This window comes from Variovorax sp. OV084 (assembly GCF_900111625.1).
Classification (GTDB): Bacteria; Pseudomonadota; Gammaproteobacteria; order Burkholderiales; family Burkholderiaceae_C; genus Variovorax.
In genome coordinates this window covers 281732-510360 of sequence record NZ_FOII01000004.1, presented here as the reverse complement: position 1 = coordinate 510360, position 228629 = coordinate 281732, and the positions used below count along the sequence as shown (strand labels likewise).

The window sequence follows — 228629 nt, the reverse complement described above, 5'->3', positions numbered from 1 at the left end:
CCACAACCTGCCCGGCGCGCGCGACATCGCCGACCGCCTGATGGCTTCGCTCGGCTCGATGCTGCTGTACTGGTATCACTGGAGCAGCCAGGGCAAGCGCATCGATGTGGAGACCGACGACGACTCCATCGGCGGCCACTTCCTGCACCTGCTGCATGGCGAGAAGCCTTCCAAGGCCTGGGTGCGCGCGATGCACACCTCGCTGAACCTGTATGCCGAGCACGAGTTCAACGCCTCGACCTTCACCGCGCGCGTGATCGCCGGCACCGGCAGCGACATGTATTCGTCCATCGCGGGCGCAATCGGCGCGCTGCGCGGCCCCAAGCACGGCGGCGCCAACGAAGTGGCCTTCGAGATCCAGAAGCGCTACGACTCGCCCGACGAAGCCGAGGCTGACATCCGCCACCGCGTGGAGGCCAAGGAGGTGGTGATCGGCTTCGGCCACCCTGTCTACACGGTGAGCGATCCGCGCAACGTGGTGATCAAGGGCGTGGCCAGGCGGCTGTCCGACGAAGCCGGTTCGACCAAGATGTTCGACATCGCGCAGCGGCTGGAGTCGGTGATGTGGGAGGCCAAGAAGATGTTCCCCAATCTCGACTGGTTCAGTGCCGTGAGCTATCACATGATGGGCGTGCCCACCGCGATGTTCACGCCCCTGTTCGTGATCGCGCGCACCAGCGGCTGGGCCGCGCATGTGATCGAGCAGCGCGTAGACAACAAGATCATTCGCCCGAGCGCCAACTACACCGGCCCCGAGGACGTGAAGTTCGTGCCGATCGAGGCGCGGATCTGAGCCGCACAGGAGTCTCCGAGCGTTTGTCGCGGGTTTGCCATACGGGCGCAAACTAGCGACTGCCACCGCGATGGCACGCCGTCGCGGGAGGCATGCACAACAACACTGGAGACAACAGCATGACCCTGAATCGCCGCGCCTTTTCATCAGCAGCCCTGGCCGGGCTGGCATTGCCTGTCGCCCGCACCGGCTGGGCCCAGGATGCCTTTCCGGCCAAGCCGCTCAAGATCGTCTGCCCCTTCGCACCCGGCGGGGGCTCCGACTTCATCGCGCGCGTTGCGTCGAACGTGCTCAGCCAGCGGCTGGGCCAGGCCGTGGTGGTGGACAACCGGCCGGGCGCCGGCGGCACGCTCGGCACCGAGTACGCATTGCACACGCCCGGCGACGGCTACACGCTGCTGCTGATTGCCGGCAGCTACACCGTCAACCCTTCCCTGTACAAGCTGCGCTTCGACCCGGTCGCCGACATGACGCCGGTGATCCAGTTGTCGAAGGGCGCATACGTGCTGTGCGTCAACCCGGCCAAGGTACCTGCAAAGAACCTGAAGGAGCTGCTCGACTACGGGCGCCAGAACCCGGGCAAGCTGACCTTCGCTTCGGCGGGCAACGGCAGCCACCTGCACATCGTGACCGAGTACATGTTCGGCATGGCCAAGGTCAAGGCCACGCACGTGCCGTACCGGGGCACGGGTCCGGCCGTTACCGACCTGGTGGCAGGCAACGTGGACATGCTGGTCGCGGGCACCGAGGCCTTGATGCCGCACGTGCAGTCGGGCCGGCTGCGTGCGTTCGCCGTGACTACGGCGCAGCGCCTGCAGGCCTACCCCAACATTCCCTCGATCGCCGAGGCCGGCGGCCTGCCCGAGTACGACGTGGTGGCATGGCACGGGCTGATCGCGCCCAAGGGCATGCCGCCCGCCGTGCTCGCGAAGCTCAACGGCGCGCTCGACGCCGGCCTCAAGGCGCCCGAACTCAACGCCAAGCTGGAGCCCACCGGTGTGTCTGCTGCAGGCGGCACGGCGGAACAGTTCGGCGCGCTGATTCGCGCCGAAATTCCGCGCTACGCCAAGGTCGTGAAAGACAACGACATCCGCTCCGAGTAAGCCGCTTTCCGATTTGCCACGATGAATTCACGACACAGAAAACAACTCCCGGGCACCACGCTGGACTACATCGACGCCCGCGCCGCGGTCGATGCACTGCGCCCCGGCGCCTGGGACACCCTGCCCTACACCGCGCGCGTACATGCCGAGAACCTGGTGCGCCGCTGCGACCCGGCCATCCTCGATGAATGCCTGCTGCAGCTCATCGAGCGCCGGCGCGATCGTGACTTTCCGTGGTTTCCCGTGCGCGTGGTGTGCCACGACATCCTGGGCCAGACCGCGCTGGTGGACCTGGCAGGCTTGCGCGACGCAATCGCGGCCGAGGGTGGCGACCCTGCGCAGGTGAACCCGGTGGTGCCGGTGCAGCTGATCGTCGACCATTCGCTGGCCGTGGAGTGCGGCGGATTCGATCCGCACGCCTTCGAGAAGAACCGGCAGATCGAGGACCGCCGCAACGAGGACCGCTTCCATTTCATCGACTGGACGAAGCGCGCCTTCGCCAACATGGAAGTGATTCCGGCGGGCAACGGCATCATGCATCAGATCAATCTGGAGAAGATGTCGCCGGTGGTCTACGTGCAGGACGGCCTGGCCTTCCCGGACACCTGCGTGGGCACCGACAGCCACACGCCGCACGTCGACGCACTGGGCGTGATCGCGGTGGGCGTCGGCGGCCTGGAGGCCGAGAACGTGATGCTGGGCCGCGCCTCGTGGATGCGCCTGCCCGACATCGTCGGCGTGGAGCTGACCGGCCGGCGCCAGCCGGGCATCACCGCCACCGACATCGTGCTGGCGCTCACCGAGTTCCTGCGCAAGGAAAAAGTGGTCGGTGCGTACCTGGAGTTCTTCGGCGAAGGCACGCACGGCCTGACCATCGGCGACCGCGCCACCATCTCCAACATGTGCCCCGAGTACGGCGCCACGGCCGCGCTCTTCTACATCGACGACCAGACGCTCACCTACCTGCGGCTTACCGGCCGCGAAGACGCACAGGTCGCGCTGGTCGAAACGTATGCGAAGACAGCCGGCTTCTGGGGCGATGCGCTGAAGACCGCCAGCTACGAACGCGTGCTGAAGTTCGACCTGTCGAGCGTGGTGCGCAACATGGCCGGCCCTTCCAACCCGCACCGCCGACTGCCCACCTCGCAGCTGGCCGAGCGCAACATCGCCGTCGGTCTTGCAGAGGCCAGGCGGCAGGAAGCAGCGGGCCTGATGCCCGACGGCGCCGTGATCATCGCGGCCATCACGTCGTGCACCAACACTTCGAACCCGCGCAACGTGATCGCCGCCGCGCTGCTGGCGCGCAATGCCAACCGCCTGGGCCTCAAGCGCAAGCCTTGGGTCAAGTCATCGCTGGCTCCGGGCTCCAAGGCCGTGGAGCTCTACCTGCGCGACGCCGGCCTGCTGCACGAGCTGGAGCAGCTCGGCTTCGGCATCGTCGCCTTTGCCTGCACCACCTGCAACGGCATGTCGGGTGCGCTGGACCCGAAGATCCAGCAGGAGATCATCGAGCGCGACCTGTACGCCACCGCGGTTCTCTCGGGCAATCGCAACTTCGACGGCCGCATCCATCCGTACGCGAAGCAGGCCTTTCTCGCGTCGCCGCCGCTGGTCGTGGCCTACGCGATCGCGGGCACGATGCGATTCGACATCGAGCGCGACGTGCTGGACGTCGTGAACGGCAAGGAGATACGCCTGCAGGACCTCTGGCCGAGCGACGAGGAAATCGACGCCATCGTCGCGGCCTCCGTCAGGCCCGAGATGTTCCGCAAGGTGTACGAACCCATGTTCGCGATCCACGCAGACAACGGCGAGAAGGTGAGCCCGCAGTACGACTGGCGGCCGCAGTCCACCTACATCCGCCGCCCGCCCTACTGGGACAGCGAGGGCGTGGGCGCGCTCGCGGCCAATCCGCGCACGCTGCGCGGCATGCGGCCGCTGGCGCTGCTGCCGGACAACATCACAACCGACCATCTGTCGCCGTCCAACGCGATCCTGCTGGACAGCGCTGCCGGCGAGTATCTGGCGAAGATGGGTCTTCCGGAAGAAGACTTCAACTCCTACGCCACGCACCGCGGCGACCACCTCACGGCCATGCGCGCCACCTTCGCCAACCCGCAGCTCGTCAACGAGATGGCGGTGGTCGACGGCGCGCAGAAGAAAGGGTCGCTCGCGCGCATCGAGCCTGAAGGCAAGGTCGTGCGCATGTGGGAGGCGATCGAGACGTACCTGAACCGCAGGCAGCCGCTGATCATCGTGGCCGGCGCCGACTACGGCCAGGGCTCGTCGCGCGACTGGGCCGCCAAGGGCGTGCGCCTGGCCGGTGTGGAGACCGTCGTGGCCGAAGGCTTCGAGCGCATCCACCGCACCAACCTGCTCGGCATGGGCGTGCTGCCGCTGGAGTTCAAGCCCGGCACCACGCGACTCACGCTGGGCCTGGACGGCACAGAAACCTACGACGTGATCGGCAAGCCCGCACCGCGCGCCGACCTCACGCTGGTCGTCCACCGCATGGGCGGCGACACGCTGCAGGTTCCGGTGACCTGCCGGCTGGACACGGCCGAGGAAGTGTCGATCTACGAAGCAGGCGGCGTGCTGCAGCGCTTTGCACAAGACTTCCTGGCCGAGAACAAGTCGGCAGCCTGAGACAACCACCACTCCCATTTGCCATGGCATCCGCTCCCCAGATCAAGATTCCCGCCGTCTACATGCGCGGCGGCACCAGCAAGGGCGTGTTCTTCCGCCTGCAAGACCTGCCCGCGGCGGCGCGGCAGCCCGGGCCGGCGCGCGACGCGCTGCTGCTGCGCGTGATCGGCAGCCCCGACCCCTACGCCAAGCAGATCGACGGCATGGGTGCGGCCACCTCCTCCACATCGAAGACCGTGATCCTGTCGCGCTCCACGCGGCCGGACCACGACGTCGACTACCTGTTCGGCCAGGTCTCCATCGACAGCGCCTTCGTCGACTGGTCGGGCAACTGCGGCAACCTGTCGGCGGCGGTCGGGCCGTTCGCAATTGCGCAGGGCCTGATCGATCGGGCGCGCGTACCGCAGAACGGCACGTGCACCGTGCGCATCTGGCAGGCCAATATCGGCAAGACCATCGTCGCCCACGTGCCGATCGCCCGAGGCGAGGTTCAGGAAACCGGCGACTTCGAACTCGACGGCGTGACCTTTCCGGCCGCCGAGGTGCCGCTGGAATTCATCGACCCGGCCGACGAGGGCGACGGCGAAGGCGGCGGCGCGATGTTCCCGACCGGCAAGGTGGTCGAGGAGCTCGAAGTGCCCGGCGTGGGCACTTTGCGCGCCACGCTGATCAACGCGGGCATTCCGACCATCTTCGTCAACGCAGGCGACATCGGCTACACCGGCACCGAGTTGCAGGACGCGATCAACAGCGATGCGAAGGCACTGGCAATGTTCGAGACGATCCGCGCGCATGGCGCGGTGAAGATGGGCCTCATCAAGGACATCGGTGAAGCCGCCAAGCGCCAGCACACGCCCAAGGTGGCCTTCGTCGCAACGCCCAGGGACTACACGGCCTCCAGCGGCAAGGCAGTGAAGGCGGCGGACGTGGACCTGCTCGTGCGTGCGCTGTCGATGGGCAAGCTGCACCACGCCATGATGGGCACGGCCGCGGTCGCCATCGGCACCGCAGCGGCGATCCCCGGCACGCTGGTGAACCTCGCGGCCGGCGGTGGCGAGCGCCAGGCAGTGCGCTTCGGCCACCCATCGGGCACGCTGCGCGTCGGCGCCGAGGCCCGCAAGGTCGATGGCGAATGGGTGGTGACCAAGGCCCTGATGAGCCGAAGCGCCCGCGTGTTGATGGAAGGCTGGGTGCGCGTGCCTGGCGACAGTTTCTGATCGACACGCCGGAGTGGGACGCGCTGGAAAGGCGCTACACCTGACGCGCCAGCTCGACAAAGGCCTTCAGGTAATCGACGTCGGTGTCCGCCTCCCGCGCGCCAAGAAAGATCTGCTTGGCGATGCCGCGCGAGCCCAGCCGGACCGGGACGATTTCCATCTTCTCCGCGTACTCCTCCACCAGCCAGCGAGGCAGCGCGGCCACGCCACGGCCGCTCGCCACCATCTGCAACATGATGTCCGTTGTCTCGATCGCCTTGTGGCGCTTGGGCGTCACGCCCGCGGGCATCAGGAACATGTTGTAGATGTCCAGCCGGTCCGTCGCAACCGGGTAGGTGACGAGAACCTCCTCGGTCAGTTGCGCGGGCTTGACGTAGGGCACGTTCGCCAGGCGGTGGCCGCGCGCGACCGCGAGCACCTGTTCGTAGTCGAACACGGGCTCGTAGTGCAGGCCTGGCTTGTAGAGCGGATCGGGAGTCACCAGCAGGTCGATCTCGTAGCCGAAGAGCGCGCCGATGCCGCCGAACTGGAATTTCTGCTTCACGTCGACGTCCACGTCGGGCCATGACGCCAGGTACGGCGACACCACCTTCAGCAGCCACTGGTAGCAGGGATGGCATTCCATGCCGATGCGCAGCGACCCGCGCTCGCCCTGGGCGAACTGGCGCAGTCGCTCCTCCGCCAGCGTGAGCTGCGGCAGCACCCGGTTCGCTACCGCCAGCAGGTACTGGCCCGCCTGGGTCAGCCGCAGACTGCGCCCTTCGCGCTGCCAGATCTCCGTTCCGAGCTGGATCTCGAGCTTGCGGATGGAATGGCTCAAGGCCGACTGCGTCAGGTGCAGCACCTCGGCAGCGGCCGTGAGCGAGCCTTGCTTGTCCACTTCCTGGACGATGGCCAGATGCGTGCGCTCCAACATGACTAATGAGCAGTATTCATGGATACGTGAAATAAGACCATTTTACTTCAAGAGTCGTCAAACCTAGGATCCACCCTTTCTCTGACTGCCCGGACGCTCCGATACCCATGACCACCACCCACAACCTTGGCTTTCCCCGCATCGGCGCCAGGCGCGAACTGAAGTTCGCGCTCGAGTCGTACTGGAAGGGGGAGTCCTCGCGCGACGCGCTCAAGGCCCTCGGCGCCGAGTTGCGCCAACGCCACTGGCAAGACCAGGCCGGAATCGACCTGGTGCCGGTGGGCGATTTCGCGTTCTACGACCAGGTGCTGGACATGAGCTTCACGCTCGGCAACCTGCCCGAGCGCGTGCGCGGCTTTCACGGCGACACCCTGGACAACTACTTCCGCGTGGCGCGCGGCCGCTCGGCGCAGTCCGCCGAAGACCACGCGGGCTGCTGCGGCGGCGTGGCCGCGGGCGAGATGACGAAGTGGTTCGACACCAACTACCACTACATCGTCCCCGAGTTCACGTCGGCAACCGAGTTCAAGCTCGACGCATCGCGCATCCTGGAGCAGCTCGCCGAAGCCAAGGCGCAGGGCGTGAAGGCCAAGCCCGTGCTGGTCGGCCCCGTGACGTACCTGTCCATCGGAAAGGCCAAGGACGACTCCGACAAGCTCGCGCTGCTGCCGCGCCTGCTGCCGGTGTACGCGGAACTGCTCGACGCGCTGGCAGCCCAGGGCGTCGAGTGGGTGCAGATCGACGAGCCCCTGCTCGTCACCGAGCTGGATGCCGACTGGCAGCATGCCTTCAACACGGCCTACCACCATCTCAAGGCCGCCAAGGTCAAGATCCTGCTCGCGACCTATTTCGGCCAGCTGCAGGAGAACAAGTACCTGGCCGCCAATCTTCCGGTGGCGGGCCTGCACGTCGACGCCATCAACGGCCGCGACGACGTGGTGCCTCTGCTGAGCATGCTGCCCGCGCACAAGGTGCTGTCGCTCGGGGTCATCAACGGCCGCAACATCTGGAAGAGCGACCTGGCCGCCATCCTCGACTGGCTCGAGCCACTGGCGCAGCGCCTGGGCGAGCGCCTCTGGATCGCACCGTCGTGCTCGCTACTGCACGTGCCGGTGGATCTGGCCAGCGAGCAGAAGCTCGATGCCGAGGTCAAGTGGTGGCTCGCCTACGCACTCCAGAAGCTCGAGGAGCTGAGAGTGCTGGCCACCGCCCTGCGCCACGGCCGCGATGCCGTGAAGGATGAGCTGGCAGCCAATCAGGCCGCCATCTCCGCCCGCCGCAACTCGCCGCGCGTGAACAACCCCGGCGTCAAGGCCGCCATCGCCAGGCTGAACGCGGCCTTGGGCCAGCGCAAGAGCGTCTACGCCCAGCGCGCGCCCAAGCAAGCCGCCCTGCTGAAGCTGCCGGCCTACCCGACCACCACCATCGGCTCATTCCCGCAGACTGCGGAAATCCGCCATGCGCGCAGTGAGTTCAAGGCGGGTCGCCTCGATGCAGCAGGCTACAAGGCCGCGATGCAGGCCGAAATCGGCCGCAGCGTGAAGGAACAGGAAGTCCTTGGCCTGGACGTGCTGGTGCACGGCGAAGCCGAACGCAACGACATGGTCGAGTACTTCGGCGAGCAACTCGACGGCTACGCCTTCAGCCAGTTCGGCTGGGTGCAGTCGTACGGTTCGCGCTGCGTGAAGCCGCCGATCTTGTTCGGCGACATCAGCCGTCCGAAGGCGATGACCGTGGAGTGGATCAAGTACGCGCAGTCGCTCACGCAAAAGCCGATGAAGGGCATGCTGACCGGTCCGGTCACCATCCTGAACTGGTCTTTCGTCCGTGACGACCAGCCGCGCTCAGTGTCGTGCCACCAGCTTGCGCTGGCCATACGCGAAGAAGTGCTCGACCTGGAGAAAGCCGGCGTGCGCGTGATCCAGATCGACGAGGCGGCGCTGCGCGAAGGTCTTCCGCTGCGCAAGTCGCAGTGGCAGGAGTACCTGGACTGGGCTGTCGAGTCCTTCCGCATCACGGCCAACGGCGTGCGCGACGAGACGCAGATCCACACGCACATGTGCTACTCGGAGTTCAACGACATCATCGCGTCGATCGCCGACATGGATGCCGACGTCATCACCATCGAGACCTCGCGTTCGGACATGGAGCTGCTCGATGCCTTCGACAACTTCAAGTACCCCAACGAGATCGGCCCGGGCGTGTACGACATCCACTCGCCGAACATTCCGAGCCAGGAGCACATCGTGCAACTGATGAGGAAGGCGGCCGAGCGCGTTCCCGCCGAACGCCTGTGGGTCAACCCCGACTGCGGCCTGAAGACGCGCCAGTGGGCTGAAGTGGTGCCGGCGCTGACCAACATGGTGGCAGCCGCCAAGACACTGCGCGCATTGGCCTGAGCTCAGCGCGGACTCCACCGGCCCCTTCTAGGGATGCCAGGTGGAGACCACCGCCGGAGTCTGCGCAGTGGGCCGGCCGGCCAGTGCGTAGGAGAGTTCGTTCGCGGCCTTCATGATCGTCTTCGCGTGGCCGAGCAGCTTTGCCTTGGGCAACCGGTCCGCGGGGCCCGAGATGCACACCGACCCCAGCAGCGCCCAGCGCAGGCCGAAGACCGGCGCCGACACGGTCGCCACGTTCTTCTCGCGCTCGCCGATGGAGAAGTGATAGCCCTTCTTGCGGATGTCTTCGTACAGCTTTCCAGGCTCGCCGGAGAACGCAAGAATCACCCGCCCCGGTGACCCTTTTTCCAGCGGCAGCATCGCGCCCATGCGTGCGTGGTGCCGGATGGGCTGCGGCCCTTCCACGCGCGCCAGGCAAGTCCTGGAATTTCCTTCGCGCACATAGAACGCTGCGCTCTCGCCCGTTGCATGCGACAGGGCAAGCAGCATCGGCTCCACGACATTGTTGGCATCGAAGCTGGCTTGGTAGCGGGCTCCGAGCCAGCCTGCCGCAGGTCCCAGTCGCCATTCGCCGTCGTCGCGCTGCACCACGTAGCCGGCAAGCGCCAACGTGCGCAGCAGCCGCAGCGCGGTTGTCTTGTGCATGTGGCTGCGGCGGGTCAGCTCGGCCAGCGAGAGGCGCTCGTCCTGCATGCCGAAGGCATCGAGCAGCTGCAGGGCGCGGGTGACGGCGGTCACGCCGCCCGTGGCGCCCGCGTCCACTTCACGCGGCTCTTCGATGACTTCGGTCGGCCTCTTGGCTGCCCGCAATTTGTTTCGCACAGTGGTCCATGGTCCGTTCAGTGGACCACCATTGTATGGAGCGGAACGCAAATCTAAAGTCGCTTCATGCCTCGGAGCACCACCGCTCGCAGGCACTGATTGATCGAACGATTCCGGAGACAAGACAAATGCGTACCTCGAGCCCCAGCTCCATTCCTCGCCGCGCGGCCATCGGCCTCGCCCTTCTACTTTCTTGTGGCGTGACGCTGGCGCAAGGCTATCCGGCGCGACCCATCCGCCTCGTCGTGCCGTTCCCACCGGGCGGCGGCACGGACATCATTGCCCGCGAGGTGGCAAACAAGGTCGCGAACTCGGAGGGCTGGACCATCGTCATCGACAACAAGCCCGGCTCCGGCGGCAACATCGGCGTCGACGCGGCAGCCAAGGCCAACCCCGACGGCTACACGCTGGTGCTGGGACAGACCAGCAACCTCGCGATCAATCCGACGCTCTACGCCAAGCTGCCCTACGACCCGGTGAAGGACCTCGCAGCTGTGGGCCTCGTCGCCTCCGCACCGCTGGTGCTGGTGGTCTCGGCCGCGTCGCCCTACAAGAAGCTCGCGGACGTGGTCGCCGCCGCAAAGGCCAAGCCCACCGCACTCAACTACGCGAGCTCGGGCAACGGCACGGTGGCCCATCTCGCCACCGAGCAGTTCCAGAAGGCCGCGGGCGTGCAGTTCACGCACGTTCCCTACAAGGGCGCATCGCAAGGCCTGACCGACCTGGTCGGCGGCCAGATCCAGATGTACATCTCGTCCGTGCCGACCCTGATCGCGCAGATCAAGAGCGGCCAGTTGCGCGCGCTGGCCGTGACCTCTCTGCAACGCAACCGCGACTTGCCTGACGTGCCGACCATGGCCGAGTCGGGCTACAAGGATTTCGAGGCCGTTACATGGTTCGGCGTGGCAGGCCCCGCGGCCATGCCGAAGGATGCGGTCACCAAGCTCAACGCAGCTTTCAACAAGGCGCTCGCCACGCCCGAGGTGCAGAAGAAGCTCGCGGCACAAGGGGCAGAGGTGATGTCCGGCTCGCCCGAGAAGTTCGCATCGCTGATTCGCACGGACGGTGTTCGCTGGGGCGCCGTCGTCAAGGTTTCGGGCATCAAGCTGGATTGAGCGCCCTTCTTCATCCCATCACTTCTGAAAGCACTCCCATGTCATCGCCCCTCCCCGACATCGTCCGCAACTTCGAGCGCGTGCCCGCGCACATCGTGGCGCAGGCTGCCGAATTCCAGCCGGCCATCCTGGCCGACGTGGCCGGGCGCCGCGGCGCGGTGGACGGCCGCATCAAGGCACTGCGCCCCCGCATGAAGCTGGCCGGCACCGCGATCACCGTAGAAGTTCGCCCCGGCGACAACCTGATGATCCATGCCGCCATTGCCATGGCGAAGCCCGGCGACGTGCTCGTGATCGACGGCAAGGGCGACCAGACCTCCGCGCTCATGGGCACGATCATGATGACCGCCTGCAAGCAGGTCGGCATTGCCGGCGTGGTCATCGACGGGGCCTGCCGCGACAGCAACGAGATAGACGAGATGGACTTCCCTGTCTTTTCCGTCGGCACCAACCCGAACGGGCCGACCAAGAACATCGGCGGGCGCATCGGGCATCCGGTGTCGATCGGCGGCGTAACGGTGCATCCGGGCGACTTCATCGTCGGCGACGGCGACGGCGTGGTCGTGGTGGAGCGCGAGAAGATCGAATCGCTGCTGCCTCTCGCCGCGAAGAAGGTGAAGGACGAGGCCGCACGCATCGCCGCCATCAAGGACGGGGACACCGCCGCCAAGTGGCTCGATGCAGCCCTGCGCACGGCCGGTGTGCTGAAGGAGGGCGAGACGCTGTGACAGCCATCCTGGTGACGGGCGCCGACCTCGCGCCACAGGCACTCGACCTCCTCGAGGGATACGAAGTCATCTACGCGGGCAAGACACCGACCGAAGACGACCTCGTGGCCCTGTGCCGCGCGCATGACCCGGTGGCCATCATCGTGCGCTACGGCAAGGTGGGCCCGGCGGTCATGGACGCAGCCCCTGCGCTCAAGGTGATCTCCAAGCACGGCAGCGGCACGGACACCATCGACAAGGCGGCCGCACAGGCACGCGGCATCGAGGTCGTCGCGGCCGTGGGCGCCAATGCAGCAGCGGTGGCCGAGCAGGCGCTCGCGCTGCTCCTGGCCTGCGCCAAGTCGGTGGTGGCGCTCGATGCGCGCATGCATGCCGGCCACTGGGACAAGGCAACGCACAAGAGCCTCGAACTCGGCGGCCGCACCATCGGCCTCATCGGGCTCGGCGCCATCGGGCTTCGCTTTGCGCGCATGGCCGATGCGCTCGGCATGCGCGTGCTTGGGTTCGATCCGTACGCCAGGAATCTTCCGGCGTACGTACAAGCCGTGGACCTGGCGACCATCTGGGCCGAGTCCGATGCCATTTCGCTGCACTGCCCGTTGACGGACGACAACCGCGGGCTACTCAACGCCGAGACGCTGGCACGATGCAAGCGCGGCGTGATCGTCATCAACACGGCACGCGGTGGCCTGATCGAAGAGGCCGCGCTGCTGGCGGCGGTCCGCTCGGGCCAGGTGGCCATGGCCGGGCTGGACAGCTTCGCGGTCGAGCCGATGGCACCCGGCCATCCGTTCCAGGGCGAAAGGAACATCGTGCTGAGCCCGCACATCGGCGGCGTCACCAGCGATGCCTACGTGAACATGGGCGTGGGCGCAGCGAAGAATCTGCTGCAGGTGCTCGCCCGCCAGACGACGAGCGTCTGAGGCGCAGCCGCAAGGCGGCACCATCCGGACCAGGACAAGGAGACAAAAAAATGAACAGAGGCAAGAACGCCCGCCGGGCGGTGGCCGTGCTCGGGCTGTCGGCCACGCTGGCGGCAGTAGCAACGGCGCATGCACAGACCTGGCCAGCCAAGCCGGTGCGCATCCTCGTCGGCTTTTCCGCAGGCGGCCCCACCGACGTGGTGGCGCGCGCCTTTGCCGACCATGCATCGCGCGCCCTGGGCCAGCCCTTCATCGTGGACAACAAGCCCGGCGCCAACACGATCCTCGCGGCAGAAGCAGTCGCTGCCGCGCCGGCCGACGGCTACACGCTGCTGCTGGGCGCAACGAATCACACGATGATCCCGGCGCTCTACAGCCAGCGGGTCAAGTTCGACGCCGTGCGGTCGTTCGCCCCGGTGTGCTCGCTCGCCGTGAGCCCGACGGTGCTGGTCGTAGGGCCGTCAATGCCCGTCAAGTCGTTCGGCGCGTTCCTGCGGGCGGTCAAGGCCGAGCCGGGCAAGCGCACCTATGCCACGCCGGGCTCGGGCAGCTCGGGGCACTTCGCGAGCGCGCAATTCACGCGGCTGACAGGCACGTCGATGAACCACATCCCGTACAAGGGCGCGGCGCAGGCGACGACCGATCTCATGGGAGGCCAGGTCGACAGCTCTTTCGCTACGCTGGGCTCGGTGCTCGCCCAGGTGCAGTCGGGCAAGCTGACGGCCCTGGCCGTGGCGGCGCCGAAGCGCTCGGCACTGCTGCCGGACGTGCCGACTTTCGAGGAGGTGGGCGTCAAGGGCTACACGGCCGACGCCTGGTACGGCCTGCTGGCACCCGCAAAGACGCCGCCGGAAGTCCTGGCCGTGCTGCGCCGCGCAGCCAACGAGTTTGCGCAAGCGCCGGCCACGCAGGAGAAGCTGCGTTCGCTCGGCATGGAAGCGCAGAACACCTGCGCCGATGCCTTCGGCGCGCAGCTGGCGCGCGAGGTCAAGCTCTATGGCGAGTTGGCCCGAACGCTCGATCTCAAGACCGAATGAACGCACACCCCAAGGAACCCATGATGAAAGCCATCCGACGCATGCTCGCCGCGTGCCTCTTCGCTGCAGCCGCTTCCGCCCAGGCCGCCTTTCCGGACCGCCCCATCACGCTCGTCGTGCCGTATGCGCCGGGCGGCTCCGCGGACGCGCTGGCGCGCGTGCTGGCGGTGCGCATGGGCGAGAAGCTGGGCACCAGCGTGATCGTCGACAACAGGCCTGGCGCCAGCGGAACCATCGGTGCGAGCTTTGCGGCCAAGGCCGCGCCCGACGGCTACACGGTGCTCTACGACGCGACGCCCTACTCGATCAATCCGCATCTCTTTCCCCGCATGCCATACGCCGGCAATGCCCTGCAGCCGCTGGCGCTCGTCTCGCTGGCGCCCAACATCGTGATCGTCCGCGCGGAGTCGCCGGTGAAGAGCATCAAGGACCTCGCGGACAGAGCGAAGGCCGAACCCGGAAAGCTCAACTTCGCATCGGGCGGAAGCGGCACCGTGCAGCGGCTTGCGGCGGAATTGCTGCGCCAGCGGCTCGGGCTCGACATGGTGCATGTCGGCTACAAGAGCGGCGGCCCCGCCATCTCCGATGTCATGGGCGGACAGGTCGACTTCATGTTCAGCACCATCGCGGCGTCGTATCCGCTCGTGTCCTCGGGCAAGCTGCGCGCGCTGGCGGTGTCGTCGCCGCAGCGCTCCGCACGCCTGCCCGATGTGCCGACCATCGCCGAGACCGTTGCGCCCGGCTACGAGGCCTACGAGTGGAACGGCCTGCTCCTGCCGGCCGGCACGCCCGCGCCCATCGCCGACAAGCTCCACAAGGCGGTGGTCGATGTCCTGAAGAATGACGAAGTGAAGCGGCGCTTCGTGGACGTTGGCGTGCAGCCGGTCGGCTCGACGCCATCCGAGTTCGCCGACTTCCTGAAGAAGGAAGATGCGAAATGGGCGGAAGTGATCCGCAAGGGCAACATCAAGCTCGACTGAAGACAGCCATGGACCACACCTCTGACGCGCAGCCGGTTCCCCATTCGGTGGGGACGAACCGGCCCGCGACTGCACTGCCTGCCGACGCCTGCGACAGCCACATGCACATCTTCGACCCGCGCTTCGCCGCGTCGCCGCACTGGAAGCGCCAGCCGCCGCGGGCCGAGGTGGCAGCCTATCGGCTTTTGCAGCAGCGGCTAGGAACTTCGCGCACGGTGGTCGTCAATCCCTCGACCTACGGCACGGACAACGCCTGCACGCTCGACGCACTCGCGCAACTGGGCGAGCGCGCGCGCGGCATCGCAGTCGTCGGCCAGGACGTGGCCGACGACGAGCTCGACCGCCTGGCGGCGCTTCGTGTCTGCGGCTTGCGCGTGAACTTCGTGACGCCGCAGTCCTGGGGCGTCACCACGGCGCAGATGCTGACGACGCTGGCGCGAAAGGTGGCCCGGCTGGGTTGGCACATCCAGGTCTTCCTGCAGCCCGAACAACTGGTGGAACTCGCGCCGATATTGGCGGCACTCCCGGTGCCGCTGGTGATAGACCACATGGCCCGCATCGACCCGGCCGACGGTGTCGACGGCGCGGCATTTGCGGTGGCGCGCCGGCTGCTCGACGGTGGCAACACGTGGATGAAGCTGTCGGGCGTCTACATGCGATCGCGCGACGGGGCGCCCGCCTACCAGGATGCCTTCGCGCTGGGCCGTGCGCTGGTCAAGGCAGCACCGGAACGGCTGGTCTGGGGCAGCGACTGGCCTCACACCACGGAGACTCCAGGCACCGTCAACGATGCCGACCTGGCCGACGTACTCTTTGCGTGGTGCGACGGCGCCACCGCCGTGCGCGACCGTATCCTGGTCGACAACCCGGCGAGGCTCTATGGCTTCGCGATGACCTGATCGCAGAGGAGACCGACTTGTACCTATTGCAAGCGCCCCAGGTGCTGGACCTGCAGACCTTCACCAGCATGCCCGAGTCCTTCCGCCGCCCGGAGCCCAGCGTCTGGGCCGATGCCAACCGCGGCGGCCAGGTGACCGATTCCTTTCTCGAAGGCCCTGTGTTCGACGACGACGGCAACCTCTACGTCACGGACATCCCTTTCGGCCGGATCTTCCGCATAGACACATCGGGCGAATGGACGCTGGTCGCCGAGTACGACGGCGAGCCGAACGGCATGAAGTTCGTCGACGCACACACCCTGCTCGTCACCGACTACAAGAACGGACTGATGCGGGTGGATGTGCGAACCGGCCGCGTCACGCCACACCTTCAGCGGCGCAACACCGAGAGCTTCAAGGGCGTGAACGACCTGGTGCTCGATGCGCAGGGCAACGTCTACTTCACGGACCAGGGCCAGAGCGGGTTGCACGACCCCTCGGGCCGCCTGTATCGCCTGAGGCCCGACGGGCAGCTCGACCTGCTGCTGTCCAACGTGCCCAGCCCGAATGGCGCGGCCCTCTCGCCGGACGGCAAGGTGCTCTATCTCGCGGTGACGCGCGGCAACTGTGTCTGGCGCGTGCCGTTGCTGGCCGACGGGAGCGTTGCCAAGGTGAGCCAGTTCTTCACGTCCTACGGGCCCAGCGGTCCCGACGGGCTTGCGGTCGACACGCAGGGTCGGGTGCTGGTGGCCAATCCCGGCCTGGGCTATGTCTGGGTGCTCAACACGCGCGCCGAACCCGTCATGGTGCTGCGCGGGCCCACCGGCGCCTCGACGACGAACATCGCCTTCGGTGGCGCTGGCAGGTCGACCTTGTTCGTCACCGACTCCACGCACGGCAACGTGCTGAAGCTGGCGCTCGACGCTCCCGGCGTGGAACTTCATCGCTGGTCGTCCTAGCCCCCCAAAGCCCTTCCTGCAGGCTCGCAAGCGTCGATGGGCCGGTCTTTTTTCGATTTGTTTCAAAAAAGGCCTTTACCTCCCGAAGGAAACTTTTCCCGGTCTTTTGCACACCTACCACGCATTGTTTGCAAAACCCAACACCGAGGAACACTCCATGCGTCTCACGACGAAGGGCGGCTTCGCCTTGACGGCCATGATCGATGTCGCCATGCGCGAACGGGATGGCCCCGTACCGTTGGCGTCGATCAGCCGACGACAGCACATTGCCCGCTCGTCGCTCGAACTGCTGTTCAGCAAGCTGCGCCAGCATGCGCTGATCAAGGCAACGCGCGGACCGGGCGGCGGCTACACGCTGACGCGCAGGGCGTCCGAAATCACCGTGGCGGACATCCTCGCTTCGGTCGATGGCCAGCCACTGGCCGACACCGAAGCCTCGCCGAACAAGGAAGACGCCGGCGGCAGCAGCAAGGGCTGCTACTCGACCGATGCGCTGTGGGCCTCCGCCAAGCACCATGTCATGGAATTCCTGGGCTCCGTCACGCTGCAGAGCCTGGTCGAAGACCAGCTGGCCAAGGGCGTGCGCGTCGAGCACGAGCCCCCGAAGAAGAAAGAAGCCCTACCGAGCCCCGCAACCCTGCCGATGCGCGTGAACGCGCCGAACTCGGTGTTCGCGTGGAACGGCGTGTTCGCCAAGCGCTGAAGACGAAGCAGGCTTTACATGGCTGACTGACCTGAAACGCAAGGCGCATTACGGGTTTTGAAAACTCGTACGGCAAGGGATCGATGCTTCCGGAAAACGCCGGAGGCCCTTGCCGGAGATCGCCTTGGTTTCTCTTTCTGCACGCCCACGCGCGGCCTGTGTCCGCCTGTCCGACATCGCTTTCACGCTGCTTGCCATCCTTGCGATCGGTGCGCTGGTCCCCGCCTGCGGAGGCGACAGGGGCAGCAGCAATAGCCACAGCAGCAGTGCCCCGACCCGTCCGGCGGCGTCCGCGAAAGCGCCCGACGACGCACCCCGCGACTGCACCGTCACCCTGGAGGGCGACTCGATCCTCTATGGCGCCTACAACAACAACCAGCGCTTCGACGAGCCGCCCGCGGCGATGCTCAAGCGCATGCGGCCGGCCTACACGGTGCTCGACAACAGCGTGGCGGGGTCGACGGCCGCCCAGCGCGCGCCCGCCTTCTCCAGCACGCCGCTGACCACGCATTTCGTGGTGCTGCAACACGGCATCAACGACGGGCAGTTCGGCCAGCCCTACGAGCCGGCACTGCGCCGCATGGTGGCGCACGTGCAGGCCCAGGGGCGCACGCCGGTCGTCACCGGCCTCAGCCGCCAGACGCACCCCGCCCCGGGCAGGGACGCAGCCGACAACATCGCCCGGCGCGTGGCCGGCGAGACCGGCGCGCTGTTTGCCGACTGGGGTGCCGTGTCCTTCAAGCCCGCCGAGATGGCGGACGTGCTGCACCCAGCCCCGGCCTACAGCGAGCGGCTGGTCGGGCGCATCGTGGCCTTGCTCGACCAGGCCGCGCCCGAGTGCAGGTACTGACACCCGCAACTTTTTTCGATACGCCATTACGGGTTTTGGCGGCTCCGTTCGGCAAGGAAGTGCATTCACCTGAGACCGAAAGAGGAGCCGCCTCGCCATGCTTCAGAGCACTTTCCGCACGCCACCGTCATCGCCCGAATCGTCCCCGTCGCCCCGCCAGGAGGCTGCCCGATGAGCGCAAGCAGCCTTTGCGTCGTCGCGACCGCCTTCTTCGCGCTCGGCGTCGTCTGGTTCACGGGCAAGGCGCTCGGCGTGCGCGCCGCGGGCACGCCGCCGGCCCACATCGGCGCCCGGCCGGAGCCGGTCACCGCGCGCGAGCGCATCGACCTGCGACAGCCGCTGCGCGCGCTCGCCGTCACCCACGGGGCAACGCTGGCGCAACGCGGCATCGGGCTCGACCTGCGCCTGCCGGAAGACCCGCTGCCGGTGGCCGTGATCGCGGGCGACCTGCCCCAGCTCATGGCGCACATCGCCGACGCGGCGGCTGCCACCTTGCCGCAGGGCACGACGCTGCACGTGCTGGCGCGCGCCGAAGGGCACCAGGCGGTGATCAGCTGGCGCGAGGCCACCATCGACAGCGACAGCGACACCGACGCACCCCGCCTGTCGCACGCCTTCGAAACCAGCGCCAGCCGCGCGGCCACGCCCCGCATCCATGCCTGCCAGGCCATCGTGGCGCGGCACGGCGCGCGCATCTATACCGCGCCCTCTCCTCTTGGCGACGGCTGTCTCACGCTGCGGTTTCCGCTGTACGGCGACCGCGCGGTGCGTGCCCCGAAGGGGCTGCTGTGATGGCCGCCCCGTGGCTCTTCGTGCCGCCACCCACCCGCGCACGAACACGAGCGCGAGCCACCGTCGGCGCCCCCGGCTCCCTGCGCTCCTGGCTGGCCAGCGCGGGCTGCCTCGGTGCGGCGGCGGGCGGCCTTGCGCTGTCGATCGGTCTCGGGCGCTGCGAGGCTGGCAGCACCAGCGCCGCCAGCCTGTCCACGCTCGCGCCGATCATGCAGACCCGGGGCCATCCCCCGGCGGGATGCAGCCGCGGCAGTAAAGCTTTCACAAATGCCAACCCAGTGAGATAGATTCATGCCTGCAACGCTCGCTGCGTTCCCGAACGACTTCTCTTTCCCTTCCATGCCGGACCGTCCTCCCACGCGCAGTGTGGAAACCCTCTACGGCGACCACCACGGCTGGCTGCTCGGATGGCTGCGCCGCAAGCTCGGCCACGCGGGCGACGCCGCCGACCTCGCGCAGGACACCTTCGTGCGAGTGCTGGGCCGTCCGGGCGATGTGGAAGAGGTGCGCGAGCCGCGCGCCTGGCTCACCACCATCGCGCACGGCCTCGTGGTCGACCACGTGCGCCGCCGCACGCTGGAGCGCGCCTGCATGGAAGCCATCGCGGCCCTGCCGGAGCCCCAGGCGCCCTCGCCCGAGACGCAACTGCTGCTGGTCGAGGCGCTGGTGCGCATCGACACCATGCTCGACGGTCTCCCGCCCAAGGCGCGCAGCGCCTTCCTGCTCTCGCGGCTCGACGGCCTGGGCTATGCCGAGATCGCGCAGCGCCTGAACGTGAGCCTGAGCTCGGTCGAGAAATACATGGCAACTGCCATCCGCCACTGCCTGGCGCTGCGATGAAACCTGCATTCCCCACTTCTTCTCCTTCGTCCGGCGACGGCGGCAACGCCTCCGACCTGCTCGAACAGGCCATCGCCTGGGTCGTGCGGCTGGGCTCCGGTAGCGCGGACGAAACAACGCACAGCGCCTGCGACGCATGGCGCGCCGCGCACCCCGCGCACGAACAGGCCTGGCAGCAGGTGCAGGCCGTGGAAGACGCCTTCCGCCAGGTGCCGCGCATCGGCGGCAGTATGAGCGGCGGTATGAGCAGCGACATGGGCGACGCAGGCGGCGCGCTGGCCCACGGCGCGTTGCAGGCCGCGGCCCTGATGCGCGCACAACAGCAGCGGCAGCAGCAAAGCCGGCGCCGGGCACTGGGCGTGCTGGGCCTGGCTGTCACCGGCGGCGTCGTCGGCCTGTTCGTCTGGCGCGAAACGCCCTGGGAGCAACGCACGAACTACGCCACCGCCGTGGGCGAGCGCCAGCGCGTGACGCTGGCCGACGGCACCGAGCTGAACATCAACACCGGCTCCGAGGTGCAGGTGATCTTCTCGCCGCGCCAGCGGCGCATCGTGCTGAGCCGCGGCGAGCTTTTCGTGCGCACCGGCGCCGACAGCGGCGCGCCGCTGGGCCACCGCGCCTTCTGGGTCGAGACGCCGCATGCACGCTTCGAGGCACTCGGCACGCGCTTCGGCGTGCGCGAACAGAACGACCAGACGCGGCTGTCGCTCACCGAAGGCCGCGTGGCCATCCATACCGAAGGCGCGCCGCCGGTGGTCGCACAGGCCGGCGACGGCTACATCGTGCGCGGCGGCGCGGCACAGCCGCAGCGCATCGTGGACCGCAGCTTCGAGCCCGACGCATGGACCGACGGCGCGCTGGTGGCCCGGCAGATGCGCCTGGACGCCTTTGTCGCCGAACTGGCGCGCTACCACGGCACGCCGCTGCTGTGCGATGCGGACGTGGCCTCGCTGCGCGTGTCGGGCGTGTTCCAGCTCAACGGCCCCGACCCGGTCGGCCGCGCGCTCGAAGCGCTGGTTCGCACACTGCCTGTACGGCTCGAACATGGCACAGGAGGCACATTGACTGTTGCGCGACGTTGAGACGGCTTAATCCGGACCGCCCTCCCGGGTTCTGGCGGTTCCGGCCGGCAAGGCCCACCCTGCTTCCCGCGCTGCTGCTGGGCGTCGCGGCGGGATGGGCTGCGCCCGCAGGATCCGCACGTGCACAGGCGGAGGCCTCCGCAAGCGCCGGTTTCGATGTTCCGGCCGGCGCGCTCGAAGACGCGCTCAGCACCTTCGCGCGCCAGGCCGGCATCACGCTGTCTTTCGATCCGGCGCTGGTGCGCGGCAAGAACGCGGCCGCGCTGCAGGGCAGCCGCACGGTGCCCGAAGGCCTGGCCGAGCTGCTGTCGCCCCACCAGCTGGAAGCCGTGCCCGGCAGCAGCGGCGCCTATGCGGTGCGCCCGGCCGTGGCCACGGCGGCAGCGCCGGGCACCGGCAGCACGCTGCCCACACTCACCGTCACCGCACAGGGCGAGCGCGCTGACGGCCAGGTGCAGGGCTACGTGGCGCAGCGCAGCGCCACCGCCACACGCACCGACACGTCGCTGCTCGAAACGCCGCGCGCCGTCACCGTCGTCACTCGAGCGCAGATGGACGACCAGGCCGTGCACACCGTCGAGCAGTCGCTGCGCTATTCCGCCGGCGTGCTCACCGAGGTCAGCGGCTACGACCCGCGCTTCGCGTCGCTCACGGTGCGCGGCTTCACGCCCGCCGAATATCTCGACGGCTTCAAGCTACCCACCACCAGCCTCGTCACACGGTGGCTGGTCGAGCCGCAGGTGCTGGAGCGCGTCGAGCTGCTGAAAGGACCGGGCGCGGTCTACGACCCGTCGGCGCCGGGCGGGGCCATCAACATGGTGTCGAAGCGCCCTTCGGCGGAGGCGGTGCGCGAGGTGAGCCTTTCGGTGGGCAACCGCAACCGCTACCAGGGAAGCTTCGACCTTGGCGGCGCGATGAACGCCGACGGCAGCCTGCTCTTCAGGCTCAACGGCGTGCTGCGCAACAGCAACGGCCAGACCGACTTCTCGCGCGACGACCGCAACTTCATTGCCCCGTCGCTGACGTGGACGCCATCGCCGCGCACCAAGGTCACGCTGATGGCCGAGGCCACGCGCGACCGCATGACGCCCAAGAGCATCTGGCCCGAAGGCGCCCTCATCTCGCCCAACCCCAACGGCAGCATTCCGCGCGAGCGCTTCATCGGCGAGCCCGGCTTCGACCGCTACAACCGCGATGCGTTCTCGCTCACCTACCTGCTGGAGCACCAGCTGAACGACAACTGGACGCTGCGGCAGAACGCGCGCCACGCGACGCTCGACATCGACTACCGGCAGATCTACGGCACCGGCTTCGAGAGCGACCTGCGCACACTCGACCGCTCGGTGGTGCGGATGAAGGACAAGAGCCGCACCACCACGCTCGACACCCAGCTCGAGGGGCGCTTTCGCACCGGGCCGGTGGAGCACACGCTGCTGATGGGGCTGGAGTACCAGCGCCAGAGCAGCACCACGCAGACCAGCGTCGATCCGGCCTCCTCCATCGATGCCTTCGCACCGGTCTATGGCGCGCCCGTGCCCGAGCCCGCGTTCTCCGTTCAGTCGACCAACGGCATCACGCAGCGCGGACTCCATGTGCAGGACCAGATGCGCGCGGGGCCGTGGTCCCTCGGGCTGGCCGTGCGGCAGGACCGGGCGCACAACAGCGCCAGCCCGGGGCCGCAGGCGGCGGCGTCGTCCATCGGCCTCGACACCAACACCAAGACCACCTACAACGCGGGCCTGCTCTACCTTGCGCCGAACGGCCTGGCGCCCTACTTCAGCTACTCGACCTCGTTCACCCCGCTGCTGGGCACCATCGCCGGCGGCGACCTCCTGAAACCCGAGATCGGCCGGCAGTTCGAGGTGGGCCTGAAGTACCGCCCGCCGAACGTGGACGCACTGTTCACCGTGTCGGTCTTCGACCTGAAGAAGAACAACTCGCCCACGTTCACCCCGTATGTGCTCAACCCGGTTTCGCAGATCGGCGAGGTGCGCACGCGCGGCCCGGAATTCGAGGCGCGCGCCTCGCTGACCCGCCAACTCAAGCTGGTGGCCAGCTACACCCTGCTCGACGCAAAGATCACCCGCAGCCTGAACCCCGAAGAAGTGGGCAAGCAGCCGCTCAACACAGCGCGCCAGACCGCCGCGCTGTGGCTCGACTACCGCTTCGGCAGCCCCGAGCTGCAGGGCTGGAGCGTGGGCGGCGGCGTGCGCCGCGTCGGCAGGGTGCCGGCCAGCGTGGACAACAGCAGCTACAACCCGGCCTACACGCTGGTCGATGCGGCCATCCGCTACGAACGCGGCCCCTACAGCTTTGCGCTGAACGCCACCAACCTCTTCGACAAGAGCTACGTCGCGGGCTACGGCCAGTACTTCGGCCAGGGGCGCACGGTGCAGGCGAAGCTCACCTACCGCTGGTAGGCACCATGGCTCAGCGCAGCGTTGCGTGCGGATGCAGCGGATGCGCCAGCGTGTCCGCAATCAACCGCAGCGCCTGATCGCACTGCTCGCGCGACATCGGCCCGCCCAGGCAGATGCGCACCGCATCGGGCGGGTCACCATCGGTGGAAAAGGCCGCGCTCGCCACCACGCCCACGTTCTGCGTGCGCAGGTACGACGCGAACTCCACCGGGCTCCACCCCGGCGTGAGCGGCAACCACGCATGAAAGCCCTCGGGGTGCGCCTGCAGGCCGCTGTCGCCCAGGTAGCGCGTGGCCAGCAGTTGCCGCGCCACCGACTCCGCGCGCACCGCCTGAAGCATCTCTTCGGCCGTGCCGTCTTCCACCCACAGCGTGGTCAGCGCATTGGTGATCGGCGAGGCCATCACCGTGGTGGCGCGCATCGCGCCCGCCAGCCGCTGCGACTGCACCACGGTCGGCGAGCACACGTACGCGCTGCGCAGCCCCGCGCCGAAGCATTTGGAGAAACCGCTCACGTAGTACGTGAGCCCCGGCGCCAGCGTGGCCAGCGACGCGGGCGTCTGGCGCGGCAGCATGCCGTAGGCGTCGTCCTCGATGATCGGCACCGCATAGCGCAGCGCCACGTCGGCCAGCGCCTCGCGCCGTGCGCGCGACACGGTGGCGGCCGTAGGGTTCAGCAGCGTGGGGTTGCAGTACAGCGCCTTGGGCTTGAGCGTCTTGCAGGCGTGCTCGAAGGCATCGGCGATGGGGCCGTCGTCGTCCATCTGCAGCGCGTGCAGCTGTACGCCGAGCTGCGCGGCGATGGCCTTCACGCCCGGGTAGGTGAGCGTTTCCACGCAGATCAGCTCGCCCGGCCGCGCCAGCTGCGAGAACAGCGCGGTCAGCACGCCGTGGATGCCGGGGCACACCAGGATGCGGTCGACGCTCGCGTCGGGCACGAAGGGCCGCAGCCAGTGCATTGCGGCGGCGCGGTCGTGCGCGGTGCCGCCGAAGTCCTGGTAGCGCAGCAGGTCGTGGAAATCGACCTGCGCGAAGGCGCGGCTGGCGCTGTCGTGCAGCCGCGCCATCAGGTGCTCGTCGTCGGGCTCGGGCGGCATGTTCATCGTCATCTCGGCGCCGCTGCCGCCGCGCAGCCGCAGGCTCGGGCTGCCCGAGCGGATGAAGGTGCCGGTGCCGGCGCGCGAGTCGATCAGCCCGCGCTTGCGCGCCTCGGCGTAGCCGCGCGCCACCGTCGTGTAGTTCAGCTCCAGGTCGGCGGCCAGCTCGCGCAGCGTGGGCAGGCGGTCGCGCACGCCGAGCCGGCCGGTCTTGATGTCGTCGGCGATCAGGTCGGCCAGCAGCAGGTAGGCCGGCCGGGCGGTGTTGCGCAGCTGCTTGCGCCAGTGGGCGGTGATCGTGGTCATCGGTGATGGTCCGGCGAAGTTGATTGCATTCATTGATTGCATCTGGCCACCGATCAACATGCAGGATCCGCGCCCGCGCCAGAGGGGATGAATGCTTCGATCAGGTGCGATCAACCCCATTGATCGGGTGCATTGATCGCATGGCATGTGCGTCGTCGCGGTGCAGAACAGGCCGCGCAGGCCCACCCCGAGGCGGCGTTTTCGGGTACCGGAAAAATTTTTGCGTGCACGCAGCCCGCACTGCTGCACGTTGATCGCGCATTGATCGCATGAACCCGGCAAACCGCTGGCACATCGCCTGCGAAGGGAAAGGCACGCAACACCTGCGTACCCATCACCCAACCGGAGTACCTCATGCCCAAAGTCACCCGCCCCCGCAACGAAAAAGGCGAGTTCCTCGTCGACTACGAAGAGAAGGTGTTCGAAGACGTCAAGGCCGAACCCGGCCAGAAGGCGCTCGTCACCTTCCACACCGTGGCCTTCGAGGGTTCGATCGGCTTCGTGAACCTGCTGCAGGCCACGCGGCTGCGTCGCAAGGGCTTCGAGACTTCCGTCCTGCTGTACGGCCCCGGCGTGACGCTGGGCGTGCAGCGCGGCTTTCCCACGCTGGGCGACGAAGCCTTTCCGGGCCACCAGAACTTCAACAAGCAGCTCGCCAAGTTCATGGAAGAGGGCGGCAAGGTGTATGCCTGCCGCTTCGCGCTTCAGGCGCTGTACGGCCATGGCGAAGGCGCGCTGATCGAGGGCATCACGCCGATCAACCCGCTCGACGTGCTCGACCTCGTGCTGCTGCACAAGAAGGCGAACGCCGTGGTCATCGACACCTGGACGCTGTAAGGCAGCACGAGCGATGGCTTCCACCTCCCGCATCGTGCGCGCAGCGGCGATCCAGATCGCGCCCGACTTCGAGCGGCCCGACGGCACGCTCGACCGGGTGTGCAGCGCCATCGACGAGGCCGCATCGAAGGGCGCGCAGATCGCGGTCTTCCCCGAGACCTTCGTGCCCTACTACCCCTACTTCAGCTTCGTGCTGCCGCCGGTGCTGCAGGGCGCGCCGCACCTGCAGCTGGTGGAGCGCGCGGTGGTCGTGCCCGGCCCCGTCACGCAGGCGGTGGCCGAGCGGGCCCGTGCGCGCGGCATGGTGGTGGTGCTCGGCGTGAACGAGCGCGACCACGGCAGCCTCTACAACACGCAGCTGGTGTTCGACGCCGACGGCACTCTGGTGCTCAAGCGCCGCAAGATCACGCCCACTTATCACGAGCGCATGGTCTGGGGCATGGGCGACGGCGCCGGCCTCAAGGTGGTCGACACGGCCGTGGGCCGCGTCGGCGCACTGGCCTGCTGGGAGCACTACAACCCGCTCGCACGCTACGCGCTGATGGCGCAGCACGAGCAGATCCACTGCGCGCAGTTTCCCGGCTCGCTGGTCGGCCCGATCTTCGCGGAGCAGATGGAAGTGACCATCCGCCACCACGCGCTGGAGTCAGGCTGCTTCGTGGTCAACGCCACCGGCTGGCTCACCGACGAGCAGATCCGCAGCGTGACGCCCGACGCCAACCTGCAGAAGGCGCTGCGCGGCGGCTGCCACACGGCCATCGTCTCGCCCGAGGGCAAGCACCTCGCACCGCCGCTCACCGAGGGCGAAGGCATGGTGGTTGCCGACCTCGACATGGCGCTGATCGCCAAGCGCAAGCGAATGATGGATTCGGTCGGCCACTACGCGCGGCCCGAGCTGCTGTCGCTCGCCATCAACGACCGGCCGGCGCAGACCACCGTGCCCATGCACCTCACGCAACCTTTCGCCCAACGGAGCCCCGACCATGACGACAACACCCACGACGATGCAGCCCCAGGACAGCCGGCAGCTGATGACCGAGCTCCAGTCCTTCGGGTTGCGGCTGGTTGACCCTTCGGCCGGCGTCTCGAGCCGCCGCGGCGGCGCGGGCCCTTCGGACCACAAGGCCGTGACGGTCGACGGCCACACGATCATGGTGCCGGTCCACACCTCCACCGCCTGGCACTCGCCCTTCACCGCCGAGGCGCCCGACGCCACCGGCATGAGCCGCGTGATGCGCGGCAGCATTCCCATTGCGAGCATCAGCTTTCCGAAGCAGCCGCGCTTCTACGCGATGCAGACCTTCGACGGCGTGCCCTACTCGCACATCGCCACGCTGCACGGCAGCGACGTGCTCGCCACCACCGTGCTGCAGACCTGCATCCGCTACGAAAGCCGCAAGAAAAGCTGCAAGTTCTGCGCGATCGGCCAGTCGCTCGCGGCCGGTCGCACCGTCGCGCGCAAGACGCCCGAGCAGCTTGCCGAGGTGGCGCGCGCCGCCGTGCTGCTCGACAGCGTGAAGCACATGGTGATGACCACCGGCACGCCCAACGCCACCGACCGCGGCGCGGCCGTGCTGTGCGAGAGCGCCTTCGCCATCAAGGCCGCGGTCGACATTCCCATCCAGGGCCAGTGCGAGCCGCCTGACGACGACCAGTGGTTCCACCGCATGAAGGCCGCGGGCATCGACACGCTGGGCATGCACCTCGAAGTGGTCACGCCCGAGGTGCGCGAACGCATCATGCCGGGCAAGGCCAGCGTGCCCGTCTCACGCTACATGAGCGCCTTCGAAGCGGCCGTGGGCGTGTTCGGGCGCGGGCAGGTCAGCACCTACATCCTGGCCGGGCTGGGCGACACGCGAGAAGCGATCCTCGACACCTGCGACCAGCTGCTGGCGCGCGGCGTGTACCCCTTCGTCGTGCCCTTCGTGCCGATCAGCGGCACGCCGCTCGAAGACCACCCCGCACCCTCGCCCGAGTTCATGAAGTCGCTGCTCGCGCCGCTGGGCGAACGCGTGGTAGCGGCGGGCCTGCGCTCGGCCGACATCAAGGCCGGATGCGGCAAATGCGGCGCGTGCTCGTCGCTCTCCGTCTACGAAAGCTGAGCATGCTGTGCATCGACGACCTCTGCGAGATGCGCGAACGGATGGGCGACCACTACGCGCCCGTCGAATACCTGGTGCGCGAAGCCGCGCAGCAGTGGGAGCGCGACGAGGCCATGGCGCTGCGCCGCGCGGTGTTCTGCATAGAGCAGGGCATCTTCGTGCGCGACGACCGCGATGCCATCGACGACCATGCGCGCTTGCTGGTGGCCATGTCGTGCAACGGCGGCATGCCCGAGCAGGTGGTGGGCACTGTGCGAATCCATCGCGGTGAAGCCGAAGGCGAATGGTGGGGCTCGCGGCTGGCCGTGCACCCCGCGTTCCGCAGCCAGGGGCACCTGGGTGCGACGTTGATACGGCTGGCGGTGTCGCGCGCCAACGCGCTGGGTTGCGAGACCTTTCTCGCGCAGGTGCAGATGCAGAACGTGCCGCTGTTCAACAAGCTCGGCTGGACGGTGCTCGAAGAAACGAGCGTGCACGGCCGCCCGCATGCGCGCATGCAGGCCGACCTCGGCCGCTATCCGCCATGCCACGACCCCGTGAGCGGCTTCGTCACGCGCGCGAAGGTGCTGGCATGACGACGAAGGTCCACGAGATTGCAGAGGCCTTGCGCGCCACGCGCGGCTTCGCCCACAAGCGCGACATCAGCGACGTGGTGTCGGCGCTGGGCCGCTCGCTGCCCGGCGGCCATGCCGCGCTCGCGCAGGCCGTGCCCATCGGCGACGATTGCGCGGCCATCCCCGACGGCCATGGCGGCTACCTGCTGTTCGCCATCGAAGGGCTGGTGGAAGACTTCATCGTGCGCATGCCGTGGTTCGCGGGCTACTGCGGCGTGATGGTCAACGTGAGCGACATCTACGCCATGGGCGGACGCCCCACCGCTGTAGTCGATGCGCTTTGGAGCAGCGGCATGAGCCCCGCCGACGACGTGCTGCGCGGCATGGCCGAGGCCGCCGTGCGCTACGGCGTGCCCATCGTGGGCGGGCACAGCAACAACCGCAGCGAGCGGCCGCAGTTGGCAGTCGCCATCCTCGGCCACGCGCGCCGGCTGCTGACCAGCTTCGACGCGAAGCCGGGGCATCTGCTGGTGATGACCGCCGACCTGCGCGGCGCCTACGAAGAGCCCTTTCCGTACTGGAACGCCTCGACCCGCGCGCCCGCCGTGCGGCTGCGTGCCGACCTGGAGCTGCTGCCAGCCATCGCCGAAGACGGCCTGTGCGGCGCCGCCAAGGACATCAGCATGGCCGGTGCAGTGGGCACGGCCATGATGCTGCTCGAGTGCTCTGGCGTTGGCGCGCGCATCGATCTCGACGCGCTGCCAAGGCCCGATAGCGTGCCGCTGCTGCGCTGGCTGTCGACGTTTCCGAGCTACGGCTTCGTGCTCAGCGTGGCACCCGCGCAGGTGGCCTCGGTGATGGCGCGCTTTGCCGCGCGCGACATCGCCTGCGGTGTGATCGGCGAGGTCGATGCCACTCGGCAGGTACGGCTGCGCGCCGAAGGCGAGGAAGCGCTGCTGTGGGACTTCGGCAGCGACGCCTTCATCCAGCCGCCCTCCGCCCTGCTGGAGCCCTCCGCATGCCTGTGATGCACTTCCGCGTGCGCTGGCCCGATGCCAGCGAAACCCGCTGCTACTCGCCTTCCAGCGTGGTGCGCGACTACCTTGCGCCCGGCGAGCGCTACGCCCTGGCCGACTTCATGCGGCGCACGCGCGAGGCATTGGGCATGGCCTCCGAGCGGGTTCGCGCGAAGTACGGCTTCGCCTGCTCGCAGGCCATGGACCAGCTCGCCGAGATCGAACACATCGCCACGCGCTTCAGCGAAACCGCAGAGGCCCAGGTCACCGTCGTCGCCTTCGACTGACTGTCCCCACATCCAGAGAGAGAAAGAAACCCATGTCACACCCCTACGGCGGACGCAGCCACTACAGCGTCGTCATCGTCGGCGGCGGCCAGGCCGGCCTGTCGCTGAGCCATTGCCTGCAGCAGCGCGGCATCGACCACCTCGTGATCGAGAAGCGCAGCCTCGTGCACACCTGGCGCACGCAGCGCTGGGATTCGTTCTGCCTCGTCACGCCCAACTGGCAGTGCCAGCTGCCGGGCTGGGGCTACATCGGCAGCGATCCGCACGGCTTCATGGTCAAGGACCAGATCAACGAATGGCTCGCAGGCTTCGTCGAGCATGTGAAGGCGCCGGCCATCGAAGGCGTGACTGTCGAACGCGTATCGCGTGACGGCGAACGCGAGCGCTTCAGCGTGCAGACCGACGCCGGCCTCTACACCGCCGACCAGGTGGTGGTGGCCTCCGGCGGCTACCACCGCCCCATCGTGCCGCGCCTGGCCGAGAAGCTGCCTGCAAGCGTGGCGCAGTTCCACTCGGCGCAGTACCGCAACCCGGCGCAGCTGCCCGAGGGCGCGGTGCTGGTGGTGGGCTGCGGCCAGTCGGGCGCGCAGATCGCCGAAGACCTGCACCTGGCCGGCCGCAAGGTGCACCTGGCCACCGGCAACGCCCCGCGCTGCGCGCGCTTCTACCGTGGCCGCGAGGTGGTCGACTGGCTTGCCGACATGAAGTACTACGACATGCCCGTCACCGAGCATCCGCTGCGCGAAGGCGTGCGCGACAACACCAACCACTACGTGACCGGCCGCGACGGCGGGCGCGACATCGACCTGCGGCGCTTTGCGCTCGAAGGCATGGAGCTGTATGGCCTGCTGAGCGGCTTCGACAACGGCGCCTTCGAGCTGCAGCCCAACCTGCGCGACAACCTCGACCAGGCCGACGGCACCTACAACCGCATCAACGCATCGATCGACAAGCACATCGCCGCGCAGGGCATCGAGGCACCGCCGCCTTCGGTCTACACGCCGTTGTGGGAGCCGCAGGAAGAACGCACGCGGCTCGATCTTGCGGCGGCGGGCATCACCAGCGTGGTGTGGTGCATCGGCTTCTCGCCGGATTTCGCATGGGTCGATGCGCCGGTGTTCAACGGGCGCGGCGCACCGGTGCACCTGCGCGGCGTGACGAACGAACCAGGGCTGTACTTTCTCGGGCTGCCTTGGCTGCACACCTGGGGTTCGGGGCGCTTCTCGGGCGTGGCGCGCGATGCGGAATTCCTGTCGGAAGCCATTGCGCAGAGAAAAGAGGGATTGCGCGGCAGTACCGGTACCCCGGCGCCCGAATTGCGCGCAGCCTAGGCCTGCTGCGCCTCGGTCAGCGCCTGCGCAGCCACCACCGCCTCTGTGCGGTTGCGCACATTGAGCGCGCGAAAGATGGCTGCCAGGTGGATCTTCACGGTGCCTTCGCTGATGCCCAGGCTGCGCCCGATCAGCTTGTTGGGCTTGCCCTGCGACAGCAGCTGCAGCACCTCGACCTGGCGCTCGGTGAGCACGTTGCGCAGGTGCTCCAGCGTCTGGGTGCCGCCATTGCCGCCGCCTGCGCCGCGCGTCAGCGCCTCGGTGGCCGCCTGCGGCGCCACGCCGGCCACGATGCCCGGCGGCAGCGCCGTCAGCATCATCGGCGGCACGTACACACCGCCGGCCAGCACCAGCCGCACGGCCGAGAGCATGACCTCGGGTGAGTAAGCCTTGGGTATGAAGCCCAGCACGCCGCGCTCGAGCGCGCTGCGCATGATGGCCGGGTCTTCGTAGCCCGACAGCACGATCACCGGCACGGCCGGATGGCGGCGGCGGATTTCGTCGATGTGGGCCTGGCCGTCGGCGCCTGGCATGTTGAGGTCGATCAGGGCCAGGTCGAGGTCGTCGGTGGCTCCGGCAAGCAATTCGTCGACGCTCATCGTCAGAACGAATTCGATGCCAGGCTCCAGCTCCGACAACTTGGCTTTGACCGCCTCGATGACGAGCCGGTGGTCGTCGGCGATCAGGATTTTCATGATGTCTTTCCCCGTGTCCCAGCGTGCAGTGCACTTGCAGACGCTGAAGATACCGGCGAATGCCCCGCGCAGCAAGGCCGCCCGCCCCACCAACGGCATAGACCCCAAGCGATATGGCGCCCGCCGCGCCCCCTTTGGAAGAATGAACGCCTACTCGAAGGAACCGGGGACATGGGCATGTGCCATCGCAGCAGACTCTGGCGCCGGGCATCCTTCGCAACGCATGGCTGAGCGGGCCCGCCCATGGCCCGCCTTCTAGACTGCTTCTCCAGCTTCATCTCGTTCGGCCTCGCACTGGACGCATCGATCGCGGCCGGCTCACCCATGCTGGCGCACGATGCTGCACAGCAGCAGGCCCGCCAGCGGCTCGATGCGGCCCGCGCCGCCGCCGAGGCCTCGGGCACGCCCGCGGGGCAGATCGAATCGGCGGCTTTCGCAATGGTGGCCTGGATCGACGAAATCCTCGCGCGCCACCCCGAGGCCACCTTGGCGGCAGGCGCGGCGGCCCCGCTGCAGGTGCAGCTCTTCAACTCCAACAACGCGCACAGCGAGTTCTTCCACCACCTGTCGGCCCTGGGCGCGCGGGACGACGCGGTGCGCGAGGTGTACTGGCATGCGCTGGCGCTCGGCTTCAAGGGCCAGTACTACTTCGAGGACGGCGACCAGGGCGAGCTGGGCAAGCTGAAAGACCTGCACGGCAGCCAGCTGCTGCTGCGCCCGCTGTCGACCGGCAGCCTGGTGCAGGACCGCATCACGCCGCAACCCTACGAGGTGCCCGACCCGCGCGGCCCCAACGACACGCGCCGGCGCGACCGCACGCTGCTGCTGAGCAGCGCCGCGCTGGCACTGGCGCTGCCCCTGCTCTACCTGCTGTGGCTGTGGTCCACCGGTCCGCCCGCGGCCGCCACCGGCCTGAGCCAACGCGTCGAGCAGCACCTGCAGACTTTTGCCTGCGCCGACCTCACGGCCACCGTCGACCGCGACGGCCGCACGCAAGTGACCGGCTTCGTCTCGCTGCCGGGCGACCTGCCGCGCGTGGAGCATGAAGTGAGCGCGCTGCCCGGCGTGAAGGCGCCGCGCTTCGACATCGGCCTGCGCGTATGGCCGCACTGCGAGGTGTTCGCCATCCTCAAGCCCTACCAGATGCGCAACAACGAGAAGGTCTACGGGCTGGACGTGACCGCGCTCTCGGCCCGCGAAGGCCAGCTGCGCGAGGGCGACAACGTGCGCGTGCAAGTGGTCGCGCCGCGCCACGACAGCTACATCTGGGTCGACTACTACACGGTCGACGGCTCGGTCATGCACCTCAATGCCGGGCAGGTGCCCACGCGGCTGCACGCCGGCGAAACGCTGGAGCTGGGCCGAGACATTCCGTCGAGCTGGCTGGTGAGCCCGCCCTTCGGCAACGTGCTGGTCACCGTGCTGTCGTCACCGACGCCATTCAGCGAAACCTCCGACCGTCCGCCCTACGAGCTGGCCTCCGCCTACCTGCTGCGGCTGCGCGAAGCGCTTGCGGCCGGCAAGAGCAGCGAGCGGCTGATCGCCGACTTCGTCTTCCTCGAGACCGTTTCCCGATGAACGCCCTGCTCTCACCCACCCATCGCTTCTGGCTGCTGCTGGCGCTGTGCCTGCTCGGCTTCGGCCTGCTGTACGCGGTGGTGCGCGATGCGGGCCGAGGTGCGCGCAGGCGTGGGCTGCAGAAGCGCATCGCGGCGCTCGGCGCGCCATCCACCGGCGCCGACGAGGCTGCCATCGACGCCCTGAGGGACGGCATGACGCAGGCGCAGCAAGCCCTGCGCCGCTCGCCACGGCCGAAAGCCGTGGTGCCCGCGCCGTGGTTCCTGTGCTTCGGCGACGCTGCGGCCAACCTGGCCGGCCTGTTCGCGACGGCGCGCGCCGACCGCGTGCCCCCGCCTGAACCTGCGAGCGGAGGTGGCGGCGAACCCTTCGGCGCAACGTGGTGGCACTGGTGGCTGACAGGCGCGACGGTGGCCATAGAGATCCATCCGGGCGCGCTCGGCGACACGGCCGGTACGCCGCCGCTGCGCGGCCTGTGGCTGCAGTCGCTGCTCGCGCTGGCCGAGCGGCGCGACCGGCTGCCTCTCAACGGCCTGGTGGTAGGCGTGGCGGCGGACGAGCTGCTGCATGCCGATGCCACGGAGCTGAAGTCGCTGGCCGCACGGGCGCGCCGCCTGCTCGACGAAACCAGCGACACCCTGCGCCTGCAACTGCCCACCTACCTCGTCGTGACCGGGCTCGAACAACTCACGGGCTATGCGGCCCTGCGCGGTGCGCTGCCGCCTGAAGTGCTGGCGCAGGTGCTGGGGCATCGGCTGACCGATGCCTCGCCCTTCATCGAGACACCGGCCGGCGAGCGGCTGGATACCGTGTTCGAGCCCATCGCGAAGCACCTGCACGCGCTGCGCATGGCGCTGCTGCGCGAGCAGCCCGGCGCCGCGGGCCGGCTCGCCATTCACGAATTCGTGGAGGCCGTGCGCGCGCTGCAGCCCGGCCTGCGCCAGTTCGCGCAGGTGCTGTTCGAGAACCACGGCAAATCCTCGCGCGCGCCGCGCTGGCGCGGGCTCTACCTCACGGCAGCCGCATCGGACTCAACCGGCGGGGCCTTCGTGAACGATCTGTTCGAGCACTTCCTGCCTGCCGACCAACCGCTGGTGCGGCCAGGGCGGCCGTCATGAGCCGCCCCCGGGGCAAGGTGCGGCGACTACTTCGCGTCGACACGGATCGCGCGTGCGCCGAAGTTCACGTCGAGTGCCTGCGCCTTGCCCGTGGTGACCGGGCGCACTTCGCGCCAGCGCGCTCGGTCGAGATCGCGGAACGCCGCCATCACGCCGATGGACTTCGCATCGGGCGGCAGGTTGAAGTCGAGCTTCTTCGTCTCGCCGGGCCGCAGCAGCACTTCTTCGCGCTGCACGAGTTCAGCGCCGAGCGTGGCCTGGTCTTTCTCGAACAGCGAGAAGAAGTCGGCACCCTCGAACGGGCCAGGCGACTTCAATGCATACACGCGCACGGTGAGCGGCGAGGCCCGTCCACGCGCATCGGGGTTGGCATCGGCGCCGGCCGTGAGGGTCACGGCCACCGTGGTGACCACCGGTTTGCTCGCGCAGCCCGCGATGAAAAGACCCGCTGCAGCAAGGCCAAGAGCTGCGATGCGGCGCCGCGTTGCCGCGCCAAGGAGGCCTTCATAGGACGAATGGTGTGTACCCAGCGTGCGCATGCTATTCCCTTCGTTGCATTGACCGGTCAAGACGCATCTTTGATTATCACCAGCGAACTCCAACAGGCAACATGCTGACCAACGAACTCGCAGCCACACTGCTCGCGCCCATCGGCGAGGCCTCGCCGTGCGGCGACGATCTCGAGTACGACGCGGACTTCATGACGCTGGTCTCGGCCGCGCAGGGCAAGCCCGAGCAGCAGTTCGGCGACACCGTGATCCCCGCGGTCGAACCCGAGTGGCGCGAAGTGGGCGAACGGGCCGACGGCATCCTGCGCCGCAGCAAGGACGTGCGCGCCGCGGTGCTGCTGCTGCGCGCGTCCACCCGCATGCAGGGCGTGGAAGGCTTCGCCGCCGGGCTGGGCCTACTCAACGGATTGCTCGACACCTTCTGGGAAGGCATACATCCAAAGCTGGATGCCGACGACGACAACGATCCGACGATGCGCCTGAACGCGCTCGCGCCGCTGACCGACGAGAGCATGGGCCTGCGCGACCTGTACGAGGCGCAGATCGGCATCGCACGCGGCGTGGGCCCGATCCGCGTGCGCGACATTGCCATTGCCCACAACACGCTCACCGCCGTCGGTGGCGAGGCCACGTACTCCGCAGCGCAGGTGCATGGCGGGCTCGAAGCCATCCAGGCCGAGCGGCCCGAGGCGATCCAGGCCGCACTCGGCGTGCCCGCACTGGTTGAGCAGCTGAAGAAACTCGTCGCCAATCACACCGGCCGCGCCGATGCCGTCGACCTCGAACCGCTGCGCACCATCGCCCGCGTGCTGCAGAAGGCCTGTGCCGCCGCCAGCGGCGCGCCGGCCGATGCCGCTTCGGATGCCTCCGGCGACACGGCCGCCGATGCACAGGCGAACGGCAGCGCGGCCGCCCGCCCCGCCGCCGCACGCGGCGAGATCCAGAACCGGCAGGACGCGGTGCAGATGCTCGACCGCGTGATCCGCTACCTCGAGCAGGCCGAGCCGGGCAACCCCGCGCCGCTTCTGATCGAGCGCGCCAAGAAGCTCATCGGCGTGAGCTTTCTCGAAATCATGGCCAACCTCGCGCCGAACGCAATGGACACCATCGAAACGGTCACGGGCCGCCGCCCGTCCGAGTAAGCCAGCACCACCCCACACCCGCCCCCATTCACACCCGCAAGGAGCATCTCCATGGCCAAGAGCAGTCAGAAATTCATCGCCCGCAACCGGGCGCCCCGGGTCCAGATCGAATACGACGTGGAGCTCTACGGGGCAGAGAAAAAGGTGCAGCTGCCCTTCGTGATGGGCGTGCTGGCAGACCTCTCGGGCAAGCCGGCAGACCCGCTCGCGCCGGTGGCCGATCGCAAGTTCCTGGAGATCGACGTCGACAACTTCGACTCGCGCATGAAGGCCATGAAGCCGCGCGCGGCCTTCGCGGTAGAGAACTCGCTCACCGGCGAGGGCGACCTGAAGGTGGAGCTCACCTTCGAGAACATGGAAGACTTTTCGCCAGCCGCCGTGGCGCGCAAGGTGGGTGCGCTGAACAAGCTGCTCGAAGCGCGCACGCAGCTGTCGAACCTCGTCACCTACATGGACGGCAAGGGCGGCGCCGAAGACCTGCTGGCCAAGGTGCTCGAAGACCCGGCCCTGCTGCAGACGCTGGCCGCGAGCAAGAAGCCCGAAGACGCCGGCGGCACACCCGCCGCCTGACGACGACACCCATCCGACCGCCACACAGGATCACGAGGAGTAAACCACCATGGCCACCGAAGCACTCGAACAGAGCGCGCTGAAAGATGTCGCGTACGCGGGCAGCGACTTTTCGTCGCTGCTGCAAAAGGAATTCAAGCCGCGCAGCGACGAAGCCAAGAGCGCCGTCGAAGCCGCGGTGCTCACGCTGGCGCAGCAGGCGCTGGCCAACAGCACCGTCATCGGCAAGGACGTGACCAAGTCGATCCAGGCCATGATCGCCGCGATCGACGCCAAGCTCACCGACCAGGTGAACAAGATCATCCACCACCCCGAATACCAGAAGCTCGAGAGTGCGTGGCGCGGCCTGCACTACATGGTGAACAACACCGAGACCGACGAGAACCTGAAGATCCGCGTGATGGACATCTCCAAGACGGATCTGGCCAAGAGCCTGAAGAAGTTCAAGGGCGCGGCCTGGGACCAGAGCCCGATGTTCAAGAAGATCTACGAGCAGGAGTACGGCCAGTTCGGCGGCGAGCCCTTCGGCGCGCTGGTGGGCGACTACCACTTCGACCAGAGCCCGCCCGACGTGGAACTGCTCGGCGAAATGGCCAAGATCGCCGCGTCGGCGCATGCCCCCTTCATCACCGGCGCCAGCCCCAACCTGATGCAGATGGAGTCGTGGCAGGAGCTCGCCAACCCGCGCGACCTGACCAAGATCTTCCTCACGCCCGAGTACGCCGGCTGGCGCAGCCTGCGCGAGTCGGACGACTCCAAGTACCTCGGCATGTGCATGCCGCGCTTCCTGGCGCGCACGCCCTACGGTGCCAACACCAACCCGGTGGAAGAGTTCGATTTCGAGGAAGACACCGCCGGCGCCGACCACAGCAAGTACGCCTGGGCCAATGCGGCCTACGCGATGGCGACCAACATCAACCGTTCGTACAAGCTGTACGGCTGGGGTTCGCGCATCCGCGGCATCGAGTCGGGCGGCGCGGTGGAGAACCTGCCGCTGCACACCTTCCCGAGCGACGACGGCGGCGTGGACCAGAAATGCCCGACCGAGATCGCCATCAGCGACCGGCGCGAGGCCGAGCTCTCGAAGGCCGGCCTGCTGTCGATGATCCACCGCAAGAACTCCGACTTTGCCGCTTTCATCGGCGCCCAGTCGCTCAACAAGCCGGCCGAGTACGACGACCCGGACGCCACGGCCAACGCCAACCTGGCGGCGCGCCTGCCCTACCTCTTTGCCTGCAACCGCTTTGCGCACTACCTCAAGTGCATCGTGCGCGACAAGGTCGGCAGCTTCAAGGAGCGCGAGGACATGCAGCGCTGGCTGAACAAATGGATCATGAATTACGTGGACGGCGACCCGGCCAACTCGTCGGAAATCACCAAGTCGCAGAAGCCCCTGGCGGCCGCCGAAGTGGTCGTCGAGGAAGTGGAAGGCAACCCGGGCTACTACACGTCCAAGTTCTTCCTGCGCCCGCACTACCAGCTCGAAGGCCTCACGGTTTCTTTGCGCCTGGTGTCCAAGCTGCCGACGGCCAAGGGTGCCGGCTGAAAAAAATCTGGGGATTCTTCTTGAATTCCCGGTTCCGTTTCGTTCTATGAGTAGCTGCCGGGCATCGGAACTTACCTCCCACCGCCGGCAGCCATTTTTCTCGTTTCGATCATCAACCGCCCGAACGCAATCGGGTTCCAAGGAGTAGGAACATGTCATCTGACTTTCACATCAAGCTCGACGGCGTCAAGGGCGAGTCTTCCCACAAGGACCACAAGGACGAGATCGAGATTTCGTCGTGGTCCTGGAACGTGGCCAACTCGTCGGGCGCAGGCTCTGGCGGCGGCTCGGGCAAGGGCAAGGCCACGCCCGGTGAATTCCACTTCACGCACACCTACGACAAGGCCTCCCCGGTGCTGGCCAAGAACTGCGTGAGCGGCAAGCACTTCAAGGACATGGTCCTGACCTGCCGCAAGGCCGGCGAAGGCCAGCAGGAGTACCTGAAGGTCACGATGAAGGAAGTCTTCATCTCTGCCGTGAGCCCCGGCGGCGCGCAGGGCGGCGACGTGTACGAACAGGTGATGTGCTCGTTCAAGGACATCGAGTTCGCCTACAAGGCCCAGGACGACAAGGGCGCCGGCGGCGGCGAAGTCAAGTTCGGCTGGAACGTGGCAACCACCGAGACCCGCTGACGGGCGACGGACCGCCGGGCACGGCATCGGGCGCGCCAGTGCCCGGTGCGGTTTCCATGCGTCCTCACCGCACCGGAGCAATGCAATGGCATTCAGCACCCCAACCATCGGCAGCAGCGGCGCGCTGCTCACGACCTACAACACCGACTGGTCGGTCGGCCGGATCGGCTCCAACACACGTGAAGACGTGATGCTCGTGCAGGCGCTGTTCAAGATCTTCTACTACGAGCTGCTCGGCTTCAACCACGATCTGAACCCACCTCCCGGCCAGACAGAGGTGATCGTCGTGGACGGCTACTACGGGCAGATCACGCAGAAGCACATCACGCACTTCCAGACGCAGGTGATAGCGCTCGGATACAAGGTCCTGCCGGACGGCATCTTCGATCCGTTCCGGGAGCCCGGTGCGTCCAGCACGATCAGCAAGACACGCTACGCGCTCGACCTGCTCAACAACGCCTGTGCCAACTGCTGCAAGGAGCAGGGCATCGACAACTACACCAACCTGCCGAACCGGGAAGACATGCCCCTGTTGCTGCGCAGCGCGTTGAAGAAGGTCAAGAAGACGGCCAAGAAGTACAGCTGAACGGCCCCAGCGACCGCCAGCCTGGCGCCCGTCCGATGGACGGGCGTTTTTCTTTTGGGGCTGGCTGCGCCGCCTTCGCTCGAGCGGAAGCGCTCAAGGGTTCGTCGTGTCAGTCGAGGCGGCGATTTCGGGCATGAGCCGCGTCGCGTCGTCCTCGTCGTCCTCGATCACCCACAGCGTGAGCGCCGTGTAGTTGTCGTACCCCGGCTTGGCATTCGCCTTGACCTGCGCGTCGATCAGCTCGGTCCACTGGCTGGGTGTGCGGGAGGCATGCAGCGTGTCTATCAGGCACTCGTCGCCCAGCGGCTCCCACACGCCGTCGCTGCACAGCAGCAGCACGTCGCCGGGCAAGAGGCGCATGCGGTCCGACACCGCGATGTCGGGCGCCTCCTCGACCGAGCCCAGCGCCGACAGCAGCATGTTGCGCTGCGGATGCAGCCGCGCGCCCTCTTCGTCGAGCATGCCGCCAGCCACCATCTGCTGCACCAGGCTGTGATCGGTGGTGCGCGCCACGATGGCGCCGCCGCGGAACAGGTAGGCCCGGCTGTCGCCGCTGTGCACCCACGCCAGAGCCTGGCTTTCGAGGTCGATGGCCGCGAACACGATGGTCGAGCGCATGCCCGCGAGCTTGCCGCCCTCGGCCTGGCGCGCCACCACGTCGAGGTTGGCCTGCTCCACCAGCCGGCGCAGCGTGGCCTCGTCGAGCCCTGGCGCGGCCGAGAAGCCGCCGAGCATGCTGCCGCGCGCAGTGGCCGCCGCCACGTCGCCCCCGCCGTGGCCGCCCGCGCCGTCGGCCACCAGGCAGGCGACATAGCGCTCGTCGTGCCAATGGCCGTGCACGTCCTCGTTGTAGGTGCGGCCTCCCTGCCGGGAGAGCGTGACGATTTCGATTTCCAAGCGGGGTGCCTCGCGGGTGCTGGGGTTGTTTTGATTCTTTTCAGGCGTCGGACTTCAGGCGTGCCATCTGCTCTTCGTAAGCCTCGAGGAAGGCCTTGCCGAAGAGGCTGTGGAAGTCGTCCTCCGCCTCGCTCGCGATGCCGCCATAGAGCGACACGAACTGGTCCCAGAGCTTGGCCTTGCGGTTGGCGCTGAAGAGCGCGTCGAGCGCCGACTTCGCGCTGATCTTCTTCTCCAGCTCCGCCGGCTCGAAGCGCCCGATGACATGGGCCAGCGCCGCGCGCATGCCCACCATCACGCCGAATTGATGCGCGCGCAGGTCGTTGAAGGCATCGCGCATCGCGGCCTCGGGCGGCATGAAGCCACGCACGCCGGGCCCCAGCAGATGGGCCAACGCCACCTCGACCGTGGGCGAGAACTTCAGCGGGTTGTTGGCCTGCGCCGCGATCATCGTGACCTCGGCGCGCACCTCGCGCTTGAACTCCTGGCGCGTGAGCAGCAGCTGCAGCGTGCCCTCGGTGGCGCTGCGCAGCATCGAGCCGATGCGCTCCATCAGGCCCGGCGTGAGCATCTCGGGCGGCTGGTGCGTGCTGGCCAGGCCGCGCAGGAAGGCGGCGAGCAGCTCGTCATCGGTGGCGATGCGCTCTGGCGGAGGCGTTGCCGCGGTGCGCCTGGCTGGTGGCGCAGGCGCGATGTCGATGGGCGGCGGCAGCGACTCGGCGGGCCTGCCGGAACTCTCGGGCCCGCTGATGCGTATCGGCTGGCCGGTGATGTCGTCGAACTGCGCCAGCGGTTGCACGGGCACCGGCGCAGCCACTGGAGGCGGTGCAGACGGTGGCGGCGGTGGTGGCGGCTCGATGGCCTTCGGCGGCGTGAAGCCGAACTGGTCGATCGGCAGGTGGTCGGAGCGCGGCGTGGGCGTACGCGGCGCCGCGTGCTGCAGCGCGGCCAGCGGATCGGCTTCGGAAGCGGTATTGGGCTGCAGCAGCGGATCGGCCAGCGGCGACAGCGCAAGCGGATCGCCGCCGATGCCGCCGCCACTATTGCCCATGCCGCCGAACAGCTCGTCGATGCCCGCGGCCTTGCCGTGCGCGGGCGGCGCGCCGAGGTCGGAGAAATCGTCGAGCGCGCCAAGACCGGCCGCCGGCGTCGACGACGGCGTGGGCCCCAGCAGGTTCGCGAAAGGATCGATCTGCGCGGCTTGCACGTTGCGCGAGCCGCTTTCCATCGGGTCGGGGAACAGCAGCGAATCAGGCAGTGCCGTGGCAGGGGTTGGGGCGGGCGCTGCCGCTGGTGCGGCCGGCGGCGCGAGGCCCGCCAGCAGGTCGGCAAAGGGGTCGTCGCTCGAAGGTGCGGATGGCGCGGCCATGGCAGCCCCTCCAAGCACCGTGTTCGGGATGGCCAGCGACGGCGGCGCGGCGGCCGTCACGCGCACCGTGAGCTCGAAGCTGCCCACCACCAGCCGCGCGCCATCGGTCAGCGCGGCCTCCTTGCCCGAGCCCAGCGACACGCCGTTGCACTGCATCGGGTTACTGCCCCGATCGATGACGAAGTACTGCCCGTCACGGCACAGCACCTGCGCATGCACGCGCGAGACCGTGCGGTCCGGGTCGTCCAGCACCAGCGTGTTGGTGTCGGCCCGGCCGATGGTCCCGCCATTGGGTCCGAAGTCCGCGGCAATGGCCTGCCCCGCCGGAGCGCCTTGCCGGGTGATGACAGCGATATGGATCATGAATCGGCCCCCGAAGGCTCTGTGCCTGAATGCGCCCGAACAAACTCGCAAGGAGTATTCATTCCGTGGGGCATGTTGGCAATCTCGCCTAAAGAGGTATGCCATCGCCAAGCCAGCGCTGCTGCCGCCATGCCGGCGCGCTGGTTGCGAACAGCGGTGCGCGCGCGTCGAGCAGCGCCAGATGCAGCGCCGCTGCCACGCGCTGACGCTGGAAGCCCTCACGCAGCACACCCGTACAGCTGTCGGGCGAGACCGGCTGCCCCATGAAGAGCCGCACACCAGGGGCAAAGCGTGCACCGTTCTGCTGCCACCACGCACGGATCTTGTCGATGTCGGGCCAGGGCAAGGCGATGTCCTCGGGCAGCTCGACGTTGTCGTCGTCGGGGTCGTCGGTCGGCCCATCCTCGAAGCCGTCGGGCGGCGGAACTTCCATCTGCGCGAGGTTGAAGTCCACGCCCGTGATGGTGACGAAGGCCTCGGCCGCGATGCGTGCCGTGGCCGGCTGCGCCATCTGCTCGATGAGCCACGGCACATAGCGCGCGTCGCCAATGAAGCCCGAGCCGATGATGCGCAGGCGCTGCGCCTCGGGCAGCGCGGCGCTGTCGAGCAGCAGCGCGTGGCCCGGTGCCAGCTCCATCGCCTGCAACGCGAGCTGGAACGCGCGCGGCTGGCGCGGCCCGCTCTTCAGCGCAAAGGCCGCAAGCACGTCCAGCGCCTGCGCCCGGTCGCCGAGCAGCACCGCCGCCCACGCGGCCCAGAAGCGCAGCTCGGGCTTGGCCTCGCCGAGCAGCGATTGGGCCTGCGGCAACAGGTCGGCATGGCCCAGTTCGCCGGCTGCACGCAGCGCGCGGATGCGGACGCTGTCTGGAGCGCCCGCAAGCAGCTGCCCGAGCAGCGGGCCCACGTCGCGCCGATGCAGCGCGCAGGCTGCCACGCCGAGCTTCTGCCGCAATGGCGAGGCGTCCTCGAGCAAGGCCCTGACACGGCCGCCAAGATACTTCGGCTCGACCCAGCCCAGCGCGGAGATCAGGCCGGGCACGACCTCGGGCAGGTCCTTGGCGCGCTCGACCAGATCATCGAAGCGGCCATCTGCCGCCTCGACGGCGAGCACGGCGGCGACGAAGAAGTCTTCGGGGCCTTCGTTGTCGGTGATCGCCAGTGCATGCTGCCAGCCTTCATCGCCGGCAACGCGCAGGCCGTCGATGTGGGCGGCGAGGCGCTCGTCGAGGTCGGCGAACTGCTGGGGCGAGTAGTTGGGGGCGTGGACTGCGCTGGCGCGTTGGAGCCAGAGGAAGGAGGCTTCGTCGGCGTGTTCCTCCAATACGTGCTCCAACGTCGTGTTCGCCACAGTATTCACGACGCGCCCCCGGCAAAACGACCTATCCACGCTTGCATGGACTCTTCGTCGAAATCCATGTATGGCACGGTTCGCGGGTGGAGCCCGGCCTCTAGCAGGCCGAAGACCCACTGGTACAGGCTCAGATCCTGGCGGCGATTCACGTCGCCGAAGATCGGCAGCGAACCGAGCGTCACCTGCAGTCGCTCGTCACCGATGCGCTCCACGCGCACATCAGTGTCAGCCAGGGCCGTGACCAGCCGCGCCTCGCCGCCTGCAAGCGCGATCGCCTTCGGCCCCAGAAAATTGCACCAATACACACCCTTCACACCGGTGCCGGTTTCAAAGCAATCGACCAGTAGCGCCGGGATGTCCATGCAGCGATAGCGTCGACACAGCCGGGCGACGGCCTTCATCGCCACGTCCTCATCGATGCCTTCGCGCCAGATGAAAGCCGGCGCCACGTAGCCACTAGTGATAGGCAATGCGCGTGCGCACTGGGCTGCGAAGTCGCAAATGTCAGACAGGCCGTTCTCGTCCATGGCTTCGAGCGAAAACGTGAAACGCAGCCCGCACACCGCCTGAGGCCAGTCGAGTTCCGCAAGATGTTCGCGATCCATGCCGCAGTACGCGGCCGAGAAGCGCGGCGCGTGTATCGCACTGTCGAGCAGCGCAAACTTGGGAGGCTGCGCGGGATGCACGACGTGCGCCTCGAGCAGAGCCGCAACTTCTTCAATGTCAACCTCGCCAAAGACATCGTCGTCCGGATAGTAGATCGGGCCGACGGTCATGAAACGCGTCGCAAAGCCCTGCATGGCCAACTTCACTAGACCGGCATGGGCCGCATGCGCATCTTCGAGGAAGAAGATTGCCACGATGCCGCTGCGCAGCAGCACGTTGGCGTTGCCGTCGGTCAGGTCAATAGCGATGTGTTCGTAAGCTGTCATGGCTTCATGGCCTTAGCGGAAGGGCAGCCGGATGTTCAGCAATTGCGCCGCCACACGCAACGCAGTGCTTGCGCTGCCCGCGATCAGCGCGTTGTATGGTGACACCAGTTTCGCGACCACGCGAAAGGTGGCTAGGTAGTCGGCCCCCTGATTGCCCGACCAGCTCGGGCTGTTGGACCCGGGTGGGCAAGGTGCCTTGAAGTCGTAGACGGCCCGAGCCGCGCTGACCGCTGACAGCGGGCCAGGCGCATGCAACACCACGTCAGGTCGCACCGTGTTGGCCACCACTTGCCCGGGAGCGCCGACCGCCTGGATGGCACCCGGTCCCCCGCCGCGCACGTTGCGGAATGACTGATCGAGAGCCACCTCGTTAGAGCGACCCTGCGCCGCCATCGCACTGGCCACGCAATCCGAAGCGTCCTGTCCGATCTTTTCGCCTCGCGCCTGCCGTCGGCTGGACGAGGCGCAGAACTTCTTGTAGTCCGTCGGACCGTTGTCGTTCTCCCAATCGTCAGAGGCCTTGTTCATGCAGTCTTTGAGAATTTCCTCGAAGTCCGGCACAGCAATGGGTGGATTCACGCAGCCCGACAGGTTGGCCGCGTTCTCGGCGTTGTGGAACATCTTGTCGCTCAAGCGGCAAGCGCTCTTGCCGTCCATCTTCACGTCGAAGGAGTAGAGGATCCAAGTCGCCTCCTTCATGAAGGTGCTCGACTTCACGCCGCCCGCCACGCCCGCATTGTCGCCGTTGGACAGTGCGAACTTCGAGCCCTTGTTGGCGGCCATCGCCTTGTCGCCCTTGACAGTGCTGGTGCCATCCGAGAGCGTGATCGAGTTCGCGATGTTGGGGTACGGCACTGGGACGGGGCCACCCGGGCTCGGGGTTTTGCACACGTCGGGGATGGTTGCGGTCGTAAGGCCAGTGCTGAACTTGTGCACCAGCGACAGCGTCGTTCCATTGACCTGGATGGTGACTGGCATGGCTCAGCCTTCGCTTCCGGCCACGCGCCAAGATCCCGCGCGCAGCAGTACCGCGCCGCGCTCGCCTGACGCCGAGCTTCCCCACACCATCGACAGCGGCCCTTTGTCATAGCGCTTGAGGTGACCGATGGCTGCCAGTGCCATGTGCAGCGGCAGGCCCGCCGCGCCCACGTCGCCCCAGCAATCGGCCGGTGCGATAAAGGCAGTGGCAGCTCGAAAACGGTCGCCGCCGCGCAGCACGGCGAATCCGTATTCATCGGCGCGCCAAGCCTCGCCATTCATGTCGCACACCACGTTATCGATGCACGCTCCGTTCGCAAGCTCGGCCAGAGCCGCCCTGAAGGCCTGCGATAACCCTTCACCCGTGATCGGCTCATCGCTGCCGGGCACCTTGTTTTCGTGGCCGATGCCAACGGCATCGATGGCCGCCATCGGGGCGAGGCCGTGACGCTGCACAAAATCAGCACCGCCGACCAATGCCACACCTGCCGCCTCACCCGGAACGAAGCCCCATGCGTTGTTCAGTGGTCCGCCGCCGTGCAGCTGATCGCATGCCTCGATCCAGTCCAGCGTTTCGGGATCGAGATAGGAGTCGACGGCGCAAACCATGCACGCCTCGATCGACCCGGCAGCACAACTCCTAACGGCCGCGTCGAGCGCGAGATGTCCGCCAGCGTGGCCGTTCTCGAACGCCAGCGCGCGCCCGAAGCGGCCCGGGTGCCGGTGCTCAATGCGTGCCAACAGATCGCCGGCCAGCGACGCCGGTCGACCGGGCCGCTGAGGCGGTAACGCCAACGCGAGGCCGATGTGCGCGGGCGCGCCATGCCACGCAGCCATGGCCTCGTCGATCGCGGGCAGCAAAAGTTCGGCGTAGCGCTCCACCCCTTCGACCTCGATATCGATCCAGGGAGCACGCGCAATGCGCATCGGTTCGCCTGCCGTATCCACCATGTACGGATGCTCACAAAAGCCGCAAACGCCGGCACGTGCAGCGGCGGCGCTCGTCCACACGTTGCGCCCGACGGGGGTGCTCGCGCCGAGGGCTGAAAGGTACAGCGGTGGGTCGGCGCAGCTCATCCCGGTGACTCCGCCGTACGTCGCGTTGCGGGCCGCAATTTAGCTGGAATGCGCATCCTAGGCCACCTCCTCCCGCGCAACCGCACCGAGCCGCACGAGTCTTTTTTCGACAATGCGCGTTTTCTGCAACTTGTTGACCGAGGCATGGCATGGCAACGCGCTTTGCCATACGAGTGAGACACGGGACAGGTCGGGCTCGACGATCACGGTATGCAACTTCGCTCGCTCGTGCAGCCGCCGTCTGCCATCGCTGAAAAAGCTCTCGAGGCCCAAAATCACCCTCGGCAACTCGAAGCACAGCACTTCTCCATGCGGCCACACGTTAATCAACGCCACTGGTTCGCCTCCGCGCAAAAACTGTGGCGCCTGCTGATCCCCCGCCGCGCACTGGTAATGCCTGTCGTCAAAGTCCACCGGCAACAACGGCTGTCGCCCTTTCCGCCATACCTCGTCATACGTCCCCGCAAACCTCGCGCGCGGCTGCCAGTGATTGCACAGCGGCCCGAAGCCCGCAGGCTCCGGCCGGTCGCTCCACGCCCGCACCCATTGATCCGGATACTCGATATTCGGCAGTCGCACACCTTCCGCATGCGCAGCCTCCATCACAAAGCCCGTGCCCACCGGATTGCGCACGTCGAACTGCGGCAACGGCGCATCGCGCGTCCACGGATCGACACCGCCGTATGCGCGCTCCCACACCAGCGGCATGGTGCTGAAAGGCTCGGGCTCCGATGGCGCGCCGCCGAGCCACACGCGGTCGCCGGTCACGCGCAGCCGCTTGGCAATCGGGCCGACGCGCAGGCCCACATCGAGCTGCGTCACGGGCACTCCACCGGGCGCATGCGCATTGCCGATCAACAGCACGTCGGTCGTCAGCTTGGTGCGAACCAGGTCCATCTCGTAGAGCAGGCTGGGCTGCGGCGCGGCCTCGTCGACGAAGACGGGCGCCTGCGCGACGGGTGGTTGTTCGGGGGCAACGCTCGTCTCGCCATCGGGCGAAATATCGAAGCTGCACTTCACCGCCACGAGCCAGATCTCCGCTCCGTCGCGGTCGCGCACCCAGGTGCGTTCGGCGGCATAGGGTGTGCGGTTTTCGAGCTGCCACATGGGGTGTGCCTCGTTCGTCAGTTGATGCCCACGTAGGCACCCTTGACGCGGTTCGCACCGCGCGAGCGCGTGAGCACGTAGTTGCCGTTGATCAACACTTTGCCCGCACGCGTGAGGACGATGCTGGCCTCGCCGCAGCGCAGCTCGATGCGCTCGCGCCCCTGCAGCACGACGCGCTCGCCATCCACGCGCGCATCGAGTGCCGGTGGCGCTTCGGTGCGCAGCGGCTGCACACGTCCGACGATGACCGGGTGCCGCACCTCGCCCTGCTCGAAGGCCACGACGATCGCCGCGCCTGCATCACCAGGCGCCAGGCCCACTGTCGAGAGCGCCTGCACCGGCGTCATGCCATCGCCCAGCGTGACCAGGAAGCGCCCCTCGGCATCGAAGCCGGCAAAGGCGGCCACCGCCACGCCCTGGCCCGACAGCTTCGACCAGGCCGCCACGCTGTGCAGCACGCTGCGCGCGCTCTGGAGATCGGTGTGGTCTTCCACGGCTCAGTCCTCCCCCAGGTTGGAGCCCTTGATCTTGATCGAGCCGCCAGCCTTGAACGACGCGCTGCCGTCGGCCTTGATGGTGATCTTGGCGCCCTTGATGGTGATGCCGCTGGCGTTCATGACGATCTTGCTGCCGCCCGCCTTGAGCATGATGGTGGGCGCCTCGACCATGCAGATCGCGCCCGCCTTGATCTTGATCGGCCCCTTCGATGTCTCCGAGATCACCGCTGCCGACAGCTTGTGCGGACCGCCCACGGAGATCGACTGCAGCGCGCCCACGCTCACCTTTTGCACGCCGCCCACACTGACCATCTGCGCGCCGCCAACGCTCACGGCCTGCACGCCGCCCACGTTGATGGCCTCGCCCGCGCCAACGCTGTGCATGCGGCCCGCGCCCACGGTGTGCGCCTCGGCCACAGAAATGGTGGTGGTCTGCATGCCATTCACGGTATGACTGCGCCCGCCGTTGACGGTCACGGTCTCGCCACCGTTCACGGTCTCCGTGCGATGGCCGGTGATGACGATGGTCTCGGTGCCGCCCACCGTCTCGCTGCGGTTGGAGCCTATCGACACGGTCTGGTCGACGCCCACGTGCTGCTTCTGGTTGTTGCCCACGCTCTCCGAGTCGTCCACGTCGATGGTGTCGGTGCGGCTGTTGTGCACTGTGGTCGTCTGGTTGTTCTCGACCGTGGTGTTCATGTCGTACTGGCCGTGGATGGTCACCTTCTCCTTGCCGGCGGTGTCGTCCATCGACAGTTCGTTGTAGCCCTTGCCCTTGTGCGTGTTCGACTTGATGCCGCTCACCACGGCGCCGGCCGGCAGGCCGAAGGGCGCCATCGATTCGCCGTTGTAGAAGCGGCCGACGATGATGGGCTGGTCGGGGTCGCCATCCAGAAAATCGACGATCACTTCCTGGCCGATGCGCGGGATGCTGATCGCGCCCCAGCTCTTGCCGGCCCAGGGGTGCGACACGCGCACCCAGCATGAGCTGTTCTCGTCGTTCTTGCCGTAGCGGTCCCAGTGGAACTGCACCTTCACGCGGCCGTGCTCCTCGGTCCAGATCTGCTCACCGCTGCGGCCCGTGACGATGGCGCTCTGCGGGCCGGGCATGGTGACGCGCGGCGTCAGGCGGGGCGGGCGCCAGGGCGTGTTCAGCGGAATCACCGTGAGCAAAAAACTGCTGCTCGCGCGCTGGCCGGTGCTCAGCGCCGGCGTCTCGGCGATCAGGTCGCCCACCAGTTCGCCCAGCCCGGTGTTGACGGGGTCGTCGGCCAGCGCGTCGTGCAGCACGACGTCGATCGAACGCCGACTCTCGGGAAAGTTCGCGCCCTCGTAGCCGGGATGGCTCGCGACGAAGGTGCAGGCCGCGATCAGGTAGTCACCGTCGCGCTTGCCGTCGGGATCGCCCTTGAACGCGAAGCTGCGCCCGGCTGTCACGTCGGGCCAGCTGGTCAATGCCCAATGGCGCTGCCGCCGGCCGATCAGCTCGTCGAGCCGCAGCTGCGCGAGGTTGTCGGTGTCGTCGCCCGACTGATAGCCGCCCGGGAACTCGAACACTTCCAGGTCCGACAGCTCGTGCGTGTCGGGATCGCCCTTGTCGGCGCGCAGCTGCTTGCTGATGACCTTGAAGTCGCGATCGCGCGACGCGAACTTGCCCGATTCGAATTGGCGCGAACTTATCCAGCGCGTGATCTCGTTGAAGCGCCCTTCCGACGCACCGCGCTCTGCATGGTTCAGCGTATCGGCAACGGGCAGTTTCTCGTGTGCCAGCGTGCTGCTGTCCGACAGGTACAGGGTGCCGGGCGCGTCGTGCGCGTCGAACCAGTAGTAGATGCCCTCTTCTTCCAGAAGGCGCGAAAGAAACTGGTAGTCGCTCTCCCGGTATTGCACGCAGTACACGTGGGGCTCATGGGGGCCGACCACGCCGCCCGCCTTGAGCTTCTTGAGGCTGCCGATGGGGCTGTCGTCGAGCACGGCATCGATCACGCCCAGCACCGGCTTGTTCTGCAGGATGCGTGCGTTGACGCGCTTGCTCAGCAGCCAGAACCACGAGCGCAGGCTGATGCGGTATTCGAGGAAGCGCCCGCTCTGTGCCACGCGCGTGAAGCGCACGGCATGCCCCTGGCAGTGCCGCTTGTGGGTGTCGCCGTCGGCATCGGCGAACTCGATCACGACGTCGAAGGAGCGGCCCAGCACGTCCGCGGCATCGATGCTCTCGTTGTCAGTCAACACCGTGAGTTCGTAGGCCGAGGGGCGCGCCAGCACCTCGTGGCCCACGATGCGCCAGAACATGAGCTTGTCGACTACGGGCGAATCGCCCTGGATGCTGAACTTGTGATCGGCCATGCTTCCCGTCCCTTTTTTTTGCGTTCCCCTCCCTCGCGAGCCGCACCGCCGTGCGGCCGCGCAGCTACCTCCGCCTACGGCGCCAGCAACAGCACCAGCGGCTGGCTCGGCACCGTGCGCACACCGGGGCAATTGGTGCTGTTCTGCAGCGACGTGCTGGTAAGCCGAGACGCGGGCATGCCCATCCATAGCACCGTGAAGGCGCCGGTGAGATGGCGGCTCGGCCCCATCACCGTGCCCGAGGCCACGCCCAGCATCACGCCCGGGTTGTCGCCGTTGGTCATGGGAATGGTGGTGCCGAGGTTGTGCGCCGGCCCGCCCATGATGAGGATCGTGGGGCAGTTCGGAATCGCCATCGGCCCCATCGCGATGTTCGGATATGGCACCGGAATGGGCGACGGCGCAGCGGGCGTGATGCAGACATCGGGAAAGCCCATGTCGGTGCCCATCAGCTGGCAGTTGGCGAACATTTCCTGTTCTCCCTTTTCGCTTCAGCCGAAGTGGATCTGCGCGCCGCGCGCCTTGATGAGCTCGCGGCCGTTCACCAGCGTGTGCTCGCCTTCGAGCCGCAGCAGTTGCTTCGCCTCGCACTCCAGATGCGTGGCCGCCACGCGGTCGATGCCGTCGGTGGTGCGCAGGTAGTGCTTGCTGAAATGCTGCACGCGGTCCATCACCGAGGACAGCACCGAGCCGACCAGCTTGATGCCAGTGCCCACCACGGTGAGCTGGCGGCCGACGACGTCTGCGGTGTCGGCGGCCAGGCGCGTGCGCTGGGTGGCCACGTCGAGCTCTTCGGCCGCGAGTTCGAGCCGGCCGCCCTCCACGGCAATGCGCATGTTGTTGCCTTCGCAGCTGACGACGTTGGCAGTGCCTTCCTCGCGCTGCAGCACGGCCATGACCCAGACCTCGTCGGGCGCAATGCGCAGGCAGGCAACGCTGTCGCCAGCGGCAGGTTCGAGCAGGCAGCTCGCCGCGCGCCGCGTGCGAAGCCGCAGGCCGCCACTGTCGACGACGAGCGCCCCGACCTCGTCGAGGCCGAGCACGCCGACGCACCACTGGCCGGTGATGGCCTGGGCGGGCGCTGGTTTCAGGCTGCTTGTCTTCATGGTGTTTTTCCTCCGTTGCTTGGCTTCGATGTGGTGTGGCTGCGATGTGGCGTCATGCGACCAGCGGCTGCCAGCGCTCGGATTTCTCCAGCTCCGGGTCGCTCTCGATGGCGCGTGCGCGGTCGGTCATCTGCGCGTCTTCCGTATTGGCGCCATGCAGCACGGTGCGCATCAGCGTGGCGTGGCGCAGGTCGGCGGTGCCCAGGTCGGCATGGCGGAAATCGGCATAGGTGAGTTCAGCGCCCGTGAAGTTGGCGCCGCGCAGCTTCGCGCCCGCGAAGTGCGTCTGGTACAGGTCGCAGCCCGAGAAGTTGGCCTGCGGCAGAACGGCCCCGGTGAACAGCGCCTGCCTCAGCTTCGCGCCGGAGAAGTCGCACCCCGTGCCGCCCGCCTCGCAGAAGATCGACGAGGGCGCCACCGCCTTCGCGAACTTCGCTCCATCGAGCCGCGCGCCCTGGAAGTTGCACTGCCGCAGCACGATGCCGCTGAAGTCCGCGCCACCCAGATCGGTGGACGAGAACTGGCAACCCTCCAGCTCCAGCCCCGCGAACGACATGCCTTTCAGCGAGGTCTTGAAGAACACGTTGCGCAGCATGCGCGCGCCGGTCCACGTGAGGTGCGACAGGTCGCACTCGTTCACCGCGGTGTAGTGCCAGCTGGTGTCGTCGGCGCACACGTCCAGCAGCACCGACTGGCTGAACACCGCCGAGTCGAGCTGCGCGCCGCGCAGCACCGCGTGGTCGAGCCGGCACTTCGCGACGGTGGCCATGGTGAGCACGGCGCCGGCCAGCTGCGCGTGCGTCAGGTCGCATTCGGTGAACACCGCGCCGTGCAAGTTGGCCTTGCGCAGATCGACGTGGTCGAGCAGGCAGCGGTTGAACACGGCCTTGCGAAGGTTCGCGCCCGAGACGAGAGCGCCGCGCAGGTCGCACTGGTCGAACACGGTCTCGCGCAGGTCTGCTGCGCGCAGGTCTGCTTCGGCGAAGTTGACCTTGGAGAACACGCCGCCGCCCAGCAGCAGTTTCGCGAACTGGCCCTTGCGCAGGTCGAGACCTTCCAGCGTCTCCCCGACGCCAACGGCAATGGCGAGCAGTTGCGGTGTCATGCTGCAGCCTGCTGTTCAGGAGTGAGCCTCGGCCACGTGCGCGCACGCTGGAGCAACGCGCCGTCGAAGCTGGTCGATCCGTCGAGCCGCACGCGGCTGAGGTCGGCACCGAAGAGGTTGCTGCGCCGCAGGTCGGCACCGCGCAGGTCGGCCGACTGGAACACCGCGTCGCTGAAGTTCACGCCCGACAGCAGCGCTCCGGTGCAGATGGCCTTGCGCATCAGTGCGCCCTTGGCGCTGGCCAGCCGCAGGTCGGCCCCGTCGAGCCGCGCATCGCAGAGGTTGGCGCCGTCGAGCACGGAACGCACCAGCTTCGCACCGCGCAGGTCCGAAGCGCCGAAGTTGAAGTTGCGCAGGTCGGCCAGGCCCATCTCGGCATCGGCGAGGCTGGTGCCCTTCACGGCCACGGCGCCGGCGCACTTCGCGCCCATGAGCCGGGCGGCGTCGAGCTTGCAGGTGACGAAGGTGGCGGCTGCGAGCGTGGCGTCGTGCATGTCCACGCCCGTGAGGTCGCATTCGATGAAGTTGCAGGCCGACAGGTCGGCCTCGGGCCAGCGCATGCCCTTCAGGTCGAGCCTGTGAAAGACCTGGCCCGCGAGCAATGCACCCGTCCAGTCCGCCTCGCCCCAGGTGGTTTCGAGCAGCTGGGCCTTCGTGAAGTTGGCGCGCCGCATCTGCGTGCCGCCGAAGGCGCAGTGCATGAGCATGGCCTGCGAGAAATCGCAGCCGTCGAACACGGCGCGCGCGAGCCGCGCCTTGCCAAGGTTGGCCTCGCGAAAGCTGGCACCGATGGCAATGGCGCCTTCGAGGTTCGCATGCGCGAGCACCGCCCCCGCGAAAGTGGCGCCCGAGAGATTGGCATTGCTGAAGTTGGTGCTCTCCAGCCATGCGCCTTCGAAGTTCACCTCGCGCAGGTCGAGGCCAGAAAAGTCGGCGCCCGTGAAGTTGGCGCGCGAAAACAGCTTGATGCCGGCCGCGATGGCGCACGTCATCTCCGCACGCAATACCGCTGCCGCATCGGCCGGCATCGCAAAGGCCGGCGGCTGCACATGCGCGGACTGCAGGTAGCCCTTGCGCTGCACTTCCTCGAGTTCGCAGAGCTTGGGGAACATCGGCGTCAGGTCGACCTTGCGGGTGCTGCCCGCCGCCTGCGCCTGCATCTCGGCCAGATGCCTCTCGGCGTTGTAGAGCGGCGGCCCGCGGTGCTGCACCTTGGCGAGGTCGATGCGGTTCTGCTCCGCCGCTTCCAGCGCCTTCTCGAGCACGGTCAAGGCGTCTTCGACGGCGGCCCAGCCCTGCGCGTTGGCCTCCTTCATCTTCTTCTCGAGGTACGGGGGCAGCTCATCGCCCACCGGCACCTTCTCGCGCGGCGGCATCCTGATGCCGAGCGCGTCGGGGTCCTTGCCCATTTCCACGGCCTTGTCGCGCGCGAACTCGACATCCATCTCCGCGCGACGATACTGCGCCTCGCCCTGCAGGCCGTCCATGCCGAACGGCGCCTTGGCGGCTTCCACGTCGGGGTCGAGCGTGCTGATGCCTTCGGGCAGCAGGTCGCTGTCGATGATGGCGTAGACGGGGCCCATCTTCGGGTCTGCGCGCTTCGCGGCGGCCTCAAGGTAATGCGCGTCGCTGCGCGGCTCGCCGGTGCGCTCTACCGCGCCCATCAGGCTGGCCACGTCGGAGCCGTCGTCGGTACCGACCTCGGCCAGCCCCTGGAAGATCGCGATGCAGCGCTCCGCATGCGGGAAGAACCACACGGTGGTCAGCCGCAGCGGCACCTCCCGAACTTTGGGCTCGCTGCTGCCGGCAATCCTGTAGCCGACGAACACGCGCGCGCGCAGGCCCGGCAGGCGGCCTTCGATGCGCGGCTTTTGCGGGTGCATGTTGTCGAAGGCGAAGGGCTCGTCGCCGGCGAGAGGCGCAGCCATCCACTGGTCGGGAGGCGCGAGGTTGAAGTAGCGCCAGTCGGTGTCGGGCGCAAAGCCCGGCGCATGCAGCTTCAGGTAGTCGGCGTCGTAGGTGCCGCGGTACTGCGCGCGCTGCGGATGCATCAGGTCGAGCGCGCCGAAGCCGGCCGGCGCAATGGCCTGGTCGGGCCTCAGCAGGCGGTCTTGCGGCAACTCGGTGTTCGGCAGCCACAGGACGCCGTCGCGTGCCTGCCGGCCCCGTCCTTGCGGGTTCTGCGCGAAGTCGGCACCGCCGTATGCGGCAGCCCAGTCGAGCGGCAGCGACTCGAAGGGCTGCGGCGCGGTGGCGCGCGTGCCCTCCCAGTGCCGCTCGCCGAAGACGAGCAGCGTCTTCTCGCACGCGCCGAAGCGCGCGCGCACCGCGCAGGCATCGGGCCGGTCGGTCGGCGCGAAGGCCTTGCCGTGCACCAGGAACTCGGGCGTGAGCTTGGCAACGCCTTCGTCGATCAGCGGCTGCGCCATTTCCTTCGCAAGAAAGGACCACATCGACTGCTCGGCCCACAGCGTGCCGCGCTCGCCCTGCGCGAACGGCAGGTGCAGGTACGCGCTGACGCTGAGTCCGAACCGCTTGCGGAACTCGATGGGCCGCGTCGAGAGGCCGAGCGCCTGGGGCTTGAGGACTTGCATTCGGCGCCCCGGCTAGTCGTCTTCGGGCTCGCGCTCTGCGGGCGGCCGGGCCGAGCCGTCGGGCTCGACGGCGTTGTTGACCTTGCCGAGATCGGCGGTGCCGCTGGGGTCACTGGTAAAGACCTCCGCGATCGGCAACCCCAGCCCCATGATCGGCACCAGGCCGAGGATGGCGTCGAAGCGCCGGTTGCTGGCCTTGCCCGCCAGCGACCGCAGCCGGTCTTCCAGGCTGTGCAGGCCTTCGGCATGCGCGTCGTCGGCGGCCTTGCCCAGGGCCTCGGCCGCATCGGCGTACTGCTTGAGCGTGGCGCCGATGTCGACATAGGCCGAGGCGGCGCCTGCCACGGCGGCCAGGCCGCCGGCCACCGCGGCCGCCCCGGCGCCCGCGCCACCGGCGCCCGGCGTGAAGGTGTGCAGCGCCGATTGCTTGACATCCATCGCCACCGCCGCGATGTCGGGCGCCGCGCAGTTGGTCAGCTTCACGCCCGCCGTGTTCTCGATGTTCACGCCCAGCACGTTGGCCATGGCCAACGCCAGCGCGTTCTCGATGCTCATGCCGATGAAGGTCGAGCGGGTCACGCCCATGTTGGCTTCGCTGTTGGTGCCGATATAGCCGCTCGAGTTGGAGCCCAGCACCGTGGTGTTCGAGCCGATGGAGGTGGCGTTGATGTCGCCCACCGCCATCATCTCGATCTTGGTGTTGCTTATCAGCTTGATCTTGTCGGCCATCAGCCCCAGCGGGCCGCTGGGCACGGTGATGTACTTGGAGTTGGAGCCCGTCACCAGCCAGTCGATGTGGGCGGCCTCGAAGCTCATCTTCGCGGCCTTGTAGGTGACGTTGCCGCTGACGGTGATGGTCTGGTTGCCGGTGACGTTGCGGGTTTCGCCGGCGCGCGAGGTGTCGGTGCGCGCGCCTGTCACGTCGCTCAGGCTGGTGCCCGTGACCATGGTCTTGTCGTCGCTGTCGACGAAGGTGGTGCGAGTGCCAACCACCTGGTTGTTCTGCTTGCCCTTGACGGTGTTCTTCTGGTCGACCACCACCATGTTGGTGTCGTTGCGCGTGACGGTGCTCTTGCGGTCGCGGTCTACCAGGCTGGTCTGGTCGCGCTTGACGGTGATGGTCTGGTCGCGGTCGACGGTGGTGGAGTCGTCGCGCTCCACGCTGCGGCTCATGTCGAGCTCGGCGTGGATGTTGATGTTCTCCTCGCCCTTCTTGTCCTCGAACATGATCTCGTTGTAGTTCGCAGGGCCGCCGCCGGGCGTGGAGCGGGTCTTGAAGCCGCTCTGCGTGGGCGACTTGTACGGAATGGGCTGCTCGTCGTTGTAGACGCGCCCGACGATGATCGGCCGGTCGGGGTCGCCGTTGAGAAAGTCGACGATCACCTCCTGCCCGATGCGCGGAATGAAGTAGCCGCCCCAGCCCTTGCCGCCCCAGGGCTGCGACACGCGCACCCAGCAGGTCGACTTCTCGTTGCTCTCGTCGTAGCGGTCCCAGTGAAAGTGCACCTTCACGCGGCCGTGGTCGTCCACGTGCAGCTCGTCGCCCTTGGGGCCGACGACGATGGCGGTCTGCGGGCCGGGCATGGTCACGCGCGGCGTGAGGCGCGGCGCACGGAACAGGCGATCGGCCGGCATCACGGTGAGCAGGAAGATGCTGTTGCCGGTCTGCGCGGCGGCCAGCGCGGGCGTGGCGGCGATGAGCTCTTCGAGCACAGGCAGCGTGTCGGCGTTCACCGCGTCGTCGCGCAGCACGTCGGCCAGCGCGTTGTGCACGGGCCGCGCCGCGGCGCTGGCGCTCACGCCCTCGTAGCCTCGGTGGCTGGCGACGAAGGTGCAGGCAGCAATGACGTAGTCGCCGTTGCGCGTGCCGTCGGGGTCGCCTTCGTACTTGAAGCCGCGCCCGGCGGTGACGTCGGGCCACGGCGTCACGGCCCAGTGGCGGTCGCGGCGCGCGTTGAGTTCGTCGCCGCGCAGCTTGGCGCGGGTCTCGGCTTCGTCGCCGGTGAAGTAGCCGCCCGGAAACTCGAACAGCTCCAGGTTGGCCAGCTCGTGGTCGTCCGAGGCGTCGATGTCGGCGCCCAGCTTTTTCTTGATGGCCTTGAAGTCGCTGTCGCGCGAGGCATGCTTGCCGGTGTCGAACTGGCGCCCGCTGACCCAGCGCGAGATTTCGTTGAAGCGTGGCTCGGCGGCGTTGGTGGCCATGTGGCGCAGGGTGTCGGCAGCGGGCAGCTTGTCGTGCGCCATGTCGCTGGCGTCCGAAAGGTGCATGGTTCCGGGGGCGTCGTGCGCGTCGAACCAGTAGTAGATGCCTTCGTCCTCGAGCAGGCGCGAGAGAAACTGGTAGTCGCTTTCCTGGTGCTGCACGCAGTAGCGGCGCGGGTTGTGGGTGCCTACGACGTTGTCGGCCTTGGTTTTCTTGAAGCGCTTGATGGGGCTGTCCTCGAACACGGCATCGAGCACTTCGAGAACTTTCTTTTCTTGCAGGATGCGGGAGTTGGCGCGCTTGGTGAGCAGCCAGAACCACGAGCGCAGGGTGATGCGATATTCGTAGTGCCGTCCCATGTGGCCGGCGCGCACGAAGCGCACGGCATGGCCCTGGCAATGGCGCTCATGCGTGCCGCCGTCGGCGTCCTGGAACTCGATGACCACGTCGAAGGCATGCCCGAGGATGTCCTTGGCCTCGATGGCCTTGTTCTGCGAGATCACCGTAAGCTCGTAGGCCGACGGACGCGCAAGCGCCTCGTGGCCGACGATGCGCCAGAACATCAGGTCGTCCTTCGCGGGTGAATCGCTTTCTATGCGGAACTCGTGGTCGGCCATTTTTTTCTCTTGATGGTGGTGGCGTGTCAGTCAGTCAGTCAGGAAGACATTCGGGGTGCGTGCGAATGACACCGGGTACTCCCCTCCGCGAATGTCCCCCGCCTTCGGCTCCTCCTTTATTTCGCTGCGGGGAGCACCCGGTGCCATTCGCACATGGACGCGGCTGTGGTGCTGGCCGATCAACCACCGATGCGAACAACGATCACGCCGATGGGGTGCCTTGCGCAGCGAAATAAAGGAGGAGGCCGCAGGCCGGGGGACATTCGCGGAGCAAGGCACCCCATCGGCGTGATCGCACCCCGAACCAGCGCAGCGAATAAAAGAGCAAGACGACATCTCAGTCGAACGCGTAAGTGAAGTCCGCATCCTTCACGTCCAGCGCAACACGGCGGATCTCCCCACCAGAGGCCAGACGCTGCAGATACTCGACAGAAATCGTAGGCAGCACGGTGTTGGTAAGGATCGCGTCGATCACGCGCCCACCCGACTCCGGGTCCTGGCACCGCGCGACCACCTGCTCGACCACCGCTTCGCTGTACTCGAAGGGCACGCCGTGGTTGGTCTCGACGCGCTTCTTGATGCGCCCCAGCTGCAGCCGCACGATCTTCTTCATCATCTCGGGCGACAGCGGGTAATAGGGAATGGTGACGATGCGGCCCAGCAGCGCGGGCGGGAACACCTTCATCAGCGGCGCCTTCAGCGCATCGGCCAACGCGTTGGAGTCGGGCAGCAACTCGGGGTCGCGGCACATGCTCATTACCAGTTCGCTGCCGGCGTTGGTGGTCAGCAGGATGATCGTGTTCTTGAAATCGATCATGCGGCCCTCGCCGTCTTCCATCCAGCCCTTGTCGAACACCTGGAAGAAGATCTCATGCACGTCGGGGTGGGCCTTCTCGACTTCGTCGAGCAGCACCACGCTGTAAGGGCGGCGGCGCACGGCCTCGGTCAGGATGCCGCCTTCGCCATAGCCCACGTAGCCCGGAGGCGCGCCCTTGAGCGTGGAGACGGTGTGCGCCTCCTGGAACTCGCTCATGTTGATGGTGATGATGTTCTGCTCGCCGCCGTACAGCGCCTCGGCCAGCGCAAGCGCGGTCTCGGTCTTGCCCACGCCGGAGGTGCCGCAGAGCATGAACACGCCGATCGGCTTCTGCGGGTTGTCGAGCCGCGCGCGCGATGTCTGGATGCGGCGCGCGATCATTTCCAGCCCGTGCTTCTGGCCGATGACGCGCTGGTTGAGCGTGTCGGCGAGCTTGAGCACCGCCTCCACTTCGTTCTTCACCATGCGGCCGACGGGAATGCCGGTCCAGTCGGCGACCACCGAGGCCACGGCCTGCTCGTCGACCGAAGGCAGGATGAGCGGCGACTCGCCCTGCACCGCGTGGATCTTGGCCTGCAGCTCGTGCAGCTCGGCGAGCAGCGCGGCTCGGTCGTGCGCGGGCTCTGCCGCGGCTGATGCCGCATCGGTGGCAGCAGCAGGCGTATCCACCGGCTTGTTGCCCGCGCGCAGCTTGCTGCGAAGTTCGAGCAGCCGGTCGACCAGCCCTTTTTCTTCCTGCCAGCGCGCATTCAGCGCATCGAGCTGCACCTTCGATTCGGCCAGCAGCGCGGTGACCTGTGCTGCGCGCTTGGTCACGTCGATGCCGATGGCTTCTTCGCGGCCGATGATTTCCTGCTCGACCGTGAGCCCTTCGATGCGGCGCATGCAGTCTTCCACCTCGGGCGGCGTCGCGTGCTGCGACACGGCCACGCGCGCGCAGGCCGTGTCGAGCAGGCTCACGGCCTTGTCGGGCAATTGGCGAGCGGGAATGTAGCGGTGCGACAGCTTCACGGCCGCCTCGATGGCCTCGTCGAGCAGTTGCACGCGGTGGTGCTTCTCCAGCACGCTGGCCACGCCACGCAGCATCAGGATCGCCTTGGTCTCGTCGGGCTCCGGCACCTGCACCACCTGGAAGCGACGGGTGAGCGCCGGGTCTTTCTCGATGTACTTCTTGTACTCGGCCCAGGTGGTGGCACCGATGGTGCGCAGGTTGCCGCGCGCCAAGGCCGGCTTCAGCAGGTTGGCCGCGTCGCCCGTGCCTGCCGCACCGCCCGCACCCACCAGTGTGTGGATCTCGTCGATGAACAGGATGATGGGCGTGGGCGAGCTCTGCACCTCGTCGATCACCTGGCGCAGGCGCTGCTCGAATTCGCCCTTCATGCTCGCGCCGGCCTGCAGCAGGCCGATGTCGAGCGTGAGCAGCTTCACGTCTTTCAACTGCGGTGGCACGTCGCCGCGTGCGAGGCGCTGCGCAAAGCCTTCGACCACGGCCGTCTTGCCGACGCCGGCCTCGCCGGTGAGCAGCGGATTGTTCTGGCGGCGGCGCATGAGGATGTCGACGATCTGGCGGATCTCTTCGTCGCGGCCGGTCACCGGGTCCATCTCGCCCTTCTTGGCCTTCTCGGTGAGGTCGACCGCGAACTTCTTCAGCGCATCGCCCTTGCCCATGGCGGCTGGAGCCATCGCGCCCGAGTCTTCGCCGGGTGCGCCGCTGCCCATGCCGGTGCCGTCCTGCGCGCGCATCTGTGCTTCGGGCGAGGCATCGCAGATTTTTGCGAAGTTGTCGGCCAGGTCTTCGACCTTGACCTTCTCGAACTGCTTCGACAAGCCGAACAGCGGGTTGCGCAGGCTCTGCGTCTTCAGCATGCCCACCAGGATGTAGCCGGTGCGCACCTGCGCCTCGCCGAACTGCAGGGTGGCATAGGTCCACGCGCGCTCGATGGCGTTCTCGATGTGCGGAGAAAAGTCGCTGATGGCGGTGGCGCCGCGCGGCAGGCGGTCGAGCGCGGTGGTCATGTCTTTCGCAATGACCGACACGTCGAGCCCGTAGTGCTGGATCACGCGGTGCAGGTCGGAGTCCTGCGCCTGCAGCAGCTGGGCGAACCAGTGCTCCAGCTCCACGTACGGATTGCCCCGCATCTTGCAGAACACGGTGGCGCCTTCGATGGCCTTGTAGGCCAGCGAGTTGAGTTTGCCGAAAAGGGCGGTGCGGCTGATTTCACTCATGAGGGACTCCGTATCTCTTCTGAACGAATGAAGATGGGTTTGTTGAAAGACTGGTTGCCGATGCGCACGTCCGCCGCATCGCGCGAACGCTTGCGCTGCCCGAGCCACGACACCCAGCCCAGGCGCGGTGCATTGCCCTTCGCGTCGCCAAGGCGCGTGAGCGGAACCTGCGCCTTCTCGAGCACCAGCTCGGCGTCCCACTCGAGCTCGTCGCCGAGCAGTTGCTGCATCCAGCGCTGCAGCACGGGGCGCGCATTGCCGATGGGAAGGAACATCCGGTACTGCTCCAGCGTGAGCGGGCCCAGGTGCAGGCGCACGCGGTGCTGGCGGTCCCAGGCGCGGGTGCCGAGCATGGCGCCCATGCCCATGGAACGCGAGCTCTCGCCCTGCCCCAGCCGCGTGAGCTCTGCCACCGGCAGGCTCATCCAGTGGCCGACCCAGCGCTCCAGCTTCACGGGCACGCCGAAGTAGCTGCACAGCACCGACTCCACGCTTTCCACGTTGTGCACGCGGCGCGCGAGCCAGCCCGAAAAATGCAGGCGCGCGTCGTCATGGATCTCGTCGCGGTCCACGCGGCCCGGCGTGCCGATGCCGACCAGCGCACCGACCTGCAGGCGGAAGCGGTCTTCGCCCGGCCGGTCGAGCGCCACGGCCGGACGCGACTGCGCCCACGCGCGATAGAAGTGCAGCGAGAAGCGGTGCGAAAAACTGTCCAGAAAGGCCAGCCACGTCGGGTCGCCGTGGTTCAGGCTGCGCTCGCGAATGAAGTCGCTCAGGTGCACCGGCAGCGGACCATTGGGGCCGATGTAGCTGAAGAAGTGCTGGCGCAGGCGCGGCGGCGAATAGGCTGTGGCGGGCTCGAAGCGGCTGAAGCTCGCGGGCGCGAACGACAGCGATGGCTCCTGCCCCACGCGCACCGGCTCGGCGCTCGGCAGCAGCGCGCGGCCCCAGCGCGGCGTGGTCTTCGCGACGGACTCCAGCCGGCGCATCACCGCGAAGTAGTCGAACGACCACGGCTCCGCGGACCACCCGCGCAGCGCGTTGTCGACGCGGGTGCTCACAGAATCTGTCGCGTCCCGCACAGCGGCCTCCAGCGCATGGTCTCGCCCTTGCCCGCGATGCGCAGCACGGTCTCGACGAAATGGTTCACCTCCACATGGCGCGACAGGAAGCGCGCCAGCACGGCCCCGAACAGGAATGCGCTGTGGCCATGAAAGGCGTCCTTGTCGACTTCGAGCGTCACTTCGAGCCCGCGCCCGAAAGCGATCGGCCCCTTCAGCGGCAGGCGGCGCGCAACCGGCTTGCACTTCACCGACAGCAGGCCGCGCACCTGGCCCTGGCGCATCTCGTCGGCATGCACGGCATAGAGCATCAGCGTTTCGCGCAGCGCGGCCGCGCCCTGCTCCGGCGTGCTGTCGGAAAGCGACAGGTAGTTCAGCGCAAGGTGATCGACCACGCGCCACCCCAGCCCCTGGCTCACCACCGGCGACACCGGCCGCGACGGCCCGCGCACCATGCGCACGCGCTGCACGGGAAATGAATCGACGCAGTCGAAGTCGTTCTCGCGGCCCAGCGGCATCAAGAGCGGCAGGTCGCGGTTGGTGCACAGCGCCGTCACCGCCAGCTGCCGCAGCGTGGCCGCATACGGCGCCTGCTGCGGATCGACGATCTGCATGTAGACCTCGGAGCCGATGTGGCTGCTGCGGTTGCCCTCGGTGCGCTGTCGCACCGACAGCATGCGCGGCTCGCGCGTGGTCGTGAAGTAGGCCGGGTGGCTGTTGCGGCTGCCGTGAAAGGCCGAATAGAAAGGCCTGAAAGGCTGCTCGGCCGCGACCGCATCGGCACCGGGCGCGCCGTGGCCGATGACTTCGGTGATGGTGTGCACCTCGAAGTCCTGCGGGCGCGTGCGATCGGGCACCAGATGGAACTGGCTCACGCCCTCGGTCATGGGCACGCGGTCGAGCCGCTTGCTGAACAGGTTGACGGCGGGCACGCAGTGCAGCTGCACGTTGTCGGCGCTCACCAGCTTTTCGAGTGCTGCGTCGCCGCGCGAGAACAGCAGCACGATTTCGACGTCGGTCACCGGCATGGCCGCGAGCAGCGCCTGGAGCCCGCCGATGCGCACGAACTGGAAGCGCTGCGGAAACGCGAAGTACTCCTGCAGCAGCCGAAAGCCCGAGAAGCCGGTGGCGGTGGTGGGCAGCAGCGCTTCGTCTTCCTCGAAGCCGACCGCGCCGATGGCGCTGGCGGGCAGGCTCTGCGCCACGCCTTGCAGCGCGCCGCTGGGCGCGAGCGGCCGCACCAGCACGCCGATGGGCTGGCCCAGCGCGCATTCGTGCAGTTGCCAGGCCACGTCTTCGGCACCGCCGAAGTGCAGCACCAGATCGTCGAGTGCGATCTGGCTGAAGTTCAGGCCGGCCGTGGCATGCAGCGCAATGCGCAAGCCGCCGCGGATGGCGCGCGATTGCGGGTGCGTGTTCAGCGGCAGGTCGGGCGCGTAGGTGAAGTACTGCGCGCGCTGCACTTCGATGGGCCAGATGCGCAGCGCATTGGCCGTGCGGAATTCGCAATGCGTGTTCTGCCCCACCGCCTGCCGTGCGCGCAGTCCGCTGCCGCGCGGCAATGTGGGGCCGGTCGCAAGGTTCGCGTCGTCGGGGTCGGGCACGAAAGACACGACCACCATCGCCGGCGTGGGCGAAAGAAAGTGCGGATAGACGATGTCGAGCAAATGGCCCGTGAAGCGCGGGTACTCGGCGTCGAGCTTCAGGCCCACCCGTGCCGAAAGAAACGCCGTTGCCTCGATGAGCCGCTCCACATACGGGTCGGCCACTTCCTGGCCCTCGATGCCAAGTCGATGCGCAATCTTTGGAAATGCCCGCGCGAACTCGGAAGCGCTTTCGCGGAAGTAGCGCAGCTCCTGTTCGTACAGGCTCAGCAGCCGAGGGTCCATGCGGGACTCACCTTGGGTTTTGCGCCATGTCCACTATCTCGATGCGTCCTTCTTCCAGGTCAACGCGGCTTCGCATCAGGAACTCCAGCGGCACGGGCTGTGCCCACAGCATGCCGCGTATCTGCAGGCCGATGCTGTTGTGGGAGTCCAGTGCCGGGCCTTCCATGACGAGTTCCACTTCGAGTGTGCGGGACAAAATGCGCGGCTCGAACTGCAGGATTGCGTTCTTCAAAGCCTGTTCCATGCTGACACGCTGCACCGACGAGGTGAACTGGCCAGACAGCATAGGCAATCCGTAGTTGATGACCGAGCGCGCCGCATTCGGGTATTGCTTGTCGTCCATCGAGAGGCCGTAGCCGGTGGCGTTGAACAGCCAGCCGAGGTCGCGCAGCACGGCCTGGCGCAGCGCCTGCTTGGTCAGCGTGCGCTTCTCGTCGCCCTCGCGCTTTTCGTCGGGTGCGTTGTCGACGAGGCGATCGAGCAGCGAGGGCTGCAGCCGCTCCTGCGCGGTGAGCTCAGCCATCGACGCTGCCCTCGGCCTCTCCGGCCTCTGCAGCGCTTTCGCTGGCCTGCGTGAACAGGATCTCGCGCACGTCCATCAGCGCGTACTCGCCCGCATCGCTGCCGAGCACGCGCTGGCCGTAGCCGGCCCAGACTTCGGGGCGCAGCTCGCGCCACTCGGTCTTGCGCGCGAGACGCAGCTCGCCGTCTTCCACCTTCTCTGTACCCTCGTAGCGCGTGGGAATCAGCGCAAGGGTTTCACCGCCGTTCTCGAACTGCAGGTGCGCGGGCATCCACACGCAGTCGCGCAGGTCTTCGGGCGGATCGATCTTGATGTGCGCGAGCCGCGCGTACGGAATCCAGTAGTACTTGCCGTTGACGAAGGCTTCGAGCACCGGGCCCAGTCGCATGTCGGCATCGGCCAGCCATTCGAAGGGTGCGCCGTCGATGGTGCCGCTGATGGCGGGCGCGCCGTCGAAGGCGCGCTGGCGCAGGTCCTCGGCCAGTTCGCTCTCGCCGCGGCCCTGGCGCAGCAGCGACTCGATGAGCAGCGCCAGCCATTGGTCGGGCTGGCCGAAGATCATGGGCGTGCGCGTGCCGGCGAACACTTCGGCGCGCAGGCCCTCGCAGCGCACGGCCTCGCCGTAGACCTGTTTCATGGGCACGGCGAGTGCGTCGAGCTCGGCCGCGACGGTGAGCTGGTTGAGCGCGCGCTCCCACTGCCCGAGCACGCACAGCAGCTGCGCCATGAACACGCGGTGCTTGCTGTCGGAAGGCTTGGCGCGCACGTCGTCGCTCAGGGCCTTGAGGGCGGCGGCCGGATCGGCGGCCTTGAGGAATTCGGCGGCAGTCGTCATGGTGTGCGGCTCCTGGGTGGGGTGATGAGGCTCAGGCGCGGGTGAACTGGCATTCGCGCACCGCGCCGCGCAAGCCGGTGGTCTTCTGCGGTGCCGACTTGACCTTCACCGTGCGGTAGCTGATGGAGATCAGCTCCGAGGGCACGCCCCAGTGGCCGCCGGAGTTGAGCACCAGCCGGCAGATGCGCGCGTTCTCCAGCACCAGCTCGAAGGTCGACTGCGCATCGGGCGAGCGCTCGTCGCCGCCCGACTTGAAGGCGCTGATGACGACCTTCAGGTCTTTTTCCTGCGCGCGCAGCAGGCTGGCGATGGTGGCGGTGGCCGCGTCGCTGCGGCGCGCAACGATCAGGTTGTTGGGCACGACCTGGTTCTGGCTGGAAGACTCTGGCACCTGCACCGACCAGTAGTAGCCGCCGATGTTCATGCGCGCCTTGCCGTCGTCGAAGGGGCGGTCGAGTTCGCCTTCGACTGGCGCACCCTTGTTCTCGATCAGCATGACCAGGTCGGTTTCGGCCGAGCCGGTGCCGATCAGTTCGTAGAACCGCTGGGCGTCTTCAGGGCTCCAGGAGCCGTCGTCTAGAAATGCCATATCACCTCCGGAAATCGAAACGAAGAAAAGAAACCGTGATCTCGGACCGCGTCGTCATGGCCGGGCTCCGCCACCATCCGTGGCGCCGCCGCTCCTGCGCAGCAGGGCCGCGAACACCTGCCGCTCGCCGCTCTCTGCAGGTGGCTGTCCACCGCGCACGCGCACTTCCGACACATCGGCCTGCGCATAGGCCACGCCGAACAGGCGCGGCGCGCTGTAGGGCGTGGCGGGCACTGCCATGACCAGCAGGCGCGCGTCGCCGGCGGCATCGAGCCACGGCAGGTCGAAGCGCTTGACCGAGGGCTGATCGGGCGTGCCGCGCTTGAAGCGGTTGGTTTCGCCAACGAGCTCGTCGGGGTAGACCGACTGCAGGTTGCCGCGCGCGTCGATGCCGGCGATGACGAGATCGAGCGAACGGCCGCTGGTGTTGCGCACGTTCAGGCGCAGGCGCTCGCCGGCGCGCAGCGAGGGCAGCGCGTTCGCCGCTTGGGCCTGAACTTGAACGATGGGCGTGCTGCGCAGCATGCGGTCAGCGCTCCACACTTCGAGCGCGGCATCGAAGCCGTCGAGCTGGCCATCCTTGCCGTAGGCCTGCAGCTGCGCGAGCCACTTGAGCTGCGCCAGTACCTGCAGGCGGCGGCGCAGCGCGGCGGTGTCGGGCAGCACCACGGTGGAGACAGTGGCGCCGAACAGCGGCGAGAGCAGCTCGAGGCGCTGGCCCGAGGGGCCGAGGTCGGTCCAGCGCACGTCGGCGGTGGCCGCATCGTCGGCCGGGCGGATCGCAGCCGGGTAGTCGAGGCTGAGGCCGGCGGGCAGCGGCTTGTCGGCGCGCACGCGCAAGGCGGTGGCGGCCGGTTCACTCATCGGCGTGACGCTCCAGAACGCAGCGCCCGACACATCCTTCAGCGCCGTAGGCACGGCCAGCCACGCGCCGCCGAGCTTGATCTGCGACACGGTGGCAGGCGCGCTGCGCACGGCGCCGTCTTCGAGCGTGGCGAGCACGCGCAGCTCCTGCTGCTGCGCGAGGCCGTCGAGCAACCCGGCCTTGATGGCCAGGCTGTCGCCGCTGCGTTGCGCGCGCCATACGGGACGCGTGGATGCGGGCGCGCCGCTGTTGGCGAACAGCGGCGCATCGAGGTTGCCTTCGGCCACCGGAGACGGCAGCTCGCGCGTAGGAAAGCGCTGCGCGAGTTCGTCGATGACCGGCGGGTACTGCGCGAGCACGCCGTCGAACAGGTCGCGCCAGGTGGCGGGCTTGCGCGACAGCGCCTCGACCACGGCCCAGGTCAGCAGGCCCTGCGGCCGGGCATTGCGCCCCTTGCGGGGCAAGCGCAGCTCGGGCGTGATCTGGTGGCTTTCGGACGCGAAGAAGGCGACGTAGCGGGCGCGGGGCACGGCTTCGGTCGGCACGGGTGGCGTCTGCGGTCGCGCGGGTGGTGCCCCGCCGGTCAATTGCGTCACGCGCAGGCCGCGCCAGCGCACTTCGTCATCGGGCGGGCCTTCGGCTGTGGCGGGTGCATCGGCCGTGCCGCGCGTCATGGAGTTGGCCGAGCAGGTGTCGAACACCGAGGCGACGAACACGTTCTTCGCGAGGAAGGACTGGATCCACGCGTCGAAGTCGACGTCGCGCAGGTCGCCCGTGAGCACGTTGTCGCTCCCGAGCGTGCCGCGCACGTCGCGCGCTAGAAAGTTCTCCGACAGCCCATCGGGCTCCTGGTAGCGCTTGGCGATGTCGCGCAGGCGGGTGCCGTGGCCGGAGAAGTACAGCAGCACGAAGTCGCCGCTCTTCGACTGCGCGAGCAGCCTGGCCAGCGCGTCGTGGATGGCTTGCGATTCGGGCAGCGCGGCGCCGCTCACGCCGTCGGCGAGCACTGCGATGTCGGGCGCCGCGAAGCCCTGCCTGAGCAGTGCGTCGCGCATCAGCATCACGTCGTTGCGCGGCGCTTGCAGCCACAGTGCCTGCGGCTGGTTGACGAGTTCGGAGACACCGACGAGCAGCGCGCGCTGGGTGGCGAAGGCCAGGGTGCAGCAGGCGAGCAGCCACAGCACGAGCAGCACCTGGAGAAAGCGCAATTGCGTGACGCCCTTCCCCTTGGGCCGCAGGTGAAGGTGCAGACGGGCGGCATGCCCGAGGGCCGCGGCGCGTGTCATGGCCGCTGCTCCCCAGCCGGCCCGGCTGACTCGACCAGCGGCGAAGCCGCGAGCACCGCCAGCGCATCCACTGGCTCCGGCACCCGCAGCCGCCATACGCCATTGCCACCCGGATCGCCCGGCCCGCCCACCACGTCGGCCGATATCGATTGCAGCAGCCGGTCGGCCTCGTCCATGCGCACGCCGGCCTTCCAGCGCACCACCAGGTCGGCGCGCGCCGGCGCGGGTGCGGCTGGCACGTCGCGGAAGCGCACCTCGTCTTCCTCGGGAGCACCGCGGCCGCCGAGCAGCCCGACGTTCTGGATCACCACGAACAGCGCCAGCACCGCGAAGGCCGGGCGCGTCCAGCCTTCCGCGCCGAACCAGCGGCGGATGCTGCCCCACCAGCCGCCTTCGGGACGGGGCTGCGGCCGTGCAGGCGATGGAGCGGGAGAAGAAGAAGCCTCGTCGCCCTGCGGCCGCGTCAGCGCCTTCCCCAGCTGCAAGCCCACGTCGCGGTACAGCTCCTGGTAATCGGCACGCGGGTCCTGAGGCCCGAGCGGCGTGCCCGACAGCACCGAGAACACACCGCCCACGCCGCGCAACGCGATGCGCCCCGGCTCCGGCGCAATGGCGAGCGATGCGTGCGCGGCCCACTCGTCGTGCACCGCGCGGATCGCGGCGAGCCGCGTGGCCGAAACCTCGCCGAGCACGCGCGCGCAAAGCTGCGGAGCAGGTGCCAGCGTGAGCACGTTCCAGGCCTGGATCACGCCGAACATCGGCTCGAAGGGCTCGTCGTCAGGCTCCAGCAGCACGTCGAAGGCAGATGCCCAGTCGGCCTCGCCGGCGGCCATCCAGCCCTGCCAGAGATCGCCCTGGATGCAGCGGTCGAGCAGCACGCCGAGCAGCCGCCCTTCGTGCACCACGCTGACAAGGCGGCCCGGCGCCCAGTGGGCCGGAAAGGCGCGCTGGGCGACAGCCTCGCGGCGCCGGGCCAATTCGACAAGAGGCAGCAGCAGGTCGGATGCGGCAGGCGCCGGGGCCGGTGCTGCGCCCGTTGGAGGGGACGTGCCCGGCATGGCCACGGTGGCCGTGCCGGGTGCGCTGTCCGGCGCATCGTCGGGCACGGCCGCGCCGGTTTCCAACGCGTGGCGGATCACGCTGAGCGGGGGCCAGAGGTCGTGGGTCATGGCGTCTGTTCCTGAATGGCTATGTCTTCAGGCATAAGACGCTTCAGCACCGAGGATTTTGAAAACCTGCAGGATCGCGGCCATGTTGTCGGGCTCGATGGCGATGCCCAGCGTCTGCTGGAGCCAGCCGCCGATCCGGGTTTTGGCGTAGTCCGCGGTCAACCCCTCGCGCTTGTGCACGAGGCCGAGCCGGCCCGCGCGGTAGTGATAGGAAGCAATGGCGTGGCGCGAGGCGATGCCCGACAGCCCGCCCTCGGCCTCCTTGCCGAAGCCCTCGCACAGCAGCAGGCGCTCGGGCTCGGGCAGTTCGGCGATGAAGGCGCGCGCGGCCAGTTGCACGGCCTGCGCACTCAGACCGTGCTCGGCCAGGCAGCCGTCGAGGTCTTCGCCCGCGCCGATCTCGTCTTCGAGCTGCGCCTCGGTGATCTGGTCGCCGATGGAGAGCTTGCGGCGGAAGGAGCTGGCGCGCGTGCAGTCGATGAGATAGCGGCGGAAGTAAGCGCACAGGGCAAAGGCGGTGGAAGGCGCGCTGTGGCTCGCGCGCTCGTCGGCTTCGTCCGGGTCGGCATCGAGCCGCAACACCTTCACATAGATGAACTGCGCCACCAGCTCCTGCCGGCCCTCGCCCAGCACCTGCAGCTCTGGCGGATTGCAGGCCACCAGCGCATCGCCCACGATGCGGTACATGGCGCCCATGTCGTTCGGAGACAGCGTCTGCCTGCGCCGCCAGAGGCGGACGAGCTCACTGCTTTCCGCGGACGAAAGGGTTTCCTGCATGAGGAGTCAAGGGGCCCGATCGATCAGTCGTCGACGCAGCTGCCCTCCGAAGGCACCAGGCACTGCGGCAGGTTCGCGCCCACCGGCCCGCCGCGCGTGCGGATGGCCGACGACACCGCGGCCTGCGCAACGGCCAGGCCGCGCGGCAGCAATATCCACAGCTGGCCGCGCTCCTTCATGCGGCGCGCGTTGGTCGCGGCCTGCTGGCCGTTGCCGAAGAAATAGTCGGCCCGCACCGCGCCGCGGATGGCGCCGCCGGTGTCCTGCGCGATCGTCAGGCGCTGCATCGGCGCGCCGCTGCCGGGCGTGCGCGTCGACACGAACACCGGGTAGCCCAGCGGCGTGCTGCGCGGATCGACCGCAATCGAGCGCCCCGCCGACAGCGGCACGCCGAAGGCGCCCACCGGACCGCCCACGGGCGAGGTCGATTCCTTGAAGAACACATAGCTCGGGTCCTTGATGCCCGAGCCCGACACCGCGCCGGCCGCGCGCCGCCCCGGCACCACGACCGGGCCGCTGGCAACGGGCCGCGCGAGCGTGAAGCCGCGCGTGCGGATGGTGCCGCTGTCGACCGCGCCGACATCGTCGTCATCGCCGTCGTCCAGCTGCAGCTCGATGGACGAGCCGCGCACCTTCACCGGGCTGCGCGGCTTGCCGTTGGCAGCCTGCGCCAGCGTCGGGCGGAAGGGCTGGCCGTTCTGCTCGGCGTAGGCGACGCGCACGATGTCGCCGTTGGCCAGCTTGATGCGCCCCGAGCCCTGGATCTGCATTTCGTACAGCGCGGTGGCGCTGCTCACGAAGGCCAGCACCTTGGCGTTGGGCGCGCCCTTGGTCTCGATTTCTTCGCGCGTGTAGTACGGCAGCAGCTGCTTGCCCTCGACCCGCAGGCGCACCTTGCGGTCGAGCGTGTCGCGCGAGATGGCCGAGAGGTCGAGCGCAAAGAGGCCCGGCGCGCCCATGTCGCGCGTGCTGAGGCCGGTCTGCACCACCACGTTGCGCCCTTCCACACGAGCCGCCACCGTGCCGTTGCCGGCGGGCAGCTTGCGCGCATCGGCGAACAGCATGTCGTCGGGCTGGCCGTACACGGGGTAGATGAAAGGCGCGCCGTACTGGCGGGCGCCCGCGATCTCGGGCTCGAAGTAGCCGGTGACCACGCCGTCGGGCTTGCGATCGTCGTCGCGAATCTGGTAGGCCGAGAACTCGCCCTCGAAGAAGCCCCGGATGGCGTTGTTGTTCTTGCCGTCGACCTTGAGCGCGCGGTCGCACACCTCTTTCCATTCGGCGCCGCGCCCGGTCAGCACCTTGCAGCTGCCGAGAAAGGCGGGCCAGCTTTCGGAGAAATCGTCGCGCGACCAGCCCGGCACCGAGTCGAAGCCAACCGAGGTGTAGGTGGCGAGCTGGGTCGAGAAGGTGCGCGCCTGGCCGGCCACGCTGGCGCCGGTCGGCGGTGGGCGCGAGGCGCTGCTGCTCGTGCCGGCGGTGTCGGTCGTGGCCGCGCCGGTGCCCGTGGTGGCCGGTGGCGGGGCGGTGCAGCCCGCCAGCGAGGCGATGACGGCAACAACGGCTGCAGTAGCGGCCCACTGGAGCACGTAGTTGAGGCGCTGTTGTCGTTGCTGCTGCAGTGCTTGCGAAGTGGTCATGAAAGTCTCCTTGTCCGGAAAGTGGCGACCCGAAGGGCCAACGCTCTACAGACGATTACTTCTCGACGATTTTGAAATTCCCGACGCCATAGACGTCGTTGCACGGGGCGCCGGGTGCGCACACGGGTTTGCCCAGCAACGGCGAGGGGCCGGTACCGCGCGTGGCTTCGAGCGCGGCCAGCACCGGCAGCGGGAACACCGGGAACACGCCGTCGTTCTGCACGCCGGCGGCACTGAAGTCGCGCTCGTGCTCGCTCACGAGCACCGCGAACTGGTCGGTGCCGGCCGGGCCGCCCGCGTCCATCGGCCACGAGGCGCGCGGCAGAGAAAGCGAACCGCCCGCGGTGATCTTGTTGTACTTGTCGAGCAGGTTCGGGAACAGCAGGAACATCTCGCCGCCGCTGGACAGCAGGAACACGTAGACAAAACCTTCGCGCTTGCTGCGCACCTCGAAGGCAAGGCGGTCCTTGCCGATGGCGACTTCGGCCTTCTTCGGCGTGGCCGTCACCTCGAAGCCGGGCGCGGCGCCGGTTGCGAGAGATTGCAGCGATTCGGCGGGCGTGCGCGGGGCCGGAGGGGGCGGTGGTGGTGGCGGCGGTGCTGGAGGAGCCTCTGCGATCTTTGTGTCGGGTGGCGGGGCCGGCGTGGTGGTGACGACCTTCTTGTCATCGGCGTTCGTGTTGCCGCCGGTGCGGCCCTGGAACCACCACCAGCCGCCACCGGCCGCGGCTGCAAGCACGGCGACCGATACGAGTGCGGCAACGGTCTTGTTGCTCTTGCCCCCGCCGCCGGTGGGAGCGGGCGCGGGCGCCGGTGCCTTGCCACCTGCCTTGCTCTTTCCGCTCGCGATGACTGTCGCAGCGTCGGCGTTGCTGTTGCCGCTGCGCGCACCCGAAGGCGGCTGCGTGCGCGGCGTCGGCGCGATGCTGTGCCCCACTTCGAGATCGAGCGCGGCTCGCAGCTCGGCCATCGACTGCGGCCGCTGCTCGGGCCGCACGCCGAGGCCCGCGTCGATCGCCTCCAGCAGCCGCAGGCTGTAGCGCTGCCGCAGGATCTCGTTGCCCGCAAGCGGCACATAGCTGTCGGACAGCAGCCGCGCCACCGAAGGCGGCGGCGCGCGACCGCACACCGCCACGTGCATCACGGCCGCGAGCGCGTAGACGTCGGTCCACGCGCCCTGCGACATGTCGGGCATCTCGGCGTACTGCTCGATGGGGGCATAGCCGGGCTTGAGGATGACGGTGATCGCCTGGGTCTTGTCGGTGATCACACGGCGCGCGGCGCCGAAGTCGAGCACCACCGGGCGGCCCGAGCCTTCGAGCAGGATGATGTTGTCGGGGGCGATGTCGCGGTGGTAGCAGTTGGCGTTGTGCATCACCGCGAGCGCCTGTGTGACGCCGTCCATGATGCGGATGAGCCATGACTCGTCTACGCCTGCGGGGATGGCTACCAATGCTTCTCTCAGCGTGTCGCCTCTGTAGAAAGGCATGACCATGTAGGTGGTGCCTTTTTCTTGCCAGAAGCGGTAGACCTTCAGGAGCGACGGGTGGTCGAACTGGGCGAGCAGGCGGGCTTCGTTGATGAAGCTGCGCATGCCCAGGTCGAAGGTTTCTCTGTGGCGTTCGGACAGGGGGACTACTGTGCCGTCGTTCTGTCTTGTCGACAGTGACGTGGGGAGGTATTCCTTGATTGCTACTACGCGTTCCAGCGTGTGGTCCCACGCCTCGTAGACGACGCCGAAGCCGCCTTGGCCTATAACTCTTGTGACTTCGAATTCGGCCAGGCGGCTGCCTACCGGGAGCAGGCCGGCGTCTGTGCTTCCCGTGGCGGGGCTGGTGACTGGGGTAGCGCCTGCGGTGATTACGGTCGCGGCCGTGTCGCCGGTTGTTGTTGTCGGCTGACCTGGCTTGGGGACTACGCGGGTGCGGTCGTCGTTGGAGTCGGTCATTGACTGGCTCCTTTGTTGAGTGTTTGCTTCCCGAGGCCGGGTCTCGGCCCGGCGGCCGACCTACTTTTCTTTGCTTCGCCAAAGAAACGTAGGCAAAAGAAAGGCGACCCCACTGTCTGCGACCCCTTCGCTGCGCTACGGGGCAACCTGCGGTGCTCGCGTTTCGCGGGGTCCGCAGAACTCGCTTCGCTCAAACAGCTGCGGCCCTGATCCGCGAAACGCTCCGCTCCTCGGCGCAGCCAGAGGGGAGGTGGAGACAACACGGGCCATCGCTTCGCTCGGCACGGTGCGACTGCAGGCGCGCAGCGCCTGCAGTCGCGTTGGGGGCCGAGCGCAGCAATGGCCCGCCCGGTTCCCCAATCCCTTCTGGTTGCGCCGAGGAGCGCAGACGTAGGAGGGATCAGGGCCGCAGCTGTTTGAGCGAAGCGAGTTCTGCGGCCCCCCTCCGGAGTCGAGCACCGCAGGTTGCCCGCAGCGAAGCGGAGGGACGCAGACAGCAGGGTCGCCTTTTCTTTGCTTACTTTCTTTTGGCGAAGCAAAAGAAAGTAAGTCGCCCGCCGGGGCGAGACCCGGCCTCGGAAGACAAAACAAAGAGAGGCCTTCATCACCCCTCCTCCGCAAATCCAAAAAACAGGGCTTCAAACTGCTCATCCCGAGGCAACCCAGTACAGAGCATCCGAACCCCATGCTCAGCAGCAGGATCACTCAGCCAAAGCGACGCCCCCGCCAGCGGCAATTCCAGCGAATCGACACTACTCTCACGTCCGTCAGCAGAAGCGCCATCAACAAACAGCCGATGCAACACCGCATCAAACCGCAGCGCATCCAGATCCCCATCAAGCCCTTCCAACGCAGCCTGCGTAGCATGAGCCCACCACTGCAACGCCATAGCCAGCGCCTCCCCCTGCAGTTGCCCCGAAACGGACCGATCGAGCTCCATAGCCAGGGCAAACGGAAAGTACCGCCCCACCCCATCGACAGAAGGCATCAGCACCCCGATCCACGCCTGCTCCCCCGCCACCTGCCGCCCTAGCGCAAAGCACCAGATAGGCGCTTCGAGATATCGCTCAGTCCAATCCGCATGCCGATCCCGCAGCCGGGCCATGCCCCGCTGCAGCCATTGATCCCACACAGCACGAAACGCCTCCGGCAGCCGCCGATGCGCAAAGTCCCCCATGCCCGGCAACTTGCCGAACCACCCCGGCAACGCGGTCGAGGCAAAGAGCAGCGGTGAAGAAGAAGATGCAGCCTCGTTCACAGCCCCTCCGGACAAGAAAACTCCCGCAGCTCACGCAACCGGATCGGATGCTGCACGCTGTTCGTCGTCACCTCGAAGCGCGTCTTCCGGGCTCCGATCTGGAAGGTGATGAAGAACTTCTCAGGCGCATCGCCGGCCTCGAGCTGCCCGTCGTCGAGCGCACGGAACAGCGCCCACGGCCCATCCACAGCCGCACCCGAGCTGCCAGTGGTCGAAGGCGGACTGACCTGGATACGCACCTGGTTGCTGCCCTTCGGCCCCGGCCACTGCACGGCCATCGGCACCACAGGCCCGTGCGCGTACTTCACGAGCTGGCCGTCGACGTCGAGGATGAACTGGGTGATGCCCGCATCCATCTCCACCGGCTTGAAGTCCAGTCGCATCGATGGCCCACGGCCGCCGCCGCGGAAGAAGATGTCCTTGATGCGCGCGGCCCGCTCGAACTGCGCGAGCGCCTGCGTGGTGATGGCGCCGCGTTCGGCCACGGGCTTGTAGCGCCACGGCTTGGTGCTGGTGTCGACCAGCGCGGCCAGGCGCTTCTGGAAGAAGTCGTCCATGAGGCCACCGGGGCCGAACATCTGGCCGAAGTCTTCCGGCAGCACGTCGCGCTTGCTGGTGCTCACGAAGGGGTAGCGGCCCGCGATGGCGCGCGCGCAGAACTCGGCCACGGGGCGCAGGTCCTGGCTCAGGTTGCCGCGCTCCGCCGTCTGCGCCTGCGCGGCGCCCGACTGGCTGAGATTCTCGACCATCGAGCGCACCGGCTCTGGCAGGCGGCCCGCATCTGACTTGAGCTTGCCGGCCACGTCGCCGGGCGGCGGCGAGGTGCGGCCCTTCACGGCCGTGTCGACCGCGTTGAGGTACACGTAGACCTCGTTGAAGAGCTTCAGCGCATCGTCGATGGGCGCGGGTTGGTTGGGTCCGCCGGCGGTGACGAGGCGGCGCAGCGATTCGAAGCGGTCGTCGACGATGCTCTCGATGCGCTTGCCCGGGGCCACCTGCCGGCCGGGGTCGCTGCCGAACAGGTCTTCCAGGCCCTTGCGCGTGTTGCGCACCGTTTCGGTCGCCTTGCTGACGACGTCCTTGTTGGCGTCGGCCGCCGGGATCAGCGTGGTCTGCTTGACCACCGCGCGCAGGAAGTTCGCGAGCGGGGAATCGACGCCCGAAAGAATGCGCGCGGTCTCGATGTTCTTCTCCAGCCCGGTGGCGCGGATCAGGCGCACGTCGGCGAGCAGGGCCTCCCACTGCTTGACGTATTCCTCCAGGTACAGGCGGCGCACGCGATCGGTCAGCGCGCCGAGCGCGGCCACGTCGCGCAGGCGGTCGGCTGCGTTGCGGTCTTGCCCCAGCACCCACGGGTCTTCGTTGGCGAGCAGGCCGGTGAGCACGGTCACTTCGTTCTGGAAGCGCTTGTGATAGCCGTCGTAGGTGAACATACCCGGCACGCCATCGGTCAGCGGCTTGCCGCTGATGCGCTCGAACACCAGCGGGCCCGAGGGGCCGGTGGCAGTGGCCACGCTGAAGGCCGGAATGTCCTTGGTGGCGCGCTGGCGCTTCAAGCGGCTGAACACGCGCTGCTCCAGCGGGTAGCTCGCGAGCACCGCGCGCACGCTGCGCACCAGGTTCTCGTCCATCTTGAGCGGCGAGCGCGGCGGGCCTTGTGCGATGAGCACGTCGAGCTGGTCTTCGAGCGCCTTGCGCTGGTCTTCGGGAATGCCTCGGTCGAGGTTGCGCGACCAGTCGAGCGTGATCCAGGCCTTCAGCGCCTCGGCATCGAAGTGCTCGGGCTGGTAGAGCATCAGGTAGCTCTTGAGCGCTTCGTACGTGTACTCGAGGTTGTCCTTCTGCGCGGTGCGCAGCTGGTCTTCGATCCGCTTGGCGATCTGCGGCAGGAAGGCGTCGTTGAGCGCGCGCTGGTGCGTGAGCATGGCGGCGGCGTCGAGCTTGTCGCCCTGGTAGAGGCCCAGCGTCATCGACAGCGGCTCGTCGCCCTGGTGGTTGTCGGGCGTCTTCCAGATGTCGCGCAGGCTCTGCAGCACGGGCGCGACCTCGACCAGGTTCTGCACGCGCGCGGGCAGCGCCGCGAGGTTCTGCCTGGCGGGCTCGACACGGGCCTCGACCGACTTCAGGTAGTTCATGTTCTGCAGCGTGCTGTAGCCCCAGGCCGCGAGCAGGCCGACGGTGACCAGCGTCATCGCCGTCACGCCGATCACGCGCAGCGTGTGGCGGCGGCGCTCCAGCTTCACGTCGGCGCCGGCGAGGCGCTGCTCGGGGAACACCACTTCGCGCAGCAGCGAGGTGAGGAAGTAGCTGCGCCCGCTCGACTTCTGCGGCGCGAGCATGGCGCGCTCGATGCCGAAGCTGCGCGCAAGGCTGCCCATCACGCGGTCGATCGGGCTGCCTTCCTGCGTGCCGCTGGTGAAGTACACGCCGCGCACCCACGGCGGCTGCGCAAAGCGCGAACCGGTGAACACCTGCTCCAGCAGGTCGGACAGCAGCGAGCCGATGGAGCCGAACTGCGCCGGAAAACCGAAGATGGCCGCGCGGCGCGTGCCGTCGGTCTCGCGCTGCATGCGCGCGATGAGGCCATCGTTCACGCGGTTGTGCAGCAGCGCGAACTCGCGGTTGAAGGCTGTGGAGAGGCCCTTCTCTTCCAGCTGCACGTTCTCGTTGGCCGGCAGCGTGAAGCCGAAGACCTGTGCGCGCTGTTCCTTGCCGAGGTCGTCGAAGTAGTCGGTAAAGCCGTAGAGCAGGTCGCTCTTGGTGACGAGCACGTACACCGGCAGGCGCGTGGTGAGCTTGCCGTCGAGTTCGAGCAGGCGTGCGCGGATCGAGGCCGCAAGCTGGGTGCGCGCCTCGGGGCCCTGGCTCAGCAGGTCGGCCACGCTGACGGTGAGGAACACGCCGTTCAGCGGACGGCGCGGGCGCGCCTTCTTCAGCAGGCCCAGGAAGCCTTCCCATGCGCTCTTGTCTTCCGACTGGTGGCTGTCCTGCGTGGTGTAGCGCCCGGCGGTGTCGATGAGCACGGCCTCGTCGGTGAACCACCAGTCGCAGTTGCGCGTGCCGCCCACGCCGCGAATGGCACCGGGGCCGAACTTCTCGGCCAGCGGAAAGCTCAGGCCCGAGTTGACCAGCGCCGTGGTCTTGCCCGCGCCCGGTGCGCCGATGAAGACGTACCACGGCAGGTCGTACAGGTAGCTGCCGCCCGAGATCGACATCCAGTCGCGCAAGCCGGGCTTCTTGCCGGCGGCGTGCAGGCGCATCTGCTTGAGCGTGGCAACGGCTTCGCTGAAGCGCGTGTCGAGGATCTTCTGCTCGCCGTTGACCGGCGCATCGGTCTTCGCGGCCGGCGCCTTCATGAGGCCGTCGGTCAAATGCTGGCTCGCACGGCGCGCGCGCCAGCGGCGGTACAACGCACGCAGCACTACGATGAGCACGATGACGCCGATGACGATGGCGCGCGTCATTTCGCTTTCGAGCGGCGCGAGCGAGCCGATCTTCACCAGCGGGCCGATCCACCAGATCAGCAGCGCGACGACGATCAGCGCGAGCAGTGTCAGCAGCAGCGGGCTGAACAGGAAGCCGAAGATTTTCTTGATCATTTCGTCGCTCCTGGTACGGGAGCAGCCGGTGTGGCAGCAGCGAGCCGGTCGGGTTCGGTCAGCAGCACGATGTCGACGCGGCGGTTCTTCGCGCGATTGGCGGGCGTGTCGTTGGCGGCCACGGGCTCGGCGTCTGCCTTGCCGTCGGAGCGCATGCGCGCCGGGTCGACCAGCGTCGTCAGCGCGCCCTTCACCGCATCGGCGCGCGCGGCCGAGAGGTGCCAGTTGGAGGGATAGCGCAGCGAGCGGATCGGCTGGTTGTCTGAGTGGCCGGTGATCAGCACTTCGCCCTTCACCTCGGCCAGCGCCTGGCCGATGCGCCGCAGCACGGGCAGCGACTGCGCCATCGGCTCGGCGCTGCCGGAGCCGAAGAAGGAGTCGCCGCGCAGGCGCACCACGCTGCGGTCGGCCTCGTCGGTCACCGTGACCAGGCCCTGCTTGATCTCGGGTTCGAGAAAGCGTGCGAGGCGCGGCGTCTTCGCCGGCAGGGCGGGCGGCGCGATCTGGATGTTGGGCGCGCGCAGGCTCGACACCGCGGCGTAGGTGGTGTCGGAGCGGTAGTTGAGCGTGAGCCGCAGGCCGAACCATGCCAGAGCCAGCAAGAGCGCGAAGCCGGCCGCGAACACCCACAGCGGCAGCGACTCGCGCAGCCGCACCGTGCCCGCGCCCTGCCCGCGCCAGTGCGGAGAAAGCTCGGGCTCGACGGCCGGGCGGTCCTTCGCGATCAGGTCCGCGAGGCGCTGGCGCACCGAGTCGAGCTGCGCGCGGCCGTTGTCGACCACGCGGTAGCGGCCTTCGAAGCCGAGCGCGAGCACGCTGTAGATCAGCTCCAGAAGCTGGCGGTGCGTGGGCACGTCCTGCGCGAGCTTGGCAAGCAGCTGGAAGACTTTTTCGCCGCCCCAGGTTTCATTGTGGAACTGCACCAGCAGGCTCTGCTTGTTCCAGCCGGCCTGCACGCCCCACGGCGTGTTGGCCACGGCTTCGTCGAGCGCGGTGCACAGCACGTAGCGCGCGGCGAGCACCGATTCGTTGCTGACGCCGGCGCGGCGCGCATTGGCATCGAACTGGTTGACGGCGTCGGCGGTGGAAGCGCGCAGCGCCGGCACATTGGGCGGCTGCGCAAGGTTGCGCAGCTTGCCGATCAACACCAGCAGCTTGCCGGCGGCCGACACCAGCGGATTGAGCAGGCCGAGCTCGCCGACGTCGGCAGCCGGCGTGGGATCGGCACCGCCGAAGAAAGGCGCCGGTGCCGGCGCGGGCGGCGTGCCGCCGGGCGTGCGCGGCTTGGGCTTGATGACCGTGCGTTCCGACTCGAAGGCGGCGAAGGGGTCGGGAGGTGTGCTCATGATGGTGTTCCGTTTCCGTCAGCCCGGTGTGGCTAGGAACGAATGGCCCAGAACGCGAGGTCGAGGCCCGGGAAATCTCCGGCGATGTGCATCGCGATGCCACCGGATTGCTCGAGCTGGCGCCACAGGTCGCTGTTGCGCGTTTCGAGTTCGAAGTAGTTGGCGCCGGTGTGGAAGGGAATCTGCCGCGGCGCGACCGGCATCGGCGTGAGCGTGACCCCCGGCAGCGCGAGGTTGACGAGGTCGCGGATGCGCTCGACCGGGCCGATCTTCACTTGCGTGGGGAAGCGCGCGCGCAGCGCTTCACTGGGCATGTTCGCATTCACCGCGAGCACGAAGGTCGCCTTGCGCTGCAGTTCCACGTCCGTCACCATCGCCACGCGCACGCCGTGCTTGCGGTCGTGCAGTTCGATGCGGATGGCCGATTGCTCGAACACCATCGAGAGGCTGCGGCGCAGGTCGTCCATCACCGGGCGGAAGCTCAGTGCAAGGTCGTCGTGGATGTAGGGGCCGAAGCGCGCGACGCGGCGCGAATCGCGAAAGCTCGAAAGGTCGCCGGCCAGCCCCAGCGCATGCTCGAAGAAATGCTGCGGGTGCAGCATCGCGCTCTTTGCCAGGTGCGCGAAGATTGCCTCGTTGCGGTTCACGGCCTGCAGCAGCATGAAGTCTGCGATCTCGGCCACGCCGCCGGTGCCGCCCTGCGTCATGCGGCCCGCCAGCGCTTCGCCGCGCTGGCGCAGCAGGCCCAGCAGTTCGTCGAGCCAGGCACGGATGACGGCATGGCCGGCCACGTCCAGCAGCGGCGGCAGCATGGCGCGGTCGAGCTGCACCTGGTTGTCGACGCGGCGCTCGACCACGCGGGCAACGCCGATGGTGGTCCAGGCGTCGGTGGCTTCGCCGGCGCGCATCAGGCGCGTGTGGAGCTGGCCCAGCTGCAGCATCGCCGTGCGCTCGCCGGCGGTGTTCGAATCGGGCACTTCGGATTCGAGCACGCGGTGGCGCACCAGCTCTTCATATTCCTCGGCGTCGGCCTCGCGCGCACCGGCGCGGCGCAGCGGCAGCGCGAGCACCACGGCTTCGTCGCGCATGGAAGAAGGAATGTCGATGGGCTCGGGCAGCGGGTCGACCGCCGGCATGTCGAAGACCGTGCCGTCGCCGAAGACGCCGACCGCCCGCACCAGCGCCAGCTTGCCCAGCGTGAGCGCGGCCGGGTCGATCTCCAGCTCGGCAAAGCCCCAGGCGTAGGGGGTGGTCGAACGCAGGAGCACATGCCTCGCATGATCGGCATGACGCTCGCTCTGCTGCAGGTGCTGAGGCTGCAACAGCATCCCCTCGCTCCAGACCACTTTTGTTCGCCAACTCATCCGCACTCCGTCAACGGCAAGGGTGCCTGAAAGAAACACGAAGTTTCCGGCGCGGGGGACGGGAGGCAAATCCGCCTTAAGGCCTAGCTAATGGCCTAGGCGGGGGGATTTGGAGCTACGGCGAAGGGACTAGGTTGAGAGTCGAACCGGGCGTTCAGCGCGCCGGAGCCGCGCGCAGGATCTCGACCTGCTCCGCGTATGTCTTCTCGATGCGCTGCAGCCGCTGTTCGCGCGCCGCGTCGTTGACCCACGAGGCGGCCATGGCGCGCTGCTTGCCCAACTGGTGCTCCAGCCGCGCCTCCGGCAGCAGCGCGCTGTCGTCGGCCGCAACGTAGCCGTAGGCCGCGCGCAGGGTCTTGAGCACTTCGCGCTCGGCGTCCGCGCGCGGACCCTTGCCCTTGCCGTAGCCAGTCAGGAAGTTCTGCAGCCGCGCCTGGAACTCGGGCGGGAAGTCGCGCCGCACCACCATCGGCGCGCCGGGCGGCGGCTCCGATTGCCAGACCACCTGCAGCCGCTCGGCCTCCACCGGGAACTGCTGGCGAAAGCGCTCCAGGTCGGTGGTGTTGTTGGTTGCCACGTCGGCGTCGCCGTTGGCCACGGCCAGTGCGGTGGCCTGGTGAGTGCCGACGAATTCGCTGCGAAAGCGTGTCTCCATCTCGATGTTGTTCGGCAGGAAGAGCTGGCTCTGCGGCACGATGAAGCCGGTGACCGAACGGCTGTCGCCGCGCGCGAGCCGCCATTTCTCCGGCTGGGCCAGCACGGCTTCGAGGGTGTTGAGCGGCCCCGCCTTGCGCACCAGCAGCACGGCGCGGTGCTCGGGCACGCTGGGGTGCCGCGCGATCTGCGCCACCACCTTCATGCGCCGCTGCATCACGGCGTCGAGCGCCATCTTGGCCGAGAGGAAGGCCATGTCGATCTCGTCGCGGCCGATGGCGCGGTCGAGCTCTTCGTAGGTGGGCACCGAATAGGCGCTCACCGGAATGCCGAGGCTGCGGCTCATGTCGGCCATGAGCGGGGTCCACAGAGCGCGCGACTCGACGGTGCCGCCCAGCGGCAGCACGCCGAAGCGGATCATCCTGATCGGCACCGGCGCGGCCTTCTCTGCTGTCTTTTCGGATGATGCGGCGGCGCCCTGCGCCATGGCCGGCGGCGGCGCGGCCAGCATGGCCGCGAAGGCCAGCACCAGCACGGCAGCCACGCGCCGGGCTTTCATCGTCACGGCGTCACGTCCTTGAGCACGCCGACCTGTTCTGCATAGCCGCTCTCGATGCGCTGCAGGCGGGCTTCGCGCGCGGCGTCGTTCACCCATTGCGCGGTCATGGCGTTCTGTTTGGCGAGCTGGTAGGCCAGCTTGGCCGCGGGCTGCAGCGAGCTGTTGTCGGCGGCCACGAAGCCGGCCAGGTCGTGCAGCGACTTGAGCACCACGCGCTCGGCATCGCCGCGCGGCCCCTTGGCGCGGCCGTAGCCGGTCAGGAAGGCCTGCACGCGCTTGCGCAGCTCGGGCGTGTATTCGCGGCGCACCACGATCTGCGCGTGCGGGATCAGGTCCGACTCCCACAGCACCTGCAGCCGCTCGGTCTCGGCCGGAAAGCGCAGCTTGAAGCGCTCGAAGTCGGCCGTGTTGTTGGTGGCCACGTCGGCCTCGCTGTTGGCCACGGCCAGCGCGTTGGCCTGGTGGGTGCCCACGATCTCGCTGCGAAAGCGCGTCTCCATCGCGATGTGGTTCGGCAGGAAGAGCTGCAGCTGGGGCACGATGAAGCCCGACACCGACTGCTTCTCGCCGCGCGCCAGCCGCCAGCGCTCGGGCTGGTCGAGCATGTTCTTCAGCGAGTTGAAGGGCGGCGCCTTGCGCGACAGCAGCAGCGCGCGGTAGCCGGGCAGGCCGTCGTGCCGCACCACCTGCGCCACCACCTTCATGCGGCGCTGGGTCACGGCGTCGAGCGCCATCTTTCCGGACAGGAAGGCCATGTCGACCTCGTCGCGCTGGATAGCATGCTCCAGCGCCTCGTACGAGTTGACCGACAGCACGCTCACCGGGCGGTTGATGGCGCGGCTCAGCTCGGCCAGCAGCGGGTCCCAGTCGCTGCGCGACTCGAAGGCGCCTCCGAGCGGCAGGATGCCGAAGCGGATCGGCGCGTCCGGCGCAGGGGCGGCCTGGGCCGCGGCCCACAGCGGAAAGCCCGTGAGCAAGGCCAGTGCCGCCGCTCGGAGGACACCGGAGAAATCGACGAATCGGCGCATGGAAGCCTGCATTTGTGGTCCTAAAGAGATAGGGCCGTTGCGCATCGGCGGGTCTAACATGGGCAGCGCGGACGCCATTAAATATCAATTGCAAGCAATTTTTGTGATGTTTTTCCTGTCTTCCCGGTTCCGGACCGGCCTCCTAAGCTCGGCGCCCATGCGTCCGATGCCCCCATGAACTGGAACTTCCGCGTCCTGCGCGGCCTGGCCCGCCTGACCTTTGCCCAGCAGCTGATCCTGCTGGCGCTGGTGCCGGCGGCGCTGGCCACCGTGGCGGCCATCACCGTGCTGACGCGGCAACACCTGGGCAACCTCACGGAGCTGATGCGCGCCAATGCGCAAACGGTGGCCCTGCAGGTGGCCACGGTGGCGCAGGCGCCATTGGCGCGCATGGACCGCCGCGCGCTGGCGCGCACCGCCCAGTCGGGCACCTACCAGCCCAACGTGCAGCAGGTGCAGATCTGGACGGAAGACGGCGAGATCGTCGCCAACTCCGAAACCGTCGACCGCGCCCGCGCCGACGGCCTGCAGGTGGTGGTGCCCATCGTGGGCGACGACGGCCGCCACAACGGCCAGGTGATGGTCGAGATGAGCCTGGCCGCGGTGGAAAGCGCGCGGCGCTCGGTCTGGTTCAACGTGGGACTGGTGCTGGCGATCAGCCTCTTCGGCGTGAGCCTGGCAGGCTGGTGGGCGGCGCGGCGCATCAGCGAGCCGATCCGCGCGCTCGGCAAGGCGGTCGACCGGCTCGGCGCGGGCGAGGACGCAAGCGTGGCCATCGAGGGCACCTCCGAAGTGCGCCACCTGCAGCACGGCTTCAACCAGGCCGCGCGCGCGCTCGCGGAAAGCCACCGGCTGCTGCAAAGCCGCATCAACGAGGCCACGGCCGAGCTGGCCCGCAAGAACCAGCAGCTCGAAGTGGCCAGCCAGGCCAAGACCCGCCTGCTGGCCGCCGCCAGCCACGACCTGCGCCAGCCGCTGCATGCGCTCACGCTTTTCTCCGACGGGCTGGCCAACGGCGAGCACGACCCGGTGAAGCTGCAGCGCATCGGCCACATCCGCGAGTGCGTCGATTCGCTCGACCGCTTGTTCTCGGAGCTGCTGAACCTGTCGCAGCTCGACGCGGGCGTGCTGCAGCCGCAGTGGATCGATTTTCCGCTCGACCGGCTGTTCGATGAAATCAGCCGCAACTTCCGCCCGGTGGCCGAGCAGCAGAGCCTGCGGCTGGTGGTGCGCAAGACCGACATGTGGGTGCGCTGCGACTACGTGATGCTGTCGCGCATCCTGAACAACCTGGTGTCGAACTCGCTGCGCCACACCATCGAGGGCGGCGTGCTGATCGGTGCGCGGCGGCGCGGCAGGGGCGTGCGCATCGACGTGGTCGACACCGGCGTGGGCATTGCCGCGCAGCACCAGGCGCGGGTGTTCGAGGAGTTCTACCAGGTGGAGCCCACCGGCCGCCAGGCGGCGCGCGGCGCGCGCGGCATGGGGCTGGGCCTGGCCACGGTGCAGCGCCTGGCCGAGCTGCTCAACACGCGCGTAGAGCTGAGCTCGAAGCTGCACAAGGGCACCTGCGTGCGGGTGCTGGTGCGCTCGGCCCCGGCCGCACTGCCGCCGGCGGCGGGGTCGCAGGCCGTTGCCGCCATCGAGGAAGAAGAAAGCCTGGCCAACGTGCGCATCCTCGTGATCGACGACGAGCGCACCATCCTCGAAGGCCTGACGGTGGTGCTCTCCAACTGGGGCGCCGAGGTGCTGCCCGCACAGACCCGCGCCGAGGCGCTGGCGCTGGCCGACACCTGGGAGCAGCCGCCCGACGTGGTCATCAGCGACCTGCTGCTGCAAGGCGGCGACAACGGGCTCGACGTGATCGCCGCGCTGGAGCGCCATCCGCGCGGCATCGGCGCCGGCACCGCGCGCCTGCTCGTCACCGGCGAGACCAAGCCCGACCGCCTGCGCGAAGTGGCGAGCGCCGGCATCACGGTGCTCTACAAGCCGGTGTCGCCGCGCGTGCTGCGCCAGGCCATCCAGACGCAAAGGGCCGTCGCAGCCCTCGCGGTAGGTGCGTAGGTAGTCCATCGGACATAGGCCGTGCGGCTGCCACCGCGTGACATCCGTCACACGAGCAGGCCCTCGCCGACACGGACATAAGCCCTCCGCCTTATCGCGCCAAGCCGGGTCCGTCCTTACATTGGACTATCGCCCCTCGCTGCGGAAGCAGTCCATGTTTGTTGCCGTGAATTCCTTTCTCTCGCCCTTCTGCGGAAGGTTGCGCCGCGCCGTGCTGGCCGTGGGCTTCGTGTGGGCCGGTGCTGCTGTCTCGTCCGTCTTGTTCGCTGCCCCGGCCTCGGCCGCCAGCCTCACGGTGCTGATGGGCGACGATGCCGCGGCGTCTTCCGAGTTCGTGCAGCAGCTGCGCGCGGACCAGGAACCCGGCGGCAAGTTCGAGCTGGTGCGGCTCACTCCCGGCGGCGCCGATCCGCAACCGCCCGCGGAGGCAACGGACACCGAGCGCGCCGCGAACGCCGGCGTGCGCACGCGCAGCCTGCGCACCGCTTCCGACGCGCCGCTCACCATGGCCGTCGGCCCCGCCGCCGCGCGCGCCGCCGTCGAGCGACCAGGCCAGGAGCCGCTGGTGCTGGCAATGCTGAGCCGGCTCGAATACGAAACCCTGAAGGCCAGCAGCCCTGCCCTGCGGCGCGGCGACCGGCGCGTGGGCGTGCTGCTGCGCGACCCGGCCATGGCCGACCAGCTCGCGCTGATCACCGCAGTGCTGCCGCAGAAGCACCGCATCGGCGTGGTCGCCACGCCCGAGTCGGAGCCGCTGGTGCGCGAACTGCAGCGCGCCGCGCAGGGCGCGAACCCGCCCTGGGACCTGCGCGTGGAATACGCGCCCGACGCCAAGTCGCTCGCCAACGCCCTGCGCCAGGTGGTGCCGCTGAGCGACGCGCTGATGGTGCTGCCCGACCTGATCGGCGACAGCCAGGCGGCCACGCTCTCGGTGCTGCGCGCCGGCGCGAGCGCGGGCCTGCCGGTGTTCGGCGCAAGCGAAGGGCTGGTGCGCTCGGGCGGTCTGGCCGCGGCGGTCTCGACGCCATCGCAACTCGCGCAGCAGGCCCGGCTGCTCGGCCAGAAAGTGGCGAGCGCGGGCACGGGCAGCAGCAACAGCAATGCGCCGCTGGTGGAAGCGGCAACGCCCGCCACCGTGCGCGTCAACGCCACCGTGGCACGCGGACTCGGCCTGCGCATGCCGGAGGAACGGGAACTGACCGACCGGCTCGCAGCCCCGCGATGAGCACCGCACCGCCCTCTCAAGGCCCGCCGGGAACAAACGGGGCCGGTGCGCCCGCGCCCATGCCCACGCCGCCGCCCCAGTCGCCCCACACGCTGGTCGTGCGCGGCAACCTGCAGCGCGACCTGTTCCGTCTTGGCGTGGTGCCGTGCGCGGCGGTGGCGCTGGCGCTCACCGGCTGGTTTACGCACAACCGGCTGCAGACCCTCGAAGCCGCCTTCGACGCCGAAGGCCAGGCCGTGGCGCGGCAGGTGGCGGCCATGTCCGACCTGAGCCTCTACGCGGGCGACCTGCCGGCGCTGCAGAACGTGGCCAACGCCGCGCTGCGCGGCGGCCAGGTGACGCGCGTGGAGATCAGCAACAGCGCGGGCGTGTACGTCACGGCCGGGCCCAAGACGCCGTCGCTGGCGCAGCTGCGCATGTTCACCTCGCCGGTCACGCTGCGCGAGGCCTCGCGCGCCAGCGCCTTCGCGCCCGCCGGCTCCACCGCTGCGGGCGACACGCCCATCGGTCTCGTGCAGACCTTCCGCGACACCACCGCCTACACGCGCGAGCGCAGCCGCTCGCTCTTTGCAGGCATCGGCATTGCGCTGGTGGCGCTGGTGGCGGCATGGGCCTCGGTGCGCCACATGGCACGCACGGTGGCGCGGCCGCTGCGGCGCGTGTCGCGCACGGTGGCGGCGCTGGAGTCGGGGCATTTCGAGGTGCGCTGCGACGTGGTCGAGGGCGGCACGCGCGGCACGCACGAACTCGCGGTGCTCGCGCACGACATCGACCGCCTCGCCGAGCGACTGCAGCGCAACCGACAGGTCAGTGAAGAGCGCGTGCGCGAGGCCACCGCCGTCGCATTGCAGCGCATGGCCGAGGCCGAGCAGGCCGCGCTGTCGCGCGCGCGCTTCCTGGCGGCAGCGAGCCACGACCTGCGCCAGCCGCTGCATGCCATGGGCCTGTTCATCGACGGCCTGCTGCCCGGTGCCTCGCCCACGCAGCGCCCGGCCGTGCTGCGGCTGCAGGAGAGCACCGAGTTCATGGGCGTACTGCTCGACGACCTGCTCGAGATCTCGCGGCTCGATGCACAGGTGCTGACGCCTGCGATCGCCAAGGTGCCCCTCGCCGCGCTGTTCGACCAGCTCGATGCCCAGCACGCCGCCACCGCCGTCGAGGCCCGCGTGCGGCTGCGCTGGAGCGACCGCGGCCTGGCCGTGCGCACCGACGCGGCAATGCTGCGGCGCATCGTCGGCAACCTCGTGACCAACGCGCTGCGCCATGCGCCCGAGGGCGGCACCGTGCTGGTGGCCGCACGGCGCAGCCCGGCCGGCGTGCGTATCGAGGTGCGCGACAACGGCGTGGGCATCGCGCCGATCCATCAGGGCCGCATCTTCGAAGAGTTCTACCAGGTGGCCAACACCGAGCGCGACCGGCGCCGCGGCTTCGGGCTGGGGCTGGCCATCTGCGCGCGCATTGCCGCGCTGCTGGGAACCCGCATCACCGTGCGATCGGCGCTGCAGGCAGGCAGCACTTTCAGCTTCACGCTGCCCGAGGCGCGCCTGGCGGACATCACGCCACCCGAGCCGCCGCCGCTCGCCGTCGCGCCCCTGGCCGGCCTGCGCTGCCTGGTGGTGGACGACGACCCCGCCATCCTCGACGGCAGCCGCGCGCTGCTGGAGCAATGGGGCTGCCAGGTCGAATGCGTGACCAACGGCCCCGAGGCCATCGCGCGGCTGGGCACCGGCGACCTCCACTACGACGCCGTGCTGTGCGACCTGCAACTGGCGGGCGAAGGCGACGGCGTGGACGTGATCGACGCCGCCAAGCGCCTGCAGCCCGACGCGCTGGCGGTGCTGGTGTCGGGCGCCACCGGGCCCGAGGTGCTGCAGCGGCTGCGACATGGCGGGGTGATGCTGCTGACGAAGCCGGTTGCGCCGGCGAAGCTGCGGGCGTTGCTGACCACGCGGCGGCACGTGCACATCGCCTGACCCCGGCGCTTTCTACGCCCGCGAGAACTGCCGGCGATACGCAGTGGGCGATACCTTGAACGCCGACATGAAATGCTTGCGCAGCGACACCGCCGAGCCGAAGCCGGCGCCGGTCGCTACGCGCTCGACCGGATGGTCGGTGGTCTCCAGCAGCCGCTGCGCCAGCGCAAGGCGCTGGTTCTGCACCCACTGGCCGACCGTGGTGCCGGTGGATTCGCGAAAGCGCCGCGTGAAGTTGCGCCGGCTCATGAGTGCGCGCCGCGCGAGGTCGTCGAGCTCGTGCGGCGTGTCGAGGTGCCCGCCGAGCCACTCCAGCAGTGGCGCGAGGCGGTCGCGCTCGGCTGTTGCGGGCACGGGCTGCTCGATGTACTGCGCCTGCCCGCCCTGCCGGTGCGGCGCGACCACCATGCGCCGCGCGGCGCGGTTGGCCGTCTCGGCGCCGTAGCGCACGCGCAGCAGGTGCAGGCAGCAGTCGATGCCCGCGGCCGTGCCGGCGGAAGTGAGCACGCTGCCGTCGTCCACGTAGAGCACCTCGGGCTGCAGCTGCACCTTCGGATATTGCTTGGCGAAGGCCGGCGCCAGCTTCCAGTGCGTGGTGGCGGGCCGGCCGTCGAGCAGCCCCGCCTCGGCCAGCACGAAGGCGCCCAGGCACAGGCCGACCACGGTGGCGCCGCGCCGGTGCGCGGCCTGCAGCGCGCGGATCAGCTCGGGCGGCGCCGCGCTGCCGTCGTCGCGCCATGAAGGCACCACCACGATCTGCGCCCGGCGGATAGCCTCGAGCCCGTGCGGCACCACGAGCGTGAAGCCCGCGTTGGTCTGCAGCGCTCCGGGCTCCGGCGCGCACACCCGCATGCGAAAGCGCGGCGCGCCGGTCTCCGTGCGGTCTTCGCCGAAGACCATGCAGGGCACGGACAGATGGAAGGGGCTGATGCCGTCGAAGGCGACGACGGCGATGGTTTCGATGGCCGGATTGCGCATGGCCCGATCTTATCGATGAATGGCTTTCGGGCCACTGTCGCAAAACGGTGCAAAGGCGAAGAATCAGGCCATCCGAACAACCAGAGAGAAGGAGCCTTTCATGAGCAACAACACCGCCACAACCCCGCGCCGCGCCCTCGTCGTGATCGACGTACAGAACGAATACTTCGAAGGCGGCGGCCTGCCGATCGAGTTCCCGCCCATCGAAGACACGCTGCCCAACGTGACGAAGGCCATGGATGCGGCACGCGCCGCCGGCACGCCGGTGATCGTGGTGCGCCACCATGCGCCCAAGGGCGCACCGGTGTTCCAGGCCGACACGCACAACGGCCAGCTGCACCCCGAGATCGCGAAGCGGCCGCACGACCACCTCATCACCAAGAGCTTTCCGAGCGTGTTCACCGGCACCGACTTCGCCGACTGGCTCGCGCGCCACGAGATCGACACGCTGAGCGTGGCCGGCTACATGACGCAGAACTGCGACGCCTCCACCGTGTTCGAGGCCATGCACCGTGGGCTGAACGTGGAGTTCCTGGCCGACGCCAGCGGCGCTCTGCCGTACGAGAACGCGGCGGGCAAGGTCACGGCGGAAGAAATCCATCGCGTGTTCAGCGTTGTCTTCCACAGCAACTTCGCTGCGGTGACTTCGACCGACGCGTGGATCTCCGCGATGCGCGAAGGCCAGGTCATCCCGAAGGACAACGTCGTGATGTCCAACCGCCGCGCACGCGGCGTCGCCTGAACCGGGCGCGGATCAGAAGTCCGCGCAGCCGTTGCGCTTCTCGGTGTCCACGCAACTCGACAGGTTGGGCCGCGAGCGCACGCGCGACCATTCGCGCGCCAGCACGTCGCTGCCCTGCGTTGCGCGGTCGCCTTCCAGCGGCCCGGTGGCAAAGCAGATCGGTGGCGGGCCGATGTTGCGGTCGTACACCCAGGTGGCGGGCAGGTCGCGCAGCACATCGGGGCGCGGCAGGTTGGGCAGCCCGCCGACGAACAGGGTGCCCGGCACCACATTGACCGCATAGCCCTCGGCCGAGGTGAAGGTGCCATTGATCGGGTACGCGCCCTGCGGGCTGGCCTGCAGTGCCGGCGAGAACAGGAAGCCGGCGAAGCCCGCGCCCGTGTCGCCCAGAATGAGCCCGCCGATGCCGTAGCTGAACAGCGGGTTCGGATAGCCGAAGGGCCGGCTCGCGTTGGCGACGATCACCGTCGCCACCGGCTGCTGCGCGTAGATGAAGTGGTTGGCACCCGCGGGAATGCTCACCGCGCACAGGCCCGAGTAGGCGCAGTGGTACAGGTTGGGGTACAGCCCCGAACCCGCCAGGCCGCCGCGCGTCTCGCCCACCCAGGTGTCGGCCCACACGCGCCACGGCGCGCCGCCGATCGTGTAGCCGCCGGTGTTCTGGAAGCGCGAGGCCGCCACGAGATCGGTGCCGCTCGTGCTGCTCACGTTGGCGCCCAGCAGCAGGTCGCCGCTCAGCGTGCGCACGAACACCGTGTCGGCCGCCATCGAGGTGGCCGACACGACCTGCGGCGCATTGCCGGCGGCGTCGTAGCCGGTGACGCTCACCGAGCCCAGCTTCACGGTGTCGACATCGACATAGCGGAAGGCCCCGGCCGCGCCGCCGCCCACGGTGTCGGCGCTCACGTTGTTCGCCGCCTGGTCGAGCAGCACGCTGCCGCCGGTGGAGCGTGCCAGCAGCGTGCCGGCAGTGATTGGCGCAGCGGCTGTCTGCGTGATGTTGCCGCCCGAGATCAGCCCGACCTTCGACGCCGTGAGTGCGCCGCCAAGCTGGATGTTGCCGCCACCGCCGTTCTGCAGCGTGAGCGCGTTGGGCACGCTCAGCGGCCCGACGACGTTGATGTCTGCCGCATGGGCATTGCTGCCAGCGACGATGGTGGGCGCATCGAGCCGCGTGAACTCGTCGGCCGACACCGCGAAGCCCGTGGCCGCCGTGCCGCCCAGTGTGATCGGGTTGGCCGTGCGGTCGACCGCGTTGCCGGCAGCGTCCACGCCGCCGGGGCGAAGGTTGAGCACGTTGCCCGCGCGCACCGTGCCGGTCAGCACGAGCGCGTCGGTCGAACCGTCGTTGCTTGCGCGCAGCACCACATTGTTGTTGCCGTCGATGCGCCCGCCGGTGCCAAGGGTGATGCCCGTGCCGTTGGCCTGCGACTCGCCCGCGACGTCGATATTGCCCGCGCCGAGCGTGGTGACCAGCGCGTTGTTGGCGATCAGCACGCCGCCCGACGTGCCGCTCTGGGCACCTGGCGTCACGAGGCCGCGGATGCCGATATTGCCGTCGATGCTGCGCACCGTGACGTTGCTGAGATCGACGGCCTGCACGGCAAGCGGCCCTGTGCTGGGGTCCGTCACGCCGCTGCCGGTGCCGTAGATCGAGATGTCGCCGCTGGTGGTGAGGATCTGGCTGGGCCCGGTGCCCGCGCCGATGCGCACGCCGGTGCCGCCCGGAGCGGTGCCCGAGATCGACACGTCGCCGGTGCTGCTCTGGATGCCGACGCCGCTGAGCTGCACCGTCGCGGTGAAGCCCGAGAAGGTGGGCGTGCCGCGCTGGCCTGTGATCTGCACCGAGCCGCCGGGACCCGCATCGCCCAGCGCCGTGGTGCGCGTGTCGATCGTCGTGTTGGTCATCTGGATGGCCGTATTGCCCGTCGGGCGGGTGTCAGCCGTCATCGTGACGTTGCCGCCGTTGGTGGCGATCGTCATGCCGCTCAGGAAGATCGATCCGTTCTGACCACCCACGCCCGCGTTGAACACCACGTTGAGCGCACCGGAGTTGGACTGGATCGAGTTGTTGTTGAAGGCGTTGATGTTATGCGCCGCGTCGAGCTCGAAGGTCAGCGGCGCGGCGCCCTTGCTGCGCACGATGGCGGCATCGGCCGCGAAAGTGATGTTGCCGTCGAAGGCATTGCCGCCCGTGCCGGTGGTGATCGTCACGCTGGTGCCGCCGTCGAGCGCGTTGTTGATGTCGCCGTCCTGGATGGTCGAGTTGGCCAGCGGGTCGAAGGGGTTGCCCGTGAGGCTGCCCGAGGCGGTGCCGTGCGCGATGTTGACGTTGAACGGATCGATCACCCAGGAGCCCGCGCTGCCCACGGGCGCCGAGGCGTCCACGCGCAGGCCAGTCAGGTCGAAGTGCTGCGCCGAGGTCTCGATGCTGCCGCCGTTGCCGCCAGCACTGCCGCCGCGCGCCGACAGGCTGCCGTAGCCGCGCAGCGTGTCGCCCGCGATCACGTTCACCGTGCCGCCGTTGCCCGTGGCCGACTTCGCGTCGGCGCGCAGGCTGGCCTGATCGCTGATGGCGATGGTGCCGGTGGCGCGCACGTCGATGGTGCCGGACTGGCCCGCGCCGCCGGCGTCGATGGTGGTCACGTTGTCGAACGAATCGGTCACCAGCACGTTGCGCCCGTTGAGGCTGACGGTGCCGCCCGCGCCGGTGCTGCTCGAGACGTCGAGCACCGGCAGGATGGTGGTGCCCGACTCCAGGTCGCGCAGGTTCACGCGCCCCACGCGCACGTCGCCGCCGCGGCCGTCGATGGCAATGCGCCCGCCCTCGGCGCGCACGGTGCCGCCGGCTTCCATTCCGAGCACCACCGCCGATGCGTCGTTGCCGACGGTCGCGGCGCCGTTCGCCACGTCGAAGCCCTTGCCGCCCGCCGTGCCCGAGATCGACACGTCGCGCCCCTTGCCGGCCGTGATGCTGCCCCCGAGGATGGAAACGCCGTTGCCCGCGCCGTAGCTCACGCCGGCGCCGCCGTTGGCGGCCGATGCCGAGGTCAGGAAGGCGCTGTTCGCCGTCAGGCCCTGCATGTCGCTGCCGGTGCCGTCGATGGCCACGCGGCCGCCGGCATCGATGATCGCGCCGCGCATCGAGATGCCGCCGATGTTGCCCGTGGTCACGTCAGGGAAGGAACTGTCGACGAAGTCCACAGTGCTGCCGTACACCGCGACGGGGTCCGTGGCCGTCCAGCTGCGCGAGCTGCCGGTGATGTTCACATCGCCTGTGCCGGTGCGCAGCACCGTGTCGTTGCTCTCGGTGCCGTCCAGCAGCACGCCGCCCGCGCCGATGCCGCCCGCGCCGGTGATCGCGATGTTGCCCGCGCCGGTGGCCAGGCTGCTGCCCGAGACTTGCACGCCGTCAGCGCTCACGTAGTAGTTCGGATCGCCGGCCGAGCTGCTGGAGCCCTGCCCGCGCAGCACGATCGAGCCGCTGCCGCCGCAGGCGCCCGAGGCCATCGCGCAGGTGTTCAGCGTGCTGTCGAAGAGCGAGATGCCCGCGCGGCCGATATTCGGCCCGCCATCGGTGGGCGCGATGCCGCCGACCGCATAGCCGTTGGCCGCGTCGCTCTGCCCATAGAAGCGGATGTTGCCGCCGTTGGTGGCGATGCTCGCGTTGTTGAGCTCGATCACGCCGCCGTCGGTGCCGCCGCCTGAATTGGCGTTGAAGTCCACGTGCAGCGCGCCGCTTTCCGAGCGGATCGACGAGCCGCTGGACATCTGGATGTCGCGCAGCGAATCGACCGTGAGCCGCGCGTCGCGCCCCTGCGACTTGACGATGCTCGCGTTGTCCTGGAATCGCACGTCGTGCGACTCGCCATCGTTGGAGCCGGTGCGCAGCGTCACGTCGGTCGAGCGGCCCAGCGTGTTGCCGATGGCTGTCGTGCTGATGCGCGTGTCGGCCGTGTTCTGCGCGTAGTCCGACGGGTCGTAGGGCGGCACAGTGTTGTCCACATTGAGCGTGCCCTTCGATTCGACCACCCAGGTCCCGTTGGCACCGCTCGCACCGCCCGCCGCATCGATCTGCGCCAGCTCGGTCACCTCGACCTGCCGCGCCGTCGTGGTGATGGTGCCGCCCGCGCCGCTGCCCGCACCGCGCGCCTGGAGCTGGCCGGAGACGTGCGTGTAGTCGGCGCTCAGGTCTACCGTGCCGCCTTGCCCGTTGGCACCGGTTGCGTTCGCGCGCAGCACCGAATCGGACGACATGCTCACTGCGCTGTTGCCCGTTACCTGGATCTGCCCGCCCTTGCTGCCGCTTGCATCGGCGGTCAGGCCGGACAGGCGCACGTAGTCCGCGCTCGCGGTGATCGAGCCGCCGGCCACGCCCGCCTCGGTGCCCGTCGCGTCCAGAGTGCCGCCGAGCAGCATCTCGTTCGAGCGCGCCGGCGACTGGCCGCCGTCGAGCACGATCTCGCCGTTGCGCGTGGACAGCGAGAGAGCCCGGATCACGCCGGTCTGGCTCACCACGAGCTGGCGTGCATCGACATCCGCCGCAGCCGCCATCAGCACCACGCGACCGCCATTGGCCGTGATGTTGCTGGTGTTCATGAGCTGCGCGGTCGTCGACTTGCTCTCGTCAGCGGCCTGCAGGTCCGCGAGCTTGAAAGTGGTCTGCCCATCCAGCGGCACCTTGAAGGTCGTGAGCCCGTCGCCGTCGAAGTCGAGGTTCATCGTGAGCTTGCTGGCCGACACCAGGCCCACCGAACCGCGCGCGACGTTGATCTCGCCGTCGTTGCGCACCGAGCCGCCGACCAGCGCCACGGTGCCGCCCGGCGATGCGGTGATCGACGCGCCGCCCTCCACCCTCACCTGCGCAATGCTGCCCGAGGGACCGACGAAGACAAGCTGCTCGCTCTTGTCGAAGGCCTTGTTCTCCGAGCCCGCGGGCATGAAGTTGCTGTTGGCGATGTCCAGCGTGGACGCGACCAACCCGCCCACGTTGACCGACGAGCCCTTGCCGAACACGATGCCGCTCGGGTTGATGAGGAACACGCTGCCGCCGGGCAGGTTCGGGCTGCCGATCAGCGAAGTCTTCAGCGTGCCGTCGATGCGCGATGCCTGGATGGTGCCGCCGTCACCCACCACGCGGTTGAGCAGCACTGCACGCGTGCTCGGCTGCGCGATGTTGACCGTGTTGGTCGCGCCGATGGAGAAGGTCTGCCAGCTGGCGATACCGCGCAGGGACGGCTGGGTGATGCTCATCACGTTGCCGCTCTGCGTCATCGTGACGCCGCCGGCAATGGGCGTGAAGCCGGTGGGCAACACCTGCGCCATGGCCGGGGCCGCGCCCGCACAGATCAGCGACAGCGCGATGGGCCGCAGTTGAAGCCGCTGTGGAAATCGATTGCGTTGCTTCATGGTCAGAACGCCTTGATGAGCTGCACGTACAGCCTCGGGTTGCGGCCACCGCCATCGGTCTGCGCGGGCGGCGTACCCGCGCGCCAGGCGAGCGTGGCGTTGATCGAGAAATTGCCCGGCCGCGACCAGCTCAGGCCCACGCCGTAGCCGCGCAGGCTGTGGCTGTTGACGCCGTCGTAGGGCGTCGGGTTGCGCACGATCTTTCCGTGCGCCGCGTCGTAGAACAGAAAGGGCGTGAGCTCTTCGTTGAGCGACCAGCGCCATTCGACCGTGCCGATCACGCCCTGGTCCACCAGCAGTTCGCCCGAGGGATAGGCACGCACCGCGCGTGCGCCGCCGAGCGCGAGTTTTTCCGAGGCGTCGAGGTTCTTGCTGGCCCACTGGCCGCCCAGCGACAGGTACAGCGAGTGGCGCGGCACGATGGCCTGCAGGCGCGAGAGCTGGAAGCTCAGCTTGGTGAAGCCGCCTTCGGTGTTGTGCCCCGTGATGCTGCGATCGAAGTCGCGGCTTTCCGGGTCGCGGATCGAAAGGTTGCCGTGGTACAGCGTGCCCGAACTGGCCCAGTAGCCGCCGCCCAGAAGTTCGTCGCGGCGCTCCCAGGTCCATCCCAGGCTCAGGCCGTTGACGCGCTTCTTCGAGCTGAAGTCGGCCGCGCGCAGTTCGTCGGTGAGGTCTTTCACGTCGACACCCAGGCGCAGGAACAGGTTCTGCTGGCGCTGGCGGATCAGCGGATAGTTCAGCGAAAAATCGAGCACGTTGGCACGGCCGCGTGCATCGAGGTCGACGAACTGGCCGCCAAGCTCATAGCTCACCCGCGACAGGCCAACGCCCGCGCGCAGCCCGCTGGTGCCGATGGGCGCCTCGTAGGCAATGCGGCCGTATTGCAGCGCGTTGCTGTCGGACACCATCACGCGCATGTCGAGGTTGTCGCCGATGCCGAAGGGGCTGAGCCAGCGCGCCGTGCCGCCCACGCGGTAGCGGCCCGATTCCTTTGTGCCGTGGTTGTCGGCCTCGGCCGTGAAGGCCCAGCGCGGCGCGGCGGCCACTTCGACCGACAGGTCGGTGGTGCCGGCCTGCGCGCCTTCCTGCAGTCCCGAGGACACCTTGACGCCAGGCTGGTCGGACAGCAGCAGCATCGCGCGTTCATAAGCCGGCGCGCTCACGGCCTCGCCGGGCTGCAGTGGCGCGAGGAAGCCGCGCACGCGCGACTCGGCAATGGGCGCATCGGGCGCGACCACCACGTCGACCTTGCCGAGGCGGCCTTCGATGACGCTGATCTCGACGATGCCGTCGCGCACGGTCTGCACCGGCACCACGGCCTGTGCGAGGAAGTAGCCTCGTTCCTTGTAGCGGGCGGTGATGGCCTTCGCCAGCTCTTCGAGGTCGGTGAGCGTGACGTCGCGGCCGATGTAGGGGCCGGTGATGGTCTGCAGCTCTTCGTTGGTCAACGCTTTGACGCCGTTGAGCCGCAGGTCGTTGAGCTTGAATGTGGCGCCAGTGGGGCGCGGCGGTGCCGGAAGGCTCTGCGGTGCGACGGCGCCCGTTGCTTGTGCCAGCGGACGGTCGCAGGTGCCGCAGGGGTCCTTGATGGGCAGCAGTTCGGTGCTGTCGCCGGCATCGTTGGCCGACGTGGCTTGCGGCTCGGCCTGCGCCTGCTCCTGGGCATGCGCGCGATCGGCAGCCATGAAGAACATGGCCGACACCAGCGCGCCGGCGGCCCAGGCAACGGGACGCAGTGCGCTGCGCGGATCAAGAGCAAGAGAGCGGTTTCTTTTCATGGCATTGCGCATGGCTCAGCTCCCCACCGTCAGGCGCCAGTTACCGATCAAATTGAACGGCGCCCAGAAGAAGGGATGGGACATCTTTGGGTCCTTCAATACAGCGAGTTGCCCGGCCTGCATGGCCTTCTGGATGTCGCGTCCCTTGGCCAGCTCGCCGTAGAGCGTGCTCATGAGCACCGCGGTCGCGTCGTCAGACACCGGCCACAGCGAGGCGATCAGGCTGGAGCTTCCAGCCGAGAGAAACGAGCGCGTGAAGCCCAGCACCTCATCGCCCTGCGCGATACGCCCCAGTCCCGATTCGCAGGCCGACAGCGTGACCAGCGCGGTGCCGTCCATCGGCAGCTCGAGGATCTCGTGCGCCTCCAGAAAATTCTGCTTGCCGCCTTCGTTGGCCAGCAGGATGCGCGAGTACAGCGGATCGACCGCGTCCGCCTCGGCGTGCGCCGCCACGTGCATCAGCGGCGAGCGCGAGGCCACGTCGCGGAACTGCGTCTTGGTGGCGGCCGCGCCCATGTACACGGTGTTGCGCGGGAACAGCTGCGCGAGCTGCTTCACTTCGGTCTCGGCGCCGGGCAGGTCGTACTTGTCCTCGATGCGCGGATTGCCGAAGGCCGTGAGCGATGCGCTCACGCGCGGCGTGCGCTGAGCGAGCTGCACCGCGATGCTGATCGACGGCGCTACCGCCACCGGATGCGTCTCGATGACGTAGCGGCCATCGAGCCGCAGCGCCTGGAACGGCAGGTAGTGCAAAGGCCCGTGCGGCACCACGATCAGCCCCTGCCCCGGTGCCAGGCCGAGCGGCCCGAGCAGCGCGGCGCCCAGCTTGTCGGCGTTGGTGATGGCGGTGCGGCGGCCGCGCACGATGGAGTTGCGGAAAGTCTCGACCAGCTCGTTGAGCTCGTCGCGCTTCACCGCCACCGTCTTCTCGGTGATGTTGCCGGAGCTCACGACCCACACCACGAGCCGGTCGGGCAGCGAGTGGAACTGCACTACGCGTTCGTCGGGCGCCAGCGTGCGCTGCAGCGTGGCAAGGTCGACGGTGTTGGCGGCCTGCTCGTTGATCTTCGCGCGGCCGCGCACCGCGTCGAGCAGCGCGCGCGAGCGGCTGTGCTCGCTCACCTCGAATGCAGCCCGCGCATCGCCAGCGTCGCTGTAGACGGCCACGCCGCGCTCGAACACCGTCTGCAGGTCCGAGAACAGGCCCATCTTGAATTCTTCGCTGCGGAACTTGGCGCGCACCTTGTCGACATCGCCCAGCGCGCGGCCCACGGCCTCGGCTGCGGCCTGCTTCTGGCCCAGCGCGAGTTCGCTGCGCGCCACACCGTCCCAGGCCCAGAGGCGGTAGTACTCGGTGTCCGCGCCGACCTGGCGCGCCGTGAGCGCGCGGTACATGTCGCGCGCCTCGGCCGGCTTGTTTTCGGCCAGCAACAGACGGGCGCGAGTGCGGTCGAGCTGCGCGGTGAGCGGTGCGTCCTTCGGCGGCGCCATGGTGCCGAGCACTTCGCGTGCCCGTGCGGGGTCGCCCGATTCGATCAGCGCGTTGACCAGCGAGGCCTGCACCAGCGGCGCATAGCGCTGCGAACTGTTGGCCAGCGCCTCGTCATAGCTGAGAACCGCGCCGGAGAAATCGCCGCGGCGCGTGCGCACATCGCCGATCACCTTCTGCACGGGGCCGACCACCAGCTTGGGGTCGCGCGCCTGGTGCCTGAGCGCTTCGCGTGCGAACTCTTCGGCTTTTTCGAGCTGGCCCGAGTAGCTGTAGACGATGGCCAGGTCGCGATTGGCCATGGCCATCAGGTTCGGGTCGTTGGTGGCGTTGGCCAGGTGCAGCGCCTTGCTCGCGGCGCGCACGCTCTGGCGAAACTCGCCGGCCTCGGCCAGCGCAACGGCCTGGCTGCAGTACTGGTAGCCCGAGAGCTTGACCGCGTCCTGCCCATAGAGAACAGCGCCTTCGCTGGTCAATGCCAGCAAGGTGTCGGTGTCGGCCAGTCGGGCCTGCTCCATCTTGCTGGCCGCGGCTTCGGCGCTCGTCGCCTGCTGCGCCGATGCCAAAGAGCCGTAGCCCAGGAGAAGAATGCCAGCCAGACCGAGCGCACCTGCGAAGCCCGCACGATGACGTGCAGGGCGCTCCCATCCCCATCTTGAAAACCACGCCATTGAACCCCCTGCGTGCGGCCCATGCATCCGCTGCTGCGGATGTTCGACGCCGCGGGAGTGCGCGCCGTTCAGGCCTCGGGGGGAAAGTCTAGGAGCGGCCTCCTGCCGCGCCTATTCTCAATACGGTCTAGCGCTAAAGGACTAAGAGGGTGCTTGCGCCAGGTCAATTTACCGTGTGCGCGCCCAGGCCGTCGGAGGTGTCCTCCGGCAAACCGATCCATTGCACCGACGGATCGAAAGCGAGGCCCGGGTTGCGATCCCCCGCCTTGATATCGGGCTTGCGGCGCAGGGTCCGGTTCAGTGTGCCGACTCCGCCGACGGTCCATTCGGTTCCAGGGTCAAAGCCGACTTGACCGAAGCGATCGATGACCACGCCCGATTTTTCCAGCGTCAGGGCATCGTCGCCATTGAAGTTGACTACGCCGCTGGTGAGCGTGCCTGCGGGCTTGAAGGCAGCCGTCGCACTGGCGTTCGCCAGCACCAGAACACCACCAGCAGGCAGGGAGCCGGAAAGCACCTGGGAGTTGGTTGGCGGCGTGGCCGTGCCGTTGGAATACAGCCTGACGGTATACAGGCTCAGGTCCACCGCCGATGCGGTCGGGTTGTAGATCTCGATCGCCTTGTTGCTCGCCGTGCCTTCCACGTATTCGCTGAAGAACAGATCCGGCGCTCCGGGAGGTACTACCACGACCACCGCGCTCACGTTCACGCTGCTCGATTGCGTTGCGGTCTGGCCGGCGGAGTTGGTCAGCGTGGTCACCACGTTGTAGGTGCCCGCGGCCGCGTAGGTATGCGTCACCGTGCCGGTGCCGGGCGCTGTCGTGGCGCCGCTGCCGTCTCCCCAATCGACTGCAAGAGAAGTCAGCGTGGTCGCGCCGCCGGGTGTGGCTTCGAAGATGTTCACGCTGTAGGCTTCCCCGACCTTCGCGGCCGTCGGGACCGACGCACTGACGATGGGTTGCGTCACCGCGGCATCGGCCGCCAGGGTCAGGGCGACAAGCACAGGGTCATGGTCCGATGCCCGGAAGGGCGTGGGCGCATAGCGGTCGTCGGTCGTGAAGTCGGTGTTGTAGTCCAGCGCGGTGGGCTCGTCGGCGTTGATGTGCCACACGCTCACGCCGCTGACCTGCGAGCCCAGCGAAGACGATGCATAGGCATGGTCGAGTGCGCCGGTTTCGCCGCCGAAGACATAGGTGTACCGGTTGTCGGCGGGCATGCGCTTGAGCAGGCTTTCGTTGCCGGCGGCTTCGAGCACCTTGGTCGGGTCTTCCAGCAGGTAGCTGTTGAAGTCGCCCATCATCAGTACGTCGGTCTCGTCCTCGTCCATGGCCTTGAGCTTGGCGACGAAGCTGTTCAGTGCGTTCGCCTGCTGGGTACGCGCCAGGTTGAAGCAGCCCTGCCCCTGGTCGATGTCGCCCGTGGTCGGGCAGCTGCCCTTGCTCTTCAGGTGGTTGACCACGAACCAGAAGCCGCCGTTGTTGCCCACGGCGCTGAATCGCTGGGCCAGTGGCGGGCGTCCGCTTGCAGCGGTGTAGTCGGCCAGGTCCGTGCCCGTCGGAAGAACGGCGTTGCCCACGCGCTGGACTTTCGCGGGCTTGTACAGGATGTCCACCTTGATGGCATCCGTGCCGAACACGCCGCTGTTGACCGCGGCATAGGTGTTCGGGCCGACCTTGGCGTTGAGGGCCGCCAGCAGGTCGTTCGTTGCCACGTCGGAGTTCTGGATTTCCATCAGGCCCACCACGTCGGCATCGAGGCCTGCGATGGCGGCCACGATCTTGGCCTGCTGCCGCTGGAACTCGTTCAGGTTGTTCGCGCCGCGGCAGTTGGCCGCGGACGCGGGACCGGTGCCGAACGAGCAACCCTGGCCGGTCTGGCCCGATGAGGTTTCTCCGTTCACGAACGTGGTGAAGTAGTTGAGCACGTTGAAGCTGGCCACCTTGAGCGGGCCGCTGACCACCGGTGCGGTCGGCGAGCGCGGATTGGCCTGCGCGAACACGGGCGCCACCGTCGGCTGGATGCGATAGGCCGCAAAGTTGTGGCTCAGGATGCCGGTGATTTTCTGCGTCGTATCGCCGATGCGTCGGGTGCCGTCGGTGCCTGCTGCGCTCAGGTACGGAATGGGGTTCGGGTTCTGGCGCGATGAGCCATCGTCCAGCACGATGCGCGAAAGCAGGTTCTGCGCATGGGTTGCCGCCGCGTTGCCGTTGGTGGCGTTGAACTGCCGTCCGTTCAGTGCCAGCACCATCTGGCCATAGCGGCCCAGCTCGAACAGTTCCGTCACGGCCAGGGGCTGCGCAATTTCGACCAGCATGCCTTCGTAGCGCTCCAGCGTTGATTCGTTGGCCACCGGCAGCGTGATCTGTGTCGGGCTGATTGCAATGCCGGAAGCGCAGACGCTGATGGCCAGTGGGTCCGCTGTCGTGCCCGCAATCTGCGTGAGGCTGTCGGGCTTTGCCCCGGCGCCCGCGGTCTGGCCGAACTCGGTCACCACACCGGAGACCTGAACGAAATCGCCAACGGCCACACGTGTGGCGTTGTTCGGTGCATAGACAAAGACACCTTCCGAGGTCAGCGGATCGGCATCGGGCACGAGCTGCTGCATGAAGAATCCATTCAGCTTCACGGTCGTGATGCCGGTGTTCTGGAAGTCACCGACGACCACGCCACGCACGGTCACGGGTTGCGTTGCCAGAGGACTCGTGTCGCCCGTACCTTGAACGGATGAAATGGCCGTGACCGGGGCATTGGCCGGAACGGCGGCAGTACATGTGGGCGGTGGCTGCTCCGCAACCGGCGGCGGCGCGTCTGTCGACGGCGGCGTGTTCGGCTGCGTGGTGCCCGTAGAAGGCCCGGGGATCAGCGGGAAGGAGGTCCCGCCACCACCGCCGCCGCAGGCGGTCAGCGCAAGGACCAGTGTCAGTGCCAGAGCTTTGAACTGCCAGGTTGGCCTCAGTGCGGGATGAGTCATGTGGGTTTCTTTGAATGAAGGGGGAACAGCGAGCAGACAGCGCGCGTTTATATGGACCATGTGTGTAGCCCCCGAGAAACCCGGACTCGTCATGGGTGATTGCCTGCTTGATTGCCTGCGTCGGCGCGACGCGCCACGCGCTGCAGGCCGCATTGCGGCCTGCAGACAGGTACGTCAAAAGCTTGCTAGGCCGGTACCGCGTCGATGTTCACGCGATCCCAATGGCGATGCTTCGCGATGGCGGCGATGAAGTCATGCGCGATCTGCGTTGCGGCAGTCGCATCGCCCAGGTTGGTGACCGGCGTGGCGGCCACGATCACGCCTGCTGGAGCATCGGAGTCGGCGGCAATGCCCAGCGTCGAGAGCAGCTGCACGCCCTCGCCCACGGTGCAGATCGCCTTGCAGTGCTTGTAGGCCTCCAGCACGAAATGCACCGCATCGCCAATGCCCGCCAATGCAGCGACGCTTTCGCCGCCGGCTGGCACCAGCACCGCATCGAACATCACCGACGGCGTGTTCGCGAACGTCATGTCGACTTCGATCTGCCGCTTCGACGCGCTGGCCACGGTGCCCAGACGCGGCCCGACGACCTTGCATTGCGCACCAGCCTGTTCGAGCGCATCGCGTATCGGCTTCAGCGAAGCCGAGTCGACACCGTCGGCCACGAGGATCGCGATCTTGCGCGTGCGGATCGAACCGTCTCCGGTGTCGGCCATGCTGAGCGCGGGCGATTCGTCGATGGGCAACTCGATGCGGTGGTCACGAAAGCCCGCGCGGCCTGCCGCCGCCTTGGCATCGGGCTCGCCGATGCCAAGCGGCTCGGCCACGCGGCGCGCGAGCTTCTCGTCCACGTGCGCGAGGTTGTCGACCATGCGCTGGCGGATGGCGGGCACTTCGAGCTTCGACAGCTCGAAGCGGAAGGCCCCGATGATGTGTTCCTTCTCGGCCGCACTCTGGCTGTTGAAGAACAGGCGCGCCTGCGTGAAGTGGTCGTCGAACGACGGGCTGCGGCGGCGCACCTTGGGCGGATCGATCTCTTCGGGGAAAGACTGGAAGCCGTGCTGGCCGCCGTCCACGCGAAACTCCGTGCCGCTGCCCAGCGTGTTGGGCTCGTAGGCCACCTGCCCTCGTGCGATGGTCTGCCGGTGCATGCCGTCGCGCTGGAAGTTGTGGAACGGGCACACGCCCTTGTTGATCGGCAGCTCGTGGAAGTTGGCGCCGCCCAGCCGCGAGATCTGCGTGTCGGTGTACGAGAAGAGGCGGCCCTGGAGCAGCGGGTCGTTGCTGAAGTCGATGCCGGGCACCACGTGGCCCGGATGGAAGGCCACCTGCTCGGTCTCGGCGAAGAAGTTGTCGGGGTTGCGGTTGAGCACCAGCTTGCCGATCTTCTGCACGGGCACCATCTCTTCGGGAATCAGCTTGGTGGGGTCGAGCAGGTCGAAGCCGAGCGAGTGTTCCTTGTCCTGCGGAATCATCTGTACGCCGAGCTCCCATTCGGGGAAGTCGCCGTTCTCGATGGCTTCCCACAGGTCGCGGCGATGAAAGTCGGCGTCTTTACCCGCGATCTTCTGCGCCTCGTCCCATGCCAGGCCATGAATGCCGAGCCTGGGCTTCCAGTGGAACTTCACGAAGTGGCTCTCGCCGCGGCTGTTGACGAAGCGGAAGGTATGAACGCCGAAGCCTTCCATCATGCGCAGGCTGCGCGGAATGGCGCGGTCGCTCATGGCCCACATCAGCATGTGGGTGCTCTCGGGCATGAGCGAGGCGAAGTCCCAGAAGGTGTCGTGCGCGCTCGCGGCCTGCGGCATCTCGTGGTGCGGCTCGGGCTTCACGGCATGGATGAGGTCGGGGAACTTCATCGCGTCCTGGATGAAGAACACCGGAATGTTGTTGCCCACGAGGTCGTAGTTGCCCTCGCGGGTATAGAACTTGACGGCGAAGCCGCGCACGTCGCGCACCGTATCGGCGGATCCGCGCGAGCCGGCCACGGTCGAGAAGCGCACGAAAACGGGCGTCTTCTGGTCCGGGTCCTGGAGAAAGTCGGCGCAGGTGAACTGCGACATCGACTTGTAGACCTGGAAGTAGCCGTGCGCCGCCGAGCCGCGGGCGTGCACGGCGCGCTCGGGAATGCGCTCGTGGTCGAAGTGCGTGATCTTCTCGCGCAGGATGAAGTCTTCCAGCAGCGTGGGGCCGCGCACACCCGCTTTCAGCGAGTTGTGGTTGTCCGGTATCTGCAGACCCTGGTTGGTGGTGAGGGTCGTCGGATGCTCGACGGTGAAGCCTTCGAGTTGCTGCTGCTTGGCGTTGCTGCCGTCGCTCGCCTTGGTGGCGCTGGCGCGGCGGCCCGCAGCGGCCTTGTTCTGTGGCGTCATCGTGGATCTGCTGGAATCTTTCATGGGGTGGGCACTCAGCCTGTTTCGTTGTTGCTGTCGAGGAACATGTCGAGCACGTTGACCACGGCGACGAGGCATATGCAGCCTGCCACGGCGGCAACGGCCCACACGAGGATTTCGTCGCCCCAGGTGCTGGCGAGCGTGTCGAAAAACGATGAAAGCTCCATAGGTCCCTCCAGGGATGCAAGCGAATTGCAAGGTTATGTTTCGCACCGCGCGCGACCCGTAGTGGCCGCCCTCCCCCGTCTGTGGGAGAAAGAGTGCGTGCAAGGTAGGAGCGCACCGACAACGCATCGCACCCGCCTACGCTGCTTCGCGGGTACTGGCCGTGGAGCCTGAAAGATTCGTCGCATAGCATGGGCCCACGGGACGGCACTGATCGTGCTTGTCTTTCATCGCACTGCCTCGCGCACCGGCCGCACCGCCCGGATCCCCTCAGGGAAGAAAGAACCCCATGCAGATCAGGATCGGCTTCGACATCGAACTCGGCGTCACCGCCCCCACGGCGGTGATCTACATGCTGCAGGTGCACCCGTCGCGTGCCCAGGACCTGCAAGGCGGCGAGAACATCACCCTCAGCCCGCCGATGGCCACCGACCACTACCAGGACAGCTTCGGCAACAGCTGCGCGCGCGTGCACGTGCCCGTAGGGGTGAGCAGCGTGCGTTTGCGCAACCACGCGGTGGTGTTCGACACGGGCTGGCCCGACCCGGTGGACTTCAGCGCCAGCGAGCATGCGGCGGCCGACCTGCCGGTGGAGACGCTGCCTTTCGTGCTGCCGAGCCGCTATTGCGAGGTCGACGGCGAATTGCTGCAGTTCGCCTGGGCCAACTTCTCGAACGTGGCGCCGGGCTGGTCGCGCGTGCAGGCAATCTGCGACTTCGTGCACCGGCATCTGCGCTTCGACTACCAGAATGCACGGGCCACGCGCACCGCTTTGGAGGGTTTTCGCGAGCGCACGGGCGTGTGCCGCGACTTCGCGCACCTTGCAATCACGCTGTGCCGCTGCATGAACATACCGGCGCGCTACGTCACGGGCTACCTCGGCGACATCGGCATTCCGCCGGTGCGCTTTCCGATGGACTTCAGCGCGTGGTTCGAGGTGTACCTGGGCAACCGCTGGCACACCTTCGACGCGCGGCACAACACGCCGCGCATCGGCCGAGTGGTGATCGCGCGCGGGCGCGACGCGGCGGACGTGCCGATCACGATGGTGTTCGGCGCGAACACGCTGCAGCGGTTCGAGGTGACTACCGAGGAAGTGCTGCAGTAGCTCTTGCAGGTCAGGCCAGCGCCGCGGGCCTGGCGATGTAGCGCTCGCGGATCGCCTTGGCCGACCAGTAGGTCAGCGCCGCCACCAGGCCGGTCGGGTTGTAGCCCAGCCCCTGCGGGAAGGCCGACGCGCCGGGCACGAAGACGTTGTGCACGTCCCAGCTCTGCAAGTAGCGGTTGATCGCGCTGGTGCCCGGGTCGGTGCCCATGATCGCGCCGCCGTTGAGGTGGGTGGTCTGGTAGCTCGTCGTGTCGAAGTGCTCGCCGAAGTTCTTGACGAACACGCGCACCGCCTTCGGGCCCATCGCCTCGGCGATGCCGTGCATCTTCTCGGCCATGAAGCGGGTCATACGGACGTCGTTGTCCTTCCAGTCGAAGGTCATGCGCAGCAGCGGCAGGCCCCAGGCGTCCTTGTAGGTCGGGTCCAGGCTCAGGTAGTTGTCGTGGTAGCTCATGTGCGCGCCGTGCGCATCCATCGACATCGTGTGCGTGTAGTTGTCGGCAACGGCCTGCTTCCACGCACTGCCCCAGCCGGGTGCGCCCTCGGGCAGCGAGATGCCGCTGATCGGCTTCACGCCAGCCTGGTTGACCCACATCGGCGAGCCGCCGACGAAGCCGAACGGGCCGTGGTCGAAGTTGTCGGCATTGAAGTCGTCGATCGCCACGCCGTTGCCGCCCGCGCCGATGAAGGGGTTGGCGTACACGTCCTTGTCGAAGAAGGCCTTGATCGTCGCCATGTTCTGGTAGGCGAAGTTGCGCCCGACGGTGCCCTTGCCGGTCGCCGGGTCATAGGGCGTGCCGATGCCCGACAGCAGCATCAGCCGCACGTTGTGGAACTGGAACGCGCAGATGACGACGATGTCCGCCGGCTGCTCCACCTCGCGCCCTTGCGCATCGACATAGGTAACGCCGGTGGCGGTGCGGCGATCGGCCGCGAGGTTCACGCGCAGCACGTGCGCATGCGTGCGCAGCTCGAAGTTCGGCACCTGGCGCAGCGCCGGCAGCACATTGACGTTGGGCGAGGCCTTCGAATAGTTGTAGCAGACGTAACCGCTGCAGTAGCCGCAGAAGTTGCACGGCCCCATCTGGCAGCCGTACGGATTGGTGTACGGCCCGGAGGCGTTGGCCGACGGCAGGTCGTAGGGGTGATAGCCCAGCTTGCCCGCGGCATCGCCGAAGCGCTGTGCCGACACCGTGCGCTTTTGCGCGGGCAACGGAAAGGCGTGCGAGCGGTCTGCCGCGAACGGGTTGCCGCCCTTGCCTTCGCCCACTTTCTGGCCGGCCACGGTCCATGCGGTGCCCGAGGTGCCGAATACTTTCTCGGCGAAGTCGAAATGCGGCTCCAGCTCTTCGTAGCTGACGCCGAAGTCCTGGATCGTCATGCCCTCGGGAATGAACTTCTTGCCGTAGCGCTCTTCGTAGTGGCTGCGCAGGCGCAGCTCCGCAGGGTCGACGCGAAAGTGCACGCCCGACCAGTGCAGCCCCGCGCCACCGACACCGGTACCGGGCAGGAAGGCACCCAGCTGCCGATAGGGCAGTGCCGTGTCGTTCACGCCATGGCGAATGGTCACCGTCTCGCGCGAGATGTCCTGGAACAGCTTGCGGCGGATGTTGTAGGTGAGCTCGTCCAGCACCTTGGGGTAGATGCCGTCGGTGGCCGTGTCCTGCATCGGGCCGCGCTCGAGCGCGACCACGTTCAGGCCGGCCTCGGTCAGCTCCTTGGCCATGATCGCGCCGGTCCAGCCGAAGCCGACGATCACCACGTCGGCTTTCTTCATCGTGTTGCCGGCCATGCTCAGCCTCTCTGCCCGCTCAAGGCCACGGGTGGCAGCGGGTACTTCACGTCGCGCTCGACCCAGTCCATGAAGTCGGCGCGCGCACCGGGAAACCCGATCAGCTTCCAGCCCGCGAGACCGCGATTGCCGCCATGCACCGGATCAGCGAAGAAGCCTTCGCGCACGTTCTGCAGCAGCATCGAGAAGAACAGCTGGGCCGGCACGGCGTCGAACACGGCCTTGCCCGATTCGATTTCATGCAGCGCCGCATCTTGCGCGTCCGCCGCAAGTTGCACGAAGGATTTGCCTTGCGCCTTCTGCACGAAGCCGTTGGCGGCATCGATTCCCAGCCGATAGATCTGCTGCGGCGTGAGCTGGGACTGATAGCCCATCGTGGCCGGCGCGTCGGCGTTGAACGGCCCTTGCATGTACCAGAGCTTGCCGGTGGCCCAGGGCGTGTCCATCTGCCGGTCGATGTACTCGGGCACGCCGGCTTCCACCGCTCCCGGGCCCGATGCATCGTTCGGAATCAATCGCGCGCTGGCGGCGTTGACGAAGGCCCATTCGCCTGCGGTGAAGAAGCGCGGCGAATAGGTGCTCGGTGCCGGGTTGCTCGCGGCCGCTTCGCCTTGCGCGGCCGTCGCCTGCCGGGTGTCGCACCCGGGAAGCACCGCGACGGCGAGGGTGGCGGCGCCCAAGCCCTTGAACAACTGGCGCCTCGATGACGGTGGTTGCGATGAGTCCGGTGCGGTCACGGGCGTGCTCCTGTCTGGGTTCATGAGGCGATCGGTCAACGCGCGGGAGCGGCCTGCGCGGACCGCTCCTTCTCGATGGCGCTGCGGATCGCGCCGACTTGCGCGGCCTGCACGGCCGAAGCCTTGTTGCCCCAGCTCTGGCGCGTGAAGCTCGCGAGCTGTGCCACTTCGTCGTCCGACAGGCGCCAGCCGAAGCCGGGCATGCCGAGCTCCGATGGCGCGACGCGCGTGGCGGGCAATTTGCTGCCTTCGAGGATCAGGCGAATCACCGAGCTCGGGTCGCCAGCCAGCACGGTGGAATTGCCGGCGATGCGCGGAAACACCTGCGCGTAGCCCAGACCGTCGCTGCGATGGCAGGCCGCGCAGTTGTCGACGTACAGCTCGGCGCCGCGCGCCGAGTTGACGCCCTGCCACAGCGCCTTGGCGGTCGCAGGGTCGGCATTGAACGACGATGGCGAGTGCGCCGAGGGCGGCAGCGCCTTGAGGAATGCGGCAATCGCCTTCAGGTCGTCGTCACTCAGGTGCTGCGTGCTGTGCACGATGGCATCGTTCATCGCACCGCCGACCACTGCATGCGATGCATTGCGTGCGCTGCGCAAGGTCGAGACGATGTCGGCGGCCGACCAGGCGCCCAGTCCGTCCGCCGGATTGCCGCGCAGGTTCACCGCCACCCATCCGTCGATGAGCGGACCGCCGGCCAGGTACTCGGGGCTGGACTCGTCCAGCGCCTTCTCCTGCATCGTCGGCGCGCGCGGCGTATGGCAACTGCCGCAATGCCCCAGGCCCTGCACCAGATATGCACCGCGCGCCACCGACATGTCGGCATAGCGGGCGGGGTCGAAGGCCACTGCATCCGGCTGCGGCGCGAATGCCTTGCGCCACAGCGCCATCGGCCAGCGCATCGACAGCGGCCAGGGAATGCCGCGTGGATGCGCCTGGGATTGGGCCGGCGCCACGCCGTGCATGAAAAAGGCATACAGCGCGCGGACGTCGTCGTCGCTCATGCGCGCATACGACGGGTAAGGCATCGCGGGGTACAGCGAATCGCCGTCGATCCGGATGCCGTGGCGCACCGCGCGATCGAAGTCGGCGAGCGTGTAGTTGCCAATGCCGCTGTCGCGATCCGGCGTGATGTTGGTGCTGTACATCGCACCGATGGGCGAAGCCAGCGGCAGCCCGCCGGCGAATGGCGTTCCGCCCGGCGACGTGTGGCAGGCCACGCAATCGCCGGCCTGGGCCAGGTAGCGGCCCTTGTCGACCAAGGCTTTCGAATTGCTGTCGGACGCGGCGGCGATGTCCCGCGTGGTCGTGGGCCACAGCGCAAGAGCCAGCACTGCAATGATGATGAGTACGGTGATGCCTGCGAAAGGCCACAGAAGTTTCTTCATCGTCATCGCAGTCTCCGTTTGCCGCTGAATGACGTCAAGCAAATGATGAGCTGCAGATGGTTCTTGATGCTTTCGACTCAGGGTCGCGTTGGAACTACTGCGCCGTGCACTTCACCCCGGCTTGTAGCCGAGCAGCTTCATCGCCGCAGCAAGCCCCTTGCGGCTGCGCTCCATCGCGGCCCAGGGCTTGTTGCCGATGTCGAAGCGCTGCGCCGCATTGGCGACGGTCCACTGCGAAGCACTTGTGAGCTCGGGCAACTCTTCCCACGCAAGCGGCACCGACACGCCCAGCCCCGGGCGCGAACGCGCCGACCACGCGCTGACGGTGGTCGCGCCGAAGCCATTGCGCAGGTAGTCGACGAAGACCTTGCCCACGCGGTTGCGCGGCCCGCTCTTGGCGACGAAGCGCGCCGGTATGGTCTGCGCGAGATGCGCCACCACGGCCTGCGAGAAGCCCTTGACGGCATCCCAGTCGTACTGGCGCCGTATCGGCACGACCACGTGCAGCCCCTTGCCGCCGCTGGTCTTCAGGAACGAGGGCAGGCCAAGCTCGTCAAGCAGCGTTCGCACCAGCATCGCGGCCTCCTGTATCTGCGGCCATGCCACGCCTTCGCCGGGGTCGAGGTCGAAGGTCATGCGGTCGGGCTTGCCGATGGCGCGCGAGGTGGCGTTCCAGGTGTGCAGCTCGATGACGTTCATCTGTGCGGCGCCGAGCAGGCCCTGCTTCGTGTCGATCTGCAGCAGCGGCTCGTGGCCCGGGTCGAGCGCGGGATCGAGCAGGCGCACGCCGGGAATCTCGCGGTTCTGCACGTGCTTCTGGAAGAACAGCTCGCCGCCCACGCCCTCGGGCGCGCGCACCAGCGACACCGGCCGGCCGCGCAGGTGCGGCAGCATGAGCCTGGCCACGCCGTCGTAGTAGGCCGCGAGCTCGCCCTTGGTGATGCCGCTGTGCATGTCGATCACGCGGTCGGCGTGGGTGATCTTCTGGGACATGGGGGTGCTCTTTCTCTTTCCTTCCTCCGGCCGCTCGCGGCGGATGTCGCGCGCGGGCTTGTCGGCGCGCAGGCCTTGAAAGACGGCCTGGCGCACGCGGTCTTCGCGCGTCCATTCGCCGAATGAAATTTCAGCCACGAGTGATGGCTTGACCCACTGCGCCTTGATGCCGCGCGGCGTGGGCGTGAACGGGCAGTCTTCGGTGGCCAGCCTGTCGAGCTTCGCCTTGATGTCGGCGAGGCGGTCGGCGTCGAAGCCCGTGCCGACGTTGCCGCAGTAGCGCAGGCGCCCGGTGGCCTCGTCGTGCACGCCGAGCAGCAATGAGCCGAAGCCCGAGCGCGTGCCCTTGGGCGTGGTGTAGCCGCCGATCACGAATTCCTGGCGCTGCTGGTTCTTGAGCTTGATCCAGTCGGGCGAGCGGCGCGACACATACGGCGAGCCCTTGCGCTTGCCGACGATGCCCTCGAAGCCGATGCGCGCCGACGACGCGAGCAAGTCGCGCGGCGAGGCGTCGAAGGTTTCGCTCAGGCGCAGCAGCGCGGGCGGCTTCTTGCCGAGCAGCTGTGCGAGCCGTGCGCGGCGCTCCTCGACCGGCAGGTCGCGCAAGTCTTCGCCATCGAGAAAAGGCGCGTCGAACAGCCAGTAGACGATGGACGATGTCGCACCGCTGTCGAAGGCGTTCTGCAGCGCCTGGAAGTCGGGTGCGCCGTTTTCGCCGTCGACGGTGATCTCGCCATCGAGCCAGGCCGAATCGGTGGGCAGCTTCGCGAGGGCCTTGGCGAGCGCAGGCAGCTTCGCGGTCCAGTCATGGCCGTTGCGGGTGAAGCAGCGGACCTTGCCCCTGTCGATGCGCGCGAGCAGGCGGTAGCCGTCGAACTTGAGCTCGTAGAGCCAGTCGTTGGGGGACGGCGGTGGCGAAGCCGCGAGAGTGGCGAGCTGGGGCTGGAAGGTGGCGGGCAGTGCTGTCTTCTTCGCGGGCGCCTTCTTTGTTGCGACTTTCTTCGGCGGCTGGTCCACCTCGTCCACGTCGCGCCCAGTAATCACGCTGGCCGGTTGTTCTTCGAGCACGTCGTAGTCGTCGAGCGCACGCGCATCGCCGTCGCGCTCCTTGATGAACAACCAGGGCTCGTGCTTCTCGTCGCCCTTGCCGTGCATGCGCACCAGCGTCCAGTGGCCGTGCAGCTTCTCGCCGCGCAGCTCGAACTTGAGCTTGCCGGCCGCGAGCGCCTTGCGCGCATCGCCGTCGGGCAGCCAGTCGCCGCGGTCCCAGACGATGACGGTGCCCGCGCCGTACTGCTTCGGCGGGATCGTGCCCTCGAAGCCGGCGTAAGAGATCGGATGGTCTTCGACGTGCACGGCCATGCGTTTCACGGTCGGGTCGAGGCACGGCCCTTTAGGCACGGCCCAGCTCTTGAGCGTGCCGTCGAGTTCGAGCCTGAAGTCGTAGTGCAGATGGCTCGCGTGGTGCTTCTGGATGACGAAGGACAGCACGCCCTTGCCATTCCTGCCGCCGGCCTTGGGTTCGGGCGTGCGGGTGAAATCGCGCTTGCCGTGGTAGCGCGCCAGCGCCTTGCGCGCGGTCGATGCGGTGGTACCCATGGCGGCAGGCCGGCGTCAGGCGGCGCGGCGATGTCGGACCGGGGCCTTGCGCGCTGCTGTCTTGGCGGCGGGCTTGCGCTTCTTCGCCGCGGCCTTGGGTGGGGGAGCTTCTTCTTCGCCGGCAGCCTTCGCCTTGCCGCGCAGGCTGCGCTGCAGCAACTCGGTCAGGTCGATGATCTTGGCGCCGCGGCCTTCGGTGGACTGCTCTTCTTCAGGCTCGGGCTGCGTCACGGTCTCGGTCTGGCCGGCCTTCACCTTCTTGTCGATCAACCGAAGGATCTCGTCCTTGAACTCGTCCTTGAATTCGTTCGGGTCCCAGTCGGCGCTCATGTCGTCGACCAGCTGCTTCGCCATCTTGAGCTCGCGCTCGCTCAGGCCTGCCTTCTTCGCATCTTCGGAGGGCAATGGCAGGTCGGTCCACGGGCGGATGTCGGCGCCCCAGCGCAACAGGTTCAGCACGAGGCCGGGGCCGACGGGCACCAGCACGGCGAGGTGCTGCTTGGTCTGGATGACGACACGCGCCACGCCCACGCGCTCGCTGCGCTGCAGGGTTTCGCGCAGCAGCGCGTACACCTTGGCGCCGCGGTTGATGGGCGCCACGTAGTACGGCCGCTCCAGGTACACGAAGGGAATGCCGTTGGCCGGCACGAAAGTCTCGATCTCGATGGTCTGCGTGGTCTTGGGGTAGGCGGCCGCGATCTCCTTGTCGCTGATCACCACGTACTCGCCGTCCTCGTATTCGACGCCCTTCACGATCTGCTCGCGCGCGATCTCCTTGCCGGTTTTCTTGTTGATGCGCTTGTAGCCGACCGGGTCCATGGTCCGCTTGTCGAGCCAGTCGAAGTCGATGCCGTGGTCGGTGGTGGCCGAATAGAGCGCCACCGGGATGTGGACGAGGCCGAAGCTGATGGCGCCCTTCCAGAGGACGCGCGGCGCGGGGGCTTTTTTCGAGACTGGCATGGGCACACTCCTTCAGTCTTGGAATGTGCGCCGCCCCTGTGCGGGCGATGTAGGAGCGCGGCGTCAGGCTTCGTCAGGCCGCGCCGGCCACCGGCCCAAGCCGGCGCTCGCTCGGGCGCGCGAAATAGAACCACTCGGCACCGGGCAGCGCCATCGCGTTGGGGAACACGATGAAGCCGTCTTCGGGCGCGCTCAACAGCGTGCCGTCGTGGCGCATGCCGATGGGCTCGCCGCGCTGCACTTCGTCGAAGGTGGCCCAGTCGCGCACGAAGCTGTCTTCCTCGTGCAGGCGGTCGGTCACGCTGGCCAGGCGCAGCAGCTTGGGAGGCTGCACCGGCGCACCCGACAGCCCTTCGGGCAGCGCCGCCATGCCCAGCAGCGCAAGCGTGCGTCGGATGGCGCGCCACGCCACCTCGGGTGCCTGCGGGTCCAGGTGCTGGCCGCATTCGAGCGTGACGCCGTAGCCGCCGCGGCTGCGGATGTATTCGTTGGTGCCGCGGCCGAAGTCGAGCGCAGCCTCGTCTGCCGGCGTGCCGCCCGCGCGCTGCGCGAGGCCGGCGGCGTAGATGTCGAGCCAGCCCTCCACCACGATGGGCGTGCCGATGTGCAGCGCGAGCTGGCCCTCTTCATACGAACGGGCGAAGGGCTCCAGCGTGCCGGTGTTGTCGCGCGGACCGATCATGGCAAAGGCCTCGCCCTCGCTCTGGAAGGAATGCAGGTCGAGCAGCACTTCGTGGCGCGCGATCAGCGGCGCCAGCACGTTGGTCACGCGGGCTTCGTAGTCGGCCGGTGCCTCGGTCGGGCGGAACAGGCGGTTGAGGTTGCGCTCGCCCTCGCGCTGCAGTCGGCGCCGTGCGAGCGGATTGGCGACGGGCACCAGGGTCAGCTCGCCGCGCCGCAATTGCAGGGTGCCGGCCTCGAACTCGCCCAGGATGCGCTCGATGCCCAGGGTGCCGGAGACTTCGTCGCCATGCACGCCGCCCATCACGAGCAACCGGGGACCGGGGTTCAGCGAGGCGAAGGCGTGGATGCGCAGGCTGTCGGTGGCAATGCCGGCAAATGGATCTGAGGGATCGGAGGACATCCGGGGATTATTGCGGAGCCCCTTCCCTGCGCGCAAAGGCGCTATTTATTTCATAGCATCATGGTGGCCCACGCCCGCCTACAGGGGCTGCCTTGCATGTCCTACCGCCCCGGCGGCAGTCGCGACACAGGCTCGTTCTTCATTGAAGGAGCCCCGCATGAGCAAGAGCAGCAAGAGCAAGACCGCGCCGGCCGATCCTCAAAAGGATGCCGGCGGCGGCAAGACCAAGGTGGAGCAAGGCGGCGAATCGGCGCCGCGCCTGCCGCACGAGCACGACCAGTCGTCCGACAGCCAGCAGACGCCGGACGGCCGTCCGACCGAGGTGGGCCGCCAGGCCCATGAAGACGTGGAGCGCGGTTTGGTCGATACCGACCGCGGGCTGGAGGCCAACCGCGTCTACAAGAGCGGGAAGATCAAGCGCTGACGACGCCCGCCAGCTGCTTGCGCATGTCGGTGATGACGGCGCCGTAGTCCTTGGCGTTGAAGATGGCGCTGCCCGCCACGAAGGTGTCGGCGCCGGCCGAGGCCACGCGGGCGATGTTGTCGGCCTTGATGCCGCCGTCCACCTCGAGGCGGATGTCGCGCCCGCTCTGCTCGATGCGCTTGCGCGCGAGTTCGATCTTGCGCAGGGCCGAGTCGATGAAGCTCTGGCCGCCGAAGCCGGGGTTCACGCTCATGATCAGGATCAGGTCGATGTCGTCGATGGCCCAGTCGAGCGCCTCCAGGCCCAGCCCCGGGTTGAACACCAGCCCGGCCTTGCAGCCGGCCGCCTTGATGGCCTGGATGCTGCGGTGCGTGTGGGGCGAGGCGTCGGGGTGGAAGCTGATGTAGTCGGCGCCCGCTTGCGCGAAAGAGGCCGCCAGTGCGTCGACCGGCTGGATCATCAGGTGCACGTCGACGGGCACCGGGGTGCCGTCGGCGGTCTTGGCGTAGGGCTTGAGTGCCTGGCAGATCATCGGGCCGAAGGTCAGGTTCGGCACGTAATGGTTGTCCATCACGTCGAAATGGATCCAGTCGGCGCCGGCCGCAATCACGTCGGTCAGTTCTTTGCCGAGGTGCGCGAAGTCGGCGGACAGGATGGAGGGCGCGATGCGAAACGGGGTGCTCATGCCCCCGATTGTCGCTTCAGCCCCGCCCGCTTGTCCTTGGAGCAAGGAGTACTTCCCGATACATTTGTGTGGCCCGCAGAGGGCGGCACTACAAGACGGGGGAGCTTCCATGGACGAGGGCTGGTGGTACGCACGGGGCGAAGACAGGCAGGGTCCGTTGTCGGTCGCGCAGATCCATGAACGCATTCGCACGGGCGTCATCGACGCGCAGACGCTGGTCTGGCGTCCGGGGCGGCTGGCCTGGAAGCCCCTGCACCAGGTCGAGGAACTGATGCTGCCCGGCATGCGCATGGAGCCCGTGCTGCTGCCGGACTTCGGGCCCGCCGCCGTGCGCGAGGCGCCGCCTTTGCCCGACGAGCAAGCAGCCTCGGACCACCCGATGCCCGCGCCGCAGTCCGCGCGCCCCGACCCGGAACCGTGGCTGTCCGACGGCCCCCTGGAGGCACCAGCACCGCAAAGGCGCGACCCCGGCCTGCCGGCGGCCGGCCCGTGGCGCCGCTTTTTCGCCCGTCTCTTCGACGTCTGGACGATGTGCTTGCCCGCCGGCTTCTTCATGGCCGCGGTGGTGGGCCGCATCTGGCCGGCCTTCGGCCTGTGGATGGAAAACCCGTCGTCCACGCCGACGCTCGGGATCATCTTCCTGCCCGTGGCGCTGGTCTTCGAAGCCATCGTCTTCGGCCTGTTCGGCACGACGCTGGGCAAGCTGCTGTTCGGCGTGCGGGTCAGGCTGCGCGACGGCGGGCGGCCAACCTTCCTCCAGTACCTGGGACGCGTGGCGTGGATGTACCTGTCCGGCCTCGGCCTGGGCATTCCCTTCGTCACGCTGTTCACCATGGGCCGCCAGTTCTTCGAGGTGAAGGAGGGCCGCCCCGCCACCTACGACGCAAAGCGCTACCTGGTGCAGGCGGCTGGAACCGGCGTGTTGCGCACGGGCCTGGCCGTGACCGCACTGGCGGGCCTCGTGGCCGGCGTGGTCTTCATCAACCAGCGCGAGGCGCAAAGAAGCATGCGCTTCTACGCCGGCTTCGAGTGGACGAACCCCGTCACGAAGCTGCGCGCGAGCATCCCGCGCGGGTGGCAATACCGGGAGCAGTCCAACACCACCGGCGACGTGGTTCACACCTTCTTCTCGGACACCGTGGTCGCGGTCTTCGCCGTGGAAGGTGGCATGGAGCAGGTGAGCCTGGACGAGTACCAGCGGATCTGGGCGATGGCGGTGCGCCCGTCGATGGAGCTGGACGCACGCGCGCGCCCCATCAACGTCAAGGGCCGCCTGGGCCTGCAGATGAAGGGTGCGATGACCGCGGACGCCTCGCGGCACGTGGACGCCACGCTGCTGAAGAGCGGCACCCAGGTCTGGCGCATCGTGCTGGTCGGCACCTCGGACCGGGACCCGGACACGGCCGCCACCGCGGCGCTGCGCGACCTGCTGTTCCAGACCGTTCCGGCCGCAGCGCCCGAGAACACGCCGAAGGGCAACACGATCTGACATCGCCCGGCGGACCCGGGGGGAGAGGGCCTGCAGTTACCATCGCGCCCATGTCACACAGCCCCTTCAGCGTGCAAGTCGAACCGCGCTACCTGGCCGAACAGTCGTCGGCCAAGGACAACATCTACACCTTCTCGTACACGGTCACCGTCACCAACACGGGGACGGTGGCTGCCCAGCTGATCGCCCGCCACTGGCTCATCAACGATGCCTCGGGCCATGCGCAGGAGGTCAAAGGCCTCGGCGTGATCGGCCAGCAGCCGCTGCTGGCGCCCGGCGAATCCTTCCGCTACACGAGCGGCTGCCGCCTGCAGGCGCCCAGCGGGACGATGCATGGCAGCTATTTCGTGGTGACGGAAGAAGGCGAGCGCTTCGACGTGCCGATTCCGATGTTCGTGCTCGAAGCGGACGTGGGCGGAGCCCCCGTCTCCCGCGTGCTTCACTAGGTACTCCCCCAGGCTTCGCGCACTTCGTGTCGCTTCGCCACCCCCCTCGCCGGGGGCAACACCTGCGGCCCGGCAAAGCCGGTTCCGCGGCGTTCCCCGGCGCTTGACGAGATCGTTCCATGGCTGCCGCATCGCGCGACTTGCAGGGGCTGCTTGCCGGCCTCGACCCGACAGCCGACGTGGCACAGCGCCACATCTGGCTCATCAATATCTTCGACTGGCTGCGCGGCGACCGCGCCTCGCCCCAGGCGGCAATCGGCCGCGTGCAGCTGCTGCTCGACGCCATCGAGGCGCGGCCCGAATTGCGCGAGCGGCTGCGCGCCTGGTGGCGCGTGTTCACGCAGGCGGTCGACCTGACCACGCTGCTGGCCGACTACGGCTTTGCGCCGCGCACCGCCTTCGCCAGCGAGCTGGGCGAGCGGCTGCGCCGCAAGATCCTGCCCGGCACGCCCGAGACCACCGACGCGTCGGACCTGTTCCGCATGGTGCTGCCCGGCGTGTTCGACGCGGGCTGGATCGCTCTGCTCGACGAAACGCAGCTGGCCCGCATCGGCGCGCTGCTGGCCGATGCGGCGCTGGACGACGACGGCGCGCCGCGCTGGCGCCACACGGTGATGGATGCCGTCACCTACTGCAGCAGCCAGGTGGTTGCGGCCGGTTTCTCGCCGGAGCTGCGCCTGCGCATGAGCACCGAGGTGCTGGGCCAGGGGCGCCCTTTCCATTCGCTGATGGCCGACCTCGACGAACTGCGCGAGCAGATGTTCGACCGGCCCGGCGAGCCCCGCGACGAGGAGGCGCTGCAGGCTGCCTTCTTGGCCTTCCGCGACCGGCTCGACGCCTGCCGGGCCGGCGCCGCCTCGGTCTACACGCACCTGGAAGACAACGGCATCTCGGTCGGCCTGGTGTTCCGGCTGCGCCAGTTGCGCGAGCGGGTGTTGCGCATTCGCGAGCTGCTCGACTGCCTGATGGCGCCCAACCCCGCGCCCAGCGTGGCGCGACTGGTAGGCCGGCTGGTGCTGGCGGGCGGCGAGCGCAACAGCATCCGCGCGCTGATCGCTTCGAACTCATCGATGCTGGCCGCCAAGGTGACCGAGCGCAGCGCCGAGACCGGCGAGCACTACATCACCCGCGACCGCGCCAGCTACCTGCAGATGGTGAAGAAGGCCGCGGGCGGAGGCGCCCTCACGGCCATCACAGTGCTGCTGAAGTTCGGCATCTACGCGCTGGGCCTGTCGGCCTTCTGGAGCGGGCTGGGCGCGGGGCTGATGTATGCGGCCAGCTTCGTCGCGATCCAGCTGCTGCACCTGACGCTGGCCACCAAGCAGCCCGCGATGACGGCGCCGGCCATGGCGGCGCGGCTGCGCCACATCGATTCGGACGGCGCGGTGAACGATTTCGTCGACGAGGTCGCGAACCTCGTGCGCTCGCAGGTGGCGGCGGTGCTGGGCAATGTGCTGGTCGTGGTGCCGGCGGTGGTGAGCATCGCGCTGCTGGCCCAGCTGGCGCTGGAACGACCGTTGCTCGACGCCGCGCATGCCGCAGCCACGCTGAAATCGCTTTCGCTGGCGGGGCCGACCGCGCTTTACGCGGCAATCACCGGCATCCTGCTGTTTTCGGCCAGCATCGTCGCCGGATGGACAGAAAACGCCTTTGTCCTGCATCGCATGGACTCCGCCATGCGTTACAACCCCCGCATCGGCGCTTTTCTCGGCGCCGCACGGGCCCGCCGCTGGGCCGATTTCATGCGCACACACATCTCAGGCTTCGCCTCCAACATCTCGCTGGGACTCATGCTCGGGCTGCTGCCCGCGTTCGCGGGTTTCTTCGGGCTTGGCCTTGATGTGCGGCACGTGACACTCTCGGCCGGACAGATCGCCGCAGCCGCGGCATCCACCGGCCTCGGGGTGCTGCAGCAGCCCGCGCTGTGGTGGGCGGTAGCGGCGATCCCGGTCATTGGCGCGCTCAATGTGAGCGTGAGTTTCTACTTTGCTTTCCGCCTGGCGCTGCGCGCGCACAGCGTGAGCCTCGGTGACCGCGCCCGCATCCGCAGCGCGATCTGGGCCCGCTGGCGCAGCCGGCCGGTGAGCTTTTTCCTGCCTGGATGAATTTGACGAGCTTCCTCAACGATCTGCTGGGCTTCTGGTCCGAATGGGTGCGCCCCTCGGCGGGCCTGCCCACCGTGCTGTGGTCGCTGCTGCTGGCGGCGGCGGCGGCTTCCGGCCACCTGGTGCAACGCTATCTTGGGTTTCCCAAGGTCATCGGCTATTCGCTGGTGGGCGCGGTGGTGGGCTTTGCCGGCTTCGAAGGCGCGATCTGGCCGCTGCGCGGCATCAGCCTCTTTCTGCTCGAACTCGGCGTGGCCGTGGTGCTGTTCGAGGCCGGCGGGCGGCTGCCGCTGCGCTGGTTCCGCCATAACCCGATGGTGCTGGTGCAGAGCCTGCTCGAAGCCACGCTGACCTACTTCGGCGTGTACTGGGTGCTCACGCTGCTGGGCCTGCCCGAGCCGGTGGCCAACCCGATCGCGCTGATGGCCATCGTCGCCTCTCCGGCGGTGCTGAGCCGCGTGATCATCGACACCCGCGCCGCCGGCCCCGTGACCGAACGCGCGATGACGCTGGCCACGCTCAACACCTTCTACGCACTGGCACTTGGCTATGCGCAGGCCGGGCTGATCGAGCGCGCGCCGCAGACGATGCTGCAGAAGCTCTATCCGGTGGCGGTGGTGCTGGGCCTGTCGTTCGTGGTCGGCGGGATCATGGCGCTGGCGCTGCGTTCGGCCCTGCGGGTGATGAGCCCGTCGAGCGAGAACACGTCGATCCTGCTGCTGGCGATCATCGCGGCGGGCGCCGCGCTCACCGCGCACATCGGCGGCTCGGCGCCGCTGGCAGCGTTGATCGGCGGCGTGCTGTTGAAGACGCTCAACCCCAAGCCCTGGGCCTGGCAGCGACAGTTGGGTACTGCCGCCTCGCTGCTGACCATGCTGATGTTCGTGCTGGTGTCGATCGTGGCGGCGCAGGCCGACTGGACATTACCCGTGGCCAGCGTGGTGCTGGCCGTGATCGGCGTGCGCCTGCTGGCCAAGATTTCGGGCGTGGCCATTGCCAACCCGGGCAGCGGCGCGAGCTGGAAGCAGGCCTTCTGGGTCGGCTGTGCGATGTCGCCGCTGTCGTCGATTGCGCTGCTCATTGCCTCCAATTTCGCCACGGCATCGCCGCTGCTGGGCACGATGATCACGCAGGTGGCCCTGCCCTCGATTTTGCTGATGGAGGTGGTGGGCGCGATGCTCGCCACGGTGGCCATCCATGCGGTGGGCGAAAGTTCGGTGCCCTGGATGCCCCAGGCGTTCAGCATCACGGAGGACACGCAGCGATGAGCACCGCAACCAACAACCACAACAACACGCCTATCGACCCGGACAGCGACGACGTCCGCTCGGCGCCGCTGCCTTCGGACCCGGAGAGCCGCGCGGTCAAGCTCGAACCCTTCAACAAGTCGGAAGCGCTGTCGCTCGGCGTGGAGCTGGAGCTGCAGCTCGTGAACACGCACGACTACGACCTGGCCCCGTACGCCGAGGACATGCTGCGCCTGATGGCGCAGACCCCGCTGCCCGGCAGCGTGGTGCCCGAGATGACGTCGAGCATGATCGAGATCTCGACCGACATCTGCCACTCGGCGCAGGACGTGATCACGCAGCTGTCGCCCATTCGCGAGGCGCTGATCCGCAATGCCGACAAGCTCAACATCGCGGTGGTGGGCGGCGGCACGCACGCGTTCCAGCAATGGCACGAGCGGCGCATCTATGACAAACCGCGCTTTCGCGAACTGTCGGAGCTGTACGGCTACCTGAGCAAGCAGTTCACCATCTTCGGCCAGCACGTGCACATCGGCTGCCCCGATGCCGATTCGGCGCTGCTGATGCTGCACCGCATGTCGCGCTACATCCCGCACTTCATTGCGCTGTCGGCGTCTTCGCCCTTCGTGCAGGGGCAGGACACGCAGTTCGACTCGGCGCGGCTGAACTCGGTGTTCGCGTTTCCGCTGTCGGGCCGCGCGCCCTTCACGCTGAGCTGGAAGGAGTTCGAGGCGTACTTCGAGCGCATGACCCGCACCGGCGTCGTGCGCAGCATGAAAGACTTCTACTGGGACATCCGCCCCAAGCCCGAGTTCGGCACCATCGAGATCCGCGTGTTCGACACACCGCTCACCGTCGAGCGCGCCGCCGCGCTCGCGGGCTACGTACAGTCGCTGGCAGCGTGGTTCCTGCAGGAGCAGCCCTTCGAGCCGACGGAAGACGACTACCTCGTCTACACCTACAACCGCTTCCAGGCCTGCCGCTTCGGGCTCGACGCGGTGTACGTCGACCCGGCCACCGGCCAGCACATGCCGCTGCGCGACCACATCCTGATGACGATGACCCAGCTCGAATGGCACAGCGAGGCGCTCAACGCCACGCAGGCGCTGGGCGAGCTGCGCACCAGCGTGGAAGCCAACCGCAACGACGCGCGCTGGCTGCGCGAGAAGCAGGGGAAAGAGCGGCTGCTGGCCGAAGTGGTGCGGCAGGCGTCGCTGCGCTTCCGCGGGCAGGCCTGAGCACGGCCTCAGCCCTTATGCTCACCCCCCATGGGTGAATTCGACCTGATCACGCGCTACTTCAAGCGCCCCGCCACGCGCTCCCCGCTGGGCGTGGGCGACGACTGCGCGCTGCTTGCGCCCGCTGCGGGCATGCAGCTCGCCGTGTCCTCCGACATGCTGGTCGAGGGCCGGCACTTTCTTTCCACCGTCGATCCGGCGCGGCTGGGCCACAAGGCGCTGGCGGTGAACCTCAGCGACCTGGCGGCCTGCGGTGCGAAGCCGCTGGCCTTCACGCTCGCGCTCGCGCTGCCGGGCGTCGACGAGCCCTGGCTCGAGGGCTTCTCGCGCGGCCTGTTCGCGCTGGCCGATGCGCATGGCTGCGAGCTGGTGGGCGGCGACACCACGCGCGGCCCGCTCAACATCTGCATCACGGTGTTCGGCGAAGTGCCGGCCGGCGCGGCGCTGCTGCGTTCGCGCGCGCGCGCGGGCGACGACATCTGGGTGAGCGGCACGCTGGGCGATGCGCGGCTGGCGCTCGAGGTGTTTCGCGGCACGATCGTGCTGTCGGCCGAGGCTTTCGAATCGACGCGCATGCGCATGGAGCAGCCCACGCCGCGCGTGGCGCTGGGGCAGGCCTTGCGCGGCATCGCCTCTTCGGCGGTGGATGTGAGCGATGGGTTGATCGGCGACCTGGGCCACATCCTCGGTTCGAGCGGCGTGGGCGCCACGCTCGATGCCGATGCGGCCACGGCCCTGATCGCTGCCGAGGCGCCCGGCCTGCGCACCGAGCTCTTGCGTACCTGCGCGCTCTCGGGCGGCGACGACTACGAGCTGGTCTTCACCGCTCCCGCCTCGGCGCGCGACGCGGTCACGCAAGCCGGCTTGAACAGCGCCACGCGCGTCACGCGCATCGGCCGCATCGAGGCCGATGCCGGCCTGCGCATCGTCGATGCAACCGGCGCGCCGGTGTCACAGCGCTTCGGCTCGTTCGACCACTTCGTCTGAGCTCTTGTCGTTGCTGCGCTGCTCCGGTCAGGAGCCGCGCACCATCGCCTGCATCTTCTGCTGTGCAGCGTTGATGGCTGCCGACTGCCCGTTGAGCTGCTGCAGCATCTTGTTGAGCTCGGCCTGCACCGCCGGGTCGGTCACGGTGACCGAAGAGCCTGCGACCTGGATCTTCGACTTGTTCTTCTCCATGAAGTCGCCGATGGCCAGCGCGCTGTTGAACACGGTGTCGAGCGCGGGGAACACTTCCTTGAAGGTGGTGGACGGCGCAGTCACGGTCTTGTCGAAGGCCTTGTCGTAGACCTGCTTCAGGTCGTCGGGTTGCTTGAGCTGCGCATGCGCGGCATCGGCCTTGGCGGTCTGCTGGTCGAGCGCGGTGCGCAAGGCGGTCAGGCCATCCTTCGCGGCCTTGAGGTCGTCGCGGCGCGCCGGCAGGTCGGCAATGGAACGCAGCGCGCCCTTGGCCATGATCTGCGTCATGGGCTGGCTCACCGACTTGTTCATGCCTTCGTTGAAGTCGGTGATCACGGCGTAGTGCTTCGCGTAGTCGCCGAACGAGGCTTTCTCTTCCTCGTTAGGCACCGGCACGCGCAGGCCGGGCTTGTCGAGCACGCGGGTCTGCAGGAAGGTGGTGAAGGCCTTGCGCTGCTCGGCTTCCTTGTTGCCGCAGGCCACCAGCGCGAAGCTGAAGGCCACCAGGAGCGACAGGGCCCCGAGACGTTGAATGAAAGTTCTCATGGGGACTGGCCCTCCCGTGTGTTGTGGATCTAAAAATTATAGGGAGCGCTTCAGAGCCTCTATGAAGGCACGCGCCGCGGCCGAGAGCGAGTGGCCGCGCTTGGTGACGATGGAGATGTCGCGCGCCACGCGCGGCGAACTCAGTATCTTGATCACCAGAGACGGATTGGCCTCCGCGCGCGCGAAGGCCGAGGGCATGATCGACGCGCCCATGCCGGCGGCCGTCATCCAGATGGCGGTCGAGAGAAACGAAACCTCGTTCACCACGTCAAGCGCCACGCCCGCATCGGCCGCGGTGCCGTCGATGAGCGGGCGCACGCCGTAGCCCGGGCGCACGGTGATGACGGGATGGCGCGCCAGGTCGGTCCAGCGCACCACGCGCGCCTTGGCCAGCGGGTGGTCTTCCCGGCACACCAGCGCAAGGTGGTCGCGCATGAGCCGCTGCACCTCGACTTCGGCGCCGGGCCGCTCGGGCGTGCCGATGCCGAAATCGACGTGCTCGCCGAGGATGCGCGAGATGAACTGGTCGGGCGCGCAGTCGTTCACCAGCACGCGCACGCCGGGGTGCTGCTCGTTGAACGCGCGCATGGCATCGGGCAGAAGAAAGGCCGAGAGCGTGGGCGTGATGGCCAGCGTGACGCGGCCGCGCTCGAGCGTGGCCAGTTCGCGAAAGTCGGCCGAGAGCGAATCGACGTCGCGCAGGATGCGCTCGACCGTGACCATCATCTGCTCGGCCGCCGCCGTGGCCTTGAGCGAACGCGTGGTGCGGTCGAACAGGCGCGTGTCCAGTCCGTCCTCGAGCTGGCGGATCAGCATGCTCACCGCCGACTGCGTAACGAACAGCCGCTGAGCCGCCGCGCTGAGCTTTTTCAGCTGGTAGACCGCCAGGAATGCACGCAGCTGGCGGATCGTAGGACTGAAGTTCGTATTCATCAGAAAAGATGATATTTCATTAGAAATATCTTGATTTACGAATGAATGCTGTCATCGTTCAATCGTTGAAAAGACACATCACATTCAAGGAGCCTCGATGGCAGTACCTCTTGCCGACGGGAAGAGCGTGCTTCGCAGGCAGCTCATGCTTGGCGCAGTCGGCGCGGCATTGACCGGCGGCTCGGCTTTTGCGCAGGCACCTGCGCCATCGCCATCTTCGACCGTCGGCGATTTCCCGAACAGGCCCATCCGCATGATCGTGACCTTTCCGCCGGGCGGCAGTGCCGATGCGGTGGTGCGCCTGATGGTGCCGCGGCTCAACGAGAAACTGGGCCAGCCCTTGGTGGTCGACAACCGGCCCGGCGCGGGCGGCAACGTGGGGCTCGCGCTGGTGGCCAAGACACCGGCCGACGGCTACACGCTGGGGCTGGGCGCAGCCGGTGCGCTGACGGCCAACGCGAGCCTGTACGCACAGATGCCCTTCGACCCGGTGAAGGACTTCAAACCCGTGGGCATGGTCGCGGCCACGCCCTTCGTGATCGTGGGACACCCTTCCCTTCCGGCGCGCACGCAGCGCGATCTGATCGCGCTGGCGAAGGCGAAGCCGGGCACGCTGTCGATCGGTCATGGCGGCAACGGCACGGCCATGCACCTGTCGGCGGCGCTGTTCGCGCAGATGGCCGACGTGAAGCTGGTTGAAGTGCCCTACCGCGGCTCGGGCCCCGCGGCGCTCGACACCATGGCGGGACAGATCCAGCTCGCGCTGGTCGACTTGCAGGCTTCGCTGCAGCAGATCCGCGCGGGCAAACTGATCGCCTTCGCGGTGACCAGCGCACAGCGCGTGCCGATGCTGCCCGAAGTGCCCTCGGTGGCCGAGGCCGGCCTGCCCGGCTACGACTCCACGGGCTGGTTCGGCGTGGTGGCGCCCGCGGGTACGCCCGCACCCATCGTTGCGCGGCTCAACGCCGAGATCAACGCCGCGCTCGCCGACGAGCAGATCAAGGCCGCGATGCGCAACCTCGGCGCGGAGCCCGCGCCGAGCTCGACCGAAGCCTTCGAGGCCTACATCCAATCCGAGACGAAGAAGTGGGCGAAGGTGATCCAGACCGCCCACATCCGGCTCGACTGACGGCACGCTCCCTTCCGCCCTCTTGCGAACATGACCGACCACCACACCGCAGCAGCACTGCAGGCCGACGTGATGATCGTCGGCGCCGGCCCCGTGGGCCTTACGCTGGCCATGGACCTCGCCTCGCGCGGCGTCTCGGTCGTCATCTGCGAGACGCGCCGTTTCGCGGAGCCGCCGAACGTGAAGTGCAACCACGTGGCATCGCGCACCATGGAGCAGTTCCGCCGCCTGGGCGTGGCGCAGAAGCTGCGCGATGCGGGGCTGCCCGCCGACTACCCGAACGACGTGGTGTTCCGCATCAGCGTGACGGGCACCGAACTCACGCGCATTCCGATTCCGTGCCGCCGCGATCGCTACACCGAGACCGAAGGCCCCGACGCGTGGTGGCCCACGCCCGAGCCGCCGCATCGCATCAACCAGATCTACCTCGAGCCCATCCTGCTGAAGCACACGGCCGCGCTACCGGGCGTGACGCTCCTGAACCGCACGCAGTTCGCGGGCTTCACGCAAGACGACGAAGGCGTGACGGCCATCGCCACCGACATGGACAGCGGCGTGACGCGCAGCATCCGATGCCGCTACATGGTGGGCTGCGACGGCGGCGCCTCCACCGTGCGCAAGCAGATCGGCGCAAGGCTCGAAGGCACGGCCGTGATCCAGCGCGTGCAGTCGACCTTCATCCGCGCGCCGCAGCTGCGCGCGCTGATTCCGGGCAAGCCGGCGTGGTCGTACTACGCAATGAACCCGCGCCGCTGCGGCACGATGTTCGCCATCGACGGGCACGAGACCTGGCTGGTGCACAACCACCTGAATGCCGAAGAGCCCGAGTTCGATTCGGTCGACCGCGACAAGTCGCTGCGCGAAATCCTCGGCGTGGGCCCCGACTTCAAGTACGAGATCATCAGCAAGGAAGACTGGATCGGCCGCCGCCTCGTGGCCAATCGCTTCCGCGAGGGCCGCGTGTTCATCGCGGGCGATGCGGCGCACCTGTGGGTGCCCTATGCGGGCTACGGCATGAACGCGGGCATTGCCGACGCGCTCAACCTCTCGTGGCTGCTGGGCGCGGTGGTGCAGGGCTGGGGCGACGAGGCCATCCTCGACGCCTACGAGGCAGAGCGCCAGCCGATCACCGAGCAGGTGTCGAACTTCGCGATGGACCATGCGCAGAAGATGATCCGCGCGCGCCGCGCCGTGCCGCCGAACATCGAGGAGCCCGGCCCCGCCGGCGATGCGCTGCGCGCCGACATCGGACGCGAGGCCTACGAGTTGAACGTGCAGCAGTTCTGCTGCGGCGGCCTCAACTTCGGCTACTTCTACAGCGGTTCGCCGATCATCATTGCCGACGGCGAGCACATGGCGCCACCCTATTCGATGGGCGAGTTCACGCCGTCCACCGTGCCGGGCTGCCGCGCGCCGCACTTCTGGCTTTCGGACGGCCGCTCGGTCTACGACGCCTTCGGCCCCGGCTACACGATGCTGCGCTTCGACCGCAGCGCGGACGTGCGGCCGCTCGAACGGGCCGCGGCCGCCTACAGCATGCCGCTCACGGTGCTGGACATCGAGACCGAGGACGTGCCCAAGGCCTACACGCACCGCCTCGTGCTGTGCCGCCCCGACCAGCACGTGGCCTGGCGCGGCGCGCACCTGCCGGCCGAGGTCTACGACCTGGTGGGCCTGCTGCGCGGTGAAGGCCTGCGAGTGCGGGCGCGCCGGCGGGCGCTGGCCTGGGAAGGCGTGGTGGCCTGAGCCTTCTCTTCTTCTAAGGCTGGCCCGCTCACCAGCCGCGCCGTGCGACGGCGCGGTACGCAAGCCACACCGCCAAGGCCGGCGCGAGCGCAAAGCTCGTGAACAGCCACACGGCCGCCGAGCGCGCGCCCTCGACGCCGCCCGGCACGGTGAGGCCCGCCGCATTCGCGACCAGCCCCGCCACGGCCGCACCAACGGCCATGCCGTAGAGCTGCACGGTGGTGATCGAGGCGGAGGCCAGGCCTTCCTCGCCCCTGGGCGCGAGCGCCATCACGCGCGTGATGAGGTGCGGCCAGCCGATGCCCACGCCAAGCCCCACGGCCGCCAGTGCGACGGCGATCAGCAATGTCTCGAAGCCGTCGGCGAAGAACCCCGGTGACGGCAGCAGCCACGCCAGCGCCGCCAGCCCCAGCGTGCAGATCACCGGGCCGGCGCGCAGCATGCGGTCGGCCCCCGTGCCGCTGCGGCCCGAGGACAGCAGCGAGCCCGCGCTCCAGCCGCCCGCCATCGCGGCGGTGAGGTAGCCCGCCGCCAGCGGCGAGTGCCCGTGCAGCAGCTGCAAAAAGTACGGCACGAAGATTTCGGTGGTGCTGCCGATCAGCAGCAGCGCCACGCTCGCGTAGATGGCGCCCAGCGGCGCGCTCATCGAATAGGCGCCGCTCGGCAGCACGCGCACAGTGGCACGACTGTCGATGCGCGTGGCCGCGAAGCCGATGGCCAGCCCCAGTGCCACGCCGACGGCCTGCCAGAGCAGCTCGGGCCACAGGCCGCTGGCCGCAATCACCAGTACCGACAGCGCGAGCAGGCCGATCTGCATCCCCGGCACGCGCGGTGGAACCTCGGGCCGCGCGTGCTTCACGCCCATCGAGGGTCGCAATTGCACGAGCACCAGCAGCGCCTGCGCCGCCGCCACTGGCAGCAGGAACCAGAAAGCCCAGCGCCAATGCCCGGCCTGCGCGAACAGGCCGCCCACAGCCGGCCCGCACAAAGTGGCGACGCCCCACATACCCGACACCAGCGCCACCGCGCGCGGCCACAGCCGCTGCTCGAACACCAGCTGGATCAGCCCGTAGCTCAGCGCCGCGAGCAGCCCGCCGCCCAGCCCCTGCACCGTGCGGCCCGCGAGCATCCACGGCATCGCCGGCGCGAGCGCGCAGCCGACCGAGCCGGCGCTGAACACCGCCAGCGCCGCCAGGCACGCGCCGCGCGGGCCGAGCACCGCGAGCAGCCGCACCGACAGCGTGGCGCCGAGGATCGAGCCGACCACGAAGAGCGTGGTGCTCCAGGCGTACCAGTCGAGCCCGCCGATCTCGCCCACCACCGACGGCAGCACGGTGGTCACGATGTGCACGTTGACGGCATGCAGCGCGACGCCGCCTGTCAGGGCCAGCGCGCGCCAGCCATTGCGGCCGCTGAACAATTCGCTCCAGGCGGCGGTGGCAGGCGGAGGACGCAGGGCGGCGGAAGAGGAAGACATGGCGCGAAGACGAAGCTTGGAAAGGAGTCCGGATACTAGGCGGCCGGCGCCAATTAAACAAGTTATTGCTTTGATAAATAAATCGCACCGAACCGGTGCCGGCGCAGATGCGCGACACTTCTGCCCCGATGCACGCCGCTTCTTCCTCTCCTTCTTCCTTGTCCACCACGACCACCGGCGCCATGCCCCAACCCCCGATGCGCCGCGCCACGCTGCGCTTTCTGCTGTCGCACCCCGCGCATTTCATCGCGCTGGGCTTCGGCTCGGGCCTGTCGCCCTTCGCGCCCGGCACCGTGGGCACGCTGTGGGCCTGGGTGGCTTTCGCGGTGATGCAGCTTTGGTTCACGCCGGCGACCATCGGCTGGATCATCGCGGCCTCGCTGCCCATCGGCTGGTGGGCCTGCACCGTGGCCGCGCGCAACATGAACGTGGCCGACCCAGGCGCCGTGGTGTGGGACGAGGTGATCGCCTTCTGGATCGTGCTCTGGCTGGTAACGCCGGCCGGACTCTTCGCGCAGGCCATCGCCTTTGCGCTGTTCCGTTATTTCGATGCCGCCAAGCCCGGCCCGGTGGGCTGGGCCGACGCGCTGTTCAAGCAGCGCGATGCGGCGCAGGTGCGCTGGTGGCGCGCGGGCTTCGGCATCATCCTCGACGACTTGGTGGCGGCGTTCTGCACGCTGCTGGTCATTGCACTCTGGCGCGCATGGTGAACCCGATGGACTCTTCCTCTACAACGGCGCTCGCCGACCAGGACACGCCCGAACTGGTCGTGGCCCTGGCCGGCTTGCTGCAGAAAAAAGGCTGGATGCTGGCCACCGCCGAAAGCTGCACGGGCGGGCTGATCGGCGCGGCCTGCACCGAGCTGGCGGGGTCGAGCGTGTGGTTCGAGCGCGGCTTCATCACGTATTCCAACGAAGCCAAGACCGAGCTGCTGGGCGTGGACGCAACGGTGATCGCGGCGAACGGCGCGGTCAGCGAGCCGGTGGCACGCGCCATGGCCACGGGCGCGATCGCGCATTCGCCGCCGTCGCGCGTGGCGCTGGCCGTGACCGGCGTGGCGGGCCCGACCGGCGGCACGCCCGACAAGCCGGTGGGCACGGTGTGGTTCGGCTGGTCGGTCGATGGCGATGTGCGCACCGAGCGCCGCCGTTTCGACGGCGACCGCGCCACGGTGCGCGCGGCCACGGTGCATCACGCGCTCAAGACGCTGGTCGAGCTGCTCTCGCGCTGAACGCGCGGGCAGGCTCCGGCCTTCAGGCCTTCAGGCCGTCATGAAGTCGCCGAGCGGCCGGCGCGGCGCGGCAGGCACCGGCGCCATCGGGTAGCCGAGGCGGCACATCATCTGCACCGTCGGGCTGTGCCTGTCGCCCGGCCGCGCGGTGCCCAGCAGCAGGTCGTGCGCGACCGCACGGCACGGCGCCATCTCCGCGAACTCTTCGAGCGGCTGGCTCATCGGGTGCATGCCCAGGCCCAGGTCGGTGGCACGCAGTTGCTGGCGCACATGGGCGCGGCCCGCCGCAATCTGCTCGGTGCGGCTGTTGCCGCGCGTGCTGAGCCAGACGAAGCCCATCGCGGTTTGGGCCTGGTCCTCGAACATCTGCAGGGCCTGGCGGAACGAAGGGCTGTCTTCGGGCGCGGGCGTGCTGCGGCTGAACTGCCCCAGCGCAACGGCGATGCGCAGCGCCGGATCGTTGACCGAGAAGCCGTCGCGGTGTTCGAGGATCTCCTGCGGGCCGATGCGCAGCAGCTGCAGGTTTTCCATCGCGGTGCCGGGCGTGGCGAGCTCCACGCGCGCGGCCGCCGCGCAGAGCCTGCGCAAGGGCAGCACGCGCGCCATCTCGACCGTGCCGGATGAGCTCACCATGCCGCCCACCGGCACCACCGAGGTGAGGCCCTGCAATATGTCGGCCGACACCGGCCGCGTGAGGTCGAAGCGCTGCTTGGGCGTGCGCCGCCGCAGCACCTGCGCGAACAGCGGATCGGGCACGCCGCCGTCCGCCAGCCGCAGCCGTGCCACCGGAATGTGCGGCCAGTGCCGCGGCTCGCCGATCAGCTCGCCCTGCGGCCATAGCTGCACGCTGGCCTGCACGCCCTGTTGCGCGAGCGCCATCACCAGCAGCTCGATGAAAGCGCCGTGGCCGATGACGACCTGCCGGCCGAAGGGATCGGACTCGGGCTGCACGCGCTCGCGGTCGCAATAGACCACGATGGCTTCGGGCTCGCGCAGGTCGACCAGCCAAGGCTGGCAGTTGTACGCGGTGGGGGCCGTGACGGCATAGGCGACGGCGCGCTTGCGCACGTCGGGCTCGTTGCCGGGGCCGTTCCATACCTCCAGCGCGGCCGCCGGCATGTCGGAGTTCAGCCACCAGGCTGCCAGCGCGGCCGCACCCGCCGCTACGACAACGCCGCCTCCCAGCAGCCGGACAAAGTTTCTTCGCTCATCCATTGCGCGGATTATCGAAAGCGCGCCCGCAGTTCACAATGCGTCAAGCTTCGATAACTGCTATTCAAAACTGAATACCGATGAGACCCGACAAGGAACTGGGCTTCGACTGGCGGCTGGTGCGCGCGTTTCTGGCCGCGCTCGACCATGGCAGCCTGCTGGGAGCGGCGCGCGCCGTGGGCGCGAGCCAGCCCACGCTGGGCCGCCACATCGCCGAACTCGAAGCGCAGCTGGGCGTGGTGCTGTTCGAGCGCACCGGCCGGGGCCTGCGGCCGACCGAAATGGCCACGCGGCTCGCGCAGGCCGCGCGCGCCATGGAAAGCGGTGCGCTCGCGCTGTCGCGCAGCGTGTCGGGCGCCAACACCGCGCTGGCCGGCACGGTGCGCATCTCGGCGAGCCAGGCCACGGCGCGGCACCTGTTGCCGGCGCTGCTGGCCCAGATGCGGCGCGAGCTGCCCGAGATACAGGTCGAGCTGGTGGCAACCAACGAAGTCAGCAACCTGCTGCGGCGCGAAGCCGACATCGCGCTGCGCATGAGCCCGCCCGAGACCGGCTCGGTGATCGCCCGGCGCGTGGGCCGGTTCGCGCTCGGCACCTTCGCCCAGCGTGACTACCTGCGCCGCCGCGGCACGCCGCGCCAGATCACCGACCTGCTCAAACACGACCTGCTGGGCTACGACCGCGACGACAGCATCCTGCGCAGCTCCGCCCAGCTCGGCGCGCCCCTGAAGCGCGAGGACTTCTGCTTTCGCACCGACGACGTCAGCGTGTACTGGGAGGCGCTGCGCCAGGGCGTGGGCATCGGCTTCGTGAGCGAGTCCTTGGCCCACACCGACGGCGAAGTGGTGCGCGTGCTGCCTTCGATCAAGCTGCCGGTGCTGCCCGTGTGGCTGGCGGTGCACCGCGAAGTGCGCACCGACCGGCGCATCCGCTCGGTCTATGATTTCCTCGCCCGCACCATTCCCCAGGTGCTGTGACCCCCCGCCAACCAACCCGAAGGCCTCATGACAGCAGCCACCAATGCCCAGACCATCGAGCGCTTCTACAGCGCGTTCGCCAAGCTAGACGCCGCCACCATGGAAGCCTGCTACGCAAGCGACGCAGTGTTCGACGACGAGGCTTTTTCGCTGCGCGGGAGGCGCGAAGTGGGCGGCATGTGGCGCATGCTGGCCACGGGCACGAAAGCCAAGGGCGCCGACGTGTGGCGCCTGACCTGGCGCGACGTGAAGGCCGACGACAGTACCGGCAGCGCCCACTGGGACGCGCACTACCGCTTCAGCGCCACTGGCCGCCTCGTCGACAACAGCATCGACGCGCGCTTCACCTTCACGCCCGAGGGGCTGATCGCGACGCACCGCGACAGCTTTCCGTTCTGGACCTGGTCGCGCCAGGCGCTCGGCACGCCGGGCCTGCTGCTCGGCTGGACACCCATGCTGCACAACAAGGTGCGCGCCACCGCCGCAGCCAACCTCGCCACTTTTCTTGCACGCCAGCCATGAGCAACAACACCGCCCTCACCTTTTCCAACAACGAAACCCAGCACCGCTACGAGGCCACGCTGGATGCCAAGCTCGCGGCCTATGCCGAGTACAACCTGCTGACCGACGCGATCATGTTCACGCACACCGAGGTGCTGCCCGAGCACGAGGGCAAGGGCGTGGGCTCGGGCATCGCGAGGCACGTGCTCGACGAGGCGCGCGCCAAGGGGCTGCATGTGATTCCGGTGTGCCAGTTCATCGCGGGCTATATCCGCAAGCATCGCGAGTACGCCGACCTGGTGCGGCCGGACATTCAGCGCGCCTTCAAGATCTGACGGAATCGGCCTTCGGCGCGGGCAGCCACGCGAAGGCCGCGATGCCAATCACCAGCAGCGCGGCGATGGTGGACAGCACGGCCGTCAGCGGGTCGCCGCCATGCGCCGACGCGACCGAAGCGGCGACGCCCGTGCCCCACTGCATGAGCGCCACGCCAAGGAACATCGCCATCGTGAACACGGCCATCGCGCGGCCGGTGAGCGTGGCCGGATAGGCGCCGCGCACGTCGGCGTATTGCCAGACGATGAAGCCCGAGAGCACGCCGATCAGCACCATGCCGGCGATGTCGAGCCAGGCCGAGTGCAACACCGCGATGAGCGCGAAGAGCCCCGCATAGCCGAGCGCGCAGATCACGATCCAGCGGCGGCGCCCGGCGCCGTCGCGGTCGAGCCGGCCGAAGAGCGGCGCGCCGAACAGCGAGATCACCGACACCGCCAGCGCGACGTTGCCGCTCTGCACCAGCGAATAGCCGTGGCGCTCCATCATCAGCGGGCCGAGCCACAGGCCGCGCAACGAGATGAAGGCGGCGTAGGTGACTGCCCCCAGCACCATGATGCCCAGCGTGTGCGGCATGGCGAACAGCGCGCCGAACTGGCGGATCGCCTCGGGGATCGACTCCTTGACCTGCGGCACGGCCGAGGCCGGCTCGTGCACCCAGTACCAGATTGCGAGCCATGCCAGCGCGGCCGCCACGGCCAGCACCAGGAAGCCCGCGCGCCATGAATAGGCCTGCACCAGCCACGCCAGCGGTGTGCCGGTCGCCAGCATGCCGAGGCCGCCGACGGCCAGCACCATGCCCGACACGGTGGCGAAGCGCGCCGCCGGAAAGTGCCGCGCGATGAACACCGTGCACACCAGGAAGGCTGGCGCGCAACCCACGCCGATCAGCGCCTGGCCCGCCACCAGCACGAGGTAGCTGGACGACACCGCCGACAGCAGCGCGCCCGCGATGGCGACAGGAAAGGCCACCAGCACCGTGCGGCGCACGCCATGCAGGTCGATGCCGATGCCCATGAACAGCTGCATGGCGCCGAACGCAAAGTGAAAAGCCCCCGAGAAGATCCCGAGGGCCTGGGCGGAGAGATGAAAGTCGGCCTGCAGCGGGCTCGCCATGATGGCGCCGACCGTGCGGAACGCCTGGCTCAGCGCGACCCCGGCGCACAGCGCCAGGACCATCACCCAGGCCGCGCGCGGCGTCAGGGGTGCACTGTCAGAGCCAATGCCGGCGCTAGGTGGCACCGTGGCACTTCTTGTATTTTTTTCCGCTGCCGCAGGGGCACGGGTCGTTGCGGCCGGGAGCAGCTTCCTTGCGGATGGTCTCGGCCTTCGGGCCCAGGCTCTTCCAGAGCTGGCGCAGGTCGTACACGGCCCAGATGGCGGCGCCGAAGTCGTCCAGCCGCTGCTGGCTCACGCTGGGCGGGGCGTCGTCGCTGTACATCGACAGCGTGGGCTTGGCGTTGTCGTCCTCGGTGAGGGCGACGATGTTGTCGAGTGCGTCGTCGAGCATGCGCGCAGCATCTTTGTCGCGCGGCGTGGCCCAGTCTTCGGGCCAGTTCTCGACCGCGTACATGAAGCCCAGCGCCCAGACCTGTGCGAAGGAGGGGATCGCTTCGCCGGCCACTTCGGCACGTTCTTCCTCGGGCAGCGAGGCGATGGCGCCGCGGGTGTCGAGCACCTCGGGCTGCCAGCTGCGTTCGTCGTCGAGGGTTTCGACGGGGGCATCGAGACCCTCTTCGATCTCGACCCAGCGGCGCTTCCAGTTCCAGACGAACTCCATGTGCTGCGCGGACGAGAAGCTGTCGCCCAGCAGCACGGGCCAGTATTCGGACGGCATGATGGGGCGGCGGGTACAGATCAGCGCGGCCATGAAGCCCTCGCAGAACTCCCATTGGGGGATTTCCTCGTCGTGCTCGCGCATGGCGTCGAGCGCCTGGTCGAGTGCGTCGAAATCGTCGGGGCCGAGGGGGGACTGGGCTGCGGAGGTGGCCTCTGGGGGCGAAATGGGGTCGGGAATGGTCGTCATGGCAAGTTCGGGGCAGCCCTCTATGATGCAGCAGGCTCCGGTCGAGACTATTTCTATGCCCACGATTATTCCGTTTCCGACGCGCTACAGCGCCTTCGCCCTGTGCGTGGTCGGTCTGGTGGCCTGCCTCGCGTTCGTGCTGGTGTCACCGCACCTGTGGCTGGCCTGGATCGGCGTGGCAGTCTTTGCGGTACTTACAGGTACCGGCGTGCACGACCTGCGGCAGGCCCGCCACGCCATCCTGCGCAACTACCCGGTCATCGGCCATTTGCGCTTTCTGCTGGAGTTCATCCGGCCAGAAATGCGGCAGTACTTCATCGAGAGCGACTCGGAAGCCGCACCCTTCTCGCGCGCCCAGCGCTCGCTGGTGTACCAGCGCGCCAAGGGCGACCCCGACAACCGGCCCTTCGGCACGCAGCTGAACGTGACCATCGCGGGCTACGAGTGGATCAACCACTCGATGCAGCCGACGAAGCTCGAGAACCACGATTTCCGCATCGTGATCGGCGGCACGCCGCAGCCGGTGGGCGCCAACCCGGCGCAGGTCTGCACGCAGCCCTACAGCGCGAGCGTATTCAACATCTCGGCCATGAGCTTCGGCGCGCTGTCGGCCAACGCCATCCTCGCGCTCAACAAGGGCGCGAAGATGGGCGGCTTTGCGCACGACACCGGCGAGGGCTCGATCTCGCAGCATCACCGGGTGCACGGCGGCGACCTGATCTGGGAAATCGGCTCGGGCTACTTCGGCTGCCGCAACGACGACGGCACCTTCAACGAAGAGCGCTTCACCGCCAACGCGCGCGACCCGCAGGTGAAGATGATCGAGATCAAGCTGAGCCAGGGCGCCAAGCCCGGGCACGGCGGCGTGCTGCCGGCCCCCAAGGTCACGCCCGAGATCGCGGCGGCGCGCGGCGTGCCTGTGGGCGTGGACTGCATCTCGCCCTCGTCGCACAGCGCGTTCTCCACGCCGACCGAGATGATGCATTTCGTCGCGAAACTGCGCGAGCTGTCGGGCGGCAAGCCGACTGGCTTCAAGTTCTGCCTGGGCCATCCGTGGGAATGGTTCGGCATCGTCAAGGCGATGCAGGCCACCGGCATCACGCCCGACTTCATCGTGGTCGACGGTGCCGAGGGCGGCACCGGCGCGGCGCCGGTCGAGTTCAGCGACCACGTGGGCGCGCCGCTGCAGGAAGGCCTGCTGCTGGTGCACAACACGCTGATCGGCGTGAACCTGCGCCACCGCATCAAGATCGGCTGCGCCGCCAAGGTGATCACCGCCTTCGACGTGGCCCGCATGATGGCGCTGGGCGCCGACTGGTGCAACGCCGCGCGCGGCTTCATGATGGCGCTGGGCTGCATCCAGGCGCAGAGCTGCCACACCGGCCATTGCCCCACGGGCGTGACCACGCAGGACCCGCTGCGCCAGCAGGCGCTGGTGGTGCCCACCAAGGCCGACCGCGTGCGCAACTTCCACCGCAGCACGCTGCATGCGCTGCAGGAGCTGGTGCAGGCCGCGGGCCTCGACCATCCGCAGCAGATCACCGCGCACCACATCGTGCGCCGCATTTCCGACACCGAAGTGCGCCTGTTGAGCAACCTGGTGATGCAGGTGCAGCCGGGCGCACTGCTCGGCCCGCTCGACGAGCAGCACAATGTTTTCCGTACCTACTGGCCGCTGGCCAGTGCTGAGAGTTTCCAGCCCGTGACACAGGGCCCGCAAGGGCTTGTGACGGGCTTTGCAATGGCCGCATGAGTGCAGCGCCGGGCCGCCCCAAGCAAGCTCGTACCGCAGCACGGAGTGCGGAGGTATCGACCTGATGAATCCTTTGAGACGAGGCGCCAACGCGCGCCTGCAAACGCGCAAGGGCGCAGCTTCGGCGCCCGCGCCCCTCGACGCGCTTTCCCCGAACCCGCCAGCGCCCAGCGACTACGCGGAGTTCCTGCGCACCACCCTGCCCCAGCAGAAGAAGAACGTGGCCAGCCACCGCTTCGGCAGCGAACGCGTGTGGCTCAAGAAGGCCGGCCCCCGGCATGGCAAGTGGGGCTACCGCGTGATGGCGGCGGTCGCCCGCATGGCGCGGCTGGACATCATCAAGCCGGTGCCCAACCCGGGCGGCGAAGCGGCCATCGCCACCGAGGCGCGTCGGCTGAAACAGCTCGCGGCCGCCGGCCTGCGCGTGCCGGTGGTGCTGGCACAACAGGCCGATGGCCTGCTGATCTCGGACCTGGGCGAAAGCGGCCGCGCAACGGTCGTGCTGCAGGAGCGGCTCGACCAGGCCGCCGCAGCGGGCCCCGCGGCGCTGCTGGCTGTTTGGCGCGAGGGCCTGACAGCAATCGCCGCCGTGCACGTGCGCGGCCAGCACCTGAGCCAGGCCTTCGACCGCAACCTCGTGCAGTGCCCTGACGGCGTGATCGGCTACATCGATTTCGAGGATGACCCGGCCGAGGTCATGACACTGGCCGAATGCCAGGCGCGCGACTGGCTGAGCTACCTGCACTCGACGGCCATGATGCTGGAAGCCGCCGCGCCGCAGGCTGCCGGGCAGCACTGGCATGCGGCGCTGTCCGGCGTGAACGAAGAGGTACGCGAGCGCATCGCGAACGCAGCGCGGCGCATGAAGTGGGCGCAGAAGCTGCCGGCGAGCCGGCGGTGGGGGCGCGATACGCAGCGGGTGCGGGCGGTGGCGCGGTTGCTGGGGCGGTGGTATCTGGCGCCTCTCCCGAATTAGCGACAGTCGTTGCGCGAGTTATTGGCGATCAATTTGCTTCTTTGAGTTCATACCAATGGCCCACGGGCCCGATGAGCTTGTAGAAGACAAAGCCGAGCGCAATCGCTCCGGCACCGATGGAGAGGATGCGAGCGGCAGATCTCACGGCCCAAACGCCGCCTGCACCGCCACCCCACGCAGCGCCAGCCTCTTCTTCATCGACAGCACCGCCCGATCCTTGCTCAGCAGCAGCGCCCGGTGCGCCACGGCCAGGTCGATGAACACCTGGTCATCAGGATCGCTGCACACGCAAGGTGCGCGCGGCGGAATGCCCTCGACCATCTGCACCCGCGCGTCGAAATCTGCCAGCACCACCGGCACCTGCAGTTCGCGCTGCGCCATGCGCCTTGCAATCAGCGGATAGCCCAGCACGCGTTCGAGCTCCATGCGCATGGCGGCCGTAACCAGCCAGCGCAGTTCTCCCGCGGCCAGCCGCGCAGTCAGCGGCTCCCAGGCCGGATCTTCGAAGACCAGCAGGTCGAGCGCGATGTTGGTGTCGATGACGACGGGGGCGGAGGATTCTGTCAACGTCATGGAATGTGCGGGGGATATCGCCGATGTTGCACCATGCAGGGCCGGCGTCAGGCCCGAGTCGGTTCGGCCGACGACAATGCTCCCGGGCGCTTGCGCGCCCTGCCTCATCACAGCATCCGCCCTCTTTCATGAAACGTCTCCCGCTGCTCTGCCTCGTCCTGCTCGCCTCCGTGGGTGTCCGGGCCGAGTGGTTCACGCTGTCGGGCACGCCCGGCGACGCCACCAGCAGCTACGTGCAGGTCGAGCCGACCAGCGTCGAGGTGGACGGCTCGAACCGCCTCGTGAGCCTGCGCATGAGCCTGCCGGAAGACCGCACGGGCCGCGACGGCATCAGGTTCCGCTCTTTCCAGGCCCGGACCAAGGTCGATTGCGAGGCCCGCAGCGCGCGCTACGTGAGCGCTACCTACTTCGGCCATCCGGATTTCGTCGGCGAGCCGGTCGCGGTAAGGCATTTCGAGGAGAGCGACGTGCGCACCGTGACCCTGGCCGGCGCACGCGACCTCGTCACGCGAACGATCAACGCGGCCTGTGCCGTTCGCCCCAAGGAAGCCAAAGAACAGCAGCCCAAGCCCGAAGGCGAGCTACTTCCGCGCTGAGCCCGCGACCATGTCGAAGCGGAACAGGCGGCATTCGATAGGGCCGTTCCACATCGGCACGCGGCGCGATTCCTTCAGGCGCATCTGCTTGGGCAGCTTGAGGTCGGGCGTGAGCACCCAGGCGGTCCAGCCGGCGTAATTCTTCTTCCAGTGGGTGGCGAGCTGCGGGAAGAATTCGCCGCCATCACCCCCTTCGCCTGCTTCGGTCTGCGCCGATTCGCGCGCACCCGAGCGCCCCGTGCCGGCCACGCCGCCCACCTCGATGCGCTCGCCGTACGGCGGGTTGAGCATGATCACGCCGCCCTCGGCCGGCGGCATGCGCTGCAGCGCGTCGCCGCCGCGGAACTCGATGGCCTGCGCCACACCGGCGCGCTCGGCGTTGCGTTCGGCAAAGTCGACCATGCGGTGCGACACGTCAGAGCCGAAGATCGCCACGCCGCCCTCGCGCACGGTCGTCTCGGCCTCCTGCCTGATGGCGGTCCACACGTGCGCCTGGAACGGCAGCAGCTTCTCGAAGCCGAAGCGCCGCAGCGACCCGGCCGCGATGCCGCGCGCGATCTGCGCCGCCTCGATGGCAATAGTGCCGCTGCCGCAGCAGGGGTCGTACAGCGGCTGGGTCGACACTTCGCCCGTTTCGGGATTCCACCAGCCGCTGGCGGCCAGCATGGCGGCGGCCAGGGTTTCCTTCAGCGGGGCGTCGCCCTTGTCCTGGCGCCAGCCGCGCTTGAACAGCGGCTCGCCCGAGGTGTCGATGTAAAGCGTGCAGGTGTCGGTGGTCAGGTGGGCGAACACGCGGCAGTCGGGCCACTGGGTCTCGATGCTCGGGCGCACGCCGTTGGCCTTGGCGCGGAAGCGGTCGGCAATGGCGTCCTTGATGCGCAGGGTGGCGAAATTCAGGCTCTGCAGCGGGCTGTGCTGGGCGGTGGTCTCGATCTTGAAGGTCTGCTTCGGGGTGAACCAGATCTCCCAGGCCACGCCGTTGGCAATGGCGTACAGGTCGTTCTCGCTGCGGTAGGGCGCGTGGGCCAGTTCGACCAGCACGCGCTGCGCGAGCCGGCAGTGCAGGTTGAGCTTCAAGGCGTCGCGCCAGTCGGCGCGCACGCGCACGCCGCCGCGCAGCGTGAGCAGGTCCTGGCCGACGCGGCCGGTCAGGGCGTGCACCTCCTGGGCGAGGAATTCCTCGACGCCGGCGGCGCAAGGCAGGAAAAAGGAGAGATCGTTCACGGAAATTTGACCATCGGGGAACCCGACTAGGGGACTCCATTGTCGCCGCGTCACGCACCTTCTCTATATAGTCGATTCGCCGATGACCCCCACCCCCGCATCACCGACCGCGCCGGCCGCCGCCAGCGACAGCAGCGACGACCGCTTCGCGATCCAGTGCGAGGTGCTGCGGCTGTCGGTCCGGCCCATCGGTCCGGTGCTGCTGGTGCAGTACCTGCTGAACTGCGGCGTGGCGGCGCTCTTCGCCTGGCAGTACTCGCTGACGCGCGCGCTGGTCTGGATCGCGCTGGTCACGGGGGTGACGGTAATGCGCGGCTTCTTCCCGCAGCGCCTGCCAGAACCCTTCACGCCCGAAACGCTGCGCGAGGCGCAGCGCACGCACACGCTGCGCACGGCCATCTGGGAGCTGGCGCACGGGCTGGCCGGGGTGCTGCTGTTCAACCCCGCGAGCGCCGACCTGCAACTGCTGCTGGGCCTGATCCTGATGGGCATGACGCTGTCGTCGGCCTTCTCGGTGTCGTTCTACACACCGGCCACGCAGCTCGCCATCACTCTGCTGCTGGCGCCGATCATCGTTACCGGCCTATGGATGGGCGCGCCGGTGATGATGGCCGTGGCAGTCATCGGCATCGGCCTGATCGCGATGATGTGGAAGCTGGTGGCCGAGCGTTCGCGCCAGCTCGAAGAGAACATCGGCCTGCGGCTCAACGAGCGCACCCTGCGCGAACAGGCTCTGGCCGGCCTGCGCGCCTCCGAGCATGCGCAGGCCGAGCGTCTGCGCTTCTTCTCGGCCGCCAACCACGACCTGCGCCAGCCGGTGATGGCCATCGGCCTGCAGGCCGAGGTGCTGCGCCAGCAGCTGAACAACGGCGCGGACATGGAGGCGGTGCAGCACACGGTGGGCTCGCTGGCGCGGGCGCAGCAGGCGCTGGAGGGGCTGACCAACCAGCTGCTGGAAATCGGCCGCATCGAGGCCGCGGTCGATCCGCTGCGCCCGGCGGCAGTGGCGCTGGCACCGCTGCTGCAGGAACTGGCCCGGCAGGCGGGCGACGGCCGGGTGCTGGTGCGCTGCCCGCGGGACGCAATCGCCTGGAGCGACACGGTGTCGCTGCGCCGCGTGCTCGCCAACCTGGTCGACAACGCCGTCAAGTTCACACCGCGCGGGCGCGTGCTGCTGGCGGTGCGGGCGCGGCGGCGAGGCGCCGGCAGGGCCTGGCGCGTGGAGGTGCGCGACAGTGGCATCGGCATCGCGGCCGACGCGCAGCAGCGCGTGTTCAACGACTTCGAGCAGATCGGCAACGTCGAGCGCAACCTGCAGCGCGGCCATGGGCTGGGCCTGGCGATCGTGCGGCGGCTGGCGGCGCAGCTCGGCATTGCGGTGTCGCTGCGCTCGGCGCCGGGGCGGGGGTCGGTGTTCAGCTTCGAACTGCCTGCAGCGCCGGAAGGCGCGGTGGTGGCGGCGCGCCCTGCTGCGGTGGCGCAGGACGATGGCGACGAGGCGGCGCGCACGCCGTTGCGCCCCGGGCTCGCCGTGCTGGTGGTGGAAGACAACACGGTGGTGGCCGACAGCCTCTCGGCCCTGCTGCTGCAATGGGAAGTGGAGCCGCGCGTCTATGCCAGCGCCGCCGAGGCGCTGGCGCTGGCCGACCTGCGCGCGCTCGACGCGGCGCTGTGCGACATCCGCCTGCCGGGTGCGCTCGATGGCATCGCGCTGGCCGAGAAGCTGCAGCGGCAGAAGCCCTCATTGGCGATCGCGCTGATTTCGGCCGACATCAACGAAGCCACCCAGCGGCTCGCCGCCGAGCGCGGCTGGCATGCGCTGCGCAAGCCGGTGCAGCCGGACGAACTGCGCGGCGTGCTGCTGAAGGCGCAGCTGCTGCGGGGCTGACCGAGGCCACCGGGCTGGCACGGCCCCTGCTGTGCTGTCATGGCTTCCGATATATGCTCCGCGCACAGGCCGCCAGCCCTGCCTTCGATGTCCACCGACACATCCCCCCCTCCCCCCGCCGCCGACCCGCGCTACGACCCGCTCGCGATCGCGCTGCACTGGCTGCTTGCGGCCCTGATCGTCGGTTCGTTCGGCGTCGGGCTCTACATGACGGGCCTGCCGTTCTCGCCGCTGCGGCTGAAGGTGTACAGCTGGCACAAGTGGGCGGGCATCACGATCCTCGCGCTCTCGGCGCTGCGGCTGCTGTGGCGGCTGGGGCACCGTCCGCCGGCGCTCCCGCCGGGCATGACGCGGCTGCAGCTGGCGAGCTACCGCATCAGCCACACGCTGATGTACCTGCTGTTCTTCGCGGTGCCGCTGTCCGGCTGGGCTTACAGCTCGGCCATGGGCATGCCGGTCGCGTGGTTCGGCGTGCTGCCGCTGCCCGACTTCGTGCCGGTCGACCACGACTTCGCCGAGGCGGTGCTGCAGCCGTTGCACCGCAACTGCGCCTTCGTGCTGGCGGGCGTCACGCTGCTGCACGTGGTGGCGGTGCTCAAGCACCACTGGATCGACCGCGACGGTCTTCTGAAACGCATGTGGCCCGGGCCACGCAAGGAATCTGCTCGATGATGAAGCGACTGTTTTTCCGCCTCTTGCCGCCGCTCGCGGCGCTGGCCTTCGCCATCGCGCTACCAGCCAGCGCCGAGCCCGCGGCCGCGAAGCTCGTTGCCGACAAGAGCCAGATCGTGTTCGTCACCAAGCAGATGGGCGTGCCGGTGGAAGGCACGTTCAAGAAGTTCGACGCACACGTCGCCTTCGATCCGAAGAAGCCCGAGGGCGGCAGCGTCGCGCTGCAGATCGACACGGCCAGCGCAGGCTTCGGCGTTCCGATGAGCGATGCCGAGTTGCCCAAGCAGCCATGGTTCGACGCCGCGCATTTCCCGCAGGCAAGCTTCCAGTCGAGCGCCATCAAGGCGCTGGGCGACGGCAAGTTCGAGATGGCGGGCAAGCTCACCATCAAGGGCACGGCCAAGTACGTGACGGTGCCCGTCAGCATCGCGGCGGCCGGCGGCAACTACGCGGTGGCCACCGGAAGCTTTACGATCCAGCGGCTCGACTACAAGGTGGGCGACGGCGAATGGACCGACACCTCGATGGTCGGCAACGAGGTGCAGGTGCGCTTCAAGTTCACGCTTACAGGCCTCGGGCCGCTGTGAACGGCCGAATGGGCCTGCCCTCCCCTCACTCACTTTTCTCTTTCATGACCCACACAACCAACGCCATGAAAAAGCTCCTTCTCGCCGCGGCCCTGTCGGCCGCCGCGTTCACCGGCGCCACGGCACAGCAGCAACCACAAGGGCCCGAATACACCGCGCCGGCCGTGGCCGCCAAGCCCGCGGGCGGGCCGGTGAAAAACGCCAACTACGTGGTCGACCCGACGCACACCTTCGTGATGTATGAAATGGGCCACTACGGCACCACCACCAACCGGGGCCGCTTCAGCACCAAGGACGGCTCCGTGCAGATCGACGGTACCGGCGCCAGCGGCAAGGTCGACATCACGATGGACATCAGCTCCATCAACACCGGCGTCGACCTGCTCAACCGCCACGTGCAAAGCAAGGACTTCTTCAACGTGGCCGAGTTTCCGACCGGCCGCTTCGTGGCCGACCGCATCGACTTCAGCGGCGGCAAGGTGGTCGACGTGCCGGGCACGCTCACGCTGATGGGCCAGACCAAGCCGGTGACGCTGAAGGCCGTGCGCTTCAACTGCTACCTGAGCCCGCTGATCAACCGCCAGGTGTGCGGCGGCGACTTCGAGACGACCGTGGAGCGCAGCGACTGGGGCATCACCTGGGGGCTGAACTTCGGCTTCGAGAACAAGGTGAAGCTGCTGGTGCAGGTCGAAGCGGTCAACGTGCAGTGACACCGGAGAAGGCAAGGCCATGATGGACACCACCCTTTCGCTGCTCGGCATCGCCGGCGCCATGACTGTGGGCGCGATGAGTCCCGGCCCCAGCTTCGTGATGGTGGCCCGCACCGCCGTGACCTCGCGCACCGACGGACTGGCCGCAGCGCTGGGCATGGGTGCCGGCGGGCTGGTCTTCGCGATCGCCGCGCTGGCCGGGCTGCAGGCGGCGTTCCTGGCCGTGCCGGCGCTGTACGTGGCCATCAAGGGCCTGGGGGGCGCCTACCTCGTCTACCTGGGCTTTCGCATCTGGAGCGGCGCGCGGCAGCCGCTGGCCGTGGCGGCGCAAGAGACGGACGGGTCGCCGCGCCAGCAGGGCCGCAGCGGCCGCACCTTCCTGCTGGGCCTGGCCACGCAGGTCAGCAACCCGAAGACTGCCGTGGTCTACGCCAGCATCTTCGCGGCCTTCCTGCCGCGCGAGGTGCCGCTGGTGCTCGCACTGGCGGTGCCGGCGGTCATCTTCTGCATCGAGACGGGCTGGTACGCCATCGTGGCGCTGGCGCTTTCCTCGGCAGCGCCACGCTCGACCTACCTGCGCTACAAGGTCTGGATCGACCGGGCCGCCGGCGGCGTGATGGGGCTGCTGGGCCTGCGGCTGATCTGGTCGGCCGTGCGCGGCAACTGAGCCGACGCTACAACAGGCTCTCCGGCGTCAGCGGCGCCAGCAATTCGAGCATGGTCCGGTCCCAGAAGCCGGAGTCGGGCTCCTCGCTCAGCACGGTGAGCTTGCCGGCGTCGTCGCTGACCCATTCGATGCGCGACTCGTTGCTGCCCTCGGCAAAGCGCAGCCGGTAGGCGCCCTGCTGCTTGAGCACGTCGATGAGCTTGAGCGCCTGTTGCGCCATCTCGGGGCTGCGGATGAAGAGACCGATCTCGGTGTTGTGCGTCTCCGAGCGCGGATCGAAATTCATCGAGCCGACGAAAAGAATGCGCCGGTCGATCACCGCCGACTTGGCATGCAGCCTGCCTACCGAGGTGCCGAACAGGCCGAGCCGCACGCTGCGCCGGGTGCGCGTGGAGCTCAGTTCGTAGAGGTCGGCGCCGAGCTTGAGCATGTCGGGCCGGTAGCGGCGGTAGGCGGTGTGCACCAGCGGCTCGTCGGTGGCGGCCAGCGAATTGGTGACGACGCTGATCTTCACGTTGCGGCCGCGGATCTCGCGCATCACCTCCAGCCCCGAGGCGCCCGGAATGAGGTAGGGCGAGACGATGGTCACCTCGGAGCGCGCACGGCGCATCTGCTCGACCACGTTGTAGCGCACGCTGTCGACGTCCAGCAGCGGCACGCCGCCGTAGGACGTGGTCTTGCCGATCACGCGCTCGGGCGAATCGGCGTAGGCCTCTGCGGTGGCCCAGATCAGTCCGAGCTTGCCGGCGTTCAGGTCTTCCGCCATCGGGCTGTAGCCAAGCAGGTCGTTGGGCGCGGGCGGCGGCGGTGGTGGCGTGGTGTCGAGGCCGGTGGCGACGTCGAAGCGCTTCTGCAGCTCCTCGCGCGACAGGTCGCTGGCCACCACCGACTGGATCGGCCGCACGTAGATGCTGTTCCAGTACTGGTCGAACAGGCTGCCCAGCCGCGGGATCAGCGCGCCGGTGACGAAGGTGTCGAGGTCGAGGAAGTTCTCCCCCGCCGTGCGCCTGAAATACTGGTTGCCGATGTTGCGCCCGCCCGCCACCGCCATCGCGCCGTCGGCAATGAACAGCTTGTTGTGCATGCGGCGGTTGACGCGGCTGAAGTCGAAGAGCGACGCGCTGAAGCGCTTCAGCAGGCTGCCGCGCCCGGCCGGGAACGGGTTGAACAGGCGCAGCTCCACGTTGGGCGTGGCGGCCAGGCCGAGCAGCAGCTCGTCTTCGCCGGAGGTGTAGAGGTCGTCCATCAGCAGCCGCACGCGCACGCCGCGCTGGGCGGCGTCGCGCAGGGTGCGCATCAGGTAGCGGCCGGTCTCGTCGTTCTCGATCTGGTAGTACTGCACGTCGAGCGTGAGCTGCGCGCGGCGGGCCAGCTGGATACGGGTGTCGAAGGCGAAGTCGCCGCCGGGCATGAGGCGAAAGCCGCTCAGGTCGGGGTCGGGCTGGGAGGCCAGCGCGATCTTGCCGAGCGCGGTGTCGGCTGACACGGCCATGGCCTTGGTGGGCGGGCGCGGCGCCTCGTCGGGCAATGTGGCGCAGCCTGCGAACAGCAAGACCGCAGCCATGACGAAAACCCAATGCCCACAACGCGAAAGCGACGGCAGGCGACGGGTCATCGGTGGCTTTCTACAGGGCCTTGCGCAGGTTGGCGGGCGCGATGCGCAGCGCCTCGCGGTACTTGGCCACGGTGCGGCGCGCGCACTCGATGCCCTGCTCTTTCAGCATCTCGGAGATCTGGCTGTCCGACAGCGGCTTCTTGATGCTCTCGGAGCTGACGAACTGCTTGATCAGCGCGCGCACCGCGGTGCTCGACGCATTGCCGCCGGTTTCGGTGCCCAGCGCCGAGCCGAAGAAGTACTTGAGCTCGACCGTGCCGAAGGGCGTGGCCATGTACTTGGCGGTGGTCACGCGCGAGATGGTCGATTCGTGCAGGCCCAGTTCGTCGGCGATCTCGCGCAGCACCAGCGGGCGCATCGCGAGTTCGCCGTGCACGAAGTAGCTCTTCTGCCGCTCGACGATGGCGTTGCTCACGCGCAGGATGGTGTCGAAGCGCTGCTGGATGTTCTTGATGAACCAGCGCGCCTCCTGCAGCCGCTGCGACAGCGCCTGGCTGCCTTCGCCCTTGTGCGACTTGAGTGCGCCGGCATAGATGTCGTGCACGCGCAGGCGCGGCATCACCTCGGGGTTCAGCATGACGCGGAACTTCACATTGGTGCCGCGGCCCGTCTTGGTGACGATCACGTCGGGAATGACGATGTTGCGCTCGACGTCGACGAAGCGCCGACCCGGCTTGGGCTCGAGCCGCGCGATGATCTGCAGCGCCGAGCGCACCAGCTCCTCGTTGCTGCGGGTGAGCGTGGCCAGGCGCTTGAAGTCGCGGCGCGCGAGCAGCTCCATTGGCTGCTTGCAGATGGCGATGGCGGTCTTGCGGACCAGCTCTTCCTCGTCGGTCTCGTCCTCGCGGGCCAGGGCACGCAGCTGGATGCCCAGGCATTCGCCGAGGTCGCGAGCGCCGACGCCGGCGGGTTCCAGGCTTTGCAGCAGGCCGAGCGCCACCTGAAAGTGATGCACGAGGTCGTCGAACTGGTCGTTGTCGTCGCCGGCCAGGCCCGAGGCCAGTGCGGGCAGCGAGTCTTCCAGGTAGCCGTCGTCGTTGAGCGATTCGATGAGAAAGCGCAGCGCGGCGCTGTCGTTCTCGTTCAGGCGCAGGCTCAGGGCCTGGCGGTGCAGGAAGGACTGCAGCGACTCCTGGCTGCGCGCGAGTTCGGTGGCGTCGGCACGTTCGTCGTCGCCGAGGTTGTTCTGGCGCGCGGGCGCATCGCTGCCCCATTCGCTGTCGTCGGGCGCCATGTCGACGGTGCCGTCGCCTTCCCAGTCGGGCTCGCGCTCGGTGATCTCGGCAGCGGGGCCGTCGGTGTCGGCCGTGGTGGTGGTGCTGGTTTCGGTGGAAGCAGTGGACGCGCTGGCGGCGGGCGAAGCGAAGTCGCTTTCGCCGTCGCCGCTATCGCCGCCGTCGTCGCGCGGCACCGGGGCATCGGCCGTGTCGAGCCCGAATTCCTCGCGCGCCGCTTCTTCAGCCGTGCGCTCGAGGAACGGGTTCTCGTCGAGCATCTGCTCCACCTCCTGGCTCAGTTCGAGCGTGGAGAGTTGAAGCAGCCTGATCGACTGCTGCAGCTGTGGCGTCAACGCCAGATGCTGCGAGACGCGAAGGGATAGCCCTTGCTTCATGGGAACCGCTCCCGCCCTTACATGCGGAAGTGTTCGCCCAAGTACACCCTGCGTACTTCGGCGTTGTCGACGATCTCCGAGGGTGTGCCTTGTGCCAGCACATGCCCGTCGCTGATGATGAAAGCGTGATCGCAGATGCCCAGCGTTTCACGCACGTTGTGGTCGGTGATGAGCACGCCGATGCCGCGCTCTTTCAGGAAGCTGATGATCCGCTGGATCTCGATCACCGCGATCGGGTCGATGCCGGCGAAGGGCTCGTCCAGCAGGATGAAGCGCGGCTGCGTAGCCAGCGCACGCGCAATTTCGACGCGGCGGCGCTCGCCGCCCGACAGCGCGAGCGCGGGCGAATCGCGCAGGTGGTCGACGCGCAGGTCGGCCAGCAGCTCGGCCAGGCGCTCGTCCATGTGCTGCTTCGACAGCGGCGCCATCTTGCCGTTCTCGTCGGGCTCGCTCTGGAGCTCGAGCACGGCGCGCACGTTTTCCTCGACCGTGAGCTTGCGGAAGATCGAGGCTTCCTGCGGCAGGTAGCTCAGGCCCATGCGGGCGCGGCGATGGATCGGCATGTGGGCGATGGGCTCGCCGTCGATGCTGATGTCGCCCGCGTCGGCGCGCACCAGCCCCACGATCATGTAGAACGAGGTGGTCTTGCCCGCGCCGTTCGGCCCGAGCAACCCGACGACTTCGCCCTTCTGCACGTCGAGCGAGACGTCTTTCACGACCGTGCGGCTGCCGTAGCTCTTCTTCAGGCCGCGCGCGATCAGGCGGCTGCCCGGTGCGCCGTTGGCGTCCTGCGTTCCTGCGGTTTCGATCACTTGCGGGTTTCTCCCTGGTCACTGAGCGTGGTGCTCTGGCGCAGGCCCTTGCCGGGTGCGGGCGTGGGCGCCGGCGGCGCCGCCTTCGCGCCGGCCGGAGCTGAGGCACCGGCTGCCGGTGCGGTGGCGGCCTTGGGGGTCAGGATGGTCTTGACGCGCCCGCCCGGGGTGGACGCGTTGACGGCGGTGTTCGGCGGCACAGTGGAACCGTTGACCGTGTAGGTGTCGTTGCTCTGGTCGTAGACAATCAGCGCGCCCTGGCTCTCGTCGTTCGGCGTAGCGCCAAGCAGGCGGCGCATGGTGGCGTTGCGGATGAACTTGACGTTGTCGGCGCGGCTGTCGTACTCGATGACTTCCGACTCGCCCTCGATCCACTCGTCGGGCGCATTGCGTTTCTGCTTGTAGTAGGCCCGCTTGCCCGGTGCCGCCGTGACCACGCCGTACTGGTAGCCCTCGGGGTCCTGGCGTACATCCATGCGTGCGCCGCGGATGATGATCGTGCCCTTCGTAACGAGCACGTTACCGGTGAACACGCTGGTCTGCTTCAGGTCGTCGTAGCGCATCGAGTCCGACTCGATGTTCATCGGCTTGGTGCGGTCGGCGGTTTCGGCCAGTGCGCCCGAGGCAAGGCCGGCCAGCAACAGCGCGCCGGCGGCCAGGCGGCCGATGCGACGGAGGAAGGTAGTGGTGGGGTGAGAGTGCAATGTCATAGAGGCACGAAACTTGCTCGGCATTGTATGCGGCTGATTGCGTCAGCCCCGCACGCACAGATGAAAAAGCCCGCCGATGCGGGCTTGACTTTCTTCCTGGAACACCGCGGAACCGGCTCCGCCGGACCGCGATCCTGGGGGGTCAGCCCTTCTTCGCTTCGCCGATCAGATAGTTCACGACCTGAAGCACTTTGGTCATGTTGCCGGCGGTTTCGCCGTCCACGTACCAGCGGCCGGCCACGGCCATTGCCGGCACGCCAGCCACCTTGTAGGCGTCGGTCATTTGCGAGGCGCGCTTGGCCTTGCTGGCCACGCCGAAGGAGGTGAAGACTTCCTTGAACTTGGCGCCGTCCAGGCCGTTCGCGGCGGCCCAGGCAATGATGTTGGCGTCGCCGTTCACGTTCTGGCGCTGCGCGTGGATCGCGTTGAACACCTTCGGCTGATATTCGTCGACCTTGCCCATGGCTTCGAGCGCGTAGTACAGGCGCTGCTTGGCTTCGACGTCGTTGCCCACGAAAGGCACGGGGATGCGGCGGAAGGCGACTTCCTTGGGCACCGTCTTGATCCAGGCTTCCAGCGCCGGCTCGAAGTCGTTGCAATGCGGGCAGTTGTACGAGAAGAACTCGACCACCTCGATCTTGCCGGCGGGCGCGTCGACCGGCACGCGCTTGTCGAGCACCAGGTATTCGGTGCCGGCCTTGGGCGCACGCGCCTGGGCGTGGGCAGGGTTGGCAGCCAGGGACAGCAGCCCGAGCGAAGTGGCGGCCAGCGAAAAGTCACGACGTTTCATTGAAAGAGCTCTCCAGTTGTTACGGCAGACTGAGCCGGCGCGCGGCGGGGAGTTCCCCCTCATCCGGCGCGCCCGAGGCAGTGGATGGTGGCGGCAAACGCCGCGCGGCGAAGCTTAGGGGCTATTTGTGTCGGCTGCCGGGTCAGCGCTGCACGCGAACCAGCGCCGAATCCATGCCGCCGCCGTCGAGCCGCTCCTTGAGGCGGTCGGCGTCGTCCTTCTTGTTGAAGGGGCCCGCGCGCACGCGGTAGACGGTGCGGCCCGCCTGCTCGCGCTCGGTGACCTTGGCCTCGACGCCCATCAGCGACAGCTTGGCGCGCTGCGCCTCGGCGTCGTCAGTGGTGCGGAAGGCGCCGGCCTGCACGAAGTACATGAACGGATCGGGGCCGGAACTGCTGCCGGCATTGCTGTTGCTGCTCGGTGCGGCCGACGCGGTGGTCGTGCTGCCGGAGCTGGCGCCGCCGCCCGAGCGCGCCCGGGCCAGGTCGCCCAGCGGATCGTTCGAAGGCGGCAGGGCATTGGCTTCGGCCGGCACCGGCGCAGGGCGCGGCGGCTTGGGCGCCACCACCACGGGCACCGGCGGTGCGGTCGTGGGCGGGGCGGTGGCAGGGGCCACGGCGGTGGTGGCCGGCTCGCCGGTGACGGGGTTGACCGGGCCGGTGGGTGCGGGCGCCGGCTTGGCGGCGCCTGCCTTGCCGGCCAGCGGCGCGTTCGGGTCCCAGTCGCGGTTCTTGCGGGCCTCGGCCTCGTCCTGCTCGGCGCCGCCGCGCTGCGTCTTGGTCACGAACGGGATCGGCACCTTGGTCACGTAGACCGCGATGCCCAGCGCGACGCCCAGGCCGAGCACCAGCCCGATGATCAGGCCGATGACGATGTTGCCGCGTTGTCTGGTTGTCTTCTTCATGGTGAGGAGGTTCACATCTTGCTCGGCGCACTGACGCCGAGAATCGCGAGGCCATTGTGCAGCACCTGCGCGGTCGCGGCGACCAGCGCCAGGCGGGCCAGCTTGACCTTTTCGTCGTCGACCAGGATGCGCTCGGCGTCGTAGTAGCTGTGGTAGCTGGCGGCCAGCTCGCGCAGGTAGAACGTGACGTCGTGCGGAGCGAAGTCCTTCGACGCGGCCGTCAGCATGGCCGGGTACTTGGCCAGCAGCAGCATCAGCGCCTGGGCGGCCGGGCTTTCGAGCGGCGACAGGTCGACGTCCTTCAGCGTGGCCGCGTCGCCGCCCCAGCCGGCCAGCACCGAGCAGATGCGCGCATGCGCGTACTGCACGTAATAAACCGGGTTGTCGTTGTTTTTCGTCACCGCGAGGTCGACGTCGAAGGTGTATTCGGTGTCGGGCTTGCGGCTGAGCAGGAAGAAGCGGATGGCATCGGTGCTGGTCCACTCGATCAGGTCGCGCAGCGTGACGTAGCTGCCGGCGCGCTTGCTGATCTTGACCTCTTCGCCGCCCTTCATGACGCGCACCATGGTGTGCAGCACGTAGTCGGGGTAGCCCTCGGGAATGCCTTCGCCGGCCGCCTGCAGGCCGGCGCGCACGCGCGCGATGGTGCCGTGGTGGTCGGTGCCCTGGATGTTGATGACCTTGTGGAAGCCGCGCTCCCACTTGGCGATGTGATACGCGACGTCGGGCACGAAGTACGTGTACGTGCCGTCCTGCTTTTTCATCACGCGGTCTTTGTCGTCGCCGTAGTCGGTCGACTTCAGCCACAGCGCGCCGTCTTGTTCGTAGGTCTTGCCGGCGGCCACGAGCTTCTGCACGGCAGCTTCGACGCGGCCGCTGGTGTAGAGGCTGGACTCCAGGTAGTACTGGTCGAAATGAACGCGGAAGGCCTGCAGGTCGAGGTCTTGCTCGCGGCGCAGGTAGGCCACGGCGAACTCGCGGATCGCGTCGATATCGTCGATGTTTCCGCTGGCGGTGACTTCGCGGTCTTCCGACTTGACGGTCTTCTTCGCCTTGAAGTCTTCGGCGATGTCGGCGATGTAGTCGCCGTTATAGGCAGGGGCCTTCTCGCCGCTGGGCCATTCGGCGTCGCCGGGCTTGAAGTCGCGGGCGCGCAGCTGCGTGCTGGTGGCCAGCGTCTGGATCTGCACGCCAGCGTCGTTGTAGTAGTACTCGCGCCAGACGCTTTCGCCCTGCGAGGCGCGCAGGTTGCAGATGGCGTCGCCCAGTGCCGCCTGGCGGCCGTGGCCGACGTGCAGCGGGCCGGTCGGGTTGGCCGAGACGAACTCGACCAGCACCTTCTCGCCGGTGGCGGGCTGTTGCCCGAAAGTATTCCCGGCCGACAGCACCTCGCGCACGATCTGCTGCTTGGCCGTTGTCTTCAGGCGGATGTTGAGAAAGCCGGGCCCGGCGATCTCGATGGCCTCGACCCATTGGCCGAAAGCGGGGGTGGCGAGCAGCGCAGCGCTCAGTTGCTCGGCCAGCTCGCGGGGCTTGCGCCCCAGCGGTTTGGCGAGCTGCATGGCGGCCGTGCTGGCGAAATCGCCATGCGCAGCCACCTTGGGCGACTCGAACGCGGCTTTGGAGCCAGCGCCGGGCGAGAAGGATTCGAGCGTGTTCGCGAGCGCCGCGAGCAGCTCCTGTTTGACCAATAGCATCCGGGAATTTTACCGGGGGCAAACCCGGGTGCAGTTGACGATGGTCATCCGATTGTTGGCTTGGCCCGTTAGGATGGTCGGCCCCGAGGCGGGGCTCCTGTCACAACCCAACCTTGCAAGGACACATCACCATGAAGAAGCTCCTTTCCCTGCTCGCACTCGGCGCCTGTCTTTCCTTCGGCGCCGCACAGGCTCAAGACAAGGCCGCCACCCCGGCACCAGCCCCCGCCGCCGCTGCTGCACCCGCTGCCGCCGCCGGTGCAAGCTGCGAATCCAAGGCTGTGGACAAGAATGGCAAGGCCCTCGCTGGCGCGGCCAAGGCCAGCTCCATCAAGAAGTGCGAGAAGGACACCAAGGCTGCAGCTGCTCCCGCCTGCGCCGCCAAGGCCGTCGACAAGAACGGCAAGGCACTGGCCGGCGCCGCCAAGAACAGCTTCATGAAGAAGTGCGAGAAAGACGCCAAGGCCTGAAGCCACGCTGCACTGACAATTGTGAAAAGAGGCCCGCCACGTGCGGGCCTTTTTCATGGCCGCGCCAATGCACCACGCTACTTCAGCACGCCCAGCAGGTTGTTGAAGTCGTCGGTCCAGGGCCGCTGGCCCGGCTTCGTGGCGATCGGCGTCGCGGCCTCTCGTATCAGCTCGCGCGCCAGCACCTGCGGATCGCGCGCGACCAGCACCCAGTCGGTACGGTGCAGCCAGTCGGACTGCTCGGCCTCGTCGTGCACCAGCACCGCGTGCAGTCCCCGGGCCTCGGCCACTTTGGCGATCACGGGAGCGAGCGCCAGGAACCGGTTGGTCACGTGAAAGGCGATCACGCCCTCGGGCTTCATGTGCCGCAGGTACACGTCCATCGCCTCGGCCGTGAGAAGGTGCACCGGCACCGAGTCCCCTGAAAAGGCGTCGACCGCGAGCACGTCGAAACCCTGCGCCGGCTCTCGCTCCAGCGCCAGCCGGGCATCGCCGAGCACGCGCTCGATGCGCGCTTCGCTGTCGCGCAGGAAACTGAACTCCTTGTCCGCCAGCGCGAACACCTGCGGATTGATCTCGTAGAAGCGGTAGACGTCGCCGCTGCGGCCATAGGTCGCGAGCGTGCCCGCACCCAGTCCGATCAGGCCCACGCGGCGCGGCCCGGCCGGCGCAGAGTCGATCGCGCGGCCGATGCCGGAGGTTTCGCCGTAGTAGGTGGTGGGCTCGTGCCGGCGCTCCGGGTCCAGGAACTGCGAGCCGTGCTTGATCGACCCATGCGCCAGCTGGCGCACGTTGTCGGACGGAGGATCGCCCGTCGTGTCGTAGACCAGCAGCGCCCCATAGAAATTGCGCTGCAGGCTGCGCGCGCCCGACCGGTCGCTGCCGACCTGCAGCAGCAGGAAGAGCGTGCAGCAGGCGGCCAGCACCACGCAGCAGACCCGCAGCCACACCCGCTGGCGCAGCACGGCCGCCGCCGCCAGCGCGGTCAGCATCAGGCCGAGCCCCAGCTCGTAGTACGCCACCAGCACATGCGGCGCGACCAGCCCGACCGTCACCCCGCCCAGCGCCCCGCCGAGCGACATCATCAGATAGAAGCGCGTGAGGTAGCGCGGCCCCGGCCGCAGCTTCGCGGTTTCGCCGTGCAGGAACATGCACAGCACGAACAGCCCCGACACATACAGCGGCAGCGCAATGCGGACCTCGGCGCCGATGTGGTGCTGCAGGCCGAAGGCGCACAGCAGCAGCATGACGGCCGCCAGCGGCAGGAACACGCCGCGCCTGTACCAGCGGTCGCTCTCGAAGCACAGGACGAAAGTCAGCAGATACAGCGACAGCGGCAGCACCCAAAGGAATGGCACCGCGGCAACGTTCTGGGTGATGTGGTTCGTCACGGCCAGCAGCAGCCACGACGCCAGCGCCGGCAGCGCGAGCCACAGCAGGTAGTCGGCGACGCGCGGCGGCTTGTCCTCCACGACGGCTTGGGTGGCCTGGCCCGGCGATGACTGCTGCGGCACTACCTCGGCCGTCAATCGCCGCGCCATGTACAGCGTCGTGCCGGCACACAGCACCACGAAGGCGGCGTAGCCCCACGACCATCCGTGCGCCTGCTGCAGCAGCGTGCTGCGCGGCTCGATCAGCACGGGATAGCTCAGCAGCGACAGCAGCGAGGCCAGGTTCGACAGCGAGAAATAGCGGTACACCTGCGCGCCCCACGGCGTGCGCGCTACCCATGACTGCACCAGCGGCCCGGTGGTCGAGAGCAGGAAATACGGCAGGCCGATGGTGCCGAACAGCAGCCCCAGGATGCGCCAGGCTGGGTCTTCGGTGCCCGTCGGCTTCCAGTTCGCGCTCACCACGATCGGAAGAAACGCCAGGCTCGCGAGCAGCAGCGCCACGTGCAGCACGGCCTGTGCCCGCATGCGCAGATGGCGCGTGACCCAGTCGGAATACGCGTACCCCGCGAGCAGCACCACCTGGAAGAACACCATGCAGATCGACCACACCGCGGCCGAGCCGCCGAACCACGGAAGAATCTGCTTTGCGATCAGTGGCTGGACCAGGAACAGCAGGAACGCGCTGCTGAAGATGGTGCCGGCAAACAGAAGCTGGATGCCGGGGTGTCCCATGCCGGGCTTACTTGCCGAAGCCGCGGGCCAGGAACACCGCCACCAGCGGAATCAGTGCGATCAGGTGCGCCTGCACCATCACCAGCTTGCGCGTTTTCTTGATGTCGGCCTCGGCCGGCAGCTTGCCGGTGGCGCGCAGCGTCTTGCGCCAGCGGAAGTAGGTGAGCGTCGGGAAGATCGAGAGCACGCCCACGATGATGAACAGCCCCAGCTTCACGTGCAGCAGCGGGTTGGTCCAGTACCAGGCCGTGCCCTTCACGCCCCACCAGGTGCGCGCGATGCCCGTGGCGAGCACCGCGATGGCGGCAATGCCGTAGACCATGTCGACCTTGGCCAGCCGCTCGACCACTGCGGCGTTGAGCCACTGCACGCGGCATAGCGCCGCTTCGCTGGAAATGAAGACAACCATCGTGAGGATGGCAAGCAAGTGCAGGTACGCGAGGATGGCTTCGAGCGTCATCGATGGCTTTCTTCCGAGTGGGGTTGCAAATGCAAACAGATTGTGACGCCGCTGATGCGCCTCAGGCCCTTCCACCCCAGAATTCCGGGTTGCCGTATTGCTCCTTGAGGAAATCAAGCCACAGTCGCACCCGCAGCGGCAGGTGCTTGGCGCCCGCGAACACCGCGTAGATGCCGTTGGGCGGCGCGGCGAACTCGTCGAGCAGGGGCACGAGCAGGCCGGCATCGATCTCGGCCTCGACCTCCCAGGTGCTGCGCCAGGCGATGCCGTGGCCGGCCAGGCACCAGTCGTGCAGCACCTGGCCGTCGGAGCAATCGAGCGGGCCGCTGGGGCGCAGGTGGATCAGCTCCTGGGTGCCTTCCTCGTTGACGATGCGAAACGCCCAGCCGCGCGTCTGCGAGGCATCGCTCGACAGCGTGAGGCAGGCAAAGCGCGAGAGCTCGCCCGGGTGCTTGGGCATGCCGTGGCGGCGCACGAACTCGGGCGTGGCAACGCAGCGGCGGCGGTTGTCGGCGAGCCGCACGCTCACGAGCGATGAATCGGGCAGGTCGCCCACGCGCACCGCGCAATCGAAGCTCTCGCCGGTGACGTCGACCACGCGGTCGCTGAGGTTCAGCGAGATCGTCACTTCCGGGTGCAGGGCATGAAATCGCGGTACCAGCGGCGCGACGTGCCTGCGGCCGAAGCCCGCCGGCGCCGTCACGCGCAGATGGCCGCTGGCCTTGATGCCGCCGGCGCTCACGCTGGCTTCTGCGTTGGCGAACTCGGCCAGGAGACGCTGGCAGTCCTCGAGGAATGCGCTGCCTTCGTGCGTGAGCGTGATGCGGCGCGTGGTGCGCACCAGCAGCTTGACGCCCAGGCGCTCTTCCAGCGCATCGAGCCGGCGCCCCATGATCGCGGGCGCCACGCCCTCGGCCTTGGCCGCGGCCGTGAGACCGCCGCGGGTCGCGACCGAGACGAAGGATTCGAGCTGCTTGAGGCGGTCCATGGGGCGGAAACTATATCGCCCGCCGGTTTGCTGGTTAGCTGGGGGGCGCCTATTCGGGCCGTACGCCCGCCTCGCGCACCGCCGCGCCCCAGCGCGCATGCTCGGCCTTGACGTACTGCGCCGCCTGCTCCGGACTGCCGCCCACGGGCGTGCTGCCTTCGGCCAGCAGCTGCGAGATGGTCGCGGGCTTGGCCAGCGCCTTGTCGACGGCGGCATTGAGCTTCTTCACGATGTCGGCGGGCGTGCCGGCCGGCACCACGAGCGCCTTCCAGTCCACCGCCTCGAAGCCCTTGTAGCTCTCGCCCACGGTCGGCACCTCGGGCATCACCGGCAGGCGCTTGGCCGAGGTGACGGCCAGCGCGCGCAGCTTGCCGCCCTTCACCATGGCGAGCGCGCCCTGCGGCGTGGCGAACATGTAGTCGGTCTGGCCGCCAAGCAGGTCGGTGATGGCCGGCGCGGCGCCCTTGTACGGCACGTTGAGCACCTGGAACCCCGCGCGCTTCGCGAGCACCTCGCCGGCCATGTGGCCCAGCGTGCCGGTGCCGGCAAGCGCCTGCTTGATCTCGCCGGGCTTGGCCTTGGCGGCCGCGACCAGCTCGGCCAGCGACTTGTACGGCGCGTCCGCGCGCACCACCAGCACCACGGGCTGCGAGGCCACGACCGACACCGGCACCAGGTCCTTCAGCGCGTCGTAGGGCATCTTGGGGAACAGCGTCGGGTTGATCGCGAGGTTGGCGGTCTGGCCCAGGCCGATGGTGTAGCCATCGGGTTTGGACTTGGCGACCACGTCCATGCCGATGTTGCCGTTGCCGCCCGCACGGTTGTCGACGATGAAGGTCCACTTGGTGTCGTCGACGAGCTTCTGCGCGATGAGGCGCGCCACGATGTCGGTGGCGCCGCCGGGCGTGTAGGGCACGACGAGACGCACGGGCTTGTCGGGCCAGGCCGTGTCGGCAAGAGCGGGAGCGGCGTTCAGGCATGCGGCGGCCGCGGCGCACGCCAGCAAGGCGCGCCGTGTGATGAAAAACATGGGGTCAGTCTCCGAGGGTGATGTGTTGTGTTTCGAGCGCGGCGATTTCTTCGTCGCTGTAGCCCACTTCTTTCAGCAGCTCGCGGCTGTGCTCGCCGATGTGCGGCGGCTGCAGCCGGATGCCGGGCCGTTCGCCTCCCAGCGTGAACGGCATCAGCGGCACCTTGGCCGTGCTGCCGTCGTTCATGCGCACCGGCGCAAGGCCGCCGGTGGCGTTCAGGTGCGGGTCGTCGAACAGCTCCTGCGGCTTGGTGATGGGCGCGAAGGGCAGCTCGTTCTGCTCGAACACCGCGCTGAGTTCGGCCGCGCTGTGGTTCGCGAGGTGCGAGCGCAGGATGGGCATCATCCATTCGCGCGCCAGCACGCGGTCGTTGTTGGTCTTCAGGCGCGGGTCGGCCAGCATGTCCTCCAAGCCGAAGGCCTTGCAGAAGATGGCCCACTGCTTGTCGCTCACGGCCGCCAGGAAGATCTGCTCGCCGTCCTTCACGGTGAACACGTCGTACACGGCCCAGGCCGAGATGCGGCTGGGCATCGGGTCGGCCGCCTTGCCGGTGGCGGCGAACTGCATCATGTGCTGCGCGACCAGGAACACGTTGTTCTCGAACAGCGCGGACTGCACTTCGCAGCCCTTGCCGGTGAGGTCGCGCTGGCGCAGCGCGGCCATTGCGCCGATGGCGCCGAACATGCCGCCCATGATGTCGTTCACGCTGGTGCCCGCGCGCAGCGGGTCGCCCGAGCGGCCCGTCATGTAGGCGAGGCCGCCCATCATCTGCACCACTTCGTCGAGCGCGGTGCGGTGGTCGTACGGGCCGGGCAAGAAGCCCTTGTGGCTCACGTAGACGAGGCGCGGGTTGAGCTTGCTGAGCGTGTCGTAGTCGAGCCCCAGCTTCTTCATGGTGCCGGGCTTGAAGTTCTCGCTGACGACGTCGGCGGTGGCGACGAGGCGCAGCGCGGCCTCCACGCCCTCGGGCTTCTTCAGGTCGAGCGCGATGCTCTTCTTGTTGCGGTTGAAGGTCGGGAAGAAGCCCGAGCCCGAGCCGAGCAGGCGGCGCGTGTTGTCGCCCTCGATGGGCTCGACCTTGATGACCTCGGCGCCGAGGTCGGCCAGCAGCAGGCCGCAGGTCGGGCCCATGACCATGTGGGTGAACTCGACGACGCGGACGCCGGCATAAGGAAGAGGATTGGCTTCAGACATGTTGTGCGGTGTGTTCCTGGACGAAGCCCTTGGGCAATCCGGCTTCCGGCGTCATGCCGTAGACCGGCTCGCCCGGCAGGCCGGCCATGAGCGGCGCGCGCGCCGCGATGAGTTTCTGGATGTCGATGCCGGTGCGCACGCCCATGGCCTCGAACATGAACACAAGGTCTTCGGTGACGGCATTGCCCGAGGCGCCCGGCGCATAAGGGCAGCCGCCGAGACCGCCGAGCGATGCGTCGAAGGTACGCACGCCCTCGTCCCAAGCCGCGAGGCAGTTGGCGATGCCAAGTCCGCGCGTGTTGTGCATGTGGGCCGCACCGGCGTGCCTGCCGATCTCCGCGCGCAGCCGCTTGAAGAGGCGGCGCACCTGCGCGGGGTTGGCGTAGCCCACGGTGTCGGACAGGCCCGATTCGTCAGCGCCGGCCTCGATGCATTGCGCGGCCAGGCGGATCACGTCGTCTTCGGGCACCAGGCCCTGCAGCGTGCAGCCGAAGGCGGTGGAGATGCCGGCTTCGAGCTTCACATGCGGCGCAATGGCGCGGCGTAGATCGGAAATGGCGCGCACCTCCTCGACCATTTCGGTCGGTGTCTTGCGCACGTTGGCCAGCGAGTGCGCCACGCTGGCCGACACCGGCATCGTGAGCTTGTGCACGCCGGCTTCGAGCGCGGCCTGCGCGCCCTTGCGATTGGGCACCAGTGCCATCACGGTGAGGCCGGGCAGCGTGACGGCGTGGCGCACCACCTCGGCGGCGTCGGCCATCTGCGGCAGCAGCTTCGCGGGCACGAAGGACGCGACCTCGATCTCGCGGATGCCGGCGGCGTAGAGCGCGTCGATCCAGCGCAGCTTGTCGGCCGTGGGCATCGTGGCCTTGACCGACTGAAGGCCGTCGCGCGGGCCGACCTCGCTGATGAGGACGTCGGGGGGTGTCATCGGACTTGTCTCCTTCGATGGAATCGTGGAATCGCTTGACTGTTCTATCTTACAGAACTATATTCCGTTAAACAGAATTAGACCGTCGATCCACCCGACTGTCAAGCCGACCCATTCCCTCCCTCCTCCTCATGCCCCGCAAAGCCCAGACCGAATCCGTGTCCGACCTCAATGCCGCCCCCGGCGGCGCGGCGGCGGTCGACCGCGCGCTGAGCCTGCTCTCGGCCTTTCAGCCGGGCGACGAGGCGCTGTCGCTCGCGCAGTTCGCCGAGCGCACGCAGCTCTACAAGAGCACCGTGCTGCGACTGCTGGCCTCGCTCGAACATGCGCGGCTCATCCGCCGGCAGGACGACGGGCGCTATGCGCTGGGCATGGAGATCGCGCGGCTGCACGGGCTGTACGCGGCGTCGCAGTCGCTTGACCGCATCGTGCTGCCGGTGCTGCGCTCGCTCGCTGCAACAACGGGCGAAAGCGCGGCGTACCACGTGCGGCAGGACCAGGGCGACAGCTGGGTGCGCCTGTGCCAGTTCCGGGTCGATTCATCGCACGTGGTGCGCGACCACGTGCGCGTTGGCGATCTGCTGCCCAACGACCGGGGCGCGGGTGCGCGCGTGCTGATCGCCTTCGGCCCGGAGGCCGAGCAGCCGCGTGGCACGAAGGAACGCAAGCTGTACGACAGCATTCGCGCGCAGGGCTACTGCGCGCTGGTGGGCGACCGCACGGCCGAACTGGCGGGCATCTCGGCGCCGGTGTTCCATGCGGACGGCAGCCTTGCCGCGGCAGTCACGCTGACCATGCCCACGCACCGCTACGACGAGCGCTATATCGAGCCAGTGCAGGCTGCAGCGCGGGAGCTCGGCGGGCAGGTCTGAGCGGGCGGCGAATCAGGACTCGGCCTTGAAGCCCGAGTTCTTGATCGGCATTTCCCAGCGCTTCAAGTGCGCTGCCTGGATGGCTGCCAACTCGGCCGGCCCGGCATGCGCAGGCACCAGCCCCAGCGAATAGATCTTCTCCTGCACATCGGGCATGCGCAGCGCATCGGCCACGGCCTTGTCGATCCGTGCGACCACTTCGGGCGACATCCCCGGCGGGCCATAGAGGCCGAAGAACGCATCGGCCGTCACGTTGATGCCCGACTCCTTCAGCGTCGGCACGTCGGGCAGCGCGCGGCTGCGCTGCTCGCCCGTCACCGCGAGGATGCGGACCTTGCCGGCGCGGTGGTGCTCGATGGTTTCCGAGGCCGTGTCGACCATCAGCGGCACCTGGCCGCCGATCAGGTCTTGTGCAGCCGGCGCGCCGCCGCGGTAGGCCACGTGCGTCATCGGCACGCCGGCCGCCTGGGCGATCAGTTGTCCGGCAAAGTGCGGCACCGTGCCCGCGCCCGAGGTGGCGTAGTTGGCCTTGGCCGGGTTGGCCTTCATCCACGCCAGCACCGTCTTCAGGTCGCCGGCGGGCGCGCCGGGCCCGGCCGTCACCGCGAAGTCGAAGGTGCTGCCGAGCGCTATCGGGGTGAAGTCCTTCGCCGGGTCGTAGCCGAGGTTCGGATACAGCCACGGATGGATCACCATCGCGCCGCTCGGCGAGAACACCAGCGTGGTGCCGTCCGGTGCCGCGCGCTTGAGTTCGCCCAGCGCGAGCCGGCCGGCCGCACCGGGCTTGTTGTCGATGATGACGTTCTGCCCGAGCGACACGCGCATCTTCTCGGCGAGCACCCGCGCCACCACGTCCGCCGAGCCGCCCGGCGGAAAGCCGACCAGGATCCGCACCGTGCGGTCTTGCTGCGCGAACACCAGCGGCGCAGCGGCCGCGACGGCAAAGGCGGCAGCGGACTGCGCTGCGAACTGACGGCGTTTCATGGTCTTGTCTCCTCGGGGCGTTGTTGAAAAAGGAGTGCCGCCCTGCTCAGCGCAGCGCGGCCAGCACCGCGCGGTTCTGCTCGGGCAGGCCGATGCTGATGCGCAGCCACTGCGGCAGGCCGTAGTTGCCGAGCAGCGAAACCTCGATGCCGGCCGCCAGCAGGCGCGCATGCACGGCCTGCGCGTCGCCGACCTGCACCATCAGGAAATTGCCCGACGAGGGAACGTACTCGAGGCCCAGTTCCTTGAAGCCCGCAGCGAGCTGGTCGCGCCCGGCCGTGTTGAGCTCATAAGTGCGCGCGAGGAAGTCCGCATCGCCCAGCGCGGCCACCGCCGCGGCCTGCGCTGGCGTCGTCACGTTGAAGCGCGGGCGGTGCGCGTTCATGCGCGCCGTGAGCGCCGGCTGCGACACGCCGTATCCGATGCGCAGCCCGGCCAGGCCGAAGGCCTTGGAGAAAGTGCGCGCCACGACCAGGTTGGGCAGGCGTCGCACCCACTCGATGCTGTCGTAGCGCTGCGCAGGCGACAGGTACTCGGTGTAGGCCTCGTCGAGCAGCACCGTCACGTGCGCGGGCACCGATTGCAGAAAGGCCAGCAGCGGCGCAGCATCGATGAAAGTGCCGGTCGGGTTGTTCGGGTTGGCCACGAACACCAGCTTCGTGTCGTCGCCGATGGCAGCGCGCATGGCGCCCAGGTCGTGGCCGAAGTTGAGCGAGGGCACGACAGTTGCGTGCGCATGGACCTGCGCCGTGGCCTGCGCGTAGACGACGAAGCCGTACTGCGAATAGACGACGCCCTCGCCGGGCTTCAGGCTGACCTGCGCCGCGAGATGGAGGATTTCGCTCGATCCGCTGCCCAGCGTGAGCCAGTCGGCCGGCACGTCGAGCCGCGCGGCCAGCGCGTTCTTCAGCGCGGTGCCGTTGCTGTCGGGGTAGTTGCCAGCGCCTGCGAGCGCGGCGGCGGCCGCGCGGCGGGCCGATTCGGGCATGCCGAGGGGGTTTTCGTTGGAGGCCAGGAGGATCATGGAAACGGGTCGGGATTTATTTAAGAAGTTAAATATATCCCTCGCCTGCGGCGTTCTTATCAGTGCCTACCCTTTGCGCCCCAGGCCGCTCGCCAGCGATTACCTTCATTTTTGTCACGGATAAATCCCGCTTCCGGCTCTTACTCGCCAGCAAAGTATCGAATAAAGTTCGCCCCAGGATTGCATTTTTCTCAAGGAGAAACCCCATGACCGCCCGCACCACCGCCCACGGACTCCAGGTCGCGACCGAGCTCCACCGCTTCATCGAAGACAAGGTCCTGCCCGCCAGCGGCGTGGCCAGCGACGTCTTCTGGAAGGGCTTCGACGCCATCGTCAGCGACCTCGCGCCGAAGAACATCGCCCTGCTCGCCGAGCGTGACCGACTGCAGAGCGAACTCGACGCCTGGCACAAGAAGAACCCCGGCCCGATCGCCGACATGCCGGCGTATCGCGCCTTCCTCGAGAAGATCGGCTACCTGCTGCCGCAGCCCAAGGGCACGAAGGCCAGCACGGCCAACGTCGACTCCGAACTCGCGCTGCAGGCCGGCCCGCAGCTGGTGGTGCCCATCCTGAACGCGCGCTACGCGCTCAATGCCGCCAACGCACGCTGGGGCTCGCTGTACGACGCGCTCTACGGCACCGATGCCATCTCCGAAGCCGACGGCGCCGAAAAGGGCAAGGGCTACAACCCCGTGCGCGGCGCCAAGGTCATCGAGTTCGCGCGCAACGTGCTCGACCAGGCCGCGCCGCTGGAAAACGGCTCGCACAAGATGGCCACCGGCTACAGCGTGAAGGACGGCAAGCTCGTCGTCACACTGCAAAGCAGCAGCACCGGCCTGGCCGATGCCTCGCAGTTCATCGGCTACCAGGGCGACGCCGCCGCGCCGTCGTCGGTGCTGCTCAAGCACAACGGCATTCACCTCGACATTCGCATCGACCGCAGCACGCCGATCGGCAAGAGCGACGCGGCCGGCGTGAGCGACCTGGTGCTCGAAGCCGCGCTCTCGACCATCCTCGACCTCGAAGACTCGGTGGCCGTGGTCGATGCGGCCGACAAGGTGGTCGCGTATTCGAACTGGCTCGGCATCGTCGAAGGCACGCTGACGGAAGAAGTCGCCAAGGGCGGCAAGACCTTCACGCGCGGCCTCAACCCCGACCGCGAATACACGGGCGCCGACGGCAAGCCCGTCAAGCTGCACGGCCGCTCGCTGATGTTCCTGCGCAACGTGGGCCACCTGATGACCAACCCCGCCGTGCTGTATGCCGGCGGCAAGGAAATCCCCGAAGGCATCCTCGATGCCGTGGTGACCACCACCATCGCCACCATCGACCTGAAGCGCAAGGGCAACTCGCGCACCGGCAGCATCTACATCGTCAAGCCGAAGATGCACGGCCCGGCCGAAGTGGCCTTCGCGAGCGAGCTGTTCGGCCGCGTCGAGCAGTTGCTCGGCCTGCCCGCCAACACCGTGAAGCTCGGCATCATGGACGAGGAGCGCCGCACCAGCGTGAACCTGAAGGCCTGCATCGCCGAGGCCGCCGCGCGCGTGGCCTTCATCAACACCGGCTTCCTCGACCGCACCGGCGACGAAATGCACACCGCCATGCAGGGCGGCCCGATGATCCGCAAGGGCGACATGAAGTCCAGCGCGTGGATCGGCGCCTACGAAAAGAACAACGTGCTGGTCGGCCTGTCGTGCGGCCTGCGCGGCAAGGCGCAGATCGGCAAGGGCATGTGGGCCATGCCCGACCTGATGGCCGCCATGCTCGAACAGAAGATCGGCCACCCCAAGGCCGGCGCCAACACCGCCTGGGTGCCCTCGCCCACCGCCGCCACGCTCCATGCGCTGCACTACCACCAGGTCAGCGTGACCGCGGTGCAGCAGGAACTGGAAAAGATCGACGCCGACGGCGAGCGCGACAACATCCTCAACGCGCTGCTGCAGGTGCCGATCGCGGCCGACGCCAAGTGGACTGCCGAAGAGCGCCAGCAGGAAATCGACAACAACGTGCAGGGCATCCTCGGCTACGTGGTGCGCTGGATCGACCAGGGCGTGGGCTGCTCCAAGGTGCCCGACATCCACAACGTCGGCCTGATGGAAGACCGCGCGACGCTGCGCATCTCCAGCCAGCACATCGCCAACTGGCTGCTGCACGGCGTGGTGACCAAGGCGCAGGTCGACGAGACCTTCCAGCGCATGGCCAAGGTGGTCGACGAGCAGAACGCGGGCGACCCGCTGTACCAGCCGATGGCCGGCAACTTCACGACCTCGTCGGCCTACAAGGCGGCGCAGGACCTGGTGTTCAAGGGCATCGAGCAGCCGAGCGGGTATACCGAGCCGCTGCTGCATGCGTGGCGGTTGAAGGTCAAGGGCGAAGCCTGAGACCCGATCAGGCAAAGCAAGCCAAGCCACACAAACGGCACCTTCGGGTGCCGTTTTTTATGCGCCCGGCGCTTTCTTCCTGGAGGCCCTCTTGAGCTGCGGCGTCATGGATAACTGCCGGATTTCCCGGCGCAACTCTCGTTCGAGTTCCTGCTCGGTCGGCAGGTGCAACTGGTAGCGGCTGGCGAAGATATTGCGCTCCTGCTGCTCGCCCAAGGTGTACTTCACCACGGCATCGTTCTTGTCCGGGCAAAGGATCACGCCCAAAGTCGGGTTGTCGCCTTCAGTGCGACGCTCGCGGTCGTAGTAGTTCACATAGAACTGGATCTGACCGAGGTCGCCATGAGTCAGCTTGCCGACCTTGAGATCGATGAGCACATAGCACTTGAGCACTGCGTGATAGAAGACCAGATCGATGTAGAAGTGGTCGCCGTCGATGGTGATGCGCTCCTGACGCGACACAAATGCAAAGCCCTTGCCCGGCTCGAGCAGGAAGGTTTGCAGGTTGTCGATGAGCGCCTGCTCCAGCTTAGACTCGACCAGCCTCGGGGACTCCGGCAGGCCGAGGAACTCAATGACTACCGGGTCTTTCAAGGCATCGAGCGGCTGCATCACCTCCTGGCCGTGAGTTGCCAATCGCATCAACCCCCTCTTGTCCTTGCTTTTGGCCAGGCGGTCGTACAGCAGGCTGGCCGTCTGGCGCTGGAGCTCACGCACGGACCACGCGCTTCGGATCGCTTCGATCTCGTAGAAGGCACGCGCTTGCGGCCTCGTCACACGCAAGAGTTGGCGGTAGTGACTCCACGAAAGAGACGGGTGCAGCAATCCGGGGCACCAGTCCGTGCCGCCATCGGATTTCCGAGACGGCGTCTCGGAACTGGCTTGAAGAGGCAGCACCAGCGGTGCGGTCGATTTCCGAGACGCCGTCTCGGAAATCAGTTGCGGATAGTCCAGATAGAACTGCCTGAACGCTTCCAGGTTGTCCACGGAATAGCCGCGACCAAACTCGGCATTCAGGCGGGTCGACAGATCGGCAAGCAGCTTGGCGCCATAGCCCGCTCGGCGCCGCCCTCGCTGCTCTTCCTCGACGATCTCGCGTCCGATCAACCAGTTGGCCGCGACCTGTGTCGTGTTGACCGTACGCGCTACACCGGCACGTGCAGCATCCAGGATCTCGCGCACACGGCTGAAAAGCGGCTGCGCGGCTGGCGCACCCTTTGCCGTGCGGGTACTGGGGGAGGTGGAGGGCGTTGGCAATGCGAAGCTCTGAAGAGTTGTCTGGAAATTATGGGGGTACCTGTCATGCTCAGTCGAATGCGCACAAAGCGTCGCCGCCGCGACTACGCGCGCTCCATGATCAACTAGCATCCAGGTCGCCCATCCTTCCTGGCCTCTCGCCCCATGAACCCGAACGCGGCATCCAAGCCCGCGGAGCGCACCGGCAACCCCGGCTCCAGCTCACGCTTTTTCCGCTGGTCCGACTCGACCACCGCGATGCTGATCGCCCTCGCCACCGCCTTCGCCCTGAGCCAGGCCTTCCGCACCGTTGGCGCCATGATGGCCACGCCCCTCAGCGGCTACTTCGGCCTGACGCCCCAGCAACTCGGCATGTGGGCAGGCACCTTCCACTTCGCCTTCGGGATCATGCAGCTCGCGATGGGCGTGTCGATCGACATCTTCGGCGTGCGCCGCACGGTGCTGACAGCCTTTCCCCTGGCCATCGCTGGCGCAGCGCTGTGCGCGGTGGCGCCGAACTTCCACGCACTGCTGCTCGGGCAGGCGTTGATCGGCGTCGGTTGCGCGCCGGCGTTCCTGGCCTGCACGGTGTTCATCGCGCGGCATTTCGATGCCTCGCGCTTCACCGCGATGTCGGGGCTGGTGATGAGCATGGCCGGCATGGGCATCCTGTTCACCGGCACGCCGCTGGCCTTGCTGATCGAGGCTGCGTCCTGGCGCGCCGGCTACGCGGTGCTGGCCGCATTCGCGGTGCTCTCGTGGCTGGTCATCTTCTGGCGCGTGCGCGAGCCCGCTGCACTCGCGAACCCGCAGCCCGTGCCAGCCGAGCGCCAGTCGCTGCGCAAGGCCGTGCGCGAACTGGTGCCTCTGTTCGCGATGCCCCATACGTTGGGGCTGGTGTGCTTCGCCTGCGTGTCGTACGCGGCATTCATCACGCTGCGAGGCCTGTGGCTCGGCCCGGTGCTCCACGACCGCCACGGCCTCTCGCTGGTGGCCAGCGGCAACGTCGCACTGGTGATGACCGTCGCCGGCATGATCAGCCCGATGCTGTTCGGCCGCATGGACCCGGGCGGCGCGCGGCGCACGCGCTGGATGATGGGATGCGCGTTCGCCGGTGCGCTGATGTTCGGCGCGATGGCGCTCACGCATTCGCGCATCGTGGACATCGGCCTGCCGATCATCTATGGCCTGCTGTCCGGCTACAGCGTGCTGCAGTACGCGTACACCAAGAACGCCTACCCGGCCGCCATGACGGGGCGCGCGATGGCGCTGATGAACATGGCCATGTTCCTCGGCGTCTCGCTGATGCAGTGGACGACCGGCGTGGCCGCATCGTGGGCTGTGGCGCATGAGGTCGAGCCGTACCGCGCGGTGTTCCTCACGGTGGCGGGCATGCTGGCCGCGGGCACGATTGCGTTCCTCGTGCTGCCGCGGGCGCCGGCGCGAGCTGGCTAGCGCTTGATCGCCAGCATCAGCACGCCGCCGGCGATCAGCCAAAACGCTTTCGCACCTCCCATTGGCTGAGTCTGCGCATGGCGGAGGCGTACACATGATCGCGCCCATACATCTCCCGATGATCGGCTGAACCGAAGGCCGGCTTTTCGCAACCGCCGCGCCGCGTGACCGGGCAGCGGCGCAACAGGTCGTAGTACGTCACATCGAGCATCGTCCGCCGCAACTCGGGCAGCGGCGCGAGCGTGACCTCGAACCAGCAGCCATCGATGCGGTGCCATTGCGTGACCTCGTCGATCACATGAAAGACAGGCGCCTTGCCGGCCGGCGGCCTGCTCCACGCGGCGCGATAAGCCAGCTTCTGCGCCTTGCGCGCTTCATGCAAGCGCCGGTTGGGCAGCAGGATGCCGGTGACCGGATGCACGAAGAGTTCCACATGTGCCGCTTCACTCAGTAGCGTGCGAAGGCGGCTCCGCCACCGCTCGGCAGGCACCCACCCCTGGCCGTCGCGCAGTTCGGCCCTGCGCTCCACGAAGCCGTCGATGTGCTCGAAGATGTGCGCCTGCACCGTGCTGCGGCGGTCAATGCCGCTACAGAGTTCGGCGTACACCTTGTTCCACGGCCGGTGCACCTGCTTGTGCAACCAGCGCTTGAGCGGCGCGAGGTTTTCGCTGAGCCACTTCGGGTGGGCATGGCCGCGCTTCATGCCCAGGTGCGACCCCCGGTCCTTGCTGTTGCGCCACTTGCGCCCATCTCCCTGCACGCGCCAGCCGCCTCGCGGCCGCTCGACGATGACCTTGTCCATGTCTTCACGCATCGTCGCCCCTCCCGCCCAGGCTGCGCGCAGCCTTCTGCAGCGCCACCTTCTGCGCACGCCGTTCCGCGCGGTGCGTACGCAGGTGACGTCCCGCGCCCTGGCTCGATTCGCCGCGCGCCATCGCAGCCACCACTGGATTGCGAGGTGCCGCAGTCGGCACCGAAAAATAGAACCGGCCCAGACGCTTGTCGTCGTCGCGGGCCTTTCGTTGAGCACTCATGTGCACACACTCCAAAAACAAAAAGGCCCCGGCGAATGGCTGCGCGGGGCCTTTGTCGACGGGCCTCGGCGGATGCGTGGATGCACGTCCGGCCGGGGCGGTCGGTGTGCGGGTCAGGTGTTCAGGAAACGGTTCATTGAATTGGTTTGTCGCCCGGGAGGTTGGTCGTCGCCAGGCGCGGTGAAAAGAAAATGTTGCTGAAAAACGAAGGGCGGATTCTGTCGAGCGCGCTCGTGATGCGCAAGCGCCGCACGCGCGGTTGTGGCGCAAAGCCGACGCGTGAATCCAGTTGCGCGGCCGCGCCGTATTCGACTCAAGCGCATCGCGCCTCCGAGCTGCCGGCGGTTTCCGCAGAGAACTTCAAGAACCATTCTTTTCAGGAGCCTTCAATGAAAAAACTCATGATTGCAGTCGGCGTTTCGGTCCTGCTCGGCGCTTGCGCGGGCGGCATGGGCGGCAGCAGCGGCGGCATGTCGTCGACGAACCCGATGGTCGGCGGCGCCGCGATGTACCCGACGAAGGACATTGTCGACAACGCCGTGAATTCGAAGGACCACACGACGCTGGTGGCCGCAGTGAAGGCCGCGGACCTGGTCGGCACGCTGAAGAGCCCCGGCCCGTTCACCGTGTTCGCACCGACCAACGCGGCCTTCTCCGCGCTGCCGGCCGGCACTGTCGACACGCTGCTCAAGCCCGAGAACAAGCCCACGCTGACCAAGGTGCTGACCTACCACGTGGTGCCCGGCAGGATGGACGGCCCGGCGCTCATGAGCGCCATCAACGCAGGCGGCGGCAAGGCCACGCTGAAGACCGCGAGCGGCGGCACGCTGACCGCGACGATGAGCGGCAGCAACGTGATGGTGACCGACGCCAAGGGCGGCACGGCGATGGTGACGATCGCCAACGTCTACCAGTCGAACGGCGTGATCCACGTCGTCAACAAGGTGCTGCTGCCGGGTTGATCGTCGGTCAGCTTCGCTGCGCGGCCTCGGCTTCGTCGCGCAGCCACTGCGCGAAGTCCTGCGCGTCGCGGTTGCCCGCGGCGCGCCTCGACATCTCGATGAAATAGCCGCGGTGCGATGCGGCGCCTTCGCCGAGCGGCGCCACGAGCCGGCCATCGCGCACCAGTTCGCTCAGCAACGGCAGCCGGCCGATCACCACGCCCTGCCCCGCCACCGCGGCGGCCACGGCATCGGCGTACTGCGTGAAGCGCAGCGTGCTCTTCATGCGCAGGTCTTCCAGCCCCATCACCTTGAGCCAAGGCTCCCAGTCGGCGGTCGGGGCTTCGCTGTGGTCGGGGTATTCCACGGTCAGCAGCGTGAGCTTCGAAAAGTCCGAGAGCTGGCGCAGCGATGCGGCAAGCTGCGGCGAACACAGCGGGATGACGGACTCCTCGAACAGCGCCGGTCCGATGCCGCGGCCGATGGGCGCGAAGCGCACGGCCAGGTCGATGCGGCTGCTTTCCAGGTCGAGCACGTCGAGCGTGGCCGACACGCGCACGTCGACCTGCGGATGGCTGCCGGTGAAGCGCGCCAGTTTGGGAATGAGCCAGATCGATGCAAAACCCGGCGTGGTGGTGATCGCCACCTGGCGCGGCGCCGAACTCGCACGCACGCGCGCCGTGGCGTCGCGCAGCCGCTCCAGGCTGTCGGTAACGGCTCGCTGCAGCACGCCGCCGGCCTCGGTGAGCGCCAGCGCGCGGTGGCGGCGCTCGAACAGCAGCACGCCCAGGCTGGCTTCGAGTTGCTGGATCTGCCGGCTGACGGCCGATTGCGTCAGGTGCAGTTCGCCAGCCGCCAGCGTGAAGCTCAGCCGGCGCGCGGCCGCCTCGAAACTGCGCAGAAGTTCGAGCGGCGGTAGCTCGCCGCTCATGGCGCCTGGGGCTTTCGCATTCTCTGAGTGCATGCAACGAGTTCCGAATGACCGTGTGCAAAGGGGAGGTCGGCTCACTATATTCATTCGTATCACGAATGCAATGGAGCTTGCCATGAGCACCTCTTCTTCCAACACCTCCCGCTTCCACGTCAACCTGCCGAAACGTTCCGTCTTCACCGTGCCCGACGGCGCGGGCGTGGGCATCGAGTGCCGCAGCGGCTCGGTGTGGGTCACGCTCGACCGCGATACGCGCGACATCGTGCTGGAGCCCGGCGACCGCTTCGAGAGCACCGACCACCGGCGCGTGCTGGTGTCGGCGCTGGAGCCGTCGTGCATCACGGTGTCTGACGCACAGCCGGCCGCGATGCCGCTGCCCGCGCGTTCGCGTGCATGGTCGCCTTGGCGACTTCTGCCCCACGGGTTGTCCCCGGCTTGACCGTGCTCCATGGGCGCCGAACCATCGATGCCCATGAGCCCCGACGCACCGACACAACCCTTCATCCTCCAGGAACAGGCCGACGGCATCGCAACGCTGACGCTGAACCTGCCCGCCAAGCTCAACCCGATCGCGCACGGCCTGCAGGTCGAACTGCGTGATGCGCTGGAACGCATACGCGACGACCGCTCGGTGCGCGCCGTGATCCTCACGGGCGCCGGCAAGGCCTTCTGCGTGGGCGCCGACCTGAGCGCGATGGCGCCGGGCGACAAAGACAAGTCACTGGGCACACAGACTGCCGAGTGGATGCAGGAGCTCAGCAACCCGCTGATCGAAACGCTGCGCAGCTTGCCGGTGCCGGTAGTTGCCGCAGTCAATGGCCCGGCGGCCGGTGCCGGCGTGGGCCTGGCGCTGGCAGCCGACGTGACCATCGCGGCACGCAGCGCCTACTTCTACCTGCCCTTTTTGCCGAAGCTCGGCATCGTGCCCGACCTCGGCTGCACCTGGGCCATTCCGCGCCGCGCCGGCCGGGCACGTGCAATGGGCATGGCCCTGCTCGACGAGCGCGTGGGCGCGGGGCGTGCCGTGCAGTGGGGGCTGATCTGGGCCTGCGTGGACGACGAGCAGTTGCTGGAAGAAGCCAAGGGCATCGCGCAGCGCCTCGCCCGCCTGCCGGCGCATGCCGTGCTCGAAGCGCGCGAAGCCTTCGAGGCCTCCGAGCACCACACGCTGAAGGAGCAGCTGCACTACGAGAGCGAGCGCCAGCGCGAGCTGATCGACCGCCCCAGCTTCCGCGAAGGCGTGAGTGCTTTCCTGCAGAAGCGGCCGCCTGTCTTCGAGAGCCGCTGACATCCTGACACGCCGGCACTGGCGCCTGCCTTAGGGCTGCGGGAGAATCCCGCGCATGCCCATCCTCAACGCCTTCTACGCCCAGTCGGGCGGCGTCACCTCGGTCATCAACGCGTCGGCCTGCGGCGTGATCGAAACGGCGCGCCGGCACCCGGACCGCATCGGCAAGCTCTACGCCGGGCGCAACGGCATCATCGGCGCGCTGACCGAGGAGTTGATCGACACCGGCGCCGAAACTGCCGAAGCAATCGCGGCGCTGCGCAGCACACCTTCGGGCGCCTTCGGCTCGTGCCGCTACAAGCTCAAGTCACTGGAGAAGAATCGGCGCGAGTACGAGCGGCTGATCGAGGTGTTCAAGGCGCACGGCATCGGCTACTTCTTCTACAACGGCGGCGGCGATTCGGCCGACACCTGCTTCAAGGTGAGCCAGCTGTCGCAGTCGATGGGCTATGCGCTGCAGGCCATCCACGTGCCCAAGACCATCGACAACGACCTGCCGCTGACCGATTGCTGCCCCGGCTTCGGCTCGGTCGCGAAGTACGTGGCGGTGTCGACCATCGAGGCTTCGTTCGATGTGCGCTCGATGGCGGCTACGTCGACCAAGGTGTTCGTGCTCGAAGTGATGGGCCGGCACGCGGGCTGGATCGCCGCGGCGGGCGGCCTGGCGGCGGACCAGGGCATTCCGGTGGTGGTGCTGTTCCCGGAGATCGAATTCGACAAGGCACGCTTCATCGCACGTGTCGACGAACTGGTGAAGCAGCACGGCTACTGCTCGGTGGTGGTGTCCGAAGGCTGCCATCACCCCGACGGCACCTTTCTCGCGGAGCAGGGCACGCGCGACGCCTTCGGCCATGCGCAACTCGGCGGAGCCGCGCCGGTGGTGGCGCAGATGGTCAAGGAAGCGCTGGGCCACAAGTTCCACTGGGCCGTGGCCGACTACCTTCAGCGCGCGGCGCGCCACATCGCCTCTGCCACCGACGTGAAGCAGGCCTACGAGCTGGGCCAGCGCGCGGTGGAACTGGCGCTGGAAGGCCGCAACGCGGTGATGCCGACCATCGAGCGCACGTCCGACGTGCCGTATGCCTATCGCATCGGCAGCGCGCCGCTCGAATCCGTCGCCAACGTCGAGAAGCCGATGCCGCGCGATTTCATTTCGGACGACGGCTACGGCATTACCGAGAAGTGCCGTCGCTACCTGCTGCCGCTGATCGAGGGCGAGGACTACCCGGCCTACAGCGGCGGGCTGCCGGTGTACGTGACGCTGCAGAACGTGGCCGTGCCGAAGAAGCTGCCGGCCTTCGAGATCGCATGACCACTCTGGCGGCAGTCCCGGGTCTGATCGACGCCACGCGCTGTCCGCTGTGCGGCGAGCCGAACCGCTGCGCGATGGAGATCGAACGAGAGATGGGGCAAACGCAGCCACCCTGCTGGTGCATGCAGGTCGACTTCAGCAGGGCGCCGCTCACGAACCTGCCGGAAGACATGCGCGGGCTGGCGTGCATCTGCATGCGCTGCGCGACGGGCGAGTCGCCGCCTCAGGGCTGACCGGAGCTTTGCGATTGCGTCTGTGATTGCACCTGCTCGGGTGCAGGGTCGGCCACATCGCCAGCCACCACCATCGTCGGCGCATCGCCCGGCCGCTGCTGTGTGATCACGCGGTGAATGAACTGCAGCTTTCCCACCGCCACGCGCGGCAGCACGAAGGGGTAGTAATCGGGCTGGCCCATGCTGCGCGACAGTTCGTTGAGCACATTGGTGAGCAGCACCCAGCCATTGATGAAGTCCAGGAACTTGCCGGCATCGGGATCTTCCGGCTGCCACAGGTCGTCGAGGGTGAACAGGTCGCTCGTGAGCTCGACGTTGGTCGCGTCGACGCCAAAGCTCATGGCTGTGTCTGCTGTGTCGGCCATGTGCAGGTAGTGGGCCCAGGTCTCGGCCCAGTCTTCCCACGGATGGGTGCTCGCGTAGCTGCTCACGAAGCGGTCGGCCCAGTCGGGCGGCGGGCCCTGCTCGTAGTGGGTCTGCAGCGCGGCGGCGTAGTCGGCGCGGTCGTCGCCGAAGAGCGCGCGGAAGTCGTCGATCCACGGCGTGGGCAGCACCAGCAGGTCCCAGTAGTAGTGGCCGATCTCGTGGCGGAAGTGGCCGAGCAGCGTGCGGTAGGGCTCGCGCATCTCGGCGCGGATGCGCTCGCGCACGGCGTCTTCGGCCTCCTCGGCGTTGAGGGTGATCACGCCGTGCTGGTGGCCGGTCATCACGTGCGGGCCGCCCGGCATGTTGCTGAGGAAGTCGAAGGTCAGGCCGTGCACGGGATCGACATGGCGGCTCACCACCGGCAGGCCGAGCGCGAGCAGCTGCGAGATGAGCCGGCGCTTGGCGGTTTCGAGCTTGCGCCAGAGTTCTCCGTTGCTCTCCAGCGAGAGATCGGGGATGGTGCGCGTGACGCTGCAGGCCAGGCAGTAGCCCGGCGCAAGGCCTTGGGTATCGGGAGGCAGTTGTTCGCCGTCGCGCGCGGCGGGCACCATCCAGCTGCAGGCGGCCGGCGTCATGAGGTTCGCACAGCGGCGGTAGGTGTTGCCGTGCGGATCGCCGAACACGGTGAAGGTGTCGGGCTGCGCGCCTTCGCCCACTGCCGGTGCGAGCGGCATGACGCCGAGCCGGTCGATCACGTAGCCCAGCGGCGTGTGGCAGGCCAGGCATTCGCTGTTGCGCAGGAAGACGGGGCGGCCGCACTGGCAGCGATAGGCGCGGCTGACGGTCGGCGAGGCCAGTTCGGCCGCAAGCGTAGGCGCGCCTTCGGGCTCGATGGCAGCCTGCTGGGCATTGGCTTGTTCGTCGGGTGAAGAGTCCATGTTCTTGTCTTGATCTTCTTGACGCGGAGGGGACAGCGGATGCATTGTGCGGCCGCCTCGCGCAGTCCCGGCCGTGCAAAGACCGATATGCTTGTAGGACGACGGACCCCGAGACATTCCGCCGCCCCATGACCTCCCCACAGACTTCCGAAGCCGCGATCGCGCCGGCCCCGCCTTCCATCGGCTCGCTGCGCGAGCGCTATGGCGAACGCTACCGCTGGTACTTGCTGCTGTCGGTCATGGTGGGGACGATGGCGTCGATCATGTCCTCGACCATCGTCAACGTTGCGATTCCGGGCATGAGCCATCACTTCTCGCTCGGCCAGGAGCGCGCGCAGTGGGTGAGCTCGGGCTTCATGGTGGCGATGACGGTGTCGATGCTCACCACGCCGTGGCTGCTGTCGCGCTACGGCTACCGGCGCACGTACGTGGGCACGATGCTGTTGCTGCTGGTGGGTGGCATCGTGGGCGGCGTGGCCAACGACTTCTCGCTGGTGCTGTTCGCGCGCGTGGCCGAAGGGCTGGCGGCGGGGGTCGTGCAGCCCATTCCGGCCATCATCATCCTGCGCGCCTTCGAGCCGCACGAGCAGGGGCGTGCGAGCGGCATCTTCGGCATGGGCGTGGTGCTGGCGCCTGCCATCGGGCCGAGCATCGGCGGAGTGCTGGTCGACCTGTTCGGCTGGCGCTCGATCTTCTTCATGGTGGTGCCGTTCTGCCTGGCCTCGCTCTGGCTGGCCTACAAGTTCGTGCCCAAGACTGCGCCCGGCGGCGTGGCCGCGGTACGCGGCAGCGGGCTCGACGCGCGCGGGCTGGCGCTGGGCACGGTTGGCACGCTGTGCCTGCTGAACGGGCTGGTCGCGCTGCGCGGCGATTCACCGCTGCAGGCGGGCCTGCTGCTGGCCGGTGCGCTGCTGGCGTTCGGCATCTTCGTTTGGTGGCAGCGGCGACTCGCGGCCTCGGGCGGCACGCCGCTGATGAACCTCGCGCTCTTCCAGTACCGGCAGTTTGCGATGGGCAGCGTGGTCGCCTTCATCTACGGCACGGCGCTGTTCGGCTCGACCTACCTGCTGCCGGTGTACATGCAGGTGGGGCTGCATCTTTCCGCATCGCACGTGGGCACCATCCTGCTGCCGGCGGGCATCGTGCTGGCGCTGACCATCGCCGGCGTGGGCCGGCTGGCCGACAAGCATCCGACCTGGGTGCTGGTGACGATCGGGCTCGTGCTGCTGGCGGCCTCGTTCGCGCTGATGATGGTGCTGCGGCTCGACAGCGCGCTGTGGCTGCTGGTGGCCTTCGCGATCATCGGGCGCATCGGGCTGGGCTTCATCCTGCCTTCGCTCAACCTGGGCTCGATGCGGCCGCTGGCCAAGCCGCTGATTCCGCAGGGCGCGAGCGCCATCAACTTCGTGCGCATGCTGGGCGGCGCGGCCGGCGTGAGCCTGTGCGCCATCGTGCTCGAGTGGCGTCTCGCGGCGCATGGCGATTCGCTGGCCAATCCGATGAGCAGCCAGGCGCGGCTGGCGGCCTTCGACGAGGTCTTCGCGATGCTCGCCGGCCTTTGCGCGCTGGCCATCTGCGCAGCGTGGCAATTGCGCCGCCCGCCACAGTCAGGGTAAGCACCAAGTAGTACGAAAGAACCCATCGTCTCTAATTGTGAGAATTTGTTAAATCAGTTGGGATGGGTCTTACATGCAACGCAGAAGTTTTATCGCCTCGACGGCCGTGGCGGCCGCCGGGCTCGCTCGGCTCTCTTCCGCGCAAGCCGCCGAAACGGGGGTGAGCGACAGTGAAATCGTGCTCGGCAGTTCGGCCGTGCTGAGCGGGCCGCTCGGATCGCAGATCAAGGTCGTGCACAACGGTGCCGCGCTGGCGTTCGATGCCGTCAACGAACAGGGCGGCGTGAACGGGCGCAAGATCAAGATGGTGGCGCTGGACGACGAGCTGAAGGCCGACAAGGCGGTAGAGAACTACACCAAGCTGCTGAACGACCATCGCGTGTTCGCCTTCTTCGGCTGCGTGGGCTCGGGCACCACGGCCGCCGCGGCCAAGCTGCTGCAGCAGAGCGGCGCGCCCAGCGTGGGCGGCTACGGCGTGGGCGACAGCGCGCGCGAACGCGTCGCGGGATCGGCTTACTTCGTGCGCGCCAGCAACGCCCGTGAAGCGCAGGCCCTGGTCGAGCACCTGGCGACCATCGGTGTGAACAAGATCGCGATCGCCCACCTCGACAACCCCGGCGGCGCCGAGGCGGTCAAGCTGATCGAGGCGGCCATGGTCCCCCACAAGCTGGTGCCGACGGCCAAGGTGGTCGCCAAGGGCGACGGCTCCGACGCCGCCGCCGCCGGCAAGGCGCTGGCCGACAGCCAGTCGCAGGCCATCCTGATGTACCTGGCCGGCACCGTGGCCGGCGAGGTGATCAAGGCCACCTACGCCGCCGGCAGCAAGCCGATGTTCTACGGCATGTCGATCGTGCCGGGCGAAGTCACGGCCAAGGTGGTGGCCCTGCAGGCGGGCGGCCTCGCGATCTCGCAAGTCATGCCCTATCCCTGGGGCGAGGTGGAGACGGTGACGCGCGACTATCGCCGGCTGGCGGAGCGGGCACAGGTACCGGTGGGTTACGGCAGCTTCGAGGGCTACCTGAACGGGCTGGTGATGATCGAGGCACTCAAGCGCACCGGCCGCGACCTGACGCGCGCCCGCCTGCATGCGACGCTGCGCGCGCTCAAGTTCCGCCTGGCCGGCATGGACATCGATTTCTCGACCGGCAACACCACCGGCTCGCGCTTCATCGAAATGGTGCGCGTCACGCCCGAGGGCCGCTTCGTGCGCTGAGCGGCGAGCGGATCCGCCGCACGGCCGGCCGGCACTCGCGCTCTAATAGCGCCATGTGCCAATTGCTAGGAATGAACTGCAACACGCCGACCGACGTGACCTTCAGCTTCACGGGGTTCGCGCAACGCGGCGGCCGCACCGACCACCACGCCGACGGCTGGGGCATCGCGTTCTTCGAGGACCGCGGGCTGCGCCATTTCGTCGACCACCAGCCGGCGAGCGAATCGCCGGTTGCGGAGCTGATCCGGCGCTATCCCATCCAGAGCCGCAACGTCGTGGCGCACATCCGCAAGGCGACTCAGGGCGAGGTCAACCTGCAGAACTGCCACCCGTTCGTGCGCGAACTGTGGGGGCGCTATTGGGTGTTCGCCCACAACGGCGATCTGAAGGAATTCCGCCCGCGGCTGCACGGCAACTTTCATCCGGTGGGCAACACCGACAGCGAACACGCCTTCTGCTGGATCATGCAGGAGCTGGCCAAGTCGCACGCGGGCGTGCCGAGCATCGAAGAGCTGACACTCACGCTGCGCGAGCTGGCGCCACAGCTCGCGAGCCACGGCACCTTCAACTTCATGCTGTCCAACGGACAGGCGCTGTGGGCCCATGCCTCGACCAACCTCTGGTACGTGGAGCGCCGCCACCCCTTCGTGACCGCGCAGCTGTCGGACGAAGACGTGGAGATCGACTTCGCGCAGCACACCACGCCCAACGACCGCGTGGCCGTGGTCGTCACCGCGCCGCTGACCACCAACGAGACCTGGACACCCTTCGCGCCGGGCGAGCTGCATGTGTTCGTGGACGGGCAGCGATCCGGGTTCTGACGCAGATGTGAAGTCTTTCGACTGACACTTTTTTGCAACATTGCAAGAAAGTATCAACAGGTGGATGCAATCGAGTGAACAATAACCGTTCTCATTTGCATCTTATCTGGATCGTCCATGCCCGCTCCCCGCTTCTTCCTCCGGCCAACCGTGGTCGCGTCGCTGCTCGCGCTCAACACCGTGGCCGCCCTGGCCCAAACCACCACTGCCGAGCCGGCTGCGGCAGCGGCCAGCGGCACGCTCTCCACGGTGACCGTGGAGGCCAGCGCCGATGCATCGGCCCAAGGCCTGACCAAGCCCTATGCGGGCGGCCAGGTGGCGCGCGGCGGGCGGGTCGGCATCCTGGGCAACCAGGACATGATGAGCACGCCGTTTTCCAGCACCAACTACACCAACGAACTGATCCAGGACCAGCAGGCCAAGAGCGTGGCCGACGTGCTGCTGAACGACCCGTCGGTGCGCCAGGCGCGCGGCTTCGGCAATTTCCAGGAGCTGTACGTGGTGCGCGGCTTCCCCGTCTACTCGGACGACGTCTCGTACAACGGCCTCTACGGCATGCTGCCGCGCCAGTACATCGCTTCTGAGTTCTTCGAGCGCGTGGAGGTGTTCCGCGGCGCCAACACCTTCCTGAACGGCGCCGCGCCCGGCGGCAGCGGCATCGGCGGCGCGATCAACCTGCTGCCCAAGCGCGCGCCCAACGAGCCGCTCACCCGCGTCGGCTTCGGCGTGCAGACCGGCGGCCAGGGCTTCGTCAACCTCGACCTGGCCCGCCGCTTCGGTCCCGACGACAGCCTGGGCATTCGCGTGAACGCTGTGCGCCGCGAAGGCGGCACCGGCGTGAAGAACGAAAGCCAGCAGCTCAGCGCCTTCGGCGTGGGCCTCGACTGGCACAACCGCAACGTGCGCCTGTCGGCCGACTTCGGTTACCAAGACTACGACCTGAAAGACGGCCGCCCGAGCCTGACGCCCTCGTCCACGCTGCCGATCCCCCGCGCGCCCGACGCCCGCACCAACTTCGCCCAGCCCTGGACCTACTCGAAGGAAAAGGACAAGTTCGCCACCTTCCGCGGCGAAGTCGACATCACCGACAACATCACGGCCTGGGCCGCCGGCGGCGTGCGCCGCAGCAGCGAAGACAACGTGCTGTCGAACCCCACGCTCGCCGACTCGTTCGGCAACACCAGCAACACTCGCTTCAGCAACACCCGCAAGGACCGCATCGGCACCGCCGAACTCGGCGTGCGCGGCAACTTCGCGACCGGCCCGGTGAAACACACGGTGGTGGCCTCGGTCGCCAAGTACAGCAACGACCGCGACAACGCGTACACGATCTCGCGCGGCACCATCCGCAACAACATCTACGCACCGTACGCAACGGCATACCCGGTCGCCAACGCCTTCACCGGCAATACGCTGGAAGACCCGCGCCTGACCGACAAGATCGACACCTCGAGCGTGGCCATCGCCGACACCATGTCCTTCATGGACGACCGCCTGCTCGTCACCCTCGGCGCGCGTCGCCAGACCATCGAGCAGACCAGCTTCGCCTACACCACGCTCAAGCAGACGAGCACCTACGACAAGAGCAAGACCACGCCGGTGGCCGGCGTCGTGTTCAAGATCACGCCGACTGTCTCGGCCTACGCCAACTACATCGAAGGCCTCGTCAAGGGCAACGTGGCGGGCACCACGGTGAACAACCGCCCCGTCACCAACGCCGGCGAAATCTTTGCGCCCTACCAGGCCAAGCAGAAGGAAGTCGGCGTCAAGTACGACGGCGGCACGCTCGGCGCCAGCGCCGCGTTCTTCACCACGGACCAGCCCACCTACTACTACTCGGGCCAGACCTACGGCCTCTACGGCAAGCAGCGCAACCAGGGCCTGGAGTTCTCGGTGTTCGGCCAGCCCACCAAGGGCCTGCGCTTGCTCGGTGGCCTGACGCTGCTCGACGCCAAGCAGAAGAACACGCAAGGCGGCGCGACCGACGGTCTCACCGCCATCGGCGTGGCCAAGCAGCAGGCCAATCTCGGCGCCGAATGGGACGTGCCCGGCGTGCGCAACCTGTCGCTGAACGCACGCGTGCTGTACACATCGAAGCAGTACGCCAACGCCACCAACACGCAGTCGGTGCCGTCGTGGACGCGCTTCGATATCGGCGCGCGCTACCTGGTCGACCTCGGCAACGGCCGCGCGCTCACGCTGCGCGCACGCATCGACAACCTGTTCAACAAGTCGTACTGGGCCTCGGTGGGCGGCACGCAGGGCAGCAACTACTTGGTGCTGGGCGCGCCGCGCACCTTCGCGGTGAGCGGCACCATCGACTTCTGACCTGCTGCGTCAGCGGCCCTGCTTGCGCAGGGTCTCTTCCAGCGCATCGATGAACATCGCCGGCACGTCGAAGCCGGTCTGTTCGGTGATCTCCTGAAAGCAGGTCGGGCTGGTCACGTTGATCTCGGTCACCGAGTCGCCGATCACGTCGAGCCCGATCAGCAGCAGCCCGCGCGGCGCGAGCGCACGGCCCACGGTCTCGGCGATCTCGCGATTGCGCGCGGTCAGCGGTTGCGCCACGCCCTTGCCGCCCGCAGCCAGGTTGCCGCGCACCTCGGTGCCCTGCGGAATGCGCGCCAGCACGAAGGGCGCCGGCTCGCCCGCGATGATCAGGATGCGCTTGTCGCCCTGCACGATCTCGGGCACGAAGCGCTGCACCATGATCGTCTCGGCGCCGTCCTTGTTGAGCGTCTCGACGATGGAGCCGAGGTTCAGCGCGTCCTGCCGCACGCGGAAGATGCCCATGCCGCCCATGCCGTCGAGCGGCTTCAGGATGATGTCGCCGTGCTCGGCATGGAAGTCGCGCACGGCCTGCGAGCTGCGCGTTACCAGCGTGGGCGTGGTGAACTGCGGAAACTCCATGATCGCGAGCTTCTCGGGGTGGTCGCGCAGCGCGCGCGGCTTGTTCACCACCTGCGCGCCCTCGCGCTCGGCCTGCTCCAGCAGGTGCGTGGCGTAGATGTACTCGGCGTCGAAGGGCGGGTCCTTGCGCATCAGCACGGCGTCGAAGTCCTTTAGTGCCTTGGCCTCGGTGATGTCGACGCTGTACCAATCTTTCGGGTCGCCGGTCAGCGTGATCTGCTGCACCGTGGCCGTGACCACGCCGCCCGACTTCCACTGAATGTCCTGCGGCAGGCAGGCCGCGATGCGGTGGCCGCGGCGCTGCGCCTCGCGCATCATCGAGAAGGTCGTGTCCTTGTAGATCTTGAAATGATCAAGCGGATCGGCGACGAAGAGGATGTTTTTCATCAGGCGTTCTTTCTTGCGGTGCCGGGAGCGGCGGCTGCCACCGGGATATCGGGCGCGATGTTGCCGGAAGCGGCGATGTCCTTGCCGGGCGGGGCCTTTTCTTCATGCGTCCGGCCGAGCTTGGGGAATCGCATCGGGCGATTGTGCCGGGAGGCCGGCAGCACCAGATTGTCAACAATCTGAATTCCATAATGTCAACCATCAGGCACGGGAATTGCACGAACCCAGTCGCGACATCCCGCCGTGCACCGCCATGGCCCAGCAAGATTGGAGAACCCCGTGGACGCATCCGTTTCGCAGCAGAGCAACCCCGCGCTCGACCCCGCCGCCGTGGTCGACGAGTTCCTTCGCCTGGTGATGATTCCCGACCCGGAGTCGGCCTCCCGCTTCACCGCGCCCGGCATCCGCATCCGCTTCACCGGCAACCGGCCAATGCAGGCGCCCGGCGACACCTCCGCCTTCAACGCAAAGCGCTATGCGTGGGTCAAGAAGAAGATCGAGCGCACCGAAACGGTGGCCGGCGGCACGCCCGAGGAAACGGTGGTCTACAGCCTCGGCACGCTCTACGGCGCGTGGCCCGACGGCACGGCCTTCGAAGGCAATCGCTATGTCGACCGCTACGTGGTGCGCCACGGCCTGATCGTGCAGATGGACGTGTGGAACGACAGCGCCGAATGGCTGCTGGTGCGCGCCGGCCTCGCCGTGCTGTGATGAGGCCCCAGGCATGACGACGCGCTGGCCCGACCGGCTTCCCACACACGACCGCTTCGACTACCGGCCCATCACGCGGCGGCCCGACTACGTGTGGCCGAACGGCGCGCGGCTGGCGGTGTACATCGGCTTCAACATCGAACACTTCGCCTTCGGCGACGGGCTGGGCGCATGCATCGGCCCGGCCTCGCCGCAACCCGACGTGCTCAACCACGGCTGGCGCGAGTACGGCAACCGCGTCGGCGCGTGGCGCTGCCTGGAGCTGTTCGACGCGCTCGCGCTGCCCACCGGCGCGCTCGTCAACACCGCGCTGTACGACCACTGCCCCGAGCTGGTCCAGGCGCTGGTGGCGCGCGGCGACGAGCTGATCGGCCACGGCCACAGCAATGCCGAGCGCCAGGGCGCGCTCGACGAAGTGCACGAACGCGCGCTGCTGCAGCGCTGCCGCGAACGCATGGTGCGCGGGAGCGGGCAGGCACCCGCCGGCTGGCTCTCGCCATGGATCTCGGAAAGCGCCGTCACGCCCGACCTGCTGGCCGAGACCGGCTACAGCTACACGCTCAACTGGTGCCACGACGACCAGCCGCTGCGCATGCGCACACGCAGCGGCGGCTCGCTGTGGTCGGTGCCGTATCCGCAGGAGCTCAACGACATCCCGATGATCGTCGGCCGCCTGATGGACGCAAAGGACTTCAGCTCGATGGTGATCGACAACTTCGAGGAGATGCTCGAACAGTCGCGCACGCAGCCGCTGGTGATGGGCCTGGCGCTGCACCCGTACATCGTGGGCCAGCCCTATCGGCTGCGGCACCTGCGCACCGCACTCACGTACCTGGCGCAGGCGCGCGACCGGGGCGAGATCTGGTTCACCACGCCGGGCGCGATCGCCTCGCACGTGGAAGGGCTCGCGAAGGAGCGCCCAGGAGAATTCGACTGAGGCGCCCTGCCTGAGCCTCAGATTTCGATCTTCGACCCCAGCTCCACCACCGCGTTGTTCGGCAGCCCCAGGAATGCCGCCGCCCCGCTCGCGTTGTGGTGCATCTGCGCGAACAGCTTCTCGCGCCACGGCGCCATGCCGCTGCCGAGCGTCGGAATCACGACGTCGCGCGACAGGAAGTAGCTGGTCGTCATCGGCTCCAGCTGGCAGCCGCGCATACGCGCGTTTTCGAGCGCGCGCGGCAGGTCGATGTCGTTCTTGAAGCCGTAGTGCACGATGATCTGCCAGCAGTGGTGGCCGAGCGCCTCGATCTCGATGCGCTTGTCCATCGGAATCCACGGCACCTCGTGGTTGCGCACGGTGACGAACATGTTCTGTTCGTGCAGCACCTTGTTGTGCTTCAGGTTGTGCAGCAACGCATTCGGCACGGTGCCCGGCTCGGCCGTGAGGAACACCGCCGTGCCGTCGACACGCGCCGGCGGGCTCACGAACACCGAGTCGAGAAAGGACTTCAGGTCGATCGCATCGGCATGCTGCGCCTCGCCCATCAGGCGGCGTCCTTCCTTCCACGTCATCATCAGCGTGAAGACGAATCCGCCGATCAGCAGCGGGAACCAGCCGCCCTCGAACAGCTTGAGCAGGTTCGACGCGAAGAACAGGAAGTCGACCACGAAGAAGACCGCTGTCGATGCGATGCACAGCGCCAGCGGAAGCTTCCACGCGTAGCGGATCACGAAGAAGGTCAGCACCGTGGTGATCAGCATGTCGGTGGTCACGGCAATGCCGTAGGCCGCGGCCAGGCTGCTCGACGAGCGGAACATGACCACCGCCAGAACGATGGCCACGAACAGGCCCCAGTTGACCAGCGGAATGTAGATCTGGCCCGCCGTGCGCACGCTGGTGTGCTCGATGTTCAGGCGCGGCAGGTAGCCCAGCTGGATGACCTGGCGCGTGACGCTGAAGGCGCCCGTGATGAGGGCTTGCGACGCGATCACCGTGGCCGCCGTGGCCAGCAGCACCAGCGGAATCAGCGCCCATTCGGGCGCCATCATGAAGAACGGGTTCTTCACCGCCTCGGGGTTCTCCAGCAGCAGCGCGCCCTGGCCGAAGTAGTTGAGCGTCAGCGCCGGCATCACGACCGAGAACCACGCAATGCGGATCGGGCTCTTGCCGAAGTGGCCCAGGTCGGCGTACAGCGCCTCGGCACCGGTCACGCACAACACGGTGGCGCCCAGCAGGATGAAGCTGGTGCCCGGGTTGTCCCACATGAACTTCAGCGCATAGAACGGGTTCAGCGCCTTCAGGATCTCGGGGTGGTGCAGGATCTGCGACACGCCAAGCACGGCAATCGCCAGGAACCACACGAGCGTGATCGGCCCGAAGAACTTGCCGATGCCCGCCGTGCCGCGCTTCTGCACCACGAAGAGACAGAACAGCACGACCAGCGTGAGCGGGATCACGTAATGCGTGAAGTGCGGCGACACCACCTCCAGGCCCTCGACCGCCGAGAGCACCGAGATGGCCGGGGTGATGACCCCGTCGCCGTAGAAGAGCGAAGTGCCGAAGATGCCGACCACCAGCAGCAGGTGGCGCAGCCTGGGCTTGTCGGCCACCGCGCGGGAGGCCAGCGCCAGCATGGCAACGAGGCCGCCCTCGCCTTCGTTGTCCGCGCGCAGCACGAGCACGACGTACTTGATGGAGACGATGACGGTGAGTGTCCAGAAGAACATCGAGAGGATGCCGTAGACGTTCTCGACGGTGAACGGCACGTGGCCGTGGCCGAACACTTCCTTGACGGCATACAGCACGCTGGTGCCGATGTCGCCATAGACGACGCCGATGGCGCCGACGATGAGGCCGGCTGAGAGATTTTTGGGGGCTGACACGAAGTCGATGGGAAAAGGGCAGGCTGCTGGAATCGACGCGTCAGACACGCCGGGGCGAGGCAAGTGTGAACTTTAGTCCACCTGCGTCACCCTCCCGCCCTTTTGTTTCCGTTGCTGTGGGGCCGCTATTTTGCCGTTGCTTGTGGTCGGCGCAAGCCGCCACAAGCCGCCCCCGGCAATCATTCGTAGATTTCGGCGTCCGGATCGGTCGCTTCCATCTCGTAGCTGGCGGCCACCATGGCCAGCCGGCCGACCACGCCATACATGTAGAAGCGGTTGGGCGCGCTGGCGCCAGGCTTGGCGCCGGGCTGTGGCAAGTGCGCACTTTCAGAAAAAGCCAGCGGCACGAAGCTCGCGCCCGGCAGCTTGAGGTTTTCGTCGGCGGCGCGCTCGGCATGCACGCGGTAAAAACCGCCGACAACGTAGCGATCCATCATGTAGACCACCGGCTCGGCCACGCCGTTGTGCACGCGCTCGTTGGTGAGCACGCCTTCCTGGACGATCAGCTCGGTGGGCTCGCGCAGCTCGCGGCCGGCGCCGGTCTTGCCGGCCGGGGCGCTGCTGGCGGTGTCGCGCGGCTTGCCGATCAGCGCCTCGACGTCCTTGGCATCGCGCACCGTCACCACGCCCGGGCTGCCGCTGCCGCTGTGGCCGCCCTTGACGACCACGAACGGCTTCTCGTTGATGCCGTATTCCTTGTACTTGCGGCGCACCTTGGTCAGCACCGCATCCACATGGCTGGTCAGCACGTCGATGCCGCGGCCCTCGGCCACATCCACGCCTTCGGCGCGCGCATAGATCGGGTTGATGAGCCACGGGTCGATGCCCAGCAGCTTGCCGAGACGCTTGGACAGCTCCTCGTAGCTGTGCAGGTGGTTGCTCTTGCGGCGCACCGACCAGCCTGCGTGCAACGGCGGCAGCAGATACTGCTCATGCAAATCTTCGAGGATGCCGGGCGTTCCCGCAGAAAGCTCGTTGTTGAGCAGAATTGTGCAAGGATCGAAGTTCTTCAGGCCCAGGCGGCGCTTGCTGCGCACCACCGGTTCGAGCGTCACGGTCTCGCCGTTCGGCAGTTCGATCTTCTTGGGCGACTTGATGGCCGGATCGATCGACCCAATGCGCACGTTGAGCCCCGCCATGTGGAAGATGCGCACCAGTTGCGCGACGTTGGCGAGATAAAAGGTATTTTTGGAGTGATTTTCCGGAATGACGAGCAGGTTGCGCGCTTCCGGACAGATCTTCTCGATGGCCGCCTGAGCAGCCTGCACCGCCAGCGGCAGCATCTCCTTGGTGAGATTGTTCCAGCCGCCCGGAAAGAGGTTGGTGTCGACCGGGGCCAGCTTGAAGCCGGCGTTGCGGATGTCGACGGCGCTGTAGAACGGCGGCGTGTGCTCCATCCACTCGAGCCGGAACCAGCGCTCGATGGCGGGCATCGAGTCGAGCACCCGCTGCTCCAGTTCGTTGATCGGGCCGGTCAGGGCGGTGACGAGATGCGGAACCATGCGGCGGCCTTGTTGGTTTTGTGCTTAAAGGTGGAGCGGAATTGTAGGATTTGGGGATGGCCGCCCCAATGACAAGACCGCACGCGGGCGCATCGGATCAGGTCCGGACTTCGCCCTGCCCCAGCACCACGTACTTGAGCGAGGTCAGCCCTTCGATGCCCACCGGACCGCGGGCGTGGAACTTGTCAGTGCTGATGCCGATTTCGGCGCCCAGCCCGAACTCGAAGCCATCCGCGAAGCGTGTGCTCGCATTGACCATCACGCTGGCCGAATCGACCTCGCGCAGAAAGCGCTGCGCATGCACGTGGTCGCGCGTGACGATGGCATCGGTGTGATGGCTCGAATAGCGGTTGATGTGCGCGATGGCCTCGTCCACGCCGGCCACCACCTTGATGCTGATGACGGCGGCCAGGTATTCCTCGGACCAGTCGGACTCGACCGCATCGACCACCCGGGCCTTCGGATCGAGCGCCTCGTCGGCGCGCAGGATGGCGGCAGCGGCCGGGTCGCAGCGCATTTCCACACCCTTGGCCGCGAAGATGGCGGCAATCTCGGGCAGGAAGTCGTCGGCCACCGACGCCGACACCAGCAGGCCTTCAGCGGCGTTGCAGGGGCTGTACTTCTGGGTCTTGGCGTTGTCGACGATGCGCAGCGCCATGTCGAACTCGGCCGTGTCGTCCACGTAGACGTGGCAGTTGCCGTCCAGGTGCTTGATGACCGGCACCTTGGCGTCGCGGCTGATGCGCTCGATCAGCCCCTTGCCGCCGCGCGGAATGATCACGTCGACGAACTCGGGCATGGCGATGAGCTGGCCGACGGCCTCGCGGTCGGTGGTCTGCACCAGCTGCACCGCCTCGACCGGCAAGCCGGCTTCGGCCAGCGCCTCGGACACCAGCAGCGCCAGCGCCTTGTTCGACTCGATGGCTTCCGAGCCGCCGCGCAGGATGGCCGCGTTGCCGCTCTTGATGGCAAGGCTCGCAGCCTCGATGGTCACGTTGGGCCGGCTCTCGTAGATCATGCCGAAGACACCGATCGGCACGCGCATCTGGCCCACGCGGATGCCGCTGGGCTGCTGCTTCATGCCGATGATTTCGCCGATGACGTCGGCCATGCCGGCGAGCTGCTCGCAGCCCAGGGCCACGGTCTCGATGACCTTGGGCGTGAGCTTGAGACGATCGACCATCGGCGCCGAGAGGCCGGCGGCGGTGGCGCGTTCCAGGTCCTTCTGATTGGCGACCGCCAGCACCGGGCCGGCTTCGCGCAGACGCCGGGCCAGCGCCTTCAATGCTATGTTTTTGGTAGCTGCATCCGCACGGGCCATGAGGAATGCAGCGGCTTTGGCTTGCAGACCCAGGGTCTGCATGTGCTCGCTGACGTTGAACGCATTCATGTGTTCATTTTCCCACGCCGACCTGTGACCCGGCTTACACGGGCCTTTTGATGGCTGGAGCCATCGTGCGCGGGCCGAGTCAGGCGCGTCGCGGAGCGGTCGCCGCGCTGCTGCAGGCGCGGCACAGCATCAGCGCCAGCCGCTGCAGGGCCTGCCAGCCGCTGGCTGGCCAGTCGGGCTGCTTCAGCCCCTTCACGATGCCGTCCACCACATGCGCCGCGCGCAGCAGCCGGGTCAGCATGCGGTCGTCCAGCCGCGGCAGCACACGCTCGAAGGCACGCTCGCGCGGGCCCCAGATGCGGTTCTCGCGCAGCGCCATCGGCAGCGGGCGTCCCGAGGCCATGGCGTCCTTCACACGCTTGAGCGCGCGGATGTCCTCGGCAATCGTGTAGTGCACCAGCACCTCGGCCTCGCCCTCGGCCTGCAGGCCATCGAGCATGCGCGCCACGCGCTGCGGATTGCCGGCCAGCACGGCTTCGGACAGCTTGAACACGTCGTAGCGAGCCACGTTGTTGACCGCACCTTCGACCTGCTCCCAGCTCAGCTCGCCGGCCGGATGCAGCAGCGCGAGCTTCTGGATTTCCTGGTGCGCGGCGAGCAGGTTGCCCTCCACGCGATCGGCAAAGAACTGCAGCGTGCGCTGGCCTTCGTCGCCGGGCATCACGCGCTGGCCCTGCTGGCCCAGGCGCTGCGCGATCCATTGCGGCAGCGCGCCGCGCTCGATCGGGTCGACCTGGATACTCGCGCCGTTGTTCTCCAGCGCCGAGAACCAGGCGCCGGTGCGCGTGGCCTTGTCCAGCCGCGGCAGCATCACCAGCGTGAGCGTGCTGTCGTTGCCGGGCGCGGACTCGGCCATCTGCTGAAGGGCCGCGCTGCCGTCCTTGCCGGGCTTGCCCGAGGGGATGCGGATCTCGACGATCTGCTTGTCTGCGAACAGCGAGAGCGAGCCCCCGGCCGCGAGCACCGCGCTCCAGTCGAAGTGCGCGCCGGCCACGGTGTAAGAACTGCGCTCGGTGTAACCCTGCGCGCGCGCGGCGGTGCGGATGGCGTCGGCCGCTTCCTGCGCGAGCAGCGGCTCGTCGCCGTGGATCGTGTAGAGCGGCTTCAGGCCCTTCTGCAGGTGGGCTCCGAGCTGGGCGCTGGCAAGTTGCATGGAAATGGAATGGCCGGAGCGCGCAGGCTCAGAGTTCCTTGACGGCCGCCAGGCGGCGCATCAGCTGCTGCGCGATGTCGGACTGCATATCGCGGAACAGCAGGTCGGCTTCGCCTTCCTTGGCCAGCGCGTTGGTTTCGTTGAAGCTCAGGTCGCGCGTCTGCGAGACGTCGGTGGCCGGCAGCAGGTCTTTACCGCCCGGCGTGCGCAGGCGGAAGCGCACCTTCAACTGAAGCTGCAGCTCGCGCACCAGGCCGGCCGAGTTGGTCGAGATCACGATGCGGTTGCGGTCCTCGCTCAGGATCTCCAGCACCACGTCGGCGGCCGGCGACGAACCACCGGCGGTGGACGTGTCGGGCGTCACCAGAGTCACAGTGCCCGTCGCCCGCAACTCGCGCCGGATCTGGTTGATCATGGCCGAGTTGCCCGACACCTGCAGCGTCTTGAACGCGAAGACAGGCGCCTTGCGCAGCTCGAAGCCGCAACCGGCCAGGCCGAGCGAAGCGCCCGCCGCCGCCAATCCGAGAAGAAAGCCGCGGCGCGGCAGCGAGACATTGCGAGTGTTCATGCTTGAGTCGTTCAAAGGACCACGTTGACCAGGCGGCCGGGAACCACGATCACGCGCTTGGGCGGCGCGCCTTCGGCGAAGTTGACGAAATCGTCGCAGGCGAGCGCGAGCTTCTCGATCTCGTCCTTCGATGCGCCGGCCGGCACGCTGAGCTTGCCGCGCAGCTTGCCGTTGACCTGCAGCATGAGCTCGATCTCGTCCTGCACCAGCGCACCGACGTCGACCGCGGGCCAGGGCGCGTCGAGCAGGCCGCCCAGGTCCTTGTCGTAGCCGAGTTCGTTCCAGAGCTGCTGGGCGATGTGCGGCGTGGCCGGGTAGAGGCAGCGCAACAGGATGCCGAAGCCCTCGCGCATCGCGGCCGCGTCGCCCGCGCTGCCGTCGGGCATGAAGCCTTCCAGCGCGTTGAGCAGCTTCATCGCGCCCGACACCACCGTGTTGTATTGCATGCGCTGGTAGTCGTAGTCGATCTGGCGCAGCACGGTGTGCACCTCGCGGCGCAGCGCCTGGGCATTCTTGCCGAAGGTCTGGCCGCTGACAGCCACCGGCGCCACGTCCGCCTGCGCCACGCCGAAATTCCACACCCGGCGCAGGAAGCGGTAGCTGCCTTCGACGGCCGCGTCGTTCCACTCGAGCGTGGCTTCGGGCGGTGCGGTGAACATGGTGTACAGGCGCGCGGTGTCGGCGCCGTATTTCTCGATCAGGTCCTGCGGGTCGACGCCGTTGCGTTCGCTCTTGCCCATCTTGCCCACGCCGCCGTACTCGACCTTCGTGCCGTCGGCGGTGGTGCCGCCGGTGATGCGGCCCTGCGCATCGAGCACCGTCGCGACTTCGCTGGGCGGGAAGTAGTCCTTGCCGCCCTTTTCATTGCGCTTGTAGAAGATGTGGTTGAGCACCATGCCCTGGGTGAGCAGCTTGCTGAAGGGCTCGTCGGCCTTCACGAGGCCAAGGTCGCGCATCACCTTGGTCCAGAAGCGCGCGTACAGCAGGTGAAGAATCGCGTGCTCGATGCCGCCGATGTATTGGTCCATCGGCATCCAGTAGTCGGCGCCGCCGGCCACCATCGCCTCTTCGTTCTTCGGGTCGCAGTAGCGCATGAAGTACCACGACGAATCGACGAAGGTGTCCATCGTGTCGGTCTCGCGCCGCGCGGGCTTGCCGCAGACGGGGCAGACCACGCCGGCGTGGAAGCCTTCGTGCTTGTGCAGCGGGTTGCCCGAGCCGTCCGGCACGCAGTCGGTGGGCAGCACCACGGGCAGGTCTTTCTCGGGCACCGGCACTGCGCCGTGTTCGTCGCAATGGATGATCGGGATCGGCGTGCCCCAGTAGCGCTGGCGGCTCACGCCCCAGTCGCGCAGGCGCCAGGTGGTCTGCAGCTCACCCAGGTCCTTCTGGCCCAACGCATGCGCCACGGCGGCCACGGCCTCTTTGTACGACATGCCGCTGAAGTTGTCGGAATTGATGGTCACGCCGCGCTGCTTGTCGGCGTACCAGTCCTGCCACTTGTGATAGTCGAAGTGCGGCTCGTCGTCGACCAGCACCACCTGGATGATCTCGATGCCGTACTTGTTGGCGAAGGCGAAGTCGCGCTCGTCGTGCGCGGGCACGCCCATCACGGCGCCGTCGCCGTAGCCGATCAGCACGTAGTTGCCGACCCACACGGGCACCTGCTCCTCGGTGATCGGGTGCTTGACAGTCAGGCCGGTGGGCACGCCCTTCTTCTCTTGCGTGGCGAGTTCGGCCTCGGTGGTGCCGCCGCTCTTGCACTCCTCGATGAAGGCCGCGACCTTGGGGTCGAGCGTGGCGGCATGCGCGGCCAGCGGATGCTCGGGCGCCACGGCGCAGAAGGTCACGCCCATGATGGTGTCGGCGCGCGTGGTGAACACGTACATGCGTCCGTCCTGGATCAGCTTGCCGCTCGCGTCCTTGATGTCATGCGTGAAGGCGAAGCGCAGGCCCTCGCTCTTGCCGATCCAGTTTTCCTGCATCAGCTTGACGCGCTCGGGCCAGCCCGGCAGCTTGTGCTGGGTGTGTTCGAGCAGTTCCTCGGCGTAGTCGCTGATCTTCAGGTAGTAGCCCGGGATCTCGCGGCGCTCGACCGTCGCGCCGGTGCGCCAGCCCTTGCCGTCGATCACCTGCTCGTTGGCCAGCACGGTCTGGTCGACCGGGTCCCAGTTGACGACCTGGGTCTTGCGGTAGGCAATGCCCTTTTCGAGCATCTTCAGGAACAGCCACTGGTTCCACTTGTAGTAGCTCGGATCGCAGGTGGCGATCTCGCGGCTCCAGTCGATGGCCAGGCCCATGGCCTGGAGCTGGCCCTTCATGTAGGCGATGTTCTCGTAGGTCCACTTGGCCGGCGGCACGCCGTTCTTCAGCGCTGCGTTCTCGGCCGGCAGGCCGAAGGCGTCCCAGCCCATGGGCATCAGCACGTTGTAGCCGCTCATGCGCAGGTGGCGCGTGAGCATGTCGTTGATCGTGTAGTTGCGCACATGGCCCATGTGCAGCTTGCCGCTGGGGTACGGCAGCATCGAGCAGGCGTAGTACTTCTTGCGGCTCGTGTCCTCGGTGACGCGGTAGGCATCGGCGGCGCTCCATTGCGCCTGGGCAGCGGACTCGACGTCGCTGGGTTTGTAGCTGGGATTCATGGCGGTTCGGCAAGAGCCCGGCTCGGAGCGGCCGGGAACGCGGGATTATCGCGCCCGGGCGAAAGCCCCGGCCGGCAGACTCTAGACTCGGGGCACGTAACCTGCGTGTTGCGCGGGTAACGCCTGCCGTCCGACAGGTTTTTCGCACCGCCTGGAACACCATGAAACTGCGCCTGAAACACCTCGCCCTGGGCCTAGCGGCCGCCGTCGGCCTCGCCGCCACGCCCCTGTGGGCCCAGCAGAACGACAAGCCCCTGCGCATCGTCGTGCCCTTCGCCACCGGCGGCGCGCAGGACGTGATCGCGCGCTACCTGGGCGCCAAGCTCACCGACAAGCTGGGCCAGCCCGTCATCATCGACAACAAGGCCGGCGCTGGCGGCATCGTGGCCGCCGACGCGGTGGCCAAGGCGACCGACGGGGCCACGGTGCTGCTGGCCACCGGCGGCGCGATCACGATCGCCCCCCGCCTGCAGCCCAAGCTCCCCTACGACCCGGTGCACGAGCTGGTGCCGGTGGCCCTGGTGGCCGACACGCCGATGACGCTGTCCGTGCGCACCGAGAGCCCCTACAAGACGGTGGCCGACGTGCTGCGCGACGCCAAGGCCAGGCCGGGCCAGGTGACCTACGCCTCGACCGGCAACGGCACCGTCTCGCACCTGACCGGGGCGCTGCTGGCGCAGGCGAGCGGCACGAACCTGCTGCACGTGCCCTACCGGGGCGCCGCGCCCGCCATGACGGACCTGCTGGGCGGGCAGGTAGCCGCCATCGTCACCAGCGTGGCCTCGATCGAACCCATGGTCGCCAGCGGCAAGGCGCGCGTGCTCGGCACCTTCTCCCGGGTTTCCCTTCCCAGCATGGGTTCGGCCCCCACCATCGGCGAGGCCACCGGCCTGCCGGGAATGGAAGTGCCGGTCTGGGTCGGCGTGATGGCGCCTGCGCGCATGCCGGCGGCGAGCGTCGAGAAGCTGTCGGCGGCGCTGCTCGAGGTGTGCAACCTGCCGGAGACGAAGCAGCGCTTCGCCCAGTTGGGCGCGGTGAACACCTGTGGCGGCCCGGCTGCCTTGGGCAAGGTCGTGACGGAAGACAGCCAGCGCTGGGCGAAGGTGATCAAGCAGGGCGGGATCAAGGTTGACTGAGGTTCCGGGCAAGAAGTACCGCGTCGGCATCGCGGGCGCCGGGGCAATCGCGCTGGCCAGCGCGGCTTGGCTGCGGCAGGCGGGCCACAGCGTCACCATGTGGTCGCCGGGCGGCCAGGGAGCAGAAGCCTTGCGCACGCAGGCACTGGAGGCCAGCGGCATCCAGTCGTTTTCAGTGACCGTCGAGGTTGCCGACGACGCGGCCGGGCTGTGCGCGGCCTCGGACGTACTGCTGCTGGCCCTGCCGGTCAACGGCCACAAGCGCGTGATGGATGCGCTCTTGCCCTCTCTGCGCGACGGCCAGACCGTGATCGTCAGCTCAATGGCCTCGCTGTCGTCGCTCTATCTTCATGAAGCAGCCCGCCGCGCCGGCCGGCAGATCAATGTCGCCAGCTTCGGCACGACCGTTCTGACCGCGCGCCGCGAATCGGGCACGCAGGTCAGGGTGATGACGCGACGCAAGGCCGTCGGCGTCTCCGCCCTGCCCGGCTCAAAAGTCGGCGAAGCCGTCGCGCTGTGCACCGCCCTCTTCGGCGACGGCTTCTCCGCGCAGGACGGCGCCCTTGCCAGCGCCCTGGCCAACGTCAATCCGCAGTCGCACGGCCCGCTCGCGGTCTTCAACTGGACCCGCATCGAGCGCGCCGAGAACTGGGCGCAGTACCACTGCATGACGCCCGGCGTGTCGCGCGCTATCGAGGCGCTTGACCAGGAACGCCGCGCCGTGGCGGCAGCCTTCGGCATCGAGCTCGGCCCCATCGAGGCGCACTTCGCGCGCTCCTTCGGCACCACGTCGGAAAAGCTCGAAGACATTGCCGCCGAACTGCACGCCAAGCGCGGCGGCCCGCCCGGCCCCACGCAGGTCGACACCCGCTACGTGACCGAGGACATGCCCTACGGCCTGGCGTTCGTCGAGGCGCTGGGCGCCATCGCCGGCGTGCCGACACCCGCGACGCGCACCATCGTGGAAGCAGCCTCGCTGGTCAACGGCGTCGACTTCCGCCGCGAAAACGACCTGCTCGAACCGCTGGGCCTGGCGAACGAAACTGTCGCCGGGCTGCTCGCGCGCCTATGAACCGTCTGCTTCGGGGAACACCGGCTCCCCGAGGTTGAGCATCAGCCGGTTGGCCCAGGCGAAGATGGCAACCGAATGGATCAGGTCGAGTATTTCCAGCTCGGTCAGCCCGACCTCCTTCAACCCGCGCACGTCGTCGGCCGAGACCTTGTCGGGTTCCGCGCCAAGACGGATCGAAAACTCGACGATGGCCTTCTCGCGCGCCGTGGTGCCGGCGCCCGCCGGCTCCTCGAACACCTGCGAGATCACGTCGTTGCGCTTGGCCAGCTGCTCGAAGCGCTGCGCATGCACCGAGGCGCAGTACACGCAACCGTTGACGCGCGACTCCACCGTGGCACCCAGCTCGCGCTCGGCGCGCGGCATGCCGCCCGGAGCGAACATGATCGCGTTGAAGGCGATCGAGCGCTGCAACAGTATCTCGGGCTGATGCGCCAGCACCAGAAAGTACGGCGACGTGCGCGCCTGCGGGCTCATCTCGTCCAGCGCCGCCAGTTGCGCCGGCGTGGCGGTGTCGACGTTCACCGTGTCGAGCCACGGCTTCCACTTCAGCACCTCGTTGGTGAAGCCCTTGATGCGGATCGGGGCCATCATGCCGCCACCTCCACCGCTGCCAGTGCCTTCAGGCCCGCGGCAACGCGGATCTGGTACGACAGGAAGGCGATCAGCTGGCTCATCGCCACGATGGCGGGCGTCGAAAGGCCGCTGTCGACCAGCGATTGCACAGCCGCCTTGTCGCCCTCGATGGGGCGTTCGATCAGCTTGCCGGTGAAGGCCCGCACGGCCTGCAGGCGCGCATCGGCCACGGGCTTGCCGGCGTCCACCGCCGCCGTCAGGGCGCTGTCCGCGCCTTCGGCCGCCAGCCGGTCGCGGTAGTGCGCGGCAAGGCTGTCCGCCTTCGACACGCGGCAGGCATGCAGCGCCACCAGCAGCCGCTCGCTCACTGACAGGCCTTCGACGGCCGGGGAAAACATCGCGTCGTAGCTGCCTTGCGTCGCGGCGACGACCTTGTCGCGCTGGCGCCGCAGCGCCCAGGTGGGGTGGTCTGGCGCCAGCGGGACGGCGGCATCGATCACATCGGAAGTGGGAGTGCTGGTTGTCATGGTTCAGTTTCTTTCCTGAGGCGGCAGCGCGGGCGTCCATTCGTCGCCGAAGAGTTCCGGCTCGGCGTAGGCCTCGAGGTTGGCGTAGTGGTGGTCGAAGTCTTCGCGGTAGAACAGGCTGGCGATGCCGCTCGCCAGCCGCTTGGCGCCGTCGCTGATGGCCGGGATGTCGCCCGACACCGTGCCGTGCGACAGCGCCGCCGGGTAGCAGAAGCAGTGGATGCGCCCAAGCCCCGGGCATTCGCCCGGCACGCGCTCCTGGAATTCGAAGACCGGCCCGAGGTCGGGCGAGTCGGCCAGTTCCTGGTCTTCGTCGCCGGGGGCGGGTACGAAGCGGTCTTTCCAGGTGCGCACCTGGGCGGCGATGCCGTCGAACTCGGGGCGGTTCGGCCAGTCGACCTTGAAGCCGGTCGAGACGATGAGGAAGTCGAATTCGAAGTCGCCCTTCGGCGTCGACACGCGCATCGAATCGCCCTTCGGCTCGATGGCCAGGATCGGACAGCCGAAGTTGAAGAAGGCATTGGCGTGCCCCGACACCCGCAGCGTGCTGCCGTGCGGCGGCGGCACGTTCGCCACGTTGATGTAGTGGCGGATGCGCCACTTGAGTTCGTCGGGCAGGTCGTAGTGACCCTGCGTGAGCCCCGGCACGCCCGCGCCCTTGCCCTTGTTGACGCGCGGCAGGTCGGGCCGGCGGATCAGCAGCTCGACGCTGTGCGCGCCGGCCTCCAGCGCGGTGCCTGCGCTGTCCATGGCCGAGGAGCCCGCGCCGACCACGCCCACGCGCAGGCCCTTGAGCCGGCCGTAGTCCATCTCGTCGGAGGAGTGCGCCCATTTCGAGCGCGGCAGCGCGTTGACGAAAGCGGGAATGGCCGGCCCGCCGAGGCCGTCTCGCCCGGTGGCGAGGACGACCCGGCGCGCCAGCACGCTGCGTTCGCCTTGCGGCGTGCGCAGGTCGAGGCGCACGCCGGTGGCATCGGTCAGCGGATGAATGCCGGTCACGGCCGTGTCGTTGCGCACGTCCACGCCCATCACGCGGCGGTACCAGACCAGGTAGTCCATCCACTGCAGGCGCGGGATCTTGTCCATCGCCGTCCAGGCCTCCAGCCCGAACTGGGCCTCGAACCACGCCCGGAAGGTGAGCGACGGCAGGCCCAGCGCGGGACCGGTGAGCTCCTTGGGCGAGCGCAGCGTCTCCATGCGCGCCGTGGTCGCCCAGGGGCCTTCGCTGCCCGCGGGCGAGCGGTCGAACACCACCGCGCGAATGCCCAATTGCGCCAGCGCGACCGAGGCAGCCAGGCCGGCCTGCCCGCCGCCGATGACGGCCACGTCGAGCACCGGTTCACCGCCGACTTGCCGCGCGGGCATCCAGTTGCGCCCGGGCCAGCCGAGGTATTCGAGGTCCTGGGCGAGCCGCGCTTCGAGCGCGGCGAGGGAAGAAGAGGCGGAATCTGATGTCGTCATTTTGAAAAGCGGGAGCGGCGCCCAGTGTAGAAAGCTTCACGGGTCTTCGCGCCATGCACCACCGCCCCGCACCTGCGTATCACTGGCCCGAATTTCGCATGCCACAATGATTTCAGACCACAGGGACCGGCATGGGCAGCAATACCGACAGCAGCGAATGGTGGCGCGGTGCGGTGATCTACCAGATCTACCCGCGCAGCTTCATGGACAGCGACGGCGATGGCATCGGCGACCTGCCGGGCATCACGTCCCGGCTCGAGCACGTGGCCAGCCTCGGCGTCGATGCCATCTGGGTTTCTCCTTTCTTCCGTTCGCCGATGAAGGACTTCGGCTACGACGTGGCCGATTACCGCGCCGTAGACCCGATGTTCGGCACGCTGGCCGACTTCGACGCCATGCTGGCGCGGATGCACGAACTGGGCCTGAAGCTCGTCATCGACCAGGTGTTGTCGCACACGTCCGACCAGCACGCTTGGTTCGCCGAGAGCCGCTCGAGCCGCGACAACCCCAAGGCCGACTGGTACGTGTGGGCCGACCCCAAGCCCGACGGCACGCCGCCCACCAACTGGCTGTCGGTGTTCGGCGGCTCGGCCTGGCAGTGGGATTCGCGCCGGCGGCAGTACTACCTGCACAGCTTCCTGGCGGAGCAGCCCGACCTCAACTTCCATTGCCCCGAAGTGCAGGAGGCGCTGCTGGGCGAGGTGCGCTTCTGGTGCGAGCGCGGCGTGGACGGCTTTCGCTTCGACGCCTGCAACCACCAGTTTCACGACGCGCAGCTGCGCGACAACCCGCCGGCCTCGCTGGCCTCGATAGGCGAAGTCAGCACGGTGCGCGCCGACAACCCCTATGCGATGCAGCAGCATCTGTACGACAAGAGCCAGCACGAGAACCTGGCGTTCCTCGAGAGCCTGCGCCGGCTGCTCGACGGCTACGGCGCGGTGGCGCTGGGTGAGGTCGGCGACGAGAACGCGCCTCCCGTCATGGCGCAGTACACCGACCGCGGCAAGCGCCTGCACCAGGCCTACAGCTTCAGCCTGCTGACGGCCGACCACAGTCCCAAGCACCTGCGCCACCAGGTCGAAGCCCTTGACGAGGCGCTCGAACCCACGAACGGCTGGGGCTGCTGGGCAATGTCGAACCACGACGTGCCGCGCGTCGCCACGCGCTGGAGCGACGGCGGCGCACCCGACACGCGCCGCGACCGGCTCTGGCTGACGCTGCTGCTCGCGCTGCGCGGCAGCGCGAGCATCTACCAGGGCGAGGAACTGGGCCTGCCCGAGGCCGAAGTGCCGTTCGAACTGCTGCAAGACCCGTACGGCCGCGCCTTCTGGCCCGAGTTCAAGGGCCGCGACGGCTGCCGCACACCGATGCCATGGACCGCCGAGGCGCCGAATGGCGGCTTCACCACCGGCGCGCCCTGGCTGCCGGTGTACGGCGCCCACCTGCCGCTGGCCGTCGAACGACAGGCCGCGGACCCTGGGTCGATGCTGGCCTTCAGCCGCACGCTGCTGCACTGGCGGCGCACGCAACCGCTGCTGCGCACCGGTGGCATCCGCTTCATCGACGCACCCGAGCCACTGCTGCACTTCGAGCGGCGCGACGGAAAACTCTCGCTGCGGGCGGTCTTCAACTTAGGGAGCGAGCCGGTATCGATGCCGTTGCCCGACGGGCTGATGCCTCTCGTCGGACAGCCGCTTGAGCACACCGCCGTCATGCAGACCGTGGATGAAAAGCGCATGCTGACGCTGGCGCCGTACGGCGTCTTCTTCGGCACACCCGCCGTTGAAGGACGAAGCTGACCACCATGCCCTTGAAGCCGCTGCCCGAGTCCGAAGTCCATGCGCTGATGCGCGCGGAGCACGGCGACCCGTTTGCCGTGCTGGGCCCGCACGAGAGGCCCGAAGGCCTGGAAGTGCGCGCGCTGCTACCCGGCGCGCAGCGCGTGGCCGTGGTGCATTCGCGCACCGGCTGGCCGCTGGCCATCCTCGCGCGGCACGAAGGCTCGGACCTGTTCAGCGGGCTGGTTCCGGCGGCCGAAGCCCGCATGGGCTACTCGTTCCAGGTCGACTGGGAGGCGCACACCTCGCGGCTGGAAGACCCGTATCGCTTTCCGTTCGTGCTCGGCGAAACCGATGTTTGGCTGCTGGCCGAAGGCACGCACCTGCGACCGTGGGAGCGGCTGGGCGCGCACATCCGCGAGATGGACGGCGTCAAGGGCGTGGCCTTCGCAGTCTGGGCGCCGAATGCGCGGCGCGTGTCGGTGGTCGGCAACTTCAACAACTGGGACGGCCGGCGCCACATGATGCGGCTGCGCCGCGAGTGCGGCGTGTGGGAGATCTTCGCGCCGCACGTGACCGTCGGCGACAGCTACGAGTTCGAGATCCTGTCGGCGCAGGGCGAGGTGCTGCGCAAGGCCGACCCCTTCGCGTTCTCGTCGCAGCTGCGGCCCGACACGGCCTGCGTGGTGCAGCCCCTGCCCGCGCCGGTAAAGATGCCCGAAGGCCGTGCCGCCGCAAACGAGCGCCACGCGCCGATCAGCATCTACGAAGTGCACCTGGGCTCATGGCGCCGCAAGAACGGTCACGAATGGCTGGACTACCGCGACCTGGCCGACACGCTGGTGCCCTACGTGCGCGACCTGGGCTTCACGCACATCGAGCTGCTGCCGATCACCGAGCACCCCTTCGACGGCTCGTGGGGCTACCAGCCGATCGGCCTGTACGCGCCGACCTCGCGCTTCGGCACGCCGGGCGACTTCCGGCATTTCGTCGAGGCCGCGCATGCGGCCGGGCTGGGCGTGATCCTCGACTGGGTGCCCGCGCACTTCCCGACCGATTCGCACGGCCTCGGCCGCTTCGACGGCACGGCGCTGTACGAGTACGCCGACCCGCGCGAGGGCTTCCACAACGACTGGCAGACGCTGATCTTCAACTACGCCCGCACAGAGGTGCGCAACTACCTGGTCGGCAATGCGCTCTACTGGCTGGAGCGCTACGGCGTGGACGGCCTGCGCGTGGATGCGGTGGCATCGATGCTGTACCGCGACTACAGCCGCAAGGCCGGCGAGTGGGTGCCGAACGTGCTCGGCGGGCGCGAGAACCTGGAGGCCATCGACTTCCTGCGGCGCATGAACCGCGTGGTGGGCGTCGAGCGGCCGGGGGCGGTGACGCTGGCCGAGGAGTCGACGAGTTTTCCCGGCGTGACCCGTCCGCCGGAAGACGGCGGGCTGGGGTTTCACTACAAGTGGAACATGGGCTGGATGAACGACACGCTGTCGTATGCGGGCACAGACCCGGTCTATCGCAAGCACCATCACCAGCAGATCACCTTCGGGCTGATGTACGCGCACAGCGAGAACTTCGTGCTGCCGCTGTCGCATGACGAGGTGGTGCATGGCAAGGGATCGCTGATCGGGCGCATGCCCGGGGACGAGTGGCAGAGGTTTGCTGGCCTGCGCAACCTGTACGGGTACCTCTGGGCGTATCCCGGCAAGAAGTTGTTGTTCATGGGCGGGGAGTTCGCGCAGTACGCGGAGTGGAATGCGGACCGCGGCCTGGACTGGCATCTGCTGGAGCATGCCTCTCACCAAGGAGTGCGGCGGCTGGTGCGCGACTTGAACAACGTGTATCGGCACTTTCCTGCGTTGCACGAGCTTGACCATGACGGGGCGGGGTTCGAGTGGATCGTGCATGACGATGCGGATCAGTCGGTGTTTGCGTTCGTGCGGCGGGGGCGGGATGGGGCGTTTGTTGTGGCTGTTTGCAACTTCACGCCTGTGCCTCGGCATGGGTATCGGTTGGGGGTTCCTGCTTCGGGTTCCTACCGGGAGGTCATCAATACGGATGGGGCGGTTTATGGGGGGAGTGGCGTGGGGAACGGGGTTGTTGAAAGTGCTCCTGTGCCTTGGCATGGGAAGGCGGACTCTGTTTCTGTCAGCGTGCCGCCGTTGGCTACCGTGATGTGGGTGTTGGCTTGAATTGCCTGGGTCTGGTTTGTTTTCCGGGGCCGGGTCTCGGCCCGGCGGCCGACCTACTTTTCTTTGCTTCGCCAAAGAAAAGTAGGCAAAAGAAAGGCGACCCTGCTGTCTGCGTCCCTACGCTTCGCTACGGGCAACCTGCGGTGCTCGACGTAGACGGGGGTCCGCAGAACTCGCTTCGCTCAAACAGCTGCGGCCCTGATCCCGTCTACGTCTGCGCTCCTCGGCACAGCCAGAAGGGTTGGGGGAACCCAGCAGGCCTTCGCTGCGCTCGGCCCCCGAACAGCCAATACCAAGCCGAGCGAAGCAAAGGCCCGTTCCGTTTCCCCTCCCCTCTGGCTGCGCCGAGGAGCGCAGCGTTTCGCGGATCAGGGCTCGCCCTTGTCTGAGCGAAGCGAGTTTGGGCGAGACCCCGCGAAACGCGAGCACCGCAGGTTGCCCCTTCGCTACGCGAAGGGGTCGCAGACAGTGGGGTCGCTTTTTCTTTGGCTACTTTCTTTTGGCGAAGCAAAAGAAAGTAGCTCGCCCGCCGGGGCGAGTCCCGGCCTCGGAAAGCAAACCCACCCAAAGGCCAGCCAAATGCTGAGCCCAGGCACCCCCTTCCCCTTGGGCGCAACACCTTCACACCAAGGCGTGAACTTCGCCTTGGCAGCCCCAACAGCAGAAGCAGTAGAACTCTGCATCTTCGACACCACAGGCAAAAACGAACAACAACGCCTGAAACTGCCAGCACAAACAAACGGCATCTGGCACGGCCACCTCCCCAGCGCATCTCCAGGCCTGGTCTACGGCTACCGAGTCCACGGCCCCTGGTCCCCTCAAGAGGGAACCCGCTTCAACCCAGCCAAGCTCCTGCTCGATCCCTACGCCAAAGAGATCGTGAGCAACTACGACGGCAGCGACATCTTCCTGGGCCACGACCCAGCGAACCCAGACAAGAGAGACACCCGAGACAACGCCGCAGTAGCCCTCAAGGCCCGGGTAGCTGCACCCGGTCCGGCACCAGCAGCCCCTCCCGGCCACGCGCGCATCGCAGCAGGCGACCGAGTCCTCTATGAGCTGCACGTAAAAGGCCAGACAAAGCTCCACCCCGCCGTCCCCGCAGCCCTGAGAGGTACCTACGCCGGCCTGGCAGAACCCGCCGTACTCGACCACCTCCAGGCCCTGGGCATCACAACCCTGAGCCTCATGCCCGTCCAGCACCGAGCAGACGAGCAGCGCCTGCAGCACATGGGCCTGAGCAACTACTGGGGCTACACCACCATCGGCTGGTTCGCCCCCGAAGCCCGCTACTGGAGCGGCCGCCCCGGCACCACCCCCGCCGGCGAATTCCGCGCCATGGCCGACGCCATCCACGCGCGCGGCATGGAACTGGTGATAGACGTCGTCTACAACCACAGCGCCGAAACCGACGAGCTCGGCCCCACGCTCTCGCTGCGCGGCATCGACAACGCCCTTTACTACCACCTGCGCCCCGACGACCGCGCCCTCTACGAGAACTGGACCGGTTGCGGCAACTGCCTCAACCTCGGCGAGCCGCGCGTGCTGCAGCTGGTGATGGACAGCCTGCGCTTCTGGGCCTGCGAGATGGGCGTGGACGGCTTTCGCTTCGATCTCGCCCCGGTGCTCGGGCGCGATGCACAACGGGGGTTCGATGCGCGCGCGCCCTTCTTCGCCGCCATCGCCCAGGACCCGGTGCTCTCGCGCACGCTGCTCATTGCCGAGCCATGGGACATCGGCCCGGGCGGCTACCGCCTCGGCGAGTTCCCACCCGGCTGGCTCGAATGGAACGACCGCTACCGCGACACGCAGCGTGGCTTCTGGCTGCGGCAGGACCACGACGACAAGGCCAGCCTCGGCGACTTCGCCCATCGCTTCACCGCCTCCAGCACCCAGTTTGCGCACAACGGCCGCGCGCCGACCGCGAGCGTCAACTTCGTCACCGCGCACGACGGCTTCACGCTGCGCGACCTCGTGAGCTACAACGAGCGCCACAACCTCGCCAACGGCGAGGACAACCGCGACGGCCACGGCCACAACATGAGCAACAACTGCGGCGTCGAGGGCCCGAGCGACGACCCCGCCGTGCTGGCCTTGCGCAGTCGCCTGCAGCGCGCGCTGCTCGCCACGCTGATGCTGTCCCAGGGCACGCCCATGCTGCTGGCCGGCGACGAGCTCGGCCACAGCCAGCAGGGCAACAACAACGCCTACTGCCAGGACAACGAAACCACCTGGCTCGCATGGATAGGCGCGTCCGCCCCCGGCAGCGACGCCGCCCGCATGAGCGCCTTCGTGGCGCGCCTGGCCGCCTTGCGCCGCGAGGCCCCGGCCCTGCGCAGCACCCGCTGGTGGCCGGCCGAAGCGCCGCAGGGCACGCCACCGGGCATCCGGTGGCTGCGCCCCGACGGCGAGCCGATGACGCCCGCCGACTGGAGCAGCACGGGCACGGCCCTTGCAGTCCTCTTCGGCGATGGCACCGACGAGGACGGCAGCGCGTGGCTGGTGATGGTGAACGCAGGCCCGCAGGCCGTGTCCTTCACGCTGCCCGCGGGCACGTGGCGCCTGAGCCTTTCCACCGACCCCGGGCTCGACCCGGGCGAGGTGGGCCAACCGCTCGGCGACACGGCACAAGTGCCTTTTTCAAGCATCGGGATTGCAAGAACGTAGGAGCCAGGCGCGCGGCGCGGTGCTAGTCTCGATGCAGAAACTCTGACGGCGAATTCCAACAAGCGAACGATCGAACGAACGGAGACACAGGATGGACAACCTCACACCGCAAGCGCACCCGCAGCAGGAGCTGCAGGCCCATCAACTGGTACGCCGCACCATCGCCCTGGTGCTGGCCGGCGGGCGCGGCTCCCGCCTCAAGCAGCTGACCGACCGGCGCGCCAAGCCGGCCGTGTACTTCGGTGGCAAGTTCCGCATCATCGATTTCGCGCTGTCCAACTGCCTGAACTCGGGCATCCGGCGCATGGCGGTGGTCACGCAGTACAAGTCGCACTCGCTCATGCGCCACCTGCAGCGCGGCTGGAGCTTCTTGCGCGCCGAGCTCAACGAGATGGTCGACGTGCTGCCCGCGCAGCAGCGCGTGGGCGACGAGCACTGGTACCGCGGCACGGCCGATGCGGTGTTCCAGAACCTCGACATCATCCAGACCCGCTCGACCAAGCACGACTACGTGGTGGTACTTGCCGGCGACCACATCTACAAGATGGACTACTCGATCATGGTGAAGGACCACGCCGAGCACGGCCTGGGCTGCACGGTCGGCTGCATCGAGGTGCCGCGCATGGAAGCCACGGCCTTCGGCGTGATGGCCATCGACGACGGCCGCCAGATCACGGCCTTCCTCGAAAAGCCCGCCGATCCGCCCGCCATGCCCGGCCACCCCGACGTGGCGCTGGCGAGCATGGGCATCTACGTGTTCGACTCCGAGTACCTCTACCAGCTGCTCGAAGAAGACAGCGTCAACCCCGATTCGAGCCACGATTTCGGCAAGGACATCATTCCCCGCGCCGTGGCCCAGGGCCGCGCGCTGGCCCATCCTTTCGGCATGTCGTGCGTCACGCGGGCCTCGCGCGGACCCGACGCCAAGGCCTACTGGCGCGACGTGGGCACGATTGATGCATTCTGGGCAGCCAACCTCGATCTGGCCTCCATCACCCCGGAGCTCGACATCTATGACACGGACTGGCCCATCTGGACCTACCAGCGGCAGCTGCCACCGGCCAAGTTCGTGCTCGACCGGCACGGCCAGCACGGCATGACGGTCAACACCATCGTCTCGGGCGGCTGCATCGTCTCGGGCTCCAAGGTCAGCAGCTCGGTGCTGTTCTCGGGCGTGCGCATCCATTCCTTCTGCGAGATCAACGAGGCCGTGCTGCTGCCCGACGTGGAAGTCGGCCGCGGCGCCCGGCTCAACCGGGTGGTGATCGACCGCGCCTGCGTCATACCCGACGACATGGTGATCGGCGAAGATGCCGCGGCCGACGCCGCCCGCTTCGAGCGTACCGAGAACGGCGTGGTGCTCGTGACACGCGAGATGCTCAAACGACTGGCCGCCTGAGGCCACAACGCCCCACGATGCGAATCCTCCAGGTCAGCGCCGAGCTCTTCCCCCTCCTCAAGACCGGCGGCCTGGCGGACATCGCCGGGGCCCTGCCCCTGGCGCTCATGGCCGAAGGCGAGGACGCGCGCGTGCTGCTGCCGGGCTTTCCGGCCATCGTGGCGGGCGTGCGCGACCTGGCGCCCGTGGACGGTTTCAACGCGCCCTGGGGCGAGCGCTTCGGGCTGCGCCTGGGGCACATCGACATCGACGGGGCGCCCGGCATCCCGGCCTACGTGATCGACGCACCGGCGCTCTACGGCCGGCCCGGCAATCCTTACGAAGACACCTCGCGCCAGCCCTACGGCGACAACCACCGCCGGTTCGCGCTGCTCGGCTGGGCCGCGGCGCAACTGGCGCAAGGGCTCGATCCGCAGTGGCGGCCGGAGGTGGTGCACGCGCACGACTGGCACGCCGCGCTCGCGCCGGCCTACCTGCACTTCGCGCGGCAGGCCGGCGGCCCGCACGTAGGCAGCGTCTTCACCGTGCACAACCTGGCCTACCAGGGCATCTTCGCGCCCTGGAACTTCACCGAGCTCGGCTTGCCCGGCGCTGCGTTCCAGATGAACGGGCTCGAATACCACGGCCAGGTCTCGTTCATGAAGGGCGGCCTGTATTTCGCCGACCGGCTCACCACGGTCAGCCCGACCTACGCGCTCGAGATCCAGACGCCCGAGCAGGGCTGCGGACTCGACGGCCTGCTGCGCCAGCGCAGCGGGGTGCTCAGCGGCATCCTCAACGCGGTCGACGACAAGGTCTGGAACCCGGCGACCGACGCCGCGCTGATGCAGGGCTATCACACGCCCGAAGGCCGCCACATGGCCGGCAAGGCGCGCTGCAAGTCGGTGCTGCAGCATCAGCTGGGGCTGGCCGAGCGGCCGGATGCGCCGCTCTTCATTCTCGTGAGCCGGCTCACCGAGCAGAAGGGCCTGCACCTGGTGCTGGGCGGGCTCGATGCGCTGCTCGCCCAGGGCGGCCAGCTGGCGCTGCTGGGCAGCGGCGAGACCTGGCTGGAGGAAGCCTTCCGGCAGCGCGCGGCTGCCACGCCGCAATCGGTCGGCGTCACCATCGGCTACAACGAGACGCTGGCGCACCAGATGTTCGGTGCGGGCGACGTGACGCTGGTGCCCTCGCTCTTCGAGCCCTGCGGCCTCACGCAGATGTACGGCCTCAAGTACGGCAGCCTGCCGTTGGTGCGCCGCGTCGGCGGGCTGGCCGACACGGTGGTCGACAGCTCGCTCGAAGACATGGCCAGCGGCGAAGCCACGGGCTTCGTGTTCGACAGCTTCGAGGTTGCCGACTACGAGCGCGCCGTGCGCCGCGCCTTCGCGCTCTACGAGCGTGCGCCCGACTGGCGGCGCGTTCGCGGCAACGCCATGCGGCGGCCGGCCGACTGGGCCACTGCAGCCGCGCAGTACATCGATGTCTACCGGCAGGCGCTCGAACAGCCGCGTGCCTGACCACCACAACAACTTCCACGCAACAAGGGCGCCCATGACGATCAAAGACTTCGCCTATGACCACCCCGACCGCGACGTCGCGGCCTTCAAGCGCGCGGTGGCCAACAAGCTGATCTACGCGGTCGGCAAGGACCCGGTCGCCGCCAGCCAGGACGACTGGCTCAACGCCACCTCGCAGGCGGTGCGCGACCAGCTGGTCGAGCGCTGGATGATGACCACGCGCGCCAACTACGCGCAGGACCTCAAGCGCGTCTACTACCTGTCGATGGAATTCCTCATCGGGCGCACCTTCACCAATGCGCTGCTGGCCGTGGACCTCTACGACACGGTGCGCGAGGCGCTGGCCGACTTCGGCGTCGACATGGACGCGCTGGCCGAGCGCGAGCCCGACGCTGCGCTGGGCAACGGCGGCCTGGGCCGGCTCGCAGCCTGCTTCCTCGACTCGATGGCCACGCTCGGCGTGCCGGGCATGGGCTACGGCATCCGCTACGAATACGGCATGTTCCGCCAGCGCATCGTCGACGGCCAACAGGTCGAGACGCCCGACTACTGGCTCACGCGCGGCAACCCGTGGGAATTCCAGCGGCCCGAGGTGAACTACCGCGTGCGCTTCGGCGGCCACGTGCAAAAGCGCGAGGGCACCAACGCCCCCTACGGCGCGGCCGACTGGGTCGACACGCACGACGTGCTGGCCGTGGCCTACGACACCATCATCCCGGGCTACGGCACGCAGGCCACCAACACGCTGCGCCTGTGGTCGGCGCGCGCCACTGAGGAAATCGACCTCTCGGCCTTCAATCGCGGCAACTACATGGGCGCGGTCGAGAGCAAGAACCAGTCGGAGAACGTCTCGCGCGTGCTCTACCCCGACGACTCCACGCCCTCGGGCCGCGAGCTGCGGCTGCACCAGGAGTATTTTTTCTGCAGCGCCAGCGTGCAAGACCTGCTGCGCCGCTACCTGCGCAACCACAAGACCTTCGACCAGCTGTCCGAAAAAGTCAGCATCCACCTGAACGACACGCACCCCGTGCTGGCGGTGCCCGAGCTCATGCGCCTCTTGCTCGACGAACACGGCCTCGCATGGGACGTGGCCTGGGCGCACACGCAGAAAGTGTTCAGCTATACCAATCACACGCTGATGCACGAGGCACTGGAGACCTGGCCGGTCGAGATGCTGGGGCGCATCCTGCCGCGGCACCTGCAGATCATCTACGACATCAACGCGAAATTTCTCGCCACCGTGACGCAGAAGGTCGGCAACGATGTGGAGCTGATGCGCAGGCTGTCGCTGGTCGACGAGGCCGGCGAGCGGCGCGTGCGCATGGCCTACGTGGCGGTGCTGGCCAGCCACTCGATCAACGGCGTGTCGGGGCTGCACTCGGAGCTGATGAAGCAGTCGATCTTCTCGGATTTCGCGAAGATCTTTCCCGAGCGCTTCAACAACAAGACCAACGGCGTCACGCCGCGCCGCTGGCTGGCGCAGGCCAACCCGCCGCTGGCGGCGCTGCTCGACCAGCGCATCGGCAAGGGCTGGCGGCGCGACCTGTCGCAGCTCGAGGCGCTCAAGCCCATGGCCGCGCAACCGGCCTTCGTGCGCGCATTCCGCCATGCCAAGCGCGAGAACAAGCTGCGGCTGGCCAACTGGGTCGAGCAGCACCTGAAGCTCGACATCGATACCGACGCGATGTTCGACGTGCAGGTCAAGCGCATCCACGAATACAAGCGGCAACTGCTCAACGTGCTGCACGTGGTGGCGCGCTACCACCGCATCCTCGACGCGCAGGCGGCGGGTGGGCCGATCGACATCGTGCCGCGCGTGGTGGTGTTCGCGGGCAAGGCGGCTTCGGCGTATGCGATGGCCAAGCTCGTCATCCGGCTCATCAACGACGTGGCGAGCACCATCAACGCCGACGCGCGCGTGGGCAAGCTGCTGAAGGTGGTGTTCCTGCCGAACTACAGCGTGAGCCTGGCCGAGATCATCATGCCGGCGGCCGACCTGTCGGAGCAGATTTCCACGGCGGGCACCGAGGCCTCGGGCACCGGGAACATGAAGTTCGCGCTCAACGGCGCGCTCACCATCGGCACGCTGGACGGCGCGAATGTGGAAATGCGCGAGAACGTGGGGCCGGAGAACATCTTCATCTTCGGCAACACCACGCCCGAAGTGGCCGACATCCGCGCACGGGGCTACCAGCCGCGCGAAATCTACGAAGAGAACGCCGAGCTCAAGCGCGTGCTCGACGCGATCCGCGACGGCGCGTTTTCAGCGGGCGAACCGGCGCGCTACCAGGGCATCTACGACGCGCTGGTGAACTGGGGCGACCACTATCTGCTGCTGGCCGACTACGCGAGCTACGTGGCCAAGCAGGCCGAAGTCGATGCGCTGTACCGCGACTCGGATGCGTGGACGCGGATGGCGATTCTCAATGTGGCGGGTATGGGTGCGTTCTCGTCGGACCGCACGATTGCGCAGTACGCGCATGAAATCTGGCACACCAAGCCCGTGGTGCTGGGCTAGGCTAGCTTCCGGGCTTCTTCGGCGGCTCGGCCTCAGTCACGAAGCCGATGCGGCTCAGCCCGGCCTTGTTCGCAATGCCCATCAGCGCGACCACCTTGCCGTAGGGCACGGTCTGGTCGGCGCGCAGTTGCACTTCGGTGTCCTTGTTGTCGGTAGCGGCCTTTTCGAGGCGGGTGGCCAGTTCTTCGTCGGTCACGGCCTGGTCGTTCAGGAAGACCTTGCCCGAGGCATCGACGGACAGGCTCACGAACTTGGGCGCGTCGTTGGGCTGGCCGGCGTCGGTCTGCGGCAGGTCGAGCTTGATCGAGCTGGCCATCAGCGGCGCGGTGATGATGAAGATCACCAGCAGCACCAGCATCACGTCGACCAGCGGCGTGACGTTGATGTCGGACAGCGGCCGCTGCGCGCCCGCTCCCATGGCACGTCCACCGCCGCCGGCGCTGCTACCCAGTGAAGTGCGACCGAAGGCCATGGTGCTGAGTGCTCAGACCGGCAGTGGCCGCGCGGGCGGCGGTGCAGCGGGCTCGGGCGGGGCGCCGAAGCTGCCCAGCAGGTCATGCGCGAAGCCTTCGAGCTCGGCCTCGATGCGGCCGATGACGCGGCCGAAGACGTTGTAGGCCAGCACGGCCGGAATGGCCACGGCCAGGCCGAAGGCCGTCATGATGAGCGCCTCACCGACCGGTCCGGCCACCTTGTCGATGGTGAAGCCGCCGGTCTGGCCGGCAATGCCCGTCAACGCGCCGTAAATGCCCCAGACCGTGCCCAGCAATCCGACGAAGGGCGCGGTGGCGCCGACCGTGGCGAGCAGGATCTGCCCCGCCTGCAGCCGGCGCAGCGCGCCGTGCAGGGCGTCGCGCAGAACGCGCGTGAGCCGCTGGTTGCGGTCGACCGTGGCGCCCAGCGTGCCGGCCGGCGCACCGGCGGCCACGCTCTTGATGGCCGACACGGCGGGCGACACGAGCGTCGCGCGGTCGAAGGCTTTGAGCTTCTGCTCGGCGTCGACCAGCGTGGACGACTGCCAGAACGCCGCGATGCTGCGCAGCACGTCGCGCGTGCCGCCGCGCAGCAGCCACGCCTTCCAGAGAATGATGACCCAGCTCGCGATCGACATCGCCAGCAGCAGCGCCGCCACCGAACGGCTGACGCCGTCGCCATGGGTCAGCAGATCGAGCACGCTCATCGGCGGTCCTTTTGGTTAGCGCAAGCCCAGCACGTCGTACATGTCGAACAAGCCGGCGCGCTGTTCGGCCAGGAAGCGCACCGCGCGCAGGCTGCCCTGGGCGTAGGTGGTGCGGCTCGACGACTTGTGGGTGATCTCGATGCGCTCGCCGGTGCCCGCGAACAGCACGGTGTGGTCGCCCACGATGTCGCCGCCGCGGATGGCCGAGAAGCCGATGGTGGAAGGGTCGCGCTCGCCGGTGATGCCTTCGCGGGCGTACACGGCGCAGTCCTTGAGGTCGCGGCCCAGCGCATCGGCAATCACTTCGCCCATCTTGAGCGCGGTGCCCGAGGGCGCGTCGACCTTGTGGCGGTGGTGCGCCTCGATGATTTCGATGTCGTAGCCCGTCGACATGGCCTTGGCCGCCATTTCGAGCAGCTTGAAGGTGACGTTGACGCCCACGCTCATGTTGGGCGCCATCATGATCGCGATGTCTTTCGCAATCTCGGCGATCTCGGCCTTCTGCTCGTCGCTGAAGCCGGTGGTGCCGATGACGGCCTGCACGCCAAGTTCGCGGCAGACCGCGAGGTGCGCGAGCGTGCCTTCGGGGCGGGTGAAGTCGATGAGCACCTGCGCGTCCTTCAGGCCAGTGCGCAGGTCGGACACGATGGACACGCCGCTGTCGAAGCCCAGGAAGGCGCCGGCATCGGTGCCGAGGGCCGGGCTGCCCGCGATGTCGAGTGCGCCGGCCAGTCGCAGGTCGGGCGCGTTGCGCACGGCCTCGATCAGCATGTGGCCCATGCGGCCCGACGCCCCGGCGACGGCGACACGGCGCGGCGCAGTGGAGGAACTGGAAGGAGTGGTGGTGGATTCAGTCACGCGGATTCAGTCTTCGAAATTTCGAAACGGCCAATGGCATGCATGGACACGGGACGGACGCCGCCTGACTCGGCGGGCGCCGCCCGCTGCTGCTTGTGCTGCGCTCAGCGCGCGGCTTCGAGCGGGGGGTAGGCGGCCGGCAGCGGCGGCAGGGAGGCCGACGTGCCTGCGGCGGCGTCGGCTTTTTTATCGTCCTTGGCGGGTGCGAATTTCTTGAGCTCGTCTTCCGAGGCCTCGAGCGTCGGCACCTTGCCCGATTTCTTGCGGGTGTCGAGCGTGGCGACGAATTCCTCTTCGCTGGGCATTTCATCGCCCTCGAAGCGGTCCAAGAGCTCGCCATTGAAGAACACGGTCAGGTGGCGCTCCTGCGGATCGACGCCCTGGCGGCGGATCGTGAACACGTAGTCCCAGCGGTTGGCGTGGAATACGTCGTTCAGCAGCGAGGTGCCGAGGATTTCACGCACCTGCTGGCGCGACATGCCCGGCTTGAGCGCCGCGACTTGTTCCTTCGACACGAAATTGCCCTGCACCACTTCGACTTTGTAAGGTGTAACAGCGGCCAGCGCGCCACGCGTGCGATCGCTGAAACCGCTGCAGGCACCAAGGCAGAGCGTTGCGGCAACGGCAGCAACCAGCAGCCAGGGACGGCGTTGGAGAATGGCAGGCATGGGAGGAAAAAGGGGGTAGCGATATGATCGGCCATTGTAGCGGCTGGCCTTTTTCGGGGCCTTTTTGCCGCAGCCCCAGGGCGCAGGAACCAACATGGCCAACATCGACGAACTGAAGAACACCGGCCTCAAGGCCACTCTACCGCGCCTGAAGATCCTCGAGATCTTCCAGACCGGCAGCCAACGGCACATGACGGCGGAAGACGTGTTTCGCGTGCTGCTGAACGAACATTCCGACATCGGCCTGGCCACCGTCTACCGGGTGCTGACGCAGTTCGAGCAGGCCGGCATCCTCGAGCGCAGCCACTTCGAAAGCGGCAAGGCCGTATACGAGCTGAACGAAGGCACGCACCACGATCACCTGATCTGCACCTCCTGCGGCAAGGTCGAGGAGTTCTACGACGCCGAGATCGAACGCCGCCAGCAGATGATCGCCAAGGACAAGGGCTGGATCCTGCAGGACCACGCCATGTCGCTCTACGGCCTGTGCGGAGACTGCGCAAAGAAGCGCTGATCCGTCTCCCTCGTTTTCAGTCCCCGTCGCGGGAGTTTTCCATCGCCTTGTGGTGTCGCGCCACGAAGTCGGCGTACGTGTCGATGCCGCGCAGCTGCAGGATCGAATTGCGCACCGCCGCTTCCACCAGCACGGCGATATTGCGCCCCGCCACCACCTGGATGATGACCTTGCGCACCGGGATGCCCAGCACGTCCTGCGTGAGCGGCGCCGAGGGCATGCGCTCGTAGTCGCGCTCGAAGCTGTCGCGCCGCACGAGGTGCACGATGAGCTTCAGCCGCATCTTCCGGCGCACCGCCGTCTCACCGAAGATCGCGCGGATGTCCAGCAGGCCGATGCCGCGAACTTCGAGCAGGTTCAGCAGCAGGTCGGGGCAGCGGCCTTCGATGGTGTTCTGGTTGATGCGGAACAGGTCGACCGCATCGTCGGCCACAAGGCCATTGCCGCGCGAGATCAGCTCCAGTCCCAGCTCGCTCTTGCCCAGGCCCGACTCGCCCGTGATCATCACGCCCATGCCCAGGATGTCCATGAACACGCCATGCATCGAGGTGCGCTCGGCAAAGTGCTTGGACAGGTAGGCGCGCAGCAGGTCGATCACGAAGGCCGACGACTCGCGCGTGGCGAACAGCGGCAACTGGGCGCGCTCGCAGATCGACAGCAGCTCGTCGGGCGCAGCCTGGCCGTCGGCCAGCACCAGCATCGGTGGCTCCAGCGTGACGATGCGGGCGATGCGCCGCGCGCAGTCTTCCTCGCTGCCGCGCGTCAGGTAGGCCACCTCACGGGCGCCGAGGATCTGCACGCGGTACGGGTGGATGTAGTTGAGATAGCCAACAAGGTCGGCCGCCGACTGGGCGCGGCTGATGACTTCCGGGTCGAACTGGCGCTCTGAAGCACCGAGCCCCGCGAGCCATTCCCAGCGGAGCGAACCGCGGAACTCCTCGAACATGGCATCGGCGCTGATGACGGTCGGCTTCATGCGTTCAGGAGACGGCGCCCGGCGCCGGCATTGGATGAGTGACGGGAAGAAGTGCCGCGCAGCTTATCAGCAGCCGCACGCGCCGACACATGCGCTCAGGCGACTTGGGTCGACTGCCAGCCGGCAATGAGGCCGTGCAATGCAGAAGCGTCGGTGCTGGACTTGATCTGTTCGCGCAGGCTGGCGTCGCTCAGCAGTTCGGCGATTTCAGAGAGGATTTCGAGGTGCTTCTGCGTGGCCGCTTCGGGCACCAGCAGGAAGATCAGCAGCGCGACGGGTTGCTCGTCGGGTGCGTCGAAGCCGATGGGGTTGGCCAGCTGGAACACCGCGGCCATCGGCGCCTTGAGACCCTTGATGCGGCCATGCGGAATGGCAACGCCGTGGCCCAAACCGGTGGAGCCGAGGCGCTCGCGGGCAAACAGGCTGTCGGTGATGAGGGCACGGCCCAGACCGTGAAGGCTTTCGAACAGCAGGCCGGCTTCTTCGAAAGCACGTTTCTTGCTAGTAGCGTCAACGCTCACAAGCACTTGAGCGGGCGGCAGGATGGACGCGAGGCGATTCATGGTGGGTGCAGAGCGGGGGCGATTATGCACCCGCTTGGTAAAAACCCCCAGTCCCCCTATTTACTTTCTGTCTACATGTTGTCCTGAGGCCTCGTGCTTCCCTCTGGGGGCTTGCCAAAGCCCTACCGCAACAGTCGGAAAACAAAAAGCCGCCCGAAGGCGGCCTTGATGCGAGCCGGGGGCTCTTACATCACGCGCTTGGGCGCCGCGTGATGGTGGTCCTGCAGGCGATCCTTGTGGCGCACCACCTGGCGGTCGAGCTTGTCGACCAGTTCATCGACCGCAGCGTAGAGATCAGCGTGGCTCGACTCCGCGAACATGTCATTGCCCTTGACGTGAATGTTGCACTCCGCCCTTTGGCGGCGTTCCTTTTCCTTCTGCTTTTCCACCGTGAGGATCACCTTCACATCGACAACCTGGTCGAAATGTCGGGTGATCCGGTCCAGCTTGCTCGTGACGTAGGTGCGCAAGGCAGGGGTGACGTCGAGGTGATGACCGCTGATCGTCAAATTCATGAATGACCTCCTGGAATTGACGGTTGGGGAAATGACCGCGCTACGGAATGCAGCGTGGCCGGCGAAAAACGGGAGTTTTGAGAGGGGGAACGGGAGGAAGGGAAGAAGAGGAAAGAGGGGTGGGTCGATTCACTATGCCCAAGCTGTCACGGTATTGCAATACCTGAGTTGCCCGGGGTTTTGCGGCTTCGTGCGCAGCTTTTCACACGCTAGCGAATCAATAGCAGCTGGCGCTCATGGGGCAGGCGATGCAGCGCTTCGAGAACAAATGTTTCAGCCCCGGTCCACGTGTGACCCTGCCACCGGAAGGGCCAGCAGCCCGCTCAGCGATTCAGCGCCAGGCCGCGCGCATCCGGTTGCGCAGGTCGATCACCGCGCTCGGCGGCGGCACGGCCGGCGGGCGTACCGGCGGAGGCGGCCAGGTCTGCTGCTCGAAGCCTTCGAGATCGGCATCGGCGATGAAGCGCGTGCGGTTGGCATACAAGTGCCGGTCGCCGCGCGCCGCTTGCTGCGTGATGTGGAAGCGCTGCGGTATCAGCAGGTGCAGGTGGTCGCGCGCCCGGGTCATTGCCACGTACAGCAGCCGGCGCTCTTCTTCCAGCTCGTGCGCGCTCTGCGCTACGTCGGCCGGCAGGCAGCCGTCGACCACGTTGAGCACGTGCACCGAATTCCACTCCTGCCCCTTGGCCGAATGGATGGTCGAGAGGATCAGGTAGTCCTCGTCGAGCAGCGGCGGGCCCGGACGGTCACTGGTGGCTTCGGGCGGGTCGAGCGTGAGTTCGGTGAGGAAGCGTTCGCGCGAGGCATATCCGGCCGCGAGCCGCGCCAGTTGCTCCACGTCTGCGCGCCGCACGCCGGAGGTGTCTTCGTACAGCCGCTCAAGGTGCGGCAGATACCAGTCCATTGCCAGCTCGACATCGGCCGGCCACTTCAGCGCGGGTGCGCGCAAGGCGGCGTAGGCCTCGGCAAAGTCGGCCCACTGCGCGCGTGCCGCGGAAGGCGGCACGAAGTCGCGCACCGCCGCAGCGGGGTCGGCCGCCTGGTCCATCGCATCGAGCAGGCGCGCGCCCGTGACAGGGCCGATGCCCGGGATCAGCTGCGTCACGCGAAAGCCCGCCATGCGACCGCGCGGGTTCTGCGCAAAGCGCAGCACCGCGAGCAGGTCCTTCACGTGCGAAGCCTCGAGAAACTTGAGCCCGCCGAACTTCACGAACGGGATGTTGCGCCGCGCCAGTTCGAGTTCGAGCGCCGCGCTGTGCGTCGAAGTGCGGAACAGCACCGCCTGCGACTTCAGCGCGAGCCCGCCCTCGCGGTGCGCCAGCACCTTGTCGGCCACCCAGCGCGCCTGCCCCGCTTCGTCGGGCACGAGCACCAGCAGCGGCTTGCCGGCCGAGGGCTTGTCGGTCCACAGCGTCTTGGCATGCCGCTCGGCCGCATGCGCGATCACGCGGTTCGAGACATCGAGGATCGGTTGCGTCGAACGGTAGTTGCGCTCCAGCGTGACCACGCGCGCGGCCTGCGTGAACTGCGACGGAAAGTCGAGGATGTTGCGCACCGTCGCGCCGCGAAAGGAATAGATCGACTGCGCGTCATCGCCCACCACTGTCACACCGCGCCCGTCGGGCTTGATCGCGAGCAGGATCGAAGCCTGCAGCAGATTGGTGTCCTGGTACTCGTCGACCAGCACGTGGTCGAAGCGCTCACCGATGTGCGCAGCCAGCGCGGGCTCGGCGGCCATCTCGGCCCAGTAGAGCAGCAGGTCGTCGTAGTCGAGCACGTTCTGCCGCTGCTTGGCCTCTACGTAGGCGCCGAACAGCTTCTTCAGTTCGGCCTCCCATTCGCCGCACCAGGGAAAGGCCTCCTTCAGCACATCGGCCAGCGGCGCGCGCGTGTTCACGCAGCGCGAGTAGATCGACAGGCAGGTGCCCTTGCGCGGAAAACGATTGACGGTGGAAGACAGGCCCAGCTCGTGGCGCATCAGCCCCATCAGGTCTTCGGCATCGCCGCGGTCGTGGATGGTGAAGTTCTCGTCGAGCCCGATCTGCGGCGCGTACTCGCGCAACAGCCGCGCGCCAATGCCGTGGAAGGTGCCGGCCCAAGGCAGCGCGGGCGGGGCTTCGGACTTCAGGCCGAGCACGCGTGCCAGCACCTGGCCTGCGCGGCGCTCCATCTCCTGCGCGGCACGGCGCGAGAAGGTCAGCAGCAGCAGGCGCTGCGGATCGACACCGCCGGCAATGAGGTGTGCGACACGGTGCGCCAGCGTGCTGGTCTTGCCCGAACCTGCGCCGGCGATCACGAGCAGTGGCCGATCGTCACGCTCGGCAATGGCTGCTCCCACCCCATGTTCGACCGCCGCGCGCTGCGCGTCGTTGAGCGTGGCCAACGCGGCGGCCAGGCGCTCGGCCTGGGTCTTCGCGGCAGCGGAAAAAACGGGGAGCGCAGCGGTCTGCATGGGCACGACTTTACTGTATGCCCGTCCAGTCCAGCCACCGTGCTGCCATGTGGCCGGTGACATAATCGCGCCTCGCTGCAACCGGAGATTCTTCCCAATGGAAACCGCCCCGTCTCGGCAGCTTTCAACTCCCTTTCACTGACGCGTTTTTCTTAGCGCACGTCGGGCCCGGGAATTGAAAGCGCCCCTCCCTCGCCCATCGTTCAGTCATTCCCGGGAGTGAGCCAATGCTCAACATCTTCACGCTCGCCAACGGCCGCCTCGTTCAGGAAGAAATCGAGGCGCTCGAAGAGCTCTCCAAGTTCCAGCCGATCTGGGTCGACCTCGAGTCGCCCACGCTCGAAGAAAAGCGCTGGATCAAGCAGTACTACGGCCTGTCCATTCCCGAAGACGCGATGGACGAGGACATCGAGGAGTCGGCCCGCTTCTACGAAGAAGACAACGGCGAGCTGCACATCCGCTCCGACTTCTTGATCGACGACGACGAAGACCCGCGCACCGTGCGGGTGGCCTTCATCCTCAACCAGCACAACACCGACCTGCGCAGTCGCGGCGTGCTGTTCTCGATCCACGACGAAGACGTGCCCGTGTTCCGCCTGCTGCGCATGCGTGCGCGCCGCGCACCGGGGCTGATCGAAGACGCCAAGGAAGTGATGCTCAAGCTCTTCGACGCCGACGCCGAATACTCGGCCGACACGCTGGAGAACATCTACGACGAGCTCGAAGTGGCCGGCAAGAAGGTGCTCTCGGGCAATGTCAGCGACGAGCTGGCCGGCGAAGTGCTCGGCGCCATCGCGCGGCAGGAAGACTTGAACGGCCGCATCCGCCGCAACGTGATGGACACGCGCCGCGCGGTCAGCTTCATGATGCGCAGCAAGATGCTCAACGCCGAGCAGTTCGAGGAAGCCCGGCAGATCCTGCGCGACATCGAGTCGCTCGACAACCACACGGCCTTCCTCTTCGACAAGATCAACTTCCTGATGGATGCGACCGTCGGTTTCATCAACATCAACCAGAACAAGACCATCAAGATCTTCTCGGTGGCCAGCGTCGCGCTGCTGCCGCCCACGCTGATCGCCAGCATCTACGGCATGAACTTCAAGTTCATGCCGGAGCTCGACTGGGCCATGGGCTATCCGTATGCCATCGTGCTGATGGCGGCCAGCGCGCTGGTGCCGATGTGGTACTTCCGCCGGCGCGGCTGGCTCAAGTAGCCTGAGCGGGGCGCGCCGGCGCGCGCAGCCTCACGGGCGCTTTCCTGACAGGGCGGTGCGCATGCGCGCCGCATGATGGTCCGATGGCCGGCGCCGCTTCGGTCCATCGGAGCCGTCCCCATGCCACATTCCCCCTCCCCTGCCATCCCCGCGCGCTTCGCGTTGCTCGACGCCTGGTGGCGCGCCGCCAACTACCTGTCCGCGGGGCAGATCTACCTGATGGGCAACCCGCTGCTGCGGGAGCCGCTGGCCCTCGAGCACATCAAGCCGCGCCTGCTCGGGCACTGGGGAACCACGCCGGGGCTCAACTTCATCTACGCCCACATGAACCGCGCCATCAACGCGCGCGACCTCGATGCCATCTTCATCGCCGGCCCCGGCCACGGCGGGCCGGGCGTGGTGGCCAGCACCTACCTCGAAGGCACCTACACCGAGGTCTACCCGCACATCTCGCGCGACACCGAAGGCCTGAAGCGGCTGTTCACGCAGTTCTCGTTTCCGGGCGGCATCCCGAGCCATGTGTCGCCGGAAACGCCGGGGTCGATCCATGAGGGCGGCGAGCTCGGCTATTCGCTGCTGCATGCGTACGGCGCGGTGTTCGACAACCCCGAGCTGCTGGCCTGCTGCGTCATCGGCGACGGCGAGGCCGAAACCGGCGCGCTCGCGGCCAGCTGGCATTCCAACAAGTTCCTCAACCCCGCGCGCGACGGCGCGGTGCTGCCGATCCTGCATCTCAACGGCTACAAGATCGCCGGCCCAACCGTGCTCGCGCGAGTCGGCGACGAGCAGCTCACGCAGCTGATGCGCGGCCACGGCTACGAACCGCGCTTCGTGTCGGGCCACGACCCCGCGCTGATGCACGGCCTGATGGCGGACGCACTCGACGCTTCGCTCGATGCGATCCGTGCAATCCAGGTGGAGGCGCGCTCGGACGGCTTCGGACAGCGGCATCGCTGGCCGATGATCGTGCTGCGCTCGCCCAAGGGCTGGACCGGGCCGAAGACGGTGGACGGCGTGCGCATCGAAGGCACGCAGCGCGCGCACCAGGTGCCGCTGACCGGCTTTGCCGAGAAGCCGGCCCACATCGCGCTGCTGCAGGAATGGATGCAGAGCTATCGCCCCGAAGAACTGTTCGATGCCGACGGCGCCCTGCGCGCCGACATCGCCGCCCTCGCGCCTCGAGGCACGCGCCGCATGAGCGCGAACCCGCACACCAACGGTGGCCTGCTGCTCAAGAACCTCAAGCTGCCCGACTTCCGCGACTACGCCGTGGCGGTGCCGAAGCCAGGCGCCGTCGACGCCGAGGCCACGCGCGTCACCGGCGAGTTCCTGCGCGACGTGATGCGGCTCAACGCCGGCGAGCGCAATTTCCGGATCATGGGCCCGGACGAGACCACGTCGAACCGCCTGGGCGCGGTCTTCGAGGCGACCGACCGCATGTCGAGCGCCGAGATCCTGCCGGGCGACGACCACGTGGCACCCGACGGCCGCGTGATGGAAGTGCTCAGCGAACACCTCTGCCAAGGCTGGCTCGAAGGCTACCTGCTGACCGGACGGCACGGTTTCTTCTCGTGCTACGAGGCCTTCATCCACATCGTCGACTCCATGTTCAACCAGCATGCGAAGTGGCTGAAGGTGACGCGCAACATCCCCTGGCGGCGCCCCGTCGCGTCGCTGAACTACCTGCTGACCAGCCATGTCTGGCGCCAGGACCACAACGGCTTCAGCCACCAGGACCCGGGCTTCATCGACCACGTCGTCAACAAGAAGGCCGAGGTCGTGCGGGTCTACCTGCCGCCCGACGCCAACACGCTGCTGTCGGTGACGGACCATTGCCTGCGCAGCCGCAACTACGTCAACGTGATCGTGGCGGGCAAGCAGCCCGAGGCGCAGTGGCTCGACATCGCCGCGGCCGAGCGCCACTGCAGCGTGGGCCTGGGCATCTGGGACTGGGCCAGCAACGACAACGGCGTGGCGCCCGACGTGGTGATGGCCTGCGCCGGCGACGTGCCCACGCTGGAGACCATGGCGGCGGTGGACCTCCTGCGGACGCTGCTGCCGGACCTCAAGGTGCGGGTGGTGAACGTGGTCGACCTGATGGCGCTCGAATCACCCTCGGGGCATCCGCACGGCCTGCCCGATGCGGTCTTCGACTCGATCTTCAGCACCGACGCACCGGTGATCTTCGCCTTTCACGGCTATCCCGCCCTGGTCCACCGGCTGACCTACAAGCGGCGCAATCACGGCAACTTTCATGTGCACGGCTACCTGGAAGAAGGCACGACCACCACGCCCTTCGACATGACGGTGCTGAACCGGCTCGACCGCTTCCACCTCGCGGCCGATGCCATCGATCGCGTGCCCCGCATCCGCGACACGGCGGGCCACGTGCAGCAGCACCTGCGCGACCGGCTGCTCGAGCACCGGGCCTACATCACCCGGCACGGGCAGGACATGCCCGATATCGCCGACTGGCGCTGGGTGCGACACTGAGCGCTTGCGGGGCCGACCGACACCGCCCCGGGAGACCACCGTGCGCAGACTTCGTTTCCTCACCAACCGCCATCGAGCGCCGTCTACCAACACCGCGCTCGGCCTGCTGCTGGCCTTCAATGCCGGGGCCGTCAACGCGGGCGGATTCCTTGTGCTGCACATGTACACCTCGCACATGACCGGCTTCGCGTCGCAGCTCGCGGACGGCATGGTGCTGGGCAACGCCACGCTGCTGCTGAACGCGCTGGGCGCGATCCTGGCGTTCCTGAGCGGCGCCGCGGTGTGCGCGGTGCTGGTGAACTGGGCGCGGCAGCACCGGCTGCACGGCGTCTATGCGCTGCCTCTGCTGCTGGAAGCCGCGCTGATGTTTCCGTTCGGACTCGCGGGAGCCATCACGCTGACCTGGCCAACGCCGTTCGCGGTGCCGCTCACGGTGCTGCTGCTGTCGTTCATCATGGGCCTGCAGAACGCCGTGGCGTCGAAGACCTCGGGCGGCAGCACGCGCACCACCCACATGACCGGCAACATCACCGACATGGGGATCGAGCTGGGCAAGATGCTCTACTGGAACCGGCGCATGCCGTCGACACCCCTGCCGGTGCGCCACGACCGCAGCAGGTTGCGCCGCTGCGGCGGGCTGGTCGGCATGTTCGTGCTTGGGGGAACGGTGGGCGCGCTCGGCTTCAAGCACGTGGGGTTCGTCTGCGTCGTGCCGCTGGCCGCCCTGCTGCTGGTGCTGTCGATCCCGCCCCTGCTTCGCGACCTTCCGCATTGGCGGCGGGCCACGCCTTAGCTCAGGCCCTTTTCGCGTCCCGGCCGGCCAGCCACGCGTTCACGAGCGCGAGGCTGTAGCGGCTCGCGACCTCAGCCACGAACCGTGCGAAGTCGCCATGCGCCTCATCGTCCGCGCGATCCGAGATCGTCCGCATGGCCGCGAAAGGCACGCCGTAGTCATGGCAAACCTGCGCCACAGCGGCGCCTTCCATCTCGACCGCGAGCGCGTCGGGCAAGCCGAGGCGCAGCGCTTCGCTTTCGGCGGCGGTCGAGACGAAGCGATCTCCACTCACCAGCAGGCCGCGATGCACCTTGGGCGACTGGAGGCCGAACTCGTCGACCGCCTCTTGCCCCACCAGGGCCACCGGATCACGCAGCGTCATTTCGGCCACACCCGCCAATGCGTCGCTGATCGCCGCATCGGCCGTGAAGCGCGAAAGGCCCAGCAGGGGCACTTCGTATTTCGGAAAGATGGGCGAGGCATCGAGGTCGTGCTGCAGCAACTGCGTGGCAACAACCACGTCGCCGACATTCACGCCCGGCGCGAGTCCGCCCGCGACACCGGTGAAGACGATGGCCCCGACGGCGAATCGCTCGAGCAGCATCGTGGCCGTCACCGCCGCCGCGACCTTGCCGATGCGCGACAGCACCGCGACCACAGGCTGGCCATGCAGATGGCCGACCCAGAAGTCGCGCCCGGCGATGCGCACGCGCTGCTCGTCAGGCATCTGCGCGAGGAGCGCACTCAGCTCCTCGTGCATTGCCGCGACGATGGCGATGGGCGCAGCCACCTGCTACTTGATGTCCACGCCGTAGAAGGTGTGGCGGCCGAAGGGGCTGAGCTTGAAGTCGACCACTTCCTTGCGCACCGGCTTCAGCTGCACCGCATGCGCGATCGTGAACCACGGCGCCTGCTCCTTGAAGATCAGCTGGGCCTTCTTGTAGAGCGCGTCGCGGTCGGCCTGCTTGGTCGTGCTCTTGGCCTTCACCACAAGGTCTTCATACGGCTGGTAGCAGAACTTCGAAATGTTGCTGCCGCTGGCCGACTTGGCCGAGGCGCAGCCCAGCAGCGTGTACATGAAGTTGTCCGGGTCGCCGTTGTCGCCGGTCCAGCCCAGCATGCCCATCTGGTGCTCGCCGGCCTGCAGGCGCTTGCGGTACTCGCCCCACTCGAAGCTCTTGATCTCGGCCTTGACGTTGATCTTGGCGAGGTCTGCCTGCATCAGCTCGGCAATGCGCTTGGCGTTCGGGTTGTACGGGCGCTGCACCGGCATGGCCCACAGGTCGGTCGAGAAGCCGTCGGGGAAGCCGGCCTGCGCCAGCAGCTTCTTGGCGGCTTCGGGATCGTACGGGTCGTCCTTCACGGCATCGTTGTAGGACCACATGGTGGGCGGAATCGGGTTCTTCGCGGCCACGCCGGTGGAGAGGTACACGCCGTCGATGATGGCCTTCTTGTTGATTGCCATGTTGATGGCCTTGCGCACGCGCACGTCGTCGAAGGGCTTCTTCGTGGTGTTGTACGAGAGGTAGCCGACGTTCAGGCCGGGCTGCTCCAGCAGCTGCACGTTCGGGTCCTTGCGGATCGCGTCGAGGTCGGCCGGGTTCGGGTAGGGCATGACGTGGCATTCGCCCTTTTGCAGCTTGGCCCAGCGCACCGAGGCATCGGGCGTGATGGCGAACACGAGGTCGTCGATCTTCGCCTTGCCGCCCCAGTACTGCGGGAAGGCCTTGAAGCGGATGATCGCGTCCTTCTGGTACTGCACGAGGTAGAAGGGGCCGGTGCCGATCGGGTCCTGGTCGACCTTCTCGGGCGTGCCGGCCTTCAGCATGGCAATGGCGTATTCCTTCGACTGGATGCCCGCATACTGCATGGCCAGGTTCGCGAGGAACGGCGCCTCGGGCTGGTTGAGCACGATCTTCACCGTGTAGTCGTCGATGCGGTCCACCGTCTTCAGCAGCTTGGGCATGCCCATGTCGTTGAAGTAGGAGTGGTTCTGGCTCGTGACCTTGAAGAAGGGATCGCTCTCCTTCCACTGGCGCTCGAGCATGAAGATGAAGTCGTCGGCGTTGAAGTCGCGCGTGGGCTTGAAGCTCTTGCTCGTGGTGTGCCACTTCACGCCCTTGCGCAGGTGGAAGGTGTAGACCGTGCCATCGGCGGAGATGTCCCACTTCTCGGCCAGACCCGGCACGACCTTTGTGCCGCCGCGCTCGAACTCGACGATGGTGTTGTAGACCTGCGTGGTCACGTCGAACGAGGTGCCGGTGGTGTTCATCCCCGGGTAGAAGTTCTCGGGGCTGCCTTCCGAGCAATACACCAGCGTCTTGGCAGACACTGCGCCACAGGCCAGGGTAAGGGCCGCAAGCGCTGTCGGTGCCAGGAGCGCCAGGCTTCGTGAGCGGCGCGAAACGGTGGGCTGGGTCTTCATGTGGACTCCTTGAGACACGGTTGAAAAAGCGAACGTTAAGGGTTCGTCGCCATCGCGATGGCGGCGGAGGGAACATCGGCGCGCACGAGCGGCGCACCGTCGAGAAACTTCTCGGAGAAGTGGCAGGCCACCAGCCGCTCGTCGAGCATGCGCAGCAGCGGCCGCTCTTCGTGGCAGCGCGGCGCCACGTGCGGGCAGCGCGTGCTGAACACGCAGCCCGAAGGCGGATTCAGCGGCGACGGCAGCTCGCCCTTGAGCACGATGCGCTGACTGCTCAGGCCCGGCGTCGAGGCCAGCAGCGCCTGCGTGTACGGATGCAGCGGCCGCGCGAAGATGCGCGACTTGGGGCCCTGCTCCACCGCGTGCCCGAGGTACATCACGAGCACGTCGTGCGCGATGTGCCGCACCACGCCGAGGTCGTGCGAGATGAAGAGGTACGCCAGGCCCAGCTCGGCCTGCAGGTCGGCCAGCAGGTTCAGCACCTGCGCCTGGATCGACACGTCGAGCGCCGACACCGGCTCGTCGGCCACCAGCAGGCGCGGGCTCAGCATCAGCGCGCGCGCAATGGCGATGCGCTGGCGCTGGCCGCCCGAGAACATGTGCGGATAGCGGTTGGCGTACTCGGGCCGCAGGCCCACGCGCGCGAGCATGTCGCGGGCCTTGGCGGCGCGCTCCGACTTGCCCATGGTGGTGTTGATGGCCAGCGGATCTTCGAGCACCGTCGAGATCTTCTTGCGCGGATTGAGCGAGCCGTACGGGTTCTGGAACACCAGCTGCACAGCCTGCCGCAACTCGCGCTTGCGCTCTGGCGGCGGGTTCACCGCGTCGGCGCCGACCAGCGTGAGCTGGCCTGCCGTGGGCTTCTCGATCAGCGCGACCATGCGCGCCAGGGTCGACTTGCCGCAGCCCGATTCGCCGACCACGGCCAGCGTGCGCCCGCGCTCGATGCGGAACGAGATGTCGCCCACCGCGCGCAGATGCGACGGCGCGCGGAACAGACCGCGGCGGATGTCGTAGGTGCGCTGGAGGTTGTTCGCCTCGACAACCACTTCAGTCGATGTGCTCTCGCTCATGACAGCACCTCGGCCGCTTGCTGCTTCGGCGGATCGCTCTCTATGGCCGCCTTGCGCCCCGGCTCGCCGAGCGGAAAGTGGCAGCGCACCTCGGCGCTCTGCCACTCGCGCAGCGCGGGCCGCACCTGGCAGGCACGTTCGGTGACGTAGCTGCAACGCGGCGCGAACAGGCAGCCTGCGGGCCTGTCGTGCACGCCGGGCACCACGCCGCTGATGGTGGCGAGCCGACCCTCGGGCGCGGCGCGCTCGGGCAGCGCAGCAAGCAGCGCCTCGGTGTACGGATGCTGCGGCGACGCGAAGAGCCGGTCGACGCGCTGGTGCTCCATCACCTGCCCCGCGTACATCACGGCAATGCGCTGCGCCATTTCGCTGACCACGCCCATGTTGTGCGTGATGAGCACCAGCGCCATGCCGCGCTCCTTCTGCAGGTCGCGCAGCAGGTCGAGGATCTGCGCCTGGATGGTCACGTCGAGCGCGGTGGTCGGCTCGTCGGCGATCAGCAGGCGCGGGTTGCAGGCGATGGCCATGGCGATCATCACGCGCTGGTTCATGCCGCCCGAGAGCTGGTGCGGATAGCTGCCCAGGCGCGACGACGCGGCCGGGATGCCCACCTGCTCGAGCAGCTCGGTCGCGCGCTTCTTCGCCTCGCGCTTGTCGAGCTTCAGGTGCAGCCGCAGCGTCTCCATCAGCTGGAAGCCGATGGTGAAGCAGGGGTTGAGGCTGGTGGTCGGCTCCTGGAAGATCATCGCGACCTCCTTGCCGACCAGCGCACGGCGCGCCTTGTCAGAAATGCCGAGCAGTTCCTTTCCCGCAAAGCGCATGTGGTCCGCGCGCACGCGGCCCGGAAAGCCGACAAGGCCCATCAGCGCCATCATCGTGACGCTCTTGCCCGAGCCCGATTCGCCGACGATGCCTAGCACCTCGCCTTCTTCGAGCGTGAGACTCACGCCGTCGACCGCATGCAGCACGCCGCCCTGGGTGGGGAACTCGACGTGCAAATTCTTTATTTCAAGCAAAGGCATCTTTTCTTTCCTTTGCTTCAGCGCTTGAGCTTCGGGTCGAGTGCATCACGCAGACCGTCGCCCAGAAGATTGAAAGCCAGCACCGCCGCGAGGATCGCCATGCCCGGGAAGGTAACGACCCACCACGCGCGCAGCACGAACTCGCGCGCATCGGCCAGCATGGTTCCCCACTCGGGTGAGGGCGGCTGCGCGCCGAGCCCGAGGAAGCCGAGCGCCGCCGCATCGAGGATGGCGGTCGAGATGCCGAGCGAGGCCTGCACGATCAGCGGTGCGGCGCAGTTGGGCAGCACCTCGCTGAACATCAGGCGCAGCGTGCCGGCGCCGCTCACGCGCGCGGCGGTCACGTAGTCGCGCGAGACCTCGGCGATGACGGCAGCGCGCGTGATGCGCACATAGTGCGGCAGCACCACGATGGCCACCGCGAGCATTGCGTTGACCAGCCCCGGCCCGAGGATCGCGACGATCACGATGGCCAGCAGCAGGCTCGGCAGCGTGAGCACGATGTCCATCAGCCGCATGATCGCGATCTCGAGCACGCCGCGGAAGAAGCCCGCGATCAGCCCGAGCACCACGCCCACGACCACCGACAGCGCCACCACCGCGACGCCGATCGACAGCGACAGCCGCGCGCCGTACATCAGCCGCGAAAGAATGTCGCGCCCGATCGCGTCGGTGCCCAGCAGGTAGCTGACGGAGCCGCCCTGCTGCCACGCCGGCGGCTGCAGGAAGACGGCGCTGTTGGTTTCGTTCGGCGCGTGCGGTGCGATCCACGGCGCGAACAGCGCAACCAGCAGCAGGAAGACGATGGTGGCGAGCCCGATGACCGCGCCGCGGTTGGCCGAGAACGCCGTCCAGAACTCGCGCCACGGACCGGGAGGGGCGGTGCTTTTCGCACCGGTGGAAATGGTTTGTGTCGAGGCCATGAGCTCAGCGCCGGATGCGGGGATTGATGACGCCGTAAGCCACGTCGACGAGCAGGTTCACCAGCATCACGATGCCGCCGAGCAGCAGCATGCCGCCCTGCAGCACCGGATAGTCGCGCCGGCCGATGGCCTCGATGAGCCACTTTCCGACGCCGGGCCAGGAGAAGATGGTCTCGGTGAGGATCGCGCCCGTGAAGAGCACGCCCACCTGCAGCCCGATGACGGTCACGACCGGGATCAACGCATTGCGCAGCGCATGCAGCCCCACCACGCGAAAGCGCGACAGGCCCTTGGCGCGCGCGGTGCGGATGTAGTCCTCGCCCAGCACTTCGAGCATGGCCGAGCGCGTCATGCGCGCAATGACCGCAAGCGGCACCGTGCCGAGCACGATGGCCGGCAAGATGAGGTGATGCAGCGCCGACCAGAAGGCATCGACGTCGCCGGCACGCAGCGAGTCGATCAGCAGGAAGCCGGTGTCGGGCTCGATGTAGTACTGCACCGCGATGCGCCCCGACACGGGCGTCCATCCGAGCTGTACCGAGAAGAACAGGATGAGCAGCAGTCCCCACCAGAAGATCGGCATCGAATAGCCGGTGAGCGATGTGGCCATCACGCCGTGGTCGAAGATGGAATTGCGCCGCACCGCCGCGAGAATGCCGGCCGGCAACCCCAGCAGCAGCGCGAAAAGAATGGCGCAGACCGCAAGCTCGACAGTGGCCGGAAAGAGCGCGAGGAACTCGCTCATCACCGTGTCCTGCGTGATGAGCGACTTGCCGAGGTCGCCGTGCAGCACGCGGCCGATGTAGATGCCGTACTGCACGATCACCGGCTTGTCGAAGCCGTAGGCGGTGCGCAGTTCGGCATGGCGCGCGGGGTCGATCCCGCGCTCGCCGGCCATGGTTTCAAT

189 protein-coding genes (2 of these 189 running past the window's edge) are annotated in these 228629 nt (G+C 67.9%); 86 read left to right on the top strand and 103 right to left on the bottom strand.

Annotated elements, in window-relative coordinates; genetic code table 11:
* The 4 genes from prpC to prpF all read left to right on the top strand — a co-directional run.
* Window positions 1–793, top strand: partial view of a bifunctional 2-methylcitrate synthase/citrate synthase gene (gene prpC, locus BMW87_RS15020; RefSeq protein WP_093077136.1) — the 3' portion only. Its footprint begins 392 nt before the window's first position; only the last 793 of its 1185 coding nucleotides appear in the window; the start codon falls outside the window, past its left edge; the stop codon is at window positions 791–793.
* 119 nt (window positions 794–912) lie between these two features.
* The gene (locus BMW87_RS15015; protein WP_093077189.1) at window positions 913–1896 is read left to right on the top strand and encodes a tripartite tricarboxylate transporter substrate binding protein; all 984 of its coding nucleotides are present in this window, start codon (window positions 913–915) and stop codon (window positions 1894–1896) included.
* A 21-nt stretch (window positions 1897–1917) separates the two neighbouring features.
* On the top strand, window positions 1918–4542 hold the full coding sequence (acnD, locus tag BMW87_RS15010) for a Fe/S-dependent 2-methylisocitrate dehydratase AcnD (RefSeq protein WP_093077134.1): 2625 nt from the start codon (window positions 1918–1920) through the stop codon (window positions 4540–4542).
* Between the two features lie 23 nt (window positions 4543–4565).
* Window positions 4566–5759 carry a 2-methylaconitate cis-trans isomerase PrpF gene (prpF, locus tag BMW87_RS15005; RefSeq protein WP_093077133.1) on the top strand — a complete coding sequence of 398 codons (1194 nt, stop codon included), beginning with the start codon at window positions 4566–4568 and terminating at the stop codon, window positions 5757–5759.
* A 34-nt stretch (window positions 5760–5793) separates the two neighbouring features.
* On the opposite strand, the gene BMW87_RS15000 is transcribed toward prpF, so the two are convergent.
* On the bottom strand, window positions 5794–6675 hold the full coding sequence (locus BMW87_RS15000) for a LysR family transcriptional regulator (protein ID WP_093058789.1): 882 nt from the start codon (window positions 6673–6675) through the stop codon (window positions 5794–5796).
* 107 nt (window positions 6676–6782) lie between these two features.
* Here BMW87_RS15000 and metE point away from each other — a divergent pair, with 107 nt between their 5' ends.
* The gene (gene metE, locus BMW87_RS14995; RefSeq protein ID WP_093077131.1) at window positions 6783–9074 is read left to right on the top strand and encodes a 5-methyltetrahydropteroyltriglutamate--homocysteine S-methyltransferase; all 2292 of its coding nucleotides are present in this window, start codon (window positions 6783–6785) and stop codon (window positions 9072–9074) included.
* A gap of 27 nt (window positions 9075–9101) precedes the next feature.
* Here metE and BMW87_RS14990 read toward each other — a convergent pair whose 3' ends face one another.
* On the bottom strand, window positions 9102–9854 hold the full coding sequence (locus BMW87_RS14990; protein ID WP_093077188.1) for an IclR family transcriptional regulator: 753 nt from the start codon (window positions 9852–9854) through the stop codon (window positions 9102–9104).
* Window positions 9855–10024: 170 nt separating this feature from the next.
* Here BMW87_RS14990 and BMW87_RS14985 point away from each other — a divergent pair, with 170 nt between their 5' ends.
* The 13 genes from BMW87_RS14985 (at window position 10025) to BMW87_RS14925 (ending at window position 23203) form a co-directional block, all read left to right on the top strand.
* Window positions 10025–11011: a Bug family tripartite tricarboxylate transporter substrate binding protein gene (locus BMW87_RS14985; protein ID WP_093077130.1), complete on the top strand. Its 987-nt coding sequence runs from the start codon at window positions 10025–10027 to the stop codon at window positions 11009–11011.
* A gap of 38 nt (window positions 11012–11049) precedes the next feature.
* Window positions 11050–11739 carry an RraA family protein gene (locus BMW87_RS14980; protein WP_093058786.1) on the top strand — a complete coding sequence of 230 codons (690 nt, stop codon included), beginning with the start codon at window positions 11050–11052 and terminating at the stop codon, window positions 11737–11739.
* Entirely contained in the window at window positions 11736–12662 is a 927-nt protein-coding gene (locus BMW87_RS14975; RefSeq protein WP_093077128.1) for an NAD(P)-dependent oxidoreductase, read from the top strand. The genes BMW87_RS14980 and BMW87_RS14975 overlap by 4 nt, the downstream gene beginning before the upstream one ends.
* 50 nt (window positions 12663–12712) lie before the next feature.
* The gene (locus BMW87_RS14970; RefSeq protein ID WP_093077127.1) at window positions 12713–13699 is read left to right on the top strand and encodes a Bug family tripartite tricarboxylate transporter substrate binding protein; all 987 of its coding nucleotides are present in this window, start codon (window positions 12713–12715) and stop codon (window positions 13697–13699) included.
* A 23-nt stretch (window positions 13700–13722) separates the two neighbouring features.
* Window positions 13723–14679, top strand: a complete 957-nt coding sequence (locus BMW87_RS14965) for a tripartite tricarboxylate transporter substrate binding protein (protein WP_093077125.1) — start codon at window positions 13723–13725, stop codon at window positions 14677–14679.
* A gap of 8 nt (window positions 14680–14687) precedes the next feature.
* The gene (locus BMW87_RS14960; RefSeq protein ID WP_093077124.1) at window positions 14688–15578 is read left to right on the top strand and encodes an amidohydrolase family protein; all 891 of its coding nucleotides are present in this window, start codon (window positions 14688–14690) and stop codon (window positions 15576–15578) included.
* Window positions 15579–15595: 17 nt separating this feature from the next.
* Window positions 15596–16516 (top strand): SMP-30/gluconolactonase/LRE family protein, encoded by a 921-nt coding sequence (locus BMW87_RS14955; RefSeq protein WP_093077122.1) that lies wholly within the window; start codon window positions 15596–15598, stop codon window positions 16514–16516.
* 157 nt (window positions 16517–16673) lie between these two features.
* Window positions 16674–17219, top strand: coding sequence for an Rrf2 family transcriptional regulator (locus BMW87_RS14950; protein WP_093077121.1), 546 nt, complete (start codon window positions 16674–16676; stop codon window positions 17217–17219).
* A gap of 124 nt (window positions 17220–17343) precedes the next feature.
* Window positions 17344–18069 carry a GDSL-type esterase/lipase family protein gene (locus BMW87_RS14945; RefSeq protein WP_177192773.1) on the top strand — a complete coding sequence of 242 codons (726 nt, stop codon included), beginning with the start codon at window positions 17344–17346 and terminating at the stop codon, window positions 18067–18069.
* 171 nt (window positions 18070–18240) lie between these two features.
* Window positions 18241–18861: a sensor histidine kinase gene (locus BMW87_RS14940; protein ID WP_093077118.1), complete on the top strand. Its 621-nt coding sequence runs from the start codon at window positions 18241–18243 to the stop codon at window positions 18859–18861.
* Between the two features lie 339 nt (window positions 18862–19200).
* The gene (locus BMW87_RS14935; protein WP_093058818.1) at window positions 19201–19701 is read left to right on the top strand and encodes a sigma-70 family RNA polymerase sigma factor; all 501 of its coding nucleotides are present in this window, start codon (window positions 19201–19203) and stop codon (window positions 19699–19701) included.
* Window positions 19698–20783: a FecR family protein gene (locus BMW87_RS14930; RefSeq protein ID WP_093077116.1), complete on the top strand. Its 1086-nt coding sequence runs from the start codon at window positions 19698–19700 to the stop codon at window positions 20781–20783. Before BMW87_RS14935 ends, BMW87_RS14930 begins: the two co-directional genes overlap by 4 nt.
* Entirely contained in the window at window positions 20780–23203 is a 2424-nt protein-coding gene (locus BMW87_RS14925) for a TonB-dependent siderophore receptor (RefSeq protein WP_093077115.1), read from the top strand. The genes BMW87_RS14930 and BMW87_RS14925 overlap by 4 nt, the downstream gene beginning before the upstream one ends.
* A 10-nt stretch (window positions 23204–23213) precedes the next feature.
* Here the strand turns inward: BMW87_RS14925 and BMW87_RS14920 are convergent, their stop codons facing one another.
* Window positions 23214–24605, bottom strand: coding sequence for an aminotransferase-like domain-containing protein (locus tag BMW87_RS14920; RefSeq protein WP_093077113.1), 1392 nt, complete (start codon window positions 24603–24605; stop codon window positions 23214–23216).
* 354 nt (window positions 24606–24959) lie between these two features.
* Between BMW87_RS14920 and BMW87_RS14915 the strand changes: the two genes are divergently transcribed.
* From BMW87_RS14915 to BMW87_RS14885, 7 genes are read left to right on the top strand one after another with little or no spacing between them, the layout of a single operon-like run.
* Window positions 24960–25442 carry an MSMEG_0572/Sll0783 family nitrogen starvation response protein gene (locus tag BMW87_RS14915; protein WP_093058775.1) on the top strand — a complete coding sequence of 161 codons (483 nt, stop codon included), beginning with the start codon at window positions 24960–24962 and terminating at the stop codon, window positions 25440–25442.
* Between the two features lie 13 nt (window positions 25443–25455).
* Complete coding sequence (locus tag BMW87_RS14910) at window positions 25456–26511, top strand: Nit6803 family nitrilase (protein ID WP_093077112.1); 1056 nt, start codon at window positions 25456–25458, stop codon at window positions 26509–26511.
* Entirely contained in the window at window positions 26474–27544 is a 1071-nt protein-coding gene (locus tag BMW87_RS14905) for an MSMEG_0568 family radical SAM protein (RefSeq protein WP_093077186.1), read from the top strand. The genes BMW87_RS14910 and BMW87_RS14905 overlap by 38 nt, the downstream gene beginning before the upstream one ends.
* A 2-nt stretch (window positions 27545–27546) precedes the next feature.
* On the top strand, window positions 27547–28119 hold the full coding sequence (locus BMW87_RS14900; protein WP_093058773.1) for an MSMEG_0567/Sll0786 family nitrogen starvation N-acetyltransferase: 573 nt from the start codon (window positions 27547–27549) through the stop codon (window positions 28117–28119).
* A complete protein-coding gene (locus BMW87_RS14895; protein WP_093077110.1) occupies window positions 28116–29126 on the top strand; it encodes a sll0787 family AIR synthase-like protein in 1011 nt (336 codons plus the stop codon). The genes BMW87_RS14900 and BMW87_RS14895 overlap by 4 nt, the downstream gene beginning before the upstream one ends.
* Window positions 29117–29401, top strand: coding sequence for an MSMEG_0570 family nitrogen starvation response protein (locus BMW87_RS14890; protein ID WP_093077109.1), 285 nt, complete (start codon window positions 29117–29119; stop codon window positions 29399–29401). Before BMW87_RS14895 ends, BMW87_RS14890 begins: the two co-directional genes overlap by 10 nt.
* Window positions 29402–29433: 32 nt before the next feature.
* The gene (locus BMW87_RS14885) at window positions 29434–30732 is read left to right on the top strand and encodes an MSMEG_0569 family flavin-dependent oxidoreductase (RefSeq protein WP_093077107.1); all 1299 of its coding nucleotides are present in this window, start codon (window positions 29434–29436) and stop codon (window positions 30730–30732) included.
* Here BMW87_RS14885 and BMW87_RS14880 read toward each other — a convergent pair.
* Complete coding sequence (locus BMW87_RS14880; RefSeq protein ID WP_093077106.1) at window positions 30729–31427, bottom strand: response regulator transcription factor; 699 nt, start codon at window positions 31425–31427, stop codon at window positions 30729–30731. The two genes, BMW87_RS14885 and BMW87_RS14880, sit on opposite strands and share 4 nt — an antisense overlap.
* 243 nt (window positions 31428–31670) lie before the next feature.
* On the opposite strand from BMW87_RS14880, the gene BMW87_RS14875 reads away from it, so the two are divergent.
* Both BMW87_RS14875 and BMW87_RS14870 read left to right on the top strand, forming a co-directional pair.
* The gene (locus BMW87_RS14875; RefSeq protein WP_093077104.1) at window positions 31671–33005 is read left to right on the top strand and encodes a DotU family type IV/VI secretion system protein; all 1335 of its coding nucleotides are present in this window, start codon (window positions 31671–31673) and stop codon (window positions 33003–33005) included.
* Window positions 33002–34123 (top strand): type VI secretion system protein, encoded by a 1122-nt coding sequence (locus BMW87_RS14870; RefSeq protein WP_093077103.1) that lies wholly within the window; start codon window positions 33002–33004, stop codon window positions 34121–34123. Before BMW87_RS14875 ends, BMW87_RS14870 begins: the two co-directional genes overlap by 4 nt.
* A gap of 26 nt (window positions 34124–34149) precedes the next feature.
* Here the strand turns inward: BMW87_RS14870 and tssJ are convergent, their stop codons facing one another.
* Window positions 34150–34662 carry a type VI secretion system lipoprotein TssJ gene (gene tssJ, locus BMW87_RS14865; protein ID WP_093058767.1) on the bottom strand — a complete coding sequence of 171 codons (513 nt, stop codon included), beginning with the start codon at window positions 34660–34662 and terminating at the stop codon, window positions 34150–34152.
* Between the two features lie 71 nt (window positions 34663–34733).
* Here tssJ and tssA point away from each other — a divergent pair, with 71 nt between their 5' ends.
* From tssA to BMW87_RS14840, 5 genes are all read left to right on the top strand, one after another.
* Entirely contained in the window at window positions 34734–35774 is a 1041-nt protein-coding gene (tssA, locus tag BMW87_RS14860; protein ID WP_093077101.1) for a type VI secretion system protein TssA, read from the top strand.
* A 51-nt stretch (window positions 35775–35825) separates the two neighbouring features.
* On the top strand, window positions 35826–36344 hold the full coding sequence (gene tssB, locus BMW87_RS14855; protein ID WP_093058765.1) for a type VI secretion system contractile sheath small subunit: 519 nt from the start codon (window positions 35826–35828) through the stop codon (window positions 36342–36344).
* A gap of 49 nt (window positions 36345–36393) precedes the next feature.
* Window positions 36394–37890: a type VI secretion system contractile sheath large subunit gene (gene tssC / locus BMW87_RS14850; RefSeq protein WP_093058764.1), complete on the top strand. Its 1497-nt coding sequence runs from the start codon at window positions 36394–36396 to the stop codon at window positions 37888–37890.
* 152 nt (window positions 37891–38042) lie between these two features.
* Window positions 38043–38522 carry an Hcp family type VI secretion system effector gene (locus tag BMW87_RS14845; protein ID WP_093058763.1) on the top strand — a complete coding sequence of 160 codons (480 nt, stop codon included), beginning with the start codon at window positions 38043–38045 and terminating at the stop codon, window positions 38520–38522.
* 85 nt (window positions 38523–38607) lie between these two features.
* Window positions 38608–39108 carry a peptidoglycan-binding domain-containing protein gene (locus BMW87_RS14840; RefSeq protein WP_093077099.1) on the top strand — a complete coding sequence of 167 codons (501 nt, stop codon included), beginning with the start codon at window positions 38608–38610 and terminating at the stop codon, window positions 39106–39108.
* Window positions 39109–39201: 93 nt separating this feature from the next.
* Here BMW87_RS14840 and BMW87_RS14835 read toward each other — a convergent pair whose 3' ends face one another.
* The 31 genes from BMW87_RS14835 to phnD (BMW87_RS14680) all read right to left on the bottom strand — a co-directional run bounded on the left by BMW87_RS14835 (window position 39202) and on the right by phnD (BMW87_RS14680) (window position 83095).
* Window positions 39202–40005, bottom strand: coding sequence for a PP2C family protein-serine/threonine phosphatase (locus BMW87_RS14835; RefSeq protein ID WP_093077098.1), 804 nt, complete (start codon window positions 40003–40005; stop codon window positions 39202–39204).
* Between the two features lie 40 nt (window positions 40006–40045).
* Window positions 40046–41737, bottom strand: coding sequence for a type VI secretion system-associated FHA domain protein TagH (tagH, locus tag BMW87_RS14830; protein ID WP_093077096.1), 1692 nt, complete (start codon window positions 41735–41737; stop codon window positions 40046–40048).
* 88 nt (window positions 41738–41825) lie between these two features.
* The gene (locus BMW87_RS14825; protein WP_256216774.1) at window positions 41826–43070 is read right to left on the bottom strand and encodes a TIGR02270 family protein; all 1245 of its coding nucleotides are present in this window, start codon (window positions 43068–43070) and stop codon (window positions 41826–41828) included.
* A 20-nt stretch (window positions 43071–43090) separates the two neighbouring features.
* Entirely contained in the window at window positions 43091–44020 is a 930-nt protein-coding gene (locus tag BMW87_RS14820; RefSeq protein WP_093077095.1) for a type VI immunity family protein, read from the bottom strand.
* A 12-nt stretch (window positions 44021–44032) separates the two neighbouring features.
* A complete protein-coding gene (locus BMW87_RS14815) occupies window positions 44033–44998 on the bottom strand; it encodes a DUF4150 domain-containing protein (protein ID WP_093077093.1) in 966 nt (321 codons plus the stop codon).
* A 3-nt stretch (window positions 44999–45001) separates the two neighbouring features.
* Window positions 45002–46075 (bottom strand): hypothetical protein, encoded by a 1074-nt coding sequence (locus BMW87_RS14810; protein WP_143062580.1) that lies wholly within the window; start codon window positions 46073–46075, stop codon window positions 45002–45004.
* A 57-nt stretch (window positions 46076–46132) separates the two neighbouring features.
* Entirely contained in the window at window positions 46133–47182 is a 1050-nt protein-coding gene (locus BMW87_RS14805) for a DUF2169 family type VI secretion system accessory protein (protein ID WP_093077090.1), read from the bottom strand.
* Window positions 47183–47199: 17 nt separating this feature from the next.
* The gene (locus BMW87_RS14800; RefSeq protein WP_093077089.1) at window positions 47200–47676 is read right to left on the bottom strand and encodes a DUF6484 domain-containing protein; all 477 of its coding nucleotides are present in this window, start codon (window positions 47674–47676) and stop codon (window positions 47200–47202) included.
* 3 nt (window positions 47677–47679) lie between these two features.
* Window positions 47680–50025: a type VI secretion system Vgr family protein gene (locus BMW87_RS14795; RefSeq protein ID WP_093077087.1), complete on the bottom strand. Its 2346-nt coding sequence runs from the start codon at window positions 50023–50025 to the stop codon at window positions 47680–47682.
* A gap of 74 nt (window positions 50026–50099) precedes the next feature.
* Complete coding sequence (locus BMW87_RS14790) at window positions 50100–50495, bottom strand: DUF4150 domain-containing protein (RefSeq protein ID WP_093058752.1); 396 nt, start codon at window positions 50493–50495, stop codon at window positions 50100–50102.
* 21 nt (window positions 50496–50516) lie between these two features.
* Window positions 50517–51131, bottom strand: coding sequence for a DUF3540 domain-containing protein (locus tag BMW87_RS14785; protein ID WP_093058751.1), 615 nt, complete (start codon window positions 51129–51131; stop codon window positions 50517–50519).
* Window positions 51132–51183: 52 nt separating this feature from the next.
* Window positions 51184–52236, bottom strand: coding sequence for a pentapeptide repeat-containing protein (locus BMW87_RS14780; RefSeq protein WP_093077086.1), 1053 nt, complete (start codon window positions 52234–52236; stop codon window positions 51184–51186).
* On the bottom strand, window positions 52233–54830 hold the full coding sequence (locus BMW87_RS14775) for a DUF2169 family type VI secretion system accessory protein (RefSeq protein ID WP_093077084.1): 2598 nt from the start codon (window positions 54828–54830) through the stop codon (window positions 52233–52235). The genes BMW87_RS14780 and BMW87_RS14775 overlap by 4 nt, the downstream gene beginning before the upstream one ends.
* Window positions 54831–54842: 12 nt before the next feature.
* Window positions 54843–57650, bottom strand: a complete 2808-nt coding sequence (locus tag BMW87_RS14770; protein WP_093077082.1) for a type VI secretion system Vgr family protein — start codon at window positions 57648–57650, stop codon at window positions 54843–54845.
* 337 nt (window positions 57651–57987) lie between these two features.
* Window positions 57988–60693, bottom strand: coding sequence for a type VI secretion system ATPase TssH (gene tssH, locus BMW87_RS14765; protein WP_093077081.1), 2706 nt, complete (start codon window positions 60691–60693; stop codon window positions 57988–57990).
* The gene (gene tssG, locus BMW87_RS14760; RefSeq protein WP_256216773.1) at window positions 60690–61754 is read right to left on the bottom strand and encodes a type VI secretion system baseplate subunit TssG; all 1065 of its coding nucleotides are present in this window, start codon (window positions 61752–61754) and stop codon (window positions 60690–60692) included. Before tssG ends, tssH begins: the two co-directional genes overlap by 4 nt.
* Window positions 61751–63643 carry a type VI secretion system baseplate subunit TssF gene (gene tssF, locus BMW87_RS14755; RefSeq protein ID WP_093077079.1) on the bottom strand — a complete coding sequence of 631 codons (1893 nt, stop codon included), beginning with the start codon at window positions 63641–63643 and terminating at the stop codon, window positions 61751–61753. The genes tssG and tssF overlap by 4 nt, the downstream gene beginning before the upstream one ends.
* Window positions 63644–63650: 7 nt before the next feature.
* Entirely contained in the window at window positions 63651–64166 is a 516-nt protein-coding gene (tssE, locus tag BMW87_RS14750; protein WP_093058744.1) for a type VI secretion system baseplate subunit TssE, read from the bottom strand.
* Window positions 64159–65001, bottom strand: coding sequence for a type VI secretion system accessory protein TagJ (locus BMW87_RS14745; protein ID WP_093077078.1), 843 nt, complete (start codon window positions 64999–65001; stop codon window positions 64159–64161). The genes tssE and BMW87_RS14745 overlap by 8 nt, the downstream gene beginning before the upstream one ends.
* A gap of 31 nt (window positions 65002–65032) precedes the next feature.
* Window positions 65033–65590 carry a type VI secretion system tube protein Hcp gene (locus BMW87_RS14740; RefSeq protein WP_093058742.1) on the bottom strand — a complete coding sequence of 186 codons (558 nt, stop codon included), beginning with the start codon at window positions 65588–65590 and terminating at the stop codon, window positions 65033–65035.
* Between the two features lie 54 nt (window positions 65591–65644).
* Entirely contained in the window at window positions 65645–67741 is a 2097-nt protein-coding gene (locus BMW87_RS14735; RefSeq protein WP_256216772.1) for a caspase family protein, read from the bottom strand.
* Entirely contained in the window at window positions 67738–68910 is a 1173-nt protein-coding gene (locus BMW87_RS14730; RefSeq protein WP_093077076.1) for a hypothetical protein, read from the bottom strand. Before BMW87_RS14730 ends, BMW87_RS14735 begins: the two co-directional genes overlap by 4 nt.
* Window positions 68911–68937: 27 nt before the next feature.
* The gene (locus tag BMW87_RS14725; protein ID WP_093077075.1) at window positions 68938–69687 is read right to left on the bottom strand and encodes a hypothetical protein; all 750 of its coding nucleotides are present in this window, start codon (window positions 69685–69687) and stop codon (window positions 68938–68940) included.
* Window positions 69688–69710: 23 nt separating this feature from the next.
* The gene (locus BMW87_RS14720) at window positions 69711–71327 is read right to left on the bottom strand and encodes a murein transglycosylase A (RefSeq protein WP_093077073.1); all 1617 of its coding nucleotides are present in this window, start codon (window positions 71325–71327) and stop codon (window positions 69711–69713) included.
* A gap of 55 nt (window positions 71328–71382) precedes the next feature.
* Window positions 71383–73275 carry a serine/threonine-protein kinase gene (locus BMW87_RS14715; RefSeq protein WP_093077072.1) on the bottom strand — a complete coding sequence of 631 codons (1893 nt, stop codon included), beginning with the start codon at window positions 73273–73275 and terminating at the stop codon, window positions 71383–71385.
* Between the two features lie 604 nt (window positions 73276–73879).
* The gene (gene tagF / locus BMW87_RS14705; RefSeq protein WP_093077070.1) at window positions 73880–74533 is read right to left on the bottom strand and encodes a type VI secretion system-associated protein TagF; all 654 of its coding nucleotides are present in this window, start codon (window positions 74531–74533) and stop codon (window positions 73880–73882) included.
* Window positions 74530–78132 (bottom strand): type VI secretion system membrane subunit TssM, encoded by a 3603-nt coding sequence (tssM, locus tag BMW87_RS14700; RefSeq protein WP_093077069.1) that lies wholly within the window; start codon window positions 78130–78132, stop codon window positions 74530–74532. The genes tagF and tssM overlap by 4 nt, the downstream gene beginning before the upstream one ends.
* Window positions 78129–79478: a DotU family type VI secretion system protein gene (locus BMW87_RS14695; RefSeq protein WP_093077067.1), complete on the bottom strand. Its 1350-nt coding sequence runs from the start codon at window positions 79476–79478 to the stop codon at window positions 78129–78131. Before BMW87_RS14695 ends, tssM begins: the two co-directional genes overlap by 4 nt.
* Window positions 79479–79510: 32 nt before the next feature.
* Complete coding sequence (gene tssK / locus BMW87_RS14690) at window positions 79511–80842, bottom strand: type VI secretion system baseplate subunit TssK (RefSeq protein ID WP_093077066.1); 1332 nt, start codon at window positions 80840–80842, stop codon at window positions 79511–79513.
* A 154-nt stretch (window positions 80843–80996) separates the two neighbouring features.
* Complete coding sequence (gene phnD, locus BMW87_RS14685; protein WP_093077064.1) at window positions 80997–82055, bottom strand: phosphate/phosphite/phosphonate ABC transporter substrate-binding protein; 1059 nt, start codon at window positions 82053–82055, stop codon at window positions 80997–80999.
* Window positions 82056–82057: 2 nt separating this feature from the next.
* The gene (gene phnD / locus BMW87_RS14680) at window positions 82058–83095 is read right to left on the bottom strand and encodes a phosphate/phosphite/phosphonate ABC transporter substrate-binding protein (RefSeq protein WP_093077063.1); all 1038 of its coding nucleotides are present in this window, start codon (window positions 83093–83095) and stop codon (window positions 82058–82060) included.
* Between the two features lie 162 nt (window positions 83096–83257).
* On the opposite strand from phnD (BMW87_RS14680), the gene BMW87_RS14675 reads away from it, so the two are divergent.
* From BMW87_RS14675 to BMW87_RS14665, 3 genes are all read left to right on the top strand, one after another.
* Window positions 83258–85147 carry an ATP-binding response regulator gene (locus tag BMW87_RS14675; protein WP_093077061.1) on the top strand — a complete coding sequence of 630 codons (1890 nt, stop codon included), beginning with the start codon at window positions 83258–83260 and terminating at the stop codon, window positions 85145–85147.
* A 154-nt stretch (window positions 85148–85301) separates the two neighbouring features.
* Window positions 85302–86372 carry an ABC transporter substrate binding protein gene (locus BMW87_RS14670; protein WP_093054209.1) on the top strand — a complete coding sequence of 357 codons (1071 nt, stop codon included), beginning with the start codon at window positions 85302–85304 and terminating at the stop codon, window positions 86370–86372.
* The gene (locus BMW87_RS14665; protein WP_093054207.1) at window positions 86369–88345 is read left to right on the top strand and encodes a hybrid sensor histidine kinase/response regulator; all 1977 of its coding nucleotides are present in this window, start codon (window positions 86369–86371) and stop codon (window positions 88343–88345) included. The genes BMW87_RS14670 and BMW87_RS14665 overlap by 4 nt, the downstream gene beginning before the upstream one ends.
* 12 nt (window positions 88346–88357) lie before the next feature.
* Here BMW87_RS14665 and BMW87_RS14660 read toward each other — a convergent pair whose 3' ends face one another.
* On the bottom strand, window positions 88358–89323 hold the full coding sequence (locus tag BMW87_RS14660; RefSeq protein WP_093054205.1) for a GlxA family transcriptional regulator: 966 nt from the start codon (window positions 89321–89323) through the stop codon (window positions 88358–88360).
* 100 nt (window positions 89324–89423) lie between these two features.
* On the opposite strand from BMW87_RS14660, the gene BMW87_RS14655 reads away from it, so the two are divergent.
* Window positions 89424–90065 carry a cysteine hydrolase family protein gene (locus tag BMW87_RS14655; RefSeq protein WP_093077060.1) on the top strand — a complete coding sequence of 214 codons (642 nt, stop codon included), beginning with the start codon at window positions 89424–89426 and terminating at the stop codon, window positions 90063–90065.
* A gap of 12 nt (window positions 90066–90077) precedes the next feature.
* Here BMW87_RS14655 and BMW87_RS14650 read toward each other — a convergent pair whose 3' ends face one another.
* From BMW87_RS14650 to BMW87_RS35090, 6 genes are all read right to left on the bottom strand, one after another.
* A complete protein-coding gene (locus BMW87_RS14650; RefSeq protein WP_093077058.1) occupies window positions 90078–95474 on the bottom strand; it encodes a two-partner secretion domain-containing protein in 5397 nt (1798 codons plus the stop codon).
* Window positions 95475–95476: 2 nt separating this feature from the next.
* Window positions 95477–97252 carry a ShlB/FhaC/HecB family hemolysin secretion/activation protein gene (locus BMW87_RS14645; RefSeq protein WP_256216771.1) on the bottom strand — a complete coding sequence of 592 codons (1776 nt, stop codon included), beginning with the start codon at window positions 97250–97252 and terminating at the stop codon, window positions 95477–95479.
* 15 nt (window positions 97253–97267) lie between these two features.
* Entirely contained in the window at window positions 97268–99412 is a 2145-nt protein-coding gene (locus BMW87_RS14640; protein ID WP_093077055.1) for a CHAT domain-containing protein, read from the bottom strand.
* Window positions 99413–99575: 163 nt separating this feature from the next.
* A complete protein-coding gene (locus tag BMW87_RS14635) occupies window positions 99576–102383 on the bottom strand; it encodes an ExeM/NucH family extracellular endonuclease (RefSeq protein WP_177192772.1) in 2808 nt (935 codons plus the stop codon).
* 185 nt (window positions 102384–102568) lie between these two features.
* Window positions 102569–104755: a catalase HPII gene (katE, locus tag BMW87_RS14630; protein ID WP_256216770.1), complete on the bottom strand. Its 2187-nt coding sequence runs from the start codon at window positions 104753–104755 to the stop codon at window positions 102569–102571.
* A 35-nt stretch (window positions 104756–104790) separates the two neighbouring features.
* Window positions 104791–104943, bottom strand: a complete 153-nt coding sequence (locus BMW87_RS35090; protein ID WP_176928769.1) for a hypothetical protein — start codon at window positions 104941–104943, stop codon at window positions 104791–104793.
* A 287-nt stretch (window positions 104944–105230) separates the two neighbouring features.
* Between BMW87_RS35090 and BMW87_RS14625 the strand changes: the two genes are divergently transcribed.
* Complete coding sequence (locus BMW87_RS14625; protein ID WP_093077051.1) at window positions 105231–106049, top strand: transglutaminase-like domain-containing protein; 819 nt, start codon at window positions 105231–105233, stop codon at window positions 106047–106049.
* 10 nt (window positions 106050–106059) lie between these two features.
* On the opposite strand, the gene BMW87_RS14620 is transcribed toward BMW87_RS14625, so the two are convergent.
* The 6 genes from BMW87_RS14620 to BMW87_RS14595 form a co-directional block, all read right to left on the bottom strand.
* Complete coding sequence (locus BMW87_RS14620; RefSeq protein WP_218149752.1) at window positions 106060–107841, bottom strand: GMC family oxidoreductase; 1782 nt, start codon at window positions 107839–107841, stop codon at window positions 106060–106062.
* Window positions 107842–107843: 2 nt separating this feature from the next.
* Window positions 107844–108578 carry a gluconate 2-dehydrogenase subunit 3 family protein gene (locus BMW87_RS14615; RefSeq protein ID WP_256216769.1) on the bottom strand — a complete coding sequence of 245 codons (735 nt, stop codon included), beginning with the start codon at window positions 108576–108578 and terminating at the stop codon, window positions 107844–107846.
* A 35-nt stretch (window positions 108579–108613) separates the two neighbouring features.
* Window positions 108614–109972: a cytochrome c gene (locus BMW87_RS14610; protein ID WP_218149751.1), complete on the bottom strand. Its 1359-nt coding sequence runs from the start codon at window positions 109970–109972 to the stop codon at window positions 108614–108616.
* 105 nt (window positions 109973–110077) lie between these two features.
* Window positions 110078–112558: a DNA ligase D gene (ligD, locus tag BMW87_RS14605; protein ID WP_093077049.1), complete on the bottom strand. Its 2481-nt coding sequence runs from the start codon at window positions 112556–112558 to the stop codon at window positions 110078–110080.
* Between the two features lie 15 nt (window positions 112559–112573).
* Window positions 112574–113518, bottom strand: a complete 945-nt coding sequence (locus BMW87_RS14600) for a non-homologous end joining protein Ku (RefSeq protein WP_093077048.1) — start codon at window positions 113516–113518, stop codon at window positions 112574–112576.
* Between the two features lie 73 nt (window positions 113519–113591).
* On the bottom strand, window positions 113592–114602 hold the full coding sequence (locus BMW87_RS14595; RefSeq protein ID WP_093077046.1) for a succinylglutamate desuccinylase/aspartoacylase family protein: 1011 nt from the start codon (window positions 114600–114602) through the stop codon (window positions 113592–113594).
* A 157-nt stretch (window positions 114603–114759) separates the two neighbouring features.
* Between BMW87_RS14595 and BMW87_RS14590 the strand changes: the two genes are divergently transcribed.
* A complete protein-coding gene (locus BMW87_RS14590) occupies window positions 114760–115026 on the top strand; it encodes a hypothetical protein (RefSeq protein ID WP_093077045.1) in 267 nt (88 codons plus the stop codon).
* On the opposite strand, the gene rpe is transcribed toward BMW87_RS14590, so the two are convergent.
* Entirely contained in the window at window positions 115016–115711 is a 696-nt protein-coding gene (gene rpe, locus BMW87_RS14585; RefSeq protein ID WP_093054169.1) for a ribulose-phosphate 3-epimerase, read from the bottom strand. The two genes, BMW87_RS14590 and rpe, sit on opposite strands and share 11 nt — an antisense overlap.
* Before the next feature lie 109 nt (window positions 115712–115820).
* On the opposite strand from rpe, the gene BMW87_RS14580 reads away from it, so the two are divergent.
* From BMW87_RS14580 to thiL, 6 genes are all read left to right on the top strand, one after another.
* On the top strand, window positions 115821–117200 hold the full coding sequence (locus BMW87_RS14580; RefSeq protein WP_177192771.1) for an RDD family protein: 1380 nt from the start codon (window positions 115821–115823) through the stop codon (window positions 117198–117200).
* Between the two features lie 50 nt (window positions 117201–117250).
* Complete coding sequence (gene apaG / locus BMW87_RS14575) at window positions 117251–117646, top strand: Co2+/Mg2+ efflux protein ApaG (protein ID WP_093054165.1); 396 nt, start codon at window positions 117251–117253, stop codon at window positions 117644–117646.
* 119 nt (window positions 117647–117765) lie between these two features.
* Window positions 117766–119751, top strand: coding sequence for a site-specific recombinase (locus BMW87_RS14570; RefSeq protein ID WP_093077041.1), 1986 nt, complete (start codon window positions 117766–117768; stop codon window positions 119749–119751).
* A complete protein-coding gene (locus BMW87_RS14565; RefSeq protein WP_093077040.1) occupies window positions 119748–121019 on the top strand; it encodes a cation:proton antiporter in 1272 nt (423 codons plus the stop codon). Before BMW87_RS14570 ends, BMW87_RS14565 begins: the two co-directional genes overlap by 4 nt.
* Window positions 121016–122236: a YbdK family carboxylate-amine ligase gene (locus BMW87_RS14560; RefSeq protein ID WP_093077038.1), complete on the top strand. Its 1221-nt coding sequence runs from the start codon at window positions 121016–121018 to the stop codon at window positions 122234–122236. Before BMW87_RS14565 ends, BMW87_RS14560 begins: the two co-directional genes overlap by 4 nt.
* Before the next feature lie 30 nt (window positions 122237–122266).
* Window positions 122267–123223 (top strand): thiamine-phosphate kinase, encoded by a 957-nt coding sequence (gene thiL, locus BMW87_RS14555; RefSeq protein ID WP_093077036.1) that lies wholly within the window; start codon window positions 122267–122269, stop codon window positions 123221–123223.
* 27 nt (window positions 123224–123250) lie between these two features.
* Here the strand turns inward: thiL and BMW87_RS14550 are convergent, their stop codons facing one another.
* On the bottom strand, window positions 123251–123961 hold the full coding sequence (locus BMW87_RS14550; protein WP_093077034.1) for a DUF3053 domain-containing protein: 711 nt from the start codon (window positions 123959–123961) through the stop codon (window positions 123251–123253).
* A gap of 36 nt (window positions 123962–123997) precedes the next feature.
* Entirely contained in the window at window positions 123998–124894 is an 897-nt protein-coding gene (locus tag BMW87_RS14545; RefSeq protein ID WP_093054151.1) for a LysR family transcriptional regulator, read from the bottom strand.
* A gap of 97 nt (window positions 124895–124991) precedes the next feature.
* On the opposite strand from BMW87_RS14545, the gene BMW87_RS14540 reads away from it, so the two are divergent.
* Window positions 124992–126023, top strand: coding sequence for a Bug family tripartite tricarboxylate transporter substrate binding protein (locus tag BMW87_RS14540; protein ID WP_093077033.1), 1032 nt, complete (start codon window positions 124992–124994; stop codon window positions 126021–126023).
* A gap of 30 nt (window positions 126024–126053) precedes the next feature.
* Entirely contained in the window at window positions 126054–127769 is a 1716-nt protein-coding gene (locus BMW87_RS14535; protein WP_093077031.1) for an FAD-dependent oxidoreductase, read from the top strand.
* 28 nt (window positions 127770–127797) lie between these two features.
* Here the strand turns inward: BMW87_RS14535 and BMW87_RS14530 are convergent, their stop codons facing one another.
* On the bottom strand, window positions 127798–129246 hold the full coding sequence (locus BMW87_RS14530; RefSeq protein WP_093077030.1) for an MFS transporter: 1449 nt from the start codon (window positions 129244–129246) through the stop codon (window positions 127798–127800).
* Window positions 129247–129428: 182 nt separating this feature from the next.
* Between BMW87_RS14530 and BMW87_RS14525 the strand changes: the two genes are divergently transcribed.
* Window positions 129429–129956, top strand: a complete 528-nt coding sequence (locus BMW87_RS14525; RefSeq protein ID WP_093077177.1) for a phosphatidylglycerophosphatase A family protein — start codon at window positions 129429–129431, stop codon at window positions 129954–129956.
* A complete protein-coding gene (locus BMW87_RS14520; protein WP_093054143.1) occupies window positions 129950–130477 on the top strand; it encodes a CinA family protein in 528 nt (175 codons plus the stop codon). Before BMW87_RS14525 ends, BMW87_RS14520 begins: the two co-directional genes overlap by 7 nt.
* A gap of 30 nt (window positions 130478–130507) precedes the next feature.
* Here BMW87_RS14520 and BMW87_RS14515 read toward each other — a convergent pair whose 3' ends face one another.
* On the bottom strand, window positions 130508–131692 hold the full coding sequence (locus tag BMW87_RS14515; protein ID WP_256216767.1) for an Acg family FMN-binding oxidoreductase: 1185 nt from the start codon (window positions 131690–131692) through the stop codon (window positions 130508–130510).
* A 77-nt stretch (window positions 131693–131769) separates the two neighbouring features.
* Here BMW87_RS14515 and BMW87_RS14510 point away from each other — a divergent pair, with 77 nt between their 5' ends.
* From BMW87_RS14510 to BMW87_RS14500, 3 genes are read left to right on the top strand one after another with little or no spacing between them, the layout of a single operon-like run.
* A complete protein-coding gene (locus BMW87_RS14510; RefSeq protein WP_093077027.1) occupies window positions 131770–132666 on the top strand; it encodes a LysR family transcriptional regulator in 897 nt (298 codons plus the stop codon).
* 27 nt (window positions 132667–132693) lie between these two features.
* Entirely contained in the window at window positions 132694–133188 is a 495-nt protein-coding gene (locus BMW87_RS14505; protein ID WP_093077025.1) for a nuclear transport factor 2 family protein, read from the top strand.
* Entirely contained in the window at window positions 133185–133502 is a 318-nt protein-coding gene (locus BMW87_RS14500) for a GNAT family N-acetyltransferase (protein WP_093077024.1), read from the top strand. The genes BMW87_RS14505 and BMW87_RS14500 overlap by 4 nt, the downstream gene beginning before the upstream one ends.
* On the opposite strand, the gene BMW87_RS14495 is transcribed toward BMW87_RS14500, so the two are convergent.
* Together BMW87_RS14495 and BMW87_RS14490 are read right to left on the bottom strand one after the other, a co-directional pair.
* Window positions 133492–134679, bottom strand: a complete 1188-nt coding sequence (locus tag BMW87_RS14495) for an MFS transporter (protein WP_093077022.1) — start codon at window positions 134677–134679, stop codon at window positions 133492–133494. The two genes, BMW87_RS14500 and BMW87_RS14495, sit on opposite strands and share 11 nt — an antisense overlap.
* A 52-nt stretch (window positions 134680–134731) precedes the next feature.
* The gene (locus tag BMW87_RS14490; protein WP_093054132.1) at window positions 134732–135526 is read right to left on the bottom strand and encodes a YecA/YgfB family protein; all 795 of its coding nucleotides are present in this window, start codon (window positions 135524–135526) and stop codon (window positions 134732–134734) included.
* Between the two features lie 55 nt (window positions 135527–135581).
* Here BMW87_RS14490 and BMW87_RS14485 point away from each other — a divergent pair, with 55 nt between their 5' ends.
* Both BMW87_RS14485 and BMW87_RS14480 read left to right on the top strand, forming a co-directional pair.
* Window positions 135582–137279, top strand: a complete 1698-nt coding sequence (locus BMW87_RS14485; protein ID WP_093077021.1) for an FMN-binding glutamate synthase family protein — start codon at window positions 135582–135584, stop codon at window positions 137277–137279.
* A gap of 64 nt (window positions 137280–137343) precedes the next feature.
* Window positions 137344–138255 carry a BUD32 family EKC/KEOPS complex subunit gene (locus BMW87_RS14480; RefSeq protein WP_093054128.1) on the top strand — a complete coding sequence of 304 codons (912 nt, stop codon included), beginning with the start codon at window positions 137344–137346 and terminating at the stop codon, window positions 138253–138255.
* Window positions 138256–138396: 141 nt separating this feature from the next.
* Here the strand turns inward: BMW87_RS14480 and BMW87_RS14475 are convergent, their stop codons facing one another.
* Window positions 138397–138828, bottom strand: a complete 432-nt coding sequence (locus BMW87_RS14475; protein ID WP_093077019.1) for a putative toxin-antitoxin system toxin component, PIN family — start codon at window positions 138826–138828, stop codon at window positions 138397–138399.
* 128 nt (window positions 138829–138956) lie between these two features.
* Here BMW87_RS14475 and BMW87_RS14470 point away from each other — a divergent pair, with 128 nt between their 5' ends.
* A complete protein-coding gene (locus BMW87_RS14470; RefSeq protein ID WP_093077018.1) occupies window positions 138957–139424 on the top strand; it encodes a surface-adhesin E family protein in 468 nt (155 codons plus the stop codon).
* Here BMW87_RS14470 and BMW87_RS14465 read toward each other — a convergent pair.
* Window positions 139410–140648 (bottom strand): THUMP domain-containing class I SAM-dependent RNA methyltransferase, encoded by a 1239-nt coding sequence (locus BMW87_RS14465; protein WP_093077016.1) that lies wholly within the window; start codon window positions 140646–140648, stop codon window positions 139410–139412. The genes BMW87_RS14470 and BMW87_RS14465 overlap by 15 nt on opposite strands.
* A gap of 82 nt (window positions 140649–140730) precedes the next feature.
* Here BMW87_RS14465 and BMW87_RS14460 point away from each other — a divergent pair, with 82 nt between their 5' ends.
* The 5 genes from BMW87_RS14460 to BMW87_RS14440 all read left to right on the top strand — a co-directional run bounded on the left by BMW87_RS14460 (window position 140731) and on the right by BMW87_RS14440 (window position 145172).
* Entirely contained in the window at window positions 140731–142536 is a 1806-nt protein-coding gene (locus BMW87_RS14460; protein ID WP_093077014.1) for an ATP-binding response regulator, read from the top strand.
* Between the two features lie 87 nt (window positions 142537–142623).
* Window positions 142624–143208: a cytochrome b gene (locus BMW87_RS14455; RefSeq protein ID WP_093077013.1), complete on the top strand. Its 585-nt coding sequence runs from the start codon at window positions 142624–142626 to the stop codon at window positions 143206–143208.
* A complete protein-coding gene (locus BMW87_RS14450; protein WP_093077175.1) occupies window positions 143208–143795 on the top strand; it encodes a YceI family protein in 588 nt (195 codons plus the stop codon). Before BMW87_RS14455 ends, BMW87_RS14450 begins: the two co-directional genes overlap by 1 nt.
* Window positions 143796–143860: 65 nt before the next feature.
* Window positions 143861–144505, top strand: coding sequence for a YceI family protein (locus BMW87_RS14445; protein WP_093054276.1), 645 nt, complete (start codon window positions 143861–143863; stop codon window positions 144503–144505).
* A 19-nt stretch (window positions 144506–144524) separates the two neighbouring features.
* The gene (locus tag BMW87_RS14440; RefSeq protein ID WP_093077011.1) at window positions 144525–145172 is read left to right on the top strand and encodes a LysE family translocator; all 648 of its coding nucleotides are present in this window, start codon (window positions 144525–144527) and stop codon (window positions 145170–145172) included.
* Between the two features lie 7 nt (window positions 145173–145179).
* Here BMW87_RS14440 and BMW87_RS14435 read toward each other — a convergent pair whose 3' ends face one another.
* The 7 genes from BMW87_RS14435 to argS all read right to left on the bottom strand — a co-directional run bounded on the left by BMW87_RS14435 (window position 145180) and on the right by argS (window position 153312).
* On the bottom strand, window positions 145180–146787 hold the full coding sequence (locus tag BMW87_RS14435; RefSeq protein ID WP_093077009.1) for a phospholipase D family protein: 1608 nt from the start codon (window positions 146785–146787) through the stop codon (window positions 145180–145182).
* A gap of 10 nt (window positions 146788–146797) precedes the next feature.
* Entirely contained in the window at window positions 146798–148399 is a 1602-nt protein-coding gene (rpoN, locus tag BMW87_RS14430) for an RNA polymerase factor sigma-54 (protein WP_093077007.1), read from the bottom strand.
* 17 nt (window positions 148400–148416) lie between these two features.
* The gene (gene lptB, locus BMW87_RS14425; protein ID WP_093054106.1) at window positions 148417–149211 is read right to left on the bottom strand and encodes an LPS export ABC transporter ATP-binding protein; all 795 of its coding nucleotides are present in this window, start codon (window positions 149209–149211) and stop codon (window positions 148417–148419) included.
* A complete protein-coding gene (lptA, locus tag BMW87_RS14420) occupies window positions 149208–149921 on the bottom strand; it encodes a lipopolysaccharide transport periplasmic protein LptA (RefSeq protein WP_093077006.1) in 714 nt (237 codons plus the stop codon). The genes lptB and lptA overlap by 4 nt, the downstream gene beginning before the upstream one ends.
* Before the next feature lie 142 nt (window positions 149922–150063).
* A complete protein-coding gene (locus tag BMW87_RS14415) occupies window positions 150064–150711 on the bottom strand; it encodes a thiol:disulfide interchange protein DsbA/DsbL (RefSeq protein WP_093054102.1) in 648 nt (215 codons plus the stop codon).
* A 142-nt stretch (window positions 150712–150853) separates the two neighbouring features.
* Window positions 150854–151615, bottom strand: coding sequence for an SPOR domain-containing protein (locus BMW87_RS14410; RefSeq protein WP_093054274.1), 762 nt, complete (start codon window positions 151613–151615; stop codon window positions 150854–150856).
* A gap of 11 nt (window positions 151616–151626) precedes the next feature.
* Window positions 151627–153312 (bottom strand): arginine--tRNA ligase, encoded by a 1686-nt coding sequence (gene argS, locus BMW87_RS14405; RefSeq protein WP_093077004.1) that lies wholly within the window; start codon window positions 153310–153312, stop codon window positions 151627–151629.
* A gap of 131 nt (window positions 153313–153443) precedes the next feature.
* On the opposite strand from argS, the gene BMW87_RS14400 reads away from it, so the two are divergent.
* Window positions 153444–153782 (top strand): hypothetical protein, encoded by a 339-nt coding sequence (locus BMW87_RS14400; protein WP_093077002.1) that lies wholly within the window; start codon window positions 153444–153446, stop codon window positions 153780–153782.
* 77 nt (window positions 153783–153859) lie between these two features.
* Here the strand turns inward: BMW87_RS14400 and BMW87_RS14395 are convergent, their stop codons facing one another.
* From BMW87_RS14395 to BMW87_RS14370, 6 genes are all read right to left on the bottom strand, one after another.
* Window positions 153860–155908 (bottom strand): spermidine synthase, encoded by a 2049-nt coding sequence (locus BMW87_RS14395; RefSeq protein ID WP_093077001.1) that lies wholly within the window; start codon window positions 155906–155908, stop codon window positions 153860–153862.
* 7 nt (window positions 155909–155915) lie between these two features.
* Window positions 155916–156368, bottom strand: coding sequence for a DUF2214 family protein (locus BMW87_RS14390; protein ID WP_093054094.1), 453 nt, complete (start codon window positions 156366–156368; stop codon window positions 155916–155918).
* A 61-nt stretch (window positions 156369–156429) separates the two neighbouring features.
* On the bottom strand, window positions 156430–157356 hold the full coding sequence (locus BMW87_RS14385) for a LysR family transcriptional regulator (RefSeq protein ID WP_093076999.1): 927 nt from the start codon (window positions 157354–157356) through the stop codon (window positions 156430–156432).
* Window positions 157357–157405: 49 nt separating this feature from the next.
* Window positions 157406–158386 (bottom strand): Bug family tripartite tricarboxylate transporter substrate binding protein, encoded by a 981-nt coding sequence (locus BMW87_RS14380; RefSeq protein WP_093076998.1) that lies wholly within the window; start codon window positions 158384–158386, stop codon window positions 157406–157408.
* Between the two features lie 4 nt (window positions 158387–158390).
* On the bottom strand, window positions 158391–159581 hold the full coding sequence (locus tag BMW87_RS14375) for a CaiB/BaiF CoA transferase family protein (RefSeq protein WP_093076996.1): 1191 nt from the start codon (window positions 159579–159581) through the stop codon (window positions 158391–158393).
* Window positions 159574–160512: a hydroxymethylglutaryl-CoA lyase gene (locus tag BMW87_RS14370; protein WP_093076995.1), complete on the bottom strand. Its 939-nt coding sequence runs from the start codon at window positions 160510–160512 to the stop codon at window positions 159574–159576. Before BMW87_RS14370 ends, BMW87_RS14375 begins: the two co-directional genes overlap by 8 nt.
* 131 nt (window positions 160513–160643) lie before the next feature.
* Between BMW87_RS14370 and BMW87_RS14365 the strand changes: the two genes are divergently transcribed.
* Window positions 160644–161384, top strand: a complete 741-nt coding sequence (locus BMW87_RS14365; protein ID WP_093076993.1) for an IclR family transcriptional regulator — start codon at window positions 160644–160646, stop codon at window positions 161382–161384.
* 12 nt (window positions 161385–161396) lie between these two features.
* Here BMW87_RS14365 and BMW87_RS14360 read toward each other — a convergent pair whose 3' ends face one another.
* Together BMW87_RS14360 and hisC are read right to left on the bottom strand one after the other, a co-directional pair.
* The gene (locus BMW87_RS14360) at window positions 161397–162368 is read right to left on the bottom strand and encodes a Bug family tripartite tricarboxylate transporter substrate binding protein (RefSeq protein WP_093076992.1); all 972 of its coding nucleotides are present in this window, start codon (window positions 162366–162368) and stop codon (window positions 161397–161399) included.
* A gap of 46 nt (window positions 162369–162414) precedes the next feature.
* The gene (gene hisC / locus BMW87_RS14355) at window positions 162415–163392 is read right to left on the bottom strand and encodes a histidinol-phosphate transaminase (RefSeq protein WP_093076990.1); all 978 of its coding nucleotides are present in this window, start codon (window positions 163390–163392) and stop codon (window positions 162415–162417) included.
* 206 nt (window positions 163393–163598) lie between these two features.
* Here hisC and BMW87_RS14350 point away from each other — a divergent pair, with 206 nt between their 5' ends.
* Window positions 163599–165773, top strand: a complete 2175-nt coding sequence (locus tag BMW87_RS14350) for a malate synthase G (protein ID WP_093076988.1) — start codon at window positions 163599–163601, stop codon at window positions 165771–165773.
* A gap of 57 nt (window positions 165774–165830) precedes the next feature.
* Here BMW87_RS14350 and BMW87_RS14345 read toward each other — a convergent pair whose 3' ends face one another.
* Window positions 165831–167030, bottom strand: coding sequence for a PDDEXK nuclease domain-containing protein (locus tag BMW87_RS14345; protein WP_256216764.1), 1200 nt, complete (start codon window positions 167028–167030; stop codon window positions 165831–165833).
* A 144-nt stretch (window positions 167031–167174) separates the two neighbouring features.
* Here BMW87_RS14345 and BMW87_RS14340 point away from each other — a divergent pair, with 144 nt between their 5' ends.
* On the top strand, window positions 167175–168464 hold the full coding sequence (locus tag BMW87_RS14340; protein ID WP_093076987.1) for an MFS transporter: 1290 nt from the start codon (window positions 167175–167177) through the stop codon (window positions 168462–168464).
* Between the two features lie 34 nt (window positions 168465–168498).
* Here the strand turns inward: BMW87_RS14340 and BMW87_RS14335 are convergent, their stop codons facing one another.
* Window positions 168499–169278, bottom strand: a complete 780-nt coding sequence (locus tag BMW87_RS14335; RefSeq protein WP_093076985.1) for a hypothetical protein — start codon at window positions 169276–169278, stop codon at window positions 168499–168501.
* Complete coding sequence (locus BMW87_RS14330; protein WP_093076983.1) at window positions 169271–169498, bottom strand: hypothetical protein; 228 nt, start codon at window positions 169496–169498, stop codon at window positions 169271–169273. The genes BMW87_RS14335 and BMW87_RS14330 overlap by 8 nt, the downstream gene beginning before the upstream one ends.
* Window positions 169499–169887: 389 nt before the next feature.
* Here BMW87_RS14330 and BMW87_RS14325 point away from each other — a divergent pair, with 389 nt between their 5' ends.
* On the top strand, window positions 169888–170460 hold the full coding sequence (locus tag BMW87_RS14325; protein ID WP_093054272.1) for a fasciclin domain-containing protein: 573 nt from the start codon (window positions 169888–169890) through the stop codon (window positions 170458–170460).
* 7 nt (window positions 170461–170467) lie between these two features.
* Here BMW87_RS14325 and BMW87_RS14320 read toward each other — a convergent pair whose 3' ends face one another.
* A complete protein-coding gene (locus tag BMW87_RS14320) occupies window positions 170468–171403 on the bottom strand; it encodes a LysR substrate-binding domain-containing protein (RefSeq protein WP_093076982.1) in 936 nt (311 codons plus the stop codon).
* Window positions 171404–171485: 82 nt separating this feature from the next.
* On the opposite strand from BMW87_RS14320, the gene BMW87_RS14315 reads away from it, so the two are divergent.
* Genes BMW87_RS14315 through BMW87_RS14300 form a run of 4 tightly spaced genes read left to right on the top strand, consistent with a single transcriptional unit; the run spans window position 171486 to window position 174203 of the window.
* On the top strand, window positions 171486–171809 hold the full coding sequence (locus BMW87_RS14315; RefSeq protein ID WP_093054270.1) for a DUF2917 domain-containing protein: 324 nt from the start codon (window positions 171486–171488) through the stop codon (window positions 171807–171809).
* Window positions 171810–171842: 33 nt separating this feature from the next.
* On the top strand, window positions 171843–172658 hold the full coding sequence (locus BMW87_RS14310; RefSeq protein WP_093077172.1) for an enoyl-CoA hydratase-related protein: 816 nt from the start codon (window positions 171843–171845) through the stop codon (window positions 172656–172658).
* Window positions 172659–172713: 55 nt separating this feature from the next.
* Complete coding sequence (locus BMW87_RS14305) at window positions 172714–173970, top strand: 6-phosphofructokinase (RefSeq protein ID WP_093076980.1); 1257 nt, start codon at window positions 172714–172716, stop codon at window positions 173968–173970.
* Window positions 173967–174203, top strand: coding sequence for a cysteine-rich CWC family protein (locus BMW87_RS14300; protein WP_093076979.1), 237 nt, complete (start codon window positions 173967–173969; stop codon window positions 174201–174203). Before BMW87_RS14305 ends, BMW87_RS14300 begins: the two co-directional genes overlap by 4 nt.
* Here BMW87_RS14300 and BMW87_RS14295 read toward each other — a convergent pair.
* On the bottom strand, window positions 174194–175507 hold the full coding sequence (locus tag BMW87_RS14295) for a zinc-binding metallopeptidase family protein (protein WP_093076978.1): 1314 nt from the start codon (window positions 175505–175507) through the stop codon (window positions 174194–174196). The two genes, BMW87_RS14300 and BMW87_RS14295, sit on opposite strands and share 10 nt — an antisense overlap.
* Before the next feature lie 128 nt (window positions 175508–175635).
* Here BMW87_RS14295 and BMW87_RS14290 point away from each other — a divergent pair, with 128 nt between their 5' ends.
* The 4 genes from BMW87_RS14290 to BMW87_RS14275 all read left to right on the top strand — a co-directional run bounded on the left by BMW87_RS14290 (window position 175636) and on the right by BMW87_RS14275 (window position 181485).
* Entirely contained in the window at window positions 175636–177123 is a 1488-nt protein-coding gene (locus BMW87_RS14290) for a DHA2 family efflux MFS transporter permease subunit (protein ID WP_093076977.1), read from the top strand.
* A gap of 73 nt (window positions 177124–177196) precedes the next feature.
* Window positions 177197–178336: an ABC transporter substrate-binding protein gene (locus tag BMW87_RS14285; protein WP_093054036.1), complete on the top strand. Its 1140-nt coding sequence runs from the start codon at window positions 177197–177199 to the stop codon at window positions 178334–178336.
* 53 nt (window positions 178337–178389) lie between these two features.
* Window positions 178390–179157, top strand: coding sequence for a class II glutamine amidotransferase (locus BMW87_RS14280; RefSeq protein ID WP_093054034.1), 768 nt, complete (start codon window positions 178390–178392; stop codon window positions 179155–179157).
* A 117-nt stretch (window positions 179158–179274) separates the two neighbouring features.
* Complete coding sequence (locus tag BMW87_RS14275) at window positions 179275–181485, top strand: TonB-dependent receptor (protein ID WP_093076975.1); 2211 nt, start codon at window positions 179275–179277, stop codon at window positions 181483–181485.
* A gap of 9 nt (window positions 181486–181494) precedes the next feature.
* On the opposite strand, the gene gshB is transcribed toward BMW87_RS14275, so the two are convergent.
* Together gshB and BMW87_RS35475 are read right to left on the bottom strand one after the other, a co-directional pair.
* Window positions 181495–182454, bottom strand: a complete 960-nt coding sequence (gene gshB / locus BMW87_RS14270) for a glutathione synthase (RefSeq protein ID WP_093076974.1) — start codon at window positions 182452–182454, stop codon at window positions 181495–181497.
* Window positions 182454–182588, bottom strand: coding sequence for a hypothetical protein (locus tag BMW87_RS35475; RefSeq protein ID WP_256216760.1), 135 nt, complete (start codon window positions 182586–182588; stop codon window positions 182454–182456). The genes gshB and BMW87_RS35475 overlap by 1 nt, the downstream gene beginning before the upstream one ends.
* Window positions 182589–182733: 145 nt before the next feature.
* On the opposite strand from BMW87_RS35475, the gene BMW87_RS14265 reads away from it, so the two are divergent.
* Window positions 182734–183165: a hypothetical protein gene (locus tag BMW87_RS14265; RefSeq protein ID WP_093077170.1), complete on the top strand. Its 432-nt coding sequence runs from the start codon at window positions 182734–182736 to the stop codon at window positions 183163–183165.
* Window positions 183166–183178: 13 nt separating this feature from the next.
* Window positions 183179–184102, top strand: coding sequence for a polysaccharide deacetylase family protein (locus tag BMW87_RS14260; protein ID WP_093076972.1), 924 nt, complete (start codon window positions 183179–183181; stop codon window positions 184100–184102).
* A gap of 17 nt (window positions 184103–184119) precedes the next feature.
* Here BMW87_RS14260 and BMW87_RS14255 read toward each other — a convergent pair whose 3' ends face one another.
* From BMW87_RS14255 to leuS, 6 genes are all read right to left on the bottom strand, one after another.
* Complete coding sequence (locus BMW87_RS14255; protein ID WP_093054026.1) at window positions 184120–185988, bottom strand: potassium transporter Kup; 1869 nt, start codon at window positions 185986–185988, stop codon at window positions 184120–184122.
* 179 nt (window positions 185989–186167) lie between these two features.
* Entirely contained in the window at window positions 186168–187490 is a 1323-nt protein-coding gene (gene gshA, locus BMW87_RS14250; protein WP_093076971.1) for a glutamate--cysteine ligase, read from the bottom strand.
* A gap of 97 nt (window positions 187491–187587) precedes the next feature.
* Window positions 187588–188880: a glutamate-5-semialdehyde dehydrogenase gene (locus BMW87_RS14245; protein ID WP_093076969.1), complete on the bottom strand. Its 1293-nt coding sequence runs from the start codon at window positions 188878–188880 to the stop codon at window positions 187588–187590.
* 79 nt (window positions 188881–188959) lie between these two features.
* A complete protein-coding gene (holA, locus tag BMW87_RS14240; RefSeq protein ID WP_093076968.1) occupies window positions 188960–190033 on the bottom strand; it encodes a DNA polymerase III subunit delta in 1074 nt (357 codons plus the stop codon).
* A 28-nt stretch (window positions 190034–190061) separates the two neighbouring features.
* Window positions 190062–190601 carry an LPS-assembly lipoprotein LptE gene (gene lptE, locus BMW87_RS14235; RefSeq protein WP_093076966.1) on the bottom strand — a complete coding sequence of 180 codons (540 nt, stop codon included), beginning with the start codon at window positions 190599–190601 and terminating at the stop codon, window positions 190062–190064.
* An 11-nt stretch (window positions 190602–190612) separates the two neighbouring features.
* Window positions 190613–193243, bottom strand: coding sequence for a leucine--tRNA ligase (gene leuS, locus BMW87_RS14230; protein WP_093076964.1), 2631 nt, complete (start codon window positions 193241–193243; stop codon window positions 190613–190615).
* A 161-nt stretch (window positions 193244–193404) separates the two neighbouring features.
* On the opposite strand from leuS, the gene BMW87_RS14225 reads away from it, so the two are divergent.
* Both BMW87_RS14225 and BMW87_RS14220 read left to right on the top strand, forming a co-directional pair.
* Window positions 193405–194379, top strand: coding sequence for a Bug family tripartite tricarboxylate transporter substrate binding protein (locus BMW87_RS14225; protein ID WP_093076963.1), 975 nt, complete (start codon window positions 193405–193407; stop codon window positions 194377–194379).
* Window positions 194372–195451: an NAD/NADP octopine/nopaline dehydrogenase family protein gene (locus BMW87_RS14220; protein ID WP_093076961.1), complete on the top strand. Its 1080-nt coding sequence runs from the start codon at window positions 194372–194374 to the stop codon at window positions 195449–195451. Before BMW87_RS14225 ends, BMW87_RS14220 begins: the two co-directional genes overlap by 8 nt.
* Here the strand turns inward: BMW87_RS14220 and BMW87_RS14215 are convergent.
* From BMW87_RS14215 to BMW87_RS14205, 3 genes are read right to left on the bottom strand one after another with little or no spacing between them, the layout of a single operon-like run.
* Window positions 195446–196042: a peroxidase-related enzyme gene (locus BMW87_RS14215; RefSeq protein ID WP_093076960.1), complete on the bottom strand. Its 597-nt coding sequence runs from the start codon at window positions 196040–196042 to the stop codon at window positions 195446–195448. The genes BMW87_RS14220 and BMW87_RS14215 overlap by 6 nt on opposite strands.
* Window positions 196039–196551, bottom strand: a complete 513-nt coding sequence (locus BMW87_RS14210; RefSeq protein WP_093076958.1) for a CMD domain-containing protein — start codon at window positions 196549–196551, stop codon at window positions 196039–196041. The genes BMW87_RS14215 and BMW87_RS14210 overlap by 4 nt, the downstream gene beginning before the upstream one ends.
* 3 nt (window positions 196552–196554) lie before the next feature.
* Entirely contained in the window at window positions 196555–198012 is a 1458-nt protein-coding gene (locus BMW87_RS14205; RefSeq protein WP_093076957.1) for an NAD(P)-binding domain-containing protein, read from the bottom strand.
* 131 nt (window positions 198013–198143) lie between these two features.
* Here BMW87_RS14205 and BMW87_RS14200 point away from each other — a divergent pair, with 131 nt between their 5' ends.
* The 6 genes from BMW87_RS14200 to BMW87_RS14170 all read left to right on the top strand — a co-directional run bounded on the left by BMW87_RS14200 (window position 198144) and on the right by BMW87_RS14170 (window position 210071).
* Window positions 198144–199811 (top strand): alpha-glucosidase, encoded by a 1668-nt coding sequence (locus BMW87_RS14200; RefSeq protein WP_093076955.1) that lies wholly within the window; start codon window positions 198144–198146, stop codon window positions 199809–199811.
* 5 nt (window positions 199812–199816) lie between these two features.
* Window positions 199817–201988, top strand: a complete 2172-nt coding sequence (gene glgB, locus BMW87_RS14195) for a 1,4-alpha-glucan branching protein GlgB (protein ID WP_093076954.1) — start codon at window positions 199817–199819, stop codon at window positions 201986–201988.
* A gap of 579 nt (window positions 201989–202567) precedes the next feature.
* Window positions 202568–204655 (top strand): glycogen debranching protein GlgX, encoded by a 2088-nt coding sequence (gene glgX / locus BMW87_RS14185; protein ID WP_093076952.1) that lies wholly within the window; start codon window positions 202568–202570, stop codon window positions 204653–204655.
* A 91-nt stretch (window positions 204656–204746) separates the two neighbouring features.
* A complete protein-coding gene (gene glgC / locus BMW87_RS14180; protein ID WP_093053999.1) occupies window positions 204747–206054 on the top strand; it encodes a glucose-1-phosphate adenylyltransferase in 1308 nt (435 codons plus the stop codon).
* Between the two features lie 17 nt (window positions 206055–206071).
* Window positions 206072–207553, top strand: a complete 1482-nt coding sequence (glgA, locus tag BMW87_RS14175; RefSeq protein ID WP_093076951.1) for a glycogen synthase GlgA — start codon at window positions 206072–206074, stop codon at window positions 207551–207553.
* 34 nt (window positions 207554–207587) lie between these two features.
* Window positions 207588–210071, top strand: a complete 2484-nt coding sequence (locus BMW87_RS14170) for a glycogen/starch/alpha-glucan phosphorylase (protein WP_093053995.1) — start codon at window positions 207588–207590, stop codon at window positions 210069–210071.
* 1 nt (window position 210072) lies between these two features.
* Here BMW87_RS14170 and BMW87_RS14165 read toward each other — a convergent pair whose 3' ends face one another.
* The 4 genes from BMW87_RS14165 to BMW87_RS14150 all read right to left on the bottom strand — a co-directional run bounded on the left by BMW87_RS14165 (window position 210073) and on the right by BMW87_RS14150 (window position 212777).
* On the bottom strand, window positions 210073–210543 hold the full coding sequence (locus tag BMW87_RS14165) for an ExbD/TolR family protein (RefSeq protein WP_093076949.1): 471 nt from the start codon (window positions 210541–210543) through the stop codon (window positions 210073–210075).
* A gap of 12 nt (window positions 210544–210555) precedes the next feature.
* Window positions 210556–211251 carry a MotA/TolQ/ExbB proton channel family protein gene (locus tag BMW87_RS14160; protein ID WP_093076948.1) on the bottom strand — a complete coding sequence of 232 codons (696 nt, stop codon included), beginning with the start codon at window positions 211249–211251 and terminating at the stop codon, window positions 210556–210558.
* A 15-nt stretch (window positions 211252–211266) separates the two neighbouring features.
* A complete protein-coding gene (gene dapB / locus BMW87_RS14155) occupies window positions 211267–212109 on the bottom strand; it encodes a 4-hydroxy-tetrahydrodipicolinate reductase (protein ID WP_093076946.1) in 843 nt (280 codons plus the stop codon).
* Between the two features lie 104 nt (window positions 212110–212213).
* A complete protein-coding gene (locus BMW87_RS14150; RefSeq protein WP_093053987.1) occupies window positions 212214–212777 on the bottom strand; it encodes an outer membrane protein assembly factor BamE in 564 nt (187 codons plus the stop codon).
* A 94-nt stretch (window positions 212778–212871) separates the two neighbouring features.
* Here BMW87_RS14150 and fur point away from each other — a divergent pair, with 94 nt between their 5' ends.
* The gene (gene fur, locus BMW87_RS14145) at window positions 212872–213291 is read left to right on the top strand and encodes a ferric iron uptake transcriptional regulator (RefSeq protein WP_019655576.1); all 420 of its coding nucleotides are present in this window, start codon (window positions 212872–212874) and stop codon (window positions 213289–213291) included.
* Window positions 213292–213307: 16 nt separating this feature from the next.
* Here fur and hprK read toward each other — a convergent pair whose 3' ends face one another.
* From hprK to BMW87_RS14125, 4 genes are all read right to left on the bottom strand, one after another.
* Window positions 213308–214267, bottom strand: coding sequence for an HPr(Ser) kinase/phosphatase (gene hprK, locus BMW87_RS14140; RefSeq protein ID WP_093053985.1), 960 nt, complete (start codon window positions 214265–214267; stop codon window positions 213308–213310).
* Window positions 214268–214362: 95 nt separating this feature from the next.
* Complete coding sequence (locus tag BMW87_RS14135) at window positions 214363–214830, bottom strand: PTS sugar transporter subunit IIA (protein WP_093053983.1); 468 nt, start codon at window positions 214828–214830, stop codon at window positions 214363–214365.
* A gap of 185 nt (window positions 214831–215015) precedes the next feature.
* Window positions 215016–215345: a ribosome hibernation-promoting factor, HPF/YfiA family gene (gene hpf / locus BMW87_RS14130; protein ID WP_056515121.1), complete on the bottom strand. Its 330-nt coding sequence runs from the start codon at window positions 215343–215345 to the stop codon at window positions 215016–215018.
* 331 nt (window positions 215346–215676) lie between these two features.
* Window positions 215677–217797 (bottom strand): ATP-dependent helicase, encoded by a 2121-nt coding sequence (locus tag BMW87_RS14125; protein ID WP_093076945.1) that lies wholly within the window; start codon window positions 217795–217797, stop codon window positions 215677–215679.
* A gap of 227 nt (window positions 217798–218024) precedes the next feature.
* Between BMW87_RS14125 and corA the strand changes: the two genes are divergently transcribed.
* The 3 genes from corA to BMW87_RS14110 all read left to right on the top strand — a co-directional run bounded on the left by corA (window position 218025) and on the right by BMW87_RS14110 (window position 222297).
* A complete protein-coding gene (gene corA / locus BMW87_RS14120; RefSeq protein ID WP_093053979.1) occupies window positions 218025–219011 on the top strand; it encodes a magnesium/cobalt transporter CorA in 987 nt (328 codons plus the stop codon).
* Window positions 219012–219131: 120 nt separating this feature from the next.
* A complete protein-coding gene (locus BMW87_RS14115) occupies window positions 219132–221504 on the top strand; it encodes a phosphoketolase family protein (RefSeq protein WP_093076943.1) in 2373 nt (790 codons plus the stop codon).
* 40 nt (window positions 221505–221544) lie between these two features.
* Complete coding sequence (locus BMW87_RS14110; RefSeq protein ID WP_093076942.1) at window positions 221545–222297, top strand: YoaK family protein; 753 nt, start codon at window positions 221545–221547, stop codon at window positions 222295–222297.
* Window position 222298: 1 nt separating this feature from the next.
* Here BMW87_RS14110 and BMW87_RS14105 read toward each other — a convergent pair whose 3' ends face one another.
* The 6 genes in view from BMW87_RS14105 to BMW87_RS14080 are tightly spaced (at most 35 nt apart) and all read right to left on the bottom strand, a layout consistent with a single transcriptional unit that may run on beyond the window.
* On the bottom strand, window positions 222299–223069 hold the full coding sequence (locus BMW87_RS14105) for a 5'-methylthioadenosine/adenosylhomocysteine nucleosidase (protein WP_093076940.1): 771 nt from the start codon (window positions 223067–223069) through the stop codon (window positions 222299–222301).
* A gap of 3 nt (window positions 223070–223072) precedes the next feature.
* Window positions 223073–224704 (bottom strand): ABC transporter substrate-binding protein, encoded by a 1632-nt coding sequence (locus BMW87_RS14100; RefSeq protein WP_093076939.1) that lies wholly within the window; start codon window positions 224702–224704, stop codon window positions 223073–223075.
* 35 nt (window positions 224705–224739) lie between these two features.
* Entirely contained in the window at window positions 224740–225777 is a 1038-nt protein-coding gene (locus BMW87_RS14095; RefSeq protein ID WP_093053969.1) for a dipeptide ABC transporter ATP-binding protein, read from the bottom strand.
* Window positions 225774–226799: an ABC transporter ATP-binding protein gene (locus BMW87_RS14090; protein WP_093076937.1), complete on the bottom strand. Its 1026-nt coding sequence runs from the start codon at window positions 226797–226799 to the stop codon at window positions 225774–225776. Before BMW87_RS14090 ends, BMW87_RS14095 begins: the two co-directional genes overlap by 4 nt.
* Window positions 226800–226816: 17 nt before the next feature.
* Window positions 226817–227722 (bottom strand): ABC transporter permease subunit, encoded by a 906-nt coding sequence (locus BMW87_RS14085; RefSeq protein ID WP_093053965.1) that lies wholly within the window; start codon window positions 227720–227722, stop codon window positions 226817–226819.
* Between the two features lie 4 nt (window positions 227723–227726).
* On the bottom strand, window positions 227727–228629 hold the 3' portion of the coding sequence (locus BMW87_RS14080; RefSeq protein WP_093053963.1) for an ABC transporter permease subunit. Its footprint extends 102 nt past the window's final position; 903 of the gene's 1005 nt are visible here — the last part of the coding sequence; its start codon lies beyond the right edge, outside the window; its stop codon occupies window positions 227727–227729.

Excerpts from the sequence above, each read along its gene's own strand:
- BMW87_RS14245 (WP_093076969.1), bottom strand. The coding sequence starts at position 188,880 with ATGAATGCGTTCAACGTCAGCGAGCACATGCAGACCCTGGGTCTGCAA.
- BMW87_RS14260 (WP_093076972.1), top strand. The coding sequence starts at position 183,179 with ATGACGACGCGCTGGCCCGACCGGCTTCCCACACACGACCGCTTCGAC.
- BMW87_RS14730 (WP_093077076.1), bottom strand. The coding sequence starts at position 68,910 with ATGACCCACGACCTCTGGCCCCCGCTCAGCGTGATCCGCCACGCGTTG.
- BMW87_RS14805 (WP_093077090.1), bottom strand. The coding sequence starts at position 47,182 with ATGTGGCAGCTCGAAAACCGCACACCCTATGCCGCCGAACGCACCTGG.
- ligD (WP_093077049.1), bottom strand. The coding sequence starts at position 112,558 with ATGGGTACCACCGCATCGACCGCGCGCAAGGCGCTGGCGCGCTACCAC.
- BMW87_RS14400 (WP_093077002.1), top strand. The coding sequence starts at position 153,444 with ATGAAGAAGCTCCTTTCCCTGCTCGCACTCGGCGCCTGTCTTTCCTTC.
- BMW87_RS14090 (WP_093076937.1), bottom strand. The coding sequence starts at position 226,799 with ATGCCTTTGCTTGAAATAAAGAATTTGCACGTCGAGTTCCCCACCCAG.
- BMW87_RS14970 (WP_093077127.1), top strand. The coding sequence starts at position 12,713 with ATGAACAGAGGCAAGAACGCCCGCCGGGCGGTGGCCGTGCTCGGGCTG.
- BMW87_RS14320 (WP_093076982.1), bottom strand. The coding sequence starts at position 171,403 with ATGCACTCAGAGAATGCGAAAGCCCCAGGCGCCATGAGCGGCGAGCTA.
- BMW87_RS14650 (WP_093077058.1), bottom strand. The coding sequence starts at position 95,474 with ATGAAGCAACGCAATCGATTTCCACAGCGGCTTCAACTGCGGCCCATC.
- BMW87_RS14480 (WP_093054128.1), top strand. The coding sequence starts at position 137,344 with ATGAATCCTTTGAGACGAGGCGCCAACGCGCGCCTGCAAACGCGCAAG.
- BMW87_RS14725 (WP_093077075.1), bottom strand. The coding sequence starts at position 69,687 with ATGCAGGAAACCCTTTCGTCCGCGGAAAGCAGTGAGCTCGTCCGCCTC.
- BMW87_RS14845 (WP_093058763.1), top strand. The coding sequence starts at position 38,043 with ATGTCATCTGACTTTCACATCAAGCTCGACGGCGTCAAGGGCGAGTCT.
- BMW87_RS14535 (WP_093077031.1), top strand. The coding sequence starts at position 126,054 with ATGACCGACCACCACACCGCAGCAGCACTGCAGGCCGACGTGATGATC.
- BMW87_RS14580 (WP_177192771.1), top strand. The coding sequence starts at position 115,821 with ATGGACGAGGGCTGGTGGTACGCACGGGGCGAAGACAGGCAGGGTCCG.
- tssA (WP_093077101.1), top strand. The coding sequence starts at position 34,734 with ATGCTGACCAACGAACTCGCAGCCACACTGCTCGCGCCCATCGGCGAG.
- glgA (WP_093076951.1), top strand. The coding sequence starts at position 206,072 with ATGCGAATCCTCCAGGTCAGCGCCGAGCTCTTCCCCCTCCTCAAGACC.
- BMW87_RS14675 (WP_093077061.1), top strand. The coding sequence starts at position 83,258 with ATGAACTGGAACTTCCGCGTCCTGCGCGGCCTGGCCCGCCTGACCTTT.
- BMW87_RS14505 (WP_093077025.1), top strand. The coding sequence starts at position 132,694 with ATGACAGCAGCCACCAATGCCCAGACCATCGAGCGCTTCTACAGCGCG.
- BMW87_RS14665 (WP_093054207.1), top strand. The coding sequence starts at position 86,369 with ATGAGCACCGCACCGCCCTCTCAAGGCCCGCCGGGAACAAACGGGGCC.
- BMW87_RS14330 (WP_093076983.1), bottom strand. The coding sequence starts at position 169,498 with ATGAGTGCTCAACGAAAGGCCCGCGACGACGACAAGCGTCTGGGCCGG.
- hisC (WP_093076990.1), bottom strand. The coding sequence starts at position 163,392 with ATGATCCTCCTGGCCTCCAACGAAAACCCCCTCGGCATGCCCGAATCG.
- tssK (WP_093077066.1), bottom strand. The coding sequence starts at position 80,842 with ATGAGTTGGCGAACAAAAGTGGTCTGGAGCGAGGGGATGCTGTTGCAG.
- BMW87_RS14160 (WP_093076948.1), bottom strand. The coding sequence starts at position 211,251 with ATGAGCGTGCTCGATCTGCTGACCCATGGCGACGGCGTCAGCCGTTCG.
- tssC (WP_093058764.1), top strand. The coding sequence starts at position 36,394 with ATGGCCACCGAAGCACTCGAACAGAGCGCGCTGAAAGATGTCGCGTAC.
- BMW87_RS35475 (WP_256216760.1), bottom strand. The coding sequence starts at position 182,588 with ATGCGATTCCCCAAGCTCGGCCGGACGCATGAAGAAAAGGCCCCGCCC.
- BMW87_RS14815 (WP_093077093.1), bottom strand. The coding sequence starts at position 44,998 with ATGCCAGTCACCATCCAGGTCAATGGAACGACGCTGTCGCTGGTGCAC.
- BMW87_RS14165 (WP_093076949.1), bottom strand. The coding sequence starts at position 210,543 with ATGGCCTTCGGTCGCACTTCACTGGGTAGCAGCGCCGGCGGCGGTGGA.
- BMW87_RS14980 (WP_093058786.1), top strand. The coding sequence starts at position 11,050 with ATGTCATCGCCCCTCCCCGACATCGTCCGCAACTTCGAGCGCGTGCCC.
- katE (WP_256216770.1), bottom strand. The coding sequence starts at position 104,755 with ATGACGCCACAGAACAAGGCCGCTGCGGGCCGCCGCGCCAGCGCCACC.
- BMW87_RS14920 (WP_093077113.1), bottom strand. The coding sequence starts at position 24,605 with ATGACCACGATCACCGCCCACTGGCGCAAGCAGCTGCGCAACACCGCC.
- BMW87_RS14375 (WP_093076996.1), bottom strand. The coding sequence starts at position 159,581 with ATGTCTGAAGCCAATCCTCTTCCTTATGCCGGCGTCCGCGTCGTCGAG.
- BMW87_RS14870 (WP_093077103.1), top strand. The coding sequence starts at position 33,002 with ATGAACGCCCTGCTCTCACCCACCCATCGCTTCTGGCTGCTGCTGGCG.
- BMW87_RS14910 (WP_093077112.1), top strand. The coding sequence starts at position 25,456 with ATGGCTTCCACCTCCCGCATCGTGCGCGCAGCGGCGATCCAGATCGCG.
- BMW87_RS14810 (WP_143062580.1), bottom strand. The coding sequence starts at position 46,075 with ATGAGCTGCGCCGACCCACCGCTGTACCTTTCAGCCCTCGGCGCGAGC.
- BMW87_RS14715 (WP_093077072.1), bottom strand. The coding sequence starts at position 73,275 with ATGACCGACTCCAACGACGACCGCACCCGCGTAGTCCCCAAGCCAGGT.
- glgX (WP_093076952.1), top strand. The coding sequence starts at position 202,568 with ATGCTGAGCCCAGGCACCCCCTTCCCCTTGGGCGCAACACCTTCACAC.
- tssH (WP_093077081.1), bottom strand. The coding sequence starts at position 60,693 with ATGAGTGAAATCAGCCGCACCGCCCTTTTCGGCAAACTCAACTCGCTG.
- BMW87_RS14595 (WP_093077046.1), bottom strand. The coding sequence starts at position 114,602 with ATGTCCTCCGATCCCTCAGATCCATTTGCCGGCATTGCCACCGACAGC.
- BMW87_RS14135 (WP_093053983.1), bottom strand. The coding sequence starts at position 214,830 with ATGAATCGCCTCGCGTCCATCCTGCCGCCCGCTCAAGTGCTTGTGAGC.
- gshB (WP_093076974.1), bottom strand. The coding sequence starts at position 182,454 with ATGAAAAACATCCTCTTCGTCGCCGATCCGCTTGATCATTTCAAGATC.
- BMW87_RS14215 (WP_093076960.1), bottom strand. The coding sequence starts at position 196,042 with ATGATGGCCCCGATCCGCATCAAGGGCTTCACCAACGAGGTGCTGAAG.
- argS (WP_093077004.1), bottom strand. The coding sequence starts at position 153,312 with ATGCTATTGGTCAAACAGGAGCTGCTCGCGGCGCTCGCGAACACGCTC.
- BMW87_RS14960 (WP_093077124.1), top strand. The coding sequence starts at position 14,688 with ATGGACCACACCTCTGACGCGCAGCCGGTTCCCCATTCGGTGGGGACG.
- BMW87_RS14470 (WP_093077018.1), top strand. The coding sequence starts at position 138,957 with ATGAAACGTCTCCCGCTGCTCTGCCTCGTCCTGCTCGCCTCCGTGGGT.
- BMW87_RS14560 (WP_093077038.1), top strand. The coding sequence starts at position 121,016 with ATGAGCACCGCAACCAACAACCACAACAACACGCCTATCGACCCGGAC.
- BMW87_RS14225 (WP_093076963.1), top strand. The coding sequence starts at position 193,405 with ATGAAACTGCGCCTGAAACACCTCGCCCTGGGCCTAGCGGCCGCCGTC.
- holA (WP_093076968.1), bottom strand. The coding sequence starts at position 190,033 with ATGCAACTTGCCAGCGCCCAGCTCGGAGCCCACCTGCAGAAGGGCCTG.
- lptE (WP_093076966.1), bottom strand. The coding sequence starts at position 190,601 with ATGAACACTCGCAATGTCTCGCTGCCGCGCCGCGGCTTTCTTCTCGGA.
- thiL (WP_093077036.1), top strand. The coding sequence starts at position 122,267 with ATGGGTGAATTCGACCTGATCACGCGCTACTTCAAGCGCCCCGCCACG.
- BMW87_RS14635 (WP_177192772.1), bottom strand. The coding sequence starts at position 102,383 with ATGACTCATCCCGCACTGAGGCCAACCTGGCAGTTCAAAGCTCTGGCA.
- BMW87_RS14490 (WP_093054132.1), bottom strand. The coding sequence starts at position 135,526 with ATGACGACCATTCCCGACCCCATTTCGCCCCCAGAGGCCACCTCCGCA.
- hpf (WP_056515121.1), bottom strand. The coding sequence starts at position 215,345 with ATGAATTTGACGATCAGCGGTCATCACCTCGACGTCACCCCTGCCTTG.
- BMW87_RS14475 (WP_093077019.1), bottom strand. The coding sequence starts at position 138,828 with ATGACGTTGACAGAATCCTCCGCCCCCGTCGTCATCGACACCAACATC.
- BMW87_RS14300 (WP_093076979.1), top strand. The coding sequence starts at position 173,967 with ATGACCACTCTGGCGGCAGTCCCGGGTCTGATCGACGCCACGCGCTGT.
- BMW87_RS14395 (WP_093077001.1), bottom strand. The coding sequence starts at position 155,908 with ATGGGACACCCCGGCATCCAGCTTCTGTTTGCCGGCACCATCTTCAGC.
- BMW87_RS14500 (WP_093077024.1), top strand. The coding sequence starts at position 133,185 with ATGAGCAACAACACCGCCCTCACCTTTTCCAACAACGAAACCCAGCAC.
- metE (WP_093077131.1), top strand. The coding sequence starts at position 6,783 with ATGACCACCACCCACAACCTTGGCTTTCCCCGCATCGGCGCCAGGCGC.
- tssF (WP_093077079.1), bottom strand. The coding sequence starts at position 63,643 with ATGGACCCTCGGCTGCTGAGCCTGTACGAACAGGAGCTGCGCTACTTC.
- BMW87_RS14350 (WP_093076988.1), top strand. The coding sequence starts at position 163,599 with ATGACCGCCCGCACCACCGCCCACGGACTCCAGGTCGCGACCGAGCTC.
- BMW87_RS14950 (WP_093077121.1), top strand. The coding sequence starts at position 16,674 with ATGCGTCTCACGACGAAGGGCGGCTTCGCCTTGACGGCCATGATCGAT.
- acnD (WP_093077134.1), top strand. The coding sequence starts at position 1,918 with ATGAATTCACGACACAGAAAACAACTCCCGGGCACCACGCTGGACTAC.
- BMW87_RS14930 (WP_093077116.1), top strand. The coding sequence starts at position 19,698 with ATGAAACCTGCATTCCCCACTTCTTCTCCTTCGTCCGGCGACGGCGGC.
- BMW87_RS14790 (WP_093058752.1), bottom strand. The coding sequence starts at position 50,495 with ATGTTCGCCAACTGCCAGCTGATGGGCACCGACATGGGCTTTCCCGAT.
- BMW87_RS14455 (WP_093077013.1), top strand. The coding sequence starts at position 142,624 with ATGTCCACCGACACATCCCCCCCTCCCCCCGCCGCCGACCCGCGCTAC.
- BMW87_RS35090 (WP_176928769.1), bottom strand. The coding sequence starts at position 104,943 with ATGGAGCTTTCATCGTTTTTCGACACGCTCGCCAGCACCTGGGGCGAC.
- apaG (WP_093054165.1), top strand. The coding sequence starts at position 117,251 with ATGTCACACAGCCCCTTCAGCGTGCAAGTCGAACCGCGCTACCTGGCC.
- BMW87_RS14520 (WP_093054143.1), top strand. The coding sequence starts at position 129,950 with ATGGTGAACCCGATGGACTCTTCCTCTACAACGGCGCTCGCCGACCAG.
- BMW87_RS14305 (WP_093076980.1), top strand. The coding sequence starts at position 172,714 with ATGCCCATCCTCAACGCCTTCTACGCCCAGTCGGGCGGCGTCACCTCG.
- BMW87_RS14085 (WP_093053965.1), bottom strand. The coding sequence starts at position 227,722 with ATGGCCTCGACACAAACCATTTCCACCGGTGCGAAAAGCACCGCCCCT.
- tssB (WP_093058765.1), top strand. The coding sequence starts at position 35,826 with ATGGCCAAGAGCAGTCAGAAATTCATCGCCCGCAACCGGGCGCCCCGG.
- BMW87_RS14095 (WP_093053969.1), bottom strand. The coding sequence starts at position 225,777 with ATGAGCGAGAGCACATCGACTGAAGTGGTTGTCGAGGCGAACAACCTC.
- tssM (WP_093077069.1), bottom strand. The coding sequence starts at position 78,132 with ATGATCAAGAAAATCTTCGGCTTCCTGTTCAGCCCGCTGCTGCTGACA.
- BMW87_RS14795 (WP_093077087.1), bottom strand. The coding sequence starts at position 50,025 with ATGGCCGATCACAAGTTCAGCATCCAGGGCGATTCGCCCGTAGTCGAC.
- tssJ (WP_093058767.1), bottom strand. The coding sequence starts at position 34,662 with ATGCGCACGCTGGGTACACACCATTCGTCCTATGAAGGCCTCCTTGGC.
- BMW87_RS14565 (WP_093077040.1), top strand. The coding sequence starts at position 119,748 with ATGAATTTGACGAGCTTCCTCAACGATCTGCTGGGCTTCTGGTCCGAA.
- BMW87_RS14365 (WP_093076993.1), top strand. The coding sequence starts at position 160,644 with ATGCCCCGCAAAGCCCAGACCGAATCCGTGTCCGACCTCAATGCCGCC.
- BMW87_RS14570 (WP_093077041.1), top strand. The coding sequence starts at position 117,766 with ATGGCTGCCGCATCGCGCGACTTGCAGGGGCTGCTTGCCGGCCTCGAC.
- glgC (WP_093053999.1), top strand. The coding sequence starts at position 204,747 with ATGGACAACCTCACACCGCAAGCGCACCCGCAGCAGGAGCTGCAGGCC.
- BMW87_RS14640 (WP_093077055.1), bottom strand. The coding sequence starts at position 99,412 with ATGGCGTGGTTTTCAAGATGGGGATGGGAGCGCCCTGCACGTCATCGT.
- BMW87_RS14770 (WP_093077082.1), bottom strand. The coding sequence starts at position 57,650 with ATGGCCGACCACGAGTTCCGCATAGAAAGCGATTCACCCGCGAAGGAC.
- phnD (WP_093077063.1), bottom strand. The coding sequence starts at position 83,095 with ATGCAGGCTTCCATGCGCCGATTCGTCGATTTCTCCGGTGTCCTCCGA.
- BMW87_RS14325 (WP_093054272.1), top strand. The coding sequence starts at position 169,888 with ATGAAAAAACTCATGATTGCAGTCGGCGTTTCGGTCCTGCTCGGCGCT.
- prpF (WP_093077133.1), top strand. The coding sequence starts at position 4,566 with ATGGCATCCGCTCCCCAGATCAAGATTCCCGCCGTCTACATGCGCGGC.
- BMW87_RS14745 (WP_093077078.1), bottom strand. The coding sequence starts at position 65,001 with ATGACGACTGCCGCCGAATTCCTCAAGGCCGCCGATCCGGCCGCCGCC.
- BMW87_RS14545 (WP_093054151.1), bottom strand. The coding sequence starts at position 124,894 with ATGAATACGAACTTCAGTCCTACGATCCGCCAGCTGCGTGCATTCCTG.
- BMW87_RS14620 (WP_218149752.1), bottom strand. The coding sequence starts at position 107,841 with ATGGCCGGCAACACGATGAAGAAAGCCGACGTGGTGATCGTCGGCTTC.
- BMW87_RS14380 (WP_093076998.1), bottom strand. The coding sequence starts at position 158,386 with ATGTTTTTCATCACACGGCGCGCCTTGCTGGCGTGCGCCGCGGCCGCC.
- BMW87_RS14210 (WP_093076958.1), bottom strand. The coding sequence starts at position 196,551 with ATGACAACCAGCACTCCCACTTCCGATGTGATCGATGCCGCCGTCCCG.
- BMW87_RS14590 (WP_093077045.1), top strand. The coding sequence starts at position 114,760 with ATGAGCAAGAGCAGCAAGAGCAAGACCGCGCCGGCCGATCCTCAAAAG.
- BMW87_RS14735 (WP_256216772.1), bottom strand. The coding sequence starts at position 67,741 with ATGACACGCGCCGCGGCCCTCGGGCATGCCGCCCGTCTGCACCTTCAC.
- BMW87_RS14820 (WP_093077095.1), bottom strand. The coding sequence starts at position 44,020 with ATGACAGCTTACGAACACATCGCTATTGACCTGACCGACGGCAACGCC.
- phnD (WP_093077064.1), bottom strand. The coding sequence starts at position 82,055 with ATGAAAGCCCGGCGCGTGGCTGCCGTGCTGGTGCTGGCCTTCGCGGCC.
- BMW87_RS14435 (WP_093077009.1), bottom strand. The coding sequence starts at position 146,787 with ATGACCCGTCGCCTGCCGTCGCTTTCGCGTTGTGGGCATTGGGTTTTC.
- BMW87_RS14890 (WP_093077109.1), top strand. The coding sequence starts at position 29,117 with ATGCCTGTGATGCACTTCCGCGTGCGCTGGCCCGATGCCAGCGAAACC.
- BMW87_RS14310 (WP_093077172.1), top strand. The coding sequence starts at position 171,843 with ATGAGCCCCGACGCACCGACACAACCCTTCATCCTCCAGGAACAGGCC.
- gshA (WP_093076971.1), bottom strand. The coding sequence starts at position 187,490 with ATGGTTCCGCATCTCGTCACCGCCCTGACCGGCCCGATCAACGAACTG.
- BMW87_RS14600 (WP_093077048.1), bottom strand. The coding sequence starts at position 113,518 with ATGCCAGTCTCGAAAAAAGCCCCCGCGCCGCGCGTCCTCTGGAAGGGC.
- BMW87_RS14335 (WP_093076985.1), bottom strand. The coding sequence starts at position 169,278 with ATGCGTGAAGACATGGACAAGGTCATCGTCGAGCGGCCGCGAGGCGGC.
- BMW87_RS14875 (WP_093077104.1), top strand. The coding sequence starts at position 31,671 with ATGGCCCGCCTTCTAGACTGCTTCTCCAGCTTCATCTCGTTCGGCCTC.
- BMW87_RS14415 (WP_093054102.1), bottom strand. The coding sequence starts at position 150,711 with ATGAAACGTCGTGACTTTTCGCTGGCCGCCACTTCGCTCGGGCTGCTG.
- BMW87_RS14785 (WP_093058751.1), bottom strand. The coding sequence starts at position 51,131 with ATGAAGACAAGCAGCCTGAAACCAGCGCCCGCCCAGGCCATCACCGGC.
- BMW87_RS14670 (WP_093054209.1), top strand. The coding sequence starts at position 85,302 with ATGTTTGTTGCCGTGAATTCCTTTCTCTCGCCCTTCTGCGGAAGGTTG.
- BMW87_RS14915 (WP_093058775.1), top strand. The coding sequence starts at position 24,960 with ATGCCCAAAGTCACCCGCCCCCGCAACGAAAAAGGCGAGTTCCTCGTC.
- BMW87_RS14125 (WP_093076945.1), bottom strand. The coding sequence starts at position 217,797 with ATGCAGACCGCTGCGCTCCCCGTTTTTTCCGCTGCCGCGAAGACCCAG.
- BMW87_RS14510 (WP_093077027.1), top strand. The coding sequence starts at position 131,770 with ATGAGACCCGACAAGGAACTGGGCTTCGACTGGCGGCTGGTGCGCGCG.
- BMW87_RS14525 (WP_093077177.1), top strand. The coding sequence starts at position 129,429 with ATGCCCCAACCCCCGATGCGCCGCGCCACGCTGCGCTTTCTGCTGTCG.
- rpe (WP_093054169.1), bottom strand. The coding sequence starts at position 115,711 with ATGAGCACCCCGTTTCGCATCGCGCCCTCCATCCTGTCCGCCGACTTC.
- hprK (WP_093053985.1), bottom strand. The coding sequence starts at position 214,267 with ATGAAGCCGACCGTCATCAGCGCCGATGCCATGTTCGAGGAGTTCCGC.
- BMW87_RS14515 (WP_256216767.1), bottom strand. The coding sequence starts at position 131,692 with ATGGATGAGCGAAGAAACTTTGTCCGGCTGCTGGGAGGCGGCGTTGTC.
- BMW87_RS14315 (WP_093054270.1), top strand. The coding sequence starts at position 171,486 with ATGAGCACCTCTTCTTCCAACACCTCCCGCTTCCACGTCAACCTGCCG.
- BMW87_RS14645 (WP_256216771.1), bottom strand. The coding sequence starts at position 97,252 with ATGAAAAGAAACCGCTCTCTTGCTCTTGATCCGCGCAGCGCACTGCGT.
- fur (WP_019655576.1), top strand. The coding sequence starts at position 212,872 with ATGGCCAACATCGACGAACTGAAGAACACCGGCCTCAAGGCCACTCTA.
- leuS (WP_093076964.1), bottom strand. The coding sequence starts at position 193,243 with ATGAATCCCAGCTACAAACCCAGCGACGTCGAGTCCGCTGCCCAGGCG.
- BMW87_RS14340 (WP_093076987.1), top strand. The coding sequence starts at position 167,175 with ATGAACCCGAACGCGGCATCCAAGCCCGCGGAGCGCACCGGCAACCCC.
- lptA (WP_093077006.1), bottom strand. The coding sequence starts at position 149,921 with ATGACATTGCACTCTCACCCCACCACTACCTTCCTCCGTCGCATCGGC.
- BMW87_RS14720 (WP_093077073.1), bottom strand. The coding sequence starts at position 71,327 with ATGACCACTTCGCAAGCACTGCAGCAGCAACGACAACAGCGCCTCAAC.
- BMW87_RS14695 (WP_093077067.1), bottom strand. The coding sequence starts at position 79,478 with ATGAGCACACCTCCCGACCCCTTCGCCGCCTTCGAGTCGGAACGCACG.
- BMW87_RS14495 (WP_093077022.1), bottom strand. The coding sequence starts at position 134,679 with ATGGTCCTGGCGCTGTGCGCCGGGGTCGCGCTGAGCCAGGCGTTCCGC.
- BMW87_RS14840 (WP_093077099.1), top strand. The coding sequence starts at position 38,608 with ATGGCATTCAGCACCCCAACCATCGGCAGCAGCGGCGCGCTGCTCACG.
- BMW87_RS14740 (WP_093058742.1), bottom strand. The coding sequence starts at position 65,590 with ATGGCATTTCTAGACGACGGCTCCTGGAGCCCTGAAGACGCCCAGCGG.
- BMW87_RS14775 (WP_093077084.1), bottom strand. The coding sequence starts at position 54,830 with ATGCAAGTCCTCAAGCCCCAGGCGCTCGGCCTCTCGACGCGGCCCATC.
- BMW87_RS14295 (WP_093076978.1), bottom strand. The coding sequence starts at position 175,507 with ATGGACTCTTCACCCGACGAACAAGCCAATGCCCAGCAGGCTGCCATC.
- BMW87_RS14965 (WP_093077125.1), top strand. The coding sequence starts at position 13,723 with ATGAAAGCCATCCGACGCATGCTCGCCGCGTGCCTCTTCGCTGCAGCC.
- BMW87_RS14360 (WP_093076992.1), bottom strand. The coding sequence starts at position 162,368 with ATGAAACGCCGTCAGTTCGCAGCGCAGTCCGCTGCCGCCTTTGCCGTC.
- BMW87_RS14485 (WP_093077021.1), top strand. The coding sequence starts at position 135,582 with ATGCCCACGATTATTCCGTTTCCGACGCGCTACAGCGCCTTCGCCCTG.
- BMW87_RS14285 (WP_093054036.1), top strand. The coding sequence starts at position 177,197 with ATGCAACGCAGAAGTTTTATCGCCTCGACGGCCGTGGCGGCCGCCGGG.
- BMW87_RS14540 (WP_093077033.1), top strand. The coding sequence starts at position 124,992 with ATGGCAGTACCTCTTGCCGACGGGAAGAGCGTGCTTCGCAGGCAGCTC.
- BMW87_RS14885 (WP_093077107.1), top strand. The coding sequence starts at position 29,434 with ATGTCACACCCCTACGGCGGACGCAGCCACTACAGCGTCGTCATCGTC.
- BMW87_RS14655 (WP_093077060.1), top strand. The coding sequence starts at position 89,424 with ATGAGCAACAACACCGCCACAACCCCGCGCCGCGCCCTCGTCGTGATC.
- BMW87_RS14445 (WP_093054276.1), top strand. The coding sequence starts at position 143,861 with ATGAAAAAGCTCCTTCTCGCCGCGGCCCTGTCGGCCGCCGCGTTCACC.
- BMW87_RS14905 (WP_093077186.1), top strand. The coding sequence starts at position 26,474 with ATGACCGAGCTCCAGTCCTTCGGGTTGCGGCTGGTTGACCCTTCGGCC.
- BMW87_RS14205 (WP_093076957.1), bottom strand. The coding sequence starts at position 198,012 with ATGACGACATCAGATTCCGCCTCTTCTTCCCTCGCCGCGCTCGAAGCG.
- BMW87_RS14660 (WP_093054205.1), bottom strand. The coding sequence starts at position 89,323 with ATGCGCAATCCGGCCATCGAAACCATCGCCGTCGTCGCCTTCGACGGC.
- corA (WP_093053979.1), top strand. The coding sequence starts at position 218,025 with ATGCTCAACATCTTCACGCTCGCCAACGGCCGCCTCGTTCAGGAAGAA.
- BMW87_RS14370 (WP_093076995.1), bottom strand. The coding sequence starts at position 160,512 with ATGACACCCCCCGACGTCCTCATCAGCGAGGTCGGCCCGCGCGACGGC.
- BMW87_RS14200 (WP_093076955.1), top strand. The coding sequence starts at position 198,144 with ATGGGCAGCAATACCGACAGCAGCGAATGGTGGCGCGGTGCGGTGATC.
- tagH (WP_093077096.1), bottom strand. The coding sequence starts at position 41,737 with ATGATCCATATCGCTGTCATCACCCGGCAAGGCGCTCCGGCGGGGCAG.
- BMW87_RS15000 (WP_093058789.1), bottom strand. The coding sequence starts at position 6,675 with ATGTTGGAGCGCACGCATCTGGCCATCGTCCAGGAAGTGGACAAGCAA.
- BMW87_RS14895 (WP_093077110.1), top strand. The coding sequence starts at position 28,116 with ATGACGACGAAGGTCCACGAGATTGCAGAGGCCTTGCGCGCCACGCGC.
- BMW87_RS14610 (WP_218149751.1), bottom strand. The coding sequence starts at position 109,972 with ATGACGATGAAGAAACTTCTGTGGCCTTTCGCAGGCATCACCGTACTC.
- BMW87_RS14440 (WP_093077011.1), top strand. The coding sequence starts at position 144,525 with ATGATGGACACCACCCTTTCGCTGCTCGGCATCGCCGGCGCCATGACT.
- BMW87_RS15015 (WP_093077189.1), top strand. The coding sequence starts at position 913 with ATGACCCTGAATCGCCGCGCCTTTTCATCAGCAGCCCTGGCCGGGCTG.
- BMW87_RS14280 (WP_093054034.1), top strand. The coding sequence starts at position 178,390 with ATGTGCCAATTGCTAGGAATGAACTGCAACACGCCGACCGACGTGACC.
- BMW87_RS14530 (WP_093077030.1), bottom strand. The coding sequence starts at position 129,246 with ATGTCTTCCTCTTCCGCCGCCCTGCGTCCTCCGCCTGCCACCGCCGCC.
- BMW87_RS14170 (WP_093053995.1), top strand. The coding sequence starts at position 207,588 with ATGACGATCAAAGACTTCGCCTATGACCACCCCGACCGCGACGTCGCG.
- BMW87_RS14985 (WP_093077130.1), top strand. The coding sequence starts at position 10,025 with ATGCGTACCTCGAGCCCCAGCTCCATTCCTCGCCGCGCGGCCATCGGC.
- tssE (WP_093058744.1), bottom strand. The coding sequence starts at position 64,166 with ATGGCTGAGCTCACCGCGCAGGAGCGGCTGCAGCCCTCGCTGCTCGAT.
- BMW87_RS14880 (WP_093077106.1), bottom strand. The coding sequence starts at position 31,427 with ATGAAAATCCTGATCGCCGACGACCACCGGCTCGTCATCGAGGCGGTC.
- BMW87_RS14625 (WP_093077051.1), top strand. The coding sequence starts at position 105,231 with ATGCAGATCAGGATCGGCTTCGACATCGAACTCGGCGTCACCGCCCCC.
- BMW87_RS14935 (WP_093058818.1), top strand. The coding sequence starts at position 19,201 with ATGCCGGACCGTCCTCCCACGCGCAGTGTGGAAACCCTCTACGGCGAC.
- BMW87_RS14780 (WP_093077086.1), bottom strand. The coding sequence starts at position 52,236 with ATGACACCGCAACTGCTCGCCATTGCCGTTGGCGTCGGGGAGACGCTG.
- BMW87_RS14900 (WP_093058773.1), top strand. The coding sequence starts at position 27,547 with ATGCTGTGCATCGACGACCTCTGCGAGATGCGCGAACGGATGGGCGAC.
- BMW87_RS14385 (WP_093076999.1), bottom strand. The coding sequence starts at position 157,356 with ATGGACCGCCTCAAGCAGCTCGAATCCTTCGTCTCGGTCGCGACCCGC.
- BMW87_RS14410 (WP_093054274.1), bottom strand. The coding sequence starts at position 151,615 with ATGAAGAAGACAACCAGACAACGCGGCAACATCGTCATCGGCCTGATC.
- glgB (WP_093076954.1), top strand. The coding sequence starts at position 199,817 with ATGCCCTTGAAGCCGCTGCCCGAGTCCGAAGTCCATGCGCTGATGCGC.
- BMW87_RS14550 (WP_093077034.1), bottom strand. The coding sequence starts at position 123,961 with ATGAGAACTTTCATTCAACGTCTCGGGGCCCTGTCGCTCCTGGTGGCC.
- BMW87_RS14290 (WP_093076977.1), top strand. The coding sequence starts at position 175,636 with ATGACCTCCCCACAGACTTCCGAAGCCGCGATCGCGCCGGCCCCGCCT.
- BMW87_RS14460 (WP_093077014.1), top strand. The coding sequence starts at position 140,731 with ATGACCCCCACCCCCGCATCACCGACCGCGCCGGCCGCCGCCAGCGAC.
- BMW87_RS14275 (WP_093076975.1), top strand. The coding sequence starts at position 179,275 with ATGCCCGCTCCCCGCTTCTTCCTCCGGCCAACCGTGGTCGCGTCGCTG.
- BMW87_RS14940 (WP_093077118.1), top strand. The coding sequence starts at position 18,241 with ATGAGCGCAAGCAGCCTTTGCGTCGTCGCGACCGCCTTCTTCGCGCTC.
- BMW87_RS14115 (WP_093076943.1), top strand. The coding sequence starts at position 219,132 with ATGCCACATTCCCCCTCCCCTGCCATCCCCGCGCGCTTCGCGTTGCTC.
- BMW87_RS14390 (WP_093054094.1), bottom strand. The coding sequence starts at position 156,368 with ATGACGCTCGAAGCCATCCTCGCGTACCTGCACTTGCTTGCCATCCTC.
- BMW87_RS14100 (WP_093076939.1), bottom strand. The coding sequence starts at position 224,704 with ATGAAGACCCAGCCCACCGTTTCGCGCCGCTCACGAAGCCTGGCGCTC.
- BMW87_RS14450 (WP_093077175.1), top strand. The coding sequence starts at position 143,208 with ATGAAGCGACTGTTTTTCCGCCTCTTGCCGCCGCTCGCGGCGCTGGCC.
- rpoN (WP_093077007.1), bottom strand. The coding sequence starts at position 148,399 with ATGAAGCAAGGGCTATCCCTTCGCGTCTCGCAGCATCTGGCGTTGACG.
- BMW87_RS14150 (WP_093053987.1), bottom strand. The coding sequence starts at position 212,777 with ATGCCTGCCATTCTCCAACGCCGTCCCTGGCTGCTGGTTGCTGCCGTT.